This window comes from Roseateles sp. GW821-FHT09H11 (assembly GCF_059415845.1).
In genome coordinates this window covers 1-226,175 of the sequence record NZ_JBWKOA010000009.1, presented here as the reverse complement: position 1 = coordinate 226,175, position 226,175 = coordinate 1, and the positions used below count along the sequence as shown (strand labels likewise).

General features: G+C 68.9%; 196 protein-coding genes and 1 riboswitch (1 of these 197 running past the window's edge). Of the genes, 103 read left to right on the top strand and 93 right to left on the bottom strand.

Going from position 1 to position 226,175, the window contains the following annotated elements:
* Positions 1-582: the 5' portion of a helix-turn-helix transcriptional regulator gene (locus AC07PR_RS26970; protein WP_495137114.1), read on the bottom strand. Its footprint begins 399 nt before the window's first position; only the first 582 of its 981 coding nucleotides appear in the window; the start codon lies at positions 580-582; its stop codon lies beyond the left edge, outside the window.
* Between the two features lie 161 nt (positions 583-743).
* Here AC07PR_RS26970 and AC07PR_RS26965 point away from each other — a divergent pair, with 161 nt between their 5' ends.
* Positions 744-1,832: a hypothetical protein gene (locus AC07PR_RS26965; RefSeq protein ID WP_495137113.1), complete on the top strand. Its 1,089-nt coding sequence runs from the start codon at positions 744-746 to the stop codon at positions 1,830-1,832.
* 15 nt (positions 1,833-1,847) lie between these two features.
* Here the strand turns inward: AC07PR_RS26965 and AC07PR_RS26960 are convergent, their stop codons facing one another.
* From AC07PR_RS26960 to AC07PR_RS26925, 8 genes are all read right to left on the bottom strand, one after another.
* Complete coding sequence (locus AC07PR_RS26960; RefSeq protein ID WP_377158843.1) at positions 1,848-2,066, bottom strand: hypothetical protein; 219 nt, start codon at positions 2,064-2,066, stop codon at positions 1,848-1,850.
* Positions 2,067-2,081: 15 nt separating this feature from the next.
* A complete protein-coding gene (locus AC07PR_RS26955; protein WP_483108314.1) occupies positions 2,082-2,564 on the bottom strand; it encodes a PIN domain-containing protein in 483 nt (160 codons plus the stop codon).
* The gene (locus AC07PR_RS26950; protein ID WP_377158849.1) at positions 2,561-2,881 is read right to left on the bottom strand and encodes an AbrB/MazE/SpoVT family DNA-binding domain-containing protein; all 321 of its coding nucleotides are present in this window, start codon (positions 2,879-2,881) and stop codon (positions 2,561-2,563) included. Before AC07PR_RS26950 ends, AC07PR_RS26955 begins: the two co-directional genes overlap by 4 nt.
* 4 nt (positions 2,882-2,885) lie before the next feature.
* Entirely contained in the window at positions 2,886-3,404 is a 519-nt protein-coding gene (locus tag AC07PR_RS26945) for a GNAT family N-acetyltransferase (RefSeq protein WP_377158852.1), read from the bottom strand.
* 152 nt (positions 3,405-3,556) lie between these two features.
* Positions 3,557-4,219: a 3'-5' exonuclease gene (locus AC07PR_RS26940; protein ID WP_377158854.1), complete on the bottom strand. Its 663-nt coding sequence runs from the start codon at positions 4,217-4,219 to the stop codon at positions 3,557-3,559.
* Entirely contained in the window at positions 4,216-4,530 is a 315-nt protein-coding gene (locus AC07PR_RS26935) for a nucleotide pyrophosphohydrolase (protein ID WP_377158857.1), read from the bottom strand. Before AC07PR_RS26935 ends, AC07PR_RS26940 begins: the two co-directional genes overlap by 4 nt.
* A 383-nt stretch (positions 4,531-4,913) precedes the next feature.
* Complete coding sequence (gene queE / locus AC07PR_RS26930) at positions 4,914-5,561, bottom strand: 7-carboxy-7-deazaguanine synthase (RefSeq protein WP_495137112.1); 648 nt, start codon at positions 5,559-5,561, stop codon at positions 4,914-4,916.
* Complete coding sequence (locus tag AC07PR_RS26925; protein ID WP_495137111.1) at positions 5,558-6,679, bottom strand: 6-pyruvoyl trahydropterin synthase family protein; 1,122 nt, start codon at positions 6,677-6,679, stop codon at positions 5,558-5,560. Before AC07PR_RS26925 ends, queE begins: the two co-directional genes overlap by 4 nt.
* A 349-nt stretch (positions 6,680-7,028) precedes the next feature.
* On the opposite strand from AC07PR_RS26925, the gene AC07PR_RS26920 reads away from it, so the two are divergent.
* Both AC07PR_RS26920 and AC07PR_RS26915 read left to right on the top strand, forming a co-directional pair.
* Positions 7,029-7,406, top strand: coding sequence for a type II toxin-antitoxin system RelE/ParE family toxin (locus AC07PR_RS26920; RefSeq protein ID WP_495137110.1), 378 nt, complete (start codon positions 7,029-7,031; stop codon positions 7,404-7,406).
* Positions 7,396-7,728, top strand: coding sequence for a helix-turn-helix domain-containing protein (locus AC07PR_RS26915; protein WP_483108310.1), 333 nt, complete (start codon positions 7,396-7,398; stop codon positions 7,726-7,728). The genes AC07PR_RS26920 and AC07PR_RS26915 overlap by 11 nt, the downstream gene beginning before the upstream one ends.
* Before the next feature lie 67 nt (positions 7,729-7,795).
* On the opposite strand, the gene AC07PR_RS26910 is transcribed toward AC07PR_RS26915, so the two are convergent.
* Positions 7,796-8,854 (bottom strand): S1/P1 nuclease, encoded by a 1,059-nt coding sequence (locus AC07PR_RS26910; RefSeq protein ID WP_495137109.1) that lies wholly within the window; start codon positions 8,852-8,854, stop codon positions 7,796-7,798.
* Between the two features lie 284 nt (positions 8,855-9,138).
* On the opposite strand from AC07PR_RS26910, the gene AC07PR_RS26905 reads away from it, so the two are divergent.
* The 6 genes from AC07PR_RS26905 to AC07PR_RS26880 all read left to right on the top strand — a co-directional run bounded on the left by AC07PR_RS26905 (position 9,139) and on the right by AC07PR_RS26880 (position 19,494).
* Positions 9,139-9,357 (top strand): TOBE domain-containing protein, encoded by a 219-nt coding sequence (locus AC07PR_RS26905; protein WP_377158865.1) that lies wholly within the window; start codon positions 9,139-9,141, stop codon positions 9,355-9,357.
* A 31-nt stretch (positions 9,358-9,388) separates the two neighbouring features.
* Complete coding sequence (locus AC07PR_RS26900; protein ID WP_377158868.1) at positions 9,389-10,009, top strand: RBBP9/YdeN family alpha/beta hydrolase; 621 nt, start codon at positions 9,389-9,391, stop codon at positions 10,007-10,009.
* A gap of 149 nt (positions 10,010-10,158) precedes the next feature.
* The gene (locus AC07PR_RS26895) at positions 10,159-10,605 is read left to right on the top strand and encodes an SRPBCC family protein (RefSeq protein WP_495137108.1); all 447 of its coding nucleotides are present in this window, start codon (positions 10,159-10,161) and stop codon (positions 10,603-10,605) included.
* Positions 10,606-10,916: 311 nt separating this feature from the next.
* A complete protein-coding gene (locus AC07PR_RS26890; protein ID WP_495137107.1) occupies positions 10,917-13,085 on the top strand; it encodes a protein-disulfide reductase DsbD family protein in 2,169 nt (722 codons plus the stop codon).
* 68 nt (positions 13,086-13,153) lie between these two features.
* A complete protein-coding gene (locus AC07PR_RS26885) occupies positions 13,154-13,804 on the top strand; it encodes a redoxin domain-containing protein (protein WP_495137106.1) in 651 nt (216 codons plus the stop codon).
* Between the two features lie 269 nt (positions 13,805-14,073).
* Entirely contained in the window at positions 14,074-19,494 is a 5,421-nt protein-coding gene (locus AC07PR_RS26880; protein ID WP_495137105.1) for a diguanylate cyclase, read from the top strand.
* Positions 19,495-19,593: 99 nt separating this feature from the next.
* Here the strand turns inward: AC07PR_RS26880 and AC07PR_RS26875 are convergent, their stop codons facing one another.
* The 4 genes from AC07PR_RS26875 to AC07PR_RS26860 all read right to left on the bottom strand — a co-directional run bounded on the left by AC07PR_RS26875 (position 19,594) and on the right by AC07PR_RS26860 (position 25,863).
* A complete protein-coding gene (locus tag AC07PR_RS26875) occupies positions 19,594-20,520 on the bottom strand; it encodes a TIGR02285 family protein (RefSeq protein WP_495137104.1) in 927 nt (308 codons plus the stop codon).
* A gap of 238 nt (positions 20,521-20,758) precedes the next feature.
* Positions 20,759-21,718: a sulfate ABC transporter substrate-binding protein gene (locus AC07PR_RS26870; protein ID WP_377161668.1), complete on the bottom strand. Its 960-nt coding sequence runs from the start codon at positions 21,716-21,718 to the stop codon at positions 20,759-20,761.
* A 293-nt stretch (positions 21,719-22,011) separates the two neighbouring features.
* Positions 22,012-24,783, bottom strand: a complete 2,772-nt coding sequence (locus AC07PR_RS26865) for a TonB-dependent receptor plug domain-containing protein (protein ID WP_495137103.1) — start codon at positions 24,781-24,783, stop codon at positions 22,012-22,014.
* A 132-nt stretch (positions 24,784-24,915) separates the two neighbouring features.
* Positions 24,916-25,863, bottom strand: a complete 948-nt coding sequence (locus AC07PR_RS26860) for a CysB family HTH-type transcriptional regulator (protein WP_088408061.1) — start codon at positions 25,861-25,863, stop codon at positions 24,916-24,918.
* A gap of 211 nt (positions 25,864-26,074) precedes the next feature.
* Here AC07PR_RS26860 and AC07PR_RS26855 point away from each other — a divergent pair, with 211 nt between their 5' ends.
* A complete protein-coding gene (locus AC07PR_RS26855) occupies positions 26,075-27,028 on the top strand; it encodes a hypothetical protein (protein ID WP_495137102.1) in 954 nt (317 codons plus the stop codon).
* A 36-nt stretch (positions 27,029-27,064) separates the two neighbouring features.
* Here AC07PR_RS26855 and AC07PR_RS26850 read toward each other — a convergent pair whose 3' ends face one another.
* From AC07PR_RS26850 to AC07PR_RS26830, 5 genes are read right to left on the bottom strand one after another with little or no spacing between them, the layout of a single operon-like run.
* On the bottom strand, positions 27,065-27,988 hold the full coding sequence (locus AC07PR_RS26850) for a CysB family HTH-type transcriptional regulator (RefSeq protein WP_483108302.1): 924 nt from the start codon (positions 27,986-27,988) through the stop codon (positions 27,065-27,067).
* Positions 27,985-29,058 carry a sulfate/molybdate ABC transporter ATP-binding protein gene (locus AC07PR_RS26845; protein ID WP_377158882.1) on the bottom strand — a complete coding sequence of 358 codons (1,074 nt, stop codon included), beginning with the start codon at positions 29,056-29,058 and terminating at the stop codon, positions 27,985-27,987. Before AC07PR_RS26845 ends, AC07PR_RS26850 begins: the two co-directional genes overlap by 4 nt.
* Positions 29,055-29,945, bottom strand: coding sequence for a sulfate ABC transporter permease subunit CysW (gene cysW / locus AC07PR_RS26840; protein WP_377158884.1), 891 nt, complete (start codon positions 29,943-29,945; stop codon positions 29,055-29,057). Before cysW ends, AC07PR_RS26845 begins: the two co-directional genes overlap by 4 nt.
* Before the next feature lies 1 nt (position 29,946).
* Positions 29,947-30,828 carry a sulfate ABC transporter permease subunit CysT gene (gene cysT / locus AC07PR_RS26835; RefSeq protein WP_377158887.1) on the bottom strand — a complete coding sequence of 294 codons (882 nt, stop codon included), beginning with the start codon at positions 30,826-30,828 and terminating at the stop codon, positions 29,947-29,949.
* Positions 30,829-30,864: 36 nt separating this feature from the next.
* On the bottom strand, positions 30,865-31,857 hold the full coding sequence (locus AC07PR_RS26830) for a sulfate ABC transporter substrate-binding protein (RefSeq protein WP_495137165.1): 993 nt from the start codon (positions 31,855-31,857) through the stop codon (positions 30,865-30,867).
* 600 nt (positions 31,858-32,457) lie between these two features.
* Here AC07PR_RS26830 and AC07PR_RS26825 point away from each other — a divergent pair.
* On the top strand, positions 32,458-32,961 hold the full coding sequence (locus tag AC07PR_RS26825) for a GAF domain-containing protein (RefSeq protein ID WP_495137101.1): 504 nt from the start codon (positions 32,458-32,460) through the stop codon (positions 32,959-32,961).
* Positions 32,961-33,368: a hypothetical protein gene (locus AC07PR_RS26820; protein ID WP_495137100.1), complete on the top strand. Its 408-nt coding sequence runs from the start codon at positions 32,961-32,963 to the stop codon at positions 33,366-33,368. Before AC07PR_RS26825 ends, AC07PR_RS26820 begins: the two co-directional genes overlap by 1 nt.
* Before the next feature lie 140 nt (positions 33,369-33,508).
* Here AC07PR_RS26820 and AC07PR_RS26815 read toward each other — a convergent pair whose 3' ends face one another.
* Positions 33,509-34,321, bottom strand: a complete 813-nt coding sequence (locus AC07PR_RS26815; protein ID WP_377158894.1) for a glycosyl transferase — start codon at positions 34,319-34,321, stop codon at positions 33,509-33,511.
* A 255-nt stretch (positions 34,322-34,576) separates the two neighbouring features.
* Here AC07PR_RS26815 and AC07PR_RS26810 point away from each other — a divergent pair, with 255 nt between their 5' ends.
* Genes AC07PR_RS26810 through AC07PR_RS26795 form a run of 4 tightly spaced genes read left to right on the top strand, consistent with a single transcriptional unit; the run spans position 34,577 to position 38,352 of the window.
* A complete protein-coding gene (locus tag AC07PR_RS26810) occupies positions 34,577-35,527 on the top strand; it encodes a TauD/TfdA dioxygenase family protein (protein WP_495137099.1) in 951 nt (316 codons plus the stop codon).
* On the top strand, positions 35,524-36,540 hold the full coding sequence (locus AC07PR_RS26805; RefSeq protein WP_483108299.1) for an ABC transporter substrate-binding protein: 1,017 nt from the start codon (positions 35,524-35,526) through the stop codon (positions 36,538-36,540). The genes AC07PR_RS26810 and AC07PR_RS26805 overlap by 4 nt, the downstream gene beginning before the upstream one ends.
* A 2-nt stretch (positions 36,541-36,542) precedes the next feature.
* Positions 36,543-37,451: an ABC transporter ATP-binding protein gene (locus AC07PR_RS26800; RefSeq protein ID WP_495137098.1), complete on the top strand. Its 909-nt coding sequence runs from the start codon at positions 36,543-36,545 to the stop codon at positions 37,449-37,451.
* Positions 37,452-37,461: 10 nt separating this feature from the next.
* Positions 37,462-38,352 (top strand): ABC transporter permease, encoded by an 891-nt coding sequence (locus AC07PR_RS26795; RefSeq protein WP_483108297.1) that lies wholly within the window; start codon positions 37,462-37,464, stop codon positions 38,350-38,352.
* Here AC07PR_RS26795 and AC07PR_RS26790 read toward each other — a convergent pair.
* The 4 genes from AC07PR_RS26790 to AC07PR_RS26775 form a co-directional block, all read right to left on the bottom strand.
* Positions 38,327-38,761, bottom strand: coding sequence for a type II toxin-antitoxin system VapC family toxin (locus tag AC07PR_RS26790; protein ID WP_495137097.1), 435 nt, complete (start codon positions 38,759-38,761; stop codon positions 38,327-38,329). The genes AC07PR_RS26795 and AC07PR_RS26790 overlap by 26 nt on opposite strands.
* 311 nt (positions 38,762-39,072) lie before the next feature.
* Positions 39,073-39,867 carry an amino acid ABC transporter permease gene (locus AC07PR_RS26785; RefSeq protein WP_495137096.1) on the bottom strand — a complete coding sequence of 265 codons (795 nt, stop codon included), beginning with the start codon at positions 39,865-39,867 and terminating at the stop codon, positions 39,073-39,075.
* Positions 39,868-39,897: 30 nt separating this feature from the next.
* Entirely contained in the window at positions 39,898-40,599 is a 702-nt protein-coding gene (locus AC07PR_RS26780; RefSeq protein WP_495137095.1) for an amino acid ABC transporter permease, read from the bottom strand.
* Between the two features lie 94 nt (positions 40,600-40,693).
* Positions 40,694-41,530, bottom strand: a complete 837-nt coding sequence (locus tag AC07PR_RS26775) for an ABC transporter substrate-binding protein (protein WP_495137094.1) — start codon at positions 41,528-41,530, stop codon at positions 40,694-40,696.
* Between the two features lie 247 nt (positions 41,531-41,777).
* Between AC07PR_RS26775 and AC07PR_RS26770 the strand changes: the two genes are divergently transcribed.
* The 6 genes from AC07PR_RS26770 to AC07PR_RS26745 all read left to right on the top strand — a co-directional run bounded on the left by AC07PR_RS26770 (position 41,778) and on the right by AC07PR_RS26745 (position 48,076).
* Complete coding sequence (locus AC07PR_RS26770) at positions 41,778-42,800, top strand: isopenicillin N synthase family dioxygenase (RefSeq protein ID WP_495137093.1); 1,023 nt, start codon at positions 41,778-41,780, stop codon at positions 42,798-42,800.
* A gap of 159 nt (positions 42,801-42,959) precedes the next feature.
* On the top strand, positions 42,960-44,366 hold the full coding sequence (locus AC07PR_RS26765) for a pyridoxal-phosphate dependent enzyme (RefSeq protein ID WP_483108291.1): 1,407 nt from the start codon (positions 42,960-42,962) through the stop codon (positions 44,364-44,366).
* Positions 44,363-45,568, top strand: a complete 1,206-nt coding sequence (locus tag AC07PR_RS26760) for a trans-sulfuration enzyme family protein (protein ID WP_495137092.1) — start codon at positions 44,363-44,365, stop codon at positions 45,566-45,568. The genes AC07PR_RS26765 and AC07PR_RS26760 overlap by 4 nt, the downstream gene beginning before the upstream one ends.
* Positions 45,569-45,882: 314 nt before the next feature.
* Positions 45,883-46,821 (top strand): LysR family transcriptional regulator, encoded by a 939-nt coding sequence (locus AC07PR_RS26755; protein WP_431100878.1) that lies wholly within the window; start codon positions 45,883-45,885, stop codon positions 46,819-46,821.
* A 117-nt stretch (positions 46,822-46,938) separates the two neighbouring features.
* Entirely contained in the window at positions 46,939-47,652 is a 714-nt protein-coding gene (locus AC07PR_RS26750) for a Bax inhibitor-1/YccA family protein (RefSeq protein WP_495137091.1), read from the top strand.
* Between the two features lie 22 nt (positions 47,653-47,674).
* On the top strand, positions 47,675-48,076 hold the full coding sequence (locus AC07PR_RS26745; RefSeq protein ID WP_377158932.1) for a hypothetical protein: 402 nt from the start codon (positions 47,675-47,677) through the stop codon (positions 48,074-48,076).
* A 13-nt stretch (positions 48,077-48,089) separates the two neighbouring features.
* Here the strand turns inward: AC07PR_RS26745 and AC07PR_RS26740 are convergent, their stop codons facing one another.
* The 3 genes from AC07PR_RS26740 to AC07PR_RS26730 form a co-directional block, all read right to left on the bottom strand.
* Positions 48,090-48,731 carry a glutathione S-transferase family protein gene (locus AC07PR_RS26740; RefSeq protein WP_495137090.1) on the bottom strand — a complete coding sequence of 214 codons (642 nt, stop codon included), beginning with the start codon at positions 48,729-48,731 and terminating at the stop codon, positions 48,090-48,092.
* Positions 48,732-48,793: 62 nt separating this feature from the next.
* Positions 48,794-49,354: a GNAT family N-acetyltransferase gene (locus tag AC07PR_RS26735; RefSeq protein ID WP_377158937.1), complete on the bottom strand. Its 561-nt coding sequence runs from the start codon at positions 49,352-49,354 to the stop codon at positions 48,794-48,796.
* Positions 49,355-49,365: 11 nt separating this feature from the next.
* Positions 49,366-50,409 carry a Gfo/Idh/MocA family protein gene (locus tag AC07PR_RS26730; protein WP_495137089.1) on the bottom strand — a complete coding sequence of 348 codons (1,044 nt, stop codon included), beginning with the start codon at positions 50,407-50,409 and terminating at the stop codon, positions 49,366-49,368.
* 193 nt (positions 50,410-50,602) lie between these two features.
* On the opposite strand from AC07PR_RS26730, the gene AC07PR_RS26725 reads away from it, so the two are divergent.
* On the top strand, positions 50,603-52,852 hold the full coding sequence (locus tag AC07PR_RS26725) for a M3 family metallopeptidase (protein WP_495137088.1): 2,250 nt from the start codon (positions 50,603-50,605) through the stop codon (positions 52,850-52,852).
* 92 nt (positions 52,853-52,944) lie between these two features.
* Here the strand turns inward: AC07PR_RS26725 and AC07PR_RS26720 are convergent, their stop codons facing one another.
* Positions 52,945-53,502: a DUF2242 domain-containing protein gene (locus AC07PR_RS26720; RefSeq protein WP_431100871.1), complete on the bottom strand. Its 558-nt coding sequence runs from the start codon at positions 53,500-53,502 to the stop codon at positions 52,945-52,947.
* A 174-nt stretch (positions 53,503-53,676) separates the two neighbouring features.
* Positions 53,677-54,024 (bottom strand): hypothetical protein, encoded by a 348-nt coding sequence (locus AC07PR_RS26715; RefSeq protein ID WP_377158949.1) that lies wholly within the window; start codon positions 54,022-54,024, stop codon positions 53,677-53,679.
* A 229-nt stretch (positions 54,025-54,253) separates the two neighbouring features.
* Between AC07PR_RS26715 and AC07PR_RS26710 the strand changes: the two genes are divergently transcribed.
* The 3 genes from AC07PR_RS26710 to AC07PR_RS26700 all read left to right on the top strand — a co-directional run bounded on the left by AC07PR_RS26710 (position 54,254) and on the right by AC07PR_RS26700 (position 55,386).
* Complete coding sequence (locus AC07PR_RS26710) at positions 54,254-54,448, top strand: hypothetical protein (protein WP_377158952.1); 195 nt, start codon at positions 54,254-54,256, stop codon at positions 54,446-54,448.
* A 37-nt stretch (positions 54,449-54,485) separates the two neighbouring features.
* A complete protein-coding gene (locus tag AC07PR_RS26705) occupies positions 54,486-54,800 on the top strand; it encodes a BON domain-containing protein (RefSeq protein WP_297524751.1) in 315 nt (104 codons plus the stop codon).
* A 145-nt stretch (positions 54,801-54,945) separates the two neighbouring features.
* Complete coding sequence (locus tag AC07PR_RS26700) at positions 54,946-55,386, top strand: response regulator transcription factor (protein ID WP_377158955.1); 441 nt, start codon at positions 54,946-54,948, stop codon at positions 55,384-55,386.
* On the opposite strand, the gene AC07PR_RS26695 is transcribed toward AC07PR_RS26700, so the two are convergent.
* Positions 55,364-55,996 carry a response regulator gene (locus tag AC07PR_RS26695; protein ID WP_377158957.1) on the bottom strand — a complete coding sequence of 211 codons (633 nt, stop codon included), beginning with the start codon at positions 55,994-55,996 and terminating at the stop codon, positions 55,364-55,366. The genes AC07PR_RS26700 and AC07PR_RS26695 overlap by 23 nt on opposite strands.
* 45 nt (positions 55,997-56,041) lie before the next feature.
* On the opposite strand from AC07PR_RS26695, the gene AC07PR_RS26690 reads away from it, so the two are divergent.
* From AC07PR_RS26690 to AC07PR_RS26665, 6 genes are all read left to right on the top strand, one after another.
* Positions 56,042-57,583: a CHASE3 domain-containing protein gene (locus AC07PR_RS26690; RefSeq protein WP_495137087.1), complete on the top strand. Its 1,542-nt coding sequence runs from the start codon at positions 56,042-56,044 to the stop codon at positions 57,581-57,583.
* Between the two features lie 189 nt (positions 57,584-57,772).
* A complete protein-coding gene (locus AC07PR_RS26685) occupies positions 57,773-58,219 on the top strand; it encodes a BON domain-containing protein (RefSeq protein ID WP_377158963.1) in 447 nt (148 codons plus the stop codon).
* 249 nt (positions 58,220-58,468) lie between these two features.
* Positions 58,469-60,619, top strand: coding sequence for an esterase-like activity of phytase family protein (locus AC07PR_RS26680; protein ID WP_495137086.1), 2,151 nt, complete (start codon positions 58,469-58,471; stop codon positions 60,617-60,619).
* A gap of 171 nt (positions 60,620-60,790) precedes the next feature.
* Positions 60,791-61,615 (top strand): hypothetical protein, encoded by an 825-nt coding sequence (locus tag AC07PR_RS26675; protein WP_495137085.1) that lies wholly within the window; start codon positions 60,791-60,793, stop codon positions 61,613-61,615.
* Between the two features lie 113 nt (positions 61,616-61,728).
* A complete protein-coding gene (locus AC07PR_RS26670) occupies positions 61,729-63,855 on the top strand; it encodes a M13 family metallopeptidase (RefSeq protein WP_495137084.1) in 2,127 nt (708 codons plus the stop codon).
* A gap of 43 nt (positions 63,856-63,898) precedes the next feature.
* Positions 63,899-64,897 (top strand): hypothetical protein, encoded by a 999-nt coding sequence (locus AC07PR_RS26665; RefSeq protein ID WP_495137083.1) that lies wholly within the window; start codon positions 63,899-63,901, stop codon positions 64,895-64,897.
* Here AC07PR_RS26665 and AC07PR_RS26660 read toward each other — a convergent pair.
* Complete coding sequence (locus AC07PR_RS26660) at positions 64,890-65,261, bottom strand: H-NS histone family protein (protein ID WP_377158978.1); 372 nt, start codon at positions 65,259-65,261, stop codon at positions 64,890-64,892. The genes AC07PR_RS26665 and AC07PR_RS26660 overlap by 8 nt on opposite strands.
* 319 nt (positions 65,262-65,580) lie before the next feature.
* On the opposite strand from AC07PR_RS26660, the gene AC07PR_RS26655 reads away from it, so the two are divergent.
* A complete protein-coding gene (locus tag AC07PR_RS26655) occupies positions 65,581-66,291 on the top strand; it encodes a GntR family transcriptional regulator (protein WP_495137082.1) in 711 nt (236 codons plus the stop codon).
* Between the two features lie 24 nt (positions 66,292-66,315).
* On the opposite strand, the gene AC07PR_RS26650 is transcribed toward AC07PR_RS26655, so the two are convergent.
* A complete protein-coding gene (locus tag AC07PR_RS26650) occupies positions 66,316-66,783 on the bottom strand; it encodes an Lrp/AsnC family transcriptional regulator (protein ID WP_483108280.1) in 468 nt (155 codons plus the stop codon).
* Positions 66,784-66,873: 90 nt separating this feature from the next.
* Here AC07PR_RS26650 and ilvB point away from each other — a divergent pair, with 90 nt between their 5' ends.
* The gene (gene ilvB, locus AC07PR_RS26645; protein WP_495137081.1) at positions 66,874-68,607 is read left to right on the top strand and encodes a biosynthetic-type acetolactate synthase large subunit; all 1,734 of its coding nucleotides are present in this window, start codon (positions 66,874-66,876) and stop codon (positions 68,605-68,607) included.
* Positions 68,608-68,744: 137 nt separating this feature from the next.
* Here ilvB and AC07PR_RS26640 read toward each other — a convergent pair whose 3' ends face one another.
* The 4 genes from AC07PR_RS26640 to AC07PR_RS26625 all read right to left on the bottom strand — a co-directional run bounded on the left by AC07PR_RS26640 (position 68,745) and on the right by AC07PR_RS26625 (position 71,942).
* Positions 68,745-69,077 carry a hypothetical protein gene (locus tag AC07PR_RS26640; protein ID WP_495137080.1) on the bottom strand — a complete coding sequence of 111 codons (333 nt, stop codon included), beginning with the start codon at positions 69,075-69,077 and terminating at the stop codon, positions 68,745-68,747.
* An 85-nt stretch (positions 69,078-69,162) separates the two neighbouring features.
* A complete protein-coding gene (locus AC07PR_RS26635; protein WP_495137079.1) occupies positions 69,163-69,651 on the bottom strand; it encodes a PIN domain-containing protein in 489 nt (162 codons plus the stop codon).
* 14 nt (positions 69,652-69,665) lie between these two features.
* Positions 69,666-70,706: a helix-turn-helix domain-containing protein gene (locus AC07PR_RS26630; protein ID WP_495137078.1), complete on the bottom strand. Its 1,041-nt coding sequence runs from the start codon at positions 70,704-70,706 to the stop codon at positions 69,666-69,668.
* 72 nt (positions 70,707-70,778) lie between these two features.
* On the bottom strand, positions 70,779-71,942 hold the full coding sequence (locus tag AC07PR_RS26625) for a mandelate racemase/muconate lactonizing enzyme family protein (RefSeq protein WP_495137077.1): 1,164 nt from the start codon (positions 71,940-71,942) through the stop codon (positions 70,779-70,781).
* A gap of 136 nt (positions 71,943-72,078) precedes the next feature.
* Between AC07PR_RS26625 and AC07PR_RS26620 the strand changes: the two genes are divergently transcribed.
* Together AC07PR_RS26620 and AC07PR_RS26615 are read left to right on the top strand one after the other, a co-directional pair.
* Complete coding sequence (locus AC07PR_RS26620) at positions 72,079-73,032, top strand: LysR substrate-binding domain-containing protein (RefSeq protein ID WP_483108276.1); 954 nt, start codon at positions 72,079-72,081, stop codon at positions 73,030-73,032.
* A 90-nt stretch (positions 73,033-73,122) separates the two neighbouring features.
* Positions 73,123-74,112, top strand: coding sequence for a tripartite tricarboxylate transporter substrate-binding protein (locus tag AC07PR_RS26615; RefSeq protein ID WP_377158999.1), 990 nt, complete (start codon positions 73,123-73,125; stop codon positions 74,110-74,112).
* A 48-nt stretch (positions 74,113-74,160) separates the two neighbouring features.
* Here the strand turns inward: AC07PR_RS26615 and AC07PR_RS26610 are convergent, their stop codons facing one another.
* Entirely contained in the window at positions 74,161-74,820 is a 660-nt protein-coding gene (locus AC07PR_RS26610) for a GntR family transcriptional regulator (protein WP_377159002.1), read from the bottom strand.
* Positions 74,821-75,024: 204 nt separating this feature from the next.
* Between AC07PR_RS26610 and pcaC the strand changes: the two genes are divergently transcribed.
* The 5 genes from pcaC (at position 75,025) to AC07PR_RS26585 (ending at position 79,687) form a co-directional block, all read left to right on the top strand.
* Positions 75,025-75,423 carry a 4-carboxymuconolactone decarboxylase gene (gene pcaC, locus AC07PR_RS26605; protein ID WP_377159003.1) on the top strand — a complete coding sequence of 133 codons (399 nt, stop codon included), beginning with the start codon at positions 75,025-75,027 and terminating at the stop codon, positions 75,421-75,423.
* Between the two features lie 12 nt (positions 75,424-75,435).
* Positions 75,436-76,299 (top strand): NAD(P)-dependent oxidoreductase, encoded by an 864-nt coding sequence (locus AC07PR_RS26600; protein WP_495137076.1) that lies wholly within the window; start codon positions 75,436-75,438, stop codon positions 76,297-76,299.
* A 4-nt stretch (positions 76,300-76,303) separates the two neighbouring features.
* On the top strand, positions 76,304-77,695 hold the full coding sequence (locus tag AC07PR_RS26595; protein WP_495137075.1) for an NAD-dependent succinate-semialdehyde dehydrogenase: 1,392 nt from the start codon (positions 76,304-76,306) through the stop codon (positions 77,693-77,695).
* Between the two features lie 149 nt (positions 77,696-77,844).
* Complete coding sequence (locus AC07PR_RS26590; protein WP_495137164.1) at positions 77,845-78,777, top strand: tripartite tricarboxylate transporter substrate-binding protein; 933 nt, start codon at positions 77,845-77,847, stop codon at positions 78,775-78,777.
* 112 nt (positions 78,778-78,889) lie between these two features.
* Positions 78,890-79,687 (top strand): GNAT family N-acetyltransferase, encoded by a 798-nt coding sequence (locus tag AC07PR_RS26585; RefSeq protein ID WP_495137074.1) that lies wholly within the window; start codon positions 78,890-78,892, stop codon positions 79,685-79,687.
* On the opposite strand, the gene AC07PR_RS26580 is transcribed toward AC07PR_RS26585, so the two are convergent.
* The 5 genes from AC07PR_RS26580 to AC07PR_RS26560 form a co-directional block, all read right to left on the bottom strand.
* Complete coding sequence (locus AC07PR_RS26580; RefSeq protein ID WP_377159011.1) at positions 79,635-80,339, bottom strand: SDR family oxidoreductase; 705 nt, start codon at positions 80,337-80,339, stop codon at positions 79,635-79,637. The genes AC07PR_RS26585 and AC07PR_RS26580 overlap by 53 nt on opposite strands.
* Positions 80,340-80,440: 101 nt before the next feature.
* The gene (locus AC07PR_RS26575) at positions 80,441-81,070 is read right to left on the bottom strand and encodes a TetR/AcrR family transcriptional regulator (protein WP_495137073.1); all 630 of its coding nucleotides are present in this window, start codon (positions 81,068-81,070) and stop codon (positions 80,441-80,443) included.
* A 62-nt stretch (positions 81,071-81,132) separates the two neighbouring features.
* A complete protein-coding gene (locus AC07PR_RS26570; protein WP_495137072.1) occupies positions 81,133-81,906 on the bottom strand; it encodes a hypothetical protein in 774 nt (257 codons plus the stop codon).
* Positions 81,907-81,966: 60 nt separating this feature from the next.
* The gene (locus AC07PR_RS26565) at positions 81,967-82,146 is read right to left on the bottom strand and encodes a hypothetical protein (RefSeq protein WP_495137071.1); all 180 of its coding nucleotides are present in this window, start codon (positions 82,144-82,146) and stop codon (positions 81,967-81,969) included.
* A 35-nt stretch (positions 82,147-82,181) separates the two neighbouring features.
* On the bottom strand, positions 82,182-82,736 hold the full coding sequence (locus AC07PR_RS26560; protein WP_495137070.1) for an STY0301 family protein: 555 nt from the start codon (positions 82,734-82,736) through the stop codon (positions 82,182-82,184).
* A 257-nt stretch (positions 82,737-82,993) separates the two neighbouring features.
* Between AC07PR_RS26560 and AC07PR_RS26555 the strand changes: the two genes are divergently transcribed.
* The gene (locus tag AC07PR_RS26555) at positions 82,994-84,421 is read left to right on the top strand and encodes an aldehyde dehydrogenase family protein (RefSeq protein WP_495137069.1); all 1,428 of its coding nucleotides are present in this window, start codon (positions 82,994-82,996) and stop codon (positions 84,419-84,421) included.
* 45 nt (positions 84,422-84,466) lie between these two features.
* Here AC07PR_RS26555 and AC07PR_RS26550 read toward each other — a convergent pair whose 3' ends face one another.
* A complete protein-coding gene (locus AC07PR_RS26550; RefSeq protein ID WP_495137068.1) occupies positions 84,467-85,831 on the bottom strand; it encodes an epoxide hydrolase family protein in 1,365 nt (454 codons plus the stop codon).
* A 233-nt stretch (positions 85,832-86,064) separates the two neighbouring features.
* Between AC07PR_RS26550 and AC07PR_RS26545 the strand changes: the two genes are divergently transcribed.
* From AC07PR_RS26545 to AC07PR_RS26525, 5 genes are all read left to right on the top strand, one after another.
* On the top strand, positions 86,065-91,302 hold the full coding sequence (locus AC07PR_RS26545) for a trifunctional serine/threonine-protein kinase/ATP-binding protein/sensor histidine kinase (RefSeq protein WP_495137067.1): 5,238 nt from the start codon (positions 86,065-86,067) through the stop codon (positions 91,300-91,302).
* A gap of 311 nt (positions 91,303-91,613) precedes the next feature.
* Positions 91,614-92,285 (top strand): DUF4148 domain-containing protein, encoded by a 672-nt coding sequence (locus AC07PR_RS26540; protein ID WP_377159021.1) that lies wholly within the window; start codon positions 91,614-91,616, stop codon positions 92,283-92,285.
* Between the two features lie 82 nt (positions 92,286-92,367).
* Positions 92,368-94,212, top strand: coding sequence for a cytochrome c biogenesis protein DipZ (locus AC07PR_RS26535; protein ID WP_495137066.1), 1,845 nt, complete (start codon positions 92,368-92,370; stop codon positions 94,210-94,212).
* Between the two features lie 93 nt (positions 94,213-94,305).
* Positions 94,306-94,992, top strand: coding sequence for a response regulator transcription factor (locus tag AC07PR_RS26530; RefSeq protein ID WP_483108265.1), 687 nt, complete (start codon positions 94,306-94,308; stop codon positions 94,990-94,992).
* A gap of 8 nt (positions 94,993-95,000) precedes the next feature.
* Entirely contained in the window at positions 95,001-95,405 is a 405-nt protein-coding gene (locus AC07PR_RS26525) for a response regulator transcription factor (protein ID WP_377159024.1), read from the top strand.
* A gap of 33 nt (positions 95,406-95,438) precedes the next feature.
* Here the strand turns inward: AC07PR_RS26525 and AC07PR_RS26520 are convergent, their stop codons facing one another.
* Genes AC07PR_RS26520 through AC07PR_RS26500 form a run of 5 tightly spaced genes read right to left on the bottom strand, consistent with a single transcriptional unit; the run spans position 95,439 to position 101,480 of the window.
* Positions 95,439-96,926 carry a sodium:solute symporter family protein gene (locus AC07PR_RS26520; protein ID WP_495137065.1) on the bottom strand — a complete coding sequence of 496 codons (1,488 nt, stop codon included), beginning with the start codon at positions 96,924-96,926 and terminating at the stop codon, positions 95,439-95,441.
* Positions 96,923-97,138 carry a DUF3311 domain-containing protein gene (locus tag AC07PR_RS26515; protein WP_377159025.1) on the bottom strand — a complete coding sequence of 72 codons (216 nt, stop codon included), beginning with the start codon at positions 97,136-97,138 and terminating at the stop codon, positions 96,923-96,925. Before AC07PR_RS26515 ends, AC07PR_RS26520 begins: the two co-directional genes overlap by 4 nt.
* 4 nt (positions 97,139-97,142) lie before the next feature.
* The gene (locus AC07PR_RS26510; RefSeq protein WP_495137064.1) at positions 97,143-99,908 is read right to left on the bottom strand and encodes a molybdopterin-dependent oxidoreductase; all 2,766 of its coding nucleotides are present in this window, start codon (positions 99,906-99,908) and stop codon (positions 97,143-97,145) included.
* Positions 99,892-100,770, bottom strand: a complete 879-nt coding sequence (locus AC07PR_RS26505; RefSeq protein ID WP_495137063.1) for an FAD binding domain-containing protein — start codon at positions 100,768-100,770, stop codon at positions 99,892-99,894. The genes AC07PR_RS26510 and AC07PR_RS26505 overlap by 17 nt, the downstream gene beginning before the upstream one ends.
* Before the next feature lie 41 nt (positions 100,771-100,811).
* Positions 100,812-101,480: a TetR/AcrR family transcriptional regulator gene (locus tag AC07PR_RS26500; protein ID WP_377159027.1), complete on the bottom strand. Its 669-nt coding sequence runs from the start codon at positions 101,478-101,480 to the stop codon at positions 100,812-100,814.
* Positions 101,481-101,719: 239 nt separating this feature from the next.
* Between AC07PR_RS26500 and AC07PR_RS26495 the strand changes: the two genes are divergently transcribed.
* The 4 genes from AC07PR_RS26495 to AC07PR_RS26480 all read left to right on the top strand — a co-directional run bounded on the left by AC07PR_RS26495 (position 101,720) and on the right by AC07PR_RS26480 (position 104,585).
* The gene (locus AC07PR_RS26495; protein ID WP_483108259.1) at positions 101,720-102,517 is read left to right on the top strand and encodes an alpha/beta fold hydrolase; all 798 of its coding nucleotides are present in this window, start codon (positions 101,720-101,722) and stop codon (positions 102,515-102,517) included.
* 20 nt (positions 102,518-102,537) lie between these two features.
* Complete coding sequence (locus AC07PR_RS26490; protein ID WP_377159031.1) at positions 102,538-103,551, top strand: alpha/beta fold hydrolase; 1,014 nt, start codon at positions 102,538-102,540, stop codon at positions 103,549-103,551.
* Positions 103,552-103,615: 64 nt separating this feature from the next.
* Entirely contained in the window at positions 103,616-104,038 is a 423-nt protein-coding gene (locus tag AC07PR_RS26485) for an organic hydroperoxide resistance protein (RefSeq protein WP_495137062.1), read from the top strand.
* A gap of 40 nt (positions 104,039-104,078) precedes the next feature.
* Entirely contained in the window at positions 104,079-104,585 is a 507-nt protein-coding gene (locus AC07PR_RS26480) for a cytochrome P460 family protein (protein WP_495137061.1), read from the top strand.
* Between the two features lie 59 nt (positions 104,586-104,644).
* Here AC07PR_RS26480 and AC07PR_RS26475 read toward each other — a convergent pair whose 3' ends face one another.
* From AC07PR_RS26475 to dnaA, 4 genes are all read right to left on the bottom strand, one after another.
* Positions 104,645-107,167, bottom strand: a complete 2,523-nt coding sequence (locus AC07PR_RS26475) for a PKD domain-containing protein (protein WP_495137060.1) — start codon at positions 107,165-107,167, stop codon at positions 104,645-104,647.
* A 306-nt stretch (positions 107,168-107,473) separates the two neighbouring features.
* On the bottom strand, positions 107,474-110,002 hold the full coding sequence (gene gyrB, locus AC07PR_RS26470; protein ID WP_495137059.1) for a DNA topoisomerase (ATP-hydrolyzing) subunit B: 2,529 nt from the start codon (positions 110,000-110,002) through the stop codon (positions 107,474-107,476).
* A gap of 120 nt (positions 110,003-110,122) precedes the next feature.
* The gene (gene dnaN, locus AC07PR_RS26465) at positions 110,123-111,247 is read right to left on the bottom strand and encodes a DNA polymerase III subunit beta (protein WP_377159037.1); all 1,125 of its coding nucleotides are present in this window, start codon (positions 111,245-111,247) and stop codon (positions 110,123-110,125) included.
* A 70-nt stretch (positions 111,248-111,317) separates the two neighbouring features.
* A complete protein-coding gene (dnaA, locus tag AC07PR_RS26460) occupies positions 111,318-112,844 on the bottom strand; it encodes a chromosomal replication initiator protein DnaA (protein WP_377159039.1) in 1,527 nt (508 codons plus the stop codon).
* A 302-nt stretch (positions 112,845-113,146) separates the two neighbouring features.
* Between dnaA and rpmH the strand changes: the two genes are divergently transcribed.
* The 5 genes from rpmH (at position 113,147) to mnmE (ending at position 117,497) form a co-directional block, all read left to right on the top strand.
* Positions 113,147-113,281, top strand: a complete 135-nt coding sequence (gene rpmH, locus AC07PR_RS26455; protein ID WP_067065970.1) for a 50S ribosomal protein L34 — start codon at positions 113,147-113,149, stop codon at positions 113,279-113,281.
* A 233-nt stretch (positions 113,282-113,514) separates the two neighbouring features.
* Positions 113,515-113,820, top strand: coding sequence for a ribonuclease P protein component (locus AC07PR_RS26450; RefSeq protein WP_495137058.1), 306 nt, complete (start codon positions 113,515-113,517; stop codon positions 113,818-113,820).
* A 26-nt stretch (positions 113,821-113,846) separates the two neighbouring features.
* Complete coding sequence (yidD, locus tag AC07PR_RS26445) at positions 113,847-114,173, top strand: membrane protein insertion efficiency factor YidD (RefSeq protein WP_377159043.1); 327 nt, start codon at positions 113,847-113,849, stop codon at positions 114,171-114,173.
* Positions 114,166-115,848, top strand: coding sequence for a membrane protein insertase YidC (gene yidC / locus AC07PR_RS26440; protein ID WP_495137057.1), 1,683 nt, complete (start codon positions 114,166-114,168; stop codon positions 115,846-115,848). The genes yidD and yidC overlap by 8 nt, the downstream gene beginning before the upstream one ends.
* Before the next feature lie 272 nt (positions 115,849-116,120).
* The gene (gene mnmE / locus AC07PR_RS26435; protein ID WP_495137056.1) at positions 116,121-117,497 is read left to right on the top strand and encodes a tRNA uridine-5-carboxymethylaminomethyl(34) synthesis GTPase MnmE; all 1,377 of its coding nucleotides are present in this window, start codon (positions 116,121-116,123) and stop codon (positions 117,495-117,497) included.
* Positions 117,498-117,503: 6 nt separating this feature from the next.
* Here the strand turns inward: mnmE and AC07PR_RS26430 are convergent, their stop codons facing one another.
* The 4 genes from AC07PR_RS26430 to AC07PR_RS26415 all read right to left on the bottom strand — a co-directional run bounded on the left by AC07PR_RS26430 (position 117,504) and on the right by AC07PR_RS26415 (position 121,790).
* Positions 117,504-118,064, bottom strand: coding sequence for an adenine phosphoribosyltransferase (locus tag AC07PR_RS26430; RefSeq protein WP_495137055.1), 561 nt, complete (start codon positions 118,062-118,064; stop codon positions 117,504-117,506).
* 35 nt (positions 118,065-118,099) lie between these two features.
* On the bottom strand, positions 118,100-119,614 hold the full coding sequence (locus tag AC07PR_RS26425; RefSeq protein WP_431100817.1) for a sensor domain-containing diguanylate cyclase: 1,515 nt from the start codon (positions 119,612-119,614) through the stop codon (positions 118,100-118,102).
* A gap of 158 nt (positions 119,615-119,772) precedes the next feature.
* On the bottom strand, positions 119,773-121,032 hold the full coding sequence (locus AC07PR_RS26420) for an acyl-CoA dehydrogenase family protein (protein WP_377159051.1): 1,260 nt from the start codon (positions 121,030-121,032) through the stop codon (positions 119,773-119,775).
* 11 nt (positions 121,033-121,043) lie between these two features.
* A complete protein-coding gene (locus AC07PR_RS26415) occupies positions 121,044-121,790 on the bottom strand; it encodes a histidine phosphatase family protein (RefSeq protein WP_495137054.1) in 747 nt (248 codons plus the stop codon).
* Between the two features lie 234 nt (positions 121,791-122,024).
* Between AC07PR_RS26415 and AC07PR_RS26410 the strand changes: the two genes are divergently transcribed.
* On the top strand, positions 122,025-124,112 hold the full coding sequence (locus tag AC07PR_RS26410) for an acyltransferase family protein (protein WP_495137053.1): 2,088 nt from the start codon (positions 122,025-122,027) through the stop codon (positions 124,110-124,112).
* Between the two features lie 116 nt (positions 124,113-124,228).
* Here the strand turns inward: AC07PR_RS26410 and AC07PR_RS26405 are convergent, their stop codons facing one another.
* Positions 124,229-126,226 (bottom strand): monovalent cation:proton antiporter family protein, encoded by a 1,998-nt coding sequence (locus AC07PR_RS26405; protein ID WP_483108251.1) that lies wholly within the window; start codon positions 126,224-126,226, stop codon positions 124,229-124,231.
* Between the two features lie 133 nt (positions 126,227-126,359).
* On the opposite strand from AC07PR_RS26405, the gene AC07PR_RS26400 reads away from it, so the two are divergent.
* The 3 genes from AC07PR_RS26400 (at position 126,360) to AC07PR_RS26390 (ending at position 129,197) form a co-directional block, all read left to right on the top strand.
* Entirely contained in the window at positions 126,360-126,971 is a 612-nt protein-coding gene (locus tag AC07PR_RS26400; RefSeq protein WP_377159057.1) for a hypothetical protein, read from the top strand.
* Between the two features lie 111 nt (positions 126,972-127,082).
* A complete protein-coding gene (locus tag AC07PR_RS26395; RefSeq protein ID WP_495137052.1) occupies positions 127,083-127,667 on the top strand; it encodes a hypothetical protein in 585 nt (194 codons plus the stop codon).
* Positions 127,668-127,925: 258 nt separating this feature from the next.
* Positions 127,926-129,197: a Glu/Leu/Phe/Val family dehydrogenase gene (locus AC07PR_RS26390; protein WP_377159060.1), complete on the top strand. Its 1,272-nt coding sequence runs from the start codon at positions 127,926-127,928 to the stop codon at positions 129,195-129,197.
* Positions 129,198-129,263: 66 nt separating this feature from the next.
* On the opposite strand, the gene AC07PR_RS26385 is transcribed toward AC07PR_RS26390, so the two are convergent.
* Positions 129,264-129,842, bottom strand: coding sequence for a DJ-1/PfpI family protein (locus AC07PR_RS26385; RefSeq protein WP_495137051.1), 579 nt, complete (start codon positions 129,840-129,842; stop codon positions 129,264-129,266).
* A 69-nt stretch (positions 129,843-129,911) separates the two neighbouring features.
* Entirely contained in the window at positions 129,912-130,661 is a 750-nt protein-coding gene (locus AC07PR_RS26380) for a phosphatase PAP2 family protein (protein WP_377159063.1), read from the bottom strand.
* 162 nt (positions 130,662-130,823) lie between these two features.
* Here AC07PR_RS26380 and AC07PR_RS26375 point away from each other — a divergent pair, with 162 nt between their 5' ends.
* Genes AC07PR_RS26375 through AC07PR_RS26350 form a run of 6 tightly spaced genes read left to right on the top strand, consistent with a single transcriptional unit; the run spans position 130,824 to position 136,039 of the window.
* Positions 130,824-131,486 (top strand): response regulator transcription factor, encoded by a 663-nt coding sequence (locus AC07PR_RS26375; protein ID WP_377159064.1) that lies wholly within the window; start codon positions 130,824-130,826, stop codon positions 131,484-131,486.
* Positions 131,483-132,820: a sensor histidine kinase gene (locus tag AC07PR_RS26370; protein WP_495137050.1), complete on the top strand. Its 1,338-nt coding sequence runs from the start codon at positions 131,483-131,485 to the stop codon at positions 132,818-132,820. The genes AC07PR_RS26375 and AC07PR_RS26370 overlap by 4 nt, the downstream gene beginning before the upstream one ends.
* A 30-nt stretch (positions 132,821-132,850) precedes the next feature.
* Positions 132,851-133,840 carry a KpsF/GutQ family sugar-phosphate isomerase gene (locus AC07PR_RS26365; protein WP_495137049.1) on the top strand — a complete coding sequence of 330 codons (990 nt, stop codon included), beginning with the start codon at positions 132,851-132,853 and terminating at the stop codon, positions 133,838-133,840.
* 44 nt (positions 133,841-133,884) lie between these two features.
* Positions 133,885-134,484, top strand: coding sequence for a KdsC family phosphatase (locus AC07PR_RS26360; protein WP_377161682.1), 600 nt, complete (start codon positions 133,885-133,887; stop codon positions 134,482-134,484).
* Complete coding sequence (lptC, locus tag AC07PR_RS26355) at positions 134,484-135,266, top strand: LPS export ABC transporter periplasmic protein LptC (protein WP_495137048.1); 783 nt, start codon at positions 134,484-134,486, stop codon at positions 135,264-135,266. Before AC07PR_RS26360 ends, lptC begins: the two co-directional genes overlap by 1 nt.
* A complete protein-coding gene (locus AC07PR_RS26350; protein WP_495137047.1) occupies positions 135,263-136,039 on the top strand; it encodes an SDR family oxidoreductase in 777 nt (258 codons plus the stop codon). Before lptC ends, AC07PR_RS26350 begins: the two co-directional genes overlap by 4 nt.
* 201 nt (positions 136,040-136,240) lie before the next feature.
* Here the strand turns inward: AC07PR_RS26350 and rbp are convergent, their stop codons facing one another.
* On the bottom strand, positions 136,241-136,759 hold the full coding sequence (rbp, locus tag AC07PR_RS26345; protein WP_067280428.1) for an RNA-binding regulator: 519 nt from the start codon (positions 136,757-136,759) through the stop codon (positions 136,241-136,243).
* A gap of 294 nt (positions 136,760-137,053) precedes the next feature.
* On the opposite strand from rbp, the gene AC07PR_RS26340 reads away from it, so the two are divergent.
* The 5 genes from AC07PR_RS26340 to AC07PR_RS26320 all read left to right on the top strand — a co-directional run bounded on the left by AC07PR_RS26340 (position 137,054) and on the right by AC07PR_RS26320 (position 143,508).
* Positions 137,054-137,980 carry a helical backbone metal receptor gene (locus AC07PR_RS26340; protein WP_495137163.1) on the top strand — a complete coding sequence of 309 codons (927 nt, stop codon included), beginning with the start codon at positions 137,054-137,056 and terminating at the stop codon, positions 137,978-137,980.
* Between the two features lie 8 nt (positions 137,981-137,988).
* Entirely contained in the window at positions 137,989-138,723 is a 735-nt protein-coding gene (gene creB / locus AC07PR_RS26335) for a two-component system response regulator CreB (RefSeq protein ID WP_495137046.1), read from the top strand.
* A 6-nt stretch (positions 138,724-138,729) separates the two neighbouring features.
* Positions 138,730-140,247 carry a two-component system sensor histidine kinase CreC gene (creC, locus tag AC07PR_RS26330; protein ID WP_495137045.1) on the top strand — a complete coding sequence of 506 codons (1,518 nt, stop codon included), beginning with the start codon at positions 138,730-138,732 and terminating at the stop codon, positions 140,245-140,247.
* 62 nt (positions 140,248-140,309) lie between these two features.
* Positions 140,310-141,734, top strand: a complete 1,425-nt coding sequence (gene creD, locus AC07PR_RS26325) for a cell envelope integrity protein CreD (protein ID WP_495137044.1) — start codon at positions 140,310-140,312, stop codon at positions 141,732-141,734.
* Between the two features lie 70 nt (positions 141,735-141,804).
* Positions 141,805-143,508: a GMC family oxidoreductase gene (locus AC07PR_RS26320; RefSeq protein WP_495137043.1), complete on the top strand. Its 1,704-nt coding sequence runs from the start codon at positions 141,805-141,807 to the stop codon at positions 143,506-143,508.
* A gap of 10 nt (positions 143,509-143,518) precedes the next feature.
* Here the strand turns inward: AC07PR_RS26320 and AC07PR_RS26315 are convergent, their stop codons facing one another.
* The gene (locus AC07PR_RS26315; protein WP_483108241.1) at positions 143,519-144,895 is read right to left on the bottom strand and encodes a leucyl aminopeptidase family protein; all 1,377 of its coding nucleotides are present in this window, start codon (positions 144,893-144,895) and stop codon (positions 143,519-143,521) included.
* A gap of 202 nt (positions 144,896-145,097) precedes the next feature.
* Positions 145,098-145,508 (bottom strand): thioredoxin family protein, encoded by a 411-nt coding sequence (locus AC07PR_RS26310; RefSeq protein WP_377159077.1) that lies wholly within the window; start codon positions 145,506-145,508, stop codon positions 145,098-145,100.
* A gap of 223 nt (positions 145,509-145,731) precedes the next feature.
* On the opposite strand from AC07PR_RS26310, the gene AC07PR_RS26305 reads away from it, so the two are divergent.
* The gene (locus tag AC07PR_RS26305) at positions 145,732-145,896 is read left to right on the top strand and encodes a hypothetical protein (protein WP_377159078.1); all 165 of its coding nucleotides are present in this window, start codon (positions 145,732-145,734) and stop codon (positions 145,894-145,896) included.
* Between the two features lie 54 nt (positions 145,897-145,950).
* Here the strand turns inward: AC07PR_RS26305 and AC07PR_RS26300 are convergent, their stop codons facing one another.
* From AC07PR_RS26300 to AC07PR_RS26285, 4 genes are all read right to left on the bottom strand, one after another.
* On the bottom strand, positions 145,951-148,281 hold the full coding sequence (locus tag AC07PR_RS26300; protein WP_495137042.1) for a DEAD/DEAH box helicase: 2,331 nt from the start codon (positions 148,279-148,281) through the stop codon (positions 145,951-145,953).
* A gap of 50 nt (positions 148,282-148,331) precedes the next feature.
* Entirely contained in the window at positions 148,332-149,483 is a 1,152-nt protein-coding gene (locus tag AC07PR_RS26295) for a hypothetical protein (RefSeq protein ID WP_495137041.1), read from the bottom strand.
* 81 nt (positions 149,484-149,564) lie between these two features.
* The gene (locus AC07PR_RS26290; protein ID WP_495137040.1) at positions 149,565-150,068 is read right to left on the bottom strand and encodes a hypothetical protein; all 504 of its coding nucleotides are present in this window, start codon (positions 150,066-150,068) and stop codon (positions 149,565-149,567) included.
* Positions 150,065-150,748 (bottom strand): RNA polymerase sigma factor, encoded by a 684-nt coding sequence (locus AC07PR_RS26285; protein ID WP_495137039.1) that lies wholly within the window; start codon positions 150,746-150,748, stop codon positions 150,065-150,067. Before AC07PR_RS26285 ends, AC07PR_RS26290 begins: the two co-directional genes overlap by 4 nt.
* A gap of 601 nt (positions 150,749-151,349) precedes the next feature.
* On the opposite strand from AC07PR_RS26285, the gene AC07PR_RS26280 reads away from it, so the two are divergent.
* Together AC07PR_RS26280 and AC07PR_RS26275 are read left to right on the top strand one after the other, a co-directional pair.
* Positions 151,350-152,111 (top strand): TSUP family transporter, encoded by a 762-nt coding sequence (locus AC07PR_RS26280; protein WP_377159085.1) that lies wholly within the window; start codon positions 151,350-151,352, stop codon positions 152,109-152,111.
* 127 nt (positions 152,112-152,238) lie between these two features.
* The gene (locus tag AC07PR_RS26275) at positions 152,239-153,057 is read left to right on the top strand and encodes an HDOD domain-containing protein (protein WP_331612937.1); all 819 of its coding nucleotides are present in this window, start codon (positions 152,239-152,241) and stop codon (positions 153,055-153,057) included.
* Between the two features lie 56 nt (positions 153,058-153,113).
* On the opposite strand, the gene AC07PR_RS26270 is transcribed toward AC07PR_RS26275, so the two are convergent.
* Positions 153,114-154,424 (bottom strand): GGDEF domain-containing protein, encoded by a 1,311-nt coding sequence (locus AC07PR_RS26270; protein WP_483108238.1) that lies wholly within the window; start codon positions 154,422-154,424, stop codon positions 153,114-153,116.
* A 308-nt stretch (positions 154,425-154,732) separates the two neighbouring features.
* Positions 154,733-154,905, top strand: a riboswitch (FMN riboswitch).
* Between the two features lie 104 nt (positions 154,906-155,009).
* Between AC07PR_RS26270 and AC07PR_RS26265 the strand changes: the two genes are divergently transcribed.
* Positions 155,010-155,495 (top strand): 6,7-dimethyl-8-ribityllumazine synthase, encoded by a 486-nt coding sequence (locus AC07PR_RS26265; RefSeq protein ID WP_495137038.1) that lies wholly within the window; start codon positions 155,010-155,012, stop codon positions 155,493-155,495.
* A gap of 32 nt (positions 155,496-155,527) precedes the next feature.
* On the opposite strand, the gene AC07PR_RS26260 is transcribed toward AC07PR_RS26265, so the two are convergent.
* The 4 genes from AC07PR_RS26260 to AC07PR_RS26245 form a co-directional block, all read right to left on the bottom strand.
* Complete coding sequence (locus AC07PR_RS26260; RefSeq protein WP_495137037.1) at positions 155,528-156,469, bottom strand: pseudouridine synthase; 942 nt, start codon at positions 156,467-156,469, stop codon at positions 155,528-155,530.
* 30 nt (positions 156,470-156,499) lie between these two features.
* Positions 156,500-157,396 carry a TIGR02285 family protein gene (locus AC07PR_RS26255; protein WP_377159090.1) on the bottom strand — a complete coding sequence of 299 codons (897 nt, stop codon included), beginning with the start codon at positions 157,394-157,396 and terminating at the stop codon, positions 156,500-156,502.
* A gap of 8 nt (positions 157,397-157,404) precedes the next feature.
* On the bottom strand, positions 157,405-158,706 hold the full coding sequence (locus tag AC07PR_RS26250; protein WP_495137036.1) for a UDP-N-acetylglucosamine 1-carboxyvinyltransferase: 1,302 nt from the start codon (positions 158,704-158,706) through the stop codon (positions 157,405-157,407).
* A 492-nt stretch (positions 158,707-159,198) separates the two neighbouring features.
* Positions 159,199-159,780 (bottom strand): hypothetical protein, encoded by a 582-nt coding sequence (locus AC07PR_RS26245; protein ID WP_495137035.1) that lies wholly within the window; start codon positions 159,778-159,780, stop codon positions 159,199-159,201.
* A 417-nt stretch (positions 159,781-160,197) separates the two neighbouring features.
* Here AC07PR_RS26245 and AC07PR_RS26240 point away from each other — a divergent pair, with 417 nt between their 5' ends.
* Both AC07PR_RS26240 and AC07PR_RS26235 read left to right on the top strand, forming a co-directional pair.
* The gene (locus tag AC07PR_RS26240) at positions 160,198-160,407 is read left to right on the top strand and encodes a hypothetical protein (protein ID WP_377159093.1); all 210 of its coding nucleotides are present in this window, start codon (positions 160,198-160,200) and stop codon (positions 160,405-160,407) included.
* Positions 160,408-160,516: 109 nt separating this feature from the next.
* Positions 160,517-161,560 (top strand): RDD family protein, encoded by a 1,044-nt coding sequence (locus tag AC07PR_RS26235; protein WP_495137034.1) that lies wholly within the window; start codon positions 160,517-160,519, stop codon positions 161,558-161,560.
* Between the two features lie 2 nt (positions 161,561-161,562).
* Here AC07PR_RS26235 and trhO read toward each other — a convergent pair whose 3' ends face one another.
* A complete protein-coding gene (trhO, locus tag AC07PR_RS26230; RefSeq protein ID WP_495137033.1) occupies positions 161,563-162,414 on the bottom strand; it encodes an oxygen-dependent tRNA uridine(34) hydroxylase TrhO in 852 nt (283 codons plus the stop codon).
* A gap of 188 nt (positions 162,415-162,602) precedes the next feature.
* Between trhO and asd the strand changes: the two genes are divergently transcribed.
* The 4 genes from asd to AC07PR_RS26210 all read left to right on the top strand — a co-directional run bounded on the left by asd (position 162,603) and on the right by AC07PR_RS26210 (position 167,147).
* The gene (asd, locus tag AC07PR_RS26225) at positions 162,603-163,451 is read left to right on the top strand and encodes an archaetidylserine decarboxylase (protein ID WP_377159096.1); all 849 of its coding nucleotides are present in this window, start codon (positions 162,603-162,605) and stop codon (positions 163,449-163,451) included.
* A gap of 91 nt (positions 163,452-163,542) precedes the next feature.
* Complete coding sequence (locus AC07PR_RS26220) at positions 163,543-164,856, top strand: tryptophan--tRNA ligase (RefSeq protein WP_495137032.1); 1,314 nt, start codon at positions 163,543-163,545, stop codon at positions 164,854-164,856.
* A 148-nt stretch (positions 164,857-165,004) separates the two neighbouring features.
* On the top strand, positions 165,005-166,711 hold the full coding sequence (locus tag AC07PR_RS26215) for an AMP-binding protein (protein ID WP_495137031.1): 1,707 nt from the start codon (positions 165,005-165,007) through the stop codon (positions 166,709-166,711).
* Positions 166,712-166,745: 34 nt separating this feature from the next.
* Positions 166,746-167,147, top strand: a complete 402-nt coding sequence (locus tag AC07PR_RS26210) for a YkvA family protein (RefSeq protein ID WP_377159098.1) — start codon at positions 166,746-166,748, stop codon at positions 167,145-167,147.
* A 22-nt stretch (positions 167,148-167,169) separates the two neighbouring features.
* On the opposite strand, the gene AC07PR_RS26205 is transcribed toward AC07PR_RS26210, so the two are convergent.
* Positions 167,170-168,066, bottom strand: coding sequence for a LysR family transcriptional regulator (locus tag AC07PR_RS26205; protein ID WP_377159099.1), 897 nt, complete (start codon positions 168,064-168,066; stop codon positions 167,170-167,172).
* A gap of 431 nt (positions 168,067-168,497) precedes the next feature.
* On the bottom strand, positions 168,498-168,821 hold the full coding sequence (locus AC07PR_RS26200) for a DUF4148 domain-containing protein (protein WP_377159100.1): 324 nt from the start codon (positions 168,819-168,821) through the stop codon (positions 168,498-168,500).
* Between the two features lie 324 nt (positions 168,822-169,145).
* Between AC07PR_RS26200 and AC07PR_RS26195 the strand changes: the two genes are divergently transcribed.
* On the top strand, positions 169,146-169,814 hold the full coding sequence (locus AC07PR_RS26195; protein ID WP_495137162.1) for a LysE family translocator: 669 nt from the start codon (positions 169,146-169,148) through the stop codon (positions 169,812-169,814).
* A 78-nt stretch (positions 169,815-169,892) separates the two neighbouring features.
* A complete protein-coding gene (locus AC07PR_RS26190; RefSeq protein WP_377159102.1) occupies positions 169,893-171,239 on the top strand; it encodes an MFS family transporter in 1,347 nt (448 codons plus the stop codon).
* Positions 171,240-171,242: 3 nt separating this feature from the next.
* On the opposite strand, the gene AC07PR_RS26185 is transcribed toward AC07PR_RS26190, so the two are convergent.
* The 5 genes from AC07PR_RS26185 to AC07PR_RS26165 all read right to left on the bottom strand — a co-directional run bounded on the left by AC07PR_RS26185 (position 171,243) and on the right by AC07PR_RS26165 (position 177,128).
* On the bottom strand, positions 171,243-172,886 hold the full coding sequence (locus AC07PR_RS26185) for a SulP family inorganic anion transporter (protein WP_495137030.1): 1,644 nt from the start codon (positions 172,884-172,886) through the stop codon (positions 171,243-171,245).
* A 100-nt stretch (positions 172,887-172,986) separates the two neighbouring features.
* Positions 172,987-173,781 (bottom strand): aldose epimerase family protein, encoded by a 795-nt coding sequence (locus AC07PR_RS26180; RefSeq protein WP_483108228.1) that lies wholly within the window; start codon positions 173,779-173,781, stop codon positions 172,987-172,989.
* Positions 173,782-173,917: 136 nt separating this feature from the next.
* Entirely contained in the window at positions 173,918-175,060 is a 1,143-nt protein-coding gene (locus AC07PR_RS26175) for an HD-GYP domain-containing protein (protein WP_377159105.1), read from the bottom strand.
* Between the two features lie 191 nt (positions 175,061-175,251).
* Positions 175,252-176,373, bottom strand: a complete 1,122-nt coding sequence (locus tag AC07PR_RS26170; RefSeq protein ID WP_495137029.1) for an alkene reductase — start codon at positions 176,371-176,373, stop codon at positions 175,252-175,254.
* Between the two features lie 38 nt (positions 176,374-176,411).
* Positions 176,412-177,128, bottom strand: coding sequence for an SDR family oxidoreductase (locus AC07PR_RS26165; protein WP_495137028.1), 717 nt, complete (start codon positions 177,126-177,128; stop codon positions 176,412-176,414).
* Between the two features lie 96 nt (positions 177,129-177,224).
* Here AC07PR_RS26165 and AC07PR_RS26160 point away from each other — a divergent pair, with 96 nt between their 5' ends.
* Entirely contained in the window at positions 177,225-178,136 is a 912-nt protein-coding gene (locus tag AC07PR_RS26160) for a LysR family transcriptional regulator (RefSeq protein WP_495137027.1), read from the top strand.
* A gap of 47 nt (positions 178,137-178,183) precedes the next feature.
* Here AC07PR_RS26160 and AC07PR_RS26155 read toward each other — a convergent pair whose 3' ends face one another.
* Entirely contained in the window at positions 178,184-179,050 is an 867-nt protein-coding gene (locus tag AC07PR_RS26155) for an alpha/beta fold hydrolase (RefSeq protein ID WP_495137026.1), read from the bottom strand.
* Positions 179,051-179,207: 157 nt separating this feature from the next.
* Here AC07PR_RS26155 and AC07PR_RS26150 point away from each other — a divergent pair, with 157 nt between their 5' ends.
* On the top strand, positions 179,208-180,131 hold the full coding sequence (locus AC07PR_RS26150; protein ID WP_495137025.1) for a LysR family transcriptional regulator: 924 nt from the start codon (positions 179,208-179,210) through the stop codon (positions 180,129-180,131).
* Between the two features lie 3 nt (positions 180,132-180,134).
* Here the strand turns inward: AC07PR_RS26150 and AC07PR_RS26145 are convergent, their stop codons facing one another.
* Together AC07PR_RS26145 and AC07PR_RS26140 are read right to left on the bottom strand one after the other, a co-directional pair.
* Complete coding sequence (locus AC07PR_RS26145; protein WP_495137024.1) at positions 180,135-180,602, bottom strand: Cd(II)/Pb(II)-responsive transcriptional regulator; 468 nt, start codon at positions 180,600-180,602, stop codon at positions 180,135-180,137.
* A 5-nt stretch (positions 180,603-180,607) separates the two neighbouring features.
* A complete protein-coding gene (locus AC07PR_RS26140) occupies positions 180,608-180,889 on the bottom strand; it encodes a hypothetical protein (RefSeq protein ID WP_495137023.1) in 282 nt (93 codons plus the stop codon).
* A 15-nt stretch (positions 180,890-180,904) separates the two neighbouring features.
* On the opposite strand from AC07PR_RS26140, the gene AC07PR_RS26135 reads away from it, so the two are divergent.
* From AC07PR_RS26135 to AC07PR_RS26115, 5 genes are all read left to right on the top strand, one after another.
* Entirely contained in the window at positions 180,905-183,079 is a 2,175-nt protein-coding gene (locus tag AC07PR_RS26135) for a heavy metal translocating P-type ATPase (protein ID WP_495137022.1), read from the top strand.
* A gap of 217 nt (positions 183,080-183,296) precedes the next feature.
* The gene (locus AC07PR_RS26130) at positions 183,297-184,838 is read left to right on the top strand and encodes a peptide MFS transporter (RefSeq protein WP_377159113.1); all 1,542 of its coding nucleotides are present in this window, start codon (positions 183,297-183,299) and stop codon (positions 184,836-184,838) included.
* A gap of 351 nt (positions 184,839-185,189) precedes the next feature.
* Positions 185,190-186,383, top strand: a complete 1,194-nt coding sequence (locus AC07PR_RS26125; protein ID WP_483108221.1) for an efflux RND transporter periplasmic adaptor subunit — start codon at positions 185,190-185,192, stop codon at positions 186,381-186,383.
* An 18-nt stretch (positions 186,384-186,401) separates the two neighbouring features.
* The gene (locus AC07PR_RS26120; protein ID WP_377159115.1) at positions 186,402-189,698 is read left to right on the top strand and encodes an efflux RND transporter permease subunit; all 3,297 of its coding nucleotides are present in this window, start codon (positions 186,402-186,404) and stop codon (positions 189,696-189,698) included.
* Positions 189,695-191,134: an efflux transporter outer membrane subunit gene (locus AC07PR_RS26115; RefSeq protein WP_495137021.1), complete on the top strand. Its 1,440-nt coding sequence runs from the start codon at positions 189,695-189,697 to the stop codon at positions 191,132-191,134. Before AC07PR_RS26120 ends, AC07PR_RS26115 begins: the two co-directional genes overlap by 4 nt.
* 1 nt (position 191,135) lies before the next feature.
* Here the strand turns inward: AC07PR_RS26115 and AC07PR_RS26110 are convergent, their stop codons facing one another.
* The 9 genes from AC07PR_RS26110 to AC07PR_RS26070 form a co-directional block, all read right to left on the bottom strand.
* A complete protein-coding gene (locus AC07PR_RS26110) occupies positions 191,136-193,253 on the bottom strand; it encodes an alpha/beta hydrolase domain-containing protein (protein WP_495137020.1) in 2,118 nt (705 codons plus the stop codon).
* A complete protein-coding gene (locus AC07PR_RS26105; RefSeq protein ID WP_377159118.1) occupies positions 193,253-194,074 on the bottom strand; it encodes a LytR/AlgR family response regulator transcription factor in 822 nt (273 codons plus the stop codon). The genes AC07PR_RS26110 and AC07PR_RS26105 overlap by 1 nt, the downstream gene beginning before the upstream one ends.
* Positions 194,075-194,158: 84 nt before the next feature.
* Positions 194,159-195,349: a sensor histidine kinase gene (locus tag AC07PR_RS26100; protein WP_495137019.1), complete on the bottom strand. Its 1,191-nt coding sequence runs from the start codon at positions 195,347-195,349 to the stop codon at positions 194,159-194,161.
* Between the two features lie 189 nt (positions 195,350-195,538).
* Positions 195,539-196,294 (bottom strand): class II glutamine amidotransferase, encoded by a 756-nt coding sequence (locus AC07PR_RS26095; RefSeq protein WP_377159120.1) that lies wholly within the window; start codon positions 196,292-196,294, stop codon positions 195,539-195,541.
* A gap of 54 nt (positions 196,295-196,348) precedes the next feature.
* Positions 196,349-197,596 (bottom strand): NAD(P)/FAD-dependent oxidoreductase, encoded by a 1,248-nt coding sequence (locus AC07PR_RS26090; protein ID WP_495137018.1) that lies wholly within the window; start codon positions 197,594-197,596, stop codon positions 196,349-196,351.
* Between the two features lie 188 nt (positions 197,597-197,784).
* Entirely contained in the window at positions 197,785-200,463 is a 2,679-nt protein-coding gene (locus AC07PR_RS26085; RefSeq protein WP_377159122.1) for a TonB-dependent receptor plug domain-containing protein, read from the bottom strand.
* A 592-nt stretch (positions 200,464-201,055) separates the two neighbouring features.
* Positions 201,056-203,797, bottom strand: a complete 2,742-nt coding sequence (locus tag AC07PR_RS26080; RefSeq protein WP_483108214.1) for a TonB-dependent receptor plug domain-containing protein — start codon at positions 203,795-203,797, stop codon at positions 201,056-201,058.
* Positions 203,798-204,161: 364 nt separating this feature from the next.
* Positions 204,162-206,849 carry a TonB-dependent receptor gene (locus AC07PR_RS26075; protein WP_483108213.1) on the bottom strand — a complete coding sequence of 896 codons (2,688 nt, stop codon included), beginning with the start codon at positions 206,847-206,849 and terminating at the stop codon, positions 204,162-204,164.
* A 334-nt stretch (positions 206,850-207,183) separates the two neighbouring features.
* Positions 207,184-209,391, bottom strand: a complete 2,208-nt coding sequence (locus AC07PR_RS26070; protein WP_495137017.1) for a malate synthase G — start codon at positions 209,389-209,391, stop codon at positions 207,184-207,186.
* Between the two features lie 173 nt (positions 209,392-209,564).
* Between AC07PR_RS26070 and AC07PR_RS26065 the strand changes: the two genes are divergently transcribed.
* The gene (locus tag AC07PR_RS26065; RefSeq protein ID WP_377159126.1) at positions 209,565-210,491 is read left to right on the top strand and encodes a LysR family transcriptional regulator; all 927 of its coding nucleotides are present in this window, start codon (positions 209,565-209,567) and stop codon (positions 210,489-210,491) included.
* Positions 210,488-210,943, top strand: a complete 456-nt coding sequence (locus tag AC07PR_RS26060) for a DUF2214 family protein (RefSeq protein ID WP_377159127.1) — start codon at positions 210,488-210,490, stop codon at positions 210,941-210,943. The genes AC07PR_RS26065 and AC07PR_RS26060 overlap by 4 nt, the downstream gene beginning before the upstream one ends.
* Positions 210,944-211,063: 120 nt before the next feature.
* Here AC07PR_RS26060 and AC07PR_RS26055 read toward each other — a convergent pair whose 3' ends face one another.
* Together AC07PR_RS26055 and AC07PR_RS26050 are read right to left on the bottom strand one after the other, a co-directional pair.
* The gene (locus AC07PR_RS26055) at positions 211,064-211,393 is read right to left on the bottom strand and encodes a PsiF family protein (RefSeq protein ID WP_377159128.1); all 330 of its coding nucleotides are present in this window, start codon (positions 211,391-211,393) and stop codon (positions 211,064-211,066) included.
* A 167-nt stretch (positions 211,394-211,560) separates the two neighbouring features.
* Complete coding sequence (locus tag AC07PR_RS26050; RefSeq protein WP_483108211.1) at positions 211,561-212,943, bottom strand: serine/threonine-protein kinase; 1,383 nt, start codon at positions 212,941-212,943, stop codon at positions 211,561-211,563.
* An 86-nt stretch (positions 212,944-213,029) separates the two neighbouring features.
* Here AC07PR_RS26050 and argS point away from each other — a divergent pair, with 86 nt between their 5' ends.
* The 11 genes from argS to AC07PR_RS25995 all read left to right on the top strand — a co-directional run bounded on the left by argS (position 213,030) and on the right by AC07PR_RS25995 (position 226,065).
* A complete protein-coding gene (gene argS, locus AC07PR_RS26045) occupies positions 213,030-214,760 on the top strand; it encodes an arginine--tRNA ligase (RefSeq protein ID WP_495137016.1) in 1,731 nt (576 codons plus the stop codon).
* Complete coding sequence (locus AC07PR_RS26040) at positions 214,757-215,431, top strand: SPOR domain-containing protein (RefSeq protein ID WP_377159131.1); 675 nt, start codon at positions 214,757-214,759, stop codon at positions 215,429-215,431. The genes argS and AC07PR_RS26040 overlap by 4 nt, the downstream gene beginning before the upstream one ends.
* 117 nt (positions 215,432-215,548) lie before the next feature.
* On the top strand, positions 215,549-216,229 hold the full coding sequence (locus AC07PR_RS26035) for a thiol:disulfide interchange protein DsbA/DsbL (RefSeq protein WP_377159132.1): 681 nt from the start codon (positions 215,549-215,551) through the stop codon (positions 216,227-216,229).
* A 191-nt stretch (positions 216,230-216,420) separates the two neighbouring features.
* Positions 216,421-217,344 carry an SPFH domain-containing protein gene (locus AC07PR_RS26030; protein WP_377159133.1) on the top strand — a complete coding sequence of 308 codons (924 nt, stop codon included), beginning with the start codon at positions 216,421-216,423 and terminating at the stop codon, positions 217,342-217,344.
* Between the two features lie 19 nt (positions 217,345-217,363).
* Positions 217,364-218,014, top strand: a complete 651-nt coding sequence (locus AC07PR_RS26025; RefSeq protein ID WP_495137015.1) for a hypothetical protein — start codon at positions 217,364-217,366, stop codon at positions 218,012-218,014.
* Between the two features lie 18 nt (positions 218,015-218,032).
* Positions 218,033-218,305, top strand: coding sequence for a type II toxin-antitoxin system antitoxin (locus AC07PR_RS26020; protein WP_483108207.1), 273 nt, complete (start codon positions 218,033-218,035; stop codon positions 218,303-218,305).
* Between the two features lie 66 nt (positions 218,306-218,371).
* Entirely contained in the window at positions 218,372-219,010 is a 639-nt protein-coding gene (locus AC07PR_RS26015; protein ID WP_495137014.1) for a TetR/AcrR family transcriptional regulator, read from the top strand.
* A 354-nt stretch (positions 219,011-219,364) separates the two neighbouring features.
* Positions 219,365-220,651: a solute carrier family 23 protein gene (locus tag AC07PR_RS26010; protein ID WP_431100738.1), complete on the top strand. Its 1,287-nt coding sequence runs from the start codon at positions 219,365-219,367 to the stop codon at positions 220,649-220,651.
* A gap of 98 nt (positions 220,652-220,749) precedes the next feature.
* On the top strand, positions 220,750-222,945 hold the full coding sequence (locus AC07PR_RS26005) for a GGDEF domain-containing protein (RefSeq protein WP_495137013.1): 2,196 nt from the start codon (positions 220,750-220,752) through the stop codon (positions 222,943-222,945).
* A gap of 65 nt (positions 222,946-223,010) precedes the next feature.
* The gene (locus AC07PR_RS26000) at positions 223,011-225,026 is read left to right on the top strand and encodes a GGDEF domain-containing protein (RefSeq protein WP_495137012.1); all 2,016 of its coding nucleotides are present in this window, start codon (positions 223,011-223,013) and stop codon (positions 225,024-225,026) included.
* A 46-nt stretch (positions 225,027-225,072) separates the two neighbouring features.
* Positions 225,073-226,065: a Bug family tripartite tricarboxylate transporter substrate binding protein gene (locus tag AC07PR_RS25995; RefSeq protein WP_495137011.1), complete on the top strand. Its 993-nt coding sequence runs from the start codon at positions 225,073-225,075 to the stop codon at positions 226,063-226,065.
* The last annotated feature ends 110 nt before the right edge of the window (positions 226,066-226,175 follow it).

The window sequence follows — 226,175 nt, the reverse complement described above, 5'->3', positions numbered from 1 at the left end:
CGCATCGAGGTACCACGTGTTCCGGTAATGGACCAGGCGCTGGGGAGACACCTCGCGCTCGCTGACCGACCCGCCGCCGGGTCCGCGCTTGCGGTATCGCAGCTTCAGCCGCCGACGCTTCACCACGGCGCTCCCGACCGTCTCGAAATGCTCTGACGGCACCCGCCGCCGCGCCGTCGAGATCAGCTTGATGCGACGCGTCATTTCCTGCGCCTCGACCTCGTCGCCGCCGAGCATGCCGGTCAGCTTGTCCAGCATCGGCTGCAGGTGCCGGCTCAACAGTCCGTTCTCGTCGAGCCCGGCCATCATCTGATGCATGGTCAGCAGCGCGTGCAGTTCCTTCTCGCTGAACCAGACGCCGGGCAACTCGTGCCGCTGGCCGCGCCACTGCTGGCCGAAGCGATAGCCGTTCTCGGTGGCGTCGTACTCGATCGGGGCATCCATGCGTTCACGCAGGTACTGCAGATCGCGCTTGAGCGTCGCCGGCGACACCTCCAGCAGCTCCCGCATCTCTGCGAAGCTCACGCAGCCGCGACTGCGGATCAGCATTTCGATCTTGTAGAAGCGCTCGGTGCGGTCCATGCGGGTCCTCTCCTGACAGATCTGGGCAGTCGACCCTCAACTTTCTGTCGACTGGGGATGGGATGGCTCATTCTATGAGCCACCCAACCTGAATACTTGATCCCAAGCCTGAAGCAGTCATGCCCCAGGTCCCGGTTTCCAAGTCCTCAAGGAGAACCCACATGGTCGCCACGATCCACCGCAACGCCGACGACATCGCGATCCAGCAACTGCCCTTGCCGATGACCGCGGTCGACGACCTGGGTGACACGAAGGAGGAGACCGGGGCCTCGAGCCATGAGCGCGTCGGATTCGAACTGGGCTGGGACTACGCCCACCACGGGCTGACGCCGCCGGTCGAGCAGCTGTTCCGTCAATCGCCGCTGCAGCAAGGCTGGCAACTGGGCCGGTCGACCTTCGGCGCGCGCACGCTGAAGTCGCACCGCCATACGCAGCTGTGGCTCTCGCTGCGCCTGCATGCCTGGCAACGCGGCCGCAGCTTCGAGACGCTGCTGGTCACGCCCAACTACCTGCAGCAGTTGGACACGACGCACTGCCCGGTCAGCCGCCTGGGGTTCAGTGACGAGGACGGGCACCCGCAGCGACGCTCGATCGACCGCGTGCGCGACGACGCTGGCTATGCGGCAGGCAACCTGGCCTTGATGAGCCACGCGGCCAATGTCGCGAAGCTCGACCGCGGATGGCAACAATGCTGGGCGATGGCGCAGAGCCTGCGCCAGGGACCGATGACGATGGCCGGCGGGCTGAACGCCGACGCCTGGGAACGCATGGCGATCCTGACGAGCTTCGTGACACCGATGTCGCATGAACTGGCCGCACAGCTGCCGATGCTGGCCCTCCCGCCGAACCGCCTGCGGATGTTCAACCCGGTGCAGGCCTTGCAGGCCCTGGTCACTCGCCAACTGGCCACACCCGGATGGAGTCAGCGCCTGACGCGTCTCGAAGCACTGATGGCCGCGCAGCAACGCGCCGACTTTTCGAAGTTCGTCCTGGCGCTGGTCCCCCGCGTGCTGCGCTGCCAGTCGCTCACCGACCCGATGGACATCCGCTGGGCGCTGGAGGACGCGTGGCGCGATCCGCTGCTGCAGAAGCGCTGGACGCACTTCGCGCAACAACTGACCCCGGAACAGGCGGAACAGCTGGTGCAACGCGCCGCCAGCAAGCGGCTGAGCACCGTGCGCGTCCAGAGCCACGTTGCCCCCACGGACGGTTGGGCGCTGGAACGTCAGGGATTCCGATCGGCGGCCTGAACCCCACCGTGAGCTTCAGCCCGGAAGCCCCACGTGCAGCTTTTCAAGGCTGCCGTTCTGGTCCTGGAGCGCGACGTGGTAGCCCTGCTCCTTGAACCAGTCAGCCCATTGCCGGGCGTGCGATTTCTGAGGGAGCCAGGGCCCGGTGCGGTCGAGGTGGACGCGATTGCCGCGGCGTTCGTAGAACACCACGCGCCACATGTTGCTGGGGATGCGGTCGTGGAAGCTGGACATATGCGACCGCGGAATCTAGCAAAGCAGCATGTCGCGATGGGAGGGGGGCAACACCTGGAACCATGCCGACATCGCACGGACCGTGCAGAGTTGCCGAGCCGCCTGGCTGCGACTGTTCGCAGACCATGCCGACAGCACCGAGTCGTCGCACAACAGCAGTGAAGCACCACCTTGCAGCGCGAGTTCGACGAGCGATTGCATGGACTCGGAAATGCCCGCGATCCTTGGTCCGCGCGCCGGCTTCACGACCTCGGCATACGGCAGGAAGTCCGCGAGCAGTTCCTGTTGTTGCACCTCGGACAGCACAAGCTTCGGATAGGCCAGTGCCCGCATCAGCGTCGCCGCGAGATCAGGACTGACCAGTGGCCGCAGCACACCTTGCTGCCACGCACGGCGCAGGCCGAGCGCTTCACCCCCCGACATCAGCAACGCGCGCAGGATCAAAGCCGGATCGATGACGGCGAGCTCCGGCGCCGTCTTCTTCGATCGACGCGTCATGCGGATCTGCGAGCGGTCTTGCGAACGGCGGTCTTGCCCGTGGTGGCGGGCGTTTTCACGGCCTTCTCGACCTTCACGGCCTTGGCGGCAGGCTTCGCTGCCTTCGACGAGAACGCCATTGCCTTGGCGATGACGCCATCATCGAGCTCGAGTTCCGCCAGCTTGGCCCGGACCGCATCGCCGCGCTGGATGCGCACCGGCGTCAGCACCACCTGCCCCGCCTGCAACAGCACTTCGAAGTACTGCACGGGACCGAGCTTGTCGGTGACGCTTTTCGGCAGGGTCAGCTGGTTCTTGGACGTCAGCTTCGCCAGCACGGGCTCAGACCAGCGAACGTTGCAGGCGGAGCTGTTCCAGCGCGCGGCCTTCGACGTCGACGGCCTTGACGCTGTCCGTCTCGGCGCGGAAGCCGGCGAGCTCGAAGAATCGCATCGCACGCTCGTTGTTCTTGTAGGTCCACAGCGTGACGCGGGTGCAGCCTTCTTCCTGAAGACCTTCCTGAGCCGCTTCGACCAGCGCCTGACCGACGCCCTTGTCCCAATGGGCAGGCATCGCGTACATGGCCCAGATCTCACCGGTCGTGGAGGGCGTGCCCTTGTCGCGGGAGCGGTCGAAGCCGACGAAACCCATCACCTCGTTGTCCAGGTGCGCGACCAGCACTTGCGGTTCGCACATGTTGATGGCTTCGCGCCAGTAGGCCTGGCGTTGGGCGACGGACAAGCCGTTCAGGGCGGTATCGGGCCAGAACTCCTTGTACGCGTCCTGAGCGGAACTCACCTGGATCTGGGCGATGGCCTTGGCATCACGCAGTGTGGCCGGGCGAATCTGAATACTCGACATACTTGGAGAACAAACGCATTTCGGGGAAAGGGCGGGATTGTCCCAGTCAATGCGACCAAACGGGGACCTTGACAGCAAATGTTTTGCTGATCTTGATCGCCGCAGGGGCGCATCGAGCCATGTCGCGCCACCAGGCTAACGACAGGCGAACTTCAAACCAGTGAAACCTGCAGATGACGCCGGAAGTCGCGGGCAAAACCGGTGGCGGCCTTATGCCAGTGAGGACGCGCCACGGCTTGCAAGCGCAGCAACAGCTCGTGTTCGACGCTCAGTTCCCCGAGAAATTCGGCGAGTTCGACGCCGATGTCGCGCTGCATCCGTTGCACCAGTTGAGCGGTGGTCAATGCGTCTGCAAGCGCGCGGTGGGCACGACCGTTATCTGGCAGGCGATGAAAGCGGGCGAGCGTCCCCAACTTGCAGTTCGGAGAATCCGGATAGAGGCGGCGAGCCAGCTTCACGGTACAGGCGAACTCGGGCGCAATGCGCGGCGAAGCGTCGGCACGATCAAGCTCATGCAGCCAGAAGCCGCGATCGAAGCTCGAGTTGTGCGCGACGAAGCCGCAGCCTTCGGTGAACGTCGCGACCTCACGCATGACCTTGGCCGCATCGGGTGCGTCCTCGACCATCTCGTTGCTGATGCCGGTGAGGCGCTCGATCATCGGGGGGATCCACGCGCCGGTGTTCATGAGGCTCTGGTACTGGCCGACGATCTCCCCGTCGCGCAGCAGCACGGCGGCGATCTCGGTGGCTCGGCCTCCGCCTTGCGGGGAGTTGCCCGTGGTCTCGAAGTCGATGACGGCGATGGTGCGCTTCATGCGGTCGGAGCGGGATATTTCTTGGCGTTCATCGCGATCTTGCGATCGACCGCGGCCGGCACATCGATGCCGGCACGATCGGCGATCTGCAGCAGGTACATCAACACGTCGGCGATTTCCTCGCCCAGATGCTGATGTTCCTCGGGCGACAGCTGCCGAGACTCCTCGGCGGTCTTCCACTGGAAGATCTCGACGAGCTCGGCTGACTCCACGACCAGCGCCATCGCCAGGTTCTTCGGCGTGAGGTAGGGGTCCCAGTCGCGAGCTGCGGCGAAGTCGCGCAGCCGTCGTTGCAGGTCGGCTATGTCCATGGCTTCGCAGTGTGCAAGTCCGACGCGGCCTGCTCAAGCGCCGTGTGCGCTGCAGGCACACGACAGCAACGTCGCAAAGATTTTCTCGCCTCTGTTTTCAACATCAAGGTTTTAAATATCTCTTTAGTCGTCTTAGTAGAGGGACGATCTTTTTGTGGACAAGTCAGAAATTCCCTTTAGAACCAAAGACTTGAGCTGACTGAAACCTTGTGTGTGGAGGACCTCGTTGGCGTTGCACGGATCGACAACAACAGGTGACTCCCCGTGCCGGCCTGTGGAGAAGTGGCCAGTTGCCAGAAAGTTTTCCACAGCGTTGTTGGCTATACAGCGGCGTCCGACTTGCGCTAGCACCGACGGAAACGGGGATAACTTCCCCGTTCGCCTCAATCGATCCCGACCACCTTGTGCATCTGGATCGACAACTTCCATTGCGGATGGTCCATGCAATACGCAATGGCCGCCCTGGTGTTCTGCTTCTGCAGGATCGAGTCCATGGGCTGGAGGAAGAAGTGGTCGAAGGCCAGATCCGCGAAGCGTTCCGGCAAGGCCAAGGGCTGTGGATAAACCAGCTTCAACTCGTTGCCCCGGGTGAGCACGACTTCCGCATCCGCCTTGGGGCTGACGCAGATCCAGTCCAGTCCATCAGGTGCAGGCTGGGTGCCGTTGGTCTCGACGGCGATCTCGAAGCCGTGAGCCTTCAACGCGGTGATCAACGGACCATCGAGCTGCAGCAGCGGCTCGCCGCCAGTACAGACGACATACGGCGTGCCGGTCTTGCGGCCGTGCTCGTCCTTGGGCCACTTGGCGTCGATGGCTTCCGCGAGGGCATCGGCCGCGGCGAACTTGCCCCCACCCTGCCCGTCCGTGCCGACGAAGTCGGTATCGCAGAAGGTGCAGACGGCCTTCTCCCGGTCCTGCTCGCGACCGGTCCACAGGTTGCAGCCGGCGAAGCGGCAGAACACGGCCGCGCGGCCGGCCTGAGCGCCCTCGCCCTGCAGCGTGTAGAACATTTCCTTGACGGCGTAGGTCATACCGGAATCAGCTCCTCGAACGGACCATGGCTGACGATCGCTCCGCTGCCACGGGTCTCGTACAGGTCGACGCGCTCCAGGGGCGGCAGCTGCGCCTTGGCCTGCTGCAGTACCCAGGCCGCCAGGCTGGCCGTGTCGGAATCCGGCAGGCCGGCGAGTTCATGCAGCGGGTGATGGTCCATCGCCTTGAAGATGGGATCGAACAGCAGCTTCACATCGCTGAAGTCCATGGCCCAGCCGTAGACCTGGTCCAGCGGCGCACTCAGGTGCAAGCGCAGGGTGAAGGTGTGGCCGTGGATGCCAGCCAGCGGATGCCCCGCCGGCGCGCGATCGAGCTTCACCGCGCTGTCGAGGGTGAACTCCTTCCAGATCCGGTAGCGCTCGCCGTCGAAGTTGGCGCCGCTCGAACCGGTTTCGTAGACGGTGACCCAGCTCAGCTCGGGCAGCTGTGGCTTCAGGCGTGCCCACAGCCAGGACGAGATCAGCTCGCTGGTCGGATTGGACAGGCCTTCGATCTCGTTCAGGCACTGGTAGTTCAACTGCGCATGGAACGGTGCCCACAGCTCGTCGAGGTGGTCGTAGTCGATGCTCAGGTCGCGCTCACCGAGGTCCTGGTTGGCATGCAGGATCAACTCGAAGCCATGACCGTGCATGCGGCCGCACTTGTGGCCCATCGGGACGTTGGGCAACTGATGGGCGGCCTGGAAGCGGTATCGACGCCAGACATGTGCGTGGCCGTTGGCGTCCAGGTCGACGCCGGAGTTCGATGTGCTCTGGATCCCGACCTGCGTGATGCCGGGAACCTCGAACTCGGTCTCGAGACGGTGCCGGATCCAACGCGCGATGTTTTCGTCGGTCGGTTGCGTGATGTGCTGGTTCAGCAGCGCATGGTCGAGCGGGGCGATGCACCGTTCGAGGCAGTCACGCAGCGCGCTGACTTCGCCTCCGGGGAACGGTGCCCAACCGGCGGGCAGTTCGGCGCGGACCGTGGCCAGATAGCTGTGCCCATGCAGACCGCGCGAGCGATGACCTGGGGGGAGCGCGTCGATCTGACACGCTGACTCGAACCCCGCCGAGGCGGTGAAAAGTGAAGCGGGAGAGGCAGGTAAAGCAGACATTCCGAGAGTGTGACATGCCCGCTTTTCTTATCTTCTTGTATTGAATATCTCCTTGGTCGTATTAGTAGGTGTTCGCGGGTTCGTGTGGACAACGCCCGAATTGCTTGTCGGAACAAGGACTTGCGAGCAGGGCAATGGTGTGGGCCGAACCCATGGGAACTGCGGGACGGAAAGACAACAACTTCTGGCAGCCCGGAACGGCTGTGGATAACCCGCCAGTTGTTCATCGCGCATCCCCAGGGTTGTGCACAGGCCTGCCCATCAAGATCAAAAGCGCAGATTTGAGCCAGCGACAGCGTCGAACCTAAAGGCCAGACTATGGCACTTGGTGCTACAGTTTGGAGGTCAGGTGAAGAGGGTTTTCAAGACGCGTGCGTTCGATCGATGGGCGAAAAAGTTGATTCCTGATTGCCTGTTGTGTCTGGCTGCCCGGGACATCGAGGCCGGTCGCTTCGAGGCGGATCTGGGCCATGGCTTGTGCAAGAAGCGGATTGCGGTGGCAGGTCGCGGAAAGCGTGGAGGCCTTCGGGCGCTCGTCGCCAAGCGACATGCAGGTGCTGTCTTCTTCGTGGCGGGTCGGGAGAAGAACGAACCTGGATTTGATTTTTCTGATGAGGCGATTGACGTCGCGCTGGCGATTGCAGTTCAGCTGCAAGGCATGAGCTTGGCGGACCTCGCTGCGTCGATCCTTGATGGCCGCTTGAAGGAGATCTGCAATGGCAACTAAGGACCCTGAGAACGCGCGCATCTTGCGCGACTTGCTCGAGTTCGCTGAGGATCTGAATTCCTATGGGCTGATGTCGAAGTCCAGCATGGCAAAAATCAGGTCACTTTGCGTGCCGCCACCGGCGTACACCTGCGAACAGATCGCGGCCATTCGCACTCGTGTGGCGAAGATGAGCCAATCAGTCTTTGCGGCATTCCTGAACGTCAGCGTGTCGACGGTCCAGAAGTGGGAGTCTCCCAAAGCGAACAAGCAACCGACGGGCACCGCGCTCCGTCTCCTGCAACTTGTCGAATCGAAAGGGGTCGAAGCGCTGATCGCTTGAGGTCCACCTTGGCCCACAAATGAAAAAGCCCCGCATTGCGGGGCTTTCGGTCATCTGGGTTGGGCGATCACTTCTTGTTCGTCGTCTCAGCCTTGTCCGGCCAGATGCTCTCCAGCATCTGCGCCAAGCGGGCGCCGCCCTTGATGACGTTCAGACGCGTCTGCTCGAGGCTGCGAGCGTCGTAGCCCGCCGGAGGCGTGGCCAGCCAGCGGGGGCCTCGCAGGCTCTGCTGGCGGGCGCCGAAGCTCATGCCGTCGAACGCATCGCGCGCCCCCAGCAGCGACTCGCTTGCCCACTGCACGGGCCAGTCGTCCGGATTGCCCGTTGAGGGCGGCACGTCCTTGGCCAGTGCGGGCATCGCCGCCAGTTGCTCGGCGCTCAGCCGACCCGGCAGCCCGTCCCAGAAGCTGTGCAGGTTGCCGCCCGGGGTGCCGTCCGGCTTCGGCAGCGTGATGGCGTTCGCGCCCACCGTGTGCGTCTGCGCGTCCGCCCCCTGCGTGTCCGGGTCATACGGCTTGCCGTCCGCGTCCAGGTACAACGAACCCATGTGCAGTGGCTGATGCATGTCGCCAATCGCATGCACGACCAGCGCCAGCGCCTCCCGTTCGTTGAAGTCCATCGGCGGTGTCTGTTTGCCAGTCTTCAGCACCAGGATCGCCGCCTTCAGCGCCGGCACCAGGTCATGATCGCTGGTGCCGATCGCACCGGGGATGTAGCGGCCACGCTGGATGGCGACGTTGGCATAGTGGTACTGCTTGTTGCAGGACTCCTCGCCCGGCTTGGGCTGGCACTGCTCGAAGTTGCGCTTCACGTAGTCGCGCATCCGGGCTTCTTCCTCGGCGTGGTTCTCGAACACCGCGCACTCGGCGAAGCGACCGGTCACGGCGTACTTGAAGTCGTTGCCGGTGTCGATGCCCTTCACGCAGTCGTCCCACACGGCGATGTCACGCAGCGAGACCGGACCGAGGATGCGCTTGACCTCGGTTTCGGCGCGGTGGCCCTTGATCAGCTGGGCGGCGATCTCACCGACGGTGTTGTGGCCGACGGCCCCGAATCCGAAGGCCTGACCGCAACAAACGGCCATCAGCGACAACGCGGCCAGGCCGCGCGCAAACGATTTGGTCATGACAAGAAACCCATGTCGAACGATGCGCCGGCGGCGGCCGGCAGGGGATGGCGGATTGTGCACGGGGCTCCGTGACAGCCTTCAACGGAGATTCCCGCGTGACGGCGCCGGCCGGGCGCATCGCGCAGCGGCGACGCCGGCTTTACCTCCGCTTTACTGCTCTCGCCCTCCCCCGCCCTCCCCCGCCTCTTATGCGGCCAGCGCATGTTGATCCATCAAGCGCTTCGTTCGGCAAATGAGCCCCGCTGCCTAAGCTGATCCCCATCATTTCTGGAGCCCCTCACATGACCATCACCGCAATCAACGTCCGCAACCAGTTCCGCGGCACCATCAAGGAAATCGTCGAAGGTCCGGTCGTTTCGGAAGTCGACGTGCAGACCGCCGGCGGCCTGATCGTCACGTCGGTGATCACGACGCGCTCGGTGAAGGAGCTCAACCTGACCGTCGGCAAGGAAGTCGTCGCGCTGGTGAAGTCCACCGAGGTGTCGATCGCCACCCTGTGAGCCGCTGGCCCGAGTCAAGCAGGAGATCGCCATGGCGCTCTACCCTCTCCGTGCGACACAGCACAACGGCAGCGCCGAGCCGCGCCTGCTGATCATCCCCGGCCTGCACGACAGCGGGCCGGCGCATTGGCAGAGCTGGCTCGAGCAGCAGTACCGCGACGCGCACCGGGTGCGCCAGCGCGATTTCAGCCATCCGGATCTGGAGCGCTGGTCGGAGCGCATCCATGCGCGCATCGACAACGCCGGCCCCGGCGAATGGATCGTCGTGGCGCACAGCTTCGGCTGCCTGGCGCTGGCGCATCACCTGCAGCGTCATCCGGACTCGCCGGTGCGCGAGGCGCTGCTGGTCGCGCCGGCGGAGCCGGACAAGTTCGGCCTGGCGGAGAGCCTGCCGCACCAGCGACTGGGTCGTCCGACGGCACTGATCGCCAGCCAGAACGATCCCTGGATGAGCGCATCGAGCGCGTTGCGCTGGGCCACGCGCTGGGGCAGCAGCTACAGCAACATCGGCCTGGTCGGACACATCAACACGGAGTCCGGCTTCGGTCCGTTCCCGCTGGCCAAGCGTTGGGTCGAGGCCGCCAAGGCCCGTGCCGCGCGAGAGCGCCGGCCCGAGCGCGCCGGCATCCTGGAGTGGTCGTTCTCGGTCTGAGCAAGGCCTGATCCGCGATGAACCGCGGTGAGCCGCGGTCGCAAGACACCCTCCTCCGTGGAATCCCTGTCAGGGGCGCGGGGTCTCGCGCCGGACACGTTCCGAGGCTATGGTGATTCTCCATTCGCGAACGAATCCAGGAGACACCGATGCCCTTCACCATCCGTCTGCACCGCGTCCTGAAAGCACCGCCGGAACGCGTCTATCGCGCCTTCACCGATGCGGCCGCGATGTGCAAATGGCTGCCGCCGCATGGCTTCACCGGCACCATGCATCACATGGATCCGAAGGTCGGCGGCACCTGGCGCATGTCGTTCACCAACCTCTCGGCCGGCGGGTCGCACAGCTTCGGCGGGGAATACCTCGAGCTCGAGCCCGGGAAGAAGCTCCGCTACACGAGCCGTTTCGACGACCCCAATCTGCCCGGCGACATGACGACGACCATCGAGCTGACGGCCGTTTTCTGCGGGACCGAAATGAACGTCACGCAGGAAGGCATCCCCGATGTCATCCCTGCCCAAGCCTGCTATCTGGGCTGGCAGGAGTCGTTGATGCTGCTTGCCCAACTCGTCGAGCCCGATATTCCGAACGGCTGATTCCGGTGTTCATTCCTGGCAGGGGTTGTCAGGCTCTCAGCGTTTTTGTGCGCTGGTTTTTGCGCTTTTTGAGGTCCCTGGACACCGCTTGGCCAAGCGCGGGCTCTCCACGGGGCATGGGGGATCCCTCCTGGACCCCCAAGCCCCATTCCGGCCCCACTCGCACCCGCTGACCTCCCCTTTCTTGGCGACTTCACGGGTGGCGTGGATCGCGGATGTCGGCTTTTCCGGTTTCCTCGAATCGTGGAAGTAAGGAAACAAGGAAGGTCGACGCCTTGTGAGGGTCAGGACCATTGCCTAGCATCGCGCCCATGCGACTTGTTCCCTTGAACCTCCTGCGATCGGCAGCGGCAACGACGTTCGTCGCGCTGGTCACCCTCGCGTCCGCCGCGGACGCCGCACCTCCGACGGATCGCTCCGCCACCGACGAGGTCCAGGTCCGACTGATCAGCGCGTCCTCGCAGGTGGCACCAGGCCAGACGCTGCTACTCGCGCTCGAACAACGCATCGCGCCCCATTGGCACACGTACTGGAAAAATCCCGGCGACTCCGGCCAGCCCACCAGCATCGAATGGACGCTCCCCAAGGGCGCGACCGCCGGCCAGATCCTCTGGCCAGCACCCAAACGCTTCGACGTCGGTCCCATCACCAACTACGGCTACGAGGACCAGGTCCTGTTGTTGACCGAAGTCCGCCTGCCGCAAGACCTGACCCCAGGACAGACGACGACCGTGACCGCCGAAGCCTCCTGGCTCGTCTGCCGCGAGGAATGCATCCCGCAGCAGGCGACGCTCGCGTTGTCGATTCCCATCGGTGCCGCAGCGAAGGACTCAGCGGAAGCGAGCATCTTGTCCGCAGCGCACGCCGCCCTGCCCGGCAAGGCATCGTTCCAGGCCGCTGCCAGATTGGAGGGAAAGGACCTGCTCGTGACGTGGCCCGCGTCGGCCACGCCCGAGGTCAAGCAGGCGCTGTTCATGCCGCAGGACTGGGGTCGCGTGCAGCATGCCGCGAAGCCGCAGCTCGACCGCGTCGGTGATGACTGGCGATTGCGCACGCCGGTCGGTGAAGCACCCGCCCCTGCCGGCAAGCCGTTGAACGGGCTGCTGCTGGTGGATGGCCAGGCATGGGAAGTCAGCCTGCCGGTCAGCGGCACGGCAACGGCGCCGACGACGCCTGCAACGGTCGTGACACCGGTGGAGGCGTCAACGGCGGGCACATCCTCCGCCAGCGGATCCAGCATCAGCCTTTGGGGAGCAATGGGTCTTGCGTTGATCGGCGGTCTGATCCTGAACCTCATGCCCTGCGTGTTCCCGGTGCTGGCGATCAAGGCGTTGGGCTTTCTGCATGGCAATGCCGGCGAGCATCGTCGCCAGGGTCTGGCCTATACCGCGGGCGTGTTGATCGCTTTTGCCGCGCTCGGCGGCGCGCTACTGGCGTTGCGCGGCGCGGGCGGCAGCGTGGGCTGGGGCTTCCAGTTCCACTCGCCACTGTTCGTGCTGTTGCTGGCCTGGCTGATGTTCGTGCTGGGCCTGTCGCTGGCAGGCCAGCTGCAGATCGGTGCGGGTTTCGCGGGCGTGGGACAGGGCCTGGCGAGCAAGCCCGGCCTCTCCGGCAGCTTCTTCACGGGCGTGCTCGCGACGGTGGTCGCGACACCGTGCACGGCGCCGTTCATGGGCGCGGCGATGGCGTATGCGCTGGCGCAACCGGCGGCGGAACTGATGGCCGTCTTCCTGTCGCTCGGACTGGGCCTGGCGTTGCCCTATCTGGCCCTGGCCTGGTGGCCTGCGCTGCAGCGACGCATGCCTCGTCCGGGCGTCTGGATGGACGTGCTCAAGCAGGCGCTTGCATTCCCGATGTTTGCGGCGGCCATCTGGCTGGTGTGGGTGATTGCGCAGCAGGCCGGACCGATGGGTGTGCTGGTGGCGCTCGCGGGCATGGGCCTGTTGGCGCTGGCCGCCTGGATCCGTTCGGTGAGCCGGAATGCGTCGTCGCGCTGGCAATGGACCGGCACGGGCGCAGCCATCGCGTCGCTGGTGGCGGCCGCGGCGCTGTTGCCGATGCTGTCGGCGATCGGCGGCACCGAGTCGCCAGACGCGGCGACATCGGGCGGTCCCCAACGAGCCGCAGCTGCCGATCACGAGCCCTACTCGCCCGAACGTCTGGCCCAGCTGCGCGCGCAAGGCAAGCCGGTGTTCGTGAACCTGACCGCGTCGTGGTGCATCACCTGTCTCGTGAACGAGCGCGTCGCGCTGTCCACCGACGAAGTGCGCGATGCCTTCGAGAAGCAGGGCGTGACCTACCTCAAGGGCGACTGGACCCGTGAGGACCCCCGCATCACCGAGCTGCTGAAGCAGCACGACCGCAGCGGCGTGCCGCTGTACCTGTTCTATCCGGCCGGGACGGGCAGCGGCGCGCAGGTGCTGCCGCAGCTGCTGACGCCCGGCATCGTCACCACGGCCCTGAGGGCTGGCACTTCCTGAGCCGCCGGCCCACGCCGTTCCCGTCCTATCGCCGTTTTCATCCTGGAGACCTCGCCATGAATCACCCGATGACTTCCATGACCTCCTCGTTCCGCGGCGCGCTGTCGCGGCGCGCCGTCCTGGCCGGTGCCGCGATCGCGGCGTCGATGGCCATGACCGGACTGGCGCATGCGCAAGCGCAGATCGACCAGCCCGCGCCCGCCTTCAGCGCGACCACGGCAGACGGCAAGACGGTCACGTTGGACAGCTACAAGGGCAAGACCGTCGTGCTGGAATGGACCAACCACGACTGTCCCTTCGTGAAGAAGCACTACGGCAGCGGCAACATCCCGGCGCTGCAGAAGGAGGCCACCGCGCAAGGCGTCGTGTGGCTGCAGGTGATCTCGTCGGCGCCCGGCCAGCAGGGCCATGTCGACGGCGCGACGGCGACGAAGCTGAACAAGGATCGCGGCGCGGCGCCGACGCAGGTGCTGCTCGATCCGAGCGGCCAGCTGGGCAAGGCCTACGGCGCGCAGACCTCGCCGCACCTGTTCATCGTCAATCCGCAAGGCGTGCTGGTCTACAAGGGCGGCATCGACAGCATCGCGACCGCCAAGGCCGACGACATCGCCAAGGCCGATCCCTACGTGAAGACGGCGCTGGGCGAGCTGGCCGCCGGCAAGAAGATCACGCACGCGAGCACCAAGCCCTACGGCTGTTCGATCAAGTACGGCAGCTGAAGCCGACTGCAGCGGACAGTGCCGCCAGGCGCCAATGAACGAGGGCCGCATCCAGCGGTCCTCGCCGCTTCGTTTCTTGATCGAATCGGTGATCTGCCGCGGGTCCCGTGCCCGCACGCGGACAGCGCCGTGCACGCCACGCCACGAAGCCGGGCGGATCTGTCGCTTTCTTCCGCTTCCTGCCGCGGGCGTCGTCGCCTTGACGGTGGAGGAAGGCTGGCCCGTCGTAGCCAGCCGTTACAGTCCGTGGACAACAGAGAGCGGATGGGATGAAGGACAGACGAGCGTGGGAGGCGACCGACCCAGGTGCCTGGCAGGCCGAGCAGATGCTCCACCAGGGCCGCCGGAGCGAGGTTGTCCGGGTCGGTGATGGCCAAGGCGGCACGGCGCTGCTCAAGCGCCTGCGGGACGCCCGCGCCGATGCCGCCGCCGTGGCCCGGCTGCGCCGCGAGTTCGAGCTGGCCCAGCGCCTCGACCCCGCCTTCATCCTGCGTCCCTCGGCGTGGATCGCGCCTGACGGCCGTCCGGCGCTGCTGCTGCCCGATCTCGGCGCGGAGACCCTGCGACACCGCCTGCGCCGCGGCACGCTGGGCAACGATGCGCTGATCCGCATCGCGCTCGACCTGGTCGAGGCGCTCCAGCACCTGCACGGACAGGGCCTCATCCACCGCAATCTCGGACCCGGCCAGATCGTGCTGCTGCCCGGCGCGGGCCGTGACGCGCGCAAGGTGCTGATCGCGGACCTCGGGCTCGCCGCCGAGATCGAGCGCGAGCGTCCGCTGGTCCAGCGCGCCGAACTGATCGAGGCGTCGCTCGCGACGCTCGCGCCGGAGCTGACCGGTCGCATGAGCCGCGATGTCGACTACCGGGCCGATTTCTACAGCCTCGGTGCCACGCTGCTGGAAGCACTGACTGGCGCGCCGCCATTCGACATCGACGATCCCGCGCGCGCCGTGCATGCGCATCTGGCGCTCGCGGCGCCGATGGCGACGACGCGCAATCACCAGGTCTTCGCGCCGCTGGCGCAGGTCGTCGCGCACTGCCTGCACAAGGAGCCCGAAGGCCGCTACCAGAGCCACCAGGCGCTGCGGCACGACCTGCAGCTCTGCGAGGCGGCGCTGGAGCAGGGCCGCGGGTTGCCGGGCTTCGAGGCCGGACAGGGCGACGCCGCCGTGCGCTTCCAGCCGAGCGGGCGCCTCTACGGTCGCGAGTCGGCGCAGGCGCAACTGGGGCTGGCCTTCGAGGACGCCGCCCAGGGGCAGGCCGGCGGTGCGGGACTGGTGGCCGTGTCGGGCTTCTCCGGCATCGGCAAGACCGCGCTGGTGCTGGCGGCGCAACGCAGCCTGCTCGCGCAGCGCGGGCACTTCGCAGCTGCCAAGTTCAACCAGTACGGCCAGGACCGTCCGTACGGTCCGCTGCTGCACCTGCTGGTCCAGCGCGCCGCGCAGGTGCTGGCGTTGCCCGCGCCTCAGCAGACCGTCTGGCGCGAGCGGCTGCGCGAGCGCCTCGGCGCGAATGCCGCGCTGCTCTCGCAGGCGCTGCCGGAGATGACGCCGTTGCTGGCCCTGGACGCACCGCTGATGCCGGTCGGCCCGGCCGAGGCGGAGAACCGCTTCCTGCGCGCCGTCAGCCAGGGCTTCGCCGCGCTGGCGCGCGAGGGAGAGCCGCAGACGCTGTTCCTCGACGACTGGCAATGGGCCGACCGCGCCTCGCGCCGACTGCTGCGCGAATGCCTGCACGACGCGACCTTGCGCCACACGCTGTTCGTCGTGGCCTATCGCGACAACGAGGTCCCGCCCGGTCATCCGGTCGCACAGGAACTGGCGGAACTGCGTCAGCAACTCGGCGAGCGCTTCATGCCGTTGCGCGTCGGCCCTCTCGGACTCGACGACACGCGCCATCTGCTGGCCGACAGCCTGCGTCGGGATCCGGCCGAGGAGGACGCGGGACTCGACGAGCTCGCGCGCCTCTGCCAGACCCGCACGGCCGGGAATCCGTTCTTCCTTCGCCGGCTGCTGGAGGACCTGGTCCGTCGCGGCCTGATCCATTACGACGCCACCGCGCAGCGCTGGGATCACGCGCTGGAGCGCATCGCGGCCACGCGCACGGCGGACAACGTCGTCGCGCTGATGCTGCAGCAGCTCGAGCGTCTGCCCGACACGACGCGGCAGGCACTGAGCGTGGCGGCGCTGCTGGGCGCAGGCTTCGGGCTCGACAGCCTGGCCACCGCGCTCGATGTCCCGGCCGATCTGCTCGCCACCGATCTGCTGCCGGCGCTGCAGGCGCAGCTGCTGGTGCCGGCGAGCGCGCTGTACCGCTACGCGCCGCAGCTGCAAGGCCATGCCAGCGAGTCGGTCCGTTATGCCTTCGCCCATGACCGCGTGCAGGAGGCGGCCTTGCAGCGCATCGCGGCCGACCAGCGTCCCGCCCTGCAGTTGCGCATCGGCCGGCTGCTGCGCGACGGTCATCGCGCCTTGCATCCGGATGTGCCGCTTCCCTACACGGTGCTGCATCACCTGAACGCGTCGCGCCTGCTGTTGCACGAGGCCCACCACGACGCCGAACGCCAGGCGCTGGCCGGCTTCAACGCCCTGGCGTCCCGGCAGGCGATGGACGCCGCCGCTTTCGAGCCGGCGGCGGATTACGCGGAACTCGCGCTCGAGCTGGCGCTCAACTCGCCGCATCGTGCCGCCTGGCTGCATCACGCGGCGCGGATGGCCTATCTGGCCGGGCGTCCGACCCGCATGGACGCGCTGCTCGAATCGGCGATCGCCGATGCCGAGGACAACGCGCAACGCGCGCGGCTGCTGGAAGTCCGCATGGAGGCCTTCTACGCGCAGGGTCGGCTCGCGGAGACCGTCGACCTCGGACTGGAGCTGTTCCTGCTGCTCGGTGCGGAGCTGCCGCGCGCCGGCGGTCCCGACGCGATGGGGCAGGTCATGCAGCTGCTGGCCGCCCTGCAGCAGGAGATCGCCGCCATCGGCCTGGACACGCTGGCCGAACGCGGACCGATGCGCGACGAGCAGCGGCTGCTGCTGATCTCGATCGCCGCCAAGATGACCGCCGCGGCCTACATCGTCCGGCCGGCGCTGCTGCCGCTGCTGACGCTGTTCCAGGTCCGGCTGATGGTCGACCACGGCCACGTGCCGCAGGCGCTGTCGGCGTACTCGGTGCTGGGCCTGATGTGCGCGGAATTCCTCGGCGACTACCGCTTCGCCCACGACCTGGGCCGCATGTCGACGGCGCTCGTGGAGCGGCACGGCTGGATGCAGGTCTTCGCGCACGCGGGCTTCTCGTTCCACGCCTTCCTCAGCCATTGGGTGCAGGGGCTGCGCGTCAGCATGGACGGCCTGATGCAGACGCATCGCAACGGGCTGGAGTTCGGCAACCTGCGCCATGCGGGCCTCGGCCTGTACGTCCACGACGTGCATGCGCTGCTCTCGGGCATGCCGCTGCCGGCGCTGGAGGATCAGCTGGTCACGCACGGGCAGCGCCTGCGCGCGATGCGCCAGCCGGTCGCGGCGGACTATGAGGACGCGCTGCTCGGACTCGTGCGCGCGTTGCGGCAGCCCCGGTTGCCGGAGGATGGCTTCGAGGGGATGGAGGCGCTCGTGCGGACTTACGGTGAGCGCCAGGACCAGACCGGATTGATGTTCCTGCACGGCTGGCAGGCGGTGCTGCATTTCATCGCCGATCGGCCCGAGCCCGCGCTGCGCCTGGCGCTGGAGGCGCGAACGCGCTTCGCCGCGGGGCGCGGCATGCATGCGCAATCACTGCTGCTCTTCATCGCCGCGTGGGCCGCGCAACGCGTTGCGTTGGCGGGCGGTGCGCGCGATCAGGCGCTCGAGGACGACGCGCTGCGTCGCCTGCAACGCTGGTGCGACGCGGGTCCCGGTCATCTGCACGACCGCATCGCGCTGCTGCTGGCGCAGCAGGCGATGCTGGCGGCCGCGCCGGAGGAAGAGATCGATCGGCTGCTGGCCCAGGCGCTGGCCGCGGCGGAGGGACCGCAGGGAACGCCGCTCGACGTGGCGGCCGTCCTGCGGGCGCAGGTCGACGCGTGGCGAGACCGTGCGCCGGCGCGCGCCGGTCAGGCCCGATGGCGGCTGCAGAAGACCTGGAAGGACTGGGGCATCACGGCGCTCGCGGGCGAGGCGATGTCGCTGCCGGCCGAGGACCGGGACGCTTCGATCGACGCAGGCGCCGAGGGGGGCGAGATCCGAGCGGATGCCGCCGATCTCAGCACGCTGACGAAGGCGGTGCAGGCGATCAGCAGCCAGCCCGATCTGCCGCGCCTGTTGCGCCGCCTGCTGGAGGTCGTCGCCGAGAGCGCCGGCGCGCAGCGCGCGGCGATCGTGCTGGCGAGCGGCACGGCGGGCGCCTCGCGCTGGGTGCTGCAGGCGGAAGCGACGCTCGGCGAGTCGCCGACGCTGCACCTGCTGGAGCAACTGCCGCTGGAGCGCGCGGGCCAGCAACTGCCGCTGACGCTGATGAGCCGCGTGCTGCGCGACGGCCGGCGCGAGTTGATCGTCGACGCGCGCGGCCTGGCGACGATGGAGGACTACTTCCAGCGCCACCCCTCGCCGCCCCGCTCGGTGCTGGCGCTGCCGCTGCTCAAGCAGGGGCAGACGGTGGGCGCGCTGTACCTGGAGAACGCCGCCGCGGCGGGCGTGTTCACCGAGGCGCGCGTGAGCTTCCTGGAGCTGCTGTGCGCCAACGTCGTGAACGCCGTGGACAACGCCCGGCTGGTGGCCGAGCTGCAGGAGCTCAACGCCAACCTCGAGCGCCGCGTGGCGCAGCGCACGCGCGAACTCGCCGACAGCGAGGAGCGCCTGCGCGCGGTGCTGGATCACGCGCCGATCCCGATGGTTGTGACGCGCGAGCACGATGCCCTGATCGTGTACGCGAACGGACCGTCGGCGGCGATCGTGGGACGTCCGCTGGACGACCTCGTCGGCAAGCCGGCGATCAGCTTCTACCGCGAGCCCGGCGAGCGGGACCGCATGCAGGTGAAGTTCAAGGAACAAGGCCGGCTACAGGGCGAGGAGATCTGCCTGCTGGCGGCCGACGGCAGCGAGCTGTGGATGCTGCTGTCGATGGTGCCGGTGGTGTACGACGGCGCGCCGTCGGTGCTGAGCACGCTGGTGGACTTCACCGACCGCAAACGCCTGGAGATCGAGCTGCAGCGGCTGGCGACGACGGACGCGCTGACCGGCGCGGCCAACCGGCGCTGCTTCCTGGAGCATGCCGACGCCGAACTGGCGCGCAGCCGGCGCTACGGGCTGGAGATGTCGCTGGTGATGATGGACGTCGATCACTTCAAGCGCATCAACGACACGCTGGGCCACGCGCGCGGCGACGCCGCGCTGTGCCACCTGGTGCAGCTGTGCGCGCAGATCGTGCGCAAGCAGGACCTGCTGGGCCGGCTCGGCGGCGAGGAATTCGGACTGCTGCTGCCCCAGACCTCGCTGGAGGACGCGACGCACCTGGTGGAGCGCCTGCGGCATCACATCGAGATCAGCGGGCTGGCGCTGCAACCGGGCTCGCCGCTGGCGTCGCTCACGGCCAGCTTCGGCGTGACGGCGCTGCGACCGGAGGATCTGCGGGTGGAGGAGCTGCTCGGTCGTGCCGACCAGGCGCTGTATCGCGCGAAGGACGGCGGTCGCAACCGCGTCGAGCGGCAGTCCTGAGCGTCACCGGGGCCACGCGCGGCGGCGTCGGGCCTGTCGGCGGCCGCCGGCGCTCACCGGCAACCTCCGACGAGGACCGACGAGGACTGACGGTGTCGATCAGGGGTCGATGCGGGACGGCTTGCTGCGTTCGCGATAGAACGCATCGAAGCGGGCCGCGTAGTGGGCCTTCGTTTCCGGCGTGAGCCAGCGCATGAGGCCGCGCCGCAGGGTGGCGGCGCCCTCGGGTCGGCCGTAGGCCTTGTCGATGCCGCGGATCGCGGCGAGTCCCCATGGCGTGCGCGGACAGGCGATGCCGGCCATCACCAGTTCGCTGGCGCCCTGGATCGGCACGCTGACCAGGTCCTCCGGATTCCCGGCCATGACGAGCGCCATGTCCATCTCCACCGAATAGTCGGCGCGCCCGAGGCTGAGCATCTGCAGCAGGCGCGCGCCGAAGTCCTTGGGCGAGTAGAGCGAGACCGCGCTGTCGGCGGGTCGCGCGGCGAGCATCTCGTCGAGCACCGGACCGTAGCTGCGGCCGTCGATCAGCGCGCCGCGCAGCGACGGATCGGCGAGCAGCCGCGCCAGCTGCACTTCACCGGCGGCGTTGCGCGGGAGGCGCTTGAGCTTGTCGCGGCGCACGATCAGGCCCGGCGGCGGCGTGAGCTGGGTGTTGATGAAGTAGGCCGCCTTCTCGCGATCGGGCGTGCGGACCACGTTGGCGCGGCACACCTCGTCGCCGTTCTCGATCATCTGCCAGCTGCGTTTGGCGTTGGCGAAGACGATCTCGTGCCGGACGCCCGGCCATTGCTTCTCGAGGTAGGCGATCACGCGCCCGGTCACGCCGCTGGCGTCGGCGCCCGTCATCTGCGGCGCATGGTCGGAGGCGAGCCAGGTGATCCTGGTGACGGCCGGCGCGGGGGCAGGTGTTGCGCCGGGCCCTTGCGCGCCCGCGTACGGCGCTGCCAGCAGCAGGACGGTCGACGGCAGGAGGGCGACAAGGCGCGAGCGGATCGGAGCGAGGAACTTCACGGGCCACAGCATACGGGGATCGTCGCTGGCCGCTGTCGCACGGCGCCCCTGTCCTGCGCCGTGGAGCGGTAGTTGGTCACTGCCCGGCACGTTCCGGCGGGGCGGACGAAAAAAGGCCCCGCCGACTTGCCGCCAGCGGGGCTGCTCGCACAGAGCGAACGGTCTGGTTGCCTATGACGCCGCTTGCGCGGCGCCCGAGACCGACCGAGGAGACAAACGTTGAAAGCGTGAAGCGCGGTCCCGTCGGGACTCAGCGCACCGCGCTGATCTGGTCGAAGACGCCGCCGTCGTCGAAGTGCGTCTTCTGCGCGTTGCGCCAGCCGCCGAAGACCTCGTCGATGGTCACCAGCTTCACCGGCGCGAAGGTCTTGGCGTACTTCGCGGCGATCTTGGGGTCCCGCGGGCGGTAGTAGTTCTTGGCCGCGATCTCCTGGCCTTCCGGCGAGTACAGGTACTCCAGGTAGGCCTGCGCCACCTTGCGCGTGCCCTTCTTGTCGACCGTCTTGTCCACCACCGACACCGGCGGCTCGGCCAGGATCGACAGGCTCGGCGTGACGATCTGGAACTTGTCCGGACCCAGCTCCTTCACCGCCAGGTAGGCCTCGTTCTCCCAGGCGATCAGCACGTCGCCGATGCCGCGTTCGACGAAGGTCGTCGTGGCGCCGCGGGCGCCGGAGTCCAGCACCTTGGTGTTCGCATAGATGCGCTTGACGAAGGCCTTGGCCGAATCGGCGTTGCCGCCCGGCTGCTTCAGCGAATACGCCCACGCGGCCAGGTAGTTCCAGCGCGCGCCGCCCGAGGTCTTCGGATTCGGCGTGATCACGTCGATGCCGCTGCGGGCCAGATCCGGCCAGTCGTTGATGTGCTTGGGGTTGCCCTTGCGCACCAGGAACACGATGGTCGAGGTGTAGGGCGACGCGTTGCTCGGCAGGCGCTTCTGCCAGTCGGCCGGCACCAGCTTGCCGTGGTCGTGCAGCGCGTCGATGTCGTAGGCCAGCGCCAGCGTGACGACGTCCGCATCCAGGCCGTCGATCACCGAGCGCGCCTGCTTGCCCGAGCCGCCGTGCGAGTTCTTCACCGTGACGGTCTCCCCGGTCTTGGCCTTCCAGTACTTCGCGAACGCGGCGTTGTAGTCCTGGTAGAGCTCGCGGGTCGGGTCGTACGACACGTTGAGCAGCGTGACCGAGCCCTGCGCGTGGGCCAGGGGCATCAGCGCGGCACCGCCAAGCAGGGCGGCGGTGGCGAGCAGCGAGACGGTGCGACGGAGACGGCGAATGGGGTTCACGGGATTCTTCTCATCACGGGGGGTTGAGGGGAGCGCTCAATGTAGGCAAGCGCACAGTCAAAGGGAACGAAGAAGATCTGCTTTGCTTTGCACCGTTGCCGGAAAAAAGGGCCGCCCCCTCGTGAGGGGCGGCCCGCAAGCCGGGGCGGGGTCGCCGCGGCAGTCGGAACCGGTGGAACGGCGCGGTCACCCGAGTCGTCCGGGGGCTTGGGTCGGTCTCAGGCGCCGAAGCGGTGCTCCAGCTCGATCCAGCCTTGCCGCCCGTGCGGCGAGTAGTAGCCGACCGGGTAGTACGGCCAGGTGGCGCTCGGATCGCGGCGGATCTTGTCGAACAGGTTGTTGACGATCAGGCTGACGCGCGTCTGCTTGCCGATCTGCCACGCGGTGCTGGCGTTGAAGTTCCAGTAGGGGCCCAGCGTGCCCTCGTGGTCCTCGCGTGCGATGCGGCCGTTGCGCTGCGCCGAGACGGCGTGCGTCCAGTCGCCGGTCTGCCAGACCACGCTCGCGTTGAGCCGGCTGGGCCAATCGCTGAAGTCCGCCGTGCCCACGACGTTGCGGTTCTCGTCGCCGGCGAACTGCTGGTACTTGAAGCTCTTGACCCGCGTGTACTTCGCGTCGACCGTCCATTTGCCCCACGTGGCCGTCGCCCAGGTGTAACGCGTGCCGACGTCGAGACCCCAGGTCGATTCGCTCGCCGCGTTGATCGGATTGACACGGACTTCCGCGACCTCGCCCGGGCGGACCAGCGCGTCGGCCGGGTTGCGGCGCACGCGGGCGATCGCGTCCACGCAGGTCGGCGACTGGATGTCCTTGATGCCGGTGCGGCAGTCCGACTCGTCGCGCAGCACGCCGTCGGCGCTGAGGTCGGTGACCAGGTCGCGGATCGCGATCTTCCACAGGTCCAGCGACACGTCGAAGGACGAGGCCGGTTGCCACACCGCACCCACGCCCCACGAGCGACCTCGTTCCGACTTCAGGTCCGACGAGCCCGTGCGCACGAAGTTGAAGCCGGGCGAGACGTCCGCGAAGTCGCAGGTCGACAGCGGCTGCCCGGTCTGCGCGCAGCGGTAGTAGTCCGTCGACGACGAGTAGTAGCCCTTCGTCTGCTGCGCGAAGATGTAATTCATGTCCGGCGCGCGGAAGCTGGTCGCGTGCTGCGCGCGCAGCAGCAGCGTCGAGAGCGGTCGGAACTCGAGGCCCGCGTTGTAGGTCGTGCTGCCGTCGCTGCGGCCGGCGAATTCGTAGCGGTCGTGCCGCGCGGCCAAGGTCGCGGTCAACTGCTTCGTGATCGGCGCATTGAGTTCGCCGCCCAGCGCCAGCCGCTCGCGCGTGCCGCGCACGGTGGGCGAGGTGCTCGTGTTGTAGAAGACGCCTTGGCCCAGCCGCGGGTCGGCTTCGTTGCGGAAGCCTTGCGTGCCTGCCTCAGCCACGACGGCCGCGCGCACCGGACCGCCGGGGAGCTTGAACCACTCGCCGCTGGCGGACGCGCTCAGCTGCTGGTTCCAGCTGGCGTTGCGCGTCCAGCTGCGGTCGGTGACGCTGTCGATCTCCTGCGGCGTCAGTGGGCGGAACAGGCGTGCCGGATCGGCCGAATAGATCGCCGTGCCGTCCGCCTCGGTCCCGAGCTTCTGTCCGAGCAGCAGCTGTTCGATGCCCGCCGTCAGTCGCGGCGTCGTGGTGCGGTTCAGGTAGTAGGAGCTGTTGGCCGCCACCTCGAAGGTCCAGGATCCGGCCAGCTCGCCACGCGCGCCGACGGCGACGTTGTGCGTCGAGTCCTGCCACTTGCGGTTGAAGCGGTCCACGCCGCCGATTTCCTCGGGCGCGAAGCGACGCGTCCAGATCTCCAGCTGGCCCGTCGCGGCATTCCGGAAGTAGCCCTTGCCCGCGATGTCCGAGGTCCAGCTCGGTCCACGCGTGTTGTTCTCGGTCCGCGCCCAGCCGAACTGGCCCTCGGCGAACAGCTCGAGGCCGTGGTCCAGCGCGAGCGTCACCGCGCCTGCCGCCTGCGCGCTGCGGTTGCCGGTCTGCGTCGTCCAGTACGTTGGCGACGCGCGGCCGCTGCCGCAGTAGGTGCCGTTCCTCGCCGTGTAGGCCGAGACCGAGCCCTCGAACAGCGTGCCCGCGCCTGCGCAGCCGTCGGTCGGCGTGAGGTAGGCGCCGCCGGTCGCGTTGCGCCGGCCGAAGACGACCGTCGGCGCGGCGCCCTGCAGCGTCGTGTCGGCCATGAAGTCGCGCTGGCGGCTCCAGATCGGCTCGCGGCCGCTGAGCTCGACGCCCCACACGCCCTGCAAGGCGCCGGCATCGAGGCCGCCGGTGATCTGCGCGCGCGCGTTCTCGCCGCCACCGCGTTGGGTGCTGCCGGCGCGCAGGTTGACGGTGACGCCGTCGACGTGCTTCTTCAGCACGATGTTGACGACGCCCGCGATCGCGTCGGAGCCGTACACCGACGAGGCGCCGCCGCTGAGGACCTCGATGCGGTCGATCAGCGCGGACGGGATGTTGGCGATGTTGACGAAGTTGACCGAGCCCTCATAGGCGGTCGGGTAGTCGGCGACGCGCCGGCCGTTGACCAGCACCAGCGTGTGGTTGGGGCCGAGGCCGCGCAGGCTGATCGCATTGGCGGCCGGCGTGAAGGTGTTGCCGAAGTCCTCGCCCTGTGTGAAGCCGGTGTTCTCGGTCAGGCTGCTCAGTGCGTCGGAGACGTTCTTGTAGCCGAGCCGGTCCAGGTCTTCCGACTTGATCACGGTGATCGGACTCGGCCCCTCGCTGTTGACGCGCGAGATGCGCGAGCCGGTGACGACCACCGACGGCAGCGGCGCTTCCTTGGCCGTGTCCTGTGTGGACGCGGCGGCCGATGCGGACACAGTGGGCCCAGCGGGCGGCTGGGCCTGCGCGAAGGCGCCGGTGACGGGATAGGCCGCGGCGAGGGCCGCGGCCAGCGTGGCGGCCGGTCCGGTAAGGCGGGCCACGTGGTCGACGAACTGCTTCAAGAGACTTCCTTGTGGGAGTGAACAGGTGAGCCCGTCACTCTAGGAAGCGCCCTCTCCGCGTTGAACCAATGCTTTCTGCGTTGCTTAGCTGTGCACCCGGACTATGCACATGCGGAATTTCTTTTGGCACGGTCAATCCGAGCCGTTGGGCGCGACGCGCGCCTGCTCGACCAGCTCGCGCGACAGCGGCGGCGCGAAGGTCTCGATGAAGGCGTAGACGTAGTCGCGCAGGTAGGCGTCGCGGCGCACGGCGAGCCGCGTCAGGTTGTCGGCGAACAGGTGCCGTGCGTCGATCGAGCGCAGGTGGCGGTCGCGTTCCTCGTCGTAGGCGATCGCGGCGACGATGCCCACGCCCAGGCCCAGCTCGACGTAGGTCTTGATCACGTCCGCGTCCATCGCGACCAGCACGACGTTGAGGTCCAGCCCCGCCGCCGCGAAGGCATCGTCGATGTGCGAGCGGCCGGTGTAGCCGGTCTCGTAGGTGATGACCGGGAACTCGGCCAGGCGCTCCAGCGTCAGCGGCGTGCCCGCGTTGGCTTCAGCTTCCAGCGGATGGCCGGGCGGCACCAGCACCGTGTGGGTCCAGCGGTAGCAGGGCAGCGTCAGCAGCTGCGGATGCAGCGCGAGCGCTTCGGTCGCGATGCCGATGTCCGCCTCGCCGTCGATCAGCAGCCGTGCGACCTGCTGCGGCGAGCCCTGCGTGAACTGCAGGCTGACCTCGGGATGCGACTCGCGGAAGTCGCGCACTGCCGGCGGCAGCGCATAGCGCGCCTGGCTGTGCGTCGCCGCGATGCGCAGGTGGCCGCTGTCGGCGCGGGCGAAGTCCTCGCCGGCGCGGCGCAGGTTCTCGGCCTCGCGCAGCAGGCGCTCGACGATGGGCATCACGTTGCGGCCCGGCTCGGTGAGCCCAGTGAGCCGCTTGCCGGCACGGATGAAGATGTCGATGCCGAGCTCGTCCTCGAGCTCGCGGATCTGGCGGCTCACGCCGGGCTGCGAGGTGTGCAGCGCCTGGGCGACCTCGGTCAGGTTGAAGTTGCGGCGCTGGGCCTCGCGGACGGATCGGAGTTGCTGGAAGTTCATCGTCGGCCACACATCGGGGGGGAACGTCAGCCGATGCGGGAGACATCGGAAAGCGTCGGAGACGTCAGGAAACGTCGGGAAAGCGGATTGCTTATGCGGATTGATTATTCGAATCCGCGACCCCGGTGTCCTCCAACAAAAATCGATAAGCATTCCCGCGCTGGAGGCATGTGGATAGAAGGTCTATGCTGCAAACCTTGCCTCGCTCATCATGACCTGCCCTTCCCTGCACCGGTCGTCGACCGTCGCGCTGTCGGTCGTGTTCGCGTTTGCCCTCGGCGCGCCTGCCACGACTTGGGCCGTCGACAAGATCGTCTGGGTGATGCGCGACATCGACACGGTGGCGCCGCGCGCTCCCGGTGCGGCCTCGGTGCCCGTGCGACGCAGTCTGGCGCAGCCACTGTCGGACTATCTGGCCGCGAACTGGGGAACGCCGGCGAAGCACGAGGCGCTGATCGCCAACGTCAAGCGCAGCTGGCGGATGATCGAACAGGGCGAGCCTGCCTGCGACCTCGGTGCGTTGCGGACACCGGAGCGCGAGGCCATCGCCTACTTCGTCGACATCTACGTGATTCCGCCACATCAGCTGATGGTGCGGCGCAGCGCGTTGCCCAAGCTGCCACGCCTTCCGGACGGCGACGCGGACCTCGAGAAGATCTGGGCCGACAAGCAGCTGCGTGGCGCGATCGCCGCCGGGCGCAGCTACGGCCCCGCGCTCGACGCGCTGCTGGCCAGGCGACCGCCGGGCGTGATCGACGCCTACACGACCACGGACCTCGGCGGGAACATGCTGTCGATGATCGCCATGGGCCGCGCCGACTACACGATCGAATACGACTTCGTGCTCGTCAATCAGCAGGAGCTGCGCGCGGCCGAAGGGCCGGTGGGCGCGAGCGGCAGTGGCAAGGTGTCGACCGCGGATCTCGTCAGCGTTCCGATCGTGGGCTTCGGCAGCCCCGTGATCACCAGCATCGCCTGCCCGCGCAACGCGTGGGGCAGAAACACCATCGAGCAGGTGGAGCGCGTGCTCGGCACGCCGCAGGCGCGGCAGTTCCTGCGGGACGACCTCATCGGTCGCCTCAGCCCCGAGGCCAGGACCCGCTACGGCCCGCAGATCGACGCGTTCTACTTCAACGCGAAGCCGGCGGCCAGCGCACCGCGCTGAGGAGACGCGCCGTCGCACAGGGATGCGCGCGTGGGCTCACGCGTCCGGATCCATCGCCTCGCGCACGGCGTCCTCGGTCAGCTCGGCGACGCATTCCTGCAGGAAGCGATAGGCGAAGCCGCGCAGGTAGTGGCCGCGCTTGAGCGCGATGCGCGTCGTGTTGGGCGGGAACAGGTGGGTCGCATCGATCAGTTGCAGGCCGGAGTCGCGCGCGGGCTCGAAGGCCATCGCCGCGATCACGCCGACGCCCAGCCCGATCTGCACATAGGTCTTGATGACGTCCGCATCCAGCGCCGACATCACCAGGTCCGGCGCCAGGCCCGCCGCGGCGAAGCTGGCGTCGATGCGCGCGCGGCCGGTGTAGCCCTCGTGGTACGTGATCAGCGGCTGCTCGGCGAGGGCTTCCAGCGTCAGCGGCTGGCGCGTCAGCGCGTGCCCTTCCGGAACGACCACCGCGTGGCGCCACTCGTAGAACGGGAAGGTGACGAAGGCGTCGTCCTTGCCTAGCGCCTCGGTGGCGATGCCGATGTCGGCCTCGCCCGATTGCAGCAGCGAGACGATCTCCGACGGACTGCCCTGGTGCAGCACCAAGTGCACGCGCGGATAGGCCGCCTTGAAGCGCGCCACGACCTGCGGCAGCGCATACCGCGCCTGCGTGTGCGTCGTCGCGATCGTCAGCTGACCCTGGTCGGCGCTGCTGAACTGCTGCGCCAGACGCTTGATGTTGCGCACGTCCTGCAGCATGCGGTCGACGACGACCGCCAGCTCCTTGCCCGGCTCGGTCAGGCCGAGCAGGCGCTTGCCGCGGCGCTGGAAGAGCTCGACGCCGAGTTCGTCCTCCAGGTCCTTGATGTGCTTGCTCACCCCCGACTGCGAGGTGAACAGCGCCGCCGCCACCTCGGTCAGGTTGAAGTTCTGCTGCACCGCCTCGCGGACGATGCGCAACTGCTGGAGGTTCATGCCGCCTGGTCGATGCCGAAGAGACTCAGGCGCGAGGCCTGCAGACGCACGTGCTGACCGGCGGACAGCTGCAGCGCCTCGGCCTGCTCGCGGCTGAGTTCTGCTTCCAGGTGCTCGCCCTGCGCGCCGCGCAGCTCGACACGCGCGGCGGCGCCGAAGGCGAGCACGCGCTCGACCGTCGCCGGCAGCCCCGGCGCATCCTGCGACGGGATGATCACCAGCTCATGCGGACGCGCATACGCCTGCACCAGGCCATGCTGGGCGCCTTCGATCGAGGCCGCGGCGCCCTGCGCCAGCGTCTGGTCGCCGACGCGCACGATGCCGCTGTCCACGCGGCCTTCGAAGCGGTTGACCGCGCCGAGGAAGCCGTAGACGAAGGGCGTCGCCGGGCGCTGGTAGACCTCGATCGGCGAGCCGACCTGTTCCACGCGCCCGTGATCCATCAGCACGACGCGGTCGGCGACTTCGAGCGCTTCTTCCTGGTCGTGCGTGACGAAGATGCTGGTGATGTGCAGCTCGTCGTGCAGGCGGCGCAGCCAGCGGCGCAGTTCCTTGCGGACCTTCGCATCCAGCGCGCCGAAGGGCTCGTCCAGCAGCAGCACGCGCGGCTCGACGGCCAGGGCGCGGGCCAGCGCGATGCGCTGACGCTGGCCGCCGGACAGTTGCGGCGGATAGCGATCGGCCAGCCAGTCCAGCTGCACCAGCTGCAGCAGCTCATGCACCTTGCGCTTGATCTCCGCTTCCGGCGGACGCTGCTTGCGCGGCTTCACGCGCAGGCCGAAGGCCACGTTGTCGAAGACCGTCATGTGGCGGAACAGCGCGTAGTGCTGGAAGACGAAACCGACTTCGCGCTCGCGCACATGCGTGTCCGACGCGTCGGCGCCGTCCAGCAGCACCTGGCCGCGGTCGGCCGTCTCCAGCCCCGCGATGATGCGCAGCAGCGTGGTCTTGCCGCATCCCGACGGGCCCAGCAGCGCGGTCAGTTCGCCGGTGGGGAAGTCCAGGCTGACGTCGCCCAGCGCGGTGAAGCTGCCGAAGGACTTGTGGATGTTGCGGACCTGGATGCTCATGCTTCTTCCTTCACGACACTACGCGTCGCTTGCCATTCCACGAGCTGCTTGAGCCCGAGCGTCACCAGTGCCAGCAGGGCCAGCAGCGACGCCACCGCGAATGCCGCGGCGAACTGATATTCGTTGTAGAGGATCTCGACCTGCAGCGGCAGCGTGTTGGTCTGGCCGCGGATGTGGCCCGACACCACCGACACCGCGCCGAACTCGCCGAAGGCGCGCGCGTTGCACAGGATCACGCCGTAGAGCAGGCCCCACTTGATGTTGGGCAGCGTCACATGCCAGAAGGTGCGGAAGCCGCTGGCGCCGAGCACCGTGGCCGCTTCCTCCTCATCCCGGCCTTGCGCCTGCATCAGCGGGATCAGCTCCCGAGCGACGAAGGGGAAGGTCACGAACACGGTGGCCAGCACGATGCCGGGCACGGCGAAGATGATCTTGACGTCGTGCTCCTGCAGCCACGGGCCGAACCAGCCCTGCGCGCCGAAGATCAGCACGTAGATCAGGCCCGCGACCACCGGCGACACCGAGAACGGCAGGTCGATCAGCGTGATCAGCAGCTGCTTGCCGCGGAAGTCGTGCTTGGTGATGGCCCACGCGGCGCAGACGCCGAAGACGATGTTCAGCGGCACCGAGATCACCGCCGCCAGCAGCGTCAGCTTGATCGCGGAGACCGCGTCGGGCTCGATCAGCGAGGTCAGGTAGGTGTCCCAGCCCTTGCGCAGCGCCTCGGTGAAGACGGCCGCCAGCGGCAGCAGCAGGAACAGCGCGAAGAAGGCCAGGCCCAGCGTCAGCAGCGTGTAGCGCACCCAGCGCTTCTCCGCCGTGGCGGGGTTCCCCTGGTAGTGGCCGGCGGTGCGCCCGCGGCCCAGCGTTGCGGTGGATCCAGCCATGTCAGCGCTTCCCGTCCACACCGTTGCGGCGCAGGCTCCAGGCCTGCAGTCCGTTGATGCCCAGCAGCAGCAGGAACGAGAACACCAGCATCACGACCGCGATCGCGGTGGCGCCGACGTAGTCGTACTGCTCGAGCTTCGTGATGATCATCAGCGGGGTGATCTCGCTGACCATCGGCATGTTGCCGGCGATGAAGATCACCGAGCCGTACTCGCCCACCGCGCGCGCGAAGGCCAGCGCGAAGCCGGTCAGCAGCGCCGGCGTCAGCATCGGCAGCACCACCAGGCGGAAGGCCTGCCAGCGATGCGCGCCCAGCGAGGCGGCGGCTTCCTCGAGCTCCGTGTCCAGGTCCTCGAGCACCGGCTGCACCGTCCGCACGACGAAGGGCAGACCGATGAAGATCAGCGCGATCAGCACGCCCAGCGGCGTGAAGGCGACCTTGATGCCCAGCGGCTCCAGCCACTTGCCCATCCAGCCGTTGGGCGCGTACAGCGCCGTCAGCGCGATGCCGGCGACGGCGGTGGGCAGCGCGAAGGGCAGGTCGATCAGCGCGTCCACCAGCTTCTTGCCCCAGAAGTCGTAGCGCACCAGCGACCAGGCCAGGATGAAGCCGAAGATCACGTTGATGAACGCGCCCAGCAGCGCCGCGCCGAAGCTCAGCCGGTACGAGGCCAGCACGCGCGGCGACGTGGCCGCGGCCCAGAAGGCCTCGGCGCCGTGGCCGGCGGACTTCAGGAACACCGCGCACAGCGGGATCAGCACCAGCAGCGAGAGATAGAAGAGCGTGAAGCCCAGCGTCGGCGCGAAGCCGGGCAGCACGCGGCGACGCTTGCGGGCGGGCGCGGGGGCGGCCTGCGTCGCGGGGAGCACGGCGGTGTTCATCGTCGGGTCAAGGAAGCGGAGATCGGGGTCGGACGATCAGCGGCGCGAGGCCATGATCTGGTCGTAGGTGCCGCCGTCGGCGAAGTGCGTCTTGCCGACCTTGGCCCAGCCGCCCAGCGTCTGGTCGACGGTGAAGAGCTTGATCGGCGCGTAGCGCTTCTCATGCTTCTTGAAGATCGCCGCGTCGCGCGGACGGAAGTTGTTCTGCGCGATGATTTCCTGGCCTTCCGGCGTCCACAGGAAGTCCAGGTAGGCCTTGGCCAGCGCGGCGGAACCGCGCTTGGCGGCGACCTTGTCGACCACCGCGACCGGCGCGTCGGCTTCGATCGAGATGCTGGGCGCGACGACCTCGAAGTTGCCCTTGCCGAATTCGTTCTCGATGAGCTCGGCTTCCGACTCGAAGGTCAGCAGCACGTCGCCGATGCCGCGTTGCGTGAACGTGGTCGTCGCGCCGCGGCCGCCGCCGTCCAGCACCGGCACGTTGGCCAGCACCTTGGAAACGAAGTCCTTGGCCTGGGCGTCCGTGCCGCCCTTGGCGATCACGCTGCCCCACGCGGCCAGGTAGCCGTAACGGCCGTTGCCGGTGACCTTGGGGTTGGGGATGATCACGGACACGCCGGGACGCGCCAGGTCCGCCCAGTCCTTGATGCCTTTCGGGTTGCCCTTGCGGACCAGGAACAGCATCGTGGAGCTGTACGGCGCGGCGGCGTTCGGGAACTTGCTGCGCCAGTCGGCGCCGGTGAGGCCCTTCTCGGCTAGCGTGTCGACGTCGGTCGCCTGGTTCATCGTGACGACGTCGGCCTCCAGGCCGCCGATCACCGAGCCGATCTGCTTGGACGAGCCGCCGTGCGACTGGTTCACCGTGATCGTCTGGCCGGTCTTGGCCTTGTACGACGCGACGAACGCCGGATTGACCTGCTTGTAGAGCTCACGCGCCACGTCGTAGGAGACGTTCAGCAGCGTCGTCGGCTGATCGGCCGCGGCCGCCAGCATCGGCGCGCCCAGCAACGGCACCGCCGCGGCCAGCATCAGCGCCTGGCGGCGGGAGGCGGAGAACAGGGAACGGGTGTTCTGGCGGGCGTTGTTCTGGGTCATGGCGGACTGGGCAAGCGGGCGTGGGCCGGCGACGTTGAGGGTCGGGCTGCGAAGCTTGCCAAACAGTCCTTATTCCAGGAACGATTGTTTGGGCATTTGCTTATCTCGCATAACGCATATGCAAGAAATGCAGAAGGCGGAGGCAGAAGAAAAGCGCCAGGACCGCGATCGGACACCGCCGGAAGCGCCTCCCCCAAGACCCCGAGGGCGGCCCCCGGTCGCGACCTGGGCTCTCACCATGCCTTCCCGGCGGCCGTACTGCCGCCGCCGGCGGGGGCGACATGGGCGCGCCCCGTGGAACGGAGTCTGGGCGCGCTCGGCGCTCGCCGCCAATGCGCATTGGGCGCAAGCTGCTGCGCCGCCCTCATATGGGGCGGCGCAGCGGCGGAGGTGCTCGTCTTGTCTGGCGTTGCGCTGACGGGGGACTCGGGTGGCGCCCCGTGGGCAACTCGGATAGTCTGGTGCTTCGACGGCGTGGTCGCAGTCCGTCCGCGCAGGGAGAAGACAACATCGGAAGAGCGAGGAACCGCCTCCATGCTGAATGCCCCGATTCCCGAGAACGAAACCGAACGGCTGCAGGCGCTGCACGAGCTGCTGATCCTGGACACACCGTCCGAGGAGCGCTTCGACCGCATCGTCGAGTTCGCCGCCGAGGAGTTCGGCGTCCCGATCGCCCTGATCAGCCTGGTCGACGACGATCGCCAATGGTTCAAGGCCCGCTTCGGCCTGGCGGTCTGCGAGACCGACCGCAAGAGCAGTTTCTGCGGCCACGCGATCCACGTCCCCGAGGTGATGGTGGTGGAGGACGCGGCGCAGGATCCGCGCTTCGCGGACAACCCGATGGTGCTGGGCCCGCCGAACATCCGCTTCTACGCGGGCGCGCCGCTGGAGGTCCGTCCCGGGGTGCGCATCGGCACGCTGTGCCTGATCGACCGGCGGCGACGCACGCTGGACGACACCGATCTGGCCATCCTGATGAGCCTGCGCGACCTGGTGGTCTCCGAGCTGCTCGGGCAGGCCGTCGAGGAGGACCGCTGATGCCGGGTCCCCAGCGTCAGCTCCTGCTGGTCGATCCCCACTCGCTGTTCCGCCGCACCGTCGCCATGGTGGCGCGGCAGCTGCAGATCGCGGAGGTCCACGAGTCGAGCAGCCTCGAGGCGGCCCATCGCCTGCTGGAGAGCCAATCGATGGACGGCCTGCTGCTGGACATCGGCCAGGGGCTGGACGCCCTGGCGCTGCTGCAGAGCGTGCGGGCCGGGGCGTTGCGGTGCGCCGCCGACACGCCGGTCGCGCTGACCGCGGAGGCCTGCGACCTGCCCACCGCCCAGCTCTACAAGGAGCTCGACGTGCGGCGGATCATGCTCAAGCCGTTCAAGGTGAAGACGGCGCTGGAGGTGATCCAGGACCTGGCGAAGCCAGGGGCAACACCTGGCACCCCGCACTAGCAGCACTTCGACCGCCGCTGGCCCTCACCCCTGCCCTCTCCCGCAAGCGGGAGAGGGGGTAAGAAGGAAGGCGGTCGGACTCCCTCTCCTGCTTGCGGGAGAGGGCGGGGTTAGGGCCAGCGGCCTCGGCAGTCAACCGGTCATTCCACCCAATGCTGCGCCACCCACGGGGGTGGCAGCACGAAGCTGCGCAGATGGCGCCAGCGGTGCTTCACGCCGCCGGCGAAGGCCGCGCGGAAGTGGTCCCACGGCTTCTCGTGCGGCGGGTCCTGGGTGTTCCAGCGGCCCAGCAGCACGTCCGCCGGGTTCGGGCCGCCGGGGAAGGTCACGATGCGCGCGCCCGAGGGCAGGCGCGCCGGCTTGAAGTAGCGCAGCGGGAACGGCGGCAGGCAATGCAGGCGGAAGTGCCGCGTCCACAGGTGCGGCCAGAACTTGATGCCGCCGGGCACGGACGCGGTGACCCAATGCTGCTCGAAGCCATGCTTGTCCGCGACCGCCTGCGGGTTGGCGCGGAAGTTCTCGATGATGTGCGGGTACTTGCCGACCGGGAAGCGGAACACCGAGGTCTGACCCAGGCGCTGCATCGGCTTGGCCCAGTTGCGAGCCAGGATGACGTCGTCCGGATGGCCGTGGCTGAAGTAGCCGTCGATGTTGTCGACGATCACCGAATCCAGGTCGACGAACAGCACCGGACCCGACAGGCCGGTCTTCTCGCCCATGTCGGCGCTCCACATCACGAGCTTGCGCCACTTGCCCAGCGACTTCTTGGGCCATTCGCAGCCCAGCTCGGGCAGGTCGTAGGCGTCGACCTCGGGACGAAGGCCTTCGGCGTTGTCGGTCAGGCAGACCAGACGGAAGTCGCCGGTGATGTGCCGACGCAGCATGCCGTACAGACGGTTGACGTACTCAGGGCCGTAGGCGGTTCCCCATTTGACGCAGATGACTTGTTTCATGGGGCTCGTGCTCCTCTGGTTGTTATCCCTACTGGCTTCGGGGAAGTCCGTCACTATACGCATGCAGTTGTAAATGGTTTGCAAACGGGGCATTCCGAGGCGTGACGCCTGGCATCCCGGGATGGCGTCGTCCTCGCCCAACGGGGCGATCCTCGGAACGCGTGGCATTCGGGACGTCGCTTATTCGATTTCTGCGCTTGGACATGCCGTCAGCTTCGTTCCGGCCAGGAAGTCCGATGCCTAGAGTCGGCGACCATGACAGCCCTCGCCCCGCCCCTTTCCACCGCGGCTCCGGCCCACGCGACCGTCCCGGTGACGCCCGCGTCGACGGCCTTCGCCGATGCGCCGTCGCAGCACTTCGAGATCAACGCCTTCGATGAGGCGCTCGGCGCCGAGGTGGTGGGGCTGGACCTGACGCGAGCGCTGAACGACGCCGACTTCGCCCGGCTGCATCGCGCGCATCTGGATCACCACGTGCTGGTGTTCCGCGATCAGCGCATCACGCCGGCGCAGCACATCGCGTTCAGCCGCCGCTGGGGACCGCTCCAGATCCACGTGCTGCGCAACTTCCAGCTGGCGGGTCACCCGGAGATCCTGCAGGTCTCCAACGTGCGCGACGCGCAGGGCCGGCCGGTCGGCCTGGGCGACGCCGGGCAGTACTGGCACTCGGACCTCTCGTACAAGGAGCGCCCCAGCCTGGGCTCGCTGCTGCACGCGCAGGAGCTGCCGTCGGAAGGCGGGGACACGCTCTTCGCCAATCAGCATCACGCCTACGACGGCTTGCCGCTGGCGCTGAAGACCGCGATCGCCGGCAAGCGCGCCGAGCACAGCTACCTCGCGAAATACGAGGAGCTCCGCGCCCGCAACCCGTGGCGCCCGAAGCTGACGCCCGAGCAGATCGCCGAGGTGAAGCCGGTCCCGCAGCCGATCGTGCGCACGCACCCGGAGACCGGACGTCGCGCGCTCTTCGTCAGCGAGCACTTCACGACGCGCATCCTCGACGTGCCCGAGGACGAGAGCCGCGACCTGCTTGCGCAGCTCTTCGAGCACAGCAGCCGCAAGAGCATCGTGTACCGCCACCAGTGGCTGCCCCACGACCTGGTGTTCTGGGACAACCGCTCGCTGCTGCATCTCGCCACGGGCTGCCCCGATCACCTCCGGCGCCACCTCTACCGCACCACCATCGAAGGCGACGTTCCGGCATGAAGCTCCAGAAACTTTCCTCCCTGCTGCTCTCGGGCGCGCTCGCCGCGACCGTGGCGTTGTCGGCGACCTCCGCGCATGCGGAAGGCAAGATCCGCATTGCCGAGCAGTTCGGCATCGTGTACCTGCTGCTGAACGTCGCGCAGGACCAGCAGCTGATCGAGAAGCACGGCAAGGCCGCGGGCGTCGACATCCAGGTCGAGCGCGTGCAGCTCTCCGGCGGCCCGGCGATCAACGAGGCGCTGCTGTCCGGCAGCATCGACATCGCCGGCGCGGGCGTCGGCCCGCTGCTGACGTTGTGGGACAAGACGCAGGGCAAGCAGAACGTGCGCGGCATCGCCTCGCTGGGCAACTTCCCGTACTACCTGACCAGCAGCAACCCCGCCGTCAAGACCATCGACGACTTCGGCGACAAGGACCGCATCGCGCTGCCGGCGGTGGGCGTGTCGGTGCAGTCCCGGATCCTGCAACTGGCCTCGGCCAAGCGCTGGGGCGACGCGCAGTTCAACAAGCTGGACCGGTTGCAGGTCGCGCTGCCGCACCCGGAGGCGACGGCGGCGCTGATCAAGGGCGGCACCGAGATCAACGCGCACTTCGGCAATCCGCCGTTCCAGGAACAGGGCCTGGCGGGCAACCCGAACGTCCACATCGTGCTGAACAGCTATGAGGTGCTGGGCGGGCCGGCGTCGGCGACGGTGCTGTACACGACGGAGAAGTTCCGGCGCGACAACCCGAAGACCTACAAGGCCTTCATCGGCGCGCTGGCCGAGGCGGCGGACTTCATCTCGAAGAACCCGGAGCGCTCGGCCGACATCTACATCAGGAACGAGAACTCCAAGGTGCCCAAGGAACTGCTGCTGAAGGTGATCAAGAACCCGGAGGTGCAGTTCAAGATCACGCCGCAGAACACCTTCGCGCTGGCGTCGTTCATGCATCGCATCGGCGCGATCAAGAACAAGCCGGCGTCGGCGAAGGACTACTTCTTCGACGACCCGCACAACGCGGCCGGAAGCTGAGCATGAGCGCAGTGCTGGAGCAGCTCGACGCGGCGCCCGCCTGCGAGGCGTGTGGCGACCTGGCGGGCGCCCTCCCGCAGGACCGCCAGGCACGCCTGCGGGTCGACGGCGTCAGCCTCGACTACCGCAGCGATCGCGGCGTGGTCCGCGCGACGCATCGCGTCGGTTTCGACGTGCTGCCTTCGGAGCGCTTCGTCCTGCTCGGCGCGTCGGGCTGCGGGAAGTCCTCGTTGCTGAAGGCGGTCGGCGGGTTCGTCACGCCGGCGGAGGGGCGCATCCTCGTCGACGGCGAACCCGTGAACGGCCCAGGGCCGGACCGCATTGCGGTGTTCCAGGAATTCGACCAGCTGCCGCCGTGGAAGACGGTGCTGGAGAACGTCTCGTTCCCGCTGATCGCGTCGGGCACTGCATCGCGCAAGCAGGCGCTGGAGCGTGCGCGCGACTGGCTGTCCCGCGTGGGGCTGGCCGACTTCGCGTCGGCCTATCCGCATCAGCTGTCGGGTGGCATGAAGCAACGTGTCGCAATCGCGCGCGCATTGGCGATGAAGCCGCGCGTGCTGCTGATGGACGAGCCGTTCGCGGCGCTCGACGCGTTGACGCGTCGCCGGATGCAGGACGAGCTGCTCGCGCTGTGGGAGCAGGAGCGTTTCACGCTGCTCTTCGTGACGCACTCGATCGAGGAAGCGCTGATCGTGGGGCACCGCGTGCTGGTGCTGTCGCCGCACCCGGGCCGGGTGCGCGCGGAGCTGAATGCGCAAGGCCTGACACCGGCGCAACGCGTTGCGCAGGCGCAGCGCATCGAGCACCTGCTCTTTGGCGATGAGCCGATCGCGGAGTCGGCGACTCCCGTTGCCGCCACTGCCACCGGCGCCGCCACGGCAGCCGCCGCTGCGGCCGTGGCGCTGAACTGAGGATTCCTTGATGACCGTCACCGTGCTGCCGACGCAGCGGCCGCTCGATCCGCCGCTGCGCGCCGAGCGCGAAGAAGCGCTCGCCGATTACGTGCCCGTACAGGTGGCGTCGATTCCGCTGTGGCGCCGCGCGCTGGATTCCAGCGCCTGGCGTCAGGCGGCGTTGCTGGCATTGCTCGGCGGGCTCTGGGAAGTTGCCGCACGCGCGGCCGACAACGACCTGCTCTTCCCCTCGTTCTTCGCTGCGGCGCGGGCACTGTGGGACGGCCTGTACGGCGGCGAACTGCTGGTGCGGGCGGGGATCTCGCTGAAGCTGCTGCTGCAGGGATACGCGCTGGGTGTGGTGCTGGCGCTCGGACTGACGGCGCTGGCGACCTCGTCGCGCTGGGGTCGGGACTTGCTCTCGAGCCTGACGGCGATGTTCAACCCGCTGCCGGCGATCGCCTTGCTGCCGCTGGCGCTGCTGTGGTTCGGCCTGGGATCGGGCAGCCTGATCTTCGTGCTCGTGCACGCGGTGCTGTGGCCGTTGGCGTTGGCCGCATCGGCGGGCTTCTCGTCCGTGCCGGAAACGCTGCGCATGGCGGGCCGCAACTACGGGCTCACGGGACCGCGCTACGTCGCGCAGATCCTGCTGCCGGCGGCGCTGCCGTCGATCCTCTCGGGCCTGCGCGTGGGCTGGGCCTTCGCGTGGCGGACGCTGATCGCCGCCGAGCTGTTCTTCGGCGCCTCCTCGGGCCAGGGCGGCCTGGGCTGGTACATCTTCCAGAACCGCAATGAACTGCAGACCGATCGGGTCTTCGCAGGGCTGGCCCTGGTCATCCTGATCGGATGGCTGGTCGAGCGGCTGGTCTTCAGCACCATCGAGAAGGCGACAGTCACGCGGTGGGGCATGCAACGGTGAGTTGGGTCTGATTCGATCGATCGGTTCTCGGCGGCAGGTCGTCGTGGGCAATGCCCAGCCGTTTCGCCAGCGCCGCAAGACGCTTGTCGGAGGCCCACAAGCGGGCACCTGGCGTCTTCAAGGTCGACATCAGCAGCGACATGTCGACGAGCCCACACCCTTTGCCGTGGATGTCCTCATCTTCGATCAGGCGGATGACTTCGTCCAAGCTGACCGGTGCGCTGTGATCCAGTTCGTCCATGGTCGAGAGGGCATTGGCTCGGGGCTGCGGCAACGACCCGCAGCGTAGCTCGCCGATGATCATCGGATGGGCGAGGACGACGTCCATTTCCAGCAGCGCCAATAACGCAGGATTGCGACGCCGGAAATGGTCGATCCAGACCGAAGTGTCAACAACGACCTTCCTCATTCCCAGCCCTCCGGAACGTCGAGGGACGGCCGACGTCGAGGGACATCCGGGAGGTTGGGGGCGACTCCTCCCATTTCGGCAAGCCTGAACTGAGCCTGGCGGGCGATGAATGCACGGAGCGCCGCGTTGATGAGGTCGCGCTCCTCGACGGGCTGGTCAGCGACGGCAAGGGCGCGTTGGTAGAGAGCTTGGTCGATCACGGTTGTCCTTTCCCAGAATCGCTCCGCGGCGTTGTCACCGAAACCGCTTCAGTGACTCGACCCGCACATCGGCTCGCGAAGGCATCAGGTTGATCTCATTGCCCTCCGACGTCACTGGCTGGTTCTTGTGTTCCTTGCCATCGCGCTCACTGAGTTCCGTAGTCCGCATCGCATAAAGGCGTAGAAGCGGTCGGCGGCGGATGGCGTGACGACGAGAGTGGCGCGCTGGCGACTGCCTCTCCGCTCGACCGCGTGCGCGAGTCGCGACAGCCCGAAGCACATCACGAAGTAGCACCCGGCCAGCGTGCCGTAGACCGCGACCGGCTGCACCAGCACCTGCGCGTTGACCTGGCCGGCGATGAAGGACAGTTCCGACAGCCCGATGATCGTGCCCAGCGAGGTCTCCTTGATCGTCGACGCGAACTGGTTGACCAGCGAGGGCAGCATGTGCCGCAGCGCCTGCGGCAGCAGCACCAGACGCAAGGACTGACCCCGCGACAGGCCCAGCGCCTCCGCGGCCAGGCGCTGGCCGGGCGGCAGCGACTGCAGTCCCGCACGCACGATCTCGGCCAGGTAGGCGGCGTCGAAGATCACCAGCGCCGCCAGCATCGTGTTGAACTGGTCCGTCTTGTGGCCGGTCACCGCCGGCAGGAAGAAGTAGGCCCAGAACACCACCATCAGCAGCGGCGTCCCGCGCACCACATAGACCAGCGCGGTCACCGGCCACCGCAGCCAGGCGCGGCGGCTCACGCGCGCGATGCCGAGCAACACGCCCAGCGGCAGCGCCAACAGGAGGCCGAGCGCGGCCATCAGCACGGTCAACGCCAGCCCGCCGAGAGGCCCGTTCGGGTACTGCCCCACCAGCACGTACAGCCAGTAGGTGTCGATCATCTCGGCGATGCTCATCGCGATGCGCTCCTCTTCATCACGATCGCTTCAATGGCCTGCGGGCCGGACCGGATAGCGCCGCTGGTACAGAACGCCGGCGCCGGTGATCAGCATCGACACGCCGAGGTAGGTCGCCGTCGCCATCGCGAAGATCTCGAAGCCGCGGAAGGTCGCGGACTCCACGCGCTGTGCCTGGTACATCAGCTCGGCGGCGCCGACGACCGTCGCGATGCTGGTGTTCTTCCAGAGATTCAGCGTCTGCGAGATCAGCGGCGGCACCGTCGCCCGCAGCGCCTGCGGCAGCACGATCCATCGCACCGAACCGGCGAAGCGCAGTCCCATCGACTTCGCCGCTTCCCATTGCCCCGGCGGCACCGACCGCAGCCCGGAGCGCACGTCCTCCGCCATGAAGGCCGCCGTGTAGACCACCAGCGCGGCGAGCGCCGCCGCCGCCTCGACGTTGCCGGCGTAGAGCCAGGCCTTCACGCCGTCGGGCAGCAGCTCCGGCACCGCGAAGTACCAGAACAGCATGTGCGCCAGCAGCGGCACGTTGCGCACCGCCTCGACGTAGGTCCAGGCCAGCGCGCGCAGCGGCGGGAACGGCGCCAGCCGCGCCAGCGCGATCAGCGTGCCCAGCGGCAGTGCGATCACCAGCGCGAGCAGCGTCAGCGTCAGAGACAGCCGCACGCCGGCCAGCAGCCAGTCGAGGAACTGCCCTTGCAGCAGCACCGAGAAATCGAGATGAGGCATGGAATCAACGCGGCTCGCAATAAACAACGCCCCGGCCGAAGCCGGGGCGTGCTCGCATCGGATGACAAGGTAGATCAGTTCATCTGGGTCGTGCTCAGCCCTCCACTTGGTCGCTATCGATCTTGAAGCTGCGCGTCTGGAACTTCAGACGCGTCGCCGGTCCGTACCACTTGTTGAACAGCTGCTCGGCGGTGCCGTTGGCCTCGAGCTCACGCAGCGCGCCGTCCACCTGTGCCTTCAACTTGGTCTCGCCCTTGCGCAGGCCCAGCGCCAGCGGTTCGACGCTGAGGTTGGCCGACAGGATCTCGTACTGGGACGCCGCCGGGCCGAGCTTGGCGTACTGGTCCAGCAGCGACACCTCGTCGTTGACGAAGGCCACGCCCTTGCCCTGCTGCAGCGCCTGGAAGGCCTGCGGACCGGTGTCGAAGGTGACGACGTCGACCGTCGGCACGGCCTTGCGGACGTTGGGTTCCTGCGTGCCGCCCTTGATGGTCACGACCTTCTTGCCGGCCAGCTGGTTCAGCGCCTTGATGCCGCTGTCCTTCTTGACCAGCACCTTCTGCCCGGTGACGAAGGTGGTCAGCGAGAAGTCGATCACCGCCTCGCGTTCCTTGTTGTGCGTCAGGCTCGCGGCCAGCACGTCCACGTGGCCCTGCTGCAGCTCGGGAATGCGCGCCGCCACCGCCAGCTGCTTCAGCCGCAGCTTCACGCCGAGCTTCTGCGCCACCGCCTTCGCGAGATCGACCTCGTAGCCGACGATCTCGCGCGTCTTCGGATCGATGAAGCTGTTGGGCTCGTCCGTGCCGAGCACGCCCACCACGAGCTCGCCCTTCTTCTTGATGTCGTCCAGCTGGTCCGCATGGGCGATGCCCAGCATGGCGGCCGAGGTGGCGATCACGAGCAGGGCGCGGCGGGTCACGTTCAGGGTCATGGCGTCGGTGTCCTTCTTTGGGAGCAGTGGAGCGGTGGAGCGGTGGAGCGGTGGAGCGGTGGAGCGGTGGAGCGGTGGAGCGGTGGAGCGGTGGAGCGGTGGAGCGGTGGTTCACGATGGACATCAGCTTAGGAAGCTCGACCTTCACGCGGAACGAACGGATGGGCATATGCAAACGCGGCTTTCGCACGTCCCCCGTCCCGTCCCCTTCATCGACGCGGGTTCGCGCTTGCGGCATGCTCGACCCATGACCCTCCTCCACGACCGCGTGCCCGTCATCGACATCTCCGGGCTGCACGATCCGGCGTCCAGCGATCCCGCCTCGCCCGGCGGCCATCTCGCGGCCGTGCAGATCGGCGAGGCCTGCCGCGCGCACGGCTTCTTCTACGTGAGCCATCACGGCGTCGATCCCGCGCTGATTGCGCGGCTCGACCGGCTGGCGCGCATGTTCTTCGCGTTGCCCGGAGAACAGAAGCAGCGCTGGCCGATGAGCGACGGCGGCAGGGCCTGGCGCGGCTACTTCAGCACCGGCGGCGAGCTGACCTCGGGCCGGCCGGATTGGAAGGAGGGGCTGTACCTCGGCGCCGAACTGCCGCCCGACGACCCGCGCGTGCTGGCCGGCACGCCCTTGCATGGCGCCAACCTCTGGCCCGACGTGCCGGGATTGAGGGACACGGTGCTCGAGTACCTCGCCGCCGTGACCGCCGTCGGCCAGCGCGTGCTGGGTGGCATCGCGCTCAGCCTCGATCTGCCGCCCGCCTATTTCCTGACGCATGCCACCGCGGACCCGCTGGTGCTGCTGCGGCTCTTCAACTACCCCGCGGTGCCGGCCGGGGCCGACGTCGGCGCGCCCTGGGGCGTCGGCGAGCACACCGACTACGGCCTGCTCACGCTGCTGTACCAGGACGACAGCGGCGGCCTCGAGGTCCATGGCCGCCGCGGCTGGATCGATGCGCCGCCGCTGCCCGGCACCTTCGTCTGCAACATCGGCGACATGCTCGACCGCATGACCGCCGGGCTCTATCGCAGCACGCCGCATCGCGTGAAGCTCAACCGCGGCGCGCACGACCGGCTGTCGGTGCCGCTGTTCCTCGATCCGTCCTTCACCAGCCGCGTCCAGCCCATTCCCGGCCTGCCGCCGGCCGAAGACGACAGCGCGTCGCGCTGGGACGCGAGCAACCTGCACGTCTTCGCCGGCACCTACGGCGAGTACCTGATGGGCAAGGTCGGCAAGGTGTTCCCGGCGCTGGGCGCGGCGGTGCTGCCATGAGGGCGTTGGCCGCTCATGCCATCCGCGGATAAGCTGCTGCGACAACCGCGCTTGGAGGCCATCGCTTCCAGCGGATAACCTACGCGGTTTGCCCGCGCCCGGCACCACCCCCGCCGGACGCGCCGCCCGACCATCCCACCAGGATCACAAGGAGCGCCCATGAGTGCCAAGGAGACTTCTTCCACCCCCGTGCAGCAACCGCCGGAGCGGCCTGCGGTGCTGGACCTGATCGGCAACACGCCGCTGGTCCCCGTGCATCGGCTCGACACCGGCCCCTGCCAGTTGTTCCTGAAGCTCGAATCGCAGAACCCCGGCGGCTCGATCAAGGACCGCATCGGCCTGTCGATGATCGAGGCCGCCGAGCGCGACGGCCTGCTGCCGCCCGGCGGCACCGTCGTCGAGGCGACCGCCGGCAACACCGGCCTCGGGCTCGCGCTGGTCGCGCGCGCGAAGGGCTATCGCGTCGTGCTGGTCGTGCCGGACAAGATGTCCGCCGAGAAAGTGCTGCAGCTGAAGGCGCTCGGCGCCGAAGTCCACATCACGCGTTCCGACGTGGGCAAGGGCCATCCCGACTACTACCAGGACCGCGCCGCGCGCCTGGTCCAGGACATCCCCGGCGCCTGGTACGCCGACCAGTTCAACAACCCCAACAACCCGCTCGCCCACGAGACCACGACCGGTCCGGAGATCTGGCAGCAGGTCGGCCATCGCATCGACGCGATGGTCTGCGGCGTGGGCTCCGGCGGCACGATCACCGGGCTGTCGCGCTTCTTTGCGAAGGTGCGCCCGGGGCTCGACATGGTGCTCGCCGATCCGGCGGGTTCGATCCTGAAGGACTTCATCGAGACCGGCAGCTTCGGCGAGGCCGGATCGTGGGCCGTCGAAGGCATCGGCGAGGACTTCATCCCGCCCATCGCGGACCTGAGCGGCGTGCGCCACGCCTACTCGATCACCGACGAGGAGAGCTTCGCCACCGCGCGCGACCTGTACCGCGCCGAAGGCATCCTGGCCGGTTCCTCGACCGGCACGCTGCTGGCCGCGGCGCTGAAGTACTGCCGCGCGCAGACGACACCCAAGCGCGTCGTCACGCTGGTCTGCGACACCGGCACCCGCTACCTGTCCAAGGTCTACAACGACCCGTGGATGTTCGACCAGGGCCTGCTCAAGCGCGCGACCAAGGGCGACCTGCGCGACCTGATCGCACGCCTGCCCGAGGACGGCGCCGTCATCAGCGTGAGCCCCGAGGACACGCTGGCCACCGCCTTCTCGCGCATGCGCCAGGCCGAGGTCTCGCAGCTGCCGGTGCTCAAGGACGGCAAGCTCGTCGGCCTGCTCGACGAGTCCGACCTGCTCGCCCAGATGCACATGGACGCGCGCCACTTCAAGGACAGCGTGGACAGCGCGATGAGTCATGATGTGCAGACCCTGCCTCCCGGCGCGCCGCTGTCCGACCTGATCGCGCAGCTGCGCAAGGGCCTGGTGGCCGTGATCGCCGACGATCGCGGCTTCCACGGCCTCGTCACCCGTTTCGACCTGTTGAACCACCTGCGAAAGGGCTTGTCATGAGCCACGACTCCGACAACGACAACAAGTACTCCCACGGCGCGGATCTGCGCTTCGACACCCGCGCGATCCACGGCGGCCAGCATCCCGATCCGACGACCGGCGCGGTGATGCCGCCGATCTACGCGACCTCGACCTACCGCCAGCAGAGCCCCGGCGTGCATCAGGGCTACGAGTACGGTCGCACGCACAACCCGACCCGCCAGGCCTACGAGCGCGCGATCGCCAGCCTGGAAGGCGGCGTGCAGGGTTACGCCTTCTCGTCCGGCCTGGCCGCGATGGCCACGGTGCTGGACACGCTGGACGCCGGCTCGCACATCGTCGCCGGCGACGACCTCTACGGCGGCAGCTACCGCCTGTTCGAGCGCGTGCGCAAGCGCAGCGCCGGCCTGCAGGTCACCTACGTCGACAGCAGCAAGCCGGAGAACGTCCGCGCCGCGCTGCGTCCCGAGACGAAGATGATCTGGATCGAGACGCCCAGCAACCCGCTGCTGACGCTGACCGACCTGGCGGCCGTCGCGAAGATCGCGCGCGAGCATGGCGCGCTGGCCATCGCCGACAACACCTTCGCCAGCCCCTGGTCGCAGCGCCCGCTGGAACTGGGCTTCGATGCGGTGATGCACTCGGCCACCAAGTACCTGAACGGCCACAGCGACGTGATCTCGGGTGTGGTGGTGGTCGGCGGCGAGCAACGCCAGGCGGCGCTGCGCGAGCAGCTCGAGTTCCTGCACAACGCCGTCGGCTCGATCGCCGGGCCGTTCGACAGCTTCCTCGCGTTGCGCGGGCTGAAGACGCTGGCGCTGCGCATGGCGCGGCACAACGAGAGCGCGCTGGAACTCGCCGGCTGGCTGGAGGCGCAACCCAAGGTCCGCCGCGTCTACTACCCGGGACTGGAAAGCCACCCGCAGCTCGCGCTGGCCAAGCGCCAGATGCGCGGCGGCGGCGGGATGATCAGCGTCCAGCTCGACACCGACCTGGCCGGCGCGCGCCGCTTCCTGGAGCGGGTGCAGATCTTCTCGCTGGCGGAAAGCCTGGGCGGCGTCGAGAGCCTGATCTCGCTGCCCGCGCTGATGACGCATGCGTCGATCCCGATCGAGACGCGCGAGCGTCTGGGCATCACCGATTCGCTGGTGCGGATCTCCGCCGGCATCGAGGACATCGAGGACCTGCGCGATGACTTGAAGGCGGGTCTCGCCGCCATCTGACGAGGCGATCGGACGATGCCGCTCTGACGACCACGCGGACGACAGCGTCCGTGACCCAGGGGAACGCGCCGGGGCCGGGAGGCCGCCGGCGCGTTCTGCTTTTCCGAACCGCAGTCCGCACAAGAAACGAAGTGTGGCGTGAAGAATGCGTGAAGATATGCGCGTCAACCGCGCGCTGAACTCAACCGCCAGGGGCATGGACTCCACCTGACCGGACCGACGCGCTGTCGGAAAAACCTTCGCTTTGCTCGTCTTAACTTCCGTTTAAGCGAAGTTCGTTATCATCCAGCTTCGTCTTTCTCGGAGGCCCTGCCATGTCCACCCTCAACTACCGTCACCTCCACTACTTCTGGGTCGTCGCCAAGGAGGGCGGCTTCGCCCGGGCGGCCGACCGCCTGGGCATGGCGGTGCAGACGATCAGCGCGCAGGTGCGGGAGCTGGAGCGCTCGCTGGGCCACCAGCTGCTCAAGCCCGAAGGTCGCGGCCTGGTGCTGACCGAAGCCGGCCAGGCCGCCTTCGCGAGAGCGGAGGAGATCTTCCAGATCGGCCAGATGGTGCCGAACGAGGTCCACGAAGCGGCCACGCAGCGCGTGCAACGGCTGTCGGTGGGCCTGTCGGACGGGTTGTCGAAGCTGGCCGCGCACGCCCTGCTCGCGCCGGTGCTGGACACCCCGCAACTGCGCCTCGTCTGCCATGAAGGCGAGGTCGACCAACTGATCGGCGAACTCGCGCTGCACCACCTGGATCTGGTGCTCACCGACCAGCCCGCCCCGGTCAATCCGACGCTGCGCATCACCAGCCAACTGCTGGCGAGCACGACCGTCGACTGGTACGGCCCGTCGGAGTTGATCGAGCGCGCCCGTCGTGCGCCGAACAAGGGCTTCCCGTACGTGCTGGAGACGCTGCCGGTCCTGCTGCCGACCCGTCACGCGTCCCTGCGCTCGGGCCTGGAGCGCTGGTTCGAGCAGCACCACATCCGTCCGCAGATCGTCGGCGAGTTCGAGGACAGCGCGCTGATGAGCGTCTTCGCCGCCCGCGGCCTGGGCGTGTTCCCGGTCAGCCGCCTGGGCGCCGACGACCTCTCGCTGATGGCCGGCCTGCACCTGCTGGGCCAGACCGAAGTGGTCGAGGACGTCCACGCGATCTACTCGCGCCGCGGTCAGAACCACCCCCTGGTGGCCAAGCTGCTGGAGCGTCGCGGCACCCCGATCCCCCTGAATGAACTCGAAACGGAAATTGCTTCAGCAAAATGAGCAATAAGCAGGTTTATTCGATGTGATGATGGCGTTAAGGTCGAGTCCTCATGCGCGCGCGAGCGCGCTTCCCGTTCAACGGTCTACACGGCTTCCACGGCTCCAGGAGAACTTCTCATGAGCGACTTCCAACGACAACCGGCGTCCCCCTCGAGCTGGACGCCCGCCACCGCCAACGGCGGCGATTCGGTCTTCACCCAGCGCGCCGACGTGGCGCGCGTGCTGCGCAACACCTACGCGCTGCTGTCGCTGACGCTGCTGTTCAGCGCCGCGGTGGCGGCCGCCGCGGTCGCGTACCGGCTGCCCGCGCCGGGCATGATCCTGACGCTGATCGGCTATTTCGGCCTGCTGTTCGCGATCCACAAGACGCAGAACAGCGCGGCGTCGGTGCCGCTGGTGTTCGCGCTGACCGGCTTCATGGGCTACACGCTGGGCCCCTTGCTGGGCGCGATCCTGAAGATGGCGGGCGGCGCCAGCATCATCGCCATGGCGATGGGCACCACCGGCGCGACCTTCCTGGTGCTGTCGGCCTACGTGCTGGCGACCAAGAAGGACTTCAGCTTCATGGGCGGCTTCCTGTTCGCCGGCATGATCATCGCGATCCTGGCGTCGCTGGCCAACCTGTTCTTCCAGCTGCCGCTGCTGTCGGTGGTGGTCTCGGGCGTGGTGGCGCTGCTGTCGGCGGGCATGATCCTGTTCCACACCAGCATGATCGTGAACGGCGGCGAGCGGAACTACGTGATGGCCACCGTCAGCCTGTTCGTGTCGCTGTTCAACCTGTTCACCAGCCTGCTGAGCATCTTCGGCTTCGCCGGCTCCAGCGACGACTGATGCGGACCGGGCAGGACACGCGATGAAGACCTTCCTGTGGTCCGTGACCGGGCTGTTCGCGCTGCTCTGGAGCGGACTGGCCTGGGCCACGGCGGGACTGGTGCGCTGGACGGTGGAGGCCCTCTCCACCGGCCGCGCGGCCGAGCTCGGCAAGGGCGCGGTCGAGTTCAAGTTCCCGGCCTGGGTCGAGCCCTTCCTCGACACCGGCCTGCTCGAGGCCGTGCAAGGCGCCGTGCAGTGGTTGATGGCAATGGCCGGCACCGGCGCGCCGATGGCGGGCACGGCGATCGGCTGGCTGGTCCCGGTGGTTTGGGTGGCCTGGGCCTTCGGGCTGACGGTGCTGCTCGTGATCGCGCTGGTGCTGAATCACCTGATCAAGCGCCTGCCTCGCACCGGCGTGCCGCTGGCCGCGGCGCCGCGCTGAAGTCGTCGGGCGTTCAGCCCCCGCAGGGCTGGACGATGCCGTCGCCGTGAGGCGCGGCCCGGAACTCCGGCAACTGCTCCACCGCGCTCGCATACGCGATCAGCGTCTGCAGCCGGTCCGCCGGCGGCAGCAGCTCCGGCGTCATCTGCCGGACGAACTCCCACATCACGCCGATCGTCACGCCCGCCAGGCCGATGCCATCGCGGGCGGCGGACAGCGGCGCCTTCGCCATCTCGGCATCCAGCTCGATCAAGGCCGCGCGCAGCTGGCCGCCGACGCGCTCCAGCCAAGGCGCGTGCTGCTTGTCGTCGGGACGCAGCTGCTGCTCGTAGACCGCCTGCACGCTCTTGTCGGTGGCCGCGAGGGCGAGGCCCGTCAGCCGCAGCGCACGCTTGAGCGCCGGATCGCTGGGCGGCAGCAGGGCGCGGCCGGGAGACAGGGCCTGCGCGTACTGCAGGATCAGCGTGGAGTCCATCAGCACCGTGCCGTCGTCGCAGACCAGGGTCGGCGCCTTGACGACGGGGTTGATGCGGCTGAACTCGTCGAAGGTGCGGAACACCGAGAGCGACTGGTGCTCGAAGTGCAGGCCGAGCAGCTGCATCGCGATCGCGGCGCGGCGGACGTAGGGAGAGTCGAGCATGCCGATGAGCTGCATGGCGGATCCTTTCGGCGGTTGAGACAAGGACGCGGTGGCGCCGTCCGGCTCGCTCGGCGCGCTCAGGCGCCGGGCGGCAGCACCACGGTGAAGCGGTAGAGGCAGCACTCGTCCTCATGGAGCGTGCGGACCTCGCGGGTGATCTCGCCGACGGCCTGGCCGCGGATGACGCCCGGCCAGAACTGCGCGGCCGGCGTGTTGGCCATCAGGTGGTAGACCTCCCAGCGGCCAGGGAAGCGGGCCAGCACCTCGCCCGCGGCACGCGCCGCCAGGCCGTGGCCGCGGTAGCCGCGCGCGAGGAAGAAGTAACCCATGTTGTGGTCCGAGTCCGGCTGCTCGCATTCGCCGTCGACGACGGCGAAGCCCGCGAGTTCATCGCCCACCCAGATCAGGAACGGATGCACGTCGGCCTGCGCCCAGTACGGGGCCTTGGGTCGCAGTTGATAACGGCCCTCGTGCGCGAACGCCACCGGCGTCCACTCGCTGAGGTCGTAGTTGTAGAACTGCATGAGGTTCTCGATGCGCGGCAGGTCGTCCGGCGCGGCGCGCTCGATCCTGAGCGTCGGCGTGTCCGGCAGCGGGACCGGGATCGAGTCGTCAAAGGACGCGGGTCGTGTCTCCATCGTGGCTCTCTTCAAGCGCTTGTCGGGAACGCGTCGTCGAACGGAGACCTCACGCCGGCGAGCGCCCGGATGCGATCCATCCAGCCCAGCACCGCGAGTGTCTCCGCATGCGGCACCACCGGACTCTCGATCTCGCCGGCACGCGCGCAGCGCATCGCTTCGCGGATCTCGTACTCGAAGCCGTTGATCTCGAAGCGGCGCTCGATCGTCTCGGGCGTGCCGCGCGCCGGCAGCCACTGGGCACGCGTCGCCTCCCAGAAGGTCTCCGGCAGCACGATCGCGCCCGCCCCGCCGAGGATGTGCATCGTGTTCGGCGCGAAGGTGTCGATGGCGCACTGGAACTGCGACGTCAGTCCGTCGCCGAAGTCGAGCGTCACCGCCAGTCCGGCGTCGACGCCGGTCGGCGCCAGCCGGGCCTTCACGGCCAGATCCACCAGGGGCGGGACTTCGCCGAGCGCGTGCTGCAGCACCCATCGCGTGGCGGTCAGGTTGTAGATGCCGATGTCGAGCAGCGCGCCGCCCGCCAGCGCGGGGCTGAAGATGCGGCTGTCGGGGTCGTAGGGCGCGGGGAAGCAGAAGCTCGACTGCATGCCGCGCAGCGCGCCGAGCCGGCCTTCGCGCAGCCAGGCCGCCAGGTCCTGGTACAGCGGCAGGAAGCGCGTCCACACCGCCTCCATCAGGAAGACGCGGTGCGTGCGCGAGGCCTCGACCAGGCGCCGGCCCATCTCCCGGTTCGGCACCAGCGACTTCTCGCACAGCACGGCCTTGCCGGCCTGGAGCGCTGCCAGGACGTACTCGTAGTGCTGACCGTGCGGTGTCGCGACGTAGACGCCATCGACGACCGGGTCGTTCATCACCGCGGCGGGATCGGTGTGGGCGAGCACGGCGGGCTCGCCCGCCGTCGACCAGCGCTCGGCGAACTGCTGCGCGCGATGCGCGTCGCGGCCGCAGACTGCGTGGAGACGGCAGCCGTCGAGTTGCGCGACGGCTTCGGCGAAGCGCTGCGCGATCGAGCCGGGGCCGATCACGGCCCAGTGGAAAGTGCGTTCGGACATGAACGGTGATGCTAATCGGGCGGACCCGTCGCGGGCGGCCGACGGACCCGGAACGCGAGGCTCTCAGGGTTGTCCCGGGGCGGGTTCTCCACGGGGCGGACGGCGCCCATGGCGTTCGGCTTCGAGAGGCGCTTCGGCTAAGGTGACGGACTCGCACAACACGAATGCCCGCCCACAAGACGGGCCGTCTCCCATGAGGATTCCCTTCGTCCTGGCCGCCACCGTGGCCCTCGCCGCTCCCGTGATGGCCCAGACGGCCGCGCCCGCCGCGGCCGCCGTGTCCACCAACGCCTCCGCCGGCAAGCCGGCCACGGACACGACCGCGGCCAGCGCGGCCAGCGTCGCGAACCCGCTGCTCGCGCCGAGCACGCTGCCGCTGCAATACCCGCCCTTCGACAGGATCCGCGACGCCGACATCGGTCCCGCGATCGACCAGGGCATGGCCGAGCAACTGGCCGAGGTCGCCGCGATCGCCGACAACCCCGCGGCGCCGACCTTCGACAACACCATCGTTGCGCTGGAGCGCGGCGGTCGCACGCTGGGGAGAGCCACCACGCTGCTGATGAGCCTGACCGGCGCCGACGCCAATCCCGCGCGTCTGAAGCTGCAGGCCGACTACGCGACGAAGCTGGCCGCGCACCGCGACGCGATCCAGCTGAACCCGACGCTGTTCGCGCGCATCGAGTCGCTGTACCAGCGCCGCGTGTCGCTCGGCCTGGGCGCGCAGGAGCAGCGGCTGATCGAGCGCCAGTACAACCAGTTCCTGCGCGCCGGCGCGAAGCTGGACGAGGACGGCAAGGCCCGCATGAAGGCCATCAACGCCGAGATGGCCCAGCTGGGCGCGCGCTTCAACCAGAACGTGCTGGCGGAGGTGAACGACTCGGCCGTGATCGTCGACAGCCTCGACGAGCTGAAGGGCCTGAGCGATGAGCAGATCTCCGCCGCCGCATCCGCCGCGAAGGAACGCGGCCTGGACGGCAAGTACCTGATCGCGCTGCTGAACACGACCGGCCAGCCGGTGCTGGCGCAGCTGGAGAACCGCGCGCTGCGCCAGCGGATCTACGAGGCCTCGGTGGTGCGCGGCTCGCGCGGCAACGCCTACGACAACACCGCGCTGGTGTCGCGCGTCGTTTCGCTCCGTGCCGAGCGCGCGAAGCTGCTCGGCTTCGCGACGCATGCGGACTTCGTGCTGAAGGACGAGACCGCCCGGAATCAGCAGGCCGTCAACGGCATGCTGCGCCAGCTGGCGCCGGCGGCGGTCGGCGCCGCGCGCCGCGAGGGCGCGGATCTGCAGGCCATCATCGACCGCGAGCAGAAGGCGAAGAAGCAACCGTCCTTCCAGTTGGCGGCGTGGGACTGGAGCTTCTACAGCGAGAAGCTGCGGGCCGAGAAGTACGGCTTCGACGAGGCGCAGCTCAAGCCCTACTTCGAGATGAAGCACGTGCTGGAGAACGGCGTGTTCTACGCGGCGGGGCAGCTGTACGGCCTGAAGTTCAAGCAGCGCCACGACCTGCCGGTCTACCACCCGGACGTGCTGGTCTACGACGTGTTCAATGCGGACGGGTCGCAGCTGTCGATCTTCATCGCCGACATGTACGCGCGGCCGTCCAAGCGCGGTGGCGCGTGGATGAACGCGTACGTCGACCAGAGCGGGCTGATGAACCAGAAGCCGGTGGTGGCGAATCACCTCAACATCCCGAAGCCGGCGGACGGCAAGCCGACGCTGCTGACGTGGGACGAGGTGACGACGATGTTCCATGAGTTCGGGCATGCGCTGCATGGCATGTTCTCGAACGTGAAGTACCCGAGCATGGCCGGCACCAAGGTGCCGCGCGACTTCGTCGAGTACCCGTCGCAGGTCAACGAGATGTGGGCGGACTGGCCGAGCGTGCTGGCCAACTACGCGAAGCACTACAAGACGGGCGAGCCGATGCCGCGCGCGTTGCTGGACAAGGTGCTGGCGGCCAAGCAGTTCAACCAGGGCTTCGCGACGACGGAGTACCTGAGCGCGGCGAGCCTGGACCAGCGCTGGCACCAGCTGCCGCTGGACCAGGTGCCCGACGCCGACGGCGTGATGGCTTTCGAGGCCAAGGCGCTGCGCGAGGAAGGCTATGACTACGACGCGGTGCCGCCGCGTTACCGCACGCCCTACTTCAGCCACATCATGGGCGGGTACGCGGCGGGTTACTACGCCTATGTCTGGTCGGAGGTGCTCGACGCCAACACGGTGCAGTGGTTCAAGGCCAACGGCGGCCTGAAGCGCGAGCTGGGCGACGCGTTCCGCGCGAAGCTGCTGTCGCAGGGCGGCAGCCAGGACGCGCTGACGCTGTTCCGCGGCGTCGTCGGCCACGAGCCGCAGATCCAGCCGCTGCTGGAGCGCCGCGGCCTGGTCATCGAGAAGACCCGGACGGCGGGCAAACCGCAGGCATCGACGCCACAGTAATCTGGGGGAGACGGGCCACCCGGAGGTGGGTTGTCACCTGTGGTTCGTCAAAGGGCGCTCATCGAGGCGCCCTCTTTCGTTTTTGAGAGGCCTCACCCGCCCGTCTTGTCCAGATCGCTCGCGTCTTCGTTCCCCTGCTGCGTGATCAAGCGCTGCATCAACGCGAAGAACCGGTCGTAGAACTGCCCGGCCGGAATGGTTTCGGAGGCGACCTTCACGAGCGACTCCGTCGACGACGACAGCGGCACCGAGATCGAGCCGATCGCGCTCACGCCCAGGCTGGTGGAATTCGCGCTGCGCTTGACGTTGTAGCGGTCCTGCAGGGCCGAGACGTAGGCCGTCGCCAGCTTCCCGCTACCGCCTTCCGGCACGCACACCACGGTGAAGCTGATCTCCACGTGCACCTCGCCCTCGGGCTGGAAGCGCTTGGTGCCCGAGATCGAATCCGGCAGCGCCGCGTTGATCACGTAGCCCTGGCTCAGCAGCGCGCGCCGCGCCGCTTCGCAGGTGTCCTGCACGCTCGAATCGAACAGGCGCGAGAAGGTCTCGTCCGACGCGAAACGCTCGTTCTGGTAGACGGAGTTCTTGCGCTCGGCGCTTGTCCCGAAGGTGCCGCAGCCCGTCATCAAGGTCGCGGCCAAGGCGGCCATCGCGAACGGGCGCAGCGATGCGGGGGGAAAGGAAAAAGGGCGTCGGATCATCGTCGTCAGGCCGTGATCGGCCAGCGACAGATTATCCGCGCCCTGACTTAGAGGAGGTTGAGGCGATGGCTCAGTGCGTGCTCAGCGTGCTCGACAGGTGCTCGACACGCGCTCAATGCGTGCTCAATGCGTCGTCTGCGCGGTCAGCAAGGTCTGCCAGTCGCCGTCGACGCGGGCCGACAGCCGACGGGCGCAGCCCGGGCAACGTTGCCAGTGCTCGGTCGCCGCGGACAGCAGGGCGGGCCAGTAAGGACGGTCGCCTTCGCAGCGGCTGCGCGGGATGACCAGCGCGATCTCCTGATCATCGGCCTGACCGTTCGCGTCGATGTAGGACAGCTGCGCGCGCACCACCACCGTCAGCGGCGTGGAGAGCAGTAGCTCGGCGTTCACGCAATGGGAGGGGCGGAAGTCGGGATGGATCGGGGCCGGAGCCCGGGGAGCGCTTCCAACGGCGGCGGAGAAGGTGTTCATCTTGTTCTCGTCTCGGGTCTTTGTTCGATGCCCACATCCTAGGGAGAGAGGCTCGCGACGCCTGTGAGGCCCCCGCGCGACGCCCTGTAGGACAACGCCGCATTCGGCCCGTCGGCAACGCCGTTTCCGCTTGTCCTACAAGACATCGCGGACGCGGACGACAGGGCGGACTGTTCGGGATACGTAGAGTCAATCCCAGCGCACCACGGGGTGCACAAGGAGCTGACAGATGGGCATCGCCGACCACCATTCCCTCGCCTTGCACGTTCATGAATTCGCCTGCCAGGTCCAATGGACCGCGGTCAGCGACCACGAACCGGTGCTGGGTCTGGAAGCGGCGCTTCCTTATCTGCTGGACCACGCCCCCGCGACGTTCGCCGAGCCGGCCCCTGCTGTCGTGTCGTCAGACCGCCACGCCGCGTGAGTCCGAGCCTTTTCATCAATCGAAGGAGATCAACATGATGATTCGAGCCACCGTTCTCGCCCTGGCCACCGCTGTGGGCGCCCTGACCCTGCTGCCCGGCTGCGCCGTGACGCGCGGTCAATCCTCCGTCGGCGAATATGTCGACGACGCGGCCGTCACCACCGCGGTGAAGTCCAAGTTCGTCGAGGCCAAGTCGGTGGACGCCAGCTCCATCCACGTGGAGACGCTGCAAGGCGAGGTGATGCTGACCGGCTTCGCCAAGAACGCCACGGAGAAGTCCGACGCGGAACGCCTGGCGCGTGAAGTCAAGGGCGTGAAGCGCGTCAAGAACGAGATCGCGATCCGCAACTGATGCGCTGACGCGATTCCCCTGAACGTGTGTCCGACGGCGGCTTGACCACCCGCCCCGGGCGCACCGCGCGAACGGACGGTCTGCCCCTGCAACCCGTCCGTTCGCGCTTACCCGCTTGTGGTTTCGAGCAGTTCACGAGCCCGCCATGGATGTCCAGCCCGCCAGCGCCGCCCTCACCTGCTTCCTCGTCGAGGACAACGCCGTCATCCGGGAGAACCTGGTGGCGACGCTCGAGGAGATGGTGGACCTGCGCGTCCTCGGCCATGCGGTCGACGAGAACGGCGCGCTGAACTGGCTGTCGGAAGACCATCCCGGCTGCGACCTGCTGATCATCGACATCTTCCTCGCGCAGGGGACCGGACTGAACGTGCTGCGCGCCGCCGGCGAGCGCATGCCCGGAGCGCGTCGCGTCGTGCTCAGCAACTACGCCACGCCGGACATGCGCCAGCGCTGCTTCGCGCTGGGCGCCGACAAGGTCTTCGACAAATCGGCCGAGCTGGAAGACCTGCTGGCCTACTGCGGCGGCCTGGTCGACGCGGCCAACCGGGACGCCGGCGATGCGGCTACTCGATCAGCCCGTTCTTGAGGGCGTAATACGTCAGCTCGCTGTTGGTGCTGAGCGAGAGCTTCTCCAGCACGCGCGAGCGGTAGGTCGACACCGTCTTCACGCTCAGCGACATGCCGTCGGCGATGTGGCCCACGGTCTCTCCGCGCGCCAGGCGCAGGAAGACCTGCAGCTCGCGCTCGGACAGCGTGTCGTGGGCGGCCTGGTCGGCCGGCGCGCCGAGGCCGTCGGCCAGCAGCTCCGCCACGGCCGGCGTGATGTACTTGCGGCCGCGGAAGACCGTCCGGATCGCCGTGGCGATCTCCTCGGGGTCGCATTCCTTGTTGAGGTAGCCGCTGGCGCCCTGGCGCAGCAGCGTGGTCGCGTAGTGCGTCTCCGGGAAGCCGCTGAGGATCAGCACCGGCAGTTCCGGCTTGCGGGCCTTGATGGCGGCGAGGGTCTCGACGCCGCTCTGGTCGGGCAGCGAGAGGTCCATCAGCATCACGTCGAGCTCGCCGGCGCGCACGAGGTCCAACGCCTCGCGGCCCGAGCCGGCTTCGCCGGTGACGCGCAGGTCGACCTGTTCGGAGAGGAATTGCCGCAGCCCGGCGCGGACAATCGCGTGGTCGTCGACGATGGCGATTCGGATCATGGTGGCGATGGTCAAGTGAGCGAAATCGCTCAGGGAGTGTAGAGGATGAGCCTGAAGGACACCGTCACGAACCTGGGTCGCAAGACGTGGGCGATGCCGCTCGGCGTGTTCGTGGCCCTGCTGATGATCCTGATCAGCGAGCTGGCCTACTTCGGCGCCGTCTCGCAGATGGACCGTCTGGACACGCTGGGCCGGGCCCGGATGGAACTGCTCCGGCTGATGGCCCGCGTGACCGACGCGGAGTCAGGGCAACGGGGATACCTGATCACCCGCCGCCCGGAATACCTGGACCCTTACCGATTCGCCGCGGAGGACGCGTCGCAGGGCCTGAACTCCCTGCAGCGCATGTACGCGCAGGTCGGCGCCGAGGATGCCGAGCACCGCAGCAAGGAGATCGCCGGCGCGGTCAGCGCCAAGCTCAGCGAGCTGCAGGAAGTGCTCAAGCTCTACGAGAGCGGACGCGAATCGGCCGGCCGCGAGCTGATGATGACCGACATCGGCCGCGACCAGATGGAGCAGATCCGGCGCCGTTCGGCGGAACTGCTGACCGACGAGAACCGCCGCATCGCGCTGGGCACCGGTCAGGTCTACGACACGCTGATGCTCAGCCGCATCGGCGTGGCCGGCATGACGCTGCTGAGCCTGATCGTGTTCGTGCTGTTCGTGCGCAAGAGCCGGGCGCTTGACGTCCAGCGCGCCGAGCAGGCCCAGGAGGTGCGCGCGGAGCGCGACCGGTTGGAGGTCGAGGTGTCCCGCCGCACCGCCGAGCTGACGCAGCTCGCCCGGCACCTGCAGACCGCGCGCGAGGACGAGCGCGCCCGTCTCGCCCGCGACCTGCACGATGAGCTGGGCGCCCTGCTGACGGCGGCCAAGCTCGACGTCGCGCGGCTGCGGCCCAAGCTGCAGGCCGGCGCGCCGGACCTGATGCAGCGGCTCACCCACCTGACCGAGACGCTCAACAGCGGCATCGCGCTCAAGCGCCGGATCATCGAGGACCTGCGTCCGTCGACGCTCGATCAGCTGGGCCTGGTGCCGGCGCTGGAGATCCTGTGCCGCGAGATGTCCGAGCGGCTGGGCGTGCCGATCGCGGTGGAACTCGATCCCGCGGTGGATCTGGTCCCGAGCGCGCAGCTGACCGCCTTCCGGCTGGTGCAGGAGGCGCTGACCAATACCGCCAAGTACGCCCATGCGACCGCGGTGACCGTGGCGCTCAAGCGCGAATACGCGCAGGCGATGGTCATCGTCACCGACAACGGCCAGGGCTTCGACCCGGGCCGCCTGGCGCTCGGCTCGCACGGGCTGCTGGGCATGCGCTTCCGCGTCGAGGCCGAGCGCGGCCAGTTGCGGCTGCGCAGTGCGCCGGGGCAGGGCACGGAGGTCTGTGCCTGGCTGCCGCTCAAGCAGGACGAGCCGGACATCCCGCGGATCGATTTCCCGATTCCCGGCCTGACTGCCATGTCCAGCGCCATGCCCGGCGCCATGCCGGGTGCGTCGCCGGGTGCGTCGCCGGGGGCGGCGCCATCGCCGGCGCAGGCGCCGACGCCCGCAGGTGAGGGCGGCCTGCCGCCGGCCGGCGGCGGCCTGTAGGCGCGCTCCTACGGCGCGCCGGGACGCCGGGCGACCGGCGCTTCCGGCGGCAGCCGACCCCGTGCCGATGGGGGGATGTCTAGAGTGAAGTCATGGATCCGCGGCCACCCGCGGACTGTTTGCGGACCTTCCGCCTCATCCGCGATGCGCCGCGATATCAGCGATTCGCACCGCGAAAGGAGCCTCGCCATGAAACACTCTTACCGCCCGACCGCCCTGTCCCTGCTGCTGCCTGCCGTGGTGGCCGCCGTCGCCCTGACCGCCTGCGGTCGCGAGGATGATGGCCGCACCGCCGGCCAGCGCCTGGACGATGGCATCGCCAAGATGGAACAGAAGTCCGAAGCCGCCAAGCAGGACACCGAGCAGGCCATGGACAAGGCCGGCGCCAAGATGGAACGCGCCGCCGACAAGGCGGGCGCCGCCATCGACGACGCCCAGATCACGACGTCCATCAAGGCCTCGCTGGCCGGTGATCCGAAGCTGAGCGCGCTCGACGTCAAGGTCGAGACTGAAAAGGGCCACGTGACGTTGGACGGCACCGCGCCGGACCTGGCCGCGCGGGACCGCGCGGGCTCGATGGCATTGGCCGCCAAGGGCGTCCAGTCCGTCAACAACCGCATCAAGGTGAACGGTTGATCAAGGTCAACGGTTGATTCCCTCCTCTGCCGTCCGTTGACCGGAGCCCCGGACCGCGTCTGATGACGCGGCGCCGGGGCTTTCTGCATGGCGGTCGCCCGGTCCGGGCCGGGATTCCCTCGGGAATTCCCGCCTTCTTGTCGTATTCGTGTCGATTCGTGAAGCCGCTTAACGGCGCTGTCATCAGCGCTGCCTAGCGTGCCGCCCTGTCCCGCCACGGCGGGCCTCCGCGATCCACGAAAGAACGACATGACGAAGACGACCGCACGATCCGCCTCCACCCTCGCCGCCCCTCGGGCCACCCGTATCCGTCGCCCGCAACTCCCGCTGATCACCTTGATCGCGGCCGCGGCGCTCAGTGCCTGCGGCAGCGGCGACGATGAACCGGTCGTGCCGACGATCCAGTCGCGCCTCGTGGACGCGCCGGTGGAGGGCGTCAGCTATGCGCTGGCACCGAGCGGCACGAGCGGCAAGACGGCCGCGAATGGCGCCTTCACCTGCAAGACCGGCGACACGGTGAGCTTCACCGTCGGCGGCGTCGCGGTGGGCAGCGCGAAATGCGGCGAGACGATCTCCGTGGGCGACCTCGCCGGCTCCGCGACCTTGACGGACGACAAGCTCGCCAACCGCCTCGTGTTCCTGCAGGCCCTGGACGAGGACGACGATCCCACCAACGGCATCAAGATCCCGGCGGCGGTGCATGACGCCTTCGCGGGCAAGACGCTGGACTTCGCGGCCGCTGCGACCGACTTCGACAAGGCCTTCACCGCGCTGCTGCCGGCCGGCCAGAACGACGTCTACGGCCAGGCGTATGCTGCCCGCACGATGAATGCCAACCGCCGCGCCGCCGCCGTCGAGCATTACGAGTCCACGCTCGCCACGCTGCTGGGCAAGGCCGAGACGAGCACCGTCACGCAGGCCACGGCCGGCGGCGCCGTCGCGATCACCAAGTTCCAGATCAAGGCGGCCGACAACCAGTACGTGCCCTACGAGGGCAGCAACGCCGACGCGAAGAAGGACTTCCCCAAGGGCTTCTACCCGGCGGTCGGATCGGGTCTGGTCTACAAGGGCAAGAACGCCGCGGGCGCGCTCGAGTTCTGGGGCATCACCGATCGCGGCCCCAACGGCGACAGCCCCAACGCGCCGCGCCCCGACAACGGCGCCATCGTCACGACGAAGATGTTCCCCGCGCCGAGCTTCTCGCCGTCGATCGGCGTGATCACGCTGGGCAAGGACGGGGCGGTCATCTCCGCGCTGAATCCGCTGAAGAATGCCGACGGCTCCGCCGTCACCGGCCGTCCGCTGCCCTTCGGCGCGGTCGGCAGCAGCGCCGAGGTGCCGCTGTCCGACACGCTGAAGTACGACGGCACCAAGGGCGCCTTCGACGCCAACGGCCTCGACAGCGAGACCCTGGTCTACGACGACGCCAACAAGGTGTTCTGGACCTCCGACGAATACGGCCCGTTCATCGTCAAGATCGACGCCGCGACCTTCAAGATCATCAAGCGTTATGCGCCCGGCACCACCGCCGGCAGCTTGCCCGACGTGCTGAGGAATCGTCGCGCGAACCGCGGCATGGAAGGCCTGGCGATGGATGTCGCCGGCGGCAAGCTGCACGGCTTCCTGCAGAGCCCGATCGATCCCGTGGACAACGCCGGCAAGAGCATCGAGGTCGTCGACAGCGCCGACCTGGACCAGGACGGCAAGAACACCGACAAGGTGAAGGTCCGCGACTTCGCGCAGTTCGCGCGCTGGATCGAGTTCGACCCGAAGACCGAGACCTCGAAGCTGTATGCCTACCCGCTGAGCTACCCGCTCGCCGCCAAGGGCGAGAAGTGGGATCGCAACCGCACGGGCAGCGCCAAGCTGGGCGACCTGGTGTCGCTGGGCAACGGCAAGTTCATCGTGGTGGAGCAGGGCGCCGATGCGAACGGCGCGGTGCGCAACTTCCTGATGCTCGTCGAGGTGCCGGCCACGGCGACCGACATCGCCGCGATCGGCATCGAGCTCGAGAAGAACAGCATCGACGGCGTGACGACCTCGGCCGTGAGCTGGGCCAACGTCGTGAAGCTGAAGAAGACGGTGCTGCTCGACCTGAACGCCGCCGGCTGGAAGGCCGAGAAGGCAGAGGGCCTGGCGATCGTCGACGGCAACACGCTGGCGCTGATCAACGACAACGACTTCGGTCTGAAGACGGTGCTGGCGGATGCCAAGGGCAAGCCGGTCGCCGGCGATCCGACCGAGTGCACGGTCGATGTCAACGGCGTGATCGCCCAGGACGGCACCTGCGCGGCCGGCGCGGTCCTGTCGCGCGTCACGCGCGGCAACGAGGTCGACCGTCTGACGCACCTGTGGCTGTTCAAGTTCCCGAAGGCGCTCAACACCTTCAGCGCGCAGTAAGCGGGTGCGGCGCGGGGCGCAGGGCGCTCCGTGCCGCTGGTTCGCGTCCCCCGGCAGGAGTGACGTCAGGGCGAGCTGAAAAAAACCCTGCTCGCTGCTGCTGCTTTTCCACTGATGCCTGCGCGTGGTCCTCGGTCTGCGCGCTCTCACCCTGGAAACGCGGCCGCAAAAATGAAAGTTCACTCTTCACAGACGACACTGCAACCCCCCGAGCTGGAGCCGGCGTCGGCGTCGGCGTCGGCGTCGGCTTCGGCACCCACGCCGGAAGAGGAAGGTGCGCTACCGGCTGTGCGCGCCGAACATCCGAACGATGCCGTCATCCGCGCTCAGAAGAAGGCGACAGCGCAACACTTCGCCGAGAAGGCCTTCAAGGAATCGCAGGCATTCAAGGAGTGGGGCGACGCCAGCACAGACAGAGGTCGCGCCTTGGACGCGTTCATGCGACGGGAAGTCGAGGTGCTGACGCGCAGGAATGACGCCGGTCCGCTCAAGCCTTTCAGGTCGAGTGATTCCTACGGTGCGGGCAAGGCGATCAAGGAATTCTGCAGCGAGCCGCTCAAGCACGAACATCGAGCCCTCCTTGAGCAGATCGAGGGAGACGTCGATCGCGCATTCGTCGACTTCTCGCTGGACAAGCCCTCCGCCAGAGCGTTGATTCTCGCGGCACGCATGTCCCACGTCGTCAAGGGGCTGAGCGATGGGCAGCTCGACAAGTGGATGAAACGGGTGACCACAGATAACTATTGCGCCGTCGTCAGCCGCATGTCCGACATGCGTGGGAATGGCGTCGACTACCGCAGGGTCATGGCAGACCGGCTGTGGCCGACCATGGCCCTGGTGCGCGCGGAGCACGACCGTCGCGCGGCGCTCCCGAAGCGGACGGAGCCGGCGGGTGCCACGGCGCCTGCTGATCCCACGGCCCTGCCTGATCCCGCAGCGCTGGGTCTTCGCGAGGAGCAGGGCCTCGACTATGAGCAGGTGACCCCGAAGGTCTGAGGCGCCGTCCCGGCACCGCGCCAAGACGGGTCAACCCGAGGTGTCGTCCGGCACCCTGCAGCGGGAGGCCGCTGGCGGAGAATGCCGGCAGCACACACTCTCCGCTGTCGAGCATGACCTCTCCCCTCCTCGCCCGCACCGCCGCGGCCGCGCTTATCGCGGCCGTTTCCTTTGGCGCCGCCGCCGACGCGCTCGCGCAGAACGCGACGCCGGCCGCAGCGGCCAGCGCAGGCGTCACCGCGGCGCCGGAAGGGCCGCTCGACCAGTTGCCCTACACGCCGAGTCTCGACACCGCGGCCATGGACCGCAGCGCCGATCCTTGCGAAGACCTCTACCAGTACGCCTGCGGCGGCTGGATGGCCGCCAATCCGATCCCGCCGGACCAGGCGCGCTGGTCGGTCTACGCCAAGATGGCCAACGAGAACCAGCGCTACCTCTGGAGCATCCTGGACAAGCTCTCGGCGGCCGACCCGCAGCGCACGGCGAATCAGACCCGCATGGGCGACTACTTCGCCGCCTGCATGGACGAGTCCGCCGCCGACCGCCACGCGCTGACGCCGCTGCGCCCGCTGCTGTCGCGCATCGATGCGCTCAAGGACCGGCGCGAGCTGCCTGCGCTGCTGGCCGCGCTGCACCTCGCGACCAACAACGAGCGCGTGCTCTTCCACTTCACGTCGGGCCAGGACATGGCCGACTCGACGCGCGTGATCGCGTTCGCTTACGCCGGAGGCCTGAGCCTCCCCGACCGCGAGTACTACTTCAAGGCCGACGACAAGTCGCGCGCGTTGCGCGACCAGTTCATCGCTCACGTGGCACGCAGCTTCGAGCTGCTCGGCGACACGCCCGAGGCCGCACGCACGCAGGCCCGGCAGGTGATGGCCCTGGAGACCGCATTGGCGCGGGCTTCGCTGAGCCGGGTCGACAAGCGCGACCCCTACAAGGGCTTCCATCCGATGAAGGCCGCCGGCCTGCAGGCATTGACGCCGGGCTTCGACTGGGCCGCTTACCAGCGCGGGCTGGGCCTGGACCCGCAGGCGACCTACAACGTCACCGAGCCCGCGTTCTTCAAGGCGCTGTCGAAGGAACTGCGCCAGCGCGACCTTGCGCAACTCCGCAACTACCTGCGTTGGCAGCTGGTCAGCAGCCAGGCGCCGACGCTGTCGGGCGCGGCTGTCCAGGCGAACTTCGAGTTCTTCGGCCAGACGCTGCAAGGCGTGCCGCAGCTGAAGGCCCGCTGGAAGCGCTGCGTCGAGCTGGTCGATGCGCAGCTCGGCGAGGCGCTGGGCCAGGAATTCGTCGCGCGCAACTTCAGCCCCGACCTGAAGGACAAGACGCTGACGATGACCAAGCAGATCGAGGACGCGATGGCCGCGCGCATCCGGTCGCTGAGCTGGATGAGCGAGACGACGAAGCAGCGCGCGCAGGAGAAGCTCCACGCGATCGTCAACAAGGTCGGTTACCCGGATCGCTGGCGCGACTACGGCGCCCTGACGGTGGCGCGCGACGACTTCGCCGGCAACGTGATGCGCGGCAACGACTTCGAGCTCAAGCGTCAGCTCGCCAAGATCGGCAAGCCGCTGGACCGTGGCGAATGGGGCATGACGCCGCAGACGGTCAACGCGTACTACGACGCGCAGATGAACGACATCAATTTCCCTGCTGGCGTGCTGCAGCCGCCGCTGTTCGATCCGAAGCTGGACGATGCGCCGAACTACGGCAACACCGGCGGCACGATCGGCCATGAGCTGATCCACGGCTTCGACGACGAAGGCCGGCAGTTCGACGCCAAGGGCAACCTGCGCGACTGGTGGACGAAGAAGGACGGCCAGGCCTTCGAGCAACGCGCGGCCTGCGTGACGAAGCAGTACGCGCAGTACGTGGTCGTCGACGACATCCGCATCAACAGCAAGCTGACGCTGGGCGAGGACCTGGCCGACCTGGGCGGCCTGGTGCTGGCGCACGCGGCGTGGAAGGCGCAGATCGCCGACATGTCGCCGAAGCCGGCGGACCGCGACGGCCTGACGCCGGAGCAGCGCTTCTTCGTCGGGTTCGCGCAATGGGACTGCAGCCACGCCCGACCTGAATATGCGCGGGTGCATGCGTTGACTGACCCGCATTCACCAGGGCGCTACCGGATCAACGGCGTCGCCGTGAACATGCCCGAGTTCGAACAGGCCTTCCGCTGCAAACCGGGGCAGAAGATGGTGAAGCCGGACGCGGAGCGCTGCCGGGTGTGGTGAGGCGGTTTTTCCGCCGAACCACGTGGGTTTGCATGAGTGACTGATGGATGGTCCCGGCCGCGCAACGCGTGCCGGGCCGATGTCTTTCCACTCCATCCGTCAGGCCATGCCCCTCCACCTTCCTCTCCGCACCTTTCAGTCGCCCACGACTGATCCCATCCACGACGATGCGTCGTCGACATCCGGTCCCGCGGACGTGGGGGCTGCGCCTCACGACGTCGATTCGGTGGTGCCATATCGCGCCGGCGCGAAGGAACTGAACTACATCCAGATCGAGTTTCAGAAGCATCCCCTGGGCGGCCGGCGCCTCAAGAAGAAGGCCGACGCCGACGTGCTCTACACCACGATCGACGCCATCCAGACGAAGGCGCTCAAGCTCGCATCACCGGGCATCGATGCGCATCGAGCACCGCCCAAGCCGTGTGCGGGCGGGTTGCGACCGCTACCGCCGCCACGGCCGCTACCGCCGGTACCGCTGCGAGTCCGGACGGCCGCCGCAGAACCGGCGGCGGCGATCCATGCCCCGTCGAAAGCCTCGGCCGTCCCGGCCAAGGACAGGTTGACGCTGGACCAGGCGCGCAAGGCCATGGAGTCCGTCGTCAAGGAAATGGTCCAGGAGTTCGTGACGTCTAATCCGGCGCGCTTCAAGAAATTGACAGGCGCATCGAAGGCGTCCTTCGGTGCAGGCGTTTCAGCGCAGACGCTGGCAGATCGTTTGAGAGGAGCGCGCTTCGAACAATGCGTCGACGCCTATGTCGTGGCCGCCCGTGCGGCGAAGCGCTTCGAGCCCCGGGAGATCCACGAACTGGCCGGAAAGGTCGCGTCGATGGCGACCCTCGAGGCGCTTTCCGAGTTGACGAAAGGGCAGAGAAGGGTCTTCGAGCGTCATGCGCGGAACCTGCCTGCGGCGGAGCGCGCCCTGCTGGCGTCGGAGCCCATCATGGATTCCATGGCGTGTGCGAACGCGCGCGACGGAGTCCTCCTGGCAATGAAGGACTTCCTGGCCGACAGTGCCACGCCGCGCGCGGTGGCACTCAGCTGATCAGCAGGTCCTCGGCCGTCTTCCCGGCGGCCAGCGCGTCCTTGAACCAGTTCGGGCGCTTGCCCACGCCGGTCCAGGTGCGACCGGCGCCGTCGTGGTACTTCGGGGCGCCCGCGCTGCGCGAGGCCTTGGCCTTGCGCGGACCCGCGGCGGCTTTCGCGACCTTGCCTGCCTTGGCCGCTCTGCCCCGGCCCGACGACTTCGTCGCGGCCGTGCCGAACAGCTCTTCGGCCGTGAGTCCGTAATGATCGATGGCCTCACGGATGCGCTCGACGACGCCGGAGATCTCCTTCGCGCGCAGCGACTCGGCTTCCTTCTTCAGCTTCTCGATCTGGGACAGGACTTGCTTCAAGGACTTGGCCATTCAACGGGCTCCATTCGGGTGTTTGACATCGGGCATTCGCCTCTAAGTCGCAGACCTCCCGGTCGCGACTGTAGCGCTTGGTGGTCACCGATGCGGAAACAACACAGCGACTTCCTTCGATGCGGGATCGATTCCACTGATTCCGGTAGGGTGCGGCGCGACAAATGCGTCGATGGGGCAGTCGATCCGGCGTCCGAATGCGCATTCATTGCGCTTCAGCAAGAACGCCGATTCAGGGTCGATTCGGCGTGGCAAAGGGCGTTCATCTCTCCGTAGAGTGATCCGTGATTCACCACAGTTCACCGGACGGAGTGCCGCGATGGTTCGTTCCACACACCCGATCAATACGCCGACCTATCTGCGGCTGCGCGACCAGATCCGCAGCGACATCGAGGACGGCTGCTGGCGGCTGGGGCAGCACCTGACGCTGCATGAGCTGAGCGCGCACTACAGCGTCAGCAATGTCCCGGTGCGGGAGGCACTGCTGCAGCTGCAGGGCGACGGCATGGTGGACATGCGGATGAACAAGGGCGCGGTGGTGCGGGCGGTCGACGCGCGTTTCATCGACGAGTATTTCGATGTCCGCGAGGCGTTGCAGTCCATGCTGCTGGCGCGGGCCTGCCGGACGATGGGAGCGGGCTCGGCGCAGACGCTGTCCGGCGTGAACGCGCTGCGGGGGCCGTTGGAGGACGCCACGCGCGCCGGCCGCGTGCGGGAGCTGCTGGCGGCGGACGAGGCCTTGCAGGATCACCTGGGTCGCCTGGGTGGCAACGACCAGGCCCTGGGCATGCAGGCGTCCCGCGGGCGTTTGCTGGAGGCATTCCGGCGCGCGCGGGTGGCGCTGTGGGCGCCGGAACTCGAGATCCTGGCCGCGCAGGGACGCGCGATGCTGCAGGCGCTGATGCACGCCGATCCCGCCATCGCCAACGAGGCGGTGCGCCGCCACGTGGCGGCGTCGCGCGCCTACATGCTGCGGATGCTGAAGGTGCCGGAATCGCCGGTGCCACCGACACCGCCGGTGCCGAGGTGACGATGTCTCGCGCCGCAGCCATCATCAAAGCGGCAGCGAGCTCGCCTTCAGGCAACGCAGCACGAAGCTCGACTTGCTGTGCCGCACGCCGGGGATCTTGTAGAGCTTCTCGCGCAGCAGCCGCTCGTAGTCACGCGTGTCTCGGACGGACAGGCGCAGCACGTAGTCGTAGTCCCCGGACACGAGATAGGCGTCGATCACCTCGGGGATCGCTTCGAGGTGCCGCGCGAACTCCGCCATCGCCGCGTCGGTGTGCTTGTTCAGCGTCAACTGGACGATGAGCTGCTCGGGGCGGCCGATCTTCTCGGCGTTGACCTTGACGGTGTAGCCCTCGATCACGCCCGACTCCTCGAGCCGCTTGATGCGCGTCCAGCACGGGGACGTCGTCAGGCCCACCTCGTCGCTGACTTCCTGGAGGCTGGCCCGCGCATTGCGCTGCAAGGCCCGCAGGATGGCGCGATCGAACTTGTCGAGCTTGATTTCCTGATCCATGTCGATTTTGAAGGAAAGTTTGCTGCGATGGCGATTCTAGAAGGCAAGAACGGCAACGCTTCCCGGGAGGGCCCCGGGATACTGACCCGCATGAATGCATTGATCGACGGCGCCGTGATGGGCGCCCCTGAAGCCACGACGCGCAACGGCGCGCAGACGCTCCTCGACACGCTGGTCGCCTGCGGAGTCGACACCGTCTTCGGCTATCCCGGCGGCGCGGTGCTGCCGCTGTATGACGCGCTGCATGGCGAGCCGCGGCTGCGGCACATCCTGGTCCGTCACGAGCAGGCGGCCGTGCACGCCGCCGAGGGCTACGCGCGCAGCACGGGACGCCTGGGCGTGGTGCTGGTGACCTCGGGGCCGGGCATGAGCAACACGACGACGGGGTTGCTGGACGCACTGTGCGACTCGATCCCGGTGCTCTGCATCAGCGGGCAGGTGAGCAGCGCCGTGATCGGCACGGATGCGTTCCAGGAGTGCGATGCGTTGGGCATCTCGCGCCCGGTGACGAAGTGGAACGCGCAGTTGCGGCCCGGCGACGATGTGGCGGCGCGCGTGCGGCAGGCCGTGGACATCGCGCGGGGCGGGCGGCCGGGGCCCGTCCTGCTGGATGTGCCCAAGGACGTGCAGCTGGCGCCAGCGCGTCAGACCTCGAGCCTGCCGATCAGGACGCTCAGGGAGATGCCCGCCGTGGACGTGCGCGCGGTCGAGCAGGCGGCGGACTGGATCGCGACAGCGCAGCGCCCGGTGTTCTACGGCGGCGGCGGGCTGATCAACGCAGGGGACGTGGCCTGCGCGGCGTTTGCGGCCTCGGTCGCGCTGAGCGGCGCGCCCTGCACGCTGACCTTGATGGGGCTCGGCGCGCTGCCTGCGTCATCGCCGGAGTGGTTGGGCATGCTCGGCATGCACGGCACGCTGGAGGCCAACCTGGCGATGCATCACGCCGACCTGATCGTGTGCGCGGGCGCGCGTTTCGACGATCGGGTGACGGGGCGCCTGGACAGCTTCGCCCCCAACGCCCGGGTGATCCATCTGGACGTCGATCCGGCGTCGATCGACAAGGTCCGCCGCGCGGATCTCGCGCTGTGCGGCGATGCACGCGTGCTGTTGCCAAGGCTGCGGCGCGCGCTGGAGCAACGCGCGATGCCGCTGGAACGGCTCGTGGACTGGTGGAGGCGCATCGACGCCTGGCGGTCGCAGCGTTCGCTGGCCTTCGAGGACACGCCGGACGTGATCGCCCCGCAGGCGTTGATGACGCGGCTGCAGGCACAACTCGCCGGTCGCGACGCGATCGTGTCGACCGATGTCGGCCAGCATCAGATGTGGGCGGCGCAGCACCTCGCGTTCGAGCAGCCGCGGCGATGGCTGACTTCGGGCGGCGCAGGCACGATGGGTTACGGCCTGCCCGCGGCGATCGGGGCGCAGGTGGCGCATCCGGACCGGCTGGTCGTCTGCGTCAGCGGGGACGCGTCGATCCTGATGAACCTGCAGGAGATGGCGACGGCGCGCCAGCATCGCGCGGCGGTCAAGGTCGTGCTCTGCAACAACGGGCACATGGGCATGGTGCGGCAATGGCAGGAGCTCCACCATGGCGAGCGCTACAGCCACAGCTACAACGCGTGCATGCCGGACTTCGTCGCGGTCGCGAAAGGCTTCGGGTGGGAGGCCTTGCGCGTCGATCGCCGGGAGAACCTCGACGCCGCGCTGTCCGAGTGCCTGGCGAGCGACGGTCCGTACTTCCTCGACGTCGCCGTCGCGCCGGTGGAGAACTGCTTCCCGATGATCCCGGCGGGGAAAGGGCATCAGGAGGTGATGCTTCGATAAGCGGATATGACTGAGCGAGAACCCAAGCCTCCGATCGCTCATCCGACTCGAAGACGATGCATTCAGGGTCGCGCCAAAAGCGAACGCCCGGTATCCCCGGGCGTTTCTCATTTCCGATCACCCATCGGAGCCGCGCTTTACTGCAGCACGAGCTCCAGGATCCGGCAGTACCCCGCGCCGTCTTCCTCGACATACAGCGAGACGTTGCGCCCTTGCGAATACGCCATCAGCAGCGTCGCGATCTTGCCCTTCGAGCCGGAATCGGCCTCGTTGACGAACGCCCAGTTCTGAAGGCAACCGGCCGAGTCCGGCAAGCCTTGGACGCGGAAGTAGTAGTTGTTCCCGCCGGACACGTAGGGACCGGCCGGCTTGAAGGCGCCGGTGAATCGGCCCGGGGCGGCATTCGCCATCATCGGCAGCGTCATGGCTGCCAGCGCCAGCATGGCAAAGCCTCTCGTCATCTTGTTCATCATTCATCCTCCCTGGAGTTGAGCGGCGGATGTTAACGAGGGAAATTGACGCGCGATGGTGCCCACGATCGGCGCCGGGCGGCGATCATCCGCCCCATGCCTTCTGTCGTCGGTGGCATTCGTCCGCCGGAAGGCGGGATCCGGCTGTCAGCATGGCATCCAGCGCCGCCGCCAGACGTCGCCGTTCGACGATGTCCTCTGCCAGTAGCTGGTCCAGCAACCACAGCGCACCATGCACGGCCATGCCGTCCTTCTGAGCTTGCCGCCGCAGACGCCCATCCCCGGTGAGCAATGGCAGGCCCAGTTGCCGGGCGAGGAAGTAGCAGGACACGTCAGCCAACGAGCTGTTGTTGTGCTCGGCGGTCAAGCTCATCAGCGACGCGATCGCGCCGCTGTCGAGTGTCTCGACCACCAAGCCTCGCTGTGTGAGTTCGTCGTGCGCGAGGTCTTGCAGTTCATCGAGCACGAAGTCCGTGCTGCAGAACGTGAACGGAAGTCGGAACAGATCATCGAGCAGGCCGGCGTTCCGGAAATCAATCCAGATGTTGGTGTCGCTGACGTAGATCCGCCGCATCCATGCCTCTGCATTCAGGCCAGCGCGGGATCAAGCGCACCCACAGGCCGCTGCAGGAGTTCCGCCGCGCGCGATGCAGTGAAGAGTCCCTCGGCCAACCCCCAGAAGACCAGCGATTCGAAACGGCGTGGCTGCTCCGGCAGCAACGGCTCAGGTTCGGCGCTGCGCCAGCCCGCTTGTGCGAACTGGATGACGGCAGACCTGTAGCCGGATTCGTTCAGCAGTCCGAGGTCCTTCAGACGTCGAAGAGCCGCCTGCATGGACACGCCATATCGCCGCTTCGCGTTCAGCAGCTCGCCGGGATGAACACGCGACCGCCGATGGCTGCCGAAGTCCATCAGCACCTGCTCGCCCGGATAGAGGAACGCCCCTGCAAATCGATGGCAGCAACGCTCCTTCTCCGGCTCGGGCATGTCGCCCGGCAGCGCCATCACCCAATGACCGAGTTCGTGGGCCGCGGTGAAGCGCACGCGCTCGCCAGGACGTGAGGTGTTGAGCGCGATCAGGACGTGCTTGACGTCGTCGGTCGCCGCGCAGGCCCCGTCGAAATCGTCCCGTCCGTCGATCAACGCAATCTTGATCCCTCGCTCTTCAAGGAGCTGGGTCAGGTTGGCGATGGCATCGCGACCGATGCCCCAGTCGTTCCGCAACTGACCCGCAGCCGCCTCTGCCTCGTCGATCGACGAGACTGGCAGCGCTTGAGGCGTCGTCGGCTCGATCCGGACGTCCACCGCGTCGAAGCAGCGTTCCAGCGCGAGGTAGCGCTCAAGGTGGTCCCGCATCTGCTCTTCCACCTGGCGTTGCCGGTACTTCGGCATGCGGGCCAGTTTGCGGAATTCGAGCGGGGCGAGCTTGACCGCCTCGGCACGGAAGAAGTACTCCGGGCGTACGCCCAGGGCCTTTGAGAATTGAAGCAGGCGAGTCGAGTTCGGCACGGCATCGCCGCGCTCGAACTTGCTCAGCGCCTGCTTGGTGATGTCACCGACGGCCTGCGCCAGATCGTCGAGGCTCAGGCCCTTCAGCACGCGGGCCCGCCGGAGTCGGTCGTGGATCATCGCGTTCTCCCAGGTTGACGAATATTCTACTGCTGATCAATTCGTCAACCCACGAGCCCACGACCGTTGGCGTCACGAAGACAGGTGCTTCATCACCGCGTAGAGGTCCGACTTCCCCTCGAACCCGATCCCCGGCAGGTCCGGCAACGTGACGTAGGAGTTCTCCACCTTCACCCCGTCAGGGAAACCGCCGAAGGGCTGGAACAGGTCCGGATACGACTCGTTGCCGCCCAGGCCCAGGCCGGCCGCGATGTTCAGCGACATCTGGTGCCCGCCGTGCGGCACGCAGCGGCTCGCGGACCAGCCGTGTTCCTTGAGCATGTCCAGCGTGCGCAGGTACTCGACCAGGCCGTAGCTCAGCGCGCAGTCGAACTGCAGCCAGTCGCGGTCCGGCCGCATGCCGCCGTAGCGGATCAGATTGCGCGCGTCCTGCATGGAGAACAGGTTCTCGCCCGTCGCCATCGGATTGGCGTAGTAGTTGCGCAGCGTCGCCTGCAGCTCGAAGTCCAGCGGATCGCCGGCTTCCTCGTACCAGAACAGGTCGTACTTCGACAGCGCCTTCGCATACGCGATCGCCGTGTCCAGGTCGAAGCGCCCGTTGGCGTCGACGCACAGCTTCTGCCCGTCGCCCAGCACGCTCAGGATCGAGTCGATGCGGCGCAGGTCCTCGTCCAGCGACGCGCCGCCGATCTTCTTCTTCACCACCGAGTAGCCGCGGTCGATGTAGCTCCGCATCTCGTCCTTGAGCTTGCCGTGGTCCTGGCCCGGGTAGTAGTAGCCGCCCGCGGCATAGACGAAGACCTTGCGGTCCGGCGTGCCGGTGCCGTAGCGCTCGGCCAGCAGCTGGAACAGCGGCTTGCCTTCGATCTTCGCGACCGCGTCCCACACCGCCATGTCGATGGTGCCGATGGCGACGGAGCGCTCGCCGTGACCGCCGGGCTTCTCGTTGGTGAACATCGCGTCCCAGACCTTGTGGGCGTCGAGGATGCCGCGGCTGTCCAGCAGCGAATCGGGATCGGCCTCGAGGATGCGCGGGATGAAGCGCTCGCGCATCAGCGTGCCCTGGCCGTAGCGGCCGTTGGAGTTGAAGCCGTAGCCCACCACCGGCTTGCCGTCGCGGATCACGTCCGTGATGACCGCCACGAGGCTCAGGGTCATCTTGCTAAAGTCGATGTAGGCGTTGCGGATGGGGCTGCTGATTGGCAGCGTCTTTTCTCGGATCTCGACGATCTTCACGGGGAACTCCACTTCAGGTTGGCTCGAATGGGTCGCATGATCCCGCCGCACCCCCTCGCGAGGCCAATTCAGTTTTCTTAGCTTTTGATGCCTTGCGGGCACCGCCTCCTCGCCCCCTGCTTCCACCCCCACCGCCATGACCCTGAACCTGAGCTGGATCGATGACTTCATGGTGCTGGCCGCCAGCGGCAACTTCTCGCGCGCGGCGGAAGAGCGCCACATGACGCAGCCCGCCTTCAGCCGGCGCATCCGCGCGCTGGAGGAGTGGCTGGGCACGGACCTCTTCGATCGAAGCTCCCAGCCCGCGCGGCTGACCGACGCAGGCGTGTGGTTCCGAAAGACCGCCCAGGAGCTGCAGGCGCACGTCGCCCGCGTCCCCGGCGAGGCGCGCGCCATCGCGGAAGCCAGCTCGCAGACGCTGCGCTTCGCGGCGACGCATGCGCTGTCGTTCTCGTTCATGCCGCGCTGGCTGCGCGCGCTGGAGGCCCGCACCAGCGTCGGTCCGGTGAACCTCGTCTCCGACACCCAGCAGAAATGCGAGGCGCTGCTGCTGCAGAGCCAGGTGCAGTTCGTGCTCGCGCATGGGCACCGGCAGGTGCAGGGGCCGTTGGACGAGGCGGCGTTCGCCCGCGTGGTCGTCGGCCAGGATGAACTGCTGCCGGTCTGCGCGCCCGATGCGGACGGCGGGCCGGCGCATCCGCTCGAATCCGGGAAGGGATCGAAGGGGGCCGCGGTACCGCTGCTCGCCTACAGCTCGGAGTCCGGGCTGGGTCGGATCCTGCGCGAGGTCAAGGGCACGGCGCTGGACCGGCTCAACGTGCAACCGGTGTTCACGGCGCATCTGGCGTCGGTGTTGCGCACGATGGCGCTGGACGGCCGCGGTGTGGCCTGGCTGCCGAAGATCCTCATCGGCGACGACCTCTCCGCTGGGCGGCTGGTGGTCGCCGGGGGCAAGGACTGGCACCTGGACCTCGACATCCGCCTGCATCGCGATCGCGGCGCGATGGGCGCGGCGGCGGAGACGTTCTGGGCGGCGGTGGCCGGCGGTGCCGGCGCGGCATCAAAGCCAACAAATCCGGCATTGGTGTGAAGCGGCGCGGGTCTCGATGATCGGCACAGGCCGGGGCGGTCGCCTCGGGCAGAGCCACAGATCCCATCAGAGGACATCGAGGAGACACGCATGGACAAGATCCGCAGGCGGCTGGCGTTGACCGGCATCGCGGTGGCGCTGGGCGTCGTGACGACGCTGGCGCGCGCCGAATTCCCGGACAAGCCGGTGACGCTGATCGTGCCGTTCGCGGCCGGCGGGCCGTCGGACAAGATCGCCCGCGACCTGGCCGAGGCGCTGCGCAAGAAGCTCGGCCAGACGGTCATCGTCGAGAACGTCGGCGGCGCGGGCGGCACGCTGGGCACCTCGCGCGTGGCCAAGGCGCCGCCGGACGGCTACACGCTGCTGGTGCACCACATCGGCTTCGCGACCGCGCCGTCGCTCTACCGCAAGCTGCCGTACAAGGGCATCGACGACTTCGCCTTCCTCGGCCTGATCAACGAGGCGCCGTCCACGCTGATCGCCAAGCCGTCGATGCCGGCCAAGACCTTCGACGAGCTGCGCAAGGTCATCGCGGCCGACCCGTCGAAGATCAACCTCGCGCATGCCGGCGTGGGCTCTGCGTCGCAGCTGTGCGGGCTGATGCTGCAGTCGGCGCTGAAGACCAACCTGACCTCGGTGCCGTACAAGGGCACCGGCCCGGCGATGACCGACCTGATGGGCGGCCAGGTCGACCTCATGTGCGAGCAGGCCACCAACGCCGTGCCGCAGATCGAGGGTGGCAAGGTCAAGGCCTACGCCGTGACCAGCACGCAGCGGATGGCGCTGCCGGCGCTGGCCGCGTTGCCGACGCTGTCGGAGGCCGGGCTGAAGGACTTCAGCGTGACCGTGTGGCACGGGCTCTACGCGCCGAAGGACACCCCCGCGCCGGTGCTGAAGAAGCTCAACGACGCGCTGAAGGCCGCGTTGAAGGACCCGGACCTGGTCAAGCGTTCGGAGGCGCTCGGCATCAGCGTCGTCAACGACGGCCGGCTCGAACCGGCCGGCCACAAGCACTTCGTCGAGACCGAAGTCGCGCGCTGGAAGAAGGTGATCGAGGCGTCGGGGCAGTACGCGGATTGATCGCCGATTGACGCCCACCGCCGCTCCCAACGGGAGCGGCGGTAGCCCTCAACCCATGCTGCGGAGCACGTTCTCCGCCGCCTGCTTCACATGCTCGCCGCACAACCGCGCGGCGAGCTCGCCGTCGCGCTGCTCGATCGCCGTGACGATCGCATCGAGCTCCCGCAGCGTCTCGGGCAGCCGCCCCGGCTGCGCCATCGAGATGCGGCGCAGCACCGTCACGCGGTTGTTCAGCTGCTTCAGCATCTGCCCCGCCACGGTGTTGCCGCAGCCCTCGACCAGGATGTCGTAGAACTGGTTCTTGATCGTGAGGATCCGGGCCCGGTCGCCGGCGGCATGCGCCTGCGCGAGCTCGGTCAGCTTGGCGCGCAGCGCCGCCCGCTGGGGGTCCGACGCGTTCGTCGCGAAGCCACGTCCGGCCAGGCTCTCCAGGCTGGCGCGGACCTCGTAGATCTCGCGCACCTCGTCGCGCGAGATGCTGGTCACCTCCGGCCCGCGGTGCGGAATGATCGTGATGAGCCCCTCGGCCTGCAGGTGCTGCAGCGACTCCCGCACGCAGGAGCGGCTGACGTCCAGGCTCTCGCAGAGCTCCCGCTCCGACAGCTTCTGACCCGGCGCGAGCACGCCGTCCAGGATGGCGGTGCGCAGCGCCTGGGTGGCGCGCTGGCGCAGTGACGTCTCTTCGCGGGCAACTTTGACGAGGCTCATGAGCCGGATCCTACCTGTGGGCGGGCGATGTCCAGACGGACAGATCACCTGATGTTCATACAGACGGATTGTCATACAACACGTCCACCGCGCTTTCAATCCTCGTATTCCTAGTGTCGGATTGTCAGACAATCCGACTACATTGGGCCATCGACCGGCCGCAGACGGCTCGTCTCGTCCCCACCCCATCACCAGGAGTTTCCGATGACCCGTGCGTACGCCCCGAAGAACCAGGCCCTGTTCGACCAAGGTCTCTCGACCCGCCGCGAGGTGCTCGGCGCCGAGTACGTCGACGCCTCGATCAAGAACGCCACGGACTTCAACATCGACATGCAGGAGCTGGTCACGCAGTACTGCTGGGGCGACGTGTGGAACCGACCGGGGCTGGACCGCCGCACGCGCTCCTTCCTGAACCTGGCCATGATCACCGCGCTGAACCGCCCGCACGAGCTGAAGCTGCATGTGCGCGGCGCCATCAACAACGGCCTGACCCGCGACGAGATCAAGGAAGTCTTCCTCCAGACGGCGATCTACTGCGGCGTGCCGGCGGCGATCGACTCGTTCCGGGTCGCCGCCGAGGTGTTCAAGGACATGGACGCCTGAGGAGCCGCCGCCATGACCCGCATCGGATTCATCGGCCTGGGCATGATGGGCACGCCCATGGCCCACCTGCTGCACGCCGCCGGCCACGAGCTGGTCGTGCAGGACGCGCGGCCGGAGGTCGCCCGGGCCTTCGCTGACGCCCACGCCGGCGCGCGCATCGCCAGCGGCGCCTCGGACTTCGCGGCCTGCGAGGTCCTCGTGACCATGCTGCCGAACTCGGACATCGTCGACGCCGTCGTGGGGCCGCTGGCCGCGCAACTCCAGCGCGGCGCGGTGGTGGTGGAGATGAGCTCCGCCGATCCCAATCGCACCCGCGCGCTCGCCGAGCGTCTGGGCGAGGCCGGCATCACGCTGATCGACGCGCCGGTCTCGGGCGGTGTCAAGAAGGCCGTGGGGGGCACGCTCGCCATCATGGTGGGCGGCGACGTCCCCGCCTTCGAGCGGGTGCGTCCGGTGCTGGAGACGATGGGCAAGGCCATCACCCATGTCGGCCCGGTCGGCGCCGGCCATGCGCTGAAGGCGCTGAACAACTACGTGTCCGCCGCCGCGCTGATCGCCACCGCGGAAGCGATCCATGTGGGCGAGGCCTTCGGCATCGACCCGGCCACGATCGTCGATGTGATCCAGGCCTCGACCGGGCGGAACAACACGACCGAGAACAAGGCCCACCAGTTCATGCTGAACGGTGCGTTCAACTCGGGCTTCTCGCTGGCGCTGCAGGCGAAGGATGTGGGCATCGCCGCGTCGCTGGGCCGCACGATGGGCCTGCCGATGGCCCTGGCGCAGGACGTGTACGCGATGACCGCGGAGGCCTCCGAATCGCTCGGCCCGGCCGCGGATCACACCGAGCTCTTCCGTTTCGTCGGCAGGGCCTGACGCGATGAGCGCTTCCTTCGACGTCGTCAACCCCGCGACCGGCGAGCGCGTCGCGCAGGTGCGCAAGGCCTCGGCGCCAGAGGCGCAGGCGGCCATCGAGGCGGCGCGCATCGCACAGGTCGATTGGCGGCGGCGCGGCGGTCACGCCCGCGCCGAAGTGCTGCAGCGTTGGTTCGAGCTCGTCATCGCGAAGACCGACGAACTGGCACGCGTCATGCTCTCCGAGCAAGGCAAGCCGCTGGCGGAAGCGCGCGCCGAGATCGTCTATGCCGCGAGCTACATCCGCTTCTACGCCGAGGAGGCGCGGCGCTTGCATGGCGAGACGATCCCGGCCTCGTCGCCGGATCGGCGGCAGCTCGTCGTGCGCGAGCCGGTGGGCGTCTGCGCCGCGATCACGCCGTGGAACTTCCCCGCCGCGATGATCACGCGCAAGGTGGCGCCGGCGCTCGCGGCCGGCTGCACGATGGTGCTGAAGCCGTCGGAGCTGACGCCGCTGACCGCATTGCGACTCGCGGAGCTCGCGCTCGACGCCGGCCTCCCGGTCGGCGTGCTGAACGTCGTCATCGGTGATGCTGTCGAGATCGGCGCGGCGCTCACGTCGTCGCCGACGGTGCGGATGCTCAGCTTCACCGGCTCCACGCCGGTGGGCCGCCTGCTGATGGCGCAATGCGCGCCGACGGTGAAGAAGCTCGGTCTGGAGCTCGGCGGCAATGCGCCGTTCATCGTCTTCGACGATGCGGACCTCGACGCGGCGGTGGAGGGCGCGATCGCCTCCAAGTTCCGCAACGCCGGCCAGACCTGTGTCTGCGCCAACCGGCTCTTTGTGCAACGCGGCATCTACGAGGACTTCGCGGCGCGGCTGATCCAGCGTGTCCGCGCGCTGCGGACCGGCAACGGCCTGGAAGAAGGCGTGACGCAAGGTCCGCTGATCAACGAGGCGGCGCGGCGCAAGGCGCTGTCGCACGTGCGCGATGCGCTGGACCGCGGCGCACGCCTGGGCACAGGCGGCCAGGCGATCGACGGACCCGGCTGGTTCATGCAACCGACCGTGCTGCTCGACGTGAAGGCGGGCATGCGCTGCCTGGACGAGGAGACCTTCGGTCCCGTCGCGCCGCTGGTGGCCTTCGACACCGAAGCGGAGGCGATCACCTGGGCCAACGCGAGCGAGTTCGGCCTGGCGAGCTACTTCTACTCGCGCGATGTCGCGCGCTGCTTCCGCGTCGCGGAGGCGATCGAGTCGGGGATGGTCGGCATCAACACCGGCGCGATCTCGAGCGAGACGGTGCCGTTCGGCGGCATCAAGCAATCCGGGCTGGGGCGCGAAGGCTCCCGGCACGGCCTGGACGAATACACCGAGCTGAAGCTGATGAGCTTCGGCGGCATCGGCGCGGCCTGACGGCTCGCGTCGAGGCGCATTTCATTTCCTTCATCGACAGACACGCAGCGGCCGGCGATGGACCGGAGGCGCACTTCCTTACCCCCTTGGAGCGAGACATGCGAAAGATTGCGAAGAAGGTCCTGACCGTCACGGTGACGACGGTATCGATGGCGTTGGCCACGGCGGCATCCGCCGCGTATCCGGACAAGCCGATCACGATGGTGATTCCCTACGCGACGGGCGGCTCCACCGACGTGATCGGCCGGCTGATCGCCGAAGCGATGACGCGCGACCTGGGCCAGCAGGTGATCGTGGAGAACGCGGGTGGCGCCGGCGGCACGATCGGCACGGCCAAGGTGGCGCGGGCGCCGGCTGACGGCTATACGGTGCTGCTGCACAACATGGGCATCGCGACGGCGCCGGCGCTGTATCCGAAGCTGCCGTTCGATGCCACGAAAGACCTGGTGCCGATCAGCTTGGCGGGTGACGTGCCGATGATCCTGGTGGGGAACAAGGACTTCGCGCCGGCGACGGTCGCCGAGGTCATCAAGCAGATGAAGGCCAAGCCCGGCGAGGTGCGGTTCGCGCATGCGGGCGTCGGCGCGACCTCGCATCTCTGCGCGATGCTGTTCAGCCAGACCACGAACACCACGGTGACGATGGTGCCGTACCGCGGCACCGGGCCGGCGCTGCAGGATGTGATCGCCGGCAATGTCGACCTGATCTGCGACCAGCCGGTGGCGACGGGCCCGCACGTGGCCTCGGGGGCGCTCAAGGCGTATGCGATGGCGACCAAGGCGCGCGTGTCGCAGCTGCCGAACGTTCCCACCTTCGCCGAAGGCGGCCTGCCCGGTTTCGAGCTGGCCGTGTGGCACGGGGTCTATGCGCCGAAGGGCACGCCCGCGCCGGTCGTGACGCGCCTGAACACGGCGCTGCGTCATGCGCTGGTGGATCCCAACGTCGTGAAGCGCTTCCAGGAGATGGGCGTCGTCCCGCCGCAAGGCGACCGCCTCAAGCCGCAGGCGCTCGGCACGCAGACGGCCGCTGAGATCAAGAAGTGGGATCCGGTGATCAAGGCGGCCGGCGCGAAGGCGGAGTGATCACGCAACAGGGCGGCGTCGGGCGAGGAGAAACCGGCGCGTCGTGAATGACCGCCGGGATGTCGCGGGCGACTGTGGCGCCACGACCGCTGACCGCCTAGAGTGCTGGCGCATGAACATCGCGCCGACTTCCCCTGTCCCTCAGCCTCCCGACGACTCGCCGCTCGATCATGTGGTCTGGCATGCGCTCACCAGCCGTCAAACCTCGTTGGCCGTCAGCGAGGGTGATGCCCGACGATTCCTGCCGGACGTCGCCCCCTTCGGGGCGATCCGCCCGCCGTCGAACGGCTCGCCTGAACAACTGTCGGCACTGCTGCGCGTCGGATCTCCCGTCGTCCTCGTGACGGCGGAGGACGAACGTCCGTTCGGTGGCATCGTGCCGATCAAGCGGGCGCCGGTCGACCAGATGGTACTGGTGGATGCATCGGCGCTGGCGCCCGTGCCGGACATCGAGACGCTGACGCTCGGTGCCACGGACGTGCCGGACATCCTCGAGCTCGTGCGTGCGACGCAGCCCGGGCCCTTCGGGCTCCGCACCCTCGAGCTGGGCCGCTACATCGGCGTTCGGCTGGAAGGACGGCTCGTGGCGCTGTCGGGCGAGCGGATGAAGGTGCCCGGCTTCACCGAAGTCAGCGCGGTCTGCGTCGACCCCTCGTGTCGTGGCCGCGGCTTTGCCGCGTCGCTGATGAAGGCGGTCGCGCAGGGCATCTTCGACCGTGGTGAGACGCCCTTCCTGCACGTGTTCAGCGACAACGTCACGGCGATCGCGCTCTACGAGCGCCTGGGCTTCCGCCTGCGACGCCGGTTCAGCGTGAACTTCTTCGACGCGTCGAGCGCCCTTGCGGCACCCGGCACGCTCAGCGCGCCAGCGGATCCATCAGGTACACCCCGTCCGACAGCGCCTTCTTGACCTGGCGCGTCGAGTCGTCGACGGTGATCTCGACGGCGCCCTGTTCGATCCCATCGAGCGAATCTCGCACCACGTCTTCGGGACGGGCCTTGGGCACGTCGAAGTCCCGGATCATGTCCGTGTCGATGAAGCCGCCGTGGAAGCCGGCGACCAACGTGCCCTGCGGCGCGAGCTCGGCACGCAGGCTGTTGGTCAGCGCCCAGGCCGCGGCCTTGCTGACGCCGTAGGCGCCGAGCATCGGCGTGTTCACCCAGCTGAGGATGGACAGCATGTTCAGGATCGCGCCGCCGCCGTTGCGGCCCAACACCGGCGCGAACTCGCGTGCGACATGGAAGATGCCGAACAGATTGGTCTCGAGCTGCTCACGCAGGACGATCTCGGCGTTGTCGCTCGCGATCCCGCCGACCCGGCCGATGCCGGCGTTGTTGATCAGCAGCGTGACGTCGCCGCAGGCGCGTGCCGCAGCAGCGGCCTGCTCGGGCTTGGTCACATCGAGCTGCACCGGCACGACGCCGGGCAGCGTGATGGTCGAGATGTCGCGCGCCGCCGCGTAGACCTTCTTCGCGCCGCGGGCCAGCGCCTGTTTCGCGAATTCGAGCCCGAGGCCCCGGTTCGCACCGGTGATGAAGACGACGGCATCCTTGATCTGCATGGAACTTCCTTCTGCGCCGCAGCGCGTTGATTTCATATGACGCACGTCATATATGTGGGCAAAGAGAAGGGACCCGAGAGTCCCTGAGCGAAAAACAGGAATCAGCGCACGGGGCGTGCGGACCGTGCCGGCTGCGCGGCTTCGGTGTGTTGAGCCAGCAGTGAGCGCTTCGTGCTGGCGAGGATGGCGAGCGCCTGGTCCCTGTCGCCGACGGCGCGGGCCAGTTGCAAGGCGCCGATCAGCGTTGCGGCGATCGGCCAGGCGGCCTCTGCGGGAGCGTCAGGCCCCAGCGCCTCCGAGACCATCCGCTGAAGCTGCAGCACGAGGCCACGTCCTTCGTCCTGGACGGCGCTCGATTGGCGAGGCATCTCCGAGACCAGCGCGGCGACGGGGCATCCGCACTCGATGTTGTCGAGGCCGGCCTCATGCAGATAGGTTTCCACCACCGCGCGAAACGGCGGGACGCCCGCGGCGATGAGGCGGTCGACATGGCCTTGATGGACCTGCCGGCTGTCCTGCCCCGCGCGCACTGCGGCGGCGATCAGCAGATCGTCGCGAGACGGGAAATGCGCATAGAAGCCGCCGTGCGTCAGCCCGGCCTGCTTCATCACGTCCGCCACGCCCACGCCGTCGAAGCCGGCGCGCCGGACGGTGCGGGAGGCGACGTCGAGGATGCGGTCGCGGGATTCTTCCTTGCGGGTGGAACGGGAAGAGGAGGACGAGGCGCTCATGGAGACGAAGAATAATATGACGACCGTCATACGTCAAACAATTTGCAGATGAAGTGAACCTGTCAATCACGCGCGCGCGCCATTACTTGCTCGACACGGGCCAGTTCCGGCTTGGATTGATCGCCGACCGCCACCTTGCGCAGGTTGGGAAGCGCTTTGTCTGCCGCTTGGAGGTTCTCGGGCGTCCAGGCATTCCTCGACGTGCGCGAAAGGTAATACAGCGCGTTCAGCAAGCCACTCGGCGACAGGCGCTCTGCACTTCCGGGGGAAAGCTTGCCGATGACCAGACCGGCGGCAGAGGAGGAATCCGCGAACTCGCGTTGCAGTCGACCCGTGGCCGAGCGTCGAATGTCGGACGAACGTCGGTCGTCCATGTCATTGACCAGCCGTTCCAGCTCGCTGGCTTCGATCTTCGCAATCACGACTCGACTCTGTATGGCAGCTTGACGGACCTTGTCGCTAGGCGACTGTTGCAAGCCGGCTAGGAGCGTGTCTGCTTCTCCGCCCGTCAGCGCCATCCTCACCATCGCCAAGGTCGCACTGCGTTTGACTGGGTCGTCATCCGAGAGTGCCGGCACCAGCGAATAGACCCACTTGAACCGTTCGACGCGCTCCCTCGACTCTTCGATTCCCGTCGAGCGCTTCCGAATCTCCTCTTCCAGCGCCTGGCCACGCTCCTTGAGATCTTGAGCTCGTCGCTCAAGCTGCTGCTGGGACTGATCGATTGCGGACTTGGTTACCTGGTTGGCATAGGTGAGTGCAATGGTGACGATGGAGCCGACGACGCCTACAACGGCAGCGATTCGGTCGATCGTTGACTTCGGAGCGTCCGTCATGGTGCTGCCTCATCTGGTGGTCAATGCACCGTACTAGACACCCCTCGATGAGATTCGTCGTCAGCCCGATTGGGGACGGGTCGGCATCCTGCGGCCGTTGGGCGTGTTGACGCTCGCGCTGGCCCATAGACAGGGCTTGACGCTGATCGACTGGGCCTGGACAGGTGTTGTTGCGGCCAGCAGGGCGAGCGACAGATCGATCACGGAAATGAACGCGGGACGGAAAGCGATGGCGCGCATGACGGAGGTCATGAGACGGACTGGCCCCGAAATTCTCAGCGGCAGGAAGCCGACAGCATTTTCAGCAGACCACTGGGGGCGGCAGTCGAAACAACCGTGCATTCGCTGTATCCGGTCAGCGGGTGGACGAGCGCCTGCGTCGTCGCTCGATAAAGGCAGACCGCGAAGGCGCTCTCGTATTGAGCGACGTTCCACGTCAGCGTTTCAGTCAATCCACCGCGCGCATCGCGCTTGTTCGACGCCTTGTCGTTGATGGTGGCGTCGGAGACTTCGACGGGGCCAAGGATGACTCGGAAGCCGGTCAATTCGTGCTTGGGATAAGGCGTGGCGGTCGTCACCGTGAAACCGTCGGGCACCGTGTCGAGCTTCTGCTCGGTCCGGGGCAACTCGATCGGACATTCAAAAGGGGCGGGCGCTGCGTGGAGATGCGGCGCCACCAAGCTGAGCACCAGCAATGCCGCCGCGGTTGAAGTCCAGCGTTTCACCGTTGGATGGTCGCGCAAGGCGTCCGTTGTTTCAGCAGGAGCGCCTTGCCCTTGTTCTGGCTGGGAAGCGGCATTGGCCCAAGTGCCAACGGCGGCTGAGGTCATCAGTGCGGGCTCGAAGTGGAAGGCGGAATGTATCCATCCCGGCGTTCAGAGGTCTTTGACTTTCGTCAAAGCCGCCAGCCAGATCACCCATCGTCCAGCCATTTTGCCGACCCGCCACGCGGCGAAGGTTCTCCGCCGTGCTCTTTCCGTTTCTCCGCTGGCGGCTGGGCCATGGCCCTGGAAACCTTCGTATGGTTACCTGTCGTTGTGGTGCTCCCTACATTGATGGCTTCCCGTATTCCTTGAGGGCATCAGCCATGCTGAACATCGAGCACAGCTACATCGACGGCCGCTTCGTTCCGACCGCGGGGGACGAGATCGTCGAGATCGTGAACCCCGCCAGCGAGGCCGTCATCGGCCGCGCAAGGCTGGCCAACCGCGAGGACGTCCGACGCGCCGTCGACGCCGCGGCGAGGGCGCAGCCGACCTTCGCGCGGACCTCGAAGGCCGAGCGCATCGGCATGCTCGAGCGCCTGCAGGCGGCGATGCTGTCCCACGCCGATGCGCTGCGGGAGTCCTCCATCCTCGAGTACGGCGGTCCCTTCTCTCGCTCGCAATGGGTGTCGACCTACGCGGCCGAATGCCTCGGGCAAGCGGCGCGCACGCTGGAGCATTACGTCTTCGAACGCCCGGCGGGCGCGGACGGCATCTCGACACTGCGCATGGAACCCGTCGGCGTGGCGGGACTCTTCGCGCCATGGAACGCCGCGGCCGGGACGATGGCGAGCAAGCTGGCCGGCGCGCTGGCCGCCGGCTGCGCCACCGTCGTGAAGCCCAGCGAGCTGAGCCCTTGGCAGGCGCAGGTGATGGCCCAGGCCGTCGACGACGCCGGCCTGCCGCCGGGTGTCGTGAACATCGTGACCGGCCGGGGCGCGGACGTCGGCGCGGCACTCAGCAGCCATCCCGCGGTCACGAAGTTGTCCTTCACCGGCTCGACCCCCACCGGCAAGCTCATCGCGCAGGCCGGCATCGAGGGCCTGAAGCGCGTCAGCCTGGCGCTGACAGGCAAGTCCGCGTCCTTGCTGCTGGATGACGCAAGGCTGGATGTGGCCGTGCCGCTCGCCGTCGCCGCCGCTTTCATGAACAGCGGCCAGGCGTGCGTGGCCGGCACGCGGCTGCTGGTCTCGCGGCACCGGATGGCGGAGGTCGTGGCGCGCGTGCAAGCCGCCGTGGCCGCCCTGCGGGTCGGAGACCCGGGCGATCCGGCAACGGCCGTCGGCCCCATGGTCGGCCGTGCCCACTTCGAGCGCGTCCAGTCCTATATCCACCGCGGAATCCAGCAAGGCGCGACGCTGGTGGTCGGCGGGCCTGGTCGCCCGCCCGGCATCGAGCGCGGCTGGTTCGTGCAGCCCACGGTGTTCGCCGACGTCCGCAACGACATGACCATCGCCCGCGAGGAGATCTTCGGTCCGGTGCTGTCCATCCTGGCGGTGGACGACGAGGACGACGCGGTGTCGGTCGCCAACGACTCGCCGTACGGGCTGCAGGCCTATGTCTTCTCCGACGACATCGCCGCGGCGAGACGCATCGCCGCCCGCCTGCAGGCGGGCACGGTGCTGATCAACCGCGTGGCGCCGGATCTGCTGGCGCCGTTCGGCGGGGTCAAGCAGTCGGGCCTGGGACGGGAATTCGGCGTGATGGGGATGGAGGCTTTCCTGGAGCCCAAGACCATCACCGTCGGCTGAACACCGGGCGGCGAGCCGCCGCCCGGCAGGCGGCGGCCGACAGACTCAGCGCAGCGAACGGAAGGCCGCCCGCATCTCCGAGGCGAAGAGTTCCGGCTGCTCCCACGCGGCGAAGTGTCCGCCGCGATCCACTTCATGGAAGTAGGCCAGGGTCGGATACGCCCGTTCGGTCCAGGACCTCGGCGCGCGATAGATCTCGCCGGGGAAGATCGTGACGGCGACCGGCAGGCGGATCTGCGCGGTGCGCTGGTGCTCGGCGCTGAAGTTGTTGTTGTTGTTCTCCCAGTAGAAGCGCGAGGACGACGCACCGGTGTCGCTCAGCCAGTAGAGCGTGATGTCGTCGAGGATCTCGTCCTTGGACAGCACGCGCTCCGGGTGGCCGTCGCTGAAGGTCCATTCGGCGATCTTCTCGAACATGAACGCCGCCAGCGTGGCCGGCGAGTCGCACAGCGCGTAGCCGATGGTCTGGGGCCGCGTGACCATCAGCGCGCCGTACGCCGCGTTGCGCGCGAAGAAGCGGCTCAGGGTCTCGAAGGCGACGCGCTCCGGCGTGGAGAGCCCCGCCGGCGCCGCGTCGCCGGCATTGATCGGCTTGACGAGTTCCGGAGGCACGGTCGGCGGCATGCTGACGTGGATGCCCGCCAGTCCCGGCACCTGGAGCCGCGCCATCGCGTTGGAGATCACCGAGCCGTGATCGCCGCCTTGCGACACGTAGCGTGCATAGCCGAGCCGTTCCATCAGCACCGCCCAGGCCTGCCCCACGCGCTCGGGGCCCCAGCCCAACTCCGTCGGCCGACCCGAGAAGCCGTAGCCGGGGATCGACGGAATGACCACGTCGAAGGCGTCCGTCGCCGCGCCGCCGTACGCGGTCGGATCGGTCAGCGGACCGATGCTCTTGACCATCTCCAGGATCGAGCCGGGCCAGCCGTGCGTGATCAGCAGGGGCAGGGCGTTCGGGTGTCGCGACTTCACATGCAGGAAGTGGATGTCCACGCCGTCGATCTGGGTGACGAACTGGGGAAGCGCATTCAGCGAGCGCTCGAGACGACGCCAGTCGTACGGCCCGCCCCAGTAGGCGCAGAGCTTGCGCAGCGTCGCCAGCGGCACGCCTTGCGAGGTGTCACGCACCGTCTCCCGGTCGGGCCAGCGCGTGGTGGCCAGACGTCGCCGCAGGTCGTCCAGCGCCGCCTGCGGGACGGCGATGCGGAACGGCCGGATGCTGGCATCGCCCGCGGCGACCTGCGTGGGTCCGGCGCCGACGGCGCCGCTCCAGGAGGCGCTGGCCGTGGCGCCGTGGCTGGCCTCGGCGGACCGGGTCAGCAGGCTCAGACCGGATGCGCCTGCGATCGCGGAAGCAGCGAGGAAGTGACGTCGGGCGGCATCGGCGCGCGGCGGATTCGAGTCGGACATGTGGGTTCTCCAGAAGAGAGTGGGTCAAGGCGACGCATCACATCAAAACCGGCGCGTGCGGCCCATAGCACCCTCGTTCAGCAGGCTGCAACCAAGGTATGGGCCCCGGGCGCCGCCGCGATGACGCGGCATGCCGACCACCGCGCTCCGACGGGATCCCACCGCCCGGCTTGCGAACCGCGGCGACTGCTCCTATGATCCAGTTTCATGTAGCGTTCCCTACATAAAACAAGATGCCGCCACTCGCAGACCTGCCCTACGAATCCGCCCGCCGCCTCGGCGCGCGGTTGCATCGCGTCTGGCTGGAGGACGGTTCCTCCCGGCTGCTGGCCGGGAGCCGGAACGATTCCGCGGCCCTGCTGTCGCTGCTTCAGCGCGAGTACGCGTTCCGGCATGCGCTGCACGGCGACTGGGCGGTGCAGCCGGAATCGCTCATTCCGAGTGGACAGCGATCGCTGCTCCTGGGCAGCGATCCCGGCGGCCTGCCGCTGCGTGAGCTGGCCCAGCCCGCCCTGCCGGTGCGCAAGTTCCTCCGACTGGCCTGCGCGGTCACGACGGCCATCGCCGCGATGCATCGGTCGGGCGTGCTGCACCGAGCGCTCACGCCTGACCGGATCCTGGTGGATGAGCGCCTGCAATGCGCGCACCTCATCGGCTTCGGCATGGCCTCGCGCCTCGGGGGCGACGAGCAGGCTCCCGCGGACGATCCCGTCGAATGGGATGACGCCAGCTTCGACTATCTGGCGCCGGAACTCGGCGCGCGGATGAATGTCCGGGCCGATGTCCGGGCCGACCTGTATGCGCTGGGCGCCATCTTCCATGAGCTGCTCGTCCACGCGCCGCTCTTCGAAGCCCCCGACGCCGCGGCGCGCCTGCATGCGCATGCCACCCGGCGGCCCGCCCTGGCCCATCGCCTGAGGCCCGACGTGCCGATGCAGCTGTCGCGCATCGTCGGCCGCCTGCTCGAGAAATCGCCCGAGCTGCGTTATGCCGATGCGGCGGCGCTGCTGGCCGACCTGACGGCGTGCGAAGAACTGCTGGACGAGCACGGCGGCATCCCGACCTTCCCGCTGAACGCCGGCTCCGCGATGGCGGATTGGGACCACGCGATGCCCGTCCTCGGGCGTGACCATGAACTGCGCCAGCTGCAGGCGCTCTACCAGTGTGTCCGGACCGGCGGGGGCGCGCGCACCGCCTTCGTCCATGGCGACGCGGGCATCGGCAAGTCGCGCTTGCTGCGCGAGCTGGTCGCGCGCCTGGAGGGCGACGGCGCGCCACTGGTTGCCTCGGCGAAGTGCATGTCCACGGGCACCGGTCTGCCGTTCGACGTGATGACGCGCGCGCTGCGGCCCTTGCTGCAGGTCGCGCTCAGCAGCGCCGAGCAGGAGTTCGCGAGGTGGCGCCAGCGCCTGCGCGAGGCCACGCATCCGGTCTCCGCGACGGTGGCCGGCCTGCTTCCCGACCTGCGCCCCCTGCTGGATCTGCCCCCCGAGGACGTTGCGCCGTCCCTCGCCGACATGGCGCTGGTCTTCGAACGGGAGCTCGTGCTGCACGCGATGGGCCGCATGATCGCCTGCTTCGCGCGGCCGGAGCGCCCCTTGGTGCTGATGCTGGACGACCTGCAATGGGCCGATGTCGAGACGCTGCGACTGCTGGATCGTCTGCTGGCCGATCATGCCGATGCGGCCCTGCTCGTGCTGGGATCGATCCGGTCCTCGGGCCCGGGCCATCCGCGGCATCCGTCACCCGCGCCCAGCGCGCGCGTCGCGCCCCTGCACCTGGATCTCGCGCCGATCGACAGTGCGTCGACGCGCCGGCTCATCGCCGGCGCCCTGGGGCAGGCCATGTCCGATGCCGCGGCGCTGGCCGATCTGCAGCAGCTGGTGGAGAAGTGGACCGGACGCAACCCGTTCTTCATCCGTCGGCTTTTGAACCGTCTGCTCGCCGCCCGGTTGCTGCGGCACGACCCGGTGCGCCGCGCCTGGACCTGGGACCTCCACCGCATCCGCGCGGAGCCCGGTCTGTGCGATGTCGGCGGGCTGCTGGCCTTGGACCTCGATGAACTGCCCGGGCCCACGCTGTCGCTGCTGGGGACGCTGGCGGCGCTCGGCGACCGCGTCGCCGGCCCCTTGCTGGCGCTGGCGGGCGGCGTCGCGCCCGAGGCCCTGCCGCCGGCCTTCGCGGCGGCCGCGGAGGCGGGCTTCGTGAGCGCGGACGGCGACGAGTGGGCCTTCACCCACGATCACGTCCGTGAAGCCGTGCTGGCGTCGCAGCCTCCGGCGGCGCAAGCGGCGCTGCATCTGTCCATCGCGCGCCGGCTGATGACGGCACCGCCGTCGACCGTGCCGATCTACCTCCTGGCGACGCAGGCCAACCTCGCAGCGCCGTCGCCCGGCCCGCAGGACGAGCGGCGCGCCTTCGCGCTGGTGAACCTCGAGGCGGGCCGGCGCGCCAAGGCCGCGACGGCCCATCAGGCGGCGCTGGACTACTTCCGCCATGCGCTGCGCTGGTTCGACGGCGATCGCGGCGAGGAGGCGCTCCAGGCGGCCCTGCTCTGCGGCGAAGCCGAGTTCATGACCGGCGCGCTGGCCGACGCCGAGGCGCGGCTCGCCGGACTGGCGGACCTGGCCGGCGACGGCGTGTTCGGCGCCGAGCTCGCTCGCCTGCGCGCCGCGCTGTACACCGCCCTGGGGCGCTATGACGACGCCCTCGACGTGGGACTGGGTTTCCTGCGACAGGCGGGTTTCGAGTTGCCGCGGCGCCCGGACGACGCGCAGGTGGAGGCCGAGTACCGCCTGGTGCGCCAATGGATCGACGCGCACGGCATGTCGGCGCTGCGCGATCTGCCGGACGACACCGATCCGCGGCGCCGCGCCATGGTCGACGTCTTCGCGGACCTGCTGCCGCCGGCGCTCTATTCCGACCAGCGCCTGGTCGACCTGATGCTGCTCCGGATGGTGCGGCTGGCCATCGCCAACGGTCATGCGGATGCCTCGGCCAACGGCTACGTCTGCATGATCCAGCTGTTCGGCGCGCGCCATGGCGACTTCGCCACGTCACGCGCGTTCGGCGAGCTGGCCCTGCACCTGGTGAACGAGCGGGGCCTGAGCCGCTACCAGGCGCGGGTCTATCACACGTACGCCACCTTCGTCGTCCCGTGGACGGCGCCGGCGCGCAGCGCGCGCCCGCATTTCGACCGCGCCTTCGAAGTCGCCACGCGCGTCGGCGACCACACGTTTGCCCTGTACTGCGGTCGCAACCGGGCGACCGGCATGCTGTTCGCCGGGGAGTTCCTGGCCGACGTGCGCCAGAGCGTGGAACCCGCGCTGGCCCGGGCGCGCGACGCGGGCTTCAAGCTCGTCGTCGACGCACTGCTGGCGCAGCGGACGCTGCTGAGCGAGCTGCAGGATGGCGACCGGGGCGATCGCGGTGACCGTGGTGAAGGCGGCCACGGCGGCTCGGGCCAGACCCTGATGGACGAGACGATGGCCGAGCCCGTCGAATCGGCGGCGCCCACGCTGGTCGACCTTGCCTACTGGGTGTACCGGCTGCAGGTGGGCGTGCTGTTCGGCGACGCGGCCATGGCGCGCCGGGCGCGCCTGCGCGCCGAAGCCTGCCAGGGCGCCGGACGGGCTTTCGCCGAGTACGGTGACCTGCCGTTCTATGGCGCGCTGGCACTGCTCGCGGGCGCGGACGCGCCGGCGCCCGATGAAGACGCACAGGCGCTGCAACGTCACATGGCAGCCCTGGCCGAATGGTCGACGCACTGTCCGGAGAACTTCGGCGCCCGCTGGGCGCTGGTCCGCGCAGAACAAGCGCGCCGTCAGGGTCGCGGCGCCGACGCGGCCGCGCTCTACGCCGACGCGGTGGCACAGGCTCGACGCCATCAACTCACGCAGGTCGAGGCGCTGGCGGCGGAGCTGGCCGCGGAATTCCATCTGGCGCAGGGTCGCGACATCGAGGGGCGCGCCTATCTGCGACACGCGCTGGCCGCCTGGCAGCGCTGGGGCGCGACGGCCAAGCAGCGCGAGCTCCAGTCGCGCCACGCCGACCTGCTGGAGCCGGAGGCCACGAGTTTCCCGACGACGCGGCTGCACACCCTCGATGTCCAGGCGGTGCTGCGGATCAGCCATGCGCTGGGGGGCGAACTGGTGCCCGAGCGGGTCGTCGACACGACCATGCGCACCGCGCTCGAGAGCGCGGGCGCGGAGTACGGGACGCTGGCGCTGCTGCGCGGCGACGCCTGGCTGGTGCGCGCCACGGCGCGCGTGCAGGCCGGCGCCATCGTGGTCGCGCAGAAACCGACCCCGCTGTCGAGCGAGGTGCTTCCCGTGTCGGTGGTGTACGCCGTGGCCCGGGCGCAGCAGGCGGCGCAGTTCGACGACGCGCGGGAATCGCAGGCCCTGGCCCAGGATGACTACGTGAAACGTCATCGGCCCCGGTCGCTGCTGTGCGTGCCGATGATGCGCCGGGGTCAGCTGATCGGCGTGCTCTATCTGGAGAACAACCTGGCCCCGCGGGTGTTCACGGCGGCCAAGGCGGAACTGCTGGAGGTGATCGCGTCGCAGGCCGCATTCGCGCTGGAGAACACCCGGCTCTATGAGGAGGCGGTCGACCAGAACCTGCAGCGCGCCGCGGCCGAGGAGCGTCTGCGCGCCGCGCTCACGGAACTCGAGCGGGCCAGCCGGCTGAAGGCGATGGGTGAGCTGGTGGCCTCCATCGTGCACGAGATCGGCCAGCCGCTGAGCGCCATCGACACCTCGGCGAGCGCCGCGGGCCGCTGGCTGGACCGCAGCCAGCCGGAGGTGGGCGAGGCGTTGGCGATGGTCCGTCACGTCGGCCTGAGCGCGCGGCGGGCCAAGAGCATCATTCAGGGCCTGCGGGCGATGACGCGCAAGGTCGAACCGCGACTGGCCGAGGTCGACCTCGGTGATGCCCTGCGCGAATGCGCCACGCTGGTGGGCGGCTCGCTCGCCGAGCTGGGCGTCGCGCTCGACCTCGCCGACACCGGGGCGTCGACGCGGGTGATGGGCGATCGTGTGCAGCTTCAGCAGGTGGCGATCAACCTGTTGATGAACGGCGCGGAGGCCATGCTCGACGTGCCGGCCGACCGGCGTCGCCTCTCGCTGTCCTGGGGGACCGAAGGGGACGGACGGGTGCAGGTCGTGGTCGAGGACCGGGGCGACGGCATCTCGCCCGAGGCGCTCGGCCAGATCCTGGAGCCGTTCTTCACCACCAAGGCCACGGGCATGGGCATGGGCCTGGCGATCTGCAAGTCCATCGTCGGCGCGCATGGCGGGACGCTGGCCTTTTCGCCGGCGCTGCCGCACGGCACGCGGGTGGTGCTCGATCTTCCGGCCGCCGATGCGCCCGCCGACCTGCCGGACGACGGGCCGACGGCCTCGCGGATCCTCGGCTCGGCGCCCGCTGCGGTCCGGGTGGACGCGGACACCGGACCGGTGCTCGCCTGAGGCGGCCCGCTTTCCGGCCGGCGACGCGGCCGCCGTCGCCACCGCCGGCATGCCACGCCCTGGCCGCAGGGACGGGGTCGACGGTCCGTTCGCAGGGGGTGGGGGCCGCGGTCGTTTGACGCCGCACAAACCGTCGTAGGGGGCGCGTCATCCCAGGGTCCGATTGGTCGACGCACGTCGCCCTGGTCCGATGGAGGCATCGCGGATCGAGGCCGACGGCCCACGCACCGCGATCCGCCATCCCGGCGGTGGGCCTCGCGTCTGGCGTCGCCCGCGTCGCCGGGGGCCCCTGATGCATGGAGCTTCACATGATGAACCGCACGTCCCCGTTCCCTTCGTTCTCCGGCGCACGGAGCGCCAGCCCGCAGCGTCTGCTGCTCGCCATCACCCTGGGTGGTGCCCTCCTGGCCGGCCTGATGTCCGTCGCGCTGGCCGCGGAACCGTCCTCCGCCGGCATGGGGCCGCTGACCCGCGCCCAGGTCCTGCAGGACCTGAAGGCCTACCAGGACTCCGGCCTGGCCGCCCTGGAGCACGACGATTCCCAATCGCAGGTCGGCACCGAGGCCTGGCGTCAGGCGCGCCGGCGCTACCTCGCGTTGACGCACATGGCGGCCGGCGCCGCCAAGCCGTTGACGCGCCAGGAGGTGCTCGAGGACCTGCGCCACTATGAGGTGTCCGGCCTGGCGGCGGCCGAGCGGCGCGACGGCGAGCAATCCAATGTCTCCGAGGCGCTGCTGCAGGCGCAGGCGCGTTACGACGAGCTCAGCATGATGGGCGACATGAACGACAAGCCGCTCAGTCGCGCGGAGGTGCTTGCCGATCTGCAGGTCTATCGCGAATCGGGCCTGGCCGCGTTCGATCGCAGCGAGGGCGACTTCTCGCGCAGCTCGCCCGACTACGTCGCGGCACGAGCGCGCTACGAGACGCTCAAGCACGGCGATCGCTACCAGACGCTGGTCTCGGCCCTGCGCATGCCGGGCTGAGTCTGACGACCCTGGCGCCGGGCGCGGCCACGCCCGGCACCTCGACCACGTGCTGGCACGTCCGCCCGATCCGGAGCCTCCGATGACCTTCCTGCTGCTTGCTTTTGCCGCCGGCGCCCTGGCGCTGTTGAGCCCCTGCATCCTGCCCGTGCTGCCTTTCGTGCTGACCGGCTCCGGACGACCGCCGCGCCGCGGCGCGCTGCCGTTGCTGCTGGGCATGGCCGGCAGCTTTGCGGTGTTCGCGTCGCTGACGGCGCTCGGCGGCGGCTGGGTACTGCGATCGAGCGTTCTGGCGCGGGAGTTCGCGCTGGTCTGGCTCGCCGTGGTCGGGATGAGCCTGCTGTTTCCGGGCCTGGCCGAACGTCTGGCCGCGCCGGTCACGCGCTGGTCGGATCGGCTGCTCGCCAGGAAGGCGGGGCCGGCGGGCGGATCGGAAGACGGCAGCGCATGGTCACTCGCGGTCACGGGCATGGCGACCGGCCTGCTGTGGGCCCCCTGCGCGGGTCCCGTGCTGGGTCTGGTGCTGGCGGGTGCCGTGGCCGGCGCGCCGCCGCTGACGACCTTGCTGCGGCTGCTGGCCTTCGGTGCCGGGGCCGCCTGCGTGATGGCGCTCGTGATCGGCGCCGGCCGGCGGCTCGCCCTCGCCGCGCGGCGGACGGCCCAGGTCGTGGCCGCGCTGAGACGGGTGATCGGCGCCCTGGTCCTGCTGTCGGTCGCCGCGGTGGCATCGGGCGGATGGGAACAGGCGCTGACGCGGCTGCCGTCCGTCGCGCTCCAGGCGGCGGAACAGCGTCTGCTCGACGGGTGGAGCCGCGCGCGTTCCGCCGATCCGACCGGGTCGCGCTCGGCGGGAGACCTGCTGGTCGAGGACACGTCGGAGGACGACGGCCCGCGGGTCGGCGCCGTGCCCGTGGCCTGGTGGCGCCGGGCACCCGACGCCACGACGACACCGGACGCCGCCGACCTGCCCGACGAAGGCCGCTTCCCAGGCTTCCAGGGCGCCACCGGCTGGCTGTCCGGCGGACCGCTGGACGCGCAGGCCCTGCGCGGGAAGGTGGTCGTCGTCAACTTCTGGACCTACTCCTGCATCAACTGCCTGCGCACGCTGCCGCACGTGCGCGCCTGGGCGCGCCAGTACGCGTCGCAGGGCCTGGTGGCGGTGGGCGTCCACACGCCGGAATTCGCTTTCGAAAAGGACAGCGACAACGTGGCCGCCGCGATGCGGCGCCTGCAGATCGACTATCCGGTCGCGCAGGACGACGGCTACCGCGTCTGGCGCGCGTTCGGCAACAGCTACTGGCCGGCGATCTACGTCATCGACGCGAAAGGCCGCATCCGTCACCACCAGTTCGGTGAAGGGGGCGAGGCCCGCACCGAGCAGGTCATCCGGGCGCTGCTGGCCGAGAACGGCACGGCACCTCCCGCTTCGGACGCCGTGGCCGACACGGGCGGCGTCGGGGCCTCGGCGGACCTGGCGACCTTGCGTTCATCGGAGTCCTACATCGGCTACGCGCAGGCCACCGCGATGGTCTCGCCGGGCGGCGCCGTCCATGACCGTCCCTCGCGCTACCGCATCGGCGATCTGGCGCTGAACGACTGGGGGCTGTCCGGCACCTGGACCGTGGGTCCCGAGTACGCCACCCTGGCCGCGGCCGACGGTGTGATCGCCATGCGCTTCCACGCGCGGGACCTGCACCTGGTGCTGGGTGTGCCGCCCGGCGGCGCACCCATGAGATTCGTGCTGACCCTCGACGGCGCGCCCCCCGGGGAAGCCCACGGCCTGGACGTCGATGCGCAAGGTCGCGGCGTGGTCAACGCCAGCCGCCTCTACCAGCTGGTCCGCCAGCCGCAGGTGCTGCGCGACCGCCGGGTCGAGATCCGCTTCCTCGACCCCGGCGTGCGGGCCTACGCCTTCACGTTCGGCTGAGCCCCGATCACCCTGCCGACATCCCTTCGTATAGGAGACGCCGACCGGTCGCCTCTGCTACCGTTCGCGCCTGATGCGATCCCGATAGCCACCATGCAGCACGTGTTCTCCCCGACCGCTCGATCGGTCCCCACGCCGGAGGCCGCGTCGCGGACCGATTCGCCCCGCACCGTCTACGTGGTGGATGACGAGCCGCTCATCCGCACGGCGCTGGCTGGGCTGTTGCGCTCGATGGACCTGCAGGTGCGCGACTTCCCGTCGACCGAGGCCTTCCTCGCGGCACCCAAGCCGGCCGGGCCGTCCTGCCTCGTGCTGGATGTGCGCCTGCGCGGCGAAAGCGGCCTGGCGTTCCAGCAATCGCTGGCCGGCCACGGGCTGGGCCATCTGCCGGTCATCATGATGACCGGCCACGGCGACGTGCCCATGACCGTCCGCGCCATGAAGGCCGGCGCACGCGACTTCATCGAGAAGCCGTTCCGCGACCAGGACATGATCGACGCGGTCGTCGCGGCGCTGGAGGCCGATGCGCGCCGGCTCGCCCTGGACCAGTCGCTGGAGGGGCTGCGCCACTGCTGGACCAGCCTGACCGCGCGCGAACGCGAGGTGCTGGGCCTGGTCGCCACCGGACTCATGAACAAGCAGATCGCGGACCGCATGGGCATCGCCGAGATCACGGCCAAGATCCATCGGGGCCAGGCGATGCGCAAGATGCAGTCCAGGTCGGTCGCGGACCTGGTGCGCAAGATGCAGTCGCTGGGCCTGCTGGACGCGGCCGTCTGAGCACGCGCATGCTGGTCCACCCGGCCCCGATCCCTGCCACGGCGCTCATCGTCATCGTCGACGACGACCCGTTCGTCCGCACCGCCACGAGCAGCCTCGTGCGCGCCTTCGGCTGGCAGGCGCGCGCCTTCGCGTCCGCGCCCGAGTTCTTCGCCGCCGATGTCGCGGCGCGGATGCACTGCCTGGTCTGCGACATCCACATGGATCCGCTCGACGGCATCGGCCTGCTCGCGCAGCTGCAGGCCGAGGGCTGCCATGTGCCCACCGTGTTCATCACGGCGCTGACCTCGGAGTCCGTCCGGCGCCGGGCGCTCCACCAGGGCGCGCTGTGCGTCATCGACAAGCCGATCGACGCCGCGGAGCTGGAGGACTGGGTGCGACGCGCGCTCGAGGAGACGGCCCGCGAAGGATGAGCGCCGGCGCATGCGCCGAAGCCGTCGCCCGACTCAGGACGCGGGCAGCCGGTCCGTGTCGGTTCGCGGCCGTGCGCCCGCCGACGACCGCGTCAGCCGGCTCGACGCGAACATCACGGCCGCATTGAGGATCAGGCCGACGAAGCCCGGGTGCAGGTCCTGCAGCCAGGACGGCGCCCACGGCAGCAGATCGCGCAGGGCCACGCCGCCGATGGCGGTGGCGCAGACGAAGCCGACGCCGGTGACGATGCCGGCCATGGCCCCCACGTGATTGGCCGCCGACGGTGCGATCAGCACGGTGAGCAAGGCCGGCGCAAGCTGGGCCACGACGGCGAAACCGATCAGCAGCAGCACGACGATGCTGGCGCCGCCGTTCAGCGTCAACGCCACGGTCACCGCCATCAGCAGCGGCACCGCGACGCGGGACACGCGCATCAGGTGTGCGTCCGAGCTGCCGGGCCGCAGCGGCCGGTAGAGGCTGCGCGCCAGCAGCGTCGAGGCGGAGATCAGCATGATCGAGCCCGGCACGAGGGCCGTCAGCATGCCCGCCGCCCCGATCACGCCGACGAACCAGGGGTCGAAGGCGCGGATGGACAGCGCCAGCAGCGCCAGATCGATCCGTCCTCCGCTCAATCCCGGCACGTTCAGGACAGCGGCATATCCCGCGAACATCGAGAACAGCATCACCAGCGCGTAGAGCGGCATCACCGCCGCGTTGCGGCGGAAGATGCGGGGCGACTTCGCGGTGAAGACGGCGCTGAACGCGTGCGGCCACAGGTACATGCCGATCGCGGACATGGCCACCGTGGAGGCGAACCAGACGGCGTTCCGCCCGGTGTCCGGCAGGGCGAGGAAGCCGGGCCGCGCCGCCTCGATGCGCTCGAACATCGCCCCCAGTCCGCCGTGGAAGTGCGCCGGCAGGTAGAGGCCGAGGAAGACGCAGACCGCGAGCACCAGCACGTCCTTGACCACGGCCGTGACCGCCGATCCGTGCATGCCCGACAGCATCACGTAGGCGGTCATCGCGACCGCCCCTGTGAGGATGGCCAGGGTCGGCGACAACGCGCCGTAGGACGTCACCTGGACGATGAGGCCCAGCCCCTTCATCTGCACGACCAGGTAGGGCACCAGCGCCAGCAGGGCCACCGCGGACACGAGCAGCCCGAGCGCCGGACTGCGGTAGGCCGCGGCGAACACCTCGGGCTGCGTCATCGCGCCGTGCCGCCGCGCCAGCCGCCAGATCGGAGGCAGCAGCCAGTACGACATCACGAAGGCGAGGCAGGTGTAGACCAGGACGTACAGCGCCGCTCCGCCATGTCCGTAGGCGAAGCCGCTGGCGCCGAGGAAGGTGAACGTCGTGTAGAGCTCGCCCGCCATCAGCACGAAGACCAGCACGGTGGAGAAGCCGCGTCCTCCGACGCTCCATTGCGCCAGGTCCATGCGCACGCCCCGCCGTGCCCACAGGCCGGCGCCCAACGCGAAGACCAGCGTGAGCAGGATGACGGACAGCGCGACGTTCATTCCTCCTCCTCCTGCCTGTCTCGCGGTCTGCGGTTGGCCGGATCGAGCCGATACACGCAGGCCATCACGAGCGCGCTGAGCAGCACGCCGCCGATGATCCAGGCCATGAAGAAGGGCAGGCCCAGCACGAAAGGCGTGACGCGGTTGGCGACCGCCAGACCGAGCGCCGCGTGGAGGAAGGGCAGCAGGCCGAGCCAGTGGTGAAGGCGCATCGCGTCAGTCCTTGTGGGTGCCGGGCGGCAGCTGCGATCCGGCGTCCGCCATCGCGCGCAGCACGGCGTCCGGCGTGGCCGGCGCCTCGCGCACGCGGACGCCCGTGGCGTGGTGGATGGCGTTGAGGATCGCGGCGGCGGTCGGCACCAGCGCCGGCTCGCCGATCCCCTTGGCCCCGTATGGACCCAGCGCCGTGGGCGCCTCGATGAAGAGGGTCTCCACCTCCGGCACGTCGCGGACCGTCGGGATGAGGTAGTCGTGCAGGTTGTTCCCCGAACCGGGCTCGTAGCGCTCCATCAGCGCCATGCCCACCCCTTGGGCGATCGCGCCTTCGACCTGGCCCTGCAGCAGGGTGGGATTCACCATGCGGCCCACGTCGTGGGCCGCGACGACGCGTCGCACCCGCACGCGTCCGGTGTCGAGATCGACGACGACCTCCGCCATCTGCGCCCCGAACGCGTAGGCCGCATAGGGCCGGCCCTGGCCGTCGTGGTCGAGCGTGGTGGTGGGCGGGTCGAAGCGCTCCTCGCTCTTCACTGCATAGCCCTGCGCGTCGACCGGCAGTTCGGAGAGCACGAGTCGCACGCCGGCGACCTCCACCCCGCCGTCGCCGAAACGCACCGGCGCGGCCTCGTCCGCACCCGCCATGCGGCGGAGCTTGCCCAGCAGCGCCTGTCCGGCGAGGAAGGCGGCTCGCCCGGTGACGAAGGTCTGGCGCGAGGCCGACGTGCGGCCGCAGTCCGGCGTCAGGTGGGTATCGGCGCCGACGATGTGCAGCCGGGCCAGCGGGATGCCGAGCGCATCGGCGGCGATCTGGGGGATGACCGTGTTGGCGCCCTGACCCGCATCCACGGCCCCTTGGTGCAGCACCAGCGTGCCGTCGGGCCGCAGGCCGATGCGGACGGTCGAGGGGTTCGGCAGCGCGGTGTTGCCGCACCCGTAGAAGAACGCGGCGAGGCCCACGCCCCGCCGTTCCCGCGGTCCGGTGTCGCCGGTGCGCGCGCGCGCGGCCCGCCAATGGGGTCGCAGGGCCTCCAGGCAGGCGACCAGGCCCACGCTGTCGTCCAGCACCTGTCCGGTCGGCAAGGTATCGCCGGGACGCAGCGCATTGAGCATCCGGAACTCCAGCGGGTCCCAACCCCCGCGCACGGCCAGTTCGTCGATGAGCTGTTCCTGCGACATGGTCGTCTGCGGCACGCCGAAGCCCCGGAAGGCGCCGGCGGGCGTGACATGGGTGTGGCGCGCGCGGGCCCGGGCGCGGTAGTGGGGGATGCGGTACGGTCCGCCGGCATGCACCGGCACGCGATTGGCCACGGCCGTGCCCCAGGACGCGTAGGCGCCGGTGTTGTAGTCGCCCTCGAAGCTCACCGCCAGCAGCCGGCCCTGCGCATCGGCAGCCATGCTGGACGCGATGCGCGCGGGATGGCGCTTGGTCGACGTGGCCATCGATTCCTCCCGCGTGTACACGAGCGCCACCGGCCGATCCATGTGCCAGGCCGCGACGGCGAGCAGCGGCTGCACCGTCATGTCGAGCTTCCCGCCGAAGCCGCCGCCGACCGCCGTCGGCACGACACGCACCCGGTCCGGAGCGATGCCGAGGACGCGCGCCAGATCCTCGCGATGCGGATGCGGCGCCTGCGTCGGCGAGTGGATCTCCATGCCGTCTCCCGTGCGGCGCGCCCATCCGGCTTCGGGTTCCAGATAGGCGTGCTCGACGAAGCTCGATTCGAAGCGGCCCGCCACGACCAGCGGCGCGTCGCGCAGGGCGGCTTCCACATCGCCGCGCTGGACCTGGCCCTCGATGAGCAGGTTGCCCGGACGATGCGCATGGAGCAGGGGACTGTCGGCGCGGGCCGCCACGTCCACGTCGGCCAGGGCGGGTCTCGGGGTCCACGTGATGGGGAAGGACGCCAGATCCAGGGCGGCCACGGCGTCCGCCTCGCCCACGATCACGGCCACGGCCTCCAGGTGATGGCGCGCCTCGCCGTCGGGCAGCACCGGCTGGTCGGCATAGGGCGCGGCCACGCCATGCACGTTCCTGCCCGGCACGTCGACATGGGTGAGCACCCGCAGCACGCCGGGGTGGGCCTGGACGAAGGCCTGCAGATCGCCGAAGACGAAGCCCGCGCGCGGATGCGGGCAGCGCACGGCGCGCAGGTGGAGGCTGTCCACCGGAATGCCGTCGGCGCCGAAGCGATCCGTTCCCGTCACCTTGGCGGCGCCATCCAGCCGCGTCAACGGACGGCCGACGGCGAGGCCGTCGTCCGGCAGGGTGAGCGGGCGTGGCGCGGCGTCGGTGGCCACGTCCAGCACGGCGTCGACGATCTTGCGATAGCCGGTGCAGCGGCACAGCACGCCGTCCAGCGCCGCCTCGGCGTCGGCCCGATCGCGCACGCGTCCGGCGTCGATCGCCGCGCAGGCCGACATCAACATGCCGGGGATGCAGAACCCGCACTGCACCGCCTGATGGGCCAGCATGGACTGCTGCAGGCGCCGACCGCAGGCGCTGCCCGCGGCAAGCCCCTCCACGGTGAGCACGCGGCGGGCTCGCAGCTGGGCCACGGGCGTGATGCAGGCATAGCGCGGTTCGCCGTCGACGACGATGGTGCAACTGCCGCAGTCGCCCTGGCCGCAGCCGACTTTCGTGCCGGTCAGTCCCAGGCGTTCGCGCAGGAAGTGCGTGGCCGGCCGCGAGAGGTCCTCGGGCAGCGGATGTCGCTCGCCGTTGACCTCGACCCAGCCGGGCATGGCGTCAGCGGCGGCCGTCATCGGGTGCCTCACAACGCGCGCAAGCGCGCTCCACGGCGATGCGTGCCCAGTGGCGGCGCAGCGCGGCCGAGCCGCGACGATCATCGATCGGCGACAGCTCCGGCATCGGCGTCTCGGCGATCAGGCGACCGACCGCCTCCCGGGGCACCCCCTCCAGCCGTGACTCGAGCGTGCGCAGCCGCACGGCGACCTCCGATGCGCCCCCCACGGCGATGGCCGCGTGGGCGAGCGTGCGGTCGTCGCGCCAGCGCAGGCGCACCGCGGCGGCAACCACCGCGATGGCCGAGGCCTCGCGCTGTGCGAGCTTGATGAAGGCGGTCCGTTCGTCGGGTCGTTGCGACTCGACCAGGACCGCGACGAGCAGTTCCTCCGGCAGCAGCGCCGTGCGCTGCCGGCCGAGCACGAACTCGGACAACGGCAGCTGGCGCTCGCCGCGCTGGCCGCGCTGGCCGCGCTGGCCGCGGAGCGTGACGCGCGCATCGAGCACCAGCAATGCCGGCATGCCGTCGGCGGCCGGCGACGCATGGCACAGGTTGCCGCCCAGGCTGCCCCGCACCCGGATCTGCCGTGATCCGACGGTGCGCGCGGCCTCGCGCAACACCGTGGGCACATGCTCGCACTGGTCGATCTGGTCCCAGGTGACGGCCGCGCCGATCCGCAGCGCCGATCCGCAGGGCGCGATGCCCTGCAGGGCGTCGACGGCGCTGACGTCCAGCCACGCCACCCCGGAGGGTGATGCGGTGGCGTCAGCGTACGCGTCGGTCGCGCCGCAGACGATGCGGCGCGGCCCGCGTTGCAGCGCGGCCAGTGCGTCGTCGAGGGAATTCGCGCAGAGGTAGTTCATCGGGAGCGGCCGTGGCACGGCGTGTCGACGGCATCCTACAGGCCGGGCGTCCGGCTGCCCTAGTCGGCCTGCGCGCGCACCACGCGCAGCACGCTGTCGACGACGAAGTCCGCCCATTCCTCGACCGCGCCGGGACGCTCCAGCGATTCGCCCAGGAAGGCGGAAATGGTGAAGCGGTTGGAGGTGAAGAAATAGGCGGTGGAGACGATCAGCAGGTAGATGTCGCGCGGCCGCAATCCGGGCCGGAAGCGGCCCTGGGCCACGCCCCGCTCGAGGATCCCTGCGATCAGGTCGACCGCATTGGAAGAGAACTGCGTCGCCTTCTGAGACTTCGCCACATGCCGGCCCTTGTGAAGGTTTTCGGTGTTGAGCAAGGTGACGAACTCCGGATGCCGACGGTAGTAGGCCACCTTGAACCGGATCAACGCCGTGAGCGCCTCGACCGCGTCGGGCAGGACGGGGGCGGCCTTGGCCTCCGCTTCATCCATGCGCTGATAGATGCCCTCCAGCACCGCGATGAACAGCCCCTCCTTGCTGCCGAAGTAGTAATAGATCATCCGATCGTGCGACTTCGCGAGGCTGGAAATCTTCTCGATGCTGCCGCCGTCGTAGCCGTAGCGCGCAAATATCCGCGTCGCCGCCTTGAGGATGCTGTCGCGCGTCGCCTGGGCCGACGCCTCCCGCACGCCCGTGCCGCGGACCGTCTTCGTCTTGCTGGTGTGTGCCATGGGATCCGATGTAGCAGTTACTACATTTGCTGCGCGAGGCACGCATCATAAGGGCCGCCGGGAAGACCGGGTCCGACGGCGCGCCATCGGGAGATGGGCGCCGGACAGGGGACCAAACGAAGGTATGAGCCCGCGCTCCGCTCGTTCAATACCCGCCGTGGCGGACCGCTGCTCTGATAGGCCCCGAGGCGCTGGAAGCCCAGCTTCCGCGCCGATCCCCCACTCACGCAGAGGCCCTCATGACCCGCTTCATCATCCGCCCGTTCGCCGCCTTCGCACTGATCGCCGCCGCGATCGCCGCGCCCGCCTTCGCCACCGACGCCCTGTCGGACAAGCCCACCATCGTGCTGGTGCACGGCGCGTTCGCCGATGCCTCGAGCTGGAACGGCGTGGCCGCCGAATTGCGCGACAAGGGCTACCCGGTGGTGGCTGTCGCCAACCCGCTGCGCTCCGTGTCCGGCGACGCGCGCTACACCGCCAGCCTGATCGACCGCATCCCCGGCCCGATGGTGCTGGTGGGCCATTCCTACGGCGGCTCCGTCATCAGCGGTGCCGCCGAGGGCCAGGCGCGCGTCAAGGCCCTGGTCTACGTGTCCGCCTTCGCGCCGGAGCGAGGCGAGTCGGTGGCCGAGCTCGCCGGCAAGTTCCCCGGCAGCACGCTCGGCGATTCGCTCGCGGCACCGGTGCCGCTGCCCGAAGGCGGCAGCGACCTCTACATCGACCAGCAGAAGTTTGCCGCCCAGTTCGCGGCCGATGTGAAGCCCGCGCAGGCCCGCCTGATGGCGATCGGACAGCGGCCGGTGGCCGAGGCGGCGCTGTCGGAGCACAGCCAGGGCACCGCCTGGAAGTCGCTGCCGGTGTATTTCATCTACGGCGCCAAGGACAAGAACATCCCGCCCGCGGCGATGGCCTGGATGGCTGAGCGCGCCCATGCGCGCAGCACGGTCGTCATCCCCGGCGCGTCCCACGTCCCGCAGGTCAGCCACCCGCACGAGGTCGCGGCGCTGATCGACACCGCCGCCCGCGCGGCCCGATGAACCCTCTCAAGGAGACTGCCATGTCCAACGAGACTTCCCGTCGCGATTTCCTCGCCCAGGCCACGGTCGCCGGCGCCGGCCTGGCGTTGTCCGGCCTCTCCCGCGCGTTGCCGGCCGCGTCCGCGTCCGCGAGCACGGGCTTCGGCCCGCTGCGCCAGATCGATGCCGGCGCGCTGAATGTCGGCTACGTCGATATCGGCCCGCGCGACGGCCAGCCGGTCATGCTCTTCCACGGCTGGCCCTATGACATCCACTGCTACGAGGAAGTGGCCCCGCTGCTGGCCGCCAAGGGCCTGCGCGTGATCGTGCCCCACCTGCGCGGCTACGGCACGACCCGCTTCCTGTCGGACGCGACCCTGCGCAGCGGACAGCAGACGGCGCTGGCCGCGGACGCGATCGCGTTGATGGATGCACTGGGCATCCGCAAGGCCGTCGTGGCGGGCTGCGACTGGGGCGCGCGCAATGCCTGCGTGATGGCCGCCCTGTGGCCGGAGCGGTGCCAGGCGCTGGTGTCGGTGAGCGGATTCCTGGTGCTCGACCGCGCCACGGCACTCACGCCGCTGGCGCCGGCCGATGAACTCACCTGGTGGTACCAGTATTACTTCGCCACGGAGCGTGGCCGCATCGGCTACCAGACCAACCTCAAGGCGTTCGCCAAGCTGATCTGGCGTCAGGCCTCGCCGCAATGGCGCTTCGACGATGCCACGTTCGAACGTTGCGCACAGAGCCTCGTGAACCCCGACCAGGTGGCGCTGGTGGTCCACAACTACCGCTGGCGCATCGGCGCCGCGGAAGGCGATCCGCAGTACGACGCGCTCGAGCGCCAGCTCTCCCAGGTCAAGACCGTGGCGCTGCCGGCCATCACGCTGGAAGGCGACGCCAACGGTGCGCCGCATCCGCCGCCGGCCGCCTACGCCTCTCGCTTCACCGGCCGCTATGAACACCGCAACCTGACCGGCGGCATCGGCCACAACCTGCCGCAGGAAGCCCCCGCCGAATTCGCCCGCGCCGTCCTCGACGCGAGCCGGTGGTGAGGCGCCTCTCCCGCCCTTCGACGCACCGCGTGCGTCGCTTCATTCTCGACAACAAGGCCTCTTCATGACCCGCATCATCGACAACGTCCTCTACACCGCCGAAACCCGCACGACGGGCGGCCGCGAGGGCCACGGCACCTCCAGCGACGGCGCGCTCGACGTGCGTCTCAGCACGCCCGGCGGCACGGGCACCGGCACCAATCCCGAGCAGCTCTTCGCCGTGGGCTATTCAGCCTGCTTCATGGGCGCGATGCGCCGGGTCAAGGCAACCCCGCCGATCCGTGTGCCCGACGACGCGTCGATCCGGGCGCAGGTCTCGCTCGGCACGACCGCCGACGGCGGCTTCGCATTGGCGGTGAAGCTGCATGTGGAACTGCCCGGACTCGACGCGGCGCAGAAGTGGGCCCTGGTCGACGGCGCCCATCAGCTCTGCCCCTACTCGCATGCGACGCGGGGAAACATCGAGGTGGCGTTCAGCGTCGCGTGATCGCAGGCTCGTCGCTGCTCAACCTGGCAGGAACTGACCCATGAATTCGAACCGCATTGCATCGGCGCTCGTCCTGGCGCTGTTCGCCGCCACATCGACGACCTCGTCGGCCGAAGAGGCCCCTCCGAAGCCGGCGTCGCCCCTCTATGGCGTGGTGGTGCCCGAGGACTATCGCCATTGGCAACTGGTCGGCGTCGCCACGGAGGATGCGCCGCTGGACGAGCTGCGCGCGGTGGTGGGCAACCGCATCGCCATCGACGCCTATCGCCTGGGCCAGCTGCCCTTCCCCGATGGCGCCATGCTGGTCAAGCTGGCATGGAAACGTCAACGGTCGACGGAGTTCCCCGCAGCGACGGTGCCCGGACAACCGACCACGGTCCAGGTCATGGTCAAGGATTCGAAGCGCTATGCCGACAGCGGCGGATGGGGGTACGGGCGATTCGTCGACGGCCAACCCGTCGACAAGGCCCAGCATCAAACCTGTTTCGCCTGCCACAACGCGCTGGTGAAGGCGCGGGACGACGTGTTCACGAAGTTCGCGCCTTGAGACCTACGATCTGATCGCCGTCCGGCCCTGCGGCGGCATGCTCGCCCTCGGCTCGCCGCTCAAGGCGCCTTGACCGGCAGGTCGCTGATGCGCCAGAAGCTGGTCCAGGCACTGCTTGACAGGAACAGCGTGCCGTCGGCCGCGAAGGCCATGTTCTGCACATGGCCCAAGGGAAGTTGGTACGGATCCTGGCCGTGGAAGGCCGTGTACTGGATGTCGCGCACCGCGACGATCGCGCGCACGCTGCCGTCCGCTTCCAGCCGGCGCAGCATGCGCCCTCGCGGCCCATAGTCCAGCAGCCACAGACTGCCGTCCGGATGGACCGCGGCGGCCTCGTTGTTCGTCTCGTACCAGTCCGGCGGCGTCGTCGCCGAATCGACGGGCCGGCCAGTCAGCAAGGTCATGGCGCCGTCCGCGGCCACGCGGTAGAAGGCGCCGCCGCCCTGCGTGACGATCGGCCGGTCGTCGCGTCCCACCAGCACCCGGTAGAGCGGATACGGTGCGCGCAGCACCGTCGTCGTCCGGCCGTCGGGCGTGACCTTGGCCAGCCGCGATCCGGTGACGAGGTAGGCGTTGCCCTGGCTGTCGGACGCCATCTGGACGACGTAGTTGAAGCGCGAGCTGGACGCGTCGCCGTCGGCGTCGCCCTGCTGGGTCGGATGGCCCGCGAGCGTCGTGATGCTGCCGTCGGCCGCGCGCAGCCGGACCGCTCCGCCGTCCAGGAAGAGCAGCCCGCCCGCAGGCGCCGGCGCGACCAGGCGCGCCGCGTAGACCTTGGCCCAGCCTTGGATGCCGTCGCGGCTCGTGCCCTCGGCGCGCGCCAGGGTCGAGATGTGCTGCCCCGGCATCACCAGCACCTTCAGGTCGCCGCCAGAGCCGCCGTAGCCCGCGTTGCCGGCGAATACCAGTGAGCCGTCGGCCAGCACGACCGGCGTGCTGCTGCTGCCGAAGTTGGCCGCCGGGTCGCCGCCCTGCGCCGGGAAGAATCGATTGCCGCGCACGTCGATGCCGGCGAGCTCCTCGGTCGAGCCGTCCGGACGCAGACGATAGACCATGCCGCTGGTCCACTCCGCCACGATGTAGTTGGCGCCATCCACCAGGAACCGGAAGGAATTGGAGGTGCCGAGCTGGCGGGTCGACTGCACGGTGCCGTCGTCGCCGATCCGCGCGATCTGCAGCGACATGAAGGGCTTGGCGTAGACCACCGCCACCGAGCCGTCGGTGCCCGCGGCCAGCCCGTACGGACCCGAGGGGGCGGAGCATCCGCCGTTCGGCAGCGTCCACAGGGTCTTGATGCTGCCGTCGGTCTCGCGGCGCCGCAGGACCGAGCAGTCGTCGATGAGCCAGATGCGGCCGCGATCGTCGGCCGTCATTGCGCCGATGTTGGCGAAGCGCGCGTCGACTGCGGAACCGTCGCGTATCGTCTTCTCGGCCGCGTTGCCGGTCAGGGTCTCGAAGCGGCCGTCGCGCACGCGGCGCAGCACCGCCTGTTCGGCGAAGTACAGGTCATTGCCGCTCGCCGCGATCGCCACGGCCCCCGACGTGGACGCCGCGCCGATCGGGCCGTCCTTGGAGGCGCCGTTGCGGGCCAGCGTCCGCACCTCGCCGTCGGTGCCGATCGAGCGCAGCGCGAAGGCATCCCGCACGAAGACGGTCCCGCCCGAGCCCGCCGCGATCTCCTGGATGCCGCCGAAGCGTGCCTCGCCGCCGCGGCCGTCGCGCAAGCCCCCGATGTCAGGCGCGCCGGCCAGCGTGCCCACCACGCCGTTGGTGGACAGGGTCCGCACGGTCTTCTCGCTCTGGCCCGCCAGGACCAGCGTGCCGTCGGGCAGACGGGCCAGCGACATGCTGCTGGGCAACTGCGCGTTGGGGCCGCCGTCGACGGCGTTCCATCCGCCCAGCGTCGTCAGCAGCGGATAGGCGTTGACCGGGCTGATGTCGACGCTGCTGGTCGCCGGGAACTCCCGGCCCTGGCGGTCGCGGACCTTGAGCGAGATCGTGTAGCGGCCCGCCTGGGCGTAGGCGTGCGTGGCCGCGGGACGGTCGGAGGTCGCGCCGTCGCCGAAGTCCCAGGCATAGGTGTAGGTGTCATGCGGACCGAGGTCCATGTCGTCGAAGGGCAAGTTGCCCAGGCCGGCCGCGAAGCGGATCACCGCGCCGGGCATCAGGGCCAGGTCGCGCGGCGCCGTCGATTCGATGCTCACGGTGGGCTTGCCGGGCAGCACCGACAGCGTCCTGGTCACCGACCTGGTGTCGCCGCGCGAGCCGGTCACGGTGACGCGCACGGTGTATTCGCCGCGCTTGTAGCGGTGCTGGGTGCTGCCGGTGAGGGTGGTCGCCGTCGCGCCGTCGCCGAACTCCCAGGCGTAGCTCTGCGCCTGACCCGTGCCAGCCACGGTCAGCGTCATGAAGCCGTCCTCGGTGTTGCTCGCCGGCGGCCAGCTCAACGTGTGCTCGCCCAGTGCCGCGGACTCGGTATTCGGTCCGTCGCTCCCGCCCCCGCCTCCGCCTCCGCAGGCGATCAGCGCCGCGCAGGCGCACAGGGACAATGCCGCCCGCAGGCGGATCAGAAGGACCGTCATGAAAGAACTCCCTGGAAGCCGCGCAGGGCCCTGAATGCCGCGCGCGGCATCCGGGCCTGTCACCCGCGCTCCGGAATCGGAGCCTGCGGGCGGGCGGCGAAATGATTGGCGCGCATCTTACGGACGCCATCGCCGCGGTTGCGACCGCGCCTTGACACCCCCCGGGATCAGGGGGCCGTCGCCTCAAGCCCTCACGACATCAGCCGCGCCACCCCGGCGCAGGCCAGCCGGTCCAGCTCCCGCGGACCGGCCTCCTGGACGATGACCAGCACCGCGATGCCGGCTCAGTCGCAGGCAGATCGACGCTCACACGTCGATGTTCGCCGCCCTCAGCGCGTTCTGCTCGATGAACTCGCGGCGCGGTTCCACCTCGTCGCCCATCAGCATCGTGAACACGCGGTCGGCTTCGATCGCGTCCTCGATCTGCACGCGCAGCAGGCGGCGGACCGTCGGGTCCATCGTCGTTTCCCACAGCTGCGCGGGGTTCATCTCGCCCAGGCCCTTGTAGCGCTGGCGGCCGACGCTGGACTCGGCCTGCGTCATCAGCCACGCCATCGCGGCGCGGAAGTCCGCGACCTTGCTTTCCTTGGCCTTCTCGCCCTCGCCCTTGCGGATCACGGCTTCCTCGCCGACCAGACCCTTGAAGGTCGTGCCGGCCGCGGCCAGGACTTCATAGTCCGCGCCGTGCACGAAGTCCGCCGTGATGATGCTCGAACGCACGTTGCCGTGGTGACGGCGGCTGATGCGCAGGAACTGCTTGTCGGTGCGCGGATCCGTCTCCGCATTCACCACCGCGTCGTGCAGCGTCGTCTGCAGCGCCGTCGCGGCGATCTGCGCCGCCTCCGGCGTGTCCAGGCTGATCGACAGGCCGGACGCCAGCAGGTGCAGCGCCTCGCCGTCCATCCAGGCCGACAGGCGCTCGATCACGTTCTGCGCCGCCACGTACTGGCGCGCCATCGTCTCGAGCGGCTCGCCCTTGAGCACCGGGCCCGTGCCCACGCCGGCCGTGTGCAGCTCGGCATCGTTCAGCGCGACCTTCAGCAGGAAGCCGTCCAGTTCGTGGCCGTCCTTCAGGTACTGCTCGTGCTTGCCGACCTTGACCTTGTACAGCGGCGGCTGCGCGATGTAGATGTGGCCGCGTTCCACCAGCTCCGGCATCTGCCGGTAGAAGAAGGTCAGCAGCAGCGTCCGGATGTGCGCACCGTCCACGTCCGCGTCGGTCATGATGATGATGCGGTGGTAACGGAGCTTCTCGGGGTTGAAGTCATCGCTGCCCGCGCCGCGCCCGATGCCCGTGCCCAGCGCCGTGATCAGCGTGATGATTTCATTGCTGGTCAGCAGCTTCTCGTAGCGCGCCTTCTCGACGTTCAGGATCTTGCCGCGCAGCGGCAGGATCGCCTGGAACTTGCGGTCGCGGCCCTGCTTGGCGGAGCCACCGGCGGAGTCGCCCTCCACGATGTAGATCTCGCACAGCGCCGGATCCTTCTCCTGGCAGTCCGCCAGCTTGCCCGGCAGGCCCATGCCGTCCAGCACGCCCTTGCGGCGCGTCATCTCGCGCGCCTTGCGCGCCGCCTCGCGCGCACGCGCGGCTTCCACGATCTTGCCGCAGATGATCTTGGCGTCGGCCGGGTTCTCCAGCAGCCAGTCCGTCAGCTTGCTCGCCACGACCTCTTCCACCGGGCCGCGCACTTCGCTCGACACCAGCTTGTCCTTGGTCTGCGAGCTGAACTTCGGCTCCGGCACCTTGATGCTGATCACGCAGGCCAGGCCTTCGCGCATGTCGTCGCCGGTGACGTCGACCTTGGCCTTCTTGGCCAGCTCGTTGTCCTCGATGTACTTGTTGATCACCCGCGTCATCGCCGCGCGCAGACCCGTCAGGTGGGTGCCGCCGTCGCGCTGCGGGATGTTGTTGGTGAAGCAGAGGACGCTCTCGTTGAAGCCGTCGTTCCACTGCATCGAGACCTCGACACCGACGTTGGTGTTCTGGTCCGACATCTTGTCGCCCTGGGCGTGGAAGATGTTCGGGTTCAGCGGCGTCTTGCCCTTGTTGATGAACTCGACGAAGCCGCGCACGCCGCCCGCGAAGGCGAAGTTGTCTTCCTTGTTGTTGCGCTCGTCGACCAGGCGGATCTTCACGCCGTTGTTCAGGAACGAGAGCTCGCGCAGGCGCTTGGCCAGGATGTCGTAATGGAACTCGGAGTTCTGCGTGAAGATCTCCGTGTCGGGCAGGAAGTGCACCTCGGTGCCGCGCTTGTCGGTCTCGCCGACGATCTTCATCGGGCTGGTCTCGACGCCGTCGCGGATCTCGATCACGCGGTCCTGCGGGAAGCCCTTCTTGAACTCGAGCTGATGGACCTTGCCCTCGCGGCGCACGATCAGGCGCAGCGTCTTGGACAGCGCGTTCACGCAGGACACGCCCACGCCGTGCAGGCCGCCCGAGACCTTGTAGCTGTTCTGGTTGAACTTGCCGCCCGCGTGCAGTTCCGTCAGCGCGATCTCGGCCGCCGAACGCTTGGGCTCGTGCTTGTCGTCCATCTTCACGCCGGTCGGGATGCCGCGGCCGTTGTCGATGACGGAGATCGAGTTGTCCGTGTGGATCGTGATGACGATGTCGTCGCAGTAGCCGGCCAGGGCCTCGTCGATCGAGTTGTCGACGACCTCGAACACCAGGTGATGCAGACCCGTGCCGTCCGAGGTGTCGCCGATGTACATGCCGGGGCGCTTGCGCACCGCCTCCAGCCCTTCCAGGATCTGGATGCTGGACTCGCCGTACCCCGCGCCGTCGTTCTGCGGCACGGGCGTCGGGGTGTTCTCAGGAGTGCTGTTGTCGGTCATCAGTGGGTATTCCAGGCCGCCCCGCGGCCGTTTGACTGTCTAGCGAGAGCCCCCGCTTGGCGGGGGCGGGGGGTGCGCCACACTCACCGCGGAACGCGGATCCGAGGCCGCCCCGCGGCCTCAGATCCTCATGGGCATGACGACGTACTTGAAGCCGCTGTGCTCGGGGATGCTGAGCAGCGCGCTGGACGAGCTGTCGTTCAGGTCCACGCGCACCATGTCCTGCGACATGTTGGCCAGCACGTCCATCAGGTACGTGACGTTGAAGCCGGTCTCGATCTGGTCGCCGCCGTAGTCGATCTCGAGCTCTTCCTTGGCTTCTTCCTGCTCGGCGTTGCTCGATGCGATCGACAGCAGGCCCGGGTCGAAGGACAGGCGCACCGCCTTGAACTTCTCGCTGGTCAGGATCGCCGCGCGCTGCAGCGCGGCCAGCAGCGGCTGGCGGCCGATCAGCACGTGGAAGCGGTGGTTCTTCGGGATGACGCGGTTGTAGTCGGGGAACTTGCCCTCGACCAGCTTGGTCACGAACTCCATGCCGCTGAAGCTGAACTTGGCCTGGTTGCCGGCGAAGCGCATCTCGATCGGCGCGCTCTCGTCGTCGCCCTTGCCGCCGTCCTTCAGCAGGCGCATCAGCTCCAGCACCGTCTTGCGCGGCAGGATGACTTCCTGCTTGGGCATCTCGGTGTCGGTCTCGGCCTGCGCCAGCGCCAGGCGGTGGCCGTCGGTCGCGACCAGCGTCAGCATCTTGCCTTCGGCCACGAACAGGATGCCGTTCAGGTAGTAGCGGATGTCATGCACCGCCATCGCGAAGTGGACCTGGTTGATCAGGCCCTTCAGCGTCTTCTGCGGCACGCTGAACGCGGGCCCGAAGTCGGCCGCTTCCTGCACCAGCGGGAAGTCGTCCGCCGGCAGCGTCTGCAGCGTGAAGCGGCTCTTGCCGCCCTGCAGCGTCATCTTGCTCTGGTTGGACGTCAGGCTCACCGTCTGGTCCGACGGCATCGAGCGCAGGATGTCGATCAGCTTGCGCGCGCCGATGGTCGTGGAGAAGTCGCCGTCGTCGCCGTCGAAGTCGACCGTGGTGCGGACCTGGATCTCCAGGTCGCTCGTGGTGAGCTCGACCTGCCGGCCCTGCTTGCGGACCAGCACGTTGGCCAGGATGGGCAGCGTGTGGCGCCGTTCCACGATGCCGGACACGGCCTGCAGCGCGGCAAGCACTTTGTCCTGGCTGTCTTTCAACACGATCATGTCAACCTCTCTCCACTGTTGGCTGTACGGGCGAACGCGGCATTTTCGCTGAAGGCGAAGGCGTTTTTTCTCATCCCTTCAGCGTTTGCTCCAGGACGTGCAACTGCTGGTTCAACTCGGTGTTCTTCTGGCGCTCTCCACCGATCTTGCGGACCGCGTGCAGCACCGTGGTGTGGTCGCGGCCGCCGAACAGCTCGCCGATCTCCGGCAGGCTCTTCTGCGTCAGTTCCTTGGCCAGGTACATCGCGATCTGGCGCGGGCGGGCGATGCTCGCCGGGCGCTTCTTCGAATACATGTCCGCGACCTTGATCTTGTAGAAGTCGGCCACGGTCTTCTGGATGTTCTCGACGGAAATCTGCCGGTTCTGGATCGACAGCAGGTCCTTGAGGGCCTCGCGCGCCAGCTGGATGTTGATTTCCTTGTGCGAGAAGCGGCTGTAGGCCAGCACCTTGCGCAGCGCGCCTTCCAGCTCGCGCACGTTGGCGCGCACATTCTTGGCGATGAAGAAGGCCACGTCCTCCGGCATCGGCGCGTTCTCGGCGTCGGCCTTCTTGATCAGGATCGCGACACGCATCTCCAGCTCGGGCGGCTCGATTGCCACCGTGAGGCCGGCGTCGAAACGGCTGGTCAGGCGCTCGTCGATGTCCACCAGGCCCTTGGGGTAGGTGTCCGACGTCATGATGATGTGCGCCCGCTTGGCCAGCAGCGCCTCGAACGCATTGAAGAACTCTTCCTGCGTCCGGTCCTTGCCGGCGAAGAACTGCACGTCGTCGATCAGCAGCAGGTCCAGCGAGTGGTACTTGGCCTTGAGCTCGTCGAAGGTCTTGCGCTGGTAGTTCTTGACGACGTCCGAGATGAACTGCTCGGCGTGCAGGTACAGCACGCGGGCGTCGGGACGGTCCTTCAGCAGCGCGTTGCCGACGGCATGGATCAGGTGGGTCTTGCCCAGGCCGACGCCGCCGTAGATGAACAGCGGGTTGTACATCTGGCCCGGCGCGCCGGCCACGTGCAGCGCGGCGGTGCGCGCCATCTGGTTGGCGCGGCCGGGCACGAGCGTGTCGAAGGTCAGGCTCGTGTTGATGCGGTGGCGCGTGGCGCTGGGCGGGAGGTTGGCCGGGACGTTGGGCGCCGCGGCCTGGATCAGGCTGGCGGCGGTGGCCGGCACGGCGGGTGCCGCCGCGGCGGCCGGGCGCGTGGCCACGGATGCCGGGTCGGTCGCGGGCTGGGCGGCGCCGCCGCGCAGGCCGTGCTGCTGCAGCACCTGGCCCATCGTCATGCCGGACGGCGAAGTGCGGGGCAGCGGCGCGATGGCCTCGCGCGGCGCCAGCGACAATTCCAGGCGCGCGGGCTTGCCGGCGAGTTCGGTCAGGATGGCCTCGATCCGGCCGGCATACTGACTGCGGATCCAGTCCAGCTTGAATCGGTTGGGGACGCGGAGCGACACCAGCACGGCCTCGTGGCCGTTCTCGTCTTGCTGGGCGACCTCCGCGGGGGGCAGCGGCCGGATCCAGGTATTGAATTGCTGTTCAGGCAGTTCGGCGGCCAGGCGTTCGCAACCGCGCTGCCACAGGGCCGCACCCGACAAGTCTGCGCTCATTGTGGAAAACTTATTCTTCGAGCGGCCCGATTGTACCGATCCGAGGCCGCGGAGTCTGGGTTATCCACAGATTTTTTGCCCCGGTCAAGTGCTGGTATTCCCCGTGGCGAATTGCATCCGGATTGACCCTGACGCAAATCTTTGCTGTAATCGCGGGTTTTCCGGACGCCCGGACGTAGCTGCGTGGGCCTCCGCTTTTCGAGCGGCTTCCGACATCCCCCGATGTCCGTGCGCGGCGCCACAGGCCAACAGGCTCGCGGCGCGAGGCGACGGGAAGTTCCGAGATTTCCTAGAGGTTGAACATGAAACGCACTTATCAAGGCTCCAAGACCCGTCGCGCCCGTACCCACGGCTTCCTGGTCCGCATGAAGACGCGTGGCGGCAAGGCCGTCATCGCTGCTCGTCGCGCCAAGGGCCGCAAGCGCCTGGCCGTCTGAGCGAAACGCCAGACGACCTCGTCAGCACCGTGATCGGCCGCGTCGTACGATCGGCCGATTTCGAGCGCGTGCTGGGCACGCCCAGCCGCGCGCGCAGCGCGCACTTCGCCGTGCATCATCTGGCCGACAGCCCCTCGCTGCCCAAGCGCCGTCCATCCACAGGAACGGCTGACTTGTCCACAGGTGATGCACCGTTTCATCCACAAGCTGTGGATGAAACGCCCGTCGCGACGATGGCGCCCACTCCTGCAGCACCGCCTCCAGCCGCGCCCGACCGGGCTTGGCTGGGCTACGTCGTGCCCAAACGGCACGCGAAGCGCGCGGTCACGCGGACGCTGTTGAAGCGCCAGATCCGCGCGGTGTTCGGCGATCTGCCCGAACTGCCGCCCGGCCTGTGGGTGGTGCGGCTGCGCATGCCTTTCGATCGCAAGCAGTTCCCCAGCGCGTCCTCGGACGCGCTGCGCGCCGTGGCGCGCGCGGAACTGCTGCAGCTGACCCGCAAGCTGGCGCGTCCGCCAGCGTCGGCGGCGGCGGGCTGACCGGATCCCGGTTCGGAAAAACGACCATGGATCCCCGCCCCGGCCTGTCGACGCGTTTGCTGATGGGGCTGGTGCGCGGCTACCAGTTGCTGTTCAGCGCCTGGCTGCGCGCGGGTTGCCGCTACAGCCCGAGCTGCTCCAACTACGCGATGCAGGCCCTGCGCCAGCATGGCGCGGCCGCCGGCACCTATCTGGCGGCCGCACGGATCCTGCGTTGCAACCCATTCTGTCTGGGCGGACACGATCCCGTGCCCGACAATCCGCCCCGCCTGTTCACCCGACTGCTGCGTCCGTCCGGATGCCGTCCGGGGAGAGCCTCTTCAACCGCCAATCCAAAAGCTTCCCATGACTGATATTCGCCGCACCATCTTGTGGGTGGTGTTCACGATGTCGCTGGTCCTTCTGTGGGACGGCTGGCAGCGGCACAACGGACAGCCCTCGCTGTTCCACCCGGCGCCGGCGAAGGTCGCGACCGCGCCGGCCGGCCCGGCGTCGGCCGCCTCCGCCGCCGCGCTGCCGGCTGCTGCCGGCGCTTCCGCCGCCGGTACGACCGCCGCGGCCCCGGCACCGATCAAGAACGAGCTGGTCACCTTCACGACCGACGTCGTCAAGGCCACGATCGATACCCGTGGCGGCAGCCTGGTGCGCGTCGAGCTGCTCAAGCACGCGGACGACACCAACCCCAGCGGCCATGTCGTCGTGCTGGATCCGCTGCGCAACTACAGCGCCCGTTCCGGCCTGCTGAACGTGCCGAACGCGCCCAGCGACCAGACGGTGCTGACGCTGGTCGACGGCCCGCGCGAGCTGAAGGACGGACAGGACGCGCTGACCGTGCGCCTGGAAGCCGACCAGGGCGGCGTGAAGCTGGCCAAGACCTACACCTTCAAGCGCGGCGACTACGCCATCGCGGTGAACCACGAGGTCACCAACACGGGCGCCGCCGCGGTGACGCCGCAGCTGTACCTGCAGCTGGTGCGTGACGGCCACATCGACCATACGGGTCCGTCCTTCGCGCCGACCTCGTTCTCGGGCCCCGCGATCTACACGGACAAGGCCAAGTACCACAAGCTCGCGTTCGACGACCTGAAGAAGGGCAAGGCCGAGTACGAGAAGAACGCCGACGACGGCTGGGTCGCGATGGTCCAGCATTACTTCGTCAGCGCCTGGATCCGCAACGACGCGGGCCCGCGTGAGTTCAACGTCCGTGCACTCAACGAGAACCTGTACACCGCCGGCGTGGTGATGAACTTCGCCGCCGTCGCCCCCGGCGCCTCGGCGAAGCTGGACAACGTGCTGTACGTCGGTCCGCAGGAAGAGAAGAAGCTGGAAGTCCTGGCCCCGGGCCTGGAGCTGGTGAAGGACTACGGCATCTTCAAGATCCTGTCCAAGCCGCTGTTCTGGCTGCTGGACGTCCTGCACTCGCTGCTGGGCAACTGGGGCTGGGCGATCATCCTGCTGGTCGTGATGCTGAAGGCCGCGTTCTACGGCCTGAACGCCAGCGCGTACCGCAGCATGGCCAAGATGAAGGCGGTGAACCCGCGCATCCAGGAGATGCGCGAGCGCCTCAAGGACAAGCCGCAGCAGATGCAGCAGGAGATGATGCGCATCTACAAGGAAGAGAAGATCAATCCGCTGGGCAGCTGCCTGCCGATCTTCCTGCAGATGCCGTTCTTCATCGCGCTGTACTGGGTGCTGCTGTCGAGCGTCGAGATGCGCGGCGCCCCGTGGGTGATGTGGATCCACGACCTGTCCAAGCCGGACAGCCTGTTCGGTCACCTGTTCGGCGCGCCGATCGGTCCGCTGCCGCTGCTGATGACGGCGTCCAGCCTGCTGCAGGTGTGGCTGAACCCGCAACCGGCCGACCCGGTGCAGGCCAAGATGATGTGGATCATGCCGCTGGCCTTCAGCGTGATGTTCTTCTTCTTCCCGTCCGGCCTGGTGCTGTACTGGCTGGTGAACAACATCCTGTCGATCGCCCAGCAATGGATGATCAACAAGCAGATCGGCGGCGCGGCCGTGAAGAAGTAAGGGAGAGCGGCGCGGGAGGCATTCGGCAATTCCTCACGCGCGTCCCCGAGCCCCCGCACCCCGGGGGCTTTTTTTCGTCCGCGCGCAGGCGCTTAATCGAACGCATGCGGGGGTCGCTTCTCCACCCGGCTTGAGGTGGTGGAGAACCGGAGGCGCCAGGCGTCGGCTCACGAGAGACGGCGACGAGGCCTACCCCGCGCCATTCACGACAACGGCGATGCGTCTCACGGCGCATCGCCGTTTTTCATGGGCGCTGCGAGACAATCGCGACCATGCTGTCGCGCCACCAGGATCCCATCGCCGCCATCGCCACCGCGCCAGGACGAGGGGCGGTCGGCATCGTGCGGGTGTCCGCGCCGCAAGACCTGACCCCGCTGGTGACGGCGATCTGCGGCCGCGCGCTGAAGCCGCGCGAGGCGACCTATCTGCCCTTCCGCAGCGCGCAGGGCGAGGCCATCGATCACGGCCTGGCGCTGCTGTTCCCCGCGCCGCACTCGTACACCGGCGAACACGTGCTGGAGCTGCAGGCCCACGGCGGACCGGTGGTCCTGCAGCTGCTGCTGGCGCGATGCCTGGAGGCCGACCCCGCGCTGCGGATGCGCTTGGCCGAGCCCGGCGAATTCACGCGGCGCGCGTTCCTGAACGGCAAGCTGGACCTGGCGCAGGCCGAGGCGGTGGCCGACCTGATCGATGCGAGCACCGAAGCGGCGGCCCGCAGCGCTGGACGCGCGCTTGCCGGCGCGTTGAGCGGCGAGGTCGGCGGTTTGCGCGATGGGCTGATCCAGCTGCGCATGCTGGTCGAGGCGACGCTGGACTTCCCCGAGGAGGAGATCGATTTCCTCGAGCAGGCCGATGCGCTGGGCAAGCTGCGGCGATTGCTGACGCGGGTGGAAGCCCTGCTGGACCGAAGCCGTCAGGGCGCGATCCTGCGCGAGGGCATCAAGGTCGTGCTGGCGGGGCAGCCGAATGTCGGCAAGAGCTCGCTGCTGAATGCGTTGGCCGGCGCCGAGCTGGCGATCGTGACGCCGATTCCCGGCACCACGCGCGACAAGCTGAGTCAGACGATCCAGATCGAAGGCGTGCCGCTGCACATCAGCGACACGGCGGGCCTGCGCGATACCGAGGACGAGGTGGAGCGCATCGGCGTGGCGCGCAGCTGGGATGCGATCGCGGATGCGGACGTGGTGCTGTTCCTGCACGACCTGACCCGCGTCGGCCACGCGGACTACGAGTCCGAGGACGCCGAGATCCGCGGACGCCTCGCGAGTGTTGATCCCGCGCGGATCCTGCAGATCTACAACAAGGCCGATGCGCACGCGCCGGCGTCGCTGCCTGCGGGCGCGCTGACGCTGTCTGCGAAGACAGGCGAGGGCCTGGATGGATTGCGGCGCAAGCTGCTGGAGCAGGTCGGCTGGCACGCGGTGCCGGAGGGTCTCTTCATCGCGCGCGAGCGCCATGTGCAGGCACTGCGTCGGACGGGCGAGCACATCGAGCTGGCGCTGCTTCAGGCGGAGGCGCTGCCCCCGGCGCTGGATCTGATGGCGGAGGAATTGCGCCTCGCGCATGACGCGCTCGGCGAGATCACCGGCGCGTTCACCGCCGACGACCTGCTGGGGGAGATCTTCAGCAGGTTCTGCATCGGCAAATGACCGGGCTCAATGTCCGTCGAAATCGACCAGCGAGAACACCTTCAATCCCCCGTCGCGCAGCCGTTTCGAGCCGCCCAGCTCGGGCAGATCCACGATCGCCGCGCCTTCGATGACCTCCGCGCCGAGGCGCTCCAGCAAGCGCTTGCCGGCCATCATCGTGCCGCCGGTCGCGATCAGGTCGTCGATGAGCAGCACGCGATCGCCGGCCTTCACCGCATCGGTGTGCATTTCCACCGTGGCGCTGCCGTACTCCAGCTCGTAGGTTTCCTGCACCGTCGTGAACGGCAGCTTGCCCTTCTTGCGGATCGGCACGAAGCCGACATTCAGCTCATACGCCAGCACCGAGCCGATGATGAATCCGCGCGCATCCAAGCCGGCGATCGCATCGGGACGCGCGTCGAAGTAGCGATGCACGAACTGGTCGATCAGCACCCGGAACGCCCGAGGGTTGGACAGCAGTGGCGTGATGTCGCGGAACTGCACGCCCGGTGACGGCCAGTCCGGCACGGTGCGGATCTGCTGCTTCAGGAAAACGATCGGGTCCTGGAGGGGGTCGACTTGCGGCATGAGCGCGATTGTCGCGCTGCCGTGACGTCGGCGCTTCAGGCGGTCTGCTGCTGGCAGATCAGGCGCGCCCTGCCGGCCTGCTTGGCCTCATACAACGCTGCGTCCGCCGTCTGGATCAGGCGTTGTGCCGCGTCGCCGTTCTGGGGAATGAAGGACGCCACCCCGATCGACAGGCTCACCGAACGTCTCACCGGCGAGCCCACATGCTCGATCGCGGCCAGCCGCACGCTGTCCAGACAGCGTTGCGCCACCACCTGCGCACCGGCCAGGTCGGTGTCCACCAGCAGCACCGCGAATTCCTCGCCGCCGTAGCGGCAGACCGACTCGCCGCCCCGGCCCGCGCAACTGCGCAGCAGTGTCGCGACTCGGCGGAGGCAGTCGTCGCCGGACACGTGACCGTAGCAGTCGTTGTATTGCTTGAAGTGGTCGATGTCGACCATCAGCAGCGCCAGCGGCCGGTTCGCGCGGGTGGCGCGGTGCCATTCCGTCTGCAGCAGCTGGTCGAAGAGCCGCCGGTTGCCCACGCCCGTCAGGCCGTCCGTCGTCGACTGCCGCGCGAGCAGTTCATTCGCGCGCCGCAAGCGCTCTTCCTGGCGCTTGCGCTCGGTGAGGTCGGTGACGATGCAGACGTACAGGTGGATGGTGTCGGTGCGGACTTCGGCCAGTGTCAGCTGCAGGTGCAGCGCCTCGCCACTGCGATGCCGCGCCGTGAATTCGCGCGGCTGGCCCAGCAGTGCCCGCGGGTCGAGCGCCGCGTCCGGCGTGGCCCCCGGCTCCGGCACCGTCGCGGTGGCCGCGCCCAGCAGCATCCCGAGGTGCACGCCCTGCAGCTCCGCCGCGGTGAAGCCGAACAGCAGCTCGCAGCTCGGGTTGGCCTCCAGCACATGCCCGCCCGAATCGAGCGTCAGGATCCCGTTGGCCGCCGATTCGATCGTCGCGCGCAACTGCGCCCGGCTGGCGGCCAGCCGCTGCTGTTCATGGATCAGGTCCGTCACGTCCATGCGCACGCCGACGATGCCGCCCGACGGGGTGCGCGACTCGTAGATGCGCAGCCACATGTCGTCATGCACGCGCTGCAGCAGCGGTGATGTCTGCTGGCCGCGCGCCTGCTTGCGCTCCTCCAGCCATTCCGGCTCGCGCCCCCGGGCCTCGGGGATGCCGCCGCGCGCCAGCGATTCGCGCACCAGGTCCTCGAAGGTGCACTTGTGCTGGAAGTGCCGCAGCATGTGCGGATAGATCTCGACCAGGCGGCGGTTGTAGGCGATCAGGCGATCCTCGGCGTCGAAGATCTCCACGCTGGCCGGCAGGGCGTCGATGGCCTCTTCCATCGTGCGCTGGGCCAGCTTCGCCCGGGCCTGCGTGCGCGCCAGCGTCGACACGACCGCCACCGCCAGCAGCACCGTCAGGACCAGCGAGGCCATGCCGACCCACGCCAGCCAGCCATCCACCGCGTAGCCGCCCAGGCTGACCGTCAGCACGATGGCCTGCAGGCCGACCAGCAGCGCGAACGCCAGCAGCGGCCAGGTGCGGACTTCGGCGAATCGGTTCATCGCGGGAGCGGCGCGGGAGGGCGACCGGAAAAAAGGGTGGCTGATCCTAGCCACCGGGCTCCGCGATGGAAACCGCTCTCCGGGGGGAGAAGCAGGTTCCTGCGACGCCCCCCCGTTGGTGTGGTGCCACGCTTTGGGCGTGACGGTGTACGAAAAGCTCAGCCGCCGCGGGTGATCGGCATGTCGCCGGCGCCCGGCAGGGTCATGTGGCGGGCGAGCTCCAGCTTCGCCAGGGAGTTGCGGTGGACCTCGTCCGGACCGTCGGCGAAGCGCAGCGTGCGCTGGCCCGCCCACATGTAGGCCAGCGGCGTGTCGTCGCTGACGCCCATGCCGCCATGGACCTGCATCGCCCAGTCGATGACCTTCAGCGCCATGCTCGGCGCGACGATCTTGATCATCGCGATCTCCGCCTTGGCGACCTTGTTGCCGACGGTGTCCATCATGTAGGCCGCCTTCAGCGTCAGCAGCCGGGCCTGCTCGATGCTGCAGCGGGCCTCGGCGATGCGCTCCTGCGTCACCGTCTGCTGCGCGATCGTCTTGCCGAAGGCCACCCGCGAGATCGCCCGCTTGCACATCAGTTCCAGCGCCCGCTCCGCCGCGCCGATCGAGCGCATGCAGTGGTGGATGCGGCCCGGGCCGAGGCGGCCCTGAGCGATCTCGAAGCCGCGCCCCTCGCCCAGCAGGATGTTGTCCACCGGCACGCGCACGTTCTTCAGCTCGATCTCCATGTGGCCGTGCGGGGCGTCGTCGTAGCCGAAGACGCTCAGGTGGCGCTTGACCGTGAGACCCGGCGTGTTCGCCGGCACCAGCACCATCGACTGCTGCTCGTGGCGTCCCGCGTCGGGGTTGGTCTTGCCCATCACGATGTACAGCGCGCAGCGCGGATCGCCGGCGCCGGAGGACCACCACTTCGTGCCGTTGATGACGTACTCGTCGCCGTCGCGATCGATGCGGCATTCGATGTTGGTCGCATCCGACGAGGCCACGTCCGGTTCCGTCATCAGGAAGGCGGAACGGATCTCGCCGCGCAGCAGCGGCTCCAGCCAGCGGTCCTTGTGGGCCTCGCTGCCGTAGCGCGCGATGGTCTCCATGTTGCCGGTGTCCGGCGCCGAGCAGTTGAAGACCTCCGGGGCCCAGTACACGCGGCCCATGATCTCGCACAGCGGCGCGTACTCGAGGTTGGACAGGCCTTCCGGCGCGCGCGGCGAGCGCGGCAGGAACAGGTTCCACAAGCCGGCGGCGCGGGCCTTGGGCTTGAGCTCCTCGATCACCTTCGTCGGGATCCAGGCGTTGCCGCCGCGGCGGTTGGCGTCGATCTCCTCGTGATAGCGCTTCTCGTTGGGATAGATGTGCTCGTCGAAGAAGGCGAGCAGGCGCTCGCGCAACTGGTCAACCTTGGGGCTGTAGTCGAAGTTCATGGGGAGGTCCTTCAGCCGCGTTGGCTGCGATAGCGGAGGTACTGCGTGTGCAGCGCTTCCATCGTGGTGGCCCGCTCGTCCGCATGCAGCGGATGCGACGGGGCGAAATTGCAGACGCGCAGCAGCCAGCTGGCGGGCGCGTCCCCGGCCGGCGGCGCGACGTCCAGCACGTTGATGCAGGCCGGCGACTGGACCCAGCTGCCCAGCATCACCCGCTGGCCGCCGGTCACCGCGTGCGAGAGGATGGCCGCGTTGACCACGCCGTGCAACACCAGCAGCGCGCAGTCCCAGTCGGGATCGGCCTGCAGGCGCGCGACGCCGCCCAGCACGCGGTCGAGCAGCTCGCCGACGCGCTCGCCGTTGAGGAAACGTTGCGACTCCGCGACCGGGCTGCGCTGCAGTCCGTTGAAGGACTCGGCGAGATCTTCGTTGCGGATCTCGCCCAGGCGGCCGCCGCGGATCTCCTGCCACTCGGGCCAGACCTGCGGTTTCAGATCCGGCTGCCCGGAATGGCGCAGCACCAGGTCCGCCGTCTGGACGGTGCGCGGCAGGCCCGACACGATCACGCGGTCGAAGCGCACGCCGGCGGCGTGGAAGGCCTCGCCGGCGGCTTGGGCCTGGACGATGCCGTCGTCGTTGAGCTGCACCTGCTCGGGCAGCACCGGGCGACCGGTCGAGCCATCGAAGTAGGTCACCGCGCCATGGCGCATCAGGTAGATGCGACGGCGTTGCGGGCTGCGGGGCTGGGTGTCCAACATGGCAGGCAGTGTGGCGCAACGAAGGAAGCCGCACTGTCACGCAGGCGGCACCTCCCCGCAGCCGCCGCGACTCTGCTTTGGGCGCCCCGCGTCGTTGCAAATCCTCGCCATAGCTGGGCTATGGCTCCGGTTTGCGCCTAGCGGTGCATCCCAAAGCAGAGCCGCGGCGGCCGCGGGGAGTCGAGCTTCAGGAGCCACAATCGCGCGCTTTCCGTTGATTCATCTGATGCCTTGGTGACCAGCCTTTTTCCGACGCTTTTCCATCGCCCTCACGGTCCGCATGCGACCGGCGAAGTGCCGCTGCGCGACGACATCCAGGCACTGCGTGCGATCGCCGTGCTGTGGGTGCTGCTGTATCACGCGCAGATCCCCGGCGCGTCGGGCGGCTACCTCGGCGTCGACATCTTCTTCGTCATCTCCGGCTACCTGATCACCGGATTGATCCAGCGCGCGCTGCAGCGCGGCGACTTCTCCTTCCGCGCGTTCTACGGGCGCCGCGCGCGGCGCCTGCTGCCGGCCGCATACGTCGTGCTCGGCGTGACCCTGCTCGCGGCGCCATGGGCCCTCAACCGAACCGAACAGATCGACTGCGTCGGCCAGTTGCTCGGTGCGCTCGGCTTTGCGAACAACGTCGTGCTGTGGCGGCAGACAGGCTACTTCCAGGGCGCGTCCGACCTCAAGCCGCTGCTGCACTTCTGGTCGCTCGCGCTCGAGGAACAGTACTACCTCGTGCTGCCCGCATTGCTGGTCTTCAGTCCGGCGCGACTGCGGGCCGGCATGGCAATCCTCGTCACGGCGGCCAGCCTCGGCCTGCTGATCTGGTGGCAACCGATCGACGCCAGCGGCGCGTTCTACCTGCTGCCGACCCGCGCGTGGGAACTCGGCCTCGGATCGATCGGCGCGTTGATGAGCAGCAGGGGGCTGGGTACGGCGCCGCAGCCGCAGCCGATGAAGACAACGAAGGCGATGCAGACGATGCAGGCGGCGCTGCGATGGCTCGCATGGCCAGCCTGGGCCCTGCTCATCGCCGTTCCGACCGCGCCGCAGTGGTTCGGCGCCGCGCATCCCGGACCGGCGGCGCTGGTCGTCGGACTCGCGACCTTGGTCCTGCTCCTGCGCGAGCCCGCTCGCCTGCCGCGCGTGGCCGCGCCGCTGATCCGCATCGGCGACTGGTCCTATGCGCTGTACCTGGTCCACTGGCCGCTGATCGCGATCCTCCACAACGCGTGGGTCGGACTGAAGGCCGATCCGCAGGCGCTGATGGCGTGGCGACTGGGCGCGGTGCTGCTCGCGTTCCCCTTGGCGTGGGCGTTGCATCGCGCTGTCGAGCGGCCCGCCAAGGCGTTGCTCACGGGCCGGCGTGGCGCATGGATCCTGGGAACGGGGACGGCGCTGCTCGCGTTCGGCGGCATCGCGTTGGCACTGCACAAGCCGGCGCCGGGCGCGATCGATTTCGTCGAACTGCGCAAGGCCAACTACGGCCTGTCCGCCAACTGCGATGCCGAGGAGCCCTTCGACGGCCGCGAGGACTGCCGCACGCGCCCCGGCGCGCGCTGGATGGTCTGGGGAGACTCCTACGCGATGCACCTGGTGCCAGGACTTGTCCGCGTGGCCAGCGACCAGGGCCTGGTGCAGGCAACGAAGTCCTCCTGCGGGCCCTTCCCCGGCCTGACGCCGGTGCGGCCGGCGCTCGGCCGTGGCAACAGCTTCGCGTCGCCGTGGATCGAGCAGTGCCAGGCCTTCAACGCGTCGGTGCTGCGCTGGCTGGAGCGGCATCCGGAGATCGACACGGTCGTCCTGTCGAGCCTGCTGACGCAATACCTGGACGAGTCGAAGTACGAGCTCCAACGCACGCGCGGCGGCGAGCGTCTGCGAGGCGAAACGGCCATGCGCGCGGCGTTGCTCGACGACATGACGGCGACCGTGAAGCGGCTGCAGGCGATGGGCAAGCGGGTGATGGTGGTGGCGCCGCCGCCGTCGGCGCCGTTCGACATCGCGGGCTGCCTGGAACGTCGCCAAGCGCGTCGCTGGACGATCGGCGCGACGCCGGGTTGCGTGATCGACGAGCGCGACGACGAACGCCGGCGCGCTGCCGAGCATCGCTTCATCGCCGACCTGGCGAAGTCGGACGCGCGCCTGCCGGTGCTGCGCTTCGAGCCGCTGCTGTGCGACGGCAGGACGTGCCAGGTCGAGCGCGACGGCGTGCCGCTCTACCGGGACCAGGGCCACCTGAGCCATGAGGGCTCGCGCCTGCTGATGCCGGCGGTGATGTCGGAGTCACTCGGCGAGCGGCAGCTGGCCCTCCTCCGAAGTCCCCGGTAGCAAAACCGTCGAAGGACGGCCGTGGTTGGGGACGGGAGGGCATGGGGTTTCCGCGCTTGCCGCGGGGGCCCCATGCCCTCGCGGCCAACGCCCCAGCCATTGCAGGCGGGCGGTCTTCAGCCCACCAACAACCCGTGCTCAGCGCGCGCGAGGGCTTCCGGCGTCCCCGACACGACGAGCGTGTCTCCGCCCTGGAGCACCAGATCGTCGCTCGCGTCCTTCACCGCCCCATTGGGCCGGCGCACGGACACCACGCTGACGCCCCAGGCGACCAATCCGATCTCCCCGAGCGTGCGTCCTTCGAGGATGCTGGCCATGGGCAGGCTGATGGACTGGAGCCGGGCCTGGTCGCGTTCTTCGGAGGTGTCGTCGTCGGCGCCGTGGAAGTAGCCGCGGAGCAGCCCGTAGCGGCGATCCCGCGCATCCCGCGCGATGCGCAGCACCCGCCGCATCGGCACGCCGACGAGCGCGAGCGCGTGGCTCGCGAGCATCAGCGAGCCTTCGATCGCTTCCGGCACCACCTCGGTCGCGCCGGCGGCGCGCAGTTTCTCGAGGTCGGTGTCGTCGATCGTGCGCACGACCACCGGCACATGCGGCGCATGGCCGCGGACCTCATGCAACACCTTCAGCGCCGATGCCGTGTCGTGGTACGAGATGACCACCGCGCTCGCGCGTGTCAGGCCGGCGGCGATCAGGCTGGGCAGCCGCGCCGCATCGCCGAACACCACGCTCTTCCCCGCCGCAGCCGCCTGCCGCACGCGGTCCGGATCCAGGTCCAGCGCCATGTAGGGAATGTGCTCCGCCTCCAGCAGCGTCGCCAGGTTCTGCCCGCTGCGGCCGTAGCCGCAGATGATCACGTGCGCATCGGTCTTGATCGACTTCTTGGCGATCGTCGTCAGCTGCACCGACTGCAGCAGCCAGTCGCTCGCGGACAGCTTCATGACGATGCGGTTGCTGTGCTCGATGATGATCGGCGTCAGCAGCATCGACAGCACCATCGCCGCCAACACCGGGCTGACCCACTGCGCGGCGATCAGGTTCTGCTGGGCGCCCAGCGTCAGCAGCACGAAGCCGAATTCCCCCGCCTGCGCGAGGTACAGGCCGGTGCGCAGCGCGACGCCGGTCGGCGCGCGGAACAGCTTGGCCAGTCCCGCCACCAGCACGAACTTCGCCAGCGTCGGCACCAGCGTCAGGATGATCACCAGCGGCCACTGGTAGACCAGCGTCTGCCAGTCCAGCCGCATGCCGATGGTGATGAAGAAGAGCCCCAGCAGCACGTCGTGGAAGGGCCGGATGTCCAGTTCCACCTGATGCTTGTATTCGGTCTCCGCGATCAGCATGCCGGCGACGAACGCGCCCAGCGCCAGCGACAGCCCCGCATGCTCGGTCAGCCAGGCCAGGCCCAGCGTGACGAGCAGCAGGTTCAGCATGAAGAGCTCCTGGCTCTTGCGCCGCGCCACCAGCGTCAGCCAGCGGCGCATCAGGTGCTGGCCGCCGGTCAGCAGCAGCACCAGCAGCACGACCGCCTTCAGCGCGGCCCAGCCGAGCGATTCGATCATCTCCGCGCCGCTTCCGCCCAGCGCCGGGATCAGCACCAGCAGCGGCACGACGGCCAGATCCTGGAACAGCAGCACGCCGATCACGCGCCGGCCGTGTTCGCTTTCCAGCTCGAGCCGCTCGGACATCAGCTTCACGACGATGGCCGTCGAGCTCATCGCCATCGCCGCCCCGAGCGCCAGCGATCCCTGCCACCCCAGGTCCCAGGCCCAGCCCATCACGCCGAACAGCCAGCGCAGGAAGAGGTTGCCCGCCATCGTCCCGCCGATGGTCACGACCACCTGCAGCAGCCCCAGTCCGAACACCATCGACCGCATGCTGTGCAGCTTCGGGAGGTTGAACTCCAGGCCGATCACGAACATCAGGAACACCACACCGAACTCGGCCAGATGCTGCACGCCGGGCACGTCGCTGGCGAGCGCCAGCGCGTTCGGTCCGATCACCACGCCCACGACCAGATAGCCCAGGATGGGCGGCAGCTTCAGCGAACGGCAGACCACCACGCCCAGCACGGCGGCGATCAGGTAGATGAGTGTCAGGTCCAGCGCGGTGAGCATGGCGGCGATGGTACTGGGCCCCCACCCCGGGCGGTCCCGGTTGCGACAAGACTGAGGCTCGATATAGTTTGCGACTCGACGTCCGTCGCATTCCATACACACATCGGACGCGTTTCACGAGGGAGATCCACGCATGACTGCCATTGTCCGCGGCGCCAGCCTGGCGCGCGCGCTGGGCGCTTTCGCGCTCGCCATCGGCCTGACCGGCTGCATGAGCGTCTATGTCGACAACCGGCCGGCCGAAGTGCCGGCCAGCCAGTTCGCCAGACCCGCCGAACCGAAACCGGTCCAGCTGTTCTTCGAGTTCCAGACCAAGGGCGTGCAGAACCAGCAGGCCACCGCCCTGCTGAAGGGCCGCATCACGGACCAGGTCCGCACCAGCGGCGTCTTCAGCAGCGTGTCCGAGACACCGGTGGACGGCGGCGCGTCGCTCAGCATCGTGCTGGACAACGTGCCCACCTCCGATGACGCGTTCAGCAAGGGCTTCGTCACCGGGCTGACCTTCGGCCTGGTCGGCTCGCAGGTCGGCGACGGCTACCTCTGCACCGCGACCTACCGCGCGCCCGGCGCCGCCGAGCCCGTCGTCAAGAAGGCCCGCGGCATCCTGTGGGCCACCGTCGGCGCCAAGTCGTCGCCCGAGGGCGCGACCAAGGCGGACAGCATCGACGCCGCCATGACCCGCATCAGTCGCCAGGTCGTCAGCAATGTGCTCAACGACGTGACGCGCGATCCGGCGTTCCGCTGATCGCGCTGGATCGTGGTCGATCGCGGCTGATCGCCGCGGTCCTCCGCCTGTCCAGCTCCCCCCTTTCGTCCAGGTTCCTTTTCCCTTTCAAGTTTCGAGAAAGCACTTCCCATGACCTCGTTCCTGATCCGCGCCGCCCGCCTGACCGTCGTGCTGGCCGCCACCGCCGCGCTGACCGCCTGCGTGACCGCCAAGATGCCTGCGCCGTCGTCCAGTGCCGCCAACGTCGAGAAGCTGCGCGCCGCCAAGGCCGCGCCGTCGCAGGTGGGTACCTTCAAGCTCGCCGCCGGCAAGCCGGCCGGCATGGACACCGAACTCGGCGGCCTGCGCGGCTCGTCGATGCAGCCGTCCGCCGGCACGTTCTCGAGCCAGTTGCGCGATGAACTCGCCGCCGAACTGAAGGGCGCCGGCCTGCTCGATCCGAACAGCCCGGTCGTCATCGACGGCGAGCTGACCGACAGCCGCGTCGACGCCGCCATCGGCACCGGCACGGGCCGCCTGGCCGCGCGATTCGTCGTCAAGCGCAACGGCCAGAAGGTCTTCGACAAGGAACTGGCCGCCGAGTCGAGCTGGGAGTCCAGCTTCGTTGGCGCGACCGCCATCCCGCTGGCGATCAACCAGTACGGCGCGCTCTACAAGTCGCTGATCGGCAAGCTGCTCGACGACGCGGAGTTCCGCGCCGCGATCAAGGGCTGATCACCGCCCGGCGATATCGCGTCGGCTGACGGCGCGCGCTGAACAGGCCCTGCGGGGCCTGTTTTTCATGGCGCGGGCCGGAGACGATCACACCGCGGTCTCGCCCGAAGGGGCTTGGCTTTGGTCATGTCCGAGGCGCAAACTAGCCCCCTTATGCATGGGGCGCATGCCCGCATGTGCACTCGGCTTTGCCGCACGTGGCGGACGGGCAGGGCTTCGGGGTACCGTTCGCGCCACCGAAAAGTTACGGAGCATTTCATGCCCAACCTGTCTTTCGTTTCCCCCACGCGCAACAGTCCCTGGGGCACCTACCTGTCCCAGATCGACGCCGTCGAGCCCTACCTGGGCAAGCTGGCCCGCTGGGTGGAAACGCTGCGTCGCCCCAAGCGCGCGCTGATCGTGGACATCCCCATCGAACTCGACAACGGCACCATCGCCCACTTCGAGGGCTACCGTGTCCAGCACAGCCTGACCCGCGGTCCCGGCAAGGGCGGCGTGCGCTACCACCCGGACGTCACGCTGGAAGAAGTGATGGCGCTGTCGGCCTGGATGACGGTCAAGAACGCCGCGGTCAACCTGCCCTACGGCGGCGCGAAGGGCGGCATCCGCCTGGATCCGAAGACGCTGTCGCTGAAGGAGCTGGAGAAGGTCACCCGCCGCTACACCAGCGAGATCGGCATGATCATCGGCCCGACGCAGGACATCCCCGCGCCTGACGTGAACACCAACGGCCAGATCATGGCCTGGATGATGGACACGTACTCGATGAACGTCGGCGCGACCGCCACCGGCGTCGTCACCGGCAAGCCGATCGCGCTGGGCGGCTCGCTCGGCCGCGTGGCCGCCACCGGCCGCGGCGTGTTCGTCGTCGGCCGCGAAGCGATGCGCCGCCTGAACGTGAACCTGGAAGGCGCGCGCGTCGCCGTGCAGGGCTTCGGCAACGTGGGTTCCGTGGCCGCGAAGATGTTCGCCGCCAACGGCGCCATCATCGTCGCCGTGCAGGATCACACCGGCACGATCCTGAACGAGAACGGCCTGGACATGACCGACCTGCTGGACCACGTGGCCCGCACGGGCGGCGTGGGCGGCTTCAAGGGCGCCGACCGCATCGACAACGAGAACTTCTGGGACGTGAAGTCGGACATCCTGATCCCGGCCGCGCTGGAAGGCCAGATCACCGGTGAACGCGCCAAGCGCGTGCAGACCCGCGTGGTGATCGAAGGCGCGAACGGCCCGACGACCCCGGACGGCGACGCCGTGCTGGCGGACCGCGGGATCATCGTCGTCCCCGACGTGATCGCCAACGCGGGCGGCGTGACGGTCTCCTACTTCGAATGGGTGCAGGACTTCTCGTCGTTCTTCTGGACCGAAGACGAGATCAACGTCCGCCTGGACAAGATCCTGGTCGGCGCGTTCAAGGGCATCTGGGATACCGCGGAACAGCACAAGATCCCGCTGCGCACGGCCGCCTTCACGGTGGCCTGCACGCGGGTGCTGGAAGCGCGCGAAGAGCGCGGGCTGTACCCCTGAGCCACCGACCGCGGTTTCTCGCGGTTACGGGACGAACGGGCGCCTCTGGCGCCCGTTTTTCTTTTCCTAGTGCGTGATCTTCGTGCCGAGCACTTGCAGGAACTGCGCCATCCAGGCGGGATGCGCGGGCCAGGCCGGCGCGGTGACGAGCTTGCCGTCAGTGACCGCCTGGTCGACCGGAATGTCGGCGTAGCTCGCGCCAGCCAGCTCGACCTCCGCGGCGCAGGCCGGATAGGCCGAGACCTTCTTGCCACGGATGATGCCGGCCGCGGCCAGCAACTGCGCGCCGTGGCAGATCGCGGCGATGGGCTTGTCGGTCTTCGCGAAGTGCTGCACCAGCGGCAGCACGCCCGGCATCGTGCGCAGGTACTCCGGCGCCCGGCCGCCCGGGATCACGAGCGCGTCGTAGTCCTCCGGCTTGATGTCGTCGAAGCTCGCGTTCAACGTGAAGCGGTGACCCGGCTTCTCCGAGTAGGTCTGCGCGCCCTCGAAATCATGGATCGCCGTCAGCACGAAGTCCCCGGCCTTCTTGCCGGGGCAGACCGCGTGGACCTGGTGACCCACCGCCTGCAGCGCCTGGAACGGCACCATCAGCTCGTAGTCCTCGACGTAATCGCCGGCCAGCAGCAGCAGCTTCTTGCCCATCGCATCTCTCCAGAGTCGTTGCAGGAGCGCCGATTCTGGAAGGCCGCGATCGTCAGGGCCATGAATCCGTCATGTACCCGCGTCGGCGTCGCGGACTCGCAGCCAGGGCACGGCGAGGACCGCGAGCGTCCAGCAGATCCAGGCGGTCCACATCGTGTGGCTCGGGTAATGCGCGCCGCGCGCCATCTGCGCGAAGCCGTAGAGCACGCCCATCGTCAGCACCGCGCCCAACGCGAACCGCGCCTGTCGCGGATAGGCGCGACGCAGCATGAAGAACAGGCTGAAGAAGGCAAAGGCGGAGCTCGCATGCCCCGAGGGGAAGCAATGACCCGGGCCGCCGTCGCGCACGCCGAAGTGCCAGTGCGACACGTAGTGCGCCACGCCGCCGAACTCGGCCAGGTCCCAGGGACAGCTGGTCGTGCTGCCCTGCTTCATCAATGGAATGACGATCAGGCTGACGGCCGTCAGTACCACCGCGCCCCAGCGTTCACGGCGCGTGAGTCCGGGCCACAGCGGCCGGACCGCGTTGATCACCAGCATCACGGCCAGGCCGGTGGCGACCCAGCGTCCGCCTTGATGCAGCAGGCCCGAGGTCAGCCAGTGATCGCGCAACGTGAAGCCATGCGCGTCCGCGAACAGCCGCACGACCGTGAGGTCCCATCCGGCGGCGTCCCACAGCAGCAGCGCTGCCAGGCCGGCCAGCGCGACGAGCCATCCGCGCCGCAGCGCCGGCAGCGACATCGCCCCGACGGGCGACAGGACCGGCGCCGAGGTCGAGCCGGCGCCGAGCTGGAGGGAGGACAGGGGATGCGGCTTCACGGGACGCAGTGGGCGCGCCGGCACTGAAGTCGCCCTGAAGCCAAGCTGAAGGCCGGCTGAAGACCCCCGCCGTTTCGCACATCGGCGGGGGTGCTCGCGCGCCGCCCCGGCGGCTGCTATCTTTCCCGCTCGCCGATCCGGCCTGAAGGCCGCCCCCACGCCATGCGACTGCTGCTGCTCGAAGACGACGAACTCCTCGGCGAGGCCCTGCGCGACTTCCTGCGCGCCGAGGGTCACACGGTGACCTGGGCCCGTCGACTGTCGGAGGTGCTGCCCCGCCAGCACGAGGAATTCGAGGCGCTGCTGGTCGACTGGCAGCTCCCGGACGGCTCGGGCCTGGACTGGCTGCGCGGACTGCGCCAGCGCGGCGTGTCGACCCCGGCGCTGATGCTGACCGCGCGGGACCTGCTCGCCGACCGCCTGCAAGGCCTGGACGGTGGCGCCGACGACTACCTGGTCAAACCCTTCGCGCCGGAGGAGCTCGCCGCCCGCCTGCGCGCGGTCAGTCGCCGCCATGTGGGCGCGAGCAGCTCGCAGCGGCGTCATGGCGATGTGGTGCTGGATCTGGCGGCCAAGCGCGCGACGCGCGACGGCCATGCGGTCGAATTGACCGCCCGGGAATGGGCGGTGCTGGAGGCGCTGGCGCAGCGCGCCGGCCGGTTGTATCCGAAGCGCGATCTCGAGCTGCAGGTGCTCGGCGACGACGCCGAAGTCCTGAGCAACGCGCTGGAGGTCCATGTGTCGAGCCTGCGCCGCAAGCTCGGCCGGGAACTGATCGAGACCGTCCGCGGCCTGGGCTACCGGCTCGGACCGGAGGCCGCGTGAAAGCGGCCGTGAACGTGGCCGTGAACGCGCCCGCGGGACCGCGCCGACCGTCGATCGCCGGCCGCCTGGCGCGCCAGCTCCTGATGATCTCCGCCTTCTGGGCGCTGCTGGCGGGCGTCAGCGTCTGGCTGGTCGTGCAGGAGGAGGTGGACGAGCTGCTCGACGAGACGCTGCAGGCGTCCTCGCAGGTGCTCGGACAGCTGCTGCGCCAGGGCAGCGCGATGCCGGCCGAGATCGCCGACAGCGATGACCTCAGCACCCACTTCGCCTGGCAGCTGGTGGGCTCGGATGGCGCGCTGCTGCATCGCTCGCCGCTGGCGCCGGTGAACGCCTGGAAGCTGCCACCCGGCTTCAGCGACTGGAAGGACGACGGCACCGATGGCGATGACTGGCGCGTCCATGTGCGTCCGCTGCCGACGGTCGCCGGGTCGGGCTGGCTGATGGTCGCGCAGACCAGCGCCGAGCGGACGGAAGTGCGCAGCCGCGTCGGGCTCGCGAGCGCCTTCTCGGCCCTGCTGGTCGGTGGCCTCTGCATGATGTGGATGAACCGGCGCGCGCGCGCCGAGCTGGCGCCGTTGGCCGAGCTGTCCCGCGCGCTCGCCGACTACGACCCGCTCGACACGCGCCAGCTGCTGCCCGAACAGCACCGCCAGGAACTGGCCGGGATCCGTGCCGCGGTGCTCGACCTCGGCCAGCGCCTGGCGCAACGCGTGGCCAACGAGCGCGCCTTCAGCGCGCACGCGGCCCATGCGCTGCGCACGCCGCTCGCGGGCATGGATGCGCAGCTCGCGATGGCGCTGCGCGAGGCCCCGCCCGAATCGCGCGCCCGGCTGCAGCGCACCCGCGAGGCCGCCGACCGGCTGCGTCGCGTCGTGACCGCGCTGCTGACGCTGTTCCGCACCGGCATGAGCCTGCGCTGGCAGCGCCTGGACCTGATCGAGCTGCTGGCGATGCTGCCGCTGCCGGACGGCCTCGAACTGGATCTGCCGGAGGACGAGGCCGGCATCGACGCCGACCCCGACCTGCTCGCCGCCGCGCTGATCAACCTGCTCGACAACGCCTGGCGCCATGGCGCGTCGCGGGTGCAGCTGCGGCTGCACCGCCAGCCCGACGGTGGCCTGCTGCTGCAGCTCACCGACGACGGCGAGGGCGTGGCCGACTGGCAGCGCGTGGACCTCAACGACGCGCTGGAGCGCCAGCAGTACGAAGGCCGCATGGGCCTGGGGCTGATGATGGCCGACCTGGTGTCGCGCGCCCACGGCGGCGACCTGCGCCTGCCCCCCGTGGACGGGGGCTTCGGCGTGGCGATGCGGCTGGGTCCGGCGCCGGACTGAATCGACCCCGGCGGCTACACTTTCGCCCTTATGACGACCCATGCCGCCCTCACCCATTCCCGCGCGCTCGACGTGGCCCGCGCGGCCTTGAAAGTCGAGGCCGACGCGCTGCTCGCGCTCGGTCCGCGCCTCGGCGAGTCGTTCGAGCAGGTGGTCCGGACGATCCTCGACAGCGCCGGTCGTGTCGTCGTGATGGGCATGGGCAAGAGCGGCCATGTGGGCCGCAAGATCGCCGCCACGCTGGCGTCCACGGGCACGCCGGCCTTCTTCGTCCATCCGGGCGAAGCCAGCCACGGCGACCTCGGCATGGTCACCCCCGGCGACATCGTGTTGGCGCTGTCCAACTCCGGCGAGAGCGACGAGCTCAACGCCATCATCCCGGTGCTCAAGCGCCTGGGCGTCACGCTGATCGGCATGACGGGCGGACTGTCGTCGTCGCTGGCCAAGCATTCGGACTTCGTGCTGGACTCGCGGGTCGAGCAGGAGGCCTGCCCCCTCAACCTCGCACCGACGGCGAGCACCACCGCGCAGATCGCGCTCGGCGACGCGCTGGCCGTGGCGCTGCTCGACGCCCGCGGCTTCCGCGCCGAGGACTTCGCCCGTTCGCACCCGGGCGGCTCGCTGGGCCGCCGCCTGCTGACGCACGTGCGCGACCTGATGCGCAGCGGCGATTCGCTGCCCCGCGTGAGCGCGGAGATGCCGCTGCTCGACATGATGCGGGTGATGTCCGACAAAGGCCTGGGCTGCGCCGTGCTGGCCGATGCCGACGGCCAGGTCGGCGGCATCTTCACCGACGGCGACCTGCGCCGCCTGATCGAACGCGGCACCGACCTGCGCGGCCTGACCGCCGGGCAGGTGATGCATCCGAATCCGCGCACGGTCGGCGCCGACGCGCTCGCCGTCGTCGCGGCCGACCTGATGGAGCAGGCGCGCATCACGCTGGTCCTCGCCGTCGACGACGAGCAGCGCCTCGTCGGCGCGATCAGCATCAACGACCTGATGCGCGCGAAGGTGATCTGATGAGCGGCACGCCTTCCTACACCCCGGGCAATCCGGCGGCGGCGATGCCGGCCGTGGTGCGTGAACTCAAGCCCGCGCTGTCCTTCCCCCCCGAGCTGCTGCTGAAGGCGCAAGGCCCGGCCCTCGGGCTCAAGGCCGCGATCTTCGACGTCGACGGCGTGCTGACCGACGGCCGCATCTACCTGAGCGAGGCGGGCGAGACGATCAAGGCCTTCGCCACGCTCGACGGCCATGGCATGAAGCTGTTGGCGCAAGGCGGCATCGTGCCGATCGTGATCACCGGTCGCGACTCGCCGGCCGTGCGGCGCCGCGTGGCCGACCTCGGCCTGCCGCACGCCGTCTACGGCGCGAAGAACAAGCTGGCCGCGGCGCAGCCGCTGCTCGACCAGCTGGGCCTGCACTGGGACGAAGTCGCCGCGATCGGCGATGACTGGCCCGACCTGCCGCTGATGGTGCGCGCCGGCTTCGCGTGCGCGCCGGCACAGGCCCATGCCGAGGTGAAGGCGGTGGCGCATCACGTCACCGCCACCGCCGGTGGCCACGGCGCCGCGCGCGAGTTCTGCGACCTGCTGCTGATGGCGGCCGGCCAGTACGCGAAGCTGCTGCACGGCCACCTCGAGACGCTGGACGGGAGCGGGCACTGATGGCGGCACTCGTTCCGCCGCCGACCGCCCCGCGCCGTCGCGCCCAGCCGCTGCTGTGGCGCCTGCAGTCGATGCTGGCCAACTACGTGCCGCTGCTGCTGATGGCGATGCTGGCGGGCTTCACCTGGTGGCTCATCAAGAACACGCCGCAGCTCGAGGCGCCGCGTGAGAAGGCCGCGCCCAAGCATGAGCCGGACTACCGGATGAACGGCTTCGAGGTGCAGCGCTTCAGCAGCGACGGCCGGCTCACCGGCCGGATCACCGGCACCGAGATGCGCCATTACCCGGACAACGACACGCTGGAGATCGATACGCCGCAGCTGCGTGCCTACGGCAAGCTCGACGAGCTGCTGGTCGCCGACGCGCAGCGCGGGGTGTCCAACGGCGATGGCAGCGAGGTGCAGCTGCTCGGCGACGTGAAGGTCAAGCGTTATCCCAACGGCGATACGACGAAGCCGCCGGACCTGGAGCTCTATGGCGAGTTCCTGCACGCCTTCGTGCCGCAGCAGCAGATCCGATCCCACCTGCCGGCGCGGGTGGTCGGCATGGGCGGCGAGATGCAGGTGAAGAGCTTCGTCTACGACCAGCTGACCGGTCGCCTGACTTTCAGCGGCGGTGGTCGCGCGACCTTCGCCGCGCAGCCCGGCGCGCGCCCGTCCCTGCAGCCCGCCAAGGCCGCCGCGAAGGCTGCCGGCACTGCCGCGACCAGCGCTGTCGCCAAGCCGGCTGCCAGACCGGCCGCGGCTGCTTCCGGCACCGCGACCTTCAGCAGCAAGCCATGACCCGACTTGTCTACATCACCGGTGCCTCCAGCGGCATCGGTCAGGCGCTCGCGCTGCAATACTACCGCGAGGGCTGGCACCTGGCGCTGGTGGCGCGCCGCGTCGAGGAGTTGGCTGCCTGGGCCGAGCAGCAGCGGCTCGACCCGTCGCGCTGGCGCGTGTACCGCGCCGACGTCAGCGACGTCGAGGCCATCGCGGCCACCGGTCGCCGTTGCATCGCCGAGCAGGGTCTGCCCGACGTCGTCATTGCCAACGCCGGCATCAGCATCGGCATGGACACGGCGATCTACGAGGACCTCGCGGTGATGCAGCGCCTCTACGCCACCAACAACATCGGCCTGGCCGCGACCTTCCATCCCTTCGTCGGGCCGATGCGCACGCGCCGCAGCGGCACACTGGTGGGCATTGCCAGCGTCGCCGGCATCCGGGGGCTGCCAGGACATGGCGCTTACTGTTCCAGCAAGGCCGCGGTCTTCAGTTATTGCGAGAGCCTGCGCGGAGAATGTCGGCCGGATGGCGTGAAGGTCGTGACGATCGCGCCGGGGTATGTCGATACTCCGCTGACGCGCGAGAACCGGTATGGCATGCCCTTCCTGATGCAGCCCGAGGACTTCGCGCGCAAGGCTTATTCGGCCATCGCGGCGGGCGCCAGGGTTCGATTCATACCGTGGCAGATGGGCGTCGTCGCCCGTGTCATGCGACTGCTGCCGGGCGCGGTTTTCGACCGCCTGCTGGCGGGGCGTCCGCGCAAGCATCGGCAGGGCGAGACCTGACCCCGCTTCACTCCACGGCTGCTGGCCCTCACCCCCACCCTCTCCCGCAAGCGGGAGAGGGGGCAAGACAAGACCTGGCATTGCTGGGCATCTGCTGGTCTGCTGGGAGGGTGATCAAAAGCTGATCACCAAAAGAAAAAGGCGCTCCGAGGAGCGCCTTTCTCATTGCAAGGCGGGATGAACCCGCCTGCCGTGCGTGGCTCAGTAGCCGCCGCGACCGCCGCCGTAGCTGCCGCCGCCGCCACCACCGTAGCCGCCACCGCCGCCGCCGCCGTAACCGCCGCCGCCGCTACGGCCACCGCCGTAACCGCCGCCGCCGCCACTGCGACCACCGCCGCCGCCACCACCGTAGCCGCCGCCACCACCGCCGCCGTAGCCGCCGCCACCGCTGCGACCACCGCCGCCGCCGAAGCCGCCGCCACCGCTGCGGCCACCGCCGCCGCCGAAGCCGCCACCGCCGCCCGGACGGTCTTCACGCGGACGAGCCACGTTGACCACGATCGCGCGGCCGTCGAGGGCCTGACCGTTCATGCCGTTGATGGCAGCCTGCGCTTCATCGTCCGTCGACATTTCCACGAAGCCGAAGCCCTTGGAACGTCCGGTCTCACGATCCATCATGACCTTGGCGGAAATGACGGTGCCGAATGGCGCGAATGCCTCCTGGAGCGACTCGTCTCGCACGCTGTAAGCGAGGTTGCCCACGTATAGCTTGTTTCCCATGGGGGAAGCCCTTTCAAAACCAAATAACCCAATGTGCTGCTTCAACCCATCGTGAACCACTCATACGAAGGCGCTGCATTCAGGCGATCCGATTATGTGTGACAGGATTGGCGGTTCGCAACGCGTCAAGCTGGTTGTTGTTTTTCAGCCGATGCGCGCAAACCCCGAGCAGTGTCAGAGGCGCTCAACAATCTCCGCCTCCGGCGTCTTGGTGGGGCAAAGCATGCTCCTGAGTTGCTCAGTGTTTTCCACTATGCGGATGCAACCCTGCTGAAATCGCACAACGTGTCGTCCATCGCCCCGCAACACCCGCTCCCGGACGAGGCCTCGGCCACGCCGCGGCTGCGCATCGTCTCGCTCGTCCCCTCGGTGACGGAACTGCTGTTCGCACTCGGATTGGGCCCCTGGATCGTGGGCCGCACCGGTTTTTGCATTCACCCGGCGCCGGCGGTGTCAGCAATATCAAAGATCGGTGGGACGAAGGACGTCAACCTCCCGAAAGTGAGGGCGCTGGCCCCCAGCCATGTGGTGGTCAACGTGGACGAGAACCGCCTCGAGACGGTCGAGGCGCTGCGCGCCTGGATCCCCCATGTGGTGGTGACCCACCCCTGCGGGCCGGCGGACAACCTCGCCTTGATCGCGCAGATCGTCGAGATGGTGGAGGTTTTTGCCGCCGAACTGGGGGTCAGGTCTGAACCCACCGGCAGAAATGTCCTTCCGCCGGACGACTTTGCCTACGCCGAAGTCGCGCTGCCGGATGTCCCCGATCTGCGTGACCGGGCTGAGCGTCTCGCCGCCGGGTTGCAGGGGGAGTTGGCCGCGTGCCGGTCCTTCCTCGCCGATCTTCGGCGGGCTCAGGCGGGGCGCCGCGTGCTCTACATGATCTGGCGGGCGCCCTGGATGACGGTGGCGCGAGACACCTACATCGCGCGCATGCTCGCAGAAGTGGGTTGGGAGACCTGGCCCCCCGTCGAAGGCGGGCCGCATGGCGCGGCGCGCTACCCGGTCGTCACCGGCGACGAACCGTGGCTGGCGGAGATCGACGAACTGCTGCTCAGCTCGGAGCCCTACCGGTTCGGTGAGGAGCATCTGGCCGAAGCGCAGGCGCTCTGTCCGAATGCCCGGGTGCGGCTGGTCGACGGTGAACTGATCAGTTGGTACGGCCCGCGCGCCGCGCAGGGGCTGCGCTACCTCCGCGAACTGGCCCAGGCTCCGCGATGATCACGGACATGAGCACGCCTTCCATCGCCACCTCATCCGCCACGTCGCCGTCGTCCGTACCGTTCGCCGGCCAGATCCTGCTGCTGGAGGACGACCCCGCGATCGCGCAGACCGTCAGCTTCGTCCTGGAGCGCGAGGGCTACCGGGTCCGCGCCTGCGGCTGGCTGCACGAGGCGCGTTCGGCCCTGGCCTCGAACGCGCCGGACCTGGCGATCCTGGACGTCGGCCTGCCGGACGGCAACGGCCTGGACCTGTGTCGCGAGCTGCGCCAGGGGCCGCTGGCGCGACTGCCGGTGCTGGTCCTCAGCGCCCGCAGCGAGGAAGGCGACAAGGTGCTGGGCCTGGAGCTGGGCGCCGACGATTACCTGGCCAAGCCGTTCAGCAATCGCGAACTGGTCGCGCGGGTGCGGGCGTTGCTGCGCCGCGCCCAGGCGCCGGCGGCGTCGACCGCGCCCGCCGTCGCCGGCTTCGTGGTCGAGGCCGAGGGCTCCCGCGTGCGCTTCCACGGCGAGCTGCTGCCGCTGACCCGCCGTGAGCTCGGCCTGCTGCTGCGCCTGCTGAAGGCGCCGGGACGCATCCACAGCCGCGACAGCCTGCTGGACGCCGTCTGGGGGATGGATGCCGACAGCGGCGACCGCACCGTGGACACCCACATCAAGACCTTGCGCGCCAAGCTGCGCCAGGTGCGGCCCGACCTCGACCCGATCCGCACGCACCGCGGCATGGGCTATTCGCTGGAGTGACGGCGGATGCGCCTCGGCCTGCGACTGTTCCTCGGCTTCTTCCTGGTGGCGGGGCTGAGCGCCTTCATCCTGCTGCGCGTCGTGCTGGGCGAGTTCAAGCCCAGCGTGCGCGAGGTGATGGAGGACATGATGGTCGACACCGCCAACCTGGTGGCCGAGCTGGCGCGCGACGAGCTCGCCGCCATGCCGCCCGGCGGTGATCTGAGCGGCACGCGCTTCGCGCAGCGCGTGCGCGACTATGCCGAGCGCCCCGTCGACGCCCGCATCCTCAGCGCCCGCAAGCGCTCGCTGGACTTCCGGATCTACGTGACGGACGCGGCCGGGCGTGTCGTGCTCGACACCAGCCCGGTCCCGGCGGTGGGCCAGGATTACTCCGCCTGGAACGACGTCGCCCGCACCTTGCGCGGCGAGTACGGCGCGCGCTCGACGCCCGAGAAGCCGGCGCTCTACGGCAATGCCGGCGAACTCGGCAACGGCAAGGATGCGCAGGGCAGTCCGGTGATGTACGTGGCGGCGCCGGTGCGCCGGGACGGGCGCACGATCGGCGTCGTCACCGTCGCCAAGCCGGCGGCCGCGGTGCAGCAGATCATCTATCGCGCCGAGCGCCGCATCTGGATCGCCGGGCTGGGACTGCTGGCGGTCTCGCTGGCGGTGGGCGTCGCGGTGACCGCCTGGATGATCCTCACGGTGCGGCGCCTGCGGCGATATGCGCAGGAGGTTCAGCTCGGCCAGCGCCAGCCGCCGCCGAAGGTGCCCGGCGAACTGGGCGACCTGGCCCAGGCGATGGACGCGATGCGTGAGCGCCTCGACGGCCGGGAGCGCCTGGAGCATCTGGTGCGTGCGCTGACGCATGAACTCAAGAGTCCGCTGGCCGCGTTGCGCGGCGCCGGCGAACTGCTGCAGGACGAACTGCCCGGCGCCGACCGCCAGCGCTTCGCCGCGCAGGTCGTCTCGCAGAGCGAGCGCATGACGGAGCTGGTCGAGCGGCTGCTCGCGCTGTCCACGCTGGAACTGCGGCGCGGGCCGGAGCATCCGCGTCCGGTGGCGCTGGTCGACGCGGTCGACGAGACGCTGGCGCAGCTCGGCGACCGTCTGGCGCAGCAGGCGCTGACGGTGCGCTGGCTGCGCCGTGACGCGGTGGAACTGCAGGCCGACGCCGAGATGCTGGCGCTGGCCATCAGCAACCTGCTGACGAACGCGATCGACTTCGCACCGGCGGGCTCCGAGCTGGCGCTCCAGGTGGGGATCGAGCCCGCGATCGACGCGCAGGCCTCCCGCGCGTTCTTCGAGTTGCGCGACCACGGACCGGGCGTGCCGGCCGGCGCGTTCGCGCAACTGGGCGAGCGCTTCTTCTCGACGGCCCGGCCGGGCAGCCTGCGCAAGGGGTCCGGCCTGGGCCTGGCCATCGTGCGCCAGATCGCCGGCCTGCATCGCGGCGAGTTGCGATTCGAACCGGCCGGGCCCGGCCTGCGTGTGCGACTCGCCTTCCCGCTCTTCACCGCCGGCTCACAAACTTCGTCCTGAGCTCACGGCCGCTGCCGAGACTGCCGCCTTCCGTGGATCGCCGAGGGGCGAGGAGAAGGACGATGCAGATGAAGGCGCTGTGGTGGAAGCTGGTGATCCTGGGCGGCGTGACGCTGCTGTTGCTGCTCGTGCTGTTGCGGATCGGCTGGCTGGTCGACGAACGCCAGGATCGTCAGCGTGCCGCGGAAGCCAGCGTCGCCGCGGCGCAGGCGGGCCCGCAGGTGCTGCTCGGCCCGATGGTGCAGCGCAGCTGCTCGGAGGAGTGGGAGTCCGTCAGCGGCACCGGCAAGGACATCACGAAGACGCCGGAACGGCGCGACTTCGTGCTCTCGGCGGTTCCCGCGGAACTCAAGGTCGACGGCACGCTGAACCAGGAGCAGCGCGAGCGTGGCCTGTTCAAGGTGAACGGCTATGTGGGCGAGGTGGCGCTGCAGGCCCAGTGGGCCTCCCTCGGCGCGCTGATCCCGGTGGCGGAGCACAAGGGCAAGCTGAGCTGCGAGGATCCGCGCGTGATGGTCGCCGTCAGCGACGCGCGGGGGCTGCGCGCCGTGGCGGTCAAGCGCGGTGCCCAGGCCTTGACGGTGAGGCCGGGCACCGGTCACGACAGCTATCCGCACGGCCTCCATGCGCAGCTCCCGGACCAGGCGCTGGACCAGCCGCTGACGCTGTCGTTTGCGATCCACCTGGTCGGGATGACCGACTTCGGCATCGTGCCTGCCGCCTCCGCGACGCAGGTCAAGCTGCGCTCGGACTGGCCGCATCCGAGCTTCGGCGGCCGCTTCCTGCCGATGTCCAAGCGCATCGACGAGCGCGGCTTCGAGGCGCAATGGCAGGTGACCGAGCTCGCCACGACCGCGCCCCGCGATGTCCTCGCCGGGTTCTCGCTGCCCGGCGTCGAGCGCGACCCGGACGCGGGCCGGGCCTATGCGCCGAATCCGGCGCCCGGACGCGAGGGCAAGTCGGGCATCGTGGCCGACACGCTGGCGTTCTCGATGATCGATCCCGTGAATCCCTACGTGATGAGCGACCGCGCGATCAAGTACGGGCTGCTGTTCATCGTGCTGACCTTCGTCAGCGTCGGCCTGCTGGAACTGCTGTCCGGCCGGCGCGTCCATCCGGTGCAGTACCTGCTGGTGGGTCTCGCGATGACGCTGTTCTTCCTGCTCCTGCTGAGCCTGTCGGAACACCTGAGCTTCGCGCTGTCCTATGCGCTGGCGGCGGGCGCGGCGATCGGACTGCTGACCTTCTACGGGACGGCCATGCTCGGCGCGGTCAGGCGCGGGCTGGGATTCGGCGCCCTGGTGACGGTGCTCTACGCCGCGCTGTTCGTGCTGCTCAACCTGGAGAAGGCCGCGCTGCTGGTCGGAGCCTCGCTGCTCTTCGCGGTGCTGGCGGCGGTCATGGCGCTGACGCGACGCATCGACTGGTACGCGCCGAACGGGCGCACTGCGGAGCAGCCGGAAGAGGAGGCCATCGGCACTTGGTGACAACGTGGTTGCCGGCCGCCCGTGGCTCGGTCAGCATGGGTCTTCACAGACCCATCACGACAAGAGAGACATGGGCGGAGACAACCCAACGAGCCACCGCGACGCGGCCCCCGAGACGGCCTCAGGCCGCTTCGACTACATCATCGTGGGCGCCGGCACCGCCGGCTGCCTGCTCGCCAACCGGCTGAGCGCCGACACGTCCAAGCGCGTGCTGCTGCTCGAGGCCGGCGGTCGCGACGACTACCACTGGATCCACATCCCCGTCGGCTACCTGTACTGCATCGGCAATCCGCGGACGGACTGGCTGTTCAAGACCGAGCCCGACGCGGGCCTGAATGGGCGCAGCCTGCGCTACCCGCGCGGCAAGGTGCTGGGCGGATGTTCGAGCATCAACGGGATGATCTACATGCGGGGCCAGAGCCGCGACTACGACGGTTGGGCCGAGGCCGCCGGCGACGACGCGTGGCGCTGGGACGCGGTGCTGCCGTACTTCCGCGAGCACGAGGACCACTGGCGCCTGGACGAAGGCGCCGAGCGGCCGCCCGGCTTCGATCCGGCGATGCATGGGCACGGCGGCGAGTGGCGCGTCGAAAAGCAGCGGCTGCGCTGGGCGGTGCTGGACGCGTTCGCGACGGCGGCGCAGGAGGCCGGCATTCCGGCGACGCCCGACTTCAATCGCGGCAACAACGAGGGCGTCGGGTACTTCGAGGTCAACCAGCGCGCCGGCTGGCGCTGGAACACGGCGAAGGCCTTCCTGCGCCCGGCCTGCTACCGGCGCCCCAACTTCGAGATGTGGACCGGCGCGCACGCGCAGCGGTTGCTGGTCGAGCAGGTCGACGGCGAGGTGCGATGCGACGGCGTGCTCGTGCGCACGCCCCATGGGCTGGAGACCGTCCGCCTGAACCCGGGCGGCGAGGTGCTGCTTGCCGCCGGTGCGATCGGTTCGCCGCAACTGCTGCAGCTGTCGGGCCTCGGGCCAGCGGCGCTGCTGCAACAGCATGGCATCGAGGTCGTCAAGGACCTGCCCGGTGTCGGCGCCAACCTCCAGGACCATCTGCAGATCCGCGCGGTCTTCCAGGTCGACGGCGTCAGCACGCTCAACACGTTGGCGTCGAGCTGGTTCGGCAAGGCGCGCATCGGGCTCGAATACGCGCTGCGTCGCACCGGTCCGATGAGCATGGCGCCGTCGCAACTCGGCGCGTTCGCGAAGAGCGGGCCGGACAAGGACTGGCCCGACCTGGAGTACCACGTGCAACCGCTGTCGCTCGACGCCTTCGGCGAGCCGCTGCATGCGTTCAACGCGTTCACGGCCAGCGTCTGCAACCTGAATCCGACCAGTCGGGGCACGGTCGCGATCCGCAGTGCAGATGCGGCCGATGCGCCGTTGATCGCGCCCAACTACCTCAGCACCGCGGAGGACCGCGACATCGCGGCGCGCAGCCTGCGGCTGACGCGGCGCATCGTCGAGCAGCCGGCCCTGTCCCGCTACCGGCCGCGCGAGCACAAGCCGGGCATCGAGTTCCAGACCGATGAGGAGCTGGCCCGCCTGGCCGGCGACATCGCCACGACGATCTTCCATCCCGTCGGCACCTGCCGCATGGGCCGCGCCGACGACGAGCGCGCCGTCGTCGACAGCCGCTTGCGCGTGCGCGGCGTCGGCGGCCTGCGTGTCATCGACGCCAGCGTCATGCCGACGATCACCAGCGGGAACACGAACTCGCCCACGCTGATGATCGCGGAGCGCGCCGCCGCCTGGCTGCGCGCCGGGGAGTGATCGGCGCCGGTCAGGCGCTGAAGCGTTCCTCGATGTAGGCCAGCAGCGTCCGGATCGTCTGGGCCTCGCCGCCGACCGGGCGGCCCGGACGCGCGATGTCGTTCCAGGCGAAGAGGTCGATGTGCAGCCAGTCCTGCTCGGCCGGGATGAAGGCCTCGAGGAACAGCGCCGCGTTGATCGCGCCGGCCAGCGCGCTGCGCCCGGTGTTCACGATGTCGGCGATGCTCGACGTGATGCCTTCCTTGTAGGGCGACCACAGCGGCATGTGCCACAGCGGATCGTCCATCTTCAGGCCCAGGTCGACCAGGTCCCGCGCCGTGTCCATGTGCTTCGAGAACAGCGCGGGCAACTGCGCGCCCAGCGCGATGCGCGCGGCGCCGGTCAGCGTGGCCAGGTCGATGATCAGCTCGGGCCTGGACTCGGTGGCGTAGGCCAGCGCGTCGCACAGGATCACGCGGCCTTCGGCGTCGGTGTTGCCGATCTCGATGTGCAGGCCCGCGCGGGTCTTGATCACGTCGCCCGGACGGTAGGCGTTGCCGCTGATCGAGTTCTCCACCGCGGGGATCAGCACCTGCAGGCGCACCGGCAGCTTCAGCGCCATGATCAGCGTGGCCAGGCCCAGCGTGTTGGCCGCGCCGCCCATGTCCTTCTTCATCTGGCGCATGCCGTCGGCCGGCTTGATGTCCAGGCCGCCGGTGTCGAAGCACACGCCCTTGCCGACGAGCGTCAGCCGCGGATGCTTGTCGCTGCCCCAGTTCAGCTCGATCAGGCGCGGCGCGCGGGTGCTCGCGCGGCCGACGGCGTGGATCGCGGGGAAGTTCTTCTTTAGCAGGTCGTCGCCGACGATCTCCTTGAACTTCGCGCCATGCTGCTTGCCGACGACGGCCGCGGCCTTCGACAGCTCTTCCGGCCCCATGTGCTCGGCGGGCGTGTTGACCAGGTCGCGCACCGCGCTCATCGCGGTCGCGATCGCCAGGCCGCGCTGGCCGTCCGCGCTGCTCTTGATGAGCAGTTGCGCCGGCTCGCGCTTGCGCGGCTTGTAGAGGTCGAACTGGTAGCAGCCCAGCTCCCAGGACATCGCGGCGGCCTCGTCCTGCAGCGGCAGGCCGTCGGGCGACAAGGTGTAGGCGCCTTCAGGGAGCGCGAGCGGCAAGGCCGACAGGGCGAACGGATGGGCCGCGTGCGCCACGCCCGCAAAGACCTGCGCGAGCTTGCCGTCCTCGCCCGGCACCAGGGCGAAGGTGTCCGGGGCGGCGGAGAAGCCCAGCGTCGCCAGCCATTGCTGGGTGCGCTTGGGCAGCTTCGGGGCGAGGGCCTGGTAGGCGGCGCGATCCAGCGCCAGGATGGGCGTGGCGCGAGCCACCGAGTTCTTGAATTGGACGTTCATCGATGCAGCGGCCCGCCGCGGGTCGCGCGGAGAGCCGGCCTTGGGGTTGGCGGTGGCGCATTCTCGCTCGCCCTCCCTCCGGAGGTGGGGGTCGCCGCGCTGTTCGGAGCCGGGCTGCCGACGAGCGTCACTCTCTCTGGGCGGAAGGCGTCAAACGATGGGCGAAAGACGCACGGCGACCGGGGCGCCCGCGCGAGACAGATCAGCAGGACTGTCGCAGACGCGACAGCAGGGCCTGTGCCGCGGCGGTCGTGCCGGCCGGTGCGTTGGGGCTGGCGGCGGACATCGCGGGGTTGTCCTGCGCGGCCTGGATCAGCCGCTGGGCCGCGGCCGGTCCCGGCAGCACCGGACCGATGAAACACACCCGCTCGCCCTGGCCGATCAGCAGCGTCGGGAAGGTCTCGACCTCCAGGTCGTCGACCAGCTCCGAGTCGTCCTCGATGTCCACCCACAGGAAGCGCGCGCCCGGGTGCTGCTGGCGCAGCGTGGCGAAGTCGTCCCGATAGGTGTCGCAGGTCCGGCACCAGGCGGCGCACAGGCAGGCGACCAGCAGGTCGGAAGACCCCTCGGAAGCGGGAGCCGGCAGGGGCGACGACGGCGAAACAGCGGACATGGGGACGGAGCTTAGCCGAGTTGCGCCGAGGGCGAATTCGTTCGCTATACGTCCAAAGCACCGTCTTGGTGCCGTGTGCGTGACGATGGCGCGAGCTTTGTGCAGATTTGTGAGGAGGCTGTCAACGGCGTCCCCAGGGCTCGCGTTAGCTGGCACAAAGCGGTCTTTGCCAGCGGTCTTCCCCCCCGCTCCCGGCCGCCGAAAGCCAAGAAGGTCCACGACCATGATGAAGTCTCATACCCGTACCGAATCCCAGCCGCGCCGCCTCCCGATGCCGGAACTGGCGCAGCACGACAAGGGCCGCAAGCACGAAGCCTTCGAAGTCGCCAGCCTGGGCTGCGACCGCCGCAGCGTCGCGCGCGCCCTGCGCTTCGACCGCAAGCGCTGATTCCCCGCGCGGGGCCGCCCCGAGTCCGGGCGGCGGTCCCGCCCCTCGCGTCCGTCAGTCCTCGTCGTCCGGGGACTGCAACGGCGCCAGCAGCCGATCGATCTCGTCGGCGCTGAACTTCTCCAGACGCTCCCCCCCGTCACGGCCCAGCAGGCCGTCCGCCAGCGCCCGCTTGCGGGCCTGCAGTTCGAGCATGCGCTCCTCGATCGAGCCCTCGATGGCCAGTTGGTGGACGAACACCGGCCGTGTCTGGCCGATCCGGTGCGCGCGGGCATGGGCCTGCGCGTCGACGGCCGGGTTCCACCAGGGGTCGACCTGGATGACGGTGTCTGCCGCCGTCAGCGTCAGCCCCACACCCCCTGCCTTCAGGCTCACCAGCATGAGGGGCGCCTCCCCCGCCTGGAAGCGACGCACCACATCGCCCCGTTTCCCCTCCGGCGTGGCGCCGGTCAGCTTCATCAGCGGGATCTTGAGCTCGGCCATCGCGGCCTCGATCAGGTCCAGCATGCCGGTGAACTGAGAGAACACCAGGATCGTCCGACCCTGGCTGATCATCTCGGGCACCTTCTCCCGGATCCATTCCAGCTTGGCGGCCTCCATGCCCTGCGGGACCTCGACCCCTGGGACCAGCCGCGGATCGCAACAGACCTGGCGCAGCTTCAGCATCGCGTCCAGCACGGACATCAAGCCGGAACCGAAGATCTCCGAATCCTTCAGCAGCCGCCGCACCAGATGGTCGGCGCCGATCCGCACGCTTTCGTACAGCTGACGCTGGCGCCCTTGCAGGGGGATGCGCTGGGTGAGGACCGTCATCGGGGGGAGGTCCTTTGCGACCTCCTCTTTCAGGCGCCGGAGGATGAACGGCCGCACGCGCGAGGCCAGTTCCCGGGCACGGCGGGCGTCGCCGGTCTGTTCGATCGGCTTGCGCCAGTGCCGGGCGAAGGAACGCGCCTCGCCGAGGTAGCCCGGCATCAGAAAATCGAACTGGGTCCAGAGCTCGCCGAGGTGGTTCTCCAGCGGGGTGCCGGTGAGCACGAGGCGTTGTTCGGCCTGGAGTCGGCGCAGTGCCCGCGCGGCCCGCGAGCGTGGGTTCTTCACCGCCTGGGCCTCGTCCAGCACCAGCACCGAGAACTTCGGTTTCGAGAGCGCCCGGACTTCCCGCCACGCCAGCCCGTAGCTGCACAGCAGCACGTCGATCTCGCCGAGACGCTTCATCACCTGGGCCCGCTCCTCGGGATCGGACAGCGTGGCCACGCGGAGGTCGGGCGCGACGCGCGCGGCTTCCTGTGTCCAGTTGAAGATCAGCGAGGTCGGCGCGACGACCAGCGCCGGCGACCTCAGCCGCCCGGCCTGCTTCTCGACCAGCAGATGCGCCAGGGCCTGGGCCGTCTTGCCCAGCCCCATGTCGTCGGCCAGGATGCCGCCGAGCTCCTGGCGCGCCAGGTACTGGAGCCAGGCCAGGCCTTGCAACTGATAGGGGCGCAGCGTGATGCCCAGACCCTCCGGCGCGGTCGATGCCGGCGGAGGACCGGCGTCGCGCAGGCGCTCCCACATCGTTCGCAGCTCGTCGGCCCCGAAGACCTGCCAGCGGCTGTCGGGGACGTCGAGCGCCGCCAGCCGCGCCGCTTCCCACGAGGTGAGCTTCACCGGTCCGCGCCGTGAGCGCTGGGCGACCAGGACGTCGAGCAGGTTGAGCATCAGCCGCTTCAGCGGCGCCGCCGTCGAATGCAGCCGGCGCCCGCCCGGCGCCTTCAGGCTGATGATGGCGTCGTCATCGATGCCGGCGATCGCGTCGGCGTAGAGCCAGCGGCGGTCCTTGCGCAGCAGATCCCAGATCATCGGTGCGAGATCGACCCGCTGACCTTGGACCGTCACGCCCAGGCTCAGCATCCACGAGCCCTTGCGGCGCGAGAGCGCCAGCGTCGGCAAGCGGTCGCCCGTGCCCGGCGCGATGGCGGTCTGGACATCGACCGGCTCGTCGCCTTCGGGCTGGATCTCCAGCGACCACGCGTCGATCGCGACGCTGTGGTGCGCAAAGCCGGGGAGGACATCGATCTCCCAGCCGAGCTGGCGCAGGCGGGGCACCTCGTCGGCGGCGAAGTCGGGGAACAGGTCCTCCTGCTCCAGCGTCCAGCACGGGGTCAGGCCCCGCCCGAACGAGGCGTCGCGCCACTGCAGCATCCCGGCGTCCACCGGATGCAGCGGCAGCGCCTGCCACTGCTCGAGCGCCGCCGGATCCGCCGGCCAGCGCTCCAGCCGAAACAGCGACACGCGGTCGCCGCGTGGGCCCAGCTTGCCGTGCGGCCGCATGCCGAGCAGGCCGTCGCCGCGGTTGAGCGTCTGCAGGATCAGCTTTGGCGGGAGCGGGGAAGGCGGCGCGGTCATCGGGAACGCATTGTCGACGCGCCGCCGACCCGCCGGCTCGACCCGCCGGCTCAGCCCTCCTTGCGCTCCTTGCCGTCCTTCGGCGGACGCGGCTTGGGCAGACCCGTCTTCGCGAAGTCCGCTGGCACGCGCATCAGCGCGGCTTCGGGTTCGGTGCGGCGGATGTTGCGCAGCTGATAGTTCTGCTCGCCGCTGCGCGGATCCTTGGTCTGGACGCTGACCGTGACCTTCAGATCGGGCGACGTCCACACCTCGCGGGAGATGACGATCGGCTTCTCGTTGCCGATCTTGCCCGCCGGGATCGTGCGCGTCGTGCGCCCGCCGGTGACCTTGAGGCCGTCGATCTCCTTGGGCGGCAGATTGTTCGGCTGCGTATCCTGTCCGTTCAGGATCAGGGGCTCGACCCGCATCGCCACGGCCGGTGGCAGGGGCGACATCGGCGACAGCGGGCCCAGCGGGGTCGGCGGCGTCTCGACACGGATGACGCGGACCTCCTGGCCGCCCTCTCCCGGAGCGATCACGACGGGTGTTGCGATGCGCACCGTGGTCGGTGCCGCAGGCGCGGCCGGTGGCTTCGGCGCCTCGACGCGCTGCGCCGCGTCGCCGTGGCCGAAGTTCTCGCGGGCCCAGTCGCGCATCTTTCTGCCGTACTCGCGCATCTTGTCGTTGTAGTCCCGCATCTTGTCCTGGTACTCGCGCATGCGTTCGCCGTACTCGCGCTGCGCGTCAGCGTCCGCGCGGCCGCCGCCGAGGTAACGCGCCGTCTTGCGTTCGGGATCGAGCAGCCAGTTCTCGCCGCTCACGGCGTCACGCAGATAGACCACCTTGCGCCCCTGGCGTTCGACCTCCTGGCGCGTCCGGCCTTCGCCGTCACGGCAAAGCTGGCTGGTCTGCTGATGGACGATGCGATTGCCGTCGGCCAGCGGCTGGACGGTCTCGTGCACGGCCTGGGCGCAGTAGGGCGCGCCCTTGACCACGCGCTCCGCGCTGAGGATGTGCATCGCGACGCCGGACTCGGCGATCAGCTCGGCCACATCGGGCACGGGCGGTGTCGGCGGAACGGGTGGGACAACGGCGGGCATCTCGGGCGGCGCCGGTGGTGCCGGCTGCGCGCTGGGATCCGGCGATGCGTGCGCGGCGGGCTGGGCCTGGACCGCGATGGCGGCGAGTGCCAGGGCAAGGGTGGTGAGGGAAGTCTTCATGGCGGTCTCCAGGGAGGGGAGCGGGACGTCGTTCAAGGGAGTGGGAACAGGGTTGCGGCGGGACGGGCGATGCCGGAACGTTCAGGGCATGACCCGCATCGCGAGCACATCGCCGGAGGCGTGCACCAGCAACTCGGCGCGCACTGGCGCGGCGGCATCGGCGGGGTCGTAGGGCAGGCCCAGCAAGGCGAGTCGTTCACGCGGGACCTCCGCGGGGACAAGCCACGCGGCGCCGGCGCCGGCTTTCTCGAAGGCGGCCCAGCGATCGGCGGACACGAGCACGATGAAGCCGCTGCCGGGATTGCCCATGACGGTGGCGCCCGATTCGCCCGGCGGCGCGGAGCCGAGCAGCCAGACGCAGGCGGCCAGCACCGAGGCGCACAAGGCCGGGCCGGCGAGCGCCCATCTCCAGCGGCCGGCCTTGCCCGCCTTCTGACGGGCGGCGAACTGCTGGCGCATTGCGCCGAGCACCGCGTCGTCGCGCTCGAACGGCGGCGTGCGCTGGCGCAGGTCCTGGGCCACGGCCCACAGCCAGTCGGCCAGACGCGCGGTGCGGGGCGGGGAGGTGTCGGTGGTCTTCATCATGCGGACTTCGATGAGCGTTCGATCGCGTCCGCCGCGGCGGACGACAGGGGCCGGGACTCGTCCTGCAACGCGGCCAGCAGGCGCGCACGGCCCCGGTGGAGCCGGGTACGCAAGGTGTTGAGCTCGACGCCGGCGATGCGGGCGGCCTCGGCATAGGCCCGTTCCTGCAGATCGACCAGCACGATGGCCTCGCGGAAGGTCCACGGCAGGGTGTGCAACGCGGCCCATACACGCGCCTGGTCCTGCGCGCGGACCAGCTGCTGCTCTGGCGCGTCGGCGTGGTCGTGGTGAAGGTCTTCCTCGGCCTGCTCCTCATGGGCGACCGGCAGATCCCGCCATCGCGCCAGCAGGTGATGCCGCGCCATGCCGGCGAGGTACGCGCCGAGCGGGCCTCTGCCGGAATCCCAGCCCTCGGGCCGGCCGGCAAACTGCACGAAGGCTTCCTGCATCGCGTCCGCCGCCCAGTCGGACTGGCCGCACAGCGCCAGCGCGTAGCGGTAGACGCCGGGCGATTCACTGCGATACAGCGGTTCCAGGGCGCTCGCGTCGCCCTGGCGCAGGCGGCGCACCAGCGCTTCGCCGACGGCGGCGTTGGAAGGCGGCGGCTCGCGTTCGCCACCGTCAGGCGCGGCGGCGGGATCGGGGCGGCCGCGGCCAGCCAGGCGGGTCCAGAAGCTCATCGGGCGTTGGGCGTGCGTTGCGGGGTGGATGCGAGACCGTTCTCTCGCAGCATGAACGTATTGCGCCAACTGTTCAGAAAGTTCCCGGCTCGCACACAAGAATCTGACTGCCCGGCGTTCTTGCCTGGAGAGGCCCCCACATCAGATCGATCGTCCCCCGTGTTTCAGGGGAATGACACCTCCACGCCACACCGGGCGAGCATCGCCCGGAAGTCGAGAACAGTGCACCGTGCGATGTTCGCAAATCGTTTTCGTCGGGGCCATTTCACGCAAGTGAGCGCCGGCCAACCGTTCCATCTTGGTGCATCCGCCGAGTGAAAACCCCAAGTGCGTGCATGGGGGTGCGGTCCTAGCATCCACCCCACTCGACGCGACACCCGTCCCGGGTCGGCGACAAGCCGGCACAAATGGGGGTTGCCTACGGGGGCTGAGGAGACAAACAGATCAAACCAACACCAACGAATAGCAGTGACACTGTCACAATTCGCGGGCACCTGAATCAGGTGCCCGTTTTGTTTTCGTGGCCTGGTTTTGCGCGCATCCTGCGATCGTTCTCGGCCCGTGTCCGCGGCCCCGAGGCCGCTCTTGCGAGTCGTTGCTGATGATCGAGTTGTTGACCGCGGCCGTGGCGTCGCTGCTGGCCGGATTCGTCGATGCCGTCGTGGGCGGCGGCGGGCTGATCCTGGTGCCCGCGCTGTTCAGCGTCTATCCGAATGCCGCGCCCGCCACCCTCTTCGGCACCAACAAGGGTGCCGCCATCTGGGGGACGGCTTGGGCCACCCATCAATTTTCCAAGCGTGTCTCGCTGCCCTGGCTGGCCTTGATGCCGGCGGCCGCCGCCGCGCTGGCCGGCAGCTTCGCCGGCGCCTGGGCCGTCACGCAGGTGGACCCCAGCGGCCTGCGCAAGGCCCTGCCGGTGATCCTGTTGGGCGTGCTGCTGTACACGCTGGCGAAGAAGGACCTCGGCCGGCACCACGCGCCGCGCCACGAGGCCACGGCGCAGACGCTGATCGCCAGCGTCATCGGGCTGACGATCGGCTTCTACGACGGTTTCTTCGGACCGGGCACGGGCAGCTTCTTCGTCTTTCTGTTCGTGCGGCTGCTGGGCTTCGACTTCCTGCACGCATCCGCGACCGCCAAGCTGATGAACACGGCGACCAATTTCGCCGCGCTGGTGCTGTTCGCCTCCAAGGGCCACGTCTGGTGGCACGTCGCGGCGGTGATGGCGGTGGCCAACGTCGCCGGCAGTCTGGTGGGAACGCGCCTGGCCCTGGCCAAGGGTGCGGGCTTCGTGCGCGGCATGTTCGTCGTCGTCGTGTCGCTGCTCATCCTCAAGACCGGCTACGACGCCTTCCTGCGCTGAGGCGGCGCGCCGCCCTCCGGGCGCGCGAGACGCTATCCGAACAACACGCACCGGGTGTCCGCCAAAGGCGGGATGCCCGGCAGCCCATCGCCCGGGCTACCATCCGTCCAAACAACCGCTGACCACCATGCCTGTCGATCCTCAACTCCGCGCGCTGGATATCGAGATCCCCACCCAGCCGGACGTGCTGGTCAAGCTCTCCCTGCTGATGGCGGACGAGGACATCGACCTGCAAGCCGTCTCCGGCCTGGTGGAAACCGACATGGCCCTGGCCGCCGCCGTGCTGAAGGCGGTGAACTCGTCGCTCTACGGCCTGCGCGGCCGCGTGCAGACGGTGCACCAGGCGCTGACCTACCTCGGCATGCGCGAGGTCGCTGCGATCACCTTCGAGATGGGCCTGCGTGCGGCCTTCCCGCCGGCCGTCGAACTGGAACCCGTCTGGACCCGCGCGGCCAAGCGCGGCCTGCTGATGGGCCGCATGGGTCAGATGCTGGGTGTCGACCCGTGGGCGGCGCACTCGGCGGGCCTGTTCGAGGAATGCGGCAAGGCGGTGCTCTACCGCCATGCACCGGGACACTATCCGGCGATGCTGCGCGCCACCGCCAGCGACAAGGAGCTGGTCCAGCTGGAGCACACCGCGTTCGGTGTCAGCCACGACGCGCTGGGCGCGGCCCTCTGCGAGAGCTGGGGCCTGGCGCCCGCCGCCGTCGCCAGCGTGCGGTACCACGTGCAGCTGCAGCATGAACTGCTGATGCCGGAGGCGATGCAGCGCCGCGGCGTCGGCGCGATCTCGCTGGTGGCATGGACGCTGATGAACAAGCCGGAAGCGCTGGACGAGACGGTGATGGAGATCGCCCCGCAGGCGCAGCTCGACGAGACGCTGATGCTGCGCGCCGCGCGCCGTGTCGAGGAGCAGCTGCAGCAGGCCGAGTCCCGCGGCCGCTGACAGCGGCTCGCGCTGCCCTCGCCTCCCGCGGCGAGGCCGCCGCGCTCACGACGCGCTCACGACGCGAGGCAGAGCCGGTCGCGTCCCATGTGCTTGGCAAGGTAGAGCGCTTCGTCCGCCGCCTGCAGCAGCGCCTGCGGGCTGAGGTAGGGATGCCCCGGCTGGGAGGCCGCGAGGCCGGCGCTGATCGTCACGATCCCGTCGTCCGTCTTCCCGTCGGGCGTCCCCTCCGGTAGCGCCCCATGCGGCACGGCCAAGGCCCGCCAACCCTCGCGCAGCGCTTCCATCAGCCCCTGCGCGGACTCGATGTCGAAGCCGGGCAGCAGCACCGCGAATTCTTCGCCGCCCAGGCGGGCGACCAGGTCGGTGTCGCGCTGGAAGTGCTCGGCGAGCAGCCGCGCGAGCCGGCGCAGCACCTCGTCGCCGGCGCTGCGTCCGTGGCGCTCGTTGAACGGCTTGAGGTGGTCCACGTCGAGGATCGCCAGCGCCAGTCGCCCCTGGTCGCGCTGCGCGCGCTTGAACTCACGCCGCAGCGCGGCATCGAATTCCCTCCGGTTGGCGATGCCCGTCAACGCGTCGTGGCGTTCCATGGACGCCAGTTCGCGTCGCTTCGCTTCCAGGGATCGCTCCGCCTGCTGCAGCGCGCGGTGCTGGCGGGCGATCTCCTCCCGCAGTTCGCGCCCGCGGGACTGCTCGCGGTGCAGCTCGTCACCCAGCGAGGTCCGGACATGGTCGAGCGCCTGCTCCAGTTGCAGCAGCTCGCGGGGCCGCGGTTCGCCGGGCTCGAGCCAGGTCAGGGTCTGCGGCGGCAGCGTCGGATCGAAGCGGCGGGCCTGTGCGGACAGGTGGTTCAACTGCCGCAGCAGCCAGCGGTCCAGCAAGAGCGCGGCGACCAGGCCCAGCACGGTCGCCAGGGTCAGGTGGATCAGCGCGGAGCGCAGCAGCGGATCGCGGCGCAGCGTGTCGCCGATCGTCGAGGCCGACGCCTGCAGTCGCAGCTCGCCGCTGCCGGCGAGCGAGAACTCGGCGCTCTGGCCCGGTTCACCGTCGTCATCGGACAGGGCACGGAACTGCTGGCCATCGCGCGTGCGCAGCTCGACGCGGCGCAGGTTGTGACGGGTGAGGATGTGATGGAGCAGGCCGTGCAGCGCTTCGGGCCGCTCCAGCCGCTGCTGGAGGCTGTAGGCCAGCGGCCCGGCATACAGCAGCGGGATGGCACTCAGTTCCGCGTCGGCCTCCACGGCGCGGCGCTGCGTCGTTTCGCGCAACTGCCAGCCGCTGGACAAAGCGACGAGCAGCAGTCCGAACACGAACAGCGCCAGCAGTGGGCGGGCGCCCACCGAGATGCGGATGGCCTTGTGGGTCATGCGTGGATGCCGAGCTTGCGACGGAAGTTCCGCCATACATCGTCAAGTCATCGTCGGGCCATTGTGCCGAGCCGTGTTCGCTGGTTTCCCCGGGGAAACTCCAAGCCGTGACGGGTCCCCGAATGGTCCTGACGGGCCGGAACGGTCGCCTGGATCGACCTCGGCGGACTCGTCGCACTCACGGCGGCCCACCGCTGGGGGAACACCTGTCGCGGCCGTGGGGACATGCGGACCGCGTCGCTCGGATCCGTGTTCGGAAACCTAGAATCCGCCCGCCCCGCACACCCTCCTTCCGAAGGCGTGCAGGGCAGCGTTCTCAGGGCGGGGTGGAAGTCCCCACCGGCGGTATCCGGGGCGCGGTCGACAGACCGACGACCCCGGGAGCCCGCGAGCGCCCGGCACCGCCCTTGTGGTGCCGGGGTCAGCAGACCTGGTGAGAAACCAGGGCCGACGGTCACAGTCCGGATGAAAGAGATCGCGTCCATCGTCGGCCTCGCGGGCCGGCGCAAGCGTTCGCGCCTGCGCCGCCGGGCGGCCGCGTTGTGCGTGCGCGCCCTGATTCATCGTTCCAACCGAAGGGTTCACATGAATCAGACCAACCACCTCCACTCTCCCTCCTCCGCCGTTCCGCGCGTGGCCATCGTGTCCGCGAGCTGGCATGCCGACCTGGTCGGTCGATGTCGCGAGGCCGCCATCCGCGGACTCGAAGCCGGCGGGCCCGTCCGCGTCGAGACCTTCGAGGTCCCTGGCGCCTTCGAGATCCCGCTCCATGCGATGAAGCTCGCGCGCAGCGGGCAGTTCGACGCGGTGCTCGCCTGCGCGCTCGTCGTCGACGGCGGCATCTACCGGCACGACTTCGTCGCGCAGGCCGTCATCGACGGACTCATGCGGGTGCAGCTCGATACCGGCGTGCCGGTGTTCTCGGCGGTGCTCACGCCGCTGGCATTCCATGAGCACGCCACGCATCACGGGTTCTTCCATGAGCACCTCGTGATCAAGGGCACCGAGCTCGCCGGCGCCTGCCGGGCGACGCTGGCGGCGTTGCGCAAGCTCGACGCGTTGAGCGCTTGAGCGTCTGGGCCCAGTGAGACTCGTGGGGCGCGCTATGAGCGCGTCGCCGCGGCGGTCAGCTGGAGCGAGGTCACGAACTTCCTCGGCTGACCGTTCACCGGATCCGTGAAGGCGATCTCGCGTGCGAGCAGTTGCAGCGGACGCGTGAAGTCCACCGTGTCCTCGACAGGCTGCAGCACCGGATAGATGCGATCGCCCTCGATGGGCAGCCCCAGCGCACACAGCTGCGCGCGCAGCTGATGCTTCACGCCGCTGTGCGGGCGCAGCTCGTAGCGGGCGTGATCGGCGCCGAGACGCTCGATCAGCGCGATACGCGTGCGCGCATTCGGCGTGGCTTCCATGTCGTTGACGGTGCGCATCTGCATGAAGTCGACGGGATGCTCCTCCAGTCGGCTTTCGTACTCGAATGGGAGTCGTGCGCCGATGTCGTCGCGCCACGGCGCAATGGCCTCGTAGACCTTCTCGACGTCGCGATCGCGGAACAGCCGTTGGTACGCGTCGCGCGTGGCCGGCTGCACGGAGAACAAGGTCAGCCCCGCCGTCTCGCGATCGAGCCGGTGCACGGGACTCAGGTCCGCCAGTCCGGTCTCGCGACGCAGGCGCGTCAGCAGCGTCTGCTGGACATAGCGACCCTTCGGCGTGACCGGCAGGAAGTGCGGCTTGTCGGCGACGAGCAAGTGTTCGTCGACGTGCAGGATGCGTGCCTCGAAAGGGACTGGCGGCTCGTCGTCCAGCCAGCGCCAGTAGTAGAGGCGGCGTTGCGCGCGATAAGGCGCATCGGGCGGCAGCGGCGTGCCCGTGTCGTCGAGCACGTCGCCGCGTGCCATCCGCGCGGTCCAGTCGTCGCGCGCGACCAGCGGCAGACGCTCGGCCAGGAAGTCCAGCACCCGTGTCCACGGGCCCGGCGGGCAGGCGAGTGCACTCGCGGCGACGCCGTCGCGCAGCGGCAAGGCGAGCTTCGGCGGACGGGCCATGGGAACTGAACCTTCAACCGGCGGCGGTGTTCACTCGATCTGCGCCGGACCGCGGGCGCGCTCGTCGAGGAAACGGTTCAGGCGCTGCAGATCGTCGGTATCGATCGGCGCACCGTTGCGCCAGGCCTTGATCCACGCATCGCGCTGCGATTCGGCGGCCAACTGCCGTGCCGCCTGGTCCATCGCCTCGATCGCGCGGCGACCCTCCGGCGTGCGACTGCAGCCGGCGGTGGCCACCGATGTGCTGCGACCCTCGGCCAGCGGCAGCTTGGCGAGTTCGGGCGGGCCGGGATGCGTCGCGTTGTACTCGTCCACCATGATCGGGTACTCGAGCGTGTAGTCCATCCGCCTGGCCCGCAGCATCGGCAGCAGGTGCGCACCGCGGCCCGCGACGATCGAGCGCGGCGCGCGTTCCGGACTCGCGGCGAGCAGCTTGTCGATGCGCGGCCCGTAGCTGCGGTCGCGCGTCAGCAGACCGGTGAGATCGGTGCGACGCAGCAGCTCCGCGAGCTGCAGCGGCTGGCCGTTGGATTCGAAGCGGGCCAGGTCCTCGCGTCGGACGATCACATGGATCTGGCGCGACATCATCGGCGGGAACAAGGTGGTGAAGTACAGCCACTGCAGTCGCTCGGGCGTGCGCACGTGCAGCACGGAGCACAGCGTCTCGCCCTGGCGCACCTGGGCCTCGAAGCGGGGCAGGCTGAGTTCGATGAACTCGTGCCGGTATTGCGGCATGCGCTCGATGAGCAGGCGCAGGAAGCCGTCGACTTCGCCCTGGCCGAGGTCCTCGGCGCGCTGCGGCGGCTTGCCGTCGCGATAGACGAAATGCGGCGGCATGTCCTGCACGAGCCAGCGCAGCACGGGCGGGGCCGGCGGCGGCGATGGCTGCGCCACCGCGGGCGCGGTGGTCACGAGTGCGGCGAGCACCGCGACGATCAGTCGCCCTCGACCCATTCCACCTTGGCGCCGAGGCGGGTGATGTTCTCGGCGAACTGCGGATGGGCGCGGCGGACCGGCGTCGCGTTGCGGATCACGGACTTGCCGGGGATGCTGGCCGCGACCATCAGCAGCGCGATGGCGACGCGGATGATGTAGGGGCTCTCGACCTCGGCGGGGCTCAGCGTCTTGCCGCCGAAGGTCACCATGCGGTGCGGGTCGGACAGGAAGGCGTGGGCGCCGAACTTGGACAGCTCGGTGGTCCAGCCCATCGCGCCGTCGTAGACCTTGTTCCAGAACATCACGCTGCCCTCGGCCTTCACGCCGAGCGCGACGAAGATCGGCAGCAGGTCGACCGGCAGGTAGGGCCACGGCGCCGCTTCGACCTTTTGCAGGATGTTGCGGGTGAAGGGCTCCTTGACCTTGAGCTTGCCGTCGACGACGGAGCGCGACCAGCCGTCCTCATGGATGATCTGGACGCCGAACTTGGCGAAGGTGCGGTCGATCAGCGGGAACTGCTCGGGCTGCGAGTTCTTGACCCGGACATCGCCGCCGGTGATCGCGCCCAGCGCCAGGAAGGTGACGATCTCGTGGAAGTCCTCGGCGAAGGTGAATTCGCCGCCGCCCAGGGCCGCGACGCCGTGGATGGTCAGCCGCGAGGTACCCAGGCCTTCGAGCTTCGCGCCGAGCATCTGCATGAACTGGCAGAACTCCTGCACGTGCGGCTCGCTGGCGGCGTTCATCAGCGTCGACGTGCCGTGGGCCAGCGCGGCGCAGAGGACGAAGTTCTCGGTCGTGGTGACGGAGGCGTAGTCGGTCCAGTGGTCGTTGGCGCGGAGCTGGCCTTCGACCTTCACGACCAGGCCGTCGGGGGCGCGGTCGACGTTCGCGCCGAAGCGCTGGAAGACCTCGACGTGCGGATCGATCTCGCGCGCGCCCAGCGTGCAGCCCTTGACGTCGTCCTCGATGCGGGCGGCGCCGAAGCGCGCCATCAGGCCGGGGACCAGCATGATCGAGGAGCGCATCTCTTCCGGCAGATGGTCCTTGGCCGGATCGAAATGGGTATCGAGGTGGTGCAGGTCCAGCACGCCGCTCTTGAAGTCCACGGACACGCTGCTGCCGAGCTTGCGGAAGACCTCGAGGATCTTCTTGACATCGGTGATCTCGGGCACGCCGTGCAGCCGGACCGGCTCACGCGTGAGCAGGGTGGCGCAGAGGATGGGCAGGACGGCGTTCTTGTTGGCCGAGGGAACGATGCGGCCCTTCAGGGGCGAGCCGCCGTGGACGATGAGGTTGGACATGGCCTGGCGCGGGCGCGCGGATGGAATTCGGTGGACGAGCGCGAATTATCGGGGGTCGCGGGATGGCCCGGCGCTCGAACGGGACATCGATGTGCATCTTGCAACCTGGGCCTCGCGGATGCCAGCGAGCTTGTGTTCCGGCGACGGAGGAAATCCTCCGGGGCCAGCGGTTCGAGGGCGGCTGACTTGCATGAGTCGGTCGGCCTACGAATCCCGGGAGGATTCGCTCGAATGACTCCTCTCCTGGGCAGGTGTTGGAAGAGGAACTGATGCCTAGAGTCGATGCTTTTGGAGGTGCACATGCAGCACGGGACGGAAGCAGCGAATGATGATTCTCGGATCGCGGATCGGTCGACCCCAAAAGACTTGCCAGAGGGCCTGCCGGAGCTGTTCTTCGGATTTGTAGGGCCGACAGGGGTCGACCTGAGCCTCGTCTGCGAGACCTTGGCGAGCCAGCTGAACTTGGCGGGCTATGAGACGCGGGTCGTATCGTTAGGCGATCTGATTGACCCCTTCATGGGCTTGGTCCATCGCCCTGGCAATGAGTTCGAGCGCATGGATGCGCTCATTACCAAGGGCACGAAGTTGCGGCGCGCGACAGGCAATGCGGACATCGTGGCACGGCTGGGTCTGGCGCACATTCGAGTTCTTCGCGAGCAGATCACGGGAAGCATGGATGTCCGCGCGACTCATGGCCTTGCCTATCTCGTGAAGTCGTTCTGTCGCCCCGAGGAAATCGCGCTCTTCCGAGAGGTCTACGGTCAGGCCTTCCTGCTCGTTTCCGCCTATGCGCCCAGGGAAAGTCGACGTCGCAATCTCGCCCTGAGGTTTGCTGGTCTTCAGCACGGGAACGCGGGACCAGAGGAACTCGCGATCCGCCTCATTGCCCGCGACCATGCTGAAGACACCCCGTTGGGACAGAAGGTGGGCGACGTGTTTCCGCTGGCGGACTACTTTGTGTTGGCGGGCCGCCGTGCGGCGCTGAGGGCAAACCTGAAGCGACTGGTCCAGCTGGTCTTTGCCGAGCCCTTTGTCTCGCCCACGCGCGACGAGCAGGGCATGTTCTTCGCGCATGCGGCCGCGCTCCGCTCGCACGACCTTTCCCTGCCACCTCTGCGCCCGGCACATCCTTGCAAGCGGCATTGCGGACGTGCTCTTCATCGAGCCTTACGAAAAGAGCCGCACGGATCAGCTCCACGCGGACGCCATCAGCGTGGAGCCCGAGGAGCCGTCTCGGATTCGCACCAACTTCCGGGCCTTTGTAGGCGTTGCGCCTCGGCGCTACATGGAGTTCTTCTCCGTAGGCACAGCGCCCCGCAAGACCGACGATGGGCAAGTCACGCAACGCGCTATCCGAGGCTGGGGCCCGCGATTCCGGGCGACATCCATGGACTACGTCACCGAGGAGCAGCGACTCATCCGCGAGCTTCCCGATGCCGGGCCCGACAGTGGGCCCGGAGCACCCCTGCACACCACGAAGGCGGCCTGACCATGACATTCAACAGCAACGATTACCCATTCCTCCGAGCGATCCAAGAGGCCAAACGAGAGGTCGACAGCTGGCCGGAATGGAAGCAGCGCTCTGTGCGCATGAGGATCTGGGCTCCCGGCGTACCCAGCACGGTCTATCTCATTGATGATCGCATCTACCGGGACATCCCCCTCTGGTACCGCGAGGAGCAAGAGCGTGGCGAGAGCTAGGGAAGTCATGGGCCTCGGAGAGGGAGCGCCCTCGCGACAATCCTGCCCCATGATCCCGCCCGTTGAACCGCCCACTTCCGAGACCGTTCCCCCGGTGCCGGAAGCGCCCGTGCCTTCGCCTTCGCCAGCGGCGTCCCCTGTCCGCCGGCTGCTCGCGAAGCGGCGCGCCGCGGCGGAGGCGCCCGAGGACCCGCGCGACTGGATCACGCCCGAAGACCTCAACGTCGCGCCGGCCCTGCTCGGCTTGCCGCTGGCCTCTCCCTGGCAGCGCGCCAAGGCGATGGCCGTCGACGTGACGCTGGTGACGCTGCTCTCTAACTTCGGCAACACGCCGCTGCTCGCCGGCTGCTGCTGGGTCGCGTGGCGCTGGTACAAGCTGCAGCGCGCATCGCGCGGGGAAGTCCGCAAGGAATCCGGCTGGCTCGGCTGGGCGCCGGCGCTTTGCCTGGTCGCGTTCGGGCTCTACTCGAGCACGATGGAGCACATCGACGAGCCAACGAAGCAGGCCCGCCGCGAGGCCGCCGCGGCCGCATCGACTGACAAGGCCGCCTCGACCGAGAAGGCCGACCGCCACGACGAGGACAACGACACGACCGAGGTCCACGAGGACGTCAAGGACCTCGTGAAGCACGCGATCGCGGCGGCCGCGACCGCGGCGTCGGCCGCTTCCGCCTCGGCCTCCGGCGGGCTGGAGCAGGAGGTGATCCGGCAGGTCGAGAAGGACGGCGAGCTGCAGCGCAAGGCCGACCGCCTGCGCATCAAGGCGCTGCAGGAAGAGGTGCGCACGCTCAAGGACGAGGCCCAGCGCTCGCCGCTCGAGAAACTCCGCCATTGGTGGGAGGTGGTGGGCCTGAACCTGGTCTGGGCCTTCGTGTACTTCGTGGCCTTCCCACTGATCTGGCCGGGCCAGACGCCGGGCAAGAAGCTGATGGGCCTGCGCATCGTCGAGCTGACCGGCAAGCCGCTCAAGCCGATGTTGTGCGTGCGCCGCTACGGCGGTTACGCGGCCGGCGCGACGACCGGCGGCATGGGCTTCCTGCAGATCCTGTGGGACGCCAACCGTCAGGGCTTGCACGACAAGGCCGCGCACACCGCCGTCATCGACACGCGCAACCCGCGTCGCCTGCGCCTGACCGAAGACCTGACGGGCTGAACTCAGCCCTTCGGATCGAGCCGCTTCGCCCGTGCGAGCCGCCAGGCCTCGGCGGGATCGTCGCCATAGACCTCTTCCGCCGTCGTCGCGGTCTCGCGTCGATGCGTGTCGATCGCGATGCGCTTGTCGAAGACGAAGCACTCGCCGCGCCAGTCCGCGTCGGCATCGGGCATCTGCTCGAAGTAGTTGAGGATGCCGCCGTCCAGTTGCCGCACGGTCAGTCCGCGCGCGGTCATCCAGCCGGACAGCTTCTCGCAGCGGATGCCGCCGGTGCAATACATCGCGACGGTCTTGCCTTCGCGCTGCCAGACGTCGGCGTGGGCGTCGATGTAGGCGGGAAAGTCGCGGAAGTGCCGCACGCCGGGATCGATCGCGCCTTCGAAATGGCCGAGTTCGAATTCAAAGTGGTTGCGGTTGTCCAGGAGGACGACGTCGTCGCGCCGGATCAGCTCGCGCCATTCGCGCGGCGAGACATGCGTGTCGCGCGCATCGGCCAGTCCCGTGACGCCATCCAGCCCGAAGGCGACGAGCTCCGGCTTCTCATGCACCTTCAGCAGCGTGAACGGGCGCGTCGCGCAGAAGCTGCGCTTGAAGTGCAGGTCGGCGAACGGTGGCTCGGCACGCAGCGCGGCTTCGTAGGCATCGAGCGCCTGCGGCAGCCCGCCGATGGCGCCGGTGATGCCTTCGGGGGCGAGCAGCAGGTTGCCGCCGATGGCGCGTCCCAGGGAGTCGTTGACGTCGCGCAGCCGCTGCGCGAGCGCCCCCGTCTCGTCCAGCCGGACGAACTTGTAGAACGAGCTGTGCTCATGCGCATGCTCGTGCGCGTGTTCGTGCTGCTGCGCGGGGGAAGACATCGGAGGGACCACTGAAGACGGACGCCGTAAGGCAGGCAGGAAGGCGGGCAGGGCGTCATGGTACCGACCTTCCGCGCGGGGCCCGTGGGAGGGCGCGAAGCCCGCCCGGGAGCAACCCGGGTGTGGGACCCGTACTTGCCCGCCTAGAATCCGCCACCCATTTTTCGCCCCTTCGGGGGCCCGATGCCGTGTCCGATCGCCTTGCCGTCCTGCCTCAATACCTGATGCCCAAGGGCGCCATGACGCGGCTGGCCGGTCGGCTGGCGAGCGCGGAACTGGGTGGCTTCACGACCTGGACGATCAAGCGCTTCATCGCCAAGTACGGCGTGAACATGGCCGAGGCGGTCGAGTCCGATCCGACCGCCTATTCGACCTTCAACGACTTCTTCACGCGCGCGCTGAAGCCGGGCGTGCGCCCGCTGGCCGACGCGCCGCTGATCTGCCCGGTCGATGGGGCCATCAGCCAGTTCGGTGCGATCCGCGCGGACCAGATCTTCCAGGCCAAGGGCCACCAGTACTCGACCACCGCGCTGGTCGGCGGCGACCAGCAGCTGGGCGCGCAGTTCCGCGACGGCCACTTCGCGACGATCTACCTGAGCCCGCGCGACTACCACCGCATCCACATGCCCTGCGCCGGGCGCCTGGTGCGCATGGTGCATGTGCCGGGCGACCTGTTCTCGGTGAACCCGACGACCGCCCGCGGCGTGCCGGGCCTGTTCGCCCGCAACGAGCGCGTGGTCTGCCTCTTCGAAGGCGAGCATGGCCCGTGGGTCCTGGTGCTGGTGGGCGCGACCATCGTCGGTTCGATGGCCACCGTCTGGCACGGCGTGGTCAATCCGCCGCGGCCGGGCCGCCTGCGCACCTGGCACTACGAGAACGAGCACTTCAGCTACGCGCAGGGCGCGGAGATGGGCCGCTTCCTGCTCGGTTCCACCGTCGTGCTGCTGTTCCCGAAGGACCTGCCGATGCAGTTCAACGCGCAGTGGCAGCCCGGTGGTGCGGTGCGCCTCGGCGAGTCGATGGCCACGCTGGGCTGATCGCCCGCGCGCTGGCAACCCCTGTCCCTCCGACGGGGGCCCGCCTTTGCGGGACAATCGCCGTTATGCGAAACGACGGCGACGAGTTCCCATGACCCTGCGTGTCCTGACCGGCATCACGACCACCGGCACCCTGCACCTCGGCAACTATGTCGGCGCGGTGCGGCGCGCCATCGCGGCCAGCCGCGAGCCCGGCGCCGAGAGTTTCTTCTTCATGGCCGACTACCACGCGCTGATCAAGTGCGACGAGCCGGCCCGCATCGAGGCCTCGCGCCTGCAGATCGCCGCGACCTGGCTGGCCGCCGGCCTGGACACGAGCCGGGTCGTCTTCTACCGCCAGAGCGACATCCCCGAGATCCCCGAGCTGACCTGGCTGCTGACCTGCGTCACGTCCAAGGGCCAGATGAACCGCGCGCATGCCTACAAGGCGTCGGTCGACGCCAACGTGGCCGCGGGCGAGGACCCGGACGCCGGCATCACGATGGGCCTGTACAGCTATCCGATCCTGATGGCCGCGGACATCCTGATGTTCAACGCGCATCGCGTGCCGGTGGGCAAGGACCAGGCGCAGCACATCGAGATGGCGCGCGATGTCGCGCAGCGCTTCAACCACACCTTCAAGACGGAACTCTTCGTGCTGCCCGAGGCGAGCATCGACGAGGAGATGGAGCTGCTGCCCGGCCTGGACGGCCGCAAGATGTCGAAGAGCTACGACAACGTGATCCCGCTGTTCGAAGGCGGCGCGAAGGCGTTGCGCGAAGCGATCTCGAAGATCGTCACCGACTCGCGCCTGCCCGGCGAGCCCAAGGAGACCGAGGGCTCGCACCTGGTCCAGATCTACGACGCATTCGCCACACCCGCGCAACGCCAGGCGTTCCGTGCGGCGCTGCAGGGTGGCCTGTCCTGGGGCGAGGCCAAGGACCAGCTGTTCGCGCTGATCGATGCGGAGATCGGTCCGATGCGCGCGCGCTATGACGCGCTGATGGCCAATCCCGAGAAGATCGAGGAGATCCTGATGGAAGGCGCCGCGAAGGCCCGCGCCATCGCGGGTCCGCTGCTGGCGCAGGCGCGCGAGGCCGTCGGCCTGCGACGCTTCCAGCCGTTGGCCACGCCGGTCGCTCAGGCGACCAAGGCAAAGTCGACGGTGCCGGCGTTCAAGCAGTACCGCGAAACCGACGGGCTCTTCTACTTCAAGCTGCTCGCGGCCGACGGCACCCTGCTGCTGCAGAGCACCGGCCTGTCGCAGGGCAAGGAAGCCGGGCAATGGGTCGCCAGAATCAAGCGCGAAGGCGCGGCGGCGTTGGGCGACGCGCCAGTGGCCAAGGAGACCGGCGACGACGTGCTGCTGCCGGCGCTCGAGGCGCTCGTGGCCGCCGAGCTGGAGGCCGTCGCGGCGAAGGGCTGAGCCTCCTGGCGTTTCGAAAGGAAACCCTGGTTTAGGGTGCCAAGTCGATCACGTTCATCGAAGAAACCCGCTCGTTCCTCGACGCGAGGCGTCGTAGTCTCCAACGTTGATTCCGTCACGATTCAACACCACAACAAGGAGACCACCGATGTCCACGACGACCCGCCTGCCTGCCGACTCCCTGGCGCTGCAACGCCTCTATGCCTGGGAGCTGGACACGCCGGACCGGGTCACGTTGCGCCAGCCGATGGGCGGGGGCGTCGTCAAGGACTTCACCTGGAAAGAGGTCGCCGATCAGGCGCGCCGCATGGCCGCGCACCTGAAGACGCTGGGCCTCGAACAGGGCTGGGAACCCGGCGCCCGCGTCGCCATCCTGTCCAAGAACTGCGCGTGGTGGCTGATGAGCGACCTCGCGATCTGGATGGCCGGCTACGTCAGCGTGCCGCTGTATCCCACGCTCGCTCCCGACACCATCCACCAGATCCTCAGCCACAGCGAGGCCAAGCTGCTGTTCGTCGGCAAGCTCGACGGCTGGGAAGGGATGCGCCCCGGCGTGCCGCTGGGCCTGACCTGCATCTCCTACCCGGTCTCCCCCGACGACGCCCAGGACACCTACGACCACTGGGACGCGATCTGCGCCGAGACGCAGCCGCTCAAGGGCAGGCCCATCCGCGCCGCCGACGACCTGGCGACCATCATCTACACGTCCGGCACGACAGGCACGCCCAAGGGGGTGATGCATTCGTTCGGCAACTTCGCGTGGGCCATCGCCACGGGGCTCAAGCGCATCCCGCTGAGCGAACGCGATCGCATGTTGTCCTACCTGCCGCTGGCGCACGTCGTGGAACGCGCGCTGGTCGAGCACGGCTGGCTCCACACCGGCATGACGATCTACTTCGCCGAGAGCCTGGACACCTTCGCCGCCGACCTGCAGCGCGCCCGGCCGACGGTGTTCTTCTCCGTGCCGCGGCTGTGGACCAAATTCCAGCAGGGCGTGCACGCCAAGGTGCCGCAGCCCAAGCTCGAGCGCCTGTTGAAGCTGCCCTTCATCGGCAACCTCGTGCGCAAGAAGATTCTGAAGGCGCTGGGCCTGAACGAGTGCACCTTCGCCGCCGGCGGTGCCGCGCCGATGCCGGTCGCGCTGCTGAAGTGGTACCGCGCGCTGGGCCTGCCGATCAACGAGGGCTACGGCATGACCGAGAACCTGGCGCTGTCGCACATCACCGTGCCGGGGCGGGACCAGATCGGCAGCGTGGGCCCCGCCTATGACGGCGTGCAGACGCGGCTGGATCCGATCACCGGCGAGCTGCAGATGAAGAGCCAGGCGCTGATGCTGGGCTACTACAAGCAGCCCGAGCTGACCGCCGAGACGCTCACCGCCGACGGCTGGCTGCACACCGGCGACAAGGCGGAGATTTCCGATAAGGGCGCGCTCGCCGGCTGCGTGCGCATCACTGGACGGGTGAAGGACCTGTTCAAGACGAGCAAGGGCAAGTACGTGTCGCCGGCGCCGATCGAGGACCGTCTGTCGACGAACCCCGCCATCGAGGCCTGCGCGGTCACCGGCGCGAACTTCGCGCAGCCGGTGGGCATCGCGATGCTGTCGCCGGAGGCCGCCGCGCGCGATCGCGCCGGGCTCGAGCAGGAATTGACCGCGCATCTGGAGAAGGTCAACGCGCGCCTCGATCCGCATGAGCAGCTCGACTGCCTGATCGTCACGGCGACGCCGTGGACCGTAGACAATGGGCTGATCACCCCGACCTTCAAGGTGCGCCGCAATCGCGTCGACGAGGTCTACGGTCCGCGTCTGGAAAACTGGATCGCCCAGCGCCGGAAAGTCATCTGGGCGGACTGACGCGCCGCCCCCGCGGCTGGCGCATGATGGGCGGATGAAACGCGGATCCCTCAAGCGCTGGGCCGCCCTGCTCAAGGGCGAGCTGCTCACCGTCTTCTACGCGGCACGCGATCCGGAGGCGCCCTGGCTGGCGCGCTTCGTGGCGATCGCGGTCGCCGCCTACGCGCTCAGCCCGATCGACCTGATCCCGGACTTCATCCCGGTGCTCGGCCTGCTCGACGATCTGATCCTGGTACCGCTCGGCTTCTGGCTGGTGCTGCGGCTGATGCCGCCGCAGGTGATCGCGCGGGCGCGCCTGCGTGCCGCCGAGCAGCGCGGCCGGCTGCCGCGCAACCTCAAGGTCGGCGCGGCCATCGTCGTGCTGTGGGTGCTGCTGATGGTGCTGCTCGTGGTGTGGCTGGCCGGCCGCGGCGGCGCGCCGGCCGGCGCCGTCTGAGCGATCGACGCCATCGACCGGATCAATCCGGGCCGAGACCCTTCTTCGCCAGCGTCTCGGCCACCCACTCGATGAACACGCGCATGCGCGCCGACACGTAGCGGTTGGGCGAATAGACCAGGTAGACCGGTACCGCGTTGTGGTGCCACTCCGGGAACAGCGGCACGAGCTCGCCGCTCGTGAGTTCGTCCTGGACCGCGTATTTCGCCAGCTGGACGACGCCCAGTCCCGCCAGCCCGGCGGCGACGTAGGCGTTGCTGTCATTGACGTCGAGCCGGCGGCGGCCCTCGACCTCGATGCGCTCGTCGCCGCGATGGAACACGAACGGGAACACGCGCCCGGTCCGCGACGAGAAGTAGCCCACGGCCTGGTGAGGCTCCCGGTCCAGGTCCTCGGGCGTCTCCGGCGTGCCGTGCTTGGCGAGGTAGGCCGGCGACGCGCAGGTGCAGAACTGGATCTGCCCGACGCGACGCGCGACCAGGCCGGCGTCCTGCACCGCGCCGACGCGCAGCACGAAGTCGACGTTGTCGACCAGCAGATCGATCGCGCGGTCGCTGACACCCAGGGCGATCTGGATGTCGGGATAGCGCTCGTGGAAGTCCCCCAGCGCGGGGATCAGCACCCGCGATCCGGTCAGCGTCGTCACGTCGACACGCAAGCGGCCGCGCGGCTTGCTCTGGTCGTGGAGCATCCCCTGGTCGATGGCCTCGAGCTCGCTCAAGAGGGCCATCGTCCGCTCGTAATAGGCGGCGCCATCCTGCGTGACGGTCACCTTGCGGGTGGTGCGCGTCAGCAACTGGACCCGCAGCCGCGCTTCCAGCGCCTGCACCAGCCGCGTCAGGCTGGCCTTGGGGAGATCCATCGAGTCAGCCGCCTTGGTGAAGCTGCCGGTTTCCACCACCCGGGCGAACGCCCGCATTTGCACGATCCGGTCCATCCGATGCCCTTGATCTGGCGGCCCGAAGAGGGGGACTGCTGGGGGGCCGCGGGGCGATTCTCCGGGATTCCGCACGGTCGTGCGTGTTGCGCGCCGCATTCCCGTGTCACACGCGGTTCCGGGGCGATCTGGGCGAATGCCGGATGAATATGTCGCCCCTGCCTGTTGAATATCGGAAGGAGTATCGGACAGCGCGGAGACTTAATTGGTTCTTAAGCAAAAGAAAACCCCCTCGGCGAGTAGTGGCTCATCCGAGGGGGGTATAGGCGGTCGGTGACGGACAGGAGGGAGGAGTGCGGAGAACCGCCACCGACCAGGGCCGGAGCCCTTGACCTCAAAAAACGCTCTCTACCAATCTATTGTTCGAGTTCTCTCTCAGGGGGTTGCTTGCAGGCGGGTATCAGGAACGGGAATCAGCGGCCGGCGACGGAAGTGGCCGGGGCGCTGCCACCGAACTTCTTCACCAGCGTCGCGTAGTACGGCGAGCTGCGCAGTTGGGCGTACTTGGCCTGGGCGGCATCGCGGCGGGCGTTGTCGTAGCCGTAGGTTTCCGACTGCTCGACGGCGGCCAGGCCGGACTCGCGGTAGATCTCCAGGTCGGCCAGCACTTCGGCGCGGCTCACGGCGCTGGGGGTGTTGACGGGCTGGGTGTGCGGGTTGTCGTTGGCCATCGCGCTGCCGGCCACCAGGGCGGCGGAAGCGAACAGGACGGAAGCCAGGATGTTCTTGGTGCTCATGATCTTTCCTTTCAGATTCGGTCCCAGGGCAACAGCGAAGGGGCACGGGGTGGATGATTCGACCCGTCGATTGCGCCAGGGATTCAATTCGGTTTCGTTTGAAATCCGTCGGTTGCCCGGAGGTTTCAAGCCGTCGCCTGGTGGAGATTCCCGGAAGCGGTGTCGGTGTGTCGATGGGATGAACTATGAACGATAAGGGTTCACCCTTAAATCCATTCCTTCGCAACAGTCCGTTGAAAAGATCGGAACAATCACTGCGCGAATCTCGCGCGGTCCGCGCAAGCGGAGGCGGGCATGATGGCGGCCTTTCAGGAGATGCATTCGATGCTCGGCACCCACGACCTCAGCTTCTTCATCGCCTCCGGCCTGCTGCTCAACATGACGCCGGGACCGGACTCGCTGCTGATCATGGCGCGCAGCGCCACGCAGGGCTTCCGCGCCGGCTCGGCGGCGGCGCTCGGCATCGGCGCCGGCACCTGCGTCCACATCCTGGCCGCGGCGCTGGGCCTGTCGGCGCTGCTGTCGGCCTCGACGGCGGCGTTCACCGTGGTGAAGCTGCTCGGCGCGGCCTACCTCGTGTACCTCGGCGTCGGCATGCTGTTCAAGCGCCGCGCGGCCGAGGCCCGGGCGGAGGACGCGCGCCAGGAGCAAGGCCTGACGCCGCCCCCCGCGGCCCCGCTGCGGAAGATCTTTGCGCAGGGCTTCCTCACCAACGTGCTGAACCCCAAGGTCGGGCTGTTCTTCCTGGCCTTCGTCCCGCAGTTCATCTCGGCCGACGCGCCGAGCAAGGCGGTCGCCTTCCTGTTCCTGGGCGCCGTCTTCAACGTGAATGGGATGCTGTGGTGCCACCTGCTCGCCTGGTCGAGCGCCGCGGCGGGCGCCCGCGCACGTGGGCAGGGGTGGGCGCGCGCGCTCGGGCGATGGCTCAACCGCGGCATCGGCGCGCTGTTCCTGGCCTTCGGCGTGCGATTGGCGGTGGCCGAAATGGGGTAGTCCATCCGTGGTGCGCGTGGCGTTCGGTTCGTCCGAACCGCGCCTGCGGGTTTTCCATCGCGGGAGTAGGCTGCCGGCATGAATGCCAACACCCCTCCCCTGTCCGGCGGCGCGATGTCGCCGGCGTCCGGTGTCCCCGGGCACTACACCGCGCACGAGAAGCGCGATCGCATCTTCGCCATCGTCGGCGCGTCGTCCGGCAACCTGGTCGAATGGTTCGACTTCTACGTCTACGCGTTCACGTCGATCTATTTCGCGCACGCGTTCTTCCCGAAGGGCGATCCCACGGTCCAGCTGCTCAACACGGCGGGCGTGTTCGCGGCGGGCTTCCTGATGCGGCCGATCGGCGGCTGGCTGTTCGGCCGGATCGCCGACCGCAAGGGCCGCAAGACGGCCATGATGATCTCGGTGCTGATGATGTGCGGCGGCTCGCTGGCCATCGCCTGCATGCCGACCTACGAGACCATCGGCGTCCTGGCGCCGGCGCTGCTGCTGGCGGCGCGGCTGTTCCAGGGCCTGTCGGTGGGCGGCGAGTACGGCACCAGCGCCACCTACATGAGCGAGGTCGCGCTGCGCGGCCAGCGCGGGTTCTACGCGTCCTTCCAGTACGTGACGCTGATCGGCGGCCAGCTGCTGGCGGTGCTGGTCGTGGCGGTCCTGGAGCAGACGCTGACCGAGACGCAGATGCATGACTGGGGCTGGCGCATCCCGTTCGCGGCGGGCGCCGCGACGGCGGTGATCGCGTTCTACCTGCGCCGCTCGCTGGCCGAGACCGCGAAGGCGGAGCAGCTCGACCGCAAGGAATCGGGCTCGATGCGCGAGCTGTTCAGCAAGCACATGCGTTCGTTCCTGATCGTGCTGGGCTTCACCGCGGGCGGGTCGCTGGCCTTCTACACGTACACGACCTACATGCAGAAGTACCTGGTGCTGAGCGTGGGCATGGACAAGAAGGTGGCGAGCACCGTGATGACGGCGGCGCTGTTCGTCTACATGTGCATGCAGCCGCTGTTCGGCGCGTTGTCGGACCGCATCGGGCGGCGGACCTCGATGCTGTGGTTCGGCATCCTCGGCGCGCTGTGCACGTGGCCGATCCTGTCGGCGCTCAAGGGCGTGCAGAGCCCGTACGCGGCCTTCGGGCTGATCATCCTGGCGATGGCGATCGTGTCGCTGTACACCTCGATCGGCGGGCTGATCAAGGCGGAGATGTTCCCGCCGGAGATCCGCGCGCTGGGCGTCGGCCTGTCGTATGCGATCGGCAACGCGATCTTCGGCGGCTCGGCGGAGTTCGTCGCGCTGAGCCTCAAGTCCGCGAACGTCGAGAGCGCGTTCTATCTGTACGTCTCGGTGATGTGCTTCTTCGCCTTCCTCGTCTGCTTCCTGATCCCCGACCTGCGCAAGCATGGGCATCTGAACGAGGTGCATTGAGCGTCAGCCCGCGTCGCGCATCCCCAGGTGATGCGACAGGTACAGGCGCCCACGGAACCATGATTCCCAGCCGCTGGCCTTGAGCCGGTCGAGCACCGGCCCCTTGACCTCGCTGAGGTCGAGTCGCCGGCCCTGGCGCTCGAGCGTCTCGTGCAGCTCCTTCAGCGCGCTCAGGCCGCTGAAGTCGATGCTGTTGACCGGCGACATCTGCAGCAGCACGCGCCGCGTGGTCGGGTGCGTGTCGAGGTGGGCCTGGACCACGTCGGCCAGGCTGCGGCCGTTGAGGAACAGCAGGCTCTCGTCGATGCGCAGGCCCAGGACTTCCGGGTCGAGCTCGACCTGATAGCGCTCGACGTTGCGATAGTGCTCGGTGCCGGGAATGCGTCCGATCAGCGCGACGTGCGGCCGGGCGCTGCGCTGCAGCAGCAGCGCGATCGCGCTCGCCACGCCCAGGCCCAGGGCCGCGGTGATGCCGACGAAGATCACCAGCAGCGTCACCGCCGTCATGAGCAGCGCCTCGGCGCGGTCGTAGCGCCAGGCATCGCCATAGGGGCCGAACTTCAGGCCCGACAGCACCGCGACCATGATGCTGGCCGCCAGCACCGGCTTGGGCACCCAGGCCAGCAACGGTGACAAGGTCAGCAGCACGAGGCCCATCATTGCGGCGACGAAGACGCCGGTCATGCGCGTGCGGCTGCCCGCGTCGCTCATCAGCACGCTGCGCGAGAAGCTCGCGGCGGCGGGCATGCCGCCCGAGATCGCCGCCGCCAGATTGGCGACGGACAGGCCCATCAGTTCGCGCCGCGCGTCGACGCGTTGACCGACCCGACGCGCCAGCGATTCCGCCACCGCGAGGCTGGACACGTAGCCGAGCAGTCCGATCAGCGCGGCGCCGGGCAGCATCGCGGTCCAGAGCTCGGGATCCAGCCGCGGCAGCGTGAAGACCAGCGCCAGCGGCGGCAGCTCGCCGACGCGCGGCAGGCCCTGCGGATCCCAGCCCCACGCGACGCCGATGCCGATGAGCAGCACGGCCAGCGGCGCGATCCGGGAGACGAAGCCCTTCGGCAACCGCCGCACCACGACCAGCGCCAGCAGCGACACGACCCCGAACAGCGCCGCGACGCCGCGCCAGTCGAAGCCGTGGGCCGACAGGGAGCGCCACAGCTCCGGCAGCGTGCCGCCGGTCGCCGTCGAGCCGATCAGCACCGGCAGCTGGCTGGCGGCGATGGCGATCGTCGCGCCCGATTCGAATCCGTGCAGCACCGGCACCGACAGCAGCGCGGCCAGCGCGTGCAGGCGCAGCAGCGCCGCCGCGCCGAGGAACAGGCCGACCTCGGCGGACAGCACCAGCGCGGCCTCGCTCGGGCTCACGCCGGCGGGCGCCAGCTGCAGCGTCTGCATGATCATCAGCGCCAGCACCGCGACCGGGCCGATGTTGAGGAAGGGGCTGGAACCCAGCGCCGCGTAGAACAACGGCGGCAGCAGGCTCGCGTAGAGGCCCACCTGCGGCGGCAGCCCGGCGAGCATCGCGTAGGCCAGGCTCTGCGGGATCAGGAGGACGCTGACCACCACGGCGGCGACGAGATCGTCGCGCAAGGCGTCGCGCAGATAGGGCCGGAAGGCGGCGAGGGAGGGCAGCGTCGGCATGGGGGGAGGCCGCAGGAGCAGCGCGCGGCAGTATAGGTGCCACCTTCCCCGCGGGTGCCCCGGCCGACGCGCGCGCGGACCTCGTCTCGCCCATCGGCGCTCAGAGGATCAGCGACCCGGCGGGATGGTCCGGCGGCACGCGCGGCAGCGGCGGCGTCCGCGGCTCCAGCAGGTCGATCGACACGCGCAGCGTCAGCTCCTCGCCGCGCGGCAGCGGCTGCAGCCGCGGCGTGTCCGGGGTCATCAGCCGGAGCTGGACCGAACTCCGCGTCGCATGGCGCTCGAAGCTCAAGGTGTCCAGCGGCGGCTCGCCGCGCAGCAGCGCGATGCGCCCGCCGGCGCCGCTCAGCGAGGCGATGCCGCACCAGGGATCGCGCCGCTCCGCGTGATCGCGGCCGGAGAGCTTCACCACGTCCAGGGAGTCGTCCAGCCACGCGGCGTCGGCGAAGTCTTCCGGGAAGTTCAGCAGCCACCCCAGGCGCGCCGGCATTGGCATGCGACTCAGGTTGCGCACCGACAGGCTCCAGTCCAGCCGGTGTTCGTCCAGGCGGAAGGTCTGGCTCGCCTGCAACCCCCAGGTGCCCGGCGAGGGGCTGCGAGGATGCAGCATCAGCGTCATCGCGTCGGGCGCCTGCTGGGTGACGCGCCAAGGCTCGTCGAAGGCGCCCGGGTCCGGGACCAGGGCCGCCATGTCCTCGGGCACGTCGGACGGAGGCGCCAGTCTCACCGCGCCGCCGCCGATCAGCCTGCCCCGCTCGATCAGCAGCGGGCGCAGCCACGGTTGACGACCGCCGGGCCCGCTCTCCCCCAGCCAGCGCAACCGTCCGCCGCGATCCGGCGCGATCACCGCGCGCCAGCGCCCCGATTTCAGTTCGACGACTTGACCCACATGCATCCCCCATGTCCAAAAGCGGCGGAGTCTGCGCGCGAGGGCATGGGTCCAGCTCTACCGAAAGAGGGGTGGATCCTTGCAGGTGTGATGCATCGAGGTGGGTCGGCTGCAAGGCTTTGCAGGGCGCCCCTCGCGGCCGCTACGCGCTGGCGATCAGCGCGGCGATGCGCTCGTCGGAGAGGCGGATCGGCGAGGCGTGCGTGGGCAGCAGGGCGACCACGGCGTGGTCCTCGCGGCTGCTGTCGCGCAGCACCGGCGTGTGGCGCGGCTCGCCATTGGCGTTGGTCAAGGCCGACACCATCGGACGGTGCGCCTTGTCGCCGTTGCGCACGACCAGCCCCACCTCGCCGCTGGCCAGCCGCACCAGGCTGCCCGGCGGAAAGATGCCGAAGGACTTGATCAGCGCCGCCGCCAGCGGGCTTTGCGCCGCCATCTGGTGGAGCTCGCGGCCCGCCTGTGCGGCGCTCATCGCGGGCCGGTTGGCCCGGCTGCTCAGCCGTGCGGTGTAGATGTCGGCGTAGCGCAGCATCTCGGCCAGTTCACCGACGTCGCTGATCCCGTGCGGGTAGCCGCGTCCGTCCGGCGTCTCGTGGTGCTGCAGCACGGCGTCCAGCCAGTCGGGATCGTCGATGCCGGCGGCGCTCAGCATCTCGACGCTGCGGATCGGATGTTCATTGATCGCCTCGCGCTGCATCGACGTCAGCGGCGAGACCTGGCTGGACAGCCGCGCCTGCAGGTCCAGCATGCCCAGGTTCATCGTCAGCGCGGCCTGGAAGGCGCGCCGCTGGTCGTCCGGACCCCAGCCCAGATAGCGGGCCGCCGCGTGGCACGCGGTGGCGGCATGCAAGGAATGCGTAACGCCGTAGTGCCCGCTAGTGGATTCAGGCTGTCGCACCACCTGTGAGAGTGCGACCTCGGGCGAGCTGTCGATCAGGGTCAGCATCAGCGCCGTCGCGCCGTCGAGCGCCCCGGCCATGCGATCGGGCGACGCCGAGAGGGCGTTGCGCACATCCTGCATGCCGCGGTCCCATTCCTCGGGCAGCCGGTCGCGCAGGTAGGCGGCGGAGCGCGTCGGCGCGGGCGTGGCCTGGCGCGCGGACTCGGCGAGTTCGTTCGCGTCGACCAGCGCGCCGCGACGCATCAGCGCGTCGAGCTGCGCCGCGTCGGCGATCACCTGCCCGCGCGCAAGCAGCAGCGTCCTGTCGGTGTCGCGCACGCTGAAGGCGAGCGGCTGACCGAGGACGATCCGGTTCTTGACCGATGACAGTGAACAGACACGCATGACAGACGTGGGGAGCGGAGGGCAGGCCGGCCACGTGTCGACATGTCTTGAAGTTGTAACGTGGGCGGCCCGGACTCTACATCGTCCGTTCGGGCTCCGACCTGAACGGTCGCGGCAGCCCCCGCGCCCGGTGGGGCGGGAAAGCGCCGACTCCGTCACGGATCGGCGCCCGGGGACCGGCGGCTGGCCGGTCAGGCGGCGACGGCCGTGACGCCCGCGGCGGTCTCGGTGGCCGCCGGATAGTCGCTGTACCCGGCCGCGGTGCCGCCGAAGAGCGACTCGCCGTCGAAGCCCGCGAGGGGCAGGTCTTGCCGCAGCCGCGCTGGCAGGTCCGGGTTGGCGATGAACGCGCGCCCGAACGCGACCAGGTCCACCAGACCCGAGGCCAGCAGCGACCGGGCGCGCGCGGCGTCGTAGCCACCCGCGACGATGATCCGGCCGTCGTAGGTCTCGCGCAGCGCGCGGCGGAAGTCCTCCGGCACCTGCGGCGCATCGTCCCAGTCCGCCTCGGCCAGATGGAGGTAGCCAACGCCTCGGCGGGACAGCTCGCGCGCGGCCTGCAGGATGGTCGGGATGATGTCGGGGCAGTCCATGTTGCGCGCGGTGATGAAGGGCGCCATGCGCACGCCGATGCGCGCCGGATCCACCTCGGCGGCCACGGCGTCCACCACCTCCAGCAGGAAGCGCAGGCGGTGCTCGCGGGGACCGCCGTACTCGTCTTCTCGGTGGTTGGAGGTGGTGCGCAGGAACTGGTCGATCAGATAGCCGTTGGCGGCATGGATCTCCACGCCGTCGAAGCCCGCGCGCATCGCGTTGGCGGCGGCGCGGCGGAAGTCGTCGACGACGGCGCGGATCTCTTCGCGCGACAGCGCGCGCGGCACCGGGCAGTCGACCATGCGGCCGATGCCGTCCTCGCCGGCGACCCAGACGCGCGCCTCGGGCGACAGCGCCGATGGTGCGACCGGCAGTCCGCCGTCGTGGAAGACCGGATGCGACATCCGGCCGACGTGCCACAGCTGCAGCACCATGCGGCCGCCGGCGCGGTGCACCGACCGGGTGACGAGCTGCCAGCCGGCGACCTGTTCGTCGCTGTGGATGCCCGGCGTGAAGCTGTAGCCCTGCCCCTGCGGCGAGATCTGCGTGGCCTCGCTGACGATCAGCGCGGCGCTCGCGCGCTGTGCGTAGTAGTCGGCCATCAGCGTGTTGGGGATGTTGCCGGGCTGGGTGCTCCGGGCGCGGGTCATCGGCGCCATCACGACGCGGTGGGGCAGCGTCAGCGGGCCGAGGGTGATCGGGGTGAAGAGATCGGTCATGGGGGGCCTTGAGGAGGGGTCGGGCGAATCGCCCCGGGTCACTGGATGAGGGCGCCGCCGTCGATGTCGATGACGGCGCCGGTGACGAACGGGTTGTCGATGACGAACAGATATCCGGCGGCAATGTCCTGCGGGCGACCTGCGCGGCCGGCGGGCAAGGTCGACGCTGCCCTGGTCAGCATCGCGTCGCGTGCCGCGGGCGCCATGCCGTCGTAGGCCTCCGTGTCGGTCAGTCCGGGGCTGACGACGTTGATGCGCAACGGGGCCAGTTCGCGCGCCAGCACCTTGGCGCCGGCCTCGATCGCGGCGTTCATCGCCGTCTTGACGAAGGTGCCGGGCGTGGCGCGTCGCGCCAGGAAGCCCGCGGTCAAGGTCAGCGTGCCGCCCGGGCGCAGCCGGCCGGCGGCCGCGCGGGCCACGGCGATCGCGCCCCAGAACTTGACGTCGAACGCCGCCTTGGCGGCGGCCAGGTCCAGCGAGGCGACGGGGCCGCCCGGCGCTTGCGACCCCGCGGTGACGACGACATGGTCCACCGGTCCGATCGCGGCGAGGAAGGCCTCCACGGCCGCCGGATCGGCGATGTCCAGGTCGGTCGATCGACCCGCGACGACGACGCGGCCCGGGCGTGCGCGGAGCGCGTCCGCCACGGCGCGGCCGATGCCGGAGGTGCCGCCGAAGACGACGCTGACGGTGTCCGCCGTGAACGCGGAGGAGGCGGAGGCGGAGGCAGAGGCAGAGGCGGGTTGGGTGTCCATGTTTGTTCCAGGCTGCTTGATGGTTGACAGTCTGGAACGGACGGGCTCGGGGTTGAGGTCCCTGGCGGACGAAGCTTTTTCAAAGAAAATCGAACAATGGCCCGGATTGCTGACCTCGAACTGCTGGTGCGCATCGCCGACCTCGGCAACCTCACGGCCGCGGCGAAGGCCCTGGACTGGTCACCCGCCGCTGCCAGCGCGTCGCTCAAGCGCCTGGAGGAGGAGCTGGGCTTCCCGCTGTTCGTGCGCAGCACCCGCAGCCTGCGCCTGTCCGGGGAAGGCCAGCGCTACCTGCCGCATGCGCGCGCCGCGTTGCGGGCGCTGATCGATGGGCGCGATGAAGCGCTTGCTGGGCGCGAGGCGCTCAGCGGCGAACTGCATCTGACGGTGCCCTCCGACCTGGGCCGCCATGTGCTGCTGCCGTGGCTGGAACAGTTCCAGGAACGCCATCCGGCGCTCACGCTGCGACTGCAGATCGGCGATCCGCTGACGGACCTGCTGCGACGTCCCGTCGACGCCGCCGTCCGCTACGGTCAACCGGCGAGCGGTGCCCAGGTCGCGTTGCCGCTGCTGCCGGACTGCCGCCGGGTGCTGGTCGCCGCGCCGCATTACCTGGCGCTGAATGGCATGCCGGCGTCGCCCGAGGACATGTCGCGCCACGAGGCGCTGCGCTACCTCGTCGCCGGCGAGGTGCCGACCCACTGGCCCGTCGAGATCGCCGGCCAGCCGGTGGGGCTGCCGCTCGCCGGACGTCGCGTCGCCGACGACGGCGAGGTCGTCAAGCGCTGGGCGCTGGCCGGCCTGGGACTGGCCTACAAGTCGTGGCCGGACGTGGCCCAGGAACTGGCCAGCGGCCAGCTGGTCCACGTCAATCCGCACTGGCGCGGTGACCCGGCGCCGCTGCACCTGATCGTGCCGGGCCGCGCACAGCTGTCGCCCGCGCTGCGGCTGGTCCGGGACGAACTCCGCCGACGGCTGGAGGAATTCGCCCGGGCCATGCCGCGCTGAGCGGCGGCGTCGGCTCGTCCCAGGCTCACCCCTGGTTCATCCCTGGTTCAACCGAAGACCGCCTTGATCTCCGCCGCGACCTGCGGGGCGAACTCATCCAGCACGAAGTGGCCGCCGTCCAGCCAGACCAGCCTGGCCTCGGGCAGGTCGTTCAGGTAGGCACGGGCACCGGGCGGGATGAAGATCGGATCGTTCTTCCCCCAGACGATCAGCGTCTTCGGGCGGTAGCGGCGGAAGGCGGCCTGCCAGTCCGGATAGAGCGCGACGTTGGTCTTGTAGTTCTCCAGCAGGTCGACGTTGGCGTCCTGCATGCCGGGCCGGTCCAGCAGCGCCTGGTCGACGATCCAGTGATCCGGGTCGATCAACTCGGGGTCCTTCACGCCGACCAGCCAGTGCCACTTCGTGCCGGCCATGGTGATGAGCTGGCGCGCGGGCGCTTCGCTCTCCGGCGTGCGCGATGCCCACAGCGGGCCGAACACCGACTTGGCTTCCTCGCCCACGCCGTCCAGGTAGGCGTTGGCGTTCTGGATGATGAAGCCCTTCACCTGCTCGGGCCGTTGCTGAAAGAGACGGAAACCGATCGGACCGCCGTAGTCCTGCATGTAGAGCGTGTACGAGCTCAGTTCGAGTGCGTCGACGAGCCCGGCGACATGCGCCGCCAGGTGGTCGAAGGTGTACGCGAAGTCCTCGCGCTTGGGCGCGTCCGAGTGACCGAAGCCGATGTAGTCCGGCGCGATCACGTGGAAGCGGTCCGCCAGCAGCGGGATCAGCGGATTGAACATCCGGCTGCTGGTCGGCAGGCCGTGCAGCAGCAGCAAGGTCGGCGCGGTCGGGTCGCCGGCCTCGCGATAGAACACCTGGCGACCGAGAACGGTCGCGGTGCGGTGGCGGATGGCAATGTTGGTGGCGCTCATGGCGGTGTCCTTGGCGCCCTCCCCGGGTCGGCGACCCGCCTTGGAAGGCATGGATGCAGTCTCCGCATTCCCGGATTTCTGCGGAAGCCGCTAGGATCGAGAGCAACCCTCCCGAAAACTGGAAGGCCTGGCCGCTGACGCCCGGTCGCGAGTGCGCATGGATCGAATCGACGCAATGGCGATGCTGATCGCCGCCGTGGACGCCGGCAGCCTGTCGAAGGCGAGTCAGCGGCTCGGGCTGCCGCTGGCGACCGTGAGCCGCAAGGTCGCCGACCTGGAGAAGCACCTGCGCGCGTCACTGCTGATCCGCTCGGCCAAGGGCCTGGATCTGACCGACGCGGGACGCTCCTACGTGGAGGCGGCGCGGACGATCCTCGACCAGCTCGACGAGGCCGAGCGCGCCGCCGCCGGCGAGTACACCGAGCCGCGCGGCGAGCTGATCGTGACCGCGCCGACGATGTTCGGGCGCTTGCACGTGCTGCCAACGGTGATGGCCTTCCTGGATGCCTTTCCCGAAATCGCCGTGGAGCTCAAGTTCACCGACCGGGTCACGCATTTCCTCGACGACCAGATCGACGTCGCCCTGCGCATCGGCGAGTTGCCGGACAGCAGCCTGGTCGCCACGCGACTCGGCGAGTGCCGCCACGTCCTCTGCGCGTCGCCCGCCTACCTGGCCAGTCACGGGGCGCCGGAGACGCCGGACGACCTGCGTCGCCATCGCGTGGTGTCCTTCGGGAGTCTCTCCAGCGACGGCGCGTGGCCGTTCCGGCAGGATGGCGCGGTGCGCACCGGGACGTTCCGATCGCGCCTGAGCGTGACAACGATCGACGCCGCCATCGATGCCGCGCGCGCCGGCGCGGGCCTGGCGCGGGTGCTGTCGTACCAGGTGAACGAGGACGTCCGGGCAGGTCGGCTGCGACTCGTGCTGGAGCCCTTCGAGCCCGCGCCGCGGCCGGTGCATCTGATGTATGCGCCGCGCAGCCAGAGCCGGCTGCCGCTGAAGCTGCGGGCGTTCATCGACTTCGCGGTACCGCGGCTGCGGGAGCGGCTCGTGCAGGCCGCGCTGCCGTCGGCGGGCTGAGCGTCAGGTACGAGCGACGCTGCTGCGCGGCGCTGTCGGCGCCTCATCCGGATGGCAGGCGCACGCCTCGCCATGCGCCGCCGACACGAGCTCTTCGAGGATCCCGCAGGCGTGATGGTCGTGGTCCGCGTCGCAGCGCTTCTGCAGGGCGACGAGCTGCGCCTCCAGCGCCCGCATGCTCTGCAGCCGGGCGCGGACCTTGCCGAGCTGCGACGCCACCAGCACGTCGACCTTGACGAGCTCCTCCGGGTCGCGGGTCGCCAGGCTGTTCAGCAGCAGCGTGACGTCCGCCAGCGACATGTCCAGCGCCCGGCAGTGCCGGATGAAGGCCAGGCGCTCCAGGTGTTCATGGGCGTAATCGCGGTAGCCGTTCTCGCTCCGCGCCGGCGGCGGCAGCAGGCCGCTCTTCTCGTAGAAGCGGATGGTTTCGATGTCCACGCCGGTGGACTTGCTCAGTTCGCCGATTCGCATGTCGATCAGGATAGCCGCTTGACCTTGGAGCGGCTACAGACTATCCAATCGACCCCATGGCACATCAGGAACACGATCACCGCCCCGCCGCGCCCGAGTCTTCGGCCTCGTCCTGCGGGGGATGTTGCGGTCACGCCGCCGACGTCGCGACAGCCGCACTCGTCGCGCCAGCCGCCACGCCCGCTCATCGACACGCGGGCCATGCGCACGGGCACGGACATGGTCACGACCACGACCACGACCACGACCACGACCACGACCACGACCACGACCACGATCATGGCCATGGCTCGTCGTGCGCTGTGCCCGCTCCGAAGTCCCCGGCTCCGAGCGCCGAGGCACTGGCCGGCACCACACGCCAGCGCTACTTCATCGCCGGCATGGATTGCCCCACCGAGGAAGGCCTGCTGCGCAAGCAACTGCAAGGCAGGAACGGCGTGGTCGCGCTGGAGTTCGACCTGATCAACCGCCTGCTCGATGTGCACCACCGCCTGCCTGACGACGCGCCGTTGCGCGCCGCGATCAGCGCGGCCGGCATGAGCGCGGAGCCCATCGAGGCCGAAGCCCCGCCGCCCGTGCCGCCGCCGGCGATCTCGACCAGCCTGCGCTGGCGCATGGCGATCGCCGGCGTTGCCGCGATCGCGGCGGAGACGCTGGCGTTCTCCGGATTCGACGAGTCCGGTCCGCTGGTGATCGCGCTGGCGGTCGCGACGATGCTGCTCGGCGGTCTGCCGACCTTGCGCAAGGGCTGGATCGCGCTGAAGAGCGTGACGCTCAACATCCACCTGCTGATGAGCCTCGCGGTCATCGGTGCGATCGTGCTCGGCCAGTGGCCGGAGGCGGCGATGGTGGTGTGGCTGTTCGGCCTGTCCGAGATGATGGAGAGCCTGAGCCTGGCCCGCGCCCGCGACGCGATCCGCGCGTTGACGCAGCTCGCGCCGGAGACCGCGCAGGTGCAGGGCGCCGAGGGGCGTTGGACCTCGGTGCCTGCGGCCGACGTGGCGATCGGCGCGCGGGTTCGTGTCCCTCCGGGCGAACGCGTTCCGCTCGACGGCCGCCTGCTCACGGGCCGCTCCAGCCTGAACGAAGCGGCCCTGACCGGCGAGGCGATGCCGGTCGACAAGGCGCCCGGCGATGCGCTCTTGGCCGGCAGCATCAACGGTGACGGCTTGCTCGAAATGACCGTCACCGCCGGCAAGGGTCACACGCTGCTCGACCGCATGGCCGCGGCCGTGCAGCAGGCCCAGTCGCAGCGCGCGCCGACGCAGGCCTTCATCGACCGCTTCGCCCGCGTGTACACGCCTGCGGTGGTGCTCGTGGCCGTCGCGCTGGCGGTGCTGCCGCCGCTGCTGGGCTTCGGGACCTGGAGCGACTGGATCTACAAGGGCCTGGTGCTGCTGGTGATCGCGTGTCCCTGCGCGCTGGTGATCTCCACGCCGGTGACGGTCGTCAGCGGCTTGGCCGCCGCGGCGCGGCGCGGCATCCTGATCAAGGGCGGGCTCTACCTGGAGCGCGCCCGGCAGCTGAAGACGCTGGCCTTCGACAAGACCGGCACGCTGACCGAAGGCAAGCCGCAACTGGCGGCGGTGCAGCCGCTGTACCCGTCGGTGAACGCCGATCAGGCGCTGCACCTGGCCGCGCGGCTCGATGCCGGCAGCACGCACCCGCTCGCACAGGCGATCGTCGCGGCGCACGCGCAGCGCGTGGGGACCGTGCTGGAGCCGGTCGATCATCTGCAGAACCTGCCGGGCCTGGGCCTGACCGCGCAACTGGACGGCGCCGAATTCGCGCTCGGCAACGAACGTCTGGCCGAGCAGCGCGGCGCCGTCGACGACGAGGCTCGCAACGCGGCCCGTGCGCTCCAGGCGCAGGGCCACACGCTGGTCTGGCTGATGCGAGGCGCGCAGACGCTGGCCTTGCTGGCGCTGTCGGACACGCCGAGACCCGAGGCCGCCGAGGTGCTCAAGACGCTGCGCGCGCGCGGCCTGTCGCTGACGATGCTCAGCGGCGACCAGCGCGCGAGCGCCGTCGCGATGGCGGGCCGCCTCGGCATGCCGGAGGACGCCGTGCGCGCGCCGCTGCTGCCGCAGGACAAGCTCGACGCGATCGCGACGCTCGCGGACGAGCAGGGACCGGTCGCGATGATCGGCGACGGCGTCAACGACGCGCCGGCGCTGGCCCGCGCCGACATCGCGATCGCGATGGGCGCCGCCGGCAGCGCGACCGCGCTGGAGACCGCCGACATCGCGCTGATGCAGGACGACCTGCGCAAGCTGCCCGAGCTGATCGACCTGTCCGAGCGCGTCGCGACGGTGTTGAAGCAGAACATCGTCGTCGCGCTGGGGCTGAAGGCGATCGTGGCGGCGTTGACGCTCGCGGGCATCGGGTCCCTGTGGCTGGCGGTGCTGGCCGACGCGGGCGCGAGCCTGCTGGTGGTGCTCAACGGCTTGCGGCTGCTGCGCGAAGAGCGCCCCTGACGGCCATCCCTACCTAGGGTGAGCCCTAGTGCCGACGGGCCGGTTCCAGCTGACCTTTGGCTGACAATGGCGCCGCCTGCCGCTGGCGGGCCCCAAGGGATCGGATCGATCCGGGGCCTGGACCAGCGGCAAACGCGTTCTGATCCCTGGAACGCGGTTTCCCGTGACCCGGAGCGCCGGGTCATTGATCCCTCAGCGATCCATCACGGAGCGTCGTTTGAACACAATTCAAACTCCCGGAGCGCGGCAGACCATCCTCGGCCAGCCCAACAGCCTGTTCGTCCTGTTCTTCACCGAAATGTGGGAACGGTTCTCCTACTACGGCATGCGGGCGCTGCTCGTGCTGTACCTGATCTCCGAGGCCGCCAAGGGCGGCTGGGGCTGGACGCGCGAGGAGGCGACGAGCCTCTACGGCACGTACACGATGCTCGTGTACCTGACGCCGATCATCGGCGGCTACATCGCGGACCGCTTCCTCGGCACGCGGCGCTCGGTGGTGCTGGGCGGCTTCATCATCGCGGCGGGCCACATCGCGCTGTTCTTCGACACCAAGGCGACCTTCTACGTCGGCCTGGGTCTGGTGATCCTGGGCACGGGCCTGTTCAAGCCGAACATCTCGGCGATCGTCGGCCAGCTCTACAACAAGGACAACGAGGGCCAGCGCGACGGCGGCTACACGCTGTTCTACATGGGCGTGAACGCGGGCGCGTTCTTCGGCATCTCGCTGTGCGGCTACATCGGCGAGAAGATCGGCTGGCACTACGGCTTCGGCCTGGCGGCGGTGTTCATGATCCTGGGCGCGCTGCAGTTCTGGCTGGCGCAGGGCATTTTCGGCGACATCGGCGGTGCGCCGGGCAAGGACGCGCCGCTGGTGGACGCGAGCGAGCCGCTGGACGACACGCCCGCGCACATCGTGCGCGACCGGCTGATCGCGATCGGCGTGTTCTCGTTCTTCACGATCTTCTTCTGGTTCGCCTTCGAGCAGGCCGGCGGATCGATGACCATCTTCGCTGCGGACTACACCGACCGCGCGCTGGTGGGCACGAGCGGGCTGATCTTCAAGATCGTCAACTCGCTGATGACGCTGATCCCGGTGGCGATCCTGAGCTGGCTGCTGGTCAAGCTGGGCCGCAGCACCGAGGGCCTCTACAAGCTGTCCAACGCCCTGCTGGCGCTGGCGCTGGCGGTGATCTGGGGCCTGTCGCTGTGGATGCTGGGCCGCGAGTTCCAGATGGAGCAATCCGAGATTCCGGCCACCTGGTTCGGGGTCCTGAACTCCTTCTTCCTGGTGATCCTGGCGCCGATGTTCAGCAAGATGTGGGAACGTCGCTGGAACCCGAGCGGTCCGGTGAAGTTCGGCGTCGGCCTGGTGCTGCTGGGCCTGGGCTTCGCGGCGCTGTCGTATGGCGCGTCGGGCATCCCGGCGGGCGCGAAGACGGCGCAGGTCAGCATGATCTTCCTGACGCTGGCCTACCTGCTGCACACGATGGGCGAGCTGTGCCTGTCGCCGGTCGGCCTGTCCTACATCTCCAAGCTGGCCCCGGCGCGTCTGCTGGGCCTGATGTTCGGGGTCTGGTTCGTCAACGCGGCGATCGCCAACAAGATCGCCGGCATGACGGGCTCGTACATCGACGCGATCTCGTCGACGTACTCGATGTCCACCTTCTTCCTCATCTTCACCATCGTCCCCGCGGGCGCCGGCGTGCTGCTGATGCTGCTCAGCCCGGTGATGAAGAAGCTGATGCACGGCGTGCATTGAGCAACGCGCCAGGGTCCTCATGGACCCACCAGGAAGAACCCGGGCCATGCCCGGGTTTTTTGTTGCCCGTGAGGCGGCGCGCGAAGGGATGACCGGCCGACCGAAGCACCAATCTGGTTCAGTCCGGCGTCCTTGCCCAATCCTCCGAACCCCCAGCCTCCTGACGTTTTCCGGCAGTGTCGCCCGCGAGACTTGCTCACAACGTTGCCCAGGCAGTCAATCAGGTTGATGTATGCCCTCCAGCCTAGGGGCAGGTATTGCCCCAGGCACTGGTCGGTGATTCGTGTACCGCGTACATTCCGCCGCACGCTGCGGTGCAACAGATGCCGCGGGCGCTTTCGGGAGTGATGCATGGCTGGACCTTCTTTCAATCGCAACGCCGTCGCCGGTGCCTTCGTGGCGCTGCTGCTGACCGCCTGTGGACAACAGGATCAACAACAACAGCATGGCGGCCCTCCGCCCGTGACGGTCGCCCCGGCGATCTCGCGCGAAGTCCAGGACTTCGATGAATTCACCGCGCGCCTGGAAGCGCCCGACACCGTCGAGATCCGCGCCCGTGTCGCCGGAACACTCGACAAGGTCCACTTCCGCGAAGGCCAGGTCGTCAAGAAGGGCGACCCGCTCTTCACCATCGACCCGCGTCCGTTCCAGGCCGAGCTCGCCCGCGCCGAGGCGCAGGCCGCCGCCGCCCGCACCGCCGCCGACCTGAGCAAGTCCGACCTGGGCCGCGCCGAGAAGCTCGTCGCCATCCAGGGCGTCAGCCAGCAGGAGATCGACCAGCTCAAGGCCGCCGTCCGCAACAACGAGGCCAACATCCGCGCCGCCGAAGCCGCCGTCACCCAGGCGAAGCTGAACGTCGAGTTCACGCAGGTCCGCGCCCCGGTCGCCGGCCGCAGCTCGCGCGCCAACGTGACGCCCGGCAACCTCGTCAATGTCGGCGAGCCGGTGCTGACCACCGTCGTCTCCAGCGACAAGGTCTACGCCTACTTCGACGCCAGCGAGGCCACCTTCCTGAAGTACGCCGCCGCCGCCCGCGCCGGTGGCGCCAAGCGCGAGCAGGCCAACAGGATCCGTCTCGGCCTGGCCAACGAGCAGGGCTACCCGCACGAGGGCCGCATGGACTTCGTCGACAACCGCCTGAATCCGGCCACCGCCACCATCCGCGGCCGTGCCGTGTTCGACAACAAGGACGGGCTCTTCACCCCGGGCCTGTTCGCGCGCGTCCGGCTGGAAGGTTCCGGCTCCTACACCGCCACGCTGATCCCCGACCGGGCCATCGGCACCGACCAGGCCAACAAGGTCGTGATGGTGGTCGGCGCCAACAATATCGTGGCGCCGCGTCCGGTCGTGGCCGGCGCCCTGTTCGACGGCTACCGCGTGGTCCAGGGCGTCAAGCCCGGCGAGCTCGTGATCATCGACGGCCTCCAGCATGTGATGCCCGGCGCGCCGGTCACGCCGCAGCAGGCCAAGCTCGACGACAAGGGACGCCCCGTCGCCGCGCCGCAAGGCGCCGCCCCCGCCGCTCCTGCCGCGTCGTCGAAGTAACCCGACGCGAGGCCGTCCATGGATATCTCACGCTTCTTCATCGAGCGGCCGCGCTTTGCGTCGGTCCTCTCGATCTTCATCTTCCTGGTGGGCCTGCTGGCAATCTTCCGGCTGCCCATCTCCGAGTACCCCGAGGTCGCGCCGCCGCAGGTCGTCGTGCGCGCCCAGTTCCCCGGCGCCAATCCGCGCGTGATCTCCGAGACGGTGGCCACGCCGCTCGAGGAACAGATCAACGGGCTGGAAAACGTCCTGTACTTCGACAGCCAGGCCACCGCCGACGGTGGCATGACGCTGACGGTCACCTTCAAGATCGGCACCAACCCGGAAGCCGCGGAAACGGCGGTGCAGAACCGCATCAACCGCGCGCTGCCGCGCCTGCCCGACATCGTCCGGCAGATCGGCGTGACGACCGAGAAGTCCAGTCCCAACCTGACCATGGTCGTCCACATGGTCAGCCCGGACAACAGCCGCGACGCGCTGTACCTGCGCAACTACGCGCAGCTGCAGGTCCGCGACGAGCTGCTGCGCGTGCAGGGCATGGGCTCGGTGCAGGTCTTCGGCTCCGGCGACTACGCGATGCGCGTCTGGCTGGACCCTGCCAAGCTGGCCGGTCGCGGTCTGACCGCGTCCGACGTCACCAACGCCATCCGTGAGCAGAACACGCAGGTGGCGGCCGGTGTCGTCGGCGCGCCGCCGGCGCCCAAGGGCACCGACTTCCAGCTGCAGATCAACACGCAGGGCCGCCTCGTCACCGAGGAAGAGTTCGCCGACGTCATCATCCGCACCGACACCGCCACCGGCGGGCTGGTGCGCGTGCGCGACGTGGGCCGCGTCGAGATGGGCCCCGGCACCTACGCGCTGCGCAGCCTGCTGAACAACAAGGAAGCGGTCGGTATCGGCATCTTCCAGGCCCCGCAGTCCAACGCGCTGAACATCTCCAAGGATGTGCGCGCGACGATGGAGCGCCTGAAGACCAGCTTCCCGGCCGGCGTCAGCTACGACATCGTCTACGACCCGACGCGCTTCGTCGCCACGTCCATCGAGAAGGTCATCCACACCCTGATCGAGGCCGTGCTGCTGGTCGTGCTGGTGGTGATCATCTTCCTGCAGACCTGGCGTGCGTCGATCATCCCGCTGCTGGCCGTGCCGGTGTCCATCGTGGGCACGTTCGCGGTGCTGCTGCTGCTGGGCTACTCGATCAACACGCTGACGCTGTTCGGGCTGGTGCTCGCCATCGGCATCGTCGTCGACGATGCGATCGTGGTCGTCGAGAACGTCGAGCGCAACCTCGAGGACGGCCTCACGCCGCATGCCGCGACGATCAAGGCGATGCAGGAGGTCTCCGGCCCCATCATCGCGATCGCGCTGGTGCTGTGCGCGGTGTTCATCCCGCTGACCTTCGTGCCGGGCCTGTCGGGCCAGTTCTATCGCCAGTTCGCGGTCACGATCGCGATCTCGACGGTGATCTCGGCGTTCAACTCGCTGACCCTGTCGCCCGCCATGGCGGCCTTGCTGCTGCGTCCGCACGACGCGCCCAAGGACCCGATCATGAAGGTGATGGACAAGCTGTTCGGCCGGTTCTTCCACTGGTTCAACTGCTTCTTCCAGCGCCGCAGCGAAGGCTACAGCCGCGGCGTCACCGGCATCCTGAAGCGCAAGGGCGGCGCGCTGGTCGTCTACGCGATCCTGCTGGGCCTGACCGCGCTGCTGTTCACGCGCATCCCGTCGGGCTTCGTGCCGGCGCCGGACAAGCAGTACCTGATCGGCATCGCGCAGCTGCCGGCCGGCGCCACGCTGGACCGCACTGAAGAGGTCATCCGGCGCATGAGCGACATCGCGCTGAAGGTGCCCGGCATCCGTGACTCGATCGCCTTCCCGGGCCTGTCGATCGCCGGCTTCTCGGCCGCGCCCAACGAAGGCATCGTGTTCTTCGGCCTGGACGAATTCGAGAACCGGACCTCCGCCGACAAGTCCAAGGACGCGATCCTGGGCAAGGTCAACGGCGCGATCCAGCAGATCCAGGGCGCGCGCATGTTCGTCGTGCCGCCGCCGGCGGTGGACGGCCTGGGCAACGCGGGCGGCTTCAAGGTGCAGGTGCAGGACCGCTCCGGCCTCGGCGAGCAGGCGCTCTACGGCGCCGTCTGGGGCACGCTGGGTCCGATCTACGGCGACCCGAAGAGCGGCATCGGCACGCCGTACTCGACCTACGACATCAACGTGCCGCAGCTCTTCGCCCACGTCGACCGGGTCAAGGCCAAGCAGATGGGCGTGAAGCTGCAGGACATCTACGACACGCTGCAGATCAACCTCGGCTCGCTGTACGTCAACGACTTCAGCCGCTTCGGCAAGACGTATCAGGTCATCGTGCAGGCGGACGCACCCTTCCGTTCCAACGCCGGCAGCATCACCGACCTGAAGACGCGCAACGAGAAGAACGAGATGGTGCCGCTGGGCGCGCTGATGAACGTCGATCCGACCTTCGGACCGACGCGCGTGACGCGCTACAACGGTTTCCCGAGCGCGGACATCAACGGCGCGGCCAAGCCCGGTTTCTCCAGCGGCCAGGCCGAGGCGGAGATCGAGCAGCGCCTGAAGAACCTGCCGCGCGGCATGACCTACGAGTGGACGGAGCTGACCTACCAGGACCGGCTGACGCGCGACATCAAGGTCGGCGGCTTCTCGATCCCGACGCTGGGCGCCGTGCTGGCGATCTCGGTGCTGCTGGTGGTGCTGGTCCTCGCGGCCCAGTATGAAAGCTGGTCGCTGCCGCTGGCCATCATCCTGATCGTGCCGATGTGCATCCTGTCCGCGCTCTTCGGCGTGTGGCTGTCGCACTTCCCACCGTTCGCGCAGGCCGGGGATCTCAACATCTTCTCGCAGGTGGCGCTGGTGGTGCTGGTCGGGCTGGCGTGCAAGAACGCGATCCTGATCGTCGAGTTCGCCAAGGAACTCGAGGAACGCGGCGAAGCGCTGCACGACGCGATCATCCACGCCTGCCGCATGCGGCTGCGTCCCATCCTGATGACCTCGATCGCGTTCTGCGCCGGCGTCATCCCGCTGATCCTGGGCTCCGGCGCCGGCAGCGAGATGCGTCGCGCGATGGGCATCGCGGTGTTCTCGGGCATGGTCGGGGTGACGCTGTTCGGCATCTTCCTGACGCCGGTCTTCTACGCGCTGCTGCGCAAGAGCACCGAGAAGAAGCGCGCCCATGCGGTCGAGTTGCGTCATCAGATCGATGCCGCCGCCCATCCGTTCCATCCGGGCGTCGACGACGCCGACACGCCCAAGGGCAACCCGACCAAGGGGGGCGCATGATGTTCTTCCGAGTCTCTCTGATGGCCGCCGCGGCGGCCGCGACGGTGGCGCTCACGGGCTGCTCGACGGCCCCCGCGCCGAAGAAGTCCGAGGTGCCTCTGGCGAATGGCTTCGCCAACGCACCGCAAGGTGACGGCGCCACGCTGGCGCAGGCGCCGGTGGGGCGCTTCTGGCAAGGCTTCAACGACAGCGGGCTGGACTCGCTGGTGAACCGCGCGCTGCAGGCCAACACGGACCTGCGCATCGCTTCGGCCAACCTGCGCGAAGCGCGGGCGCTGTCGCGCTTCGCCGATGCGCAGCTGTTCCCGACCGTCGACCTGACGGCCGGGGCCGGCCGCGCCCGTGCGACGGACTACCAAGGCAATCCGCAGAGCAGCAACGCGTTCTCCGTCGGCTTCGACGTGCGCTGGGAGGCGGACCTGTTCGGTCGCCTGTCCGACGAGCGACGAGCCACTGCGGCCGAGCTGCTGGCCGGCGAGGCCGGCCTGCGTTCGGCGCAGGTCAGCGTCGCGGCGGAAGTGGCGCGCAACTACTTCGAGCTGCGCGGTCTGCAGGAGCAACTGCGCGTCGCCCAGCAATCGCTGGAGACGCAGCAGGGCGCGCTGAAGCTGGTGGCCGGTCGCCAGGAAGCGGGCCGCGGCAACGGCTTCGACACCGAGCGCGCCCGCGCGCTGGTGCAAAGCACAGCGGCCACGATTCCCGCACTGGAAATGGCGCTGGCGCGCACGCGCTACCGCCTCGCGGTGTTGACGGGTCAGCCGCCGACGGCGCTCGACGTGGAGCTGTCCGACGTCAAGCCCTTGCCGGGCCTGAAGACGATCGCGCTGGATCGCATCGGCACGCCCGAGGACCTGCTGCGTCGTCGCCCGGACGTCCGCGCTGCAGAAGCGCAGGCGGCCGCGGCTGCGGCGCGTGTCGGCGTGGCGCGTTCGTCGATGTTCCCGCGCATCACGCTGGGTGGCACGATCGGCCAGAACGCGTCGCGGATCGGCGACCTCGGCGATGGTCCGGCGTATGCCTACAACCTCGGCGCTCAGCTGGTGTGGAACCTGATCGACTTCGGTCGCATCCGTGCCCAGATCGCGGCGGCAGACGCGCGCAACGAGGCGGCCTTCATCAGCTACGAGCGCACCGTGCTCGCCGCGCTGGAGGAGACCGAAGGCGCGCTGGTGACCTACAACCGCAGCCAGCAGCAGGCGCAGGCGCTGTTCGATGCGGCGGTCTCGGCGGAACGCGCGGCCAACATCGCGCGCGAGCGCTTCAAGGTCGGCATCAGCGACTTCCTCGCCGTGCTCGACGCCGAGCGCGAACTGCTCACCGCGCGCAACCAGCTGGCGCAATCGCAGACGGCGGCGGCGACCTCGCTGGTCGGCGTCTACAAGGCGCTGGCGGGCGGCATCGACGCCGAGGCGCCTGCACCGACGGCGATGCGCTGAGTCAGCGCAGCACCTCGCTCTCGGAGGCTTCCTTGAGCAGACGATCGCGATCGGCGGACAGGAGAAATCCTTCCGCCGATGCTTTTTCTGCGGCCGCTTTCACGGCGGCGACGTAGCCTGCGTGATCGCGGTAGCGCTCTTCCAGCGACAAGCGCGGGTCTCCCTTGGTCTCGCGCTCCGCGCGCGTGCGCGCGAACGGCACATAGCCGCCGGCGTAGTTGCAGACCTGCCCGGCATGGAGGCCGTTGGCGGTGATGTTCCAGCCGAGGTAGGTCCCCAGCGGTGCCATCGTCAGCACCGTCGGTACGCCGCCGACCTCGTTGCCATCGGCATCGACGCGCGGCACCTTCGCCGGCAGCACGCGTTTGATCTTCGGCGGGATCTGGTCCGGCACGCCTGACGCTTCGACGCGATCGAAGCCAGGACCCCAGTCGTAATCGAAGACGGGGAAGATGAAGTTCTCCGGCAGGAACACGCGCTCAGGAATGCCCGGCACGCCGCGCGGGAAGCCCATCGCCGCGCGCGTCGGATCGGCGAGCTCGCCGCGTGCCAGCGTCGGATAGCGACTCGGCGGCGGCGACGTGCCCTTGAGGATCCAATCGCGCATCGCCGCGCTCAACACGTTGCGCAGCTCGCGATGCGGCACCGGATTGGGCGCCAGCGTCGCCTGCCCGAAGTGATTGCCCGGACAGCTGAACGACGTGCTCTCCGCCTCGTGACGGAAGCCGCCAGCCCCGCCGCCATGCGGGCTGCCGGCGACGTAATAGCGGCGCACGTTCGGCGGGAGCGGGATGTCGGAATCCGCCGACGATCCCACCCATGCCAGCGACAGCTTCAACGCATAGACCTCGGCGGCGCCGAAGTGCTCGAACACCTTCGGGCAGGTCCTGCTCGCGGTACACCGGGTCAGCAATCCCTTCGCGGGCAGGCCCCGCGCCTTGTCGGCCCAGTCGACCCACCATTGCGGCCCTTCGCTGCCCATCTGGAAAAGCTCCAGCACGCCGTCCGGCTGCCCCCAGCGCGCGTTCGCCGCGACGCGCCGGCCCGCGATGATGGCCCAGGCGCCGTCGTGGACCTGGCGGCCGGCCTCGTCCTGGTTCAGGCCCATGAACAGGAACTGCCGGACCATGTTTCCCGATTGCGAGACACCCCGGATCGCGCTGCCGCGCACCTGGCCGGCGATCGGGTTGGGCGTGCCGGCGTCATCCGCCTTCGCGTGGCGGAAGAAGGCGCCGACGTCGCGGAACGCCGCCATCCCCACGCCCAGCACGTAGGCGTTGCCGGCCGTGTAGACGAGCTGGTAGACCTTGTCCGCTTCGAACCCATTGCGCAGGCAGACGTGGATCGGCAGGTTGGCCGGCGCGCGCGCCGGATCGATGTCGATGGGCGTGCCGGGGAAAGCTTGTCCGCGATCGCAGCGGGCGAAGGCCCAGTCCTTCGGGTCGACGGTGCCGGCTGTCGTGATGCGGCCGTCGACGGTCTCCTTCGTGTGGACCGTCAGCGTGGCGCCCGTCGTGTCCAGCGAGACCGGCAGGTAGGGCATCGGGTTGCCCTGCACCATCAACGGCTGCGAGTCCGGCCCGCTGCGGTTGACGATGCGCGCCATCACGCTGCCGGTCACCGGCTTGCCGTCGATGCGCGCGATCGGCACGCGGACGTAGTGGTTGCGGGCCGCTTCAGGCCGCGTGCGCGGCACGCCGGTGTTGCCCGCGTTGTCGGCCTGCCAGCCGCTGCGCAGGCCGATGTCGCCGGCGGCGAGTTCCCCGGGCTGCAGCCGGACGTCGCCACCGCGATTGGGCACGTCGTGCCACAGGAAGCCGCTCGAAGGCTTTCGACCGACGGGCCGGGTGAGCACCCAGTTCGTCTCGTAGCGCACGAGGCCGTCGGCATCGGCGCCCAGCTTCAGATCGGTGATCACCGCGTTGTGCGGATCGGCCGGATCGAGCTCGCCGAACGCGCGTCCGCGGATCTGCTCGTAGCCGCGCTGCTCGCCGATCAGCGGCGACACCTCGTCGACGACGATGCGCGTCACGCGCGCCTGTGCCGCGCCGGCGGCGAGCAGGGCCATCGTCAGCAGCGTCGTTGCCTGGAGGCCTCGTCGCGTGCGGCGATCCCGCATCACTGGCCCTTGAACAAGCCCTGGAACTGCCGCGATACCGGCAGCTTCTCCACGCAGCCCTTCAGCGAGAGCTGCATCGTGTTCTCGTCGACGCGCGTCGCGCTGGTGATGAAGCGGCTGTTGACCAGCACCGAGCGGTGGACCTGCCAGAACACGCCCGGGTCGAGGTCGCTCAGCAGTTCCTTGAGCGCGGTGCGGATCCAGGCCTCGCCGTCGCGATGCACGACGCGGGTGTAACGGCTGTCGCTCTGGAAGAACAGGATGTCGTCGGGGGCGATCAACTGGATCTCGCGGCCCTGGCTGGCCTGGATGGGGCGCATCGAGGGCCGCTGCGCGGGCAGCAGCTGGCGCAGCAGTTCCAGCGTGGCCGCGGGCATCGCCGCCGAGGTCGCGCGTCGGTCCTCGCCGTCGTTCGATCTGTCGTCATCGGAGGCCGTGCCGTTGGAGGCCTGCCGCTGTCGCAGTCGCTGGAGGCATTGCTCGAGCCGCGCATCCTCGACCGGCTTCAACACGTAGTCGACCGCGCCCGCCTCGAAGGCCGAGAGCGCGTGGTCGCCATAGGCCGTCACGAACACGACCTGCGGCGGCTCCGCCAGCTGTGACAGGCGCTGTCCGACCTCCAGGCCGGACATGCCCGGCATGCGGATGTCCAGGAAGCAGAGGTGCGGCTCATGTTCGAGGCAGTCGTCCCAGGCGTCGCAGCCGTTGACGCTCGCCGCCACGATCTCGATCTCCGGCGCCAGCCGGGCCAGCGCGGCGCGCAGCTGCTCGCGCGGGCCTTCCTCGTCGTCCGCGATCAGGGTGCGGATCTTTGTCGTCATGCGTGTTGTCTCCCCGATGTGACCGATGAGGTCTTCGATGTGTCCTTCGGACTGTCCCGACGGCGGCCGCCGATCCTGCGACCGTCAGGCGGTCGGCACCTCGACCCACGCGAGGCACCCGGGCGCTTCTGCCGAACCCGACTCCAGGCCCAGCGCGGCGCGGGCGCCGAACTGGGCGCGGAGCCGCTCCCGCGTGTTGGCGAGCCCCAGACCCTCGCACGCCCCTGGCGGCAGGCCCTGGCCACCATCCTGCACCTCCAGGCGCAGGTGCCCGTCCGCCGCCTTCACCCGCACGGCGATGTGCCCGCCGCGCAGACTGGGCTCGATGCCGTGCGTGATCGCGTTCTCCGCCAGCGTCAGCAGCGTGCCCGGCGGCAGGCTCGTGCGGGCGATCGCGGCCTGCGCCGTCTCGTCGGTGTCCAGCGACCAGCTCAGGCGCTGCCCCAGCCGCGCCTGCATGATGTCGAGGTAGCTGCGCACGATCTGGAGCTCCTGCTCCAGCGGCAGCCGGTCCTGCTCGAACATTGGCAGCGTCGCCCGCAGATAGCGCGTCAGCGAGCGCAGCATCGGCCCGGCGCGGTCGTCGCGGGTGTCGACCCAGTGCTGCAGCGACGCGAGCGTGTTGAAGAGGAAATGCGGCTGGATCTGCGCCGTCGCCAGCCGCTGCGCCATCGCGATGCGCTCGTCCTGCGCGTCGAGCTCCGCGAGCCGCGCGCCCAGCTGCTGCGTCCGGTACAGCGTCAGGAACCACCAGGACGAGACCGTCAGCGTCATCCCGCCGGCCACGAAGGGCAGCAGGTCGCGGGCTTCCTCGCGGAAGCCCGCCTTCACCATGCCCAGCGTGAACAGCACCATCAGCACGCTCAGCGCGAGCGTCGCGCCGTTGAAGCGGGTGCGGGTCGGCTGGCGCCACAGCCAGCGCGCGACGGCCAGTCCCACCGACGCCATCGCCAGGCCGCCGATCAGGATCACATGCGCCAGCTCGCGCGGCAGCATCGTGTAGAAGACCAGCCCCAGCACCAGCACGTTGCTCATCACGTAGCTGTCGATGGCGGTGGACCACCGCTTCAGGCCGGAGCGTTCGATCTCCGCCTCGCTGAATGTGCGCCGCGGGCCCGGGAACAGCCACTGGGTCCAGTCGACCTGGACGGTGCCGGCGTCGGCCGATGGGGCTGTTGCCGTGGTGGTCGGTGCCGCTGTCGAGGTCGCGGTGCCGGCCGTCATCGGCGGCTTGGCGTCAGGGACCGCGTCGGCGGGAGCGCTGGGCGAAGTCATGGGGCGAGTCTAGGCGAGGGGTCCGGCAAGCGCCTCCGGATGCGGCGAATGGCGGTCGGCAGCGACGGTTGGCCGACTGCGAGGGTTGGCCGACTGCGACCGAGCGGACGCCGTGGCGGCCGGTGCCCCGTTCCGCTCAATCGCCTCCTCACGCTCGGCATTCGCTTCACGGGGCACCGGCCGCCACGGCTAGCAGAGGGGCTCGCCGCCGACGAAGACCTTCAGCGTGCCGGGCTCGATGGGGAGCCAGGCCTCGTCGCGCGTGAGCGGCTCGGTGGCGACGATCGCGATGCGGTCGTCCTCGGTGGTCTTGGCGGCCAGGTCGACGCTCACATCCTCGTCCTGCAGCGTGACGTGGCCGAACGGCGGCCGGCGCAGCAGGTAATGCAGCTTCGTCGAGCCGTGCGCCCACAGCGCCTGGCCGTTGGACAGCAGCATGTTGAAGGTGCCGTGGCCGTTGAGACGCGGCAGCAGCTCGCGCAGCGTGTGGTTCAGCTCCTCGATCGCCGGCATGTCGGCGTGCGCCTTGGCCAGTTCCTGCATCAGCCAGCAGAAGGCCTGCTCGCTGTCGGTCTGCCCGACCGGCTTGAACGCCGCATGCAGACGAGGCGTGAAGCCCTTCAGGTCGCCGTTGTGCGCGAATACCCAGTAGCGGCCCCACAGTTCGCGCACGAACGGGTGCGTGTTCTCCAGCGACACGACGCCCTGCGTCGCCTTGCGGATGTGCGCGATGACGACGTCGCTGCGGATCGGGTAGGTCTTGACCAGCTCCGCCAGCGGCGAGACCCGCGCGCTGTGGTGGTCGACGAAATGCCGCAGCCCGCGGCCCTCGAAGAACGCGATGCCGAAGCCGTCCTTGTGCTCGTGCGCCCGCGTCGCCAACCCGGCGAAGCTGAACATCACATCGGTCGGTCGGCGGGCGTTCATGCCCATCAGCTGGCACATCGCGGTCTCTCCAGGCTCAGGTCGCGGCGCTCATCCTAGGCGACTTGCCGAATCTCATTCGAGGAACAGCCGCGTGAGCCCCTTCAGGCTCACCAGGTTGCCGGGATTGCTGGTCTCGTTGAGCACGCCGCTCATCCGCTTCAGCAGGCGCGGGCTCTTCTGCGCGCGCCAGATCAGCAGGTCCGCCAGCCAGGGGAAGCGGTTCACGCGGTTGCCGCGCTCATAGAGGTCGTACTTCGGCTGCAGTGCGCGCAGGCCCTGCTCGTATTGCTCGCGGACCTGGACGTCTACTTCCGCGGCCGTCGTTCCGGCCCGGTGCGCCAGGATGGCCTCCGCGGCCAGCAGGCCGGTCTCCATCGCCTTGCCGATGCCCTCGCCGGTGAACGAGTAGGTCGAGCCGGCCGCCTCCCCGGTGACCAGCAGGCCGGGCCGTGTCCAGCGCGCGCCGTTGAGCGTGCAGCGCAGCGGCGCGCCCTTGAGCTCGCCGATCAGTTCGCCCTCGGCCATCAGCCGTTTCGCGGGCGGGTAGTGCTCGACGAAGGCATCGAAGATGGCGCGCAGGTTCACGTCCTTCTTCTGCCCCTTGCCGGCCATGTCCTTGTGGCTGTCGGTCACACCGACGCCGATGTTGAAGCTGCCGTCCGGCGCCGGGAAGATCCAGCCGTAACCCGGCTGCACCGGCTTGCACCAGACCACCTCCAGCGCCTTGATCTCGCCGACCATCGAGGGCGCGCGCACGTAGCCGCGCAGCGCGACGCCGCTGGGGGTGTGGCGTTCGCACATGCCGGCGGCCGTGAGGGCCTTGGGCACGGCACCGGTGGCCAGGATCACCCAGTCGGCGGCGATCTCGTGGGGCTGGCCGTCGATGGTGAGCCGCGCGCCGCGCACGCGGCCTTGATCGTCTTCCAGCGCCGCTTCGAAGCGGGCCGGCGCCAGGAATCGCGCACCGGCCTCCTGCGCGCCGAGGTTCAGGATCTCGTCGAGCTGCTTGCGCGGCAGCACCGCGAGGTGACCCGGCACGTCGATCCGGCCGCCGCGCGGCCCGATGCAACCCACGTGCGCCGAGCGTTGCGCCTTGGCCATCACGCGGTCCAGCAGGCCCAGGCGGTCGAGCGCCTTGTGCGCGTCCGGGATCAGCCCGTCGCCGCAGACCTTGTCGCGACCCAGCGGCTGCTGGTCGGCGAACACCACGTCCACGCCCGCCTTGGCCAGCCAGCGCGCTGCCGCGCTGCCGGCGGGGCCGGCGCCGATGATGAGGATCTGGCAGGCGGCGGGCAGACCCGCGGGAGACTCGACGGACATGTGGGCGCTTCGAACGGAGACGAGGAACCGCCCATTCTAGGGAGCCTGCCGACCCGCCGGGACCGGCGATTCCCACCCGTCGCGCCGTGGCTGGGCACGGACGAAAAAAAACGAGAGGGGGATCCCTCTCGTTTCGTGCCACTGGCGCGGGACGCCGGAACGCCGAAGCGTCCCGGCCTCGCCGGCGATCAGTAGTTGTAGGTGGCGCGGATGTAGTACGCGCGGCCCGTCGCGTCGGCGTAACGCGAGTCCCAGCCGCCGGCCTGGAACAGGTCGGTCTGGTTGGTGAACGGCGGATCGCGGTCGAACAGGTTGCGCACGCCCACGGTCAGCGACAGGGCCTTCGCCGGCGACCACGTGCCGTAGACGTCGGTCGTCGTGTACGACGGGACGAACGGATGGGCCTTCGGGTCGAAGTCGACATAACCCGACTTGTAGCGGACGACGAAGCCGCCGCCGAAGTCGTTGTAGTGCCAGTTCGTCGCGAAGTTGTGCTGCCAACGGAAGACCGGACCCGACTCGCCGTACTGACCCACGGCCGAGACCCAGTAACCGTTCTTGAAGTCCTGGAACTCGTACTTGTTGACGTAGGTGCTGTTCAGCGCGAAGTCGAAGGCGCCGATCTGCGACGACAGGCGGTACTGGGTGCTGAAGTCCAGGCCGTTGGTGCGGACCTTGCCGAGGTTCTGCAGGGTCTGGTCGACGTAGCCGCACTGCGCGCTCGGGCAGTTGCTGATCACCGACAGCTGGCCCGTGCCGGTCGGGTGGAAGTACTGCTGCAGCTGCGGGTAGTTGGCGTAGTTGTTGAACAGCGCGAACTGCGGGATCGCGCCGATCGAGTCCTTCAGCCGCACGGACCAGAAGTCCACGCCCACGCTCAGGTTGTTGGCCGGCTGGACGACGACGCCCAGGGTCTGGCTCTGCGACTTTTCAGGACGCAGGTTCGGGTTGCCCGAGTTCAGCACCTGGAACTGCGCCGAGCACTGCGAGCCGGTCGTGCCGTCCGGGCAGGTGATCGGGTTGGCGTAGTTGCCGGCGGTGTTCGTGAAGGCCGGGTTGCCGTACAGCTCATACAGCGTCGGCGCGCGGAAGCCCGTCGAGGCGGAACCGCGGAACAGCACTTCCTTGATCGGCTGGAAGCGGAAGCTCAGCTTGGGGTTGGTGCTGCTGCCGAAGTCGCTGTACTTGTCGTAGCGCAGCGAGCCGGTGATGTCCAGGGTCTTGAGCACGGGCAGGTTCAACTCGCCGTACAGCGCGTAGACCTTGCGGGAGCCTTCGGCGTGCGAGTCGGGCGCGACGCCGGTCGACACTTCCACCTTCGACGCGAAGTCGGGCTCGGCGACCGACTTGAACTTCTCGTAGCGGGCTTCGACGCCCAGCGCGAGCTGCGTCGAGCGGCCGGCGCCGAACCAGTCGCCGAACTCGCGGCTGGCGTGGGCGTTGACGTCGTAGACCTCGCCGATGGCGTGCTGGAGCTTGCCGTTCAGCGCGGCGTCCTGCAGCAGCTTCGTGCCGGCGGCGGTCTGGGCACCGAAGGGGTTGATGATCCCTTCCAGCAGGCCTTCGCCGATCATGTCCCCATCGCCGTAGCCACCGGTCAGGAACTGCTGCACCTTGTTGTGGTTGTACGAGGTCGCGACCGAGTAGTCCCAGCCCAGCGTCGCACCTTCAGCGGTCAGCAGCAGGCGCTGCTGGTCGTTCTGGTTCATCTGGGCGCGCGAGCCGTTCGGGAAGTCGCGCCACAGCACGTAGACGAAGCCCGGCTGCACGTTCACCGGGTTGGGGAACGCGCTGGTCGGCGCGAACGCCGGCGCGCCGGCGCTGCCGTCGTCGAAGGTGCCGCTGATGTTGGTGTTGCCGGTCGGGTAGTACGCCGTGCCCGGATTGATGTAGTAGCCGCCGTAAGGCACCGGCGCGACCAGCGTCGTGACCTTGCTGCGGGTGGCGAAGACCTCGGCACCCAGCGTCAGGTCCTTGTTGACCGCCAGCGAGCCCTTGAGCATGCCCGAGTACACCTCGGTCTTGGGCTGGAAGTCGACGAAGGCCGGGGTGACGATGCGGCACTCGCCGTTGACGTTCTTGACCTGCGTGCCGGAGCAGTCCGGCAGCGTCGGGTTGTAGTAATGCTCGAAGTCCTGCGTGTAGTTCGCCGGATCCGTGCTGTACGACAGGCCGCCGACGACGCGCTTGTTGAAGTCGCGCTGCGAGCCGGAGATGTTGTCCGTCTTCTTGTAGCTGGCGAAGCCGAAGACGTTGAAGCCTTGCGTCTCCAGATCGCCGTAGCCGAAGCCGGCGTTCACGCTGCGGGTCTTGCCGCCGGCGTGCTGCGGCGAGTCATAGCCGCCGGTGATGGTGACGCCCTGGTAGCTCGACTTGGTGATGAAGTTGATCACGCCGCCGATGGCGTCGGTGCCGTACAGCGACGAGGCGCCGTCCCGCAGCACTTCGATGCGGTCGATGGCCGCGAACGGGATCATGTTCAGGTCGGGTGCCGAGCCGTCCACCGCGTTGTTCGCGATCCGCTGGCCGTTCAGCAGCACCAGGGTCTTGTCGGCACCGATGCCGCGCATGTCGGCGAAGCTCGCGCCGCCGCTGCTGGAACCGATCGACTGGGCCGTGTTCGTCGACGACTGGACCGAGGTCAGGTTGGCCATGATCTGTTCGACCGACGTCACGCCCGACTTGCGCAGGTCGTCCATCTTGACCACGGTCACGGGGACGGCGGTTTCGGCGTCGATGCGCTTGATCGCCGACCCCGTGACCACGACCTTCTCCAGCGTGGAGTTGTCGCTCTGCGCCAGCGTCGGGAAGGACGCGGCCGCGAGGGTGGCGGCGACTGCCAGGCTCACCGCGTTCAGCTTGTACATATGCACCTCTAGGGAGAGCGCCCGCCCTCCTCGTGGGTGCGGCGAGCCGGAATTGAAACGGCCCCGCATCGCGAGGCCTGACAAAAGTGTGCTGACGAATTGCCAGAGGTCATAGGTGCCTGTTCGTAAAGCGCGCGAATTTGGAGCCGTGCGCGCCGAAACGGCCTGTTTTTGCGGGTTTCTCCTTACCGTTTGGTGACGGTTCGGTCGTACCTGCGCCACAGTTTCGGAATTTACGAACGCTTAACTCGCATTGAAATGTCGGATTTCAAACTGCGGGGTTTCGGTCGGTGGTCGCCCTAAACGTTTATTGACCGTTTGTCAGGTGTTAAGAGATTGAGAAGATTCGTATGCGGACAGCAACAGTGAATTTATCGATTCAATTTGATGAATATGGAAAATGTTCGTAGATCCAATGATTTACGAATTACTGGTGGGGGATGGAAACAATACTTAACTTGAACATAAGTGCCATGAGGGCTTGCGATGCATTCATGCCCGTGGCAGCCAAAGAAAAAAGGACTCCCGGAGGAGTCCTTGTCGTGAAGCGGCCGATGCCCCGCCGTGGTGCGGCGGGACGTCGCGATCGCGATCAGAAGTCGTAGCTGGCCTTGACCTGGAAGGTCCGGCCCATCGGGCTGTAGTAGCGGTAGTCGAAGCCCAGCATGTGGCCGCCGTTGGCGCGCAGCGACAGGGGAGGTTCCTTGTCGAACACGTTCTTGATGCCCAGGGCGACCGTCAGCTGCTTGTTCCAGGTGTAGGCGGTCTGCCAGTCCAGGGTCACGTACGGCTTGACCTTCAGGCGGACCTCGTCGACATCGCCGTTGGCCAGGTTCTCGACTTCGGTCGGGAAGTCCTTGTAGCCCGACTGGAAGTTGATGTTGGCCGTGTTCGCCCAGTTGCCGGTCACCAGCGTGTTGCTCAGCTGGCCCTTCCAGCGGAAGGTCACTTCGCCGATCGACGGGTGGTTGTCCGCGAGGGTCGAGAAGTACTGTTCGCCGGCCACCAGCTGGCGCTTGTCGCTCAGCATGTAGGTCGCGTGCAGGTTCGACGTCAGGCGGCCGATCGGGGTGTTGAACCGGCCGGTCACGTCGAAGTCGATGCCGCTGACGAAGCGCTTGCCCAGGTTGGTCGTGCTGGCGTTGTAGGCCAGGAACTTCTCGCCCGTGACCGGGTCGGTGTAGACCAGGAACAGGTTGGAGTACTTCTGGGCGTTGTTGAACGCCTCGTTCTCATCGACCGAACCGAAGGTCTTGTCGATGCCGGCCCACCACCAGTCGGCGCCGAACGAGAAGGTGCTCGTCGGCTCGACGCGGAAGCCCAGCGTCGCCTGCTTGGACTCTTCCGGCTTCACGGAATCCACGCCGCCCGTGTAGACGTTGTACTGCTTGCTGCCCGGCTGGCAGGCCGCGCCCAGGCTGGCCGCGACGGCGGCCATTTCCGGCGTGCAGTCGTAGGGCGTGGCGGTCACGCCGAATTCCTGCAGCGGACGGTAGAGCTGGCGCAGCGTCGGGGCGCGGAAGCCCGTGCCGACCGAGCCGCGGACCAGCACTTCCGGCACCGGGGTGTACTTGAACGAGACCTTGCCGTTGACCGCGCTGTCGACGTGGCGGTAGTTGTCGTAGCGCACGCCCGCGGTGACTTCGAGGTTCTTCACCACCGGCACGATCAGCTCGGCGAAGGCGCCCATCGAATCGCGGCTGGCGCTGTAGGGGATCACGACGGTGCTGTCGCCGAAGCGCTGGTCGTCGCCGTTGACGCCGCCCTCACCGCGCGCCACGGCGCCCGGATCGTCGGTGACCTTGTCCTTCTGGAACGCGGCGCCCAGCGCCAGGTAGGCCGGGCCGGCCGAGGTCGAGAACAGCTCGCGCGAGGCGCGCAGGTCGGCGTTGAACAGCGTGCTGGTCTCGGTGTCGTAGACGCCGGAGATCATGATCTGCTTGACCGCGTCCTTGGCGGCCTGCGACTGCTGGCCGGCGAGCACGAACGGGTTGTAGACGCCGCTGCGCAGCAGGGCGCCGAAGGCCTTGGCCAGCGGGTAGCCGGAGTTGCTTTCCTCGACTTCCGCGCGCTGGTAGCCGGCGGTCGCGGTGTAGTCCCAGCCGGCCACCTGGCCGTCGAGTTGCAGCCACAACGCCTTGTTGTCGCGCTCGAAGGTGCTGGTGCGGTTGCCCAGGTCGAAGGCGCGGTACGACACCGACGCGATGCGGTTGGGGTCCAGGCCGATCGAGGTCAAGTAGGCGGGGGTGTAGCCGACCGCGGCCAGTTCGGCGGCGAAGGGGCCGTTCGGGTCCACGGCGACCGCGCCCGGCACGGCGGCGATCTTGCCGCTGGTCTTGGTCTTGCCCAGCAGCACGTCGGCGCGCAGCTGCTGGCTGCCCAGCTTCACCGTGCCGGAGCCGAAGAAGTTGGTGCGCTCGCGGTCCGGGAAGGCTTCCACGGTGCCGGCGTAGTCGAAGTAGCAGGACGCGCCGACCTGGACGTTGCGCTCCGCGCAGGAACCGTTCTGGGCCAGGTACACGTTGCGCAGGTCCGAGCCCAGCGTGCCGTCGGCGTTGCGCACCGGCACGTTCACGTTGCCCGGGATGGCGGACGGCGAGCCGTTGAAGAACTGGTACTCGTTGCCGTTGTGACCGAAGTTGATCACGCCGGTCTTGCTGAAGTCGCGCTGGCTGGCGGTCAGCGAGTCGCGCTTGTCGACCGACAGCGCGGCCATGATGTTGAAGCCGTCGCTGTCCAGGTCGCCGAAGCCGCCGGACAGGGAGGCGCGACGTTCCTTGCCGCCCTTGTGCTGCGGGATCGAGACTTCCGCGGCGATGGTCTTGCGGGTGGAGTTCGTGCGGGTGATGAAGTTCACCACGCCGGCCACGGCGTCGGAGCCGTACAGCGCCGAAGCGCCGTCGGTCAGCACGTCCACGCGCTCGATGATCGACAGCGGGATCATGTTCAGGTCCACCGCGCCGCCGGCTTCGCCGATCAGGCGACGGCCGTTCAGCAGCACCAGCGTGCGATCGCCGCCGAGGTTGTGGATGGACACGGTGGCCTGGCCGCCGCCGCCGCCGCCGACGGTGTCACCCTCGGTGATGCCGCCCTGCACGGACGACAGGTTCTGCATCAGCTCGACCACCGAGGTCACGCCGCTGCGTTCGATCTCGGCACGGGTCACGGTCTGCACGGGCACGGAGCCCTCGACCGCGATCCGCTTCACGGCCGAGCCGGTCACGACGACGCGCTCCAGCTGGGTCTGGTCCTGGGCTTGGGCGATCGCGGCCGACGACGCGATTGCAATGGTGGCGGCGACTGCCAGGCTCACCGCGTTCAGTTTGGTCTTCAAAGAAACACTCCTAAAGGTGTCGAGCGGCGGCGCTTGTGACGTCGCGCGAAACATGTCCGGACGACCTTGGTCCGCAGAATTGCGTGAAGGTCGCGTGAAAGAAGTGTCAATGACTGGAATTCGACAACCGGCGCGGGTTCCTACCAATTGAGGCAGTACCGATCCCCGGGAAACGGGGCATCCCCGGAAGGACCGATACCCCTGCATGACCGGCGTCACGGGTGACTTCCGGCCATGCAGGGGTATCGGCGGGCAATCCTCTCCCGAGGGTTGCCCGATTCATCATGCGCCCAACTCGTTGTTGAGTAGCAACAAACAGTATCCCGGCTGCCACAGGCAGCCGGAAGGGTTTGTCAGGGATTCATCAGAAACCGTACGCGGCGCGCACGAAGAAGGCCCGGCCCAGCGGGTCGGAGTACCGCGGGTCGTAACCACGCTGCGAGCGCGAGGATTGGTTGGAGAACGGCGGATCGGTATCGAACAGGTTCTTCACGCCCAGCGTCAGCGAGGTCGCCTTGCTGAACTTGTACGTGCCCGACAGGTCGACCAGCGTGTACGAGTCGACATTGCCGTAGAACGACGGGCCGCCCACGACGGTGGTCGGATCGTTCTGGTCGCGGTAGCCGGACTGGTGGCGGATCGCCAGGCGAGCGCCCCAGTTGTTCATCGCCCAGGCCGCCGACACGTTGTGCTTCCAACGGAACACCACGCTGCCGTCGTTGTAGACGCCCAGACGGGTCTTGAACGCGTCGGCCGGGCTGGTCTGGTAGTCGTACCGGTGGACGTAGGTCGCGTCGTAGCCGAGCGACAGGTTGCCGAAGCCACCCAGGCTCTGGCTGTAGGCAGCGCTCAGGTCCAGGCCGTCCGTCTTCACGCGGCCGATGTTCTCGTTGTGCGTGATCAGGTAGCCGATCGCCGGGCTGTTGGCCCACAGGCCGCCGCAGCGCTGCAGGTTGACCTGCTCGGCGGCGGGCAGCTGGTTGCAGCGGATGATGCGGTCGGCGTAGCGGGTCGCATTGGCCAGCATCGAGTCCACCGGCAGCACGTCGATCTGGTCGCGCAGCTTGATGTTCCAGTAGTCGACCGACAGCGTCAGCGCCTTCATCGGCTCGAAGACCGCACCCAGGGTGAAGGTCTTGGACTTTTCCGGCTTCAGGTTGGCGTTGCCGCCGTTCTGCACCTGGGGTTGCTGACCGCAATCGCGGCTGGCAATGCCCCCTGCCGAGGTGATCGGCTTGCCCTGCGCATCGCACAGCAGCGGGTCGTTCTTGGCGCCGGCCGTGAAGGTGACCGCCAGCGGTGCGTACAGGTCGTCCAGCGCGGGGGCGCGGAAGCCGGTGTTGTAGGACGAGCGGATCGCCAGTTCCTTCATCGGCTGGAAGCGCAGGCCGATCTTCGGATTGGTCGTGCGACCGGCGTCGGAGTAGTCGTCGGTGCGCAGCGCCAGCTGGACTTCGACCATCTTGTGCACCGGCAGCAGCAGTTCGACACCGATCGCCTTCACGTCGCGTTCGCCGCCGACATGGTTGGGCGAGCGGCCGGCCGACGGGATCGCCAGCACGACGGCGTCGTTGGTGTCGCTCTTGTAGAACTCCTTGCGGAACTCGGCGCCGATGGCGACCGCGGCGGGACCGCCGGGCAGGTCGAAGATCTCCTTGCTGACGCGGGCGTCGACGCTCTTGGTCGTGCCGAGCGCGTTGGCGAAGACGCCGGCGCGCTTGGCCTGCTGGATGATCGCCAGCTGGGCCGGCGTGGCTTCACCGAACGGGTTCAGGTTGCCGGCGGCGACTTGGGCGCGCACGAAGGGCGCGTTGACGTAGCCGTCGACGGCGGCGTCATTGGCGGTGCTGCGCGAATAGAGCGCGCCCAGCTTGTAGTCCCAGCCCAGGATCACGCCGGACAGGTCGGCCACCAGGCGTTGCGCCTCGGAATGCGCGCCGTTCGTGCGCGGACCCGCCGGCACCATGCGCCAGCCGACGCTGATCGGCTGGGTCAGGTTGATGCCGGGCGTGGTGCGCGGGAAGAAGGGGTTGCTCGGCTGCATCGTGATGCCGGTGACCGGATCCGGCGCAACGCGCGAGGTGTTGTCGTTCGTGGTCTGGGTGCCTTCGAGCGAGAACTGGTGGTTCTCGTTCAGCTTGAAGGTGAAGCGGCCGGCGAGGGTTTCCTGGTCGACGTCCGGGATGATGTCGATCGTCGAGCTGAAGTCGAAGATGCAGTTCGCGGCGTTGGTCGGGTTGGCGACCGACAACGGCGCCTGGCAGCCCGGCGCGCTGGGGTTGCCGCCGCCGGTGCCTTGCGTGAAGTTGCCCGGGAAGGTGGTGCCCGAGCTGCCGGCGACGCCGCGCTCGCGGATGATGCCGGTCTTGGAGAAGTCACGGTCCAGCGCGCGGACACGGTCCTGGCGACGCTTGTCGTAGGAAGCCCAGAAGTTGACGCGGTCCTTCTCCAGGTCGCCGAAGCCGACCGTGACGGACGCGCCTTCCTTCTTGCCGCCGTCCTCGCTGGGACGGGTCGCTTCCACCACGACCTGGCCGCCGCGGTAGCTGGTCTTGGTGATGAAGTTGATGACGCCGCCGATGGCGTCCGTGCCGTAGACGGCGGAGGCGCCATCGCGCAGCACTTCGACGCGGTCGATCACCGCGAAGGGGATCGAGTTCAGGTCCACCGCGGTGGCGCCGAAGGCGAAGGCCGTCATGCGACGGCCGTTCAGCAGCACGAGGGTCTTGTTGGTGCCCAGGCCGCGCAGGTTGGCGTAGGCCGCGCCGCCGGTGCTCGAACCGATGGAGTTGGAGCCCGTGCTGCTCGACTGGCTCGAGGCCAGCAGGTCGATGATCTGCTCGACGCTGGTCACGCCGGACTGGCGCAGTTCTTCCGCCTTGATGATGGAAATGGGCAGGGCGCCTTCATCGGCGATCGAGCGCTTGATGGCGGAGCCGGTGATCTCGATGCGTTCGAGCTGCGTGGCCGATTGGGCTTGCGCGGCGCCGATCGAAGCCGCAGCAATCGCGGTAGCGATGCAGACGCGGCGGAGTTGATGCGAAGGGGTCATGCCTGTTCCGTGAAATGGCAAAAATGATTGCTGAGCCGATGGGTTTTTGTCACCGGACACTGCGCGTAAGTGAAGAAACTTTAAGGAACAGGAAATGCCGCCCACCCCAGGGCCCTCCCCTAAGGGTTTCCCATGCTTGAAGGTTCATGTTTCGCCCTTTGCGGTATGTCGCAGGGCATGCGTATGCCGAAAGTCACTCGGGCTGGTTTTGCCGAAGTGCTGAAAGTGACAGGGCCGCAACGAGAAAAGCGGCCCGGAGGCCGCTTTCGCATGTGGAGACGTACGCCGCACGATGGCGGCGATACGCTGCAGATCGTTACCGTTGCCGCGTCATTCAGTGACCGGTGGCGTTGCCGGCGGCCTTGCGTTTCTGCCGCCACGCGTGCAGCAGCGGCTCGGTGTAGCCGCTCGGCTGCTCGCGTCCCTTGAACACCAGATCGAGCGCCGCCTGGTACGCCATGCTGTCCGGATGGCCGGCCATCGGTGCGTACAGCGGGTCTCCAGCGTTCTGGCTGTCGACAACGGCTGCCATCCGTTCGAATGTCGCCCGAACCTGTTGTTCGGTCACGACGCCGTGGTGCAGCCAGTTCGCCACGTGCTGGCTCGAGATGCGCAATGTCGCACGGTCTTCCATCAGGCCGATCTGGTTGATGTCCGGCACCTTCGAGCAACCGACGCCCTGATCGATCCAGCGCACCACGTAACCGAGGATGCCCTGGATGTTGTTGTCGAGCTCCTGCTGCTTCTCCGTGTCGCTCCACGACGGGGCCGCCGCCACGGGAATCGTGAGCAGGCGCTGGAGCAACTCGGCGCGATCGACGCCGGGCGCCTCGGCCTCGATCTGCTGCTGGACCTGCGCGACGTTGACCTGGTGGTAGTGCAGCGCGTGCAGCGTCGCGGCGGTCGGGCTGGGCACCCAGGCGGTGTTGGCGCCGGCCTTCGGATGGGCAATCTTCTGATCGAGCATCGCGGCCATCAGGTCGGGCATCGCCCACATGCCCTTGCCGATCTGGGCGCGGCCGCGCAGGCCGGCGCTCAGGCCCGTCAGCACGTTGTTGCGCTCGTAGGCCTGGATCCAGGCGCTGGCCTTCATGTCGCCCTTGCGCAGCATCGGACCGGCGAGCATCGCGGTGTGCATCTCGTCGCCGGTGCGGTCCAGGAAGCCGGTGTTGATGAAGGCGACGCGGCTCGGCGCCGCGGCGATGCAGGCCGCGAGGTTGACGCTGGTGCGGCGCTCCTCGTCCATGATGCCCAGCTTGACCGTCGAGGCCGGCAGGCCGAGCAACTGCTCGACACGACCGAACAGCTCGTTGGCGAAGCCGACCTCGGCCGGGCCGTGCATCTTCGGCTTGACGATGTAGATCGAGCCGCGGCGCGAGTTGCGCAGCCCCGAGCCCGAAAGCTGCTTCAGGTCGTGGATCGAGATGAGCGTCGTGATGACGGCGTCCAGGATGCCTTCGGGGATCTCGCGATCGCCGTCGAGCAGGATGGCCGGGTTCGTCATCAGGTGGCCGACGTTGCGGACGAACAGCAGCGAGCGGCCCGGCAGCACGACGTCGTCGCCGCCGCCGGCGGCCTTGTAGACGCGGTCCGGATTCAGTCGGCGGACGAAGGTCCGGCCGCCCTTGCTGACCTCCTCGGTCAGCGAGCCGCGCAGGATGCCCAGCCAGTTGCGATAAGCCAGCAGCTTGTCCTCGGCGTCGACGGCGGCGATCGAGTCCTCGAGGTCGAGGATGGTCGACAGCGCCGATTCCATCAGCACGTCCGAGATGCCGGCCGCGTCGCCCTTGCCGATCGTCGAGGTGCGATCGAACTGGATCTCGAGGTGGATGCCGTGGTGGCGCAGCAGGATCGCGGCCGGTGCCGCGGCATCGCCCAGATAGCCGATGAACTGGGCCGGATCGGCCAGCGCGACCGTGCGGCCGTCCTTCAGCGCAACGGACAGCGCGGTGCCGCTGACCGTGTAGCCCGTCGCGTCGGCGTGCGACGCGCCCGTCAGCGGCGCGGCCTGATCCAGCACCTGGCGCGCGAAGGCGATGACCTTCGCGCCGCGGACCGGGTTGTAGCCGCCGGCGCGCTCGGCGCCGTCGGTCTCGGGAATGACGTCGGTGCCGTAGAGCGCGTCATAGAGCGAGCCCCAGCGCGCGTTCGCCGCGTTGAGCGCGTACCGGGCATTCAGGATCGGCACCACCAGCTGCGGACCGGCCTGGATCGCGAGCTCGGCGTCCACGTTGGCGGTCGTCGCCTTCGGGTCCGCCGGCAGCGGCACCAGATAACCGATCTGCTTGAGGAAGGCCTGGTAGGCCGCCATGTCGGCGATCGGGCCAGGATGGGCGCGATGCCAGCCGTCGATCTCGGTCTGCGACCGGTCGCGCTCGGCCAGCAGCGCGGCGTTCTTCGCGGCCAGCTCGTGCGCCAGCGCGTCGAAGCCCTGCCAGAACGCGGCTGGCTCGACGCCGGTGCCCGGCAGCGCCTCGGTTTCGATGAAACGGGCCAGGGCGGCATCGACCTGGAGACGGTGGTGTTGGCTGCGTGCGGTCATGGCGACTCCCAAAGGCGGTTCAACGGTTCAGCGGTCCGTCGACTGTAGGACGTGCGGGGGTGCCGATTCATGTCGGCCCTGGTCGAAGATCCCTGACTTTTTTGCACAAATAACAACGCTCAGGGTCGTCATTCATTGCTCCGGGCGGCGCAACGGGCCAACAATCGTCGCCCATGGACCGCCTCAAACAGATCGAGTCCTTCGCCCTGGTCGCGACCAAGGGCAGCCTGACCGCCGCGGCGCAGGCCGAGGGCGTGGCGCCGGCGGTGATGGGTCGCCGCCTCGACGCGCTGGAGGCGCGGCTCGGGGTGAAGCTGCTGCTGCGCACGACGCGCAAGCTCACGCTGACGCACGAGGGGATCGCCTTCCTCGAGGACTGCCAACGCCTGCTTGCCGAGTTCGCCAGCGCGGAGGCCAGCGTCAGCGCCGGCGGCGTGAAGGCCAGCGGACACCTGCGCATCACCGCGCCGGCGGGCTTCGGCCGGCGCCACGTCGCACCGCTGGTGCCGGACTTCCTGTCACGGCATCCGGAGGTCAGCGTGTCGCTGAACCTCAGCGATCGCGTCGTCGACATCGTCAACGAGGGCTTCGACTGCGCGGTGCGTGTCGGCGACCTCAGCGATTCCAGCCTGATCAGCATGCGCCTGGCCGACAACCGACGCCTGTGCGTGGCCGCGCCGTCCTATCTGAAGCGCGCTGGCACGCCGAAGCATCCATCCGAGCTGATGCGGCACGAATGCCTGACGCTGAGTTCCGACGCGAGCCAGACGCGGGGTTGGGCCTTCCGCATCGACGGCCAGGTGCAGCACCTGCGGCCCAGTGGGCGGCTCGACTGCAGCGACGGCCAGGTGCTCCACGACTGGTGCCGGCAGGGACTCGGCCTGGCCTGGCGCAGTACCTGGGAAGTGGCCGCGGCACTGCGCGCGGGCGAACTGGTCAGCGTGCTCGACGACTTCGCCGCGCCGCCCAACGGCATCTTCGCCGTGCTGCCGCAGCGCAAGCACCTGCCGCTGCGGGTGAGGCTCTGGATAGACTTCCTGAAAGAGCACCACGGCAGCCCCGACTACTGGGCGCGTGCCTCCACTTGGGAGACCCCATGACACTCGAAGCCCTGCTCGCCGGCCTGCACATCGTGGCCATCCTCAGTCTGGTCGTGTTCCTGTCGAGCCAGGCGGCGCTGTGCCGCAGCGAATGGATGAATCCGGCCGTCGTGCGTCGGCTGTCGAGGCTGGACATGATCTACGGCATGACCGCGGTGGCAGTGCTGCTGACCGGCCTGGCCCGCACCTGGTGGGGCATGAAGGGCCTGGGCTGGTACTGGCACCAGCCGCTGCTGCACTTCAAGTTCGGGATGTTCGTCGTGATCGGGCTGATCTCGATCAAGCCGACGCTGACCTACCGGCGCTGGCTCAAGACGCTCGACGGCGGCGGCGGCCTGCCCAGCGAGACCGAGGTGCGCGCCACGCGCCGCCTCGTGATGATGCAGGCGCACCTGCTGATCCTGATCCCGATCGCGGCGGTGATGCTCGCGCGCGGCGTGCTGGTCAAGTAGCGCTCAGTCGGCGGAGGAACGCGGCGTCGCATTGGGATGCCCCGCCAGGCGCAGACCGGAGCCATGGCGGCGCCATGGCGAGGATCTGCAACGACGCGGGGCGCCCAATGCGGCGTCGCGTTACTTCGCCGAGAGGCATTCCTTCATGAACGCCTTGCGCGCATCGCCGGTCTTGCCCTTGGCGTCGGCATTGCAGGTCGTCATCTTGGTCTGCTGAGCGGTCTTCGCCGGACCCGAGGCGGTCTCGCCCTTCAGGCAGGCGCTCATGAAGGCCTTGCGCTCGTCGCCGGACTTGTCCTTGGCGTCGGCGTTGCAGCTCTTCATCAACTGCTGCTGCTTCAACTGCTTCTCGGACGGCGCCTTCTTCGCGTCGTCCGCGGCGTGCGCGCCCAGCGCGGCCAGGGCCAGCAAGGCACCGGCGAACAGCGAGGTCGGGGTCAGGTGTTTCATCACTCTCTCCTACGGGGCTACAGGGGGTTTGGGGAAGGACCTGTGCAGCAGTTGAGCATACGAACGAACCGCCCTCAAGTGCGGTTGACGTAGGTCAAGAAACCCGGTGACCGGAACCGGCTGACATCCATTCGACTCGCGCTTCCCGACGCGAGTCAGATGACCACTCACATGATCCGGCGCGGAGAAGCCAGCGCCTCATGGGCGAGATGGAGCCGCCTGACAAGAACCTGGATGAAAGCCCGGTCGAAGCGGTGCTGGCACTCGGGACTGAGCTGCCCCAGCGACTCCGGCGTGAAGGACACGGTTGTGCAAAGTTGGGTCACCCGGATGTCGGTGCTGTGGCGGCGCAGATCGGGATTCGGCGCCAGGTAGGCCATCTCGCCGACGGAGGTGCCGGTGCCCAGGGTCGCGACCAGCGCCTCGTCGCGCCAGACCTCGACCTCGCCCTGCGTGATGATGTGGAAGGTGTTCCCTTCCTGGCCCTTCTTGAACAGCAGGTAGTCGAGCGGATAGCGGCGCCAGCGCGCGCGCCGCACGACCTCCCAGAGCTCGACGTCGCCGAAGCCCGCGAAGAACTCCAGCCCGCGCAGCAGGTTGAAGCGCTCCGAGTCCTTCACCTCGTTGAGCCGCGCCAGCGGCACCAACTGCTTTGCGACCAGCTCCGACAGCGCCTGGCCGAAGGACTCCCAATCCGGGTAGCGCTCGGACGGGTGCTTGTAGAGCGCCCGCTGGATGACCGCGTCCAGTTCCGCCGTCACGCCGCCGCGCTGGCCCAGCAGCGGCTGCGGCGCCTGGTGGTAGATCTGATGCATCAGCGCCATCTGGTTGGGCGCGTCGAAGGGCGGCCGGCCGCTGACAAGGTGGTACAGCACGGCGCCCAGCGCATAGATGTCGGCCTGCGCGCCGACGTCGCCGCCCTCGATCTGCTCCGGCGGCATGTAGGCCAGCGAGCCGACGCGATGCACCTGCGTCATGTCCGCGTTGAGGTTGAGCGCGCTGCCGAAGTCGCTGACCTTGACGTCGGTGACCTGACCCTGGTTGTCGAGCACCGCCAGCAGGTTCGCGGGCTTGATGTCCCGGTGGACGACGCCCTGGCGGAAGACATACGACAGTGCCATCGCGCACTTGAAGCCGAGTTCGACGATCTGGTCCAGCGGCAGCAGCCGGTCGTTGCGGCAGAAGTGCTTCAGCGTGACGCCGTGGACGAACTCCATGACGAGATACGGCAGGTCGCCGTCCTGCACGGCGTCCAGGATCTGCACCACGTTCGGGTGCTGCAGCCGGCCGGCCAGCGCGGCCTCGGCGGCGAAGAAGCGGATGCTGAGCGTGTCTTCCTCGGTGCGGCCGCCGGCCGACCAGGTGCGCATGCGCTTGATGGCGACCTCCTGGCCCTTGAAGTCGTCCATCGCGAGGAAGACGTCGCTGGTCGCGCCTTCGCCCAGCCGTCTCAGCACGCGGTACTTGCCGATCTGCTCCGGCAGGTCGGCCAGTCCGCCGAGCGTCGAATCGGAAAAGGCGGAGGGACGGAGATCGTCGGAGGCGCTCATCGGAGGGCCATCCTGCCCCAGGGAGAGGGTGCGGGCAAGGGGGGCACACGGTCTCTTACAGGGGAGGTCCCCTAAAATGCGGCCCCATGATCCAAGCCAAGCAGGAATTGCTCGCCGCCCTCGGCACCGTGCTCCAGGGCCTGAGCCAGGAGGCCGTCGACGCCGGCCTCATCGCCGCCGCGCCCGCGGCCGCCTTCGAGAACCCCAAGCAAGCCTCCCACGGCGACTTCGCCTGTACCGCGGCGATGCAGCTGTCCAAGGCGCTGAAGAAGAACCCGCGCGAACTGGCGCAGACGCTGATCGCCCAGCTGCAGGCGCAGCCCGCGTTCGAGCGCTGGGTCGACGCGCTGGAGATCGCCGGCCCCGGCTTCATCAACATCCGCCTGAAGCCCGCGGCCCGGCAGGCCGTGGTCGGCGAAGTGTTCGCGGCGACCTCGCGCTTCGGCCATCAGCCGGCGCGCGACACGTCGGCGCTGGTCGAGTTCGTCTCCGCCAACCCGACCGGTCCGCTGCACGTCGGCCATGCGCGCCAGGCGGCGCTGGGCGATTCGCTCTGCCACCTGTTCGCGACGCAAGGCTGGAAGGTCAGCCGCGAGTTCTATTACAACGACGCCGGCGTGCAGATCGCGACGCTGGCGCAGTCCACGCAGTCGCGCCTGAAGGGCCTGAAGCCGGGCGATGCCGGCTGGCCCGAGTCGGCCTACAACGGCGACTACATCCAGGACATCGCCGACGCCTTCCTGCGCCAGGAGACGGTGAAGGCGGACGACCGCGAGTTCACCGCCTCCGGCGACATCGAGGACATCGACGGCATCCGCCAGTTCGCCGTGGCCTACCTGCGTCACGAGCAGGACCTGGACCTGCAGGCGTTCGGGCTGCGCTTCGACAACTACTTCCTCGAGTCCTCGCTGTACAGCGGCGGCCAGGTCGAGGACGCCGTGTCGCGCATCATCGCCAACGGCAAGACCTATGAAGACGGCGGCGCGCTGTGGCTGCGCTCGACCGATTACGGCGACGACAAGGACCGCGTGATGCGCAAGTCCGACGGGACCTTCACCTACTTCGTCCCGGACGTCGCGTACCACGTCAACAAGTTCAAGCGCGGCTTCTCCAAGTGCATCAACGTGCAGGGCAGCGATCACCACGGCACGATCGCCCGGGTGCGCGGCGGCCTGCAGGCCACCGGCGTCGGCATCCCGCCCGGCTTCCCCGACTACGTGCTGCACAAGATGGTCACGGTCATGAAGGGCGGCCAGGAGGTCAAGATCTCCAAGCGCGCCGGCAGCTACGTCACGCTGCGCGACCTGATCGACTGGACCAGCCGCGACGCGGTGCGCTTCTTCCTGATCAGCCGCAAGGCCGACACCGAGTTCGTCTTCGACATCGACCTCGCGCTCAAGGCCAACGACGAGAACCCCGTGTTCTACGTGCAGTACGCGCATGCGCGCATCTGCTCGGTGCTGCGCAAGGGTGCGGAGCAGGGTCATGACGAGGTGTCCGTGGCCGGCGCCGACCTGTCGCTGCTGACCGCGCCGACCGAGTCCGCGCTGATGCTCAAGCTGGCGGACTATCCCCGCATGCTGACGGCGGCGGCGCAAGACCTGGCCCCGCACGACGTCGCGTTCTATCTGCGCGACCTGGCCGGCGCGCTGCACAGCTACTATGGCGCCGAACGCGTGCTGGGCGACGACCCGGCCCTGACGCGCGCGCGCCTGGCGCTGCTGGCCGCGACGCGGCAGGTGATGCGCAACGCGCTGGCGGTGCTGGGGGTGTCGGCCCCGGACGCGATGGAACGTGACTCGCAGGAGCAGCAATGAGCAAAGAGAAGCAGCGCGGCGGATTCGCCATGGGCCTGATCGTGGGCCTGCTGCTGGGGCTGGGGATCGCGCTGGGCGTGGCCCTGTACGTGACGAAGGCCCCGGTGCCGTTCGTCAACAAGCTGCCGCAGCGCACCGCGGAGCAGGACGCCCAGGAAGCGGAACGCAACCGGAACTGGGACCCGAACGCGCCGTTGGCCGGCCGCGCCGGCGCGAAGGCCGCGTCGGGCGTGGTGACGCCGGCGGTGGCGCCGCCCGCGACCCAGCCGGCCCCGCAGGTCAGCACGGGCACGACGCCGGCACCGGCGGTCGAAGGCCGCCCGGTGGAACGCGCCCCTGCGGTTCAGCCGCAGGCCCAGAGCCAGATCCCGTCCGTCAAGCCGGAGCAGCGTCCCACCGAGCCGCGCGCCGACGGCGCGCGTCCCGACGGCTCGCGCGGCAGCTTCTTCGTCCAGGCCGGCGCCTACACGCGCATGGAAGACGCCGAGCAGCAGCGCGCCAAGCTGGCGATCCAGGGTTTCTCCGCCAAGGTCATGGAACGTGAGCAGTCCGGCCGTACCGTGTTCCGCGTCCGCCTGGGGCCCTTCGACACGCGTGACGAGGCCGAGGCGCAGCAGAAGAAGCTCGAGGGCGCCGGCGTCGAGGCCAACCTCGTGGCGATCCAGCGCTGAGCGCCTGAACGGTGTCCGTACCGCCTCCGTACAACGTTAATGCCGCTCTAAGTTTGACTTTCTAGGATGGCCGGCCGCTGCGGCGCCGGTCGAAGCGGAACCAACAAGGAATCGAAGATGAAGCGTCGCGAATTCAACGCCCTCACGGCCCTGTCGACCGCCGCGGGCGGTGGTGCGCTCCTGGCCGGCGCGCCGGCGCAGGCGCAGGGCGGCCCGGTCGAAGGTCGCCAGTACCAGCGCCTGGCCACGCCGGTGGCCGGCTCGGTGCCGGGCAAGGTCGAGGTGATCGAGTTCTTCTGGTACGGCTGCCCGCACTGCTACGTCTTCGAGCCGACGATCGAGGCCTGGGCCAAGCAGCTGCCCGCGGACGTGGTGTACCGCAAGATCCACGTGGCCTTCCGCGCCAACGTGAAGATCCACCAGCAGCTGTTCTTCACGCTGGAAGCGATGGGCAAGGAAGCGCAGGTCCGTCCGGCCATCTTCAACGCCATCCATCGCGGCAACCAGAGCCTGCTCGACGTGGAGGAGATGGCCAAGTTCCTGGCGCCGCTGGGCGTGGATCCGGCCAAGTTCAAGGAAACCTTCAAGTCCTTCACCGTGCAGTCCAAGTGCCAGCAGGCCGAGAAGCTGCAGAACCAGTACAACATCGATGGCGTGCCCAGCGTGGCGATCGGCGGGCGTTTCCTGACCTCGCCGGCGATGGCCGGATTCGGCCTGCGCGTCAGCGAGGAAGAGCTCGGCCAGCGTTGCATCGCCGTCGCCAACTACCTGCTGCCGCTGGCGCGCAAGGGCGCCTGAACGGCCTGATCGACGTACTGCCCCGGCGGCTGCCCCTCACCCCCGCCCTCTCCCGCGGTGCGGGAGAGGGCGTCCAGCCGGAGTCTTCAGTAAGCGCCCCTCGTGGGCGCTTTCTGCTTTTTCGGTGCCAGGACTTGCGCAACCGTGTGTCCGGGGCTTAAAGTGATATCACCTTTTTGGAGGAGTTGGTGATGAGCACGACCGCAGTCCCGAAAACCCCCCCGTTGCGCGCCGCGGCGCCGGCGACGATGGAGCGCCGCGCCGGGACGGCCAACGGCTACGCCGCGCTGCTGATCGGCCTGGGGCTGCTGGCCTTCGCCGTCTGGCGCGTCATCGCGTTTCGCCACGATGCGATCGACCTGACGCAGTTGACGCTGATCCTGGCGGGTCTGATCCTGCTGTCGGGCCTGTACATCCAGCAACCCAACGAGGCGCGCCTGTTGACGCTCTTTGGCCGCTATGTCGGCACCGACCGCGTGTCCGGCCTGCGCTGGACGATCCCGCTGTTCATGGCGAAGCGCCGTCTCTCGCTGCGCGCGCGCAACCTGGACGCGCCGACGCTGAAGGTCAACGACAAGCGCGGCAATCCGGTCGAGATCGGCGCGGCCGTGGTCTGGCGGGTCCAGGACACGGCGCGCGCGGTGTTCGAGGTCGACGACTTCGAGCAGTACGTCAGCATCCAGGCGGAGGCCGCGATCCGGCATGTCGCCTCGCAGTTCGCCTACGACGAGGGCGACGACATCGACAGCCAGGAGATCACGCTGCGCGCCGGCGCCGACGAAGTGATGGCCGCGATGATCGACGAACTGCAGGCCCGCCTCCAGCCCGCCGGCGTCAGCGTCGAGACGGCCATGCTGACCCACCTGGCCTATGCGCCGGAGATCGCGCAGGTGATGCTGCGCCGCCAGCAGGCCGAGGCCATCATCAGCGCCCGCAAGAAGATCGTGCACGGCGCGGTCAGCATGGTCGAGGAAGCGCTCAAGGGCCTGAGCGAGCGCGAGATCGTGCAACTCGACGATGAGCGCAAGGCGGCGATGGTGTCCAACCTGCTGGTGGTGCTGTGCTCCGACAAGGACACGCAGCCGATCATCAACGCGGGCACGCTCTACAACTGAGCGCGGCCAAGGAGCAGGCATGGCCACGACACCGCGGACATCACGCGCATCACGCACGCCATCGACCGGGACCTCCGCGGAGACGGTCATCCCGTCGAAGCAGGGCGGCTGGAGCCCCTGGCGGGCCTTGTTCCTCGCGTGCTGGGGCGCGCACCTCTCGTTCATCCTGTTGTCCGCCGATTCGTTGCCGGCCGTCGTGGTGGATCCTTCCCACGGGGGCAAGACCTGGAGCCGGGACGCCTATCTGGCGATCTCGCTCGGCATGGGTGTTTTCGTGCCCGCGATGTGCACCTGGGGCGTGACCTTCATCGCCCGGCACTTCACCGGTGCGCTGAACATGCCGAACAAGGACTACTGGATGGCGCCGGAGCGCCGCGCGTCGACGCTCGCCACGCTGGGCCGGTTGATGTGGTCGCTGGGATTGCTGATCGTGCTGGCGCAGGCCGGATCGACCGTGATGGTGCTGGCCTCGGTGATGCATTGGCCACTGGACGCCGGGATCCCCATCGCCGGCGGGGTGCTGTGGGTCGTGGCGATGGTGGCCTGGGTGGGCGTGGTGCTGCGGACCTTCCGCCTGCCCGAGCGGCCATCGATGTCGACGACGTCGTCGGCGGCGCCGCACGGCATCCGTCAAAGACCGCGCACCCCCCACCGCCGTCCCGGGCGCTGACGACGGAGCGACGCAGCGATGGGCAGTCCCGGCAAGAAGCAGTTTCCGCTGCGCCTCGATCCCGCGTTGTGGGAGGAGATCGAGCGGCTGGCCGCGGTCGAGCTGCGTTCGTCCAACGCGCAGATCGAGCTGCTGCTGCGCGAGGCCCTGAAGCGCCGCGGCATCAAGCCTGCGCTCTCGCCCACGCCACGTCGCGGTCGCCCGCCGGCGGTCGACGCGGACGCCGACGCCAGCGGCGGCAGGGCGAGCGACGAGGCCCCTGGTCATCCTGGCGACCACGCGGACGAATAACCCGTCCGCTGTCCCCGCCATCGTGGTGAGCAGCGAACTTCGCACGACCGTGCTAAATTGCGCTTCATGGAAGCCAAGACCGCCCGCAGCGAACTGACGCAGAGCGCCATCGTCGATGTCGCGCTGGAGATGGCGCGCCTGGACGGTCTGGACAGCCTGTCGATCGGCGAGGTGGCCAAGCGGCTGAACCTGTCCAAGAGTGGCGTGTTCTCGCGCATCGGCTCGCGCGAGGCCTTGCAGGCCGCGGTGCTGGATGCGTTCGAGAAGATCTTCCAGCAGGAGGTCATCCTGCCGGCGCTGCGTGAGCCGCGTGGCCTGCCGCGGATGGACGCCATGGTGCGTGCCTGGCTGAACCGCGTCGACGGACCGCATGGCAACTGCCTGTACGTCGCCGGCGCCTTCGAATACGACGACCGCGACGACGTGATGCGCGATCACCTGCTGGACGGCGTGCGACGCTGGCGCGGGACGCTGCGACGCACGCTGCTGCAAGCGCAGGACGCCGGCCAGCTGCGCGCCGATGCCGACCTGGATCAGTTGATCTTCGAGCTCGACGGCCTGTTCACCGCGCTGGTCCGCGAGGTGCGTTTCCTGCGCACGCCGGACGCCGTCGATCGGGCCTGGACCAGCTACCGCCGCCTGATGGCGCCGGCGCTGGTCGCGGGCGATCCGCCCACCCCCGTTTCCCCCGTTTCCTCCGTCTGAGGCTGCCGACCATGAACCGCCTCATCCGCATCGTTTCCACAAATTTCGCACGACCGTGCGAAGTCGTTTGCGGCGTGCGCCGCGACGCCTCTTTATGACCTTCAAGGAGTCGATCATGACCATCCTGTTGATCCTGAGCCTGCTGTCCGGTGGCGCGCTGTGGCGTGCCTGGGCGTCCTGGCGCCGCCTGCTGCGGCAGCTGCCGCGGCGCAATCGCGACATGGTGCTGTTCTGATCCCGCGCCGCGAGGACGCCGATCCGCCGTCGGCCGACCACCCGGTCACGGGATAAGCCGGAGTGGCGATGCCATGAGCGCTCCTTACACTCGATGGCTTGTCCCATTGAGGAAAGTCCATGGCGTGGTTGATGCGCTGGCGGCCCGTGACCGTCGGCCCCGAGAAGGCGATTGCTCCCGATGAACGCCTGTCCTGGCCGCAGACTGCGGCGCTCGGCCTGCAACATGTGATCGCCATGTTCGGCGCCACCGTGCTGGCGCCGCTGTTGATGGGCTTCGATCCCAACGTCGCCGTGCTGATGAGCGGCGTGGGCACGCTGCTCTTCTTCTTCCTGACCGGCGGCCGCGTGCCGAGCTACCTCGGCTCGAGCTTCGCGTTCATCGGCGTGGTCATCGCCGCGACCGGCTATGCCGGCAGCGGTCCCAATCCCAACCTGCCGCTCGCGCTGGGCGGCATCATCGCCTGCGGTGTGCTGTACACCGCCATCGGCCTGCTGGTGTCGGCCACCGGCAGCGGCTGGGTCGAGAAGTTGATGCCACCGGTCGTGACCGGCGCCGTGGTCGCAGTGATCGGGCTGAACCTCGCGTCGGTGCCGATCAAGAACATGGCGCCGACGCCTTTCGACGCCTGGATGCAGGCGGCGACCTTCGTCAGCGTCGCCGTGGTCGCGGTCTTCGCGCGCGGCATGCTGCAACGGCTGCTGATCCTCGCCGGCCTGATCCAGGCCAGCCTGATCTACGCGCTGCTGACCAACGGCTTCGGCCTGGGCGCCCCGATCGACCTGTCCAAGGTCGCGGCGGCGGCATGGATCGGCTTGCCGCAATTCCATGCCCCGGTCTTCGATGGCGCCGCCATGCTGATGATCGCGCCGGTCGCGCTGATCCTGGTCGCGGAGAACCTGGGCCACCTGAAGGCGGTCGGCGCGATGACGGGCCGCGACATGACGCCCTTCCTCGGTCGCGCGTTCATCGGCGACGGCCTCGCGACGATCGCCAGCGGCGCTGTCGGCGGCACCGGCGTCACGACCTACGCCGAGAACATCGGCGTGATGGCCGCGACCCGCATCTATTCGACGGCGGTTTTCGTCTTCGCGGCATTGATGGCGCTGGCGCTGGGCTTCTCGCCGAAGTTCGGCGCGCTGATCCAGGCCATCCCGCTGGCCGTGATGGGCGGCGTCAGCATCGTCGTGTTCGGGCTGATCGCGATCGCGGGCGCCCGCATCTGGGTGGACCACCAGGTCGACTTCCGCGACCCGCGCAACCTGATGGTGGCCGCGATCACGCTGGTGATCGGCACGGGCGACTTCACGTTGAAGCTGGGTGGGTTTACCCTGGGCGGCATCGGAACTGCCACCTTCGGCGCGATCCTGCTGCATGCGCTGCTCCGGCGCGGCCGCACGGACTGACCCCAACGCCGCATGCACGAGCGCGAACTCGTGCACGCTTCACCTGTTCAACAGGGTTGGACCTCAAGTAACGAGACATACAACTCGACATCAGCACGATGAGCAAGGTTGGGGTGTTGCGAGCAGCGGTGACAGCAGGGTCGTCGGCGGGCGTGGCCGATGGACGCCTGCGTCCGCCCGCCCGCCGCTCGGCGTCCTTCATTCGCCTGGTGCTCCCGGCGCTTCCGGATCTCTGTGCAACGGCGCTGGCGCTGGCGGTGAGCCTCGCGCTGCTGTCCGGCTGCGGGCCCGGGGACGGCGCCGGATCGCGCGGCAGCGCCGCCTCGGCCGGGTCCGCCGGACCGGCCATGCAGGATCGCGCGCTGCAGGCCGAACTCGAACAGCAGGAGCGCGTCGGTCAGGCCCATCCCCGCGAGCATGTGCGGGAACTGCAAGCCATCGAGGCGCGCGCCCCGGTGGGCAGCGCCGAGCGGCTGGAAGCGCTGAGCCAGCGCGCGGCGCTGCTCGCGCAATTGCGCGACCGCAGCGGTCATGAGGCGGCGCTCGAGCAGCTCAAGGCCTGGCCCGAGGCCGCGCCGACGCGGGGGCAGATTCCGCTGGCGCTGATGCTGGCGCGCGCGCAATGGCTCAAGGCGAACGGTGAACTGGGTGCGGGCGTGCGGCTGCTGGGCGGGCTGTCCGACATCGACGCCGCCACCGCCGACCGCCGCATGATGTGGCGCGCGACCGAGTTGCGCGCCTACATCCAGGGCGATTACGGCGAGGTCGACGCGGCGGTCGAGAGCGGACTGAAGGCGCTGGATCAGGCACGCGCCATGGAATCGCGCTGGCGCGCCGCGACCACCGAGGCGACCCTCGCCTTCAACTACTACCGCAGCCAGCAGATCGACCATGCCAAGCGCACCGCGCGCGACGCGTTGCAGGCCGCGCAGCAGGATCCCGACCCGGTGCTGCTGTACTCGGTCCACACGATCCTGGGCATCGTGTACTCGCAGGACGAGGATCCGAAGTTCAGCCAGCAGGCCCGCGAGCAGGCGCTGCAGTACGCCCGCGAGGCGCAGGCCCAAGGCCTTCAGGCGCTGGCGCTGGGCAACCTGGCGGACTACGAACTGCGCAGCGGCAACTACGCGCGGGCCCTGGAGATGTCGACGCAAAGCCTGGCACTGGCGCACGAGAGCGGCGACATCTCGACCGAGATCCTGGCACGGCACAACTCGGGCATCGCCAAGATCGGCCTGCGCAAGCTGGAGGAGGGGAAGCGCGACGTGCTGCAGGCCATCACGATGGATGCCCAGCGCGAGGCCGGCAGCTACACGGCCGAGTCGTGGCTCGAGCTTGGCATCTACCTGGAGAAGTTCGACGACCTGCCCGGCGCGATCGCGGCCTTCCATCAATCGCGCAAGGAATTCGACGAGGTGCTGCGCGACGAGACCCGCAAGGCCGTGCTCGAGGCGCAGGCGCGCTTCGAGGACCAGCAGCGCCAGCGGGAGATCCGGCTGCTCAACCAGGACAACAGCCTCAAGGCCGAGCAGATCCGCACGCGGGACCTGCAGCTGAAGCTGTGGGCGGAGGTCGGCGGCTGCGTGCTGCTGTCCGGCGCGCTGCTGGCGCTGGCCTATCGGCGCATCCGGCGCACGAACGCGGCGCTGGCGCAGACCAACGAATCGCTGCGCGTGCAGAGCGAGCGCGATCCCTTGACGGGACTGGCGAACCGGCGTCACTTCCAGCAGGCCATCGCGTCGCGCACCCGCGAGGGCGGGCTGCGCGGCAGCCTGTTCCTGATCGACATCGACCACTTCAAGCGCATCAACGACCAATGGGGCCATGCGGCGGGCGACACCGTGCTGGTCGAGGTCGCGCGCCGTTTGCGCGGCGTGCTGCGCGAGCAGGACCTGGTCGTGCGCTGGGGCGGCGAGGAGTTCCTGATCCTGGTGAATTCCGAGGCCACCGAGGATGCGCGCCAGCTCGGCCAGCGCCTGCTGGACCAGATGGGCGGCCAGCCCGTCGACCACGGCGCGCTGCGCATCCCGATCAGCGCGTCCATCGGCTTCGCGAGCTTCCCGATGGCGCCGCAAGACCTGACCCTGGAATGGGAGCGCGCCATCGATCTCGTCGACACCGTGATGTACATGGCCAAGGCGCACGGCCGCAACAAGGCCTACGGTGTGGCGGCGATGCAGGCGCGCGACCGGGATCAGCTGCTGGCACTGGCCGGGCGCATCGAGTCCGCCTGGCACCAGGGGCAGGTGCAGCTGGTCAGCCTGCTTGGCCCGACGCAGGAGCCGCGCGCATGAGGACAGGGTTCCGCGCCTGCTTGATGACTGCCGGGACGGCCCGGACGGCCCGGACGGCCGCCAGGATGGCCGTCCTGACGACCGTCCTGCTGGGCCTGGGTGCGACCCAGTCGCGCGCGGAGATCCCCGACCGCGCGCTGGATGCGCAACTCGCGCAGCTGGACCGCTTCGGCTACAACGAGCCGGGCAAGGCGGGCCAGCAACTGCGCGCGCTGCTCGCGGAGCCGGCGCATGCGCCACATCGTCTCCACATCGAGTACACGCTGGGTCGCAACGCGGTGCAGGCCGGGCGTCCCGAGGAGGTGCGCCGCATTGCCCGCGAACTGGAGGCCAAGCCTGGCGGGCGGCCGCTGTCGCGCATGCTGCTGGCCGAGCTGCAGGATCGGCAGGGCCAGACCGGTCGCTCCGGCGAGATGGCCCAGCTGGCGCTGGATGAATTGGCGCCGGCCTGTGCGTCCGCGTCGGCGTCGACGATTCCACCTGGCTGCGATGCGCGCGTGATGATCCAGGCCCTGCGGCTGATCGCCCGGGCCCAGGGCGCGCGCGGCGAGTACGCCTTCGCCGAGACCTCGTTGCGGCGCGCGTTGGCGCTGGCCCAGGCGATCCAGGACCACAGCGTGACCGGCACGATGATGGGATCGCTGGCGGTCAACAGCCAGGTGAGGGACGAGTCCACGGCGGCCCAGCAATGGATGGCGCAGGCGTGGCAACTCGCGCAGGGCGACGTCTCGGCGATGAGCCGCGCGAAGATGGTCGAGTCGATGGTCGCGTCCCGGCGCGGGGACCGGACGACCCAGCTGGCCGCGCTGGAAGATGCGCTGCGGCTCGCCGAGCAGGCGGGCGGCCGGCGCGATGTCGCGCTGCTGCAGAACAACCTGCTCGACGCCTACATCCATACCAACCAGTCCGCCAAGGCCGTGCAGCTCGCGCGACTGGCGCTGCCCGTGGTGCAGTCCTACAACGACCAGACGGTCGAGCGCACGCTGCGCCACAACCTGTCGGTGGCGCTGGTCCAGCAGCGGCAGTTCGAGGCGGCGCGGCGCGAGATCGCACGGGTCCTCGAGCTCGCGCAGGGCGACTTCGATCCCGTGCGTCGCGCGCTGCAGCTGCGGGAACTGGGCGAGGCTTACGCCAAGGTCGGTCAGGCCAAGGAAGCGCTGCGGCTCTATCACGAGGAACGCGCGCTCAGCGCGGACACGGCGCGCCGCAACCGCGAGTCCTCCTTGCAGCAGCTGCGGCTGAAGTACGACAGCGAGGCCAAGCAGCGCGACCTGGAACTGCTGCGCCGCGAGCAGACGCTCAAGGACCGCGAGCTCGGCAACCGCCGGCTGGCGCAGTACGTCGGCGTCGGGCTGGCGGCGCTGCTCGGGCTGTCGCTGATCCTGATGGGCGTGATGCTGGCGCGGGTGCGCGAGGCCAACCGCAAGCTCAAGGCCAACCAGAGCCTGCTGCGCGCGGCGAGCGAGCGCGATCCGCTGACGGACCTCGCCAACCGCCGGCACTTCCTCGCGGTCATGGACCGCCATGCGAAGGACATGTTCACCGGCGCGCTGCTGATGATCGACATCGATCACTTCAAGCACGTCAACGATCGCCACGGCCATGCGGCCGGGGACGCCGTCATCATCGAGGTTTCCCGGCGCATCGCGCAGGCGGTGCGGGCGGAGGACCTGGTGGTGCGCTGGGGCGGGGAGGAGTTCCTGGTCTTCGCGCGCAATGTCGCGCCGGACCAGCTGCAGCTGCTGGCCGAGCGCGTCCTGTTCATCGTCGGCGAGGCGCCGGTGCAGACGGCGGCGGGGCCGCTGCGGGTGACCTGCTCGATCGGCTTCGCGCATTTCCCGCTGCCGCCGGCGCAGCTCGCGCTCCACTGGGAGCAGGCCGTCAACTGGGCCGACATGGCGCTGTACACGGCCAAGTCGCAAGGGCGCAACCGCGCGCGCGGCATCGTCACCGTCGAGGCCGGTGACGCGCAGGCGCTGATCCAGATCGAGGCCGACTTCGACGCGGCCTGCAGCTCGGAGCGCGTGCAGCTCCAGACCATCCTGGGCCCGGAGTCGCCCGAGGTGCCCGGCGCGGACTAGTCACCCATACTGGGGCGGCCAAGATCACAACATCGGAGACGCCCCCATGAGCCTGAACCGCCGCGCGCTGCTCGCGCTGTCGTCCACTGTCTGGCTGCCGGAACTCGTCCGCGCGCAAGCGGCCTGGCCCTCGCGCCCGCTGCGCATCGTCGTGCCGTTCCCGCCGGCGGGCACCACCGACCTCCTCGCCCGCGCGATGGCTCCCGAGCTGCAGAAGGCGCTCGGCCAGCCGGTCGTCGTGGAGAACAAGCCGGGCGCCGGGGGCAACACCGGCTCCGCCGACGTGGCCCATGCGACCGATGGGCACTCGCTGCTGATGGGCACCGTGGGCACGCATGCGATCAACCAGTCGCTGTATCCGAAGATGCCTTTCGATCCGGTCAAGGACTTCGCGCCCATCACGCTGGTCGCGGCCGTGCCCAACGTGCTGGTCATGAATCCGGCGAACGCGCAGAAGTACGGCATCAACAGCGTGGCCGACCTGGCCCGTGTGGCCAAGGCCAACCCGGGCAAGCTGAACATGTGCTCCAGCGGCAACGGCACCTCCATCCATCTGGCGGGGGAGTTGTTCAAGAGCCTGACCGGCACCTACATGATCCACTTCCCGTACCGCGGCTCGGGGCCGGCGCTCCTGGACCTGATGGGCGGGAACATGGACCTGATGTTCGACAACCTGCCCTCGGCGCTGCCGCACATCAAGTCCGGCAAGCTGAAGGCGATCGCGGTGACCAGCGCGAAGCGCAGCGAGGCGCTGCCTGACCTGCCGACGATCGCCGAGAGCGGCGTGCCGGAGCTGAAGGCCTTCGAGGCCTCGTCATGGTTCGGATTGCTGGCGCCGATCTCTCAGCCGGCCGATCAGGTCGCGCGCGTGCAGCGCGAGGTCGCCAAGGCCCTGTCCACGCCCGTGATCAAGGAGCGCATGGCCGCGCAAGGCGCGGTCCCCGGCGGCGGCACGAGCGCGGAGTTCGCCGCGCTTATCGCTCGCGAGACGACCAAGTGGGCGAAGGTGGTCAAGGCATCGGGCGCGAAGGTCGACTGAACGCGTCTAGGCGATGGCGCCCCTCGACCCGAAGCCGGCGCTGCCGGTGCCCCTCAGAGCGAATGCCGAGCGTGAGGAGGCGATTGAGCGGCGAGGGGCACCGGCAGCGC

Bases quoted from the DNA above. Each gene is read 5' to 3' on its own strand.
- AC07PR_RS26965 (WP_495137113.1), top strand. From the start codon at position 744: ATGGTCGCCACGATCCACCGCAACGCCGACGACATCGCGATCCAGCAA.
- AC07PR_RS26960 (WP_377158843.1), bottom strand. From the start codon at position 2,066: ATGTCCAGCTTCCACGACCGCATCCCCAGCAACATGTGGCGCGTGGTG.
- AC07PR_RS26955 (WP_483108314.1), bottom strand. From the start codon at position 2,564: ATGACGCGTCGATCGAAGAAGACGGCGCCGGAGCTCGCCGTCATCGAT.
- AC07PR_RS26945 (WP_377158852.1), bottom strand. From the start codon at position 3,404: ATGTCGAGTATTCAGATTCGCCCGGCCACACTGCGTGATGCCAAGGCC.
- AC07PR_RS26940 (WP_377158854.1), bottom strand. From the start codon at position 4,219: ATGAAGCGCACCATCGCCGTCATCGACTTCGAGACCACGGGCAACTCC.
- AC07PR_RS26935 (WP_377158857.1), bottom strand. From the start codon at position 4,530: ATGGACATAGCCGACCTGCAACGACGGCTGCGCGACTTCGCCGCAGCT.
- queE (WP_495137112.1), bottom strand. From the start codon at position 5,561: ATGACCTACGCCGTCAAGGAAATGTTCTACACGCTGCAGGGCGAGGGC.
- AC07PR_RS26925 (WP_495137111.1), bottom strand. From the start codon at position 6,679: ATGTCTGCTTTACCTGCCTCTCCCGCTTCACTTTTCACCGCCTCGGCG.
- AC07PR_RS26915 (WP_483108310.1), top strand. From the start codon at position 7,396: ATGGCAACTAAGGACCCTGAGAACGCGCGCATCTTGCGCGACTTGCTC.
- AC07PR_RS26910 (WP_495137109.1), bottom strand. From the start codon at position 8,854: ATGACCAAATCGTTTGCGCGCGGCCTGGCCGCGTTGTCGCTGATGGCC.
- AC07PR_RS26905 (WP_377158865.1), top strand. From the start codon at position 9,139: ATGACCATCACCGCAATCAACGTCCGCAACCAGTTCCGCGGCACCATC.
- AC07PR_RS26900 (WP_377158868.1), top strand. From the start codon at position 9,389: ATGGCGCTCTACCCTCTCCGTGCGACACAGCACAACGGCAGCGCCGAG.
- AC07PR_RS26895 (WP_495137108.1), top strand. From the start codon at position 10,159: ATGCCCTTCACCATCCGTCTGCACCGCGTCCTGAAAGCACCGCCGGAA.
- AC07PR_RS26890 (WP_495137107.1), top strand. From the start codon at position 10,917: ATGCGACTTGTTCCCTTGAACCTCCTGCGATCGGCAGCGGCAACGACG.
- AC07PR_RS26885 (WP_495137106.1), top strand. From the start codon at position 13,154: ATGACTTCCATGACCTCCTCGTTCCGCGGCGCGCTGTCGCGGCGCGCC.
- AC07PR_RS26880 (WP_495137105.1), top strand. From the start codon at position 14,074: ATGAAGGACAGACGAGCGTGGGAGGCGACCGACCCAGGTGCCTGGCAG.
- AC07PR_RS26875 (WP_495137104.1), bottom strand. From the start codon at position 20,520: ATGCTGTGGCCCGTGAAGTTCCTCGCTCCGATCCGCTCGCGCCTTGTC.
- AC07PR_RS26870 (WP_377161668.1), bottom strand. From the start codon at position 21,718: ATGCCCCTGGCCCACGCGCAGGGCTCGGTCACGCTGCTCAACGTGTCG.
- AC07PR_RS26860 (WP_088408061.1), bottom strand. From the start codon at position 25,863: ATGAACTTCCAGCAACTCCGATCCGTCCGCGAGGCCCAGCGCCGCAAC.
- AC07PR_RS26855 (WP_495137102.1), top strand. From the start codon at position 26,075: ATGACCTGCCCTTCCCTGCACCGGTCGTCGACCGTCGCGCTGTCGGTC.
- AC07PR_RS26850 (WP_483108302.1), bottom strand. From the start codon at position 27,988: ATGAACCTCCAGCAGTTGCGCATCGTCCGCGAGGCGGTGCAGCAGAAC.
- AC07PR_RS26845 (WP_377158882.1), bottom strand. From the start codon at position 29,058: ATGAGCATCCAGGTCCGCAACATCCACAAGTCCTTCGGCAGCTTCACC.
- cysW (WP_377158884.1), bottom strand. From the start codon at position 29,945: ATGGCTGGATCCACCGCAACGCTGGGCCGCGGGCGCACCGCCGGCCAC.
- cysT (WP_377158887.1), bottom strand. From the start codon at position 30,828: ATGAACACCGCCGTGCTCCCCGCGACGCAGGCCGCCCCCGCGCCCGCC.
- AC07PR_RS26830 (WP_495137165.1), bottom strand. From the start codon at position 31,857: ATGCTGGCCGCGGCGGTGCCGTTGCTGGGCGCGCCGATGCTGGCGGCC.
- AC07PR_RS26825 (WP_495137101.1), top strand. From the start codon at position 32,458: ATGCTGAATGCCCCGATTCCCGAGAACGAAACCGAACGGCTGCAGGCG.
- AC07PR_RS26820 (WP_495137100.1), top strand. From the start codon at position 32,961: ATGCCGGGTCCCCAGCGTCAGCTCCTGCTGGTCGATCCCCACTCGCTG.
- AC07PR_RS26815 (WP_377158894.1), bottom strand. From the start codon at position 34,321: ATGAAACAAGTCATCTGCGTCAAATGGGGAACCGCCTACGGCCCTGAG.
- AC07PR_RS26810 (WP_495137099.1), top strand. From the start codon at position 34,577: ATGACAGCCCTCGCCCCGCCCCTTTCCACCGCGGCTCCGGCCCACGCG.
- AC07PR_RS26805 (WP_483108299.1), top strand. From the start codon at position 35,524: ATGAAGCTCCAGAAACTTTCCTCCCTGCTGCTCTCGGGCGCGCTCGCC.
- AC07PR_RS26800 (WP_495137098.1), top strand. From the start codon at position 36,543: ATGAGCGCAGTGCTGGAGCAGCTCGACGCGGCGCCCGCCTGCGAGGCG.
- AC07PR_RS26795 (WP_483108297.1), top strand. From the start codon at position 37,462: ATGACCGTCACCGTGCTGCCGACGCAGCGGCCGCTCGATCCGCCGCTG.
- AC07PR_RS26790 (WP_495137097.1), bottom strand. From the start codon at position 38,761: ATGAGGAAGGTCGTTGTTGACACTTCGGTCTGGATCGACCATTTCCGG.
- AC07PR_RS26785 (WP_495137096.1), bottom strand. From the start codon at position 39,867: ATGAGCATCGCCGAGATGATCGACACCTACTGGCTGTACGTGCTGGTG.
- AC07PR_RS26780 (WP_495137095.1), bottom strand. From the start codon at position 40,599: ATGCCTCATCTCGATTTCTCGGTGCTGCTGCAAGGGCAGTTCCTCGAC.
- AC07PR_RS26775 (WP_495137094.1), bottom strand. From the start codon at position 41,530: ATGACCCTGAACGTGACCCGCCGCGCCCTGCTCGTGATCGCCACCTCG.
- AC07PR_RS26770 (WP_495137093.1), top strand. From the start codon at position 41,778: ATGACCCTCCTCCACGACCGCGTGCCCGTCATCGACATCTCCGGGCTG.
- AC07PR_RS26765 (WP_483108291.1), top strand. From the start codon at position 42,960: ATGAGTGCCAAGGAGACTTCTTCCACCCCCGTGCAGCAACCGCCGGAG.
- AC07PR_RS26760 (WP_495137092.1), top strand. From the start codon at position 44,363: ATGAGCCACGACTCCGACAACGACAACAAGTACTCCCACGGCGCGGAT.
- AC07PR_RS26755 (WP_431100878.1), top strand. From the start codon at position 45,883: ATGTCCACCCTCAACTACCGTCACCTCCACTACTTCTGGGTCGTCGCC.
- AC07PR_RS26750 (WP_495137091.1), top strand. From the start codon at position 46,939: ATGAGCGACTTCCAACGACAACCGGCGTCCCCCTCGAGCTGGACGCCC.
- AC07PR_RS26745 (WP_377158932.1), top strand. From the start codon at position 47,675: ATGAAGACCTTCCTGTGGTCCGTGACCGGGCTGTTCGCGCTGCTCTGG.
- AC07PR_RS26740 (WP_495137090.1), bottom strand. From the start codon at position 48,731: ATGCAGCTCATCGGCATGCTCGACTCTCCCTACGTCCGCCGCGCCGCG.
- AC07PR_RS26735 (WP_377158937.1), bottom strand. From the start codon at position 49,354: ATGGAGACACGACCCGCGTCCTTTGACGACTCGATCCCGGTCCCGCTG.
- AC07PR_RS26730 (WP_495137089.1), bottom strand. From the start codon at position 50,409: ATGTCCGAACGCACTTTCCACTGGGCCGTGATCGGCCCCGGCTCGATC.
- AC07PR_RS26725 (WP_495137088.1), top strand. From the start codon at position 50,603: ATGAGGATTCCCTTCGTCCTGGCCGCCACCGTGGCCCTCGCCGCTCCC.
- AC07PR_RS26720 (WP_431100871.1), bottom strand. From the start codon at position 53,502: ATGGCCGCCTTGGCCGCGACCTTGATGACGGGCTGCGGCACCTTCGGG.
- AC07PR_RS26715 (WP_377158949.1), bottom strand. From the start codon at position 54,024: ATGAACACCTTCTCCGCCGCCGTTGGAAGCGCTCCCCGGGCTCCGGCC.
- AC07PR_RS26710 (WP_377158952.1), top strand. From the start codon at position 54,254: ATGGGCATCGCCGACCACCATTCCCTCGCCTTGCACGTTCATGAATTC.
- AC07PR_RS26705 (WP_297524751.1), top strand. From the start codon at position 54,486: ATGATTCGAGCCACCGTTCTCGCCCTGGCCACCGCTGTGGGCGCCCTG.
- AC07PR_RS26700 (WP_377158955.1), top strand. From the start codon at position 54,946: ATGGATGTCCAGCCCGCCAGCGCCGCCCTCACCTGCTTCCTCGTCGAG.
- AC07PR_RS26695 (WP_377158957.1), bottom strand. From the start codon at position 55,996: ATGATCCGAATCGCCATCGTCGACGACCACGCGATTGTCCGCGCCGGG.
- AC07PR_RS26690 (WP_495137087.1), top strand. From the start codon at position 56,042: ATGAGCCTGAAGGACACCGTCACGAACCTGGGTCGCAAGACGTGGGCG.
- AC07PR_RS26685 (WP_377158963.1), top strand. From the start codon at position 57,773: ATGAAACACTCTTACCGCCCGACCGCCCTGTCCCTGCTGCTGCCTGCC.
- AC07PR_RS26680 (WP_495137086.1), top strand. From the start codon at position 58,469: ATGACGAAGACGACCGCACGATCCGCCTCCACCCTCGCCGCCCCTCGG.
- AC07PR_RS26675 (WP_495137085.1), top strand. From the start codon at position 60,791: ATGAAAGTTCACTCTTCACAGACGACACTGCAACCCCCCGAGCTGGAG.
- AC07PR_RS26670 (WP_495137084.1), top strand. From the start codon at position 61,729: ATGACCTCTCCCCTCCTCGCCCGCACCGCCGCGGCCGCGCTTATCGCG.
- AC07PR_RS26665 (WP_495137083.1), top strand. From the start codon at position 63,899: ATGGATGGTCCCGGCCGCGCAACGCGTGCCGGGCCGATGTCTTTCCAC.
- AC07PR_RS26660 (WP_377158978.1), bottom strand. From the start codon at position 65,261: ATGGCCAAGTCCTTGAAGCAAGTCCTGTCCCAGATCGAGAAGCTGAAG.
- AC07PR_RS26655 (WP_495137082.1), top strand. From the start codon at position 65,581: ATGGTTCGTTCCACACACCCGATCAATACGCCGACCTATCTGCGGCTG.
- AC07PR_RS26650 (WP_483108280.1), bottom strand. From the start codon at position 66,783: ATGGATCAGGAAATCAAGCTCGACAAGTTCGATCGCGCCATCCTGCGG.
- ilvB (WP_495137081.1), top strand. From the start codon at position 66,874: ATGAATGCATTGATCGACGGCGCCGTGATGGGCGCCCCTGAAGCCACG.
- AC07PR_RS26640 (WP_495137080.1), bottom strand. From the start codon at position 69,077: ATGAACAAGATGACGAGAGGCTTTGCCATGCTGGCGCTGGCAGCCATG.
- AC07PR_RS26635 (WP_495137079.1), bottom strand. From the start codon at position 69,651: ATGCGGCGGATCTACGTCAGCGACACCAACATCTGGATTGATTTCCGG.
- AC07PR_RS26630 (WP_495137078.1), bottom strand. From the start codon at position 70,706: ATGATCCACGACCGACTCCGGCGGGCCCGCGTGCTGAAGGGCCTGAGC.
- AC07PR_RS26620 (WP_483108276.1), top strand. From the start codon at position 72,079: ATGACCCTGAACCTGAGCTGGATCGATGACTTCATGGTGCTGGCCGCC.
- AC07PR_RS26615 (WP_377158999.1), top strand. From the start codon at position 73,123: ATGGACAAGATCCGCAGGCGGCTGGCGTTGACCGGCATCGCGGTGGCG.
- AC07PR_RS26610 (WP_377159002.1), bottom strand. From the start codon at position 74,820: ATGAGCCTCGTCAAAGTTGCCCGCGAAGAGACGTCACTGCGCCAGCGC.
- pcaC (WP_377159003.1), top strand. From the start codon at position 75,025: ATGACCCGTGCGTACGCCCCGAAGAACCAGGCCCTGTTCGACCAAGGT.
- AC07PR_RS26600 (WP_495137076.1), top strand. From the start codon at position 75,436: ATGACCCGCATCGGATTCATCGGCCTGGGCATGATGGGCACGCCCATG.
- AC07PR_RS26595 (WP_495137075.1), top strand. From the start codon at position 76,304: ATGAGCGCTTCCTTCGACGTCGTCAACCCCGCGACCGGCGAGCGCGTC.
- AC07PR_RS26590 (WP_495137164.1), top strand. From the start codon at position 77,845: ATGGCGTTGGCCACGGCGGCATCCGCCGCGTATCCGGACAAGCCGATC.
- AC07PR_RS26585 (WP_495137074.1), top strand. From the start codon at position 78,890: ATGAACATCGCGCCGACTTCCCCTGTCCCTCAGCCTCCCGACGACTCG.
- AC07PR_RS26580 (WP_377159011.1), bottom strand. From the start codon at position 80,339: ATGCAGATCAAGGATGCCGTCGTCTTCATCACCGGTGCGAACCGGGGC.
- AC07PR_RS26575 (WP_495137073.1), bottom strand. From the start codon at position 81,070: ATGAGCGCCTCGTCCTCCTCTTCCCGTTCCACCCGCAAGGAAGAATCC.
- AC07PR_RS26570 (WP_495137072.1), bottom strand. From the start codon at position 81,906: ATGACGGACGCTCCGAAGTCAACGATCGACCGAATCGCTGCCGTTGTA.
- AC07PR_RS26565 (WP_495137071.1), bottom strand. From the start codon at position 82,146: ATGCGCGCCATCGCTTTCCGTCCCGCGTTCATTTCCGTGATCGATCTG.
- AC07PR_RS26560 (WP_495137070.1), bottom strand. From the start codon at position 82,736: ATGACCTCAGCCGCCGTTGGCACTTGGGCCAATGCCGCTTCCCAGCCA.
- AC07PR_RS26555 (WP_495137069.1), top strand. From the start codon at position 82,994: ATGCTGAACATCGAGCACAGCTACATCGACGGCCGCTTCGTTCCGACC.
- AC07PR_RS26550 (WP_495137068.1), bottom strand. From the start codon at position 85,831: ATGTCCGACTCGAATCCGCCGCGCGCCGATGCCGCCCGACGTCACTTC.
- AC07PR_RS26545 (WP_495137067.1), top strand. From the start codon at position 86,065: ATGCCGCCACTCGCAGACCTGCCCTACGAATCCGCCCGCCGCCTCGGC.
- AC07PR_RS26540 (WP_377159021.1), top strand. From the start codon at position 91,614: ATGAACCGCACGTCCCCGTTCCCTTCGTTCTCCGGCGCACGGAGCGCC.
- AC07PR_RS26535 (WP_495137066.1), top strand. From the start codon at position 92,368: ATGACCTTCCTGCTGCTTGCTTTTGCCGCCGGCGCCCTGGCGCTGTTG.
- AC07PR_RS26530 (WP_483108265.1), top strand. From the start codon at position 94,306: ATGCAGCACGTGTTCTCCCCGACCGCTCGATCGGTCCCCACGCCGGAG.
- AC07PR_RS26525 (WP_377159024.1), top strand. From the start codon at position 95,001: ATGCTGGTCCACCCGGCCCCGATCCCTGCCACGGCGCTCATCGTCATC.
- AC07PR_RS26520 (WP_495137065.1), bottom strand. From the start codon at position 96,926: ATGAACGTCGCGCTGTCCGTCATCCTGCTCACGCTGGTCTTCGCGTTG.
- AC07PR_RS26515 (WP_377159025.1), bottom strand. From the start codon at position 97,138: ATGCGCCTTCACCACTGGCTCGGCCTGCTGCCCTTCCTCCACGCGGCG.
- AC07PR_RS26510 (WP_495137064.1), bottom strand. From the start codon at position 99,908: ATGACGGCCGCCGCTGACGCCATGCCCGGCTGGGTCGAGGTCAACGGC.
- AC07PR_RS26500 (WP_377159027.1), bottom strand. From the start codon at position 101,480: ATGGCACACACCAGCAAGACGAAGACGGTCCGCGGCACGGGCGTGCGG.
- AC07PR_RS26495 (WP_483108259.1), top strand. From the start codon at position 101,720: ATGACCCGCTTCATCATCCGCCCGTTCGCCGCCTTCGCACTGATCGCC.
- AC07PR_RS26490 (WP_377159031.1), top strand. From the start codon at position 102,538: ATGTCCAACGAGACTTCCCGTCGCGATTTCCTCGCCCAGGCCACGGTC.
- AC07PR_RS26485 (WP_495137062.1), top strand. From the start codon at position 103,616: ATGACCCGCATCATCGACAACGTCCTCTACACCGCCGAAACCCGCACG.
- AC07PR_RS26480 (WP_495137061.1), top strand. From the start codon at position 104,079: ATGAATTCGAACCGCATTGCATCGGCGCTCGTCCTGGCGCTGTTCGCC.
- AC07PR_RS26475 (WP_495137060.1), bottom strand. From the start codon at position 107,167: ATGACGGTCCTTCTGATCCGCCTGCGGGCGGCATTGTCCCTGTGCGCC.
- gyrB (WP_495137059.1), bottom strand. From the start codon at position 110,002: ATGACCGACAACAGCACTCCTGAGAACACCCCGACGCCCGTGCCGCAG.
- dnaN (WP_377159037.1), bottom strand. From the start codon at position 111,247: ATGATCGTGTTGAAAGACAGCCAGGACAAAGTGCTTGCCGCGCTGCAG.
- dnaA (WP_377159039.1), bottom strand. From the start codon at position 112,844: ATGAGCGCAGACTTGTCGGGTGCGGCCCTGTGGCAGCGCGGTTGCGAA.
- rpmH (WP_067065970.1), top strand. From the start codon at position 113,147: ATGAAACGCACTTATCAAGGCTCCAAGACCCGTCGCGCCCGTACCCAC.
- AC07PR_RS26450 (WP_495137058.1), top strand. From the start codon at position 113,515: ATGGCGCCCACTCCTGCAGCACCGCCTCCAGCCGCGCCCGACCGGGCT.
- yidD (WP_377159043.1), top strand. From the start codon at position 113,847: ATGGATCCCCGCCCCGGCCTGTCGACGCGTTTGCTGATGGGGCTGGTG.
- yidC (WP_495137057.1), top strand. From the start codon at position 114,166: ATGACTGATATTCGCCGCACCATCTTGTGGGTGGTGTTCACGATGTCG.
- mnmE (WP_495137056.1), top strand. From the start codon at position 116,121: ATGCTGTCGCGCCACCAGGATCCCATCGCCGCCATCGCCACCGCGCCA.
- AC07PR_RS26430 (WP_495137055.1), bottom strand. From the start codon at position 118,064: ATGCCGCAAGTCGACCCCCTCCAGGACCCGATCGTTTTCCTGAAGCAG.
- AC07PR_RS26425 (WP_431100817.1), bottom strand. From the start codon at position 119,614: ATGAACCGATTCGCCGAAGTCCGCACCTGGCCGCTGCTGGCGTTCGCG.
- AC07PR_RS26420 (WP_377159051.1), bottom strand. From the start codon at position 121,032: ATGAACTTCGACTACAGCCCCAAGGTTGACCAGTTGCGCGAGCGCCTG.
- AC07PR_RS26415 (WP_495137054.1), bottom strand. From the start codon at position 121,790: ATGTTGGACACCCAGCCCCGCAGCCCGCAACGCCGTCGCATCTACCTG.
- AC07PR_RS26405 (WP_483108251.1), bottom strand. From the start codon at position 126,226: ATGCTCACCGCGCTGGACCTGACACTCATCTACCTGATCGCCGCCGTG.
- AC07PR_RS26400 (WP_377159057.1), top strand. From the start codon at position 126,360: ATGACTGCCATTGTCCGCGGCGCCAGCCTGGCGCGCGCGCTGGGCGCT.
- AC07PR_RS26395 (WP_495137052.1), top strand. From the start codon at position 127,083: ATGACCTCGTTCCTGATCCGCGCCGCCCGCCTGACCGTCGTGCTGGCC.
- AC07PR_RS26390 (WP_377159060.1), top strand. From the start codon at position 127,926: ATGCCCAACCTGTCTTTCGTTTCCCCCACGCGCAACAGTCCCTGGGGC.
- AC07PR_RS26385 (WP_495137051.1), bottom strand. From the start codon at position 129,842: ATGGGCAAGAAGCTGCTGCTGCTGGCCGGCGATTACGTCGAGGACTAC.
- AC07PR_RS26375 (WP_377159064.1), top strand. From the start codon at position 130,824: ATGCGACTGCTGCTGCTCGAAGACGACGAACTCCTCGGCGAGGCCCTG.
- AC07PR_RS26365 (WP_495137049.1), top strand. From the start codon at position 132,851: ATGACGACCCATGCCGCCCTCACCCATTCCCGCGCGCTCGACGTGGCC.
- AC07PR_RS26360 (WP_377161682.1), top strand. From the start codon at position 133,885: ATGCCGGCCGTGGTGCGTGAACTCAAGCCCGCGCTGTCCTTCCCCCCC.
- lptC (WP_495137048.1), top strand. From the start codon at position 134,484: ATGGCGGCACTCGTTCCGCCGCCGACCGCCCCGCGCCGTCGCGCCCAG.
- AC07PR_RS26350 (WP_495137047.1), top strand. From the start codon at position 135,263: ATGACCCGACTTGTCTACATCACCGGTGCCTCCAGCGGCATCGGTCAG.
- rbp (WP_067280428.1), bottom strand. From the start codon at position 136,759: ATGGGAAACAAGCTATACGTGGGCAACCTCGCTTACAGCGTGCGAGAC.
- creB (WP_495137046.1), top strand. From the start codon at position 137,989: ATGAGCACGCCTTCCATCGCCACCTCATCCGCCACGTCGCCGTCGTCC.
- creC (WP_495137045.1), top strand. From the start codon at position 138,730: ATGCGCCTCGGCCTGCGACTGTTCCTCGGCTTCTTCCTGGTGGCGGGG.
- creD (WP_495137044.1), top strand. From the start codon at position 140,310: ATGCAGATGAAGGCGCTGTGGTGGAAGCTGGTGATCCTGGGCGGCGTG.
- AC07PR_RS26320 (WP_495137043.1), top strand. From the start codon at position 141,805: ATGGGCGGAGACAACCCAACGAGCCACCGCGACGCGGCCCCCGAGACG.
- AC07PR_RS26315 (WP_483108241.1), bottom strand. From the start codon at position 144,895: ATGAACGTCCAATTCAAGAACTCGGTGGCTCGCGCCACGCCCATCCTG.
- AC07PR_RS26310 (WP_377159077.1), bottom strand. From the start codon at position 145,508: ATGTCCGCTGTTTCGCCGTCGTCGCCCCTGCCGGCTCCCGCTTCCGAG.
- AC07PR_RS26305 (WP_377159078.1), top strand. From the start codon at position 145,732: ATGATGAAGTCTCATACCCGTACCGAATCCCAGCCGCGCCGCCTCCCG.
- AC07PR_RS26300 (WP_495137042.1), bottom strand. From the start codon at position 148,281: ATGACCGCGCCGCCTTCCCCGCTCCCGCCAAAGCTGATCCTGCAGACG.
- AC07PR_RS26295 (WP_495137041.1), bottom strand. From the start codon at position 149,483: ATGAAGACTTCCCTCACCACCCTTGCCCTGGCACTCGCCGCCATCGCG.
- AC07PR_RS26290 (WP_495137040.1), bottom strand. From the start codon at position 150,068: ATGATGAAGACCACCGACACCTCCCCGCCCCGCACCGCGCGTCTGGCC.
- AC07PR_RS26285 (WP_495137039.1), bottom strand. From the start codon at position 150,748: ATGAGCTTCTGGACCCGCCTGGCTGGCCGCGGCCGCCCCGATCCCGCC.
- AC07PR_RS26280 (WP_377159085.1), top strand. From the start codon at position 151,350: ATGATCGAGTTGTTGACCGCGGCCGTGGCGTCGCTGCTGGCCGGATTC.
- AC07PR_RS26275 (WP_331612937.1), top strand. From the start codon at position 152,239: ATGCCTGTCGATCCTCAACTCCGCGCGCTGGATATCGAGATCCCCACC.
- AC07PR_RS26270 (WP_483108238.1), bottom strand. From the start codon at position 154,424: ATGACCCACAAGGCCATCCGCATCTCGGTGGGCGCCCGCCCACTGCTG.
- AC07PR_RS26265 (WP_495137038.1), top strand. From the start codon at position 155,010: ATGAATCAGACCAACCACCTCCACTCTCCCTCCTCCGCCGTTCCGCGC.
- AC07PR_RS26260 (WP_495137037.1), bottom strand. From the start codon at position 156,469: ATGGCCCGTCCGCCGAAGCTCGCCTTGCCGCTGCGCGACGGCGTCGCC.
- AC07PR_RS26250 (WP_495137036.1), bottom strand. From the start codon at position 158,706: ATGTCCAACCTCATCGTCCACGGCGGCTCGCCCCTGAAGGGCCGCATC.
- AC07PR_RS26245 (WP_495137035.1), bottom strand. From the start codon at position 159,780: ATGCGCGAAGAACATGCCCTGCTCGTCGCGCGTGGGCGAGACAAAGGG.
- AC07PR_RS26240 (WP_377159093.1), top strand. From the start codon at position 160,198: ATGACATTCAACAGCAACGATTACCCATTCCTCCGAGCGATCCAAGAG.
- trhO (WP_495137033.1), bottom strand. From the start codon at position 162,414: ATGTCTTCCCCCGCGCAGCAGCACGAACACGCGCACGAGCATGCGCAT.
- AC07PR_RS26220 (WP_495137032.1), top strand. From the start codon at position 163,543: ATGACCCTGCGTGTCCTGACCGGCATCACGACCACCGGCACCCTGCAC.
- AC07PR_RS26215 (WP_495137031.1), top strand. From the start codon at position 165,005: ATGTCCACGACGACCCGCCTGCCTGCCGACTCCCTGGCGCTGCAACGC.
- AC07PR_RS26210 (WP_377159098.1), top strand. From the start codon at position 166,746: ATGAAACGCGGATCCCTCAAGCGCTGGGCCGCCCTGCTCAAGGGCGAG.
- AC07PR_RS26205 (WP_377159099.1), bottom strand. From the start codon at position 168,066: ATGCGGGCGTTCGCCCGGGTGGTGGAAACCGGCAGCTTCACCAAGGCG.
- AC07PR_RS26200 (WP_377159100.1), bottom strand. From the start codon at position 168,821: ATGAGCACCAAGAACATCCTGGCTTCCGTCCTGTTCGCTTCCGCCGCC.
- AC07PR_RS26195 (WP_495137162.1), top strand. From the start codon at position 169,146: ATGCTCGGCACCCACGACCTCAGCTTCTTCATCGCCTCCGGCCTGCTG.
- AC07PR_RS26190 (WP_377159102.1), top strand. From the start codon at position 169,893: ATGAATGCCAACACCCCTCCCCTGTCCGGCGGCGCGATGTCGCCGGCG.
- AC07PR_RS26185 (WP_495137030.1), bottom strand. From the start codon at position 172,886: ATGCCGACGCTGCCCTCCCTCGCCGCCTTCCGGCCCTATCTGCGCGAC.
- AC07PR_RS26180 (WP_483108228.1), bottom strand. From the start codon at position 173,781: ATGCATGTGGGTCAAGTCGTCGAACTGAAATCGGGGCGCTGGCGCGCG.
- AC07PR_RS26175 (WP_377159105.1), bottom strand. From the start codon at position 175,060: ATGCGTGTCTGTTCACTGTCATCGGTCAAGAACCGGATCGTCCTCGGT.
- AC07PR_RS26170 (WP_495137029.1), bottom strand. From the start codon at position 176,373: ATGACCGATCTCTTCACCCCGATCACCCTCGGCCCGCTGACGCTGCCC.
- AC07PR_RS26165 (WP_495137028.1), bottom strand. From the start codon at position 177,128: ATGGACACCCAACCCGCCTCTGCCTCTGCCTCCGCCTCCGCCTCCTCC.
- AC07PR_RS26160 (WP_495137027.1), top strand. From the start codon at position 177,225: ATGGCCCGGATTGCTGACCTCGAACTGCTGGTGCGCATCGCCGACCTC.
- AC07PR_RS26155 (WP_495137026.1), bottom strand. From the start codon at position 179,050: ATGAGCGCCACCAACATTGCCATCCGCCACCGCACCGCGACCGTTCTC.
- AC07PR_RS26150 (WP_495137025.1), top strand. From the start codon at position 179,208: ATGGATCGAATCGACGCAATGGCGATGCTGATCGCCGCCGTGGACGCC.
- AC07PR_RS26145 (WP_495137024.1), bottom strand. From the start codon at position 180,602: ATGCGAATCGGCGAACTGAGCAAGTCCACCGGCGTGGACATCGAAACC.
- AC07PR_RS26140 (WP_495137023.1), bottom strand. From the start codon at position 180,889: ATGGCCATGATCGTGGTCGTGGTCGTGGTCGTGGTCGTGGTCGTGGTC.
- AC07PR_RS26125 (WP_483108221.1), top strand. From the start codon at position 185,190: ATGGCTGGACCTTCTTTCAATCGCAACGCCGTCGCCGGTGCCTTCGTG.
- AC07PR_RS26120 (WP_377159115.1), top strand. From the start codon at position 186,402: ATGGATATCTCACGCTTCTTCATCGAGCGGCCGCGCTTTGCGTCGGTC.
- AC07PR_RS26115 (WP_495137021.1), top strand. From the start codon at position 189,695: ATGATGTTCTTCCGAGTCTCTCTGATGGCCGCCGCGGCGGCCGCGACG.
- AC07PR_RS26110 (WP_495137020.1), bottom strand. From the start codon at position 193,253: ATGCGGGATCGCCGCACGCGACGAGGCCTCCAGGCAACGACGCTGCTG.
- AC07PR_RS26105 (WP_377159118.1), bottom strand. From the start codon at position 194,074: ATGACGACAAAGATCCGCACCCTGATCGCGGACGACGAGGAAGGCCCG.
- AC07PR_RS26100 (WP_495137019.1), bottom strand. From the start codon at position 195,349: ATGACTTCGCCCAGCGCTCCCGCCGACGCGGTCCCTGACGCCAAGCCG.
- AC07PR_RS26095 (WP_377159120.1), bottom strand. From the start codon at position 196,294: ATGTGCCAGCTGATGGGCATGAACGCCCGCCGACCGACCGATGTGATG.
- AC07PR_RS26090 (WP_495137018.1), bottom strand. From the start codon at position 197,596: ATGTCCGTCGAGTCTCCCGCGGGTCTGCCCGCCGCCTGCCAGATCCTC.
- AC07PR_RS26085 (WP_377159122.1), bottom strand. From the start codon at position 200,463: ATGTACAAGCTGAACGCGGTGAGCCTGGCAGTCGCCGCCACCCTCGCG.
- AC07PR_RS26075 (WP_483108213.1), bottom strand. From the start codon at position 206,849: ATGACCCCTTCGCATCAACTCCGCCGCGTCTGCATCGCTACCGCGATT.
- AC07PR_RS26070 (WP_495137017.1), bottom strand. From the start codon at position 209,391: ATGACCGCACGCAGCCAACACCACCGTCTCCAGGTCGATGCCGCCCTG.
- AC07PR_RS26065 (WP_377159126.1), top strand. From the start codon at position 209,565: ATGGACCGCCTCAAACAGATCGAGTCCTTCGCCCTGGTCGCGACCAAG.
- AC07PR_RS26060 (WP_377159127.1), top strand. From the start codon at position 210,488: ATGACACTCGAAGCCCTGCTCGCCGGCCTGCACATCGTGGCCATCCTC.
- AC07PR_RS26055 (WP_377159128.1), bottom strand. From the start codon at position 211,393: ATGAAACACCTGACCCCGACCTCGCTGTTCGCCGGTGCCTTGCTGGCC.
- AC07PR_RS26050 (WP_483108211.1), bottom strand. From the start codon at position 212,943: ATGAGCGCCTCCGACGATCTCCGTCCCTCCGCCTTTTCCGATTCGACG.
- argS (WP_495137016.1), top strand. From the start codon at position 213,030: ATGATCCAAGCCAAGCAGGAATTGCTCGCCGCCCTCGGCACCGTGCTC.
- AC07PR_RS26040 (WP_377159131.1), top strand. From the start codon at position 214,757: ATGAGCAAAGAGAAGCAGCGCGGCGGATTCGCCATGGGCCTGATCGTG.
- AC07PR_RS26035 (WP_377159132.1), top strand. From the start codon at position 215,549: ATGAAGCGTCGCGAATTCAACGCCCTCACGGCCCTGTCGACCGCCGCG.
- AC07PR_RS26030 (WP_377159133.1), top strand. From the start codon at position 216,421: ATGAGCACGACCGCAGTCCCGAAAACCCCCCCGTTGCGCGCCGCGGCG.
- AC07PR_RS26025 (WP_495137015.1), top strand. From the start codon at position 217,364: ATGGCCACGACACCGCGGACATCACGCGCATCACGCACGCCATCGACC.
- AC07PR_RS26020 (WP_483108207.1), top strand. From the start codon at position 218,033: ATGGGCAGTCCCGGCAAGAAGCAGTTTCCGCTGCGCCTCGATCCCGCG.
- AC07PR_RS26015 (WP_495137014.1), top strand. From the start codon at position 218,372: ATGGAAGCCAAGACCGCCCGCAGCGAACTGACGCAGAGCGCCATCGTC.
- AC07PR_RS26010 (WP_431100738.1), top strand. From the start codon at position 219,365: ATGGCGTGGTTGATGCGCTGGCGGCCCGTGACCGTCGGCCCCGAGAAG.
- AC07PR_RS26005 (WP_495137013.1), top strand. From the start codon at position 220,750: ATGAGCAAGGTTGGGGTGTTGCGAGCAGCGGTGACAGCAGGGTCGTCG.
- AC07PR_RS26000 (WP_495137012.1), top strand. From the start codon at position 223,011: ATGGCCGTCCTGACGACCGTCCTGCTGGGCCTGGGTGCGACCCAGTCG.
- AC07PR_RS25995 (WP_495137011.1), top strand. From the start codon at position 225,073: ATGAGCCTGAACCGCCGCGCGCTGCTCGCGCTGTCGTCCACTGTCTGG.